Annotated in this window: 130 protein-coding genes and 2 pseudogenes (1 of these 132 cut by a window edge); 58 read left to right on the top strand and 74 right to left on the bottom strand. The window is 44.9% G+C overall.

Translation table 11 applies throughout. The features are described 5' to 3' along the window. Both ACDQ55_RS14375 and ACDQ55_RS14370 read right to left on the bottom strand, forming a co-directional pair. Positions 1-114: pseudogene (locus ACDQ55_RS14375) on the bottom strand (IS481 family transposase); the annotation flags it as partial. A 35-nt stretch (positions 115-149) separates the two neighbouring features. Further along, positions 150-1,036, bottom strand: a pseudogene (locus ACDQ55_RS14370) (IS3 family transposase). Between the two features lie 536 nt (positions 1,037-1,572). Between ACDQ55_RS14370 and ACDQ55_RS14365 the strand changes: the two are divergent. Continuing rightward, entirely contained in the window at positions 1,573-3,204 is a 1,632-nt protein-coding gene (locus tag ACDQ55_RS14365; RefSeq protein WP_420982097.1) for a tail fiber domain-containing protein, read from the top strand. Positions 3,205-3,320: 116 nt separating this feature from the next. Here ACDQ55_RS14365 and ACDQ55_RS14360 read toward each other — a convergent pair whose 3' ends face one another. Both ACDQ55_RS14360 and ACDQ55_RS14355 read right to left on the bottom strand, forming a co-directional pair. After that, positions 3,321-4,436, bottom strand: a complete 1,116-nt coding sequence (locus ACDQ55_RS14360; protein WP_420982096.1) for a hypothetical protein — start codon at positions 4,434-4,436, stop codon at positions 3,321-3,323. A 264-nt stretch (positions 4,437-4,700) separates the two neighbouring features. Continuing rightward, the gene (locus tag ACDQ55_RS14355) at positions 4,701-7,157 is read right to left on the bottom strand and encodes an MG2 domain-containing protein (RefSeq protein WP_420982095.1); all 2,457 of its coding nucleotides are present in this window, start codon (positions 7,155-7,157) and stop codon (positions 4,701-4,703) included. A 121-nt stretch (positions 7,158-7,278) separates the two neighbouring features. Between ACDQ55_RS14355 and ACDQ55_RS14350 the strand changes: the two genes are divergently transcribed. Beyond that, positions 7,279-8,523 carry an NAD(P)/FAD-dependent oxidoreductase gene (locus ACDQ55_RS14350; protein ID WP_420982094.1) on the top strand — a complete coding sequence of 415 codons (1,245 nt, stop codon included), beginning with the start codon at positions 7,279-7,281 and terminating at the stop codon, positions 8,521-8,523. 97 nt (positions 8,524-8,620) lie between these two features. Here the strand turns inward: ACDQ55_RS14350 and ACDQ55_RS14345 are convergent, their stop codons facing one another. The 3 genes from ACDQ55_RS14345 to folK form a co-directional block, all read right to left on the bottom strand. Continuing rightward, the gene (locus ACDQ55_RS14345; RefSeq protein WP_420982093.1) at positions 8,621-10,117 is read right to left on the bottom strand and encodes a catalase; all 1,497 of its coding nucleotides are present in this window, start codon (positions 10,115-10,117) and stop codon (positions 8,621-8,623) included. 241 nt (positions 10,118-10,358) lie between these two features. Beyond that, positions 10,359-10,988: a deoxynucleoside kinase gene (locus ACDQ55_RS14340; protein WP_420982092.1), complete on the bottom strand. Its 630-nt coding sequence runs from the start codon at positions 10,986-10,988 to the stop codon at positions 10,359-10,361. Between the two features lie 18 nt (positions 10,989-11,006). Then, positions 11,007-11,492 (bottom strand): 2-amino-4-hydroxy-6-hydroxymethyldihydropteridine diphosphokinase, encoded by a 486-nt coding sequence (gene folK / locus ACDQ55_RS14335; RefSeq protein ID WP_420982091.1) that lies wholly within the window; start codon positions 11,490-11,492, stop codon positions 11,007-11,009. A gap of 86 nt (positions 11,493-11,578) precedes the next feature. Between folK and sppA the strand changes: the two genes are divergently transcribed. The 5 genes from sppA (at position 11,579) to ACDQ55_RS14310 (ending at position 16,404) form a co-directional block, all read left to right on the top strand. Continuing rightward, positions 11,579-13,330 (top strand): signal peptide peptidase SppA, encoded by a 1,752-nt coding sequence (sppA, locus tag ACDQ55_RS14330; RefSeq protein WP_420982090.1) that lies wholly within the window; start codon positions 11,579-11,581, stop codon positions 13,328-13,330. Positions 13,331-13,564: 234 nt separating this feature from the next. Further along, positions 13,565-14,671: an ABC transporter permease gene (locus tag ACDQ55_RS14325; RefSeq protein WP_420982089.1), complete on the top strand. Its 1,107-nt coding sequence runs from the start codon at positions 13,565-13,567 to the stop codon at positions 14,669-14,671. Between the two features lie 39 nt (positions 14,672-14,710). After that, positions 14,711-15,241, top strand: coding sequence for an SRPBCC family protein (locus tag ACDQ55_RS14320; protein ID WP_420982088.1), 531 nt, complete (start codon positions 14,711-14,713; stop codon positions 15,239-15,241). Positions 15,242-15,278: 37 nt separating this feature from the next. Continuing rightward, positions 15,279-15,809 carry an SRPBCC family protein gene (locus ACDQ55_RS14315; RefSeq protein ID WP_420982087.1) on the top strand — a complete coding sequence of 177 codons (531 nt, stop codon included), beginning with the start codon at positions 15,279-15,281 and terminating at the stop codon, positions 15,807-15,809. A 103-nt stretch (positions 15,810-15,912) separates the two neighbouring features. After that, on the top strand, positions 15,913-16,404 hold the full coding sequence (locus tag ACDQ55_RS14310; protein WP_420982086.1) for a DUF2911 domain-containing protein: 492 nt from the start codon (positions 15,913-15,915) through the stop codon (positions 16,402-16,404). Positions 16,405-16,470: 66 nt separating this feature from the next. Here the strand turns inward: ACDQ55_RS14310 and bioA are convergent, their stop codons facing one another. The 6 genes from bioA to ACDQ55_RS14280 form a co-directional block, all read right to left on the bottom strand. Continuing rightward, a complete protein-coding gene (bioA, locus tag ACDQ55_RS14305; protein ID WP_420982085.1) occupies positions 16,471-17,763 on the bottom strand; it encodes an adenosylmethionine--8-amino-7-oxononanoate transaminase in 1,293 nt (430 codons plus the stop codon). A gap of 56 nt (positions 17,764-17,819) precedes the next feature. Further along, the gene (locus ACDQ55_RS14300; protein ID WP_420982084.1) at positions 17,820-20,336 is read right to left on the bottom strand and encodes an ATP-binding protein; all 2,517 of its coding nucleotides are present in this window, start codon (positions 20,334-20,336) and stop codon (positions 17,820-17,822) included. 278 nt (positions 20,337-20,614) lie between these two features. Further along, positions 20,615-22,564 (bottom strand): LTA synthase family protein, encoded by a 1,950-nt coding sequence (locus tag ACDQ55_RS14295; protein ID WP_420982083.1) that lies wholly within the window; start codon positions 22,562-22,564, stop codon positions 20,615-20,617. A gap of 90 nt (positions 22,565-22,654) precedes the next feature. Next, positions 22,655-24,748, bottom strand: coding sequence for a TonB-dependent receptor plug domain-containing protein (locus ACDQ55_RS14290; protein ID WP_420982082.1), 2,094 nt, complete (start codon positions 24,746-24,748; stop codon positions 22,655-22,657). Continuing rightward, the gene (locus ACDQ55_RS14285; RefSeq protein ID WP_420982081.1) at positions 24,711-25,979 is read right to left on the bottom strand and encodes an ATP-binding protein; all 1,269 of its coding nucleotides are present in this window, start codon (positions 25,977-25,979) and stop codon (positions 24,711-24,713) included. Before ACDQ55_RS14285 ends, ACDQ55_RS14290 begins: the two co-directional genes overlap by 38 nt. 131 nt (positions 25,980-26,110) lie before the next feature. After that, positions 26,111-26,782, bottom strand: a complete 672-nt coding sequence (locus tag ACDQ55_RS14280; protein WP_420982080.1) for a response regulator transcription factor — start codon at positions 26,780-26,782, stop codon at positions 26,111-26,113. Between the two features lie 241 nt (positions 26,783-27,023). Here ACDQ55_RS14280 and ACDQ55_RS14275 point away from each other — a divergent pair, with 241 nt between their 5' ends. Continuing rightward, positions 27,024-27,386, top strand: a complete 363-nt coding sequence (locus ACDQ55_RS14275) for a hypothetical protein (RefSeq protein ID WP_420982079.1) — start codon at positions 27,024-27,026, stop codon at positions 27,384-27,386. Between the two features lie 42 nt (positions 27,387-27,428). On the opposite strand, the gene ACDQ55_RS14270 is transcribed toward ACDQ55_RS14275, so the two are convergent. The 6 genes from ACDQ55_RS14270 to ACDQ55_RS14245 form a co-directional block, all read right to left on the bottom strand. Beyond that, positions 27,429-28,103, bottom strand: coding sequence for a hypothetical protein (locus ACDQ55_RS14270; protein WP_420982078.1), 675 nt, complete (start codon positions 28,101-28,103; stop codon positions 27,429-27,431). A 146-nt stretch (positions 28,104-28,249) separates the two neighbouring features. Continuing rightward, positions 28,250-29,518, bottom strand: coding sequence for a glycoside hydrolase family 71/99-like protein (locus tag ACDQ55_RS14265; RefSeq protein WP_420982077.1), 1,269 nt, complete (start codon positions 29,516-29,518; stop codon positions 28,250-28,252). A gap of 297 nt (positions 29,519-29,815) precedes the next feature. Further along, positions 29,816-30,925 (bottom strand): serine hydrolase domain-containing protein, encoded by a 1,110-nt coding sequence (locus ACDQ55_RS14260; protein ID WP_420982076.1) that lies wholly within the window; start codon positions 30,923-30,925, stop codon positions 29,816-29,818. Positions 30,926-30,979: 54 nt separating this feature from the next. Continuing rightward, on the bottom strand, positions 30,980-31,555 hold the full coding sequence (locus ACDQ55_RS14255; RefSeq protein WP_420982075.1) for a TetR/AcrR family transcriptional regulator: 576 nt from the start codon (positions 31,553-31,555) through the stop codon (positions 30,980-30,982). A gap of 156 nt (positions 31,556-31,711) precedes the next feature. Continuing rightward, positions 31,712-33,475, bottom strand: a complete 1,764-nt coding sequence (locus ACDQ55_RS14250; RefSeq protein ID WP_420982074.1) for an ABC transporter ATP-binding protein — start codon at positions 33,473-33,475, stop codon at positions 31,712-31,714. Further along, the gene (locus ACDQ55_RS14245; protein WP_420982073.1) at positions 33,459-35,201 is read right to left on the bottom strand and encodes an ABC transporter ATP-binding protein; all 1,743 of its coding nucleotides are present in this window, start codon (positions 35,199-35,201) and stop codon (positions 33,459-33,461) included. The genes ACDQ55_RS14250 and ACDQ55_RS14245 overlap by 17 nt, the downstream gene beginning before the upstream one ends. Positions 35,202-35,342: 141 nt before the next feature. On the opposite strand from ACDQ55_RS14245, the gene ACDQ55_RS14240 reads away from it, so the two are divergent. Next, positions 35,343-35,534, top strand: a complete 192-nt coding sequence (locus ACDQ55_RS14240) for a hypothetical protein (protein ID WP_420982072.1) — start codon at positions 35,343-35,345, stop codon at positions 35,532-35,534. 172 nt (positions 35,535-35,706) lie between these two features. Further along, positions 35,707-36,471: an SDR family NAD(P)-dependent oxidoreductase gene (locus tag ACDQ55_RS14235; RefSeq protein ID WP_420982071.1), complete on the top strand. Its 765-nt coding sequence runs from the start codon at positions 35,707-35,709 to the stop codon at positions 36,469-36,471. Positions 36,472-36,505: 34 nt separating this feature from the next. Here the strand turns inward: ACDQ55_RS14235 and ACDQ55_RS14230 are convergent, their stop codons facing one another. Further along, entirely contained in the window at positions 36,506-37,759 is a 1,254-nt protein-coding gene (locus ACDQ55_RS14230) for a sensor histidine kinase (protein ID WP_420982070.1), read from the bottom strand. Positions 37,760-38,262: 503 nt separating this feature from the next. Here ACDQ55_RS14230 and mrdA point away from each other — a divergent pair. The 7 genes from mrdA to ACDQ55_RS14195 all read left to right on the top strand — a co-directional run bounded on the left by mrdA (position 38,263) and on the right by ACDQ55_RS14195 (position 48,619). Next, positions 38,263-40,215: a penicillin-binding protein 2 gene (gene mrdA, locus ACDQ55_RS14225; protein WP_420982069.1), complete on the top strand. Its 1,953-nt coding sequence runs from the start codon at positions 38,263-38,265 to the stop codon at positions 40,213-40,215. A gap of 50 nt (positions 40,216-40,265) precedes the next feature. Next, positions 40,266-40,814, top strand: a complete 549-nt coding sequence (locus ACDQ55_RS14220; protein ID WP_420982068.1) for an RNA polymerase sigma-70 factor — start codon at positions 40,266-40,268, stop codon at positions 40,812-40,814. Positions 40,815-40,888: 74 nt separating this feature from the next. Then, on the top strand, positions 40,889-41,869 hold the full coding sequence (locus ACDQ55_RS14215) for a FecR family protein (protein WP_420982067.1): 981 nt from the start codon (positions 40,889-40,891) through the stop codon (positions 41,867-41,869). A gap of 103 nt (positions 41,870-41,972) precedes the next feature. Beyond that, positions 41,973-45,239, top strand: coding sequence for a SusC/RagA family TonB-linked outer membrane protein (locus ACDQ55_RS14210; protein WP_420982066.1), 3,267 nt, complete (start codon positions 41,973-41,975; stop codon positions 45,237-45,239). A 22-nt stretch (positions 45,240-45,261) separates the two neighbouring features. Continuing rightward, positions 45,262-46,842, top strand: a complete 1,581-nt coding sequence (locus tag ACDQ55_RS14205; protein ID WP_420982065.1) for a RagB/SusD family nutrient uptake outer membrane protein — start codon at positions 45,262-45,264, stop codon at positions 46,840-46,842. Positions 46,843-46,991: 149 nt separating this feature from the next. Beyond that, the gene (locus ACDQ55_RS14200) at positions 46,992-47,582 is read left to right on the top strand and encodes a TetR/AcrR family transcriptional regulator (RefSeq protein WP_420982064.1); all 591 of its coding nucleotides are present in this window, start codon (positions 46,992-46,994) and stop codon (positions 47,580-47,582) included. 56 nt (positions 47,583-47,638) lie between these two features. After that, entirely contained in the window at positions 47,639-48,619 is a 981-nt protein-coding gene (locus ACDQ55_RS14195; protein WP_420982063.1) for a GlxA family transcriptional regulator, read from the top strand. On the opposite strand, the gene ACDQ55_RS14190 is transcribed toward ACDQ55_RS14195, so the two are convergent. Next, positions 48,620-49,042 (bottom strand): response regulator, encoded by a 423-nt coding sequence (locus ACDQ55_RS14190; RefSeq protein WP_420982062.1) that lies wholly within the window; start codon positions 49,040-49,042, stop codon positions 48,620-48,622. A 238-nt stretch (positions 49,043-49,280) separates the two neighbouring features. Between ACDQ55_RS14190 and ACDQ55_RS14185 the strand changes: the two genes are divergently transcribed. From ACDQ55_RS14185 to ACDQ55_RS14175, 3 genes are read left to right on the top strand one after another with little or no spacing between them, the layout of a single operon-like run. Continuing rightward, positions 49,281-49,697, top strand: a complete 417-nt coding sequence (locus tag ACDQ55_RS14185) for a secondary thiamine-phosphate synthase enzyme YjbQ (RefSeq protein ID WP_420982099.1) — start codon at positions 49,281-49,283, stop codon at positions 49,695-49,697. 43 nt (positions 49,698-49,740) lie between these two features. Next, the gene (uvrA, locus tag ACDQ55_RS14180; protein WP_420982061.1) at positions 49,741-52,275 is read left to right on the top strand and encodes an excinuclease ABC subunit UvrA; all 2,535 of its coding nucleotides are present in this window, start codon (positions 49,741-49,743) and stop codon (positions 52,273-52,275) included. A gap of 53 nt (positions 52,276-52,328) precedes the next feature. Then, a complete protein-coding gene (locus ACDQ55_RS14175; RefSeq protein ID WP_420982060.1) occupies positions 52,329-53,195 on the top strand; it encodes a hypothetical protein in 867 nt (288 codons plus the stop codon). A gap of 117 nt (positions 53,196-53,312) precedes the next feature. Here the strand turns inward: ACDQ55_RS14175 and ACDQ55_RS14170 are convergent, their stop codons facing one another. Beyond that, positions 53,313-55,037, bottom strand: a complete 1,725-nt coding sequence (locus ACDQ55_RS14170) for a hybrid sensor histidine kinase/response regulator (RefSeq protein ID WP_420982059.1) — start codon at positions 55,035-55,037, stop codon at positions 53,313-53,315. A gap of 753 nt (positions 55,038-55,790) precedes the next feature. Between ACDQ55_RS14170 and ACDQ55_RS14165 the strand changes: the two genes are divergently transcribed. From ACDQ55_RS14165 to treY, 4 genes are all read left to right on the top strand, one after another. Further along, a complete protein-coding gene (locus tag ACDQ55_RS14165; RefSeq protein ID WP_420982058.1) occupies positions 55,791-56,726 on the top strand; it encodes an NADP-dependent oxidoreductase in 936 nt (311 codons plus the stop codon). Positions 56,727-57,042: 316 nt separating this feature from the next. Beyond that, the gene (locus ACDQ55_RS14160) at positions 57,043-57,522 is read left to right on the top strand and encodes a hypothetical protein (protein ID WP_420982057.1); all 480 of its coding nucleotides are present in this window, start codon (positions 57,043-57,045) and stop codon (positions 57,520-57,522) included. 166 nt (positions 57,523-57,688) lie between these two features. Continuing rightward, positions 57,689-57,910, top strand: coding sequence for a hypothetical protein (locus ACDQ55_RS14155; RefSeq protein WP_420982056.1), 222 nt, complete (start codon positions 57,689-57,691; stop codon positions 57,908-57,910). Positions 57,911-57,964: 54 nt separating this feature from the next. Further along, positions 57,965-60,625 (top strand): malto-oligosyltrehalose synthase, encoded by a 2,661-nt coding sequence (gene treY / locus ACDQ55_RS14150; protein WP_420982055.1) that lies wholly within the window; start codon positions 57,965-57,967, stop codon positions 60,623-60,625. Here the strand turns inward: treY and glgX are convergent. Both glgX and ACDQ55_RS14140 read right to left on the bottom strand, forming a co-directional pair. Further along, entirely contained in the window at positions 60,618-62,726 is a 2,109-nt protein-coding gene (gene glgX / locus ACDQ55_RS14145; RefSeq protein ID WP_420982054.1) for a glycogen debranching protein GlgX, read from the bottom strand. The genes treY and glgX overlap by 8 nt on opposite strands. Positions 62,727-62,791: 65 nt before the next feature. Beyond that, positions 62,792-63,181, bottom strand: a complete 390-nt coding sequence (locus ACDQ55_RS14140; protein ID WP_420982053.1) for a response regulator — start codon at positions 63,179-63,181, stop codon at positions 62,792-62,794. Positions 63,182-63,572: 391 nt separating this feature from the next. Between ACDQ55_RS14140 and ACDQ55_RS14135 the strand changes: the two genes are divergently transcribed. Beyond that, positions 63,573-64,424: a protease complex subunit PrcB family protein gene (locus ACDQ55_RS14135; RefSeq protein WP_420982052.1), complete on the top strand. Its 852-nt coding sequence runs from the start codon at positions 63,573-63,575 to the stop codon at positions 64,422-64,424. A 62-nt stretch (positions 64,425-64,486) separates the two neighbouring features. On the opposite strand, the gene ACDQ55_RS14130 is transcribed toward ACDQ55_RS14135, so the two are convergent. Continuing rightward, the gene (locus ACDQ55_RS14130) at positions 64,487-65,335 is read right to left on the bottom strand and encodes an NAD(P)-dependent oxidoreductase (protein WP_420982051.1); all 849 of its coding nucleotides are present in this window, start codon (positions 65,333-65,335) and stop codon (positions 64,487-64,489) included. A gap of 276 nt (positions 65,336-65,611) precedes the next feature. On the opposite strand from ACDQ55_RS14130, the gene ACDQ55_RS14125 reads away from it, so the two are divergent. Both ACDQ55_RS14125 and ACDQ55_RS14120 read left to right on the top strand, forming a co-directional pair. Continuing rightward, positions 65,612-66,718, top strand: coding sequence for a Gfo/Idh/MocA family protein (locus tag ACDQ55_RS14125; RefSeq protein ID WP_420982050.1), 1,107 nt, complete (start codon positions 65,612-65,614; stop codon positions 66,716-66,718). 211 nt (positions 66,719-66,929) lie between these two features. Further along, positions 66,930-67,523, top strand: a complete 594-nt coding sequence (locus ACDQ55_RS14120) for a porin family protein (RefSeq protein WP_420982049.1) — start codon at positions 66,930-66,932, stop codon at positions 67,521-67,523. A gap of 73 nt (positions 67,524-67,596) precedes the next feature. Here ACDQ55_RS14120 and ACDQ55_RS14115 read toward each other — a convergent pair whose 3' ends face one another. Continuing rightward, the gene (locus tag ACDQ55_RS14115) at positions 67,597-68,169 is read right to left on the bottom strand and encodes an NADPH-dependent FMN reductase (protein ID WP_420982048.1); all 573 of its coding nucleotides are present in this window, start codon (positions 68,167-68,169) and stop codon (positions 67,597-67,599) included. A 149-nt stretch (positions 68,170-68,318) separates the two neighbouring features. On the opposite strand from ACDQ55_RS14115, the gene ACDQ55_RS14110 reads away from it, so the two are divergent. Both ACDQ55_RS14110 and ACDQ55_RS14105 read left to right on the top strand, forming a co-directional pair. Continuing rightward, positions 68,319-68,678, top strand: coding sequence for a winged helix-turn-helix transcriptional regulator (locus ACDQ55_RS14110; protein WP_420982047.1), 360 nt, complete (start codon positions 68,319-68,321; stop codon positions 68,676-68,678). A 238-nt stretch (positions 68,679-68,916) separates the two neighbouring features. Next, positions 68,917-70,722, top strand: a complete 1,806-nt coding sequence (locus tag ACDQ55_RS14105; RefSeq protein ID WP_420982046.1) for a serine hydrolase — start codon at positions 68,917-68,919, stop codon at positions 70,720-70,722. 223 nt (positions 70,723-70,945) lie between these two features. Here ACDQ55_RS14105 and ACDQ55_RS14100 read toward each other — a convergent pair whose 3' ends face one another. Next, positions 70,946-71,992: an endonuclease/exonuclease/phosphatase gene (locus ACDQ55_RS14100; RefSeq protein ID WP_420982045.1), complete on the bottom strand. Its 1,047-nt coding sequence runs from the start codon at positions 71,990-71,992 to the stop codon at positions 70,946-70,948. Between the two features lie 296 nt (positions 71,993-72,288). Here ACDQ55_RS14100 and ACDQ55_RS14095 point away from each other — a divergent pair, with 296 nt between their 5' ends. After that, on the top strand, positions 72,289-74,829 hold the full coding sequence (locus ACDQ55_RS14095) for a TonB-dependent receptor (RefSeq protein WP_420982044.1): 2,541 nt from the start codon (positions 72,289-72,291) through the stop codon (positions 74,827-74,829). Positions 74,830-74,888: 59 nt separating this feature from the next. Next, positions 74,889-76,973: a DUF5689 domain-containing protein gene (locus ACDQ55_RS14090; RefSeq protein WP_420982043.1), complete on the top strand. Its 2,085-nt coding sequence runs from the start codon at positions 74,889-74,891 to the stop codon at positions 76,971-76,973. A 350-nt stretch (positions 76,974-77,323) separates the two neighbouring features. Here ACDQ55_RS14090 and ACDQ55_RS14085 read toward each other — a convergent pair whose 3' ends face one another. From ACDQ55_RS14085 to ACDQ55_RS14060, 6 genes are all read right to left on the bottom strand, one after another. Then, a complete protein-coding gene (locus ACDQ55_RS14085) occupies positions 77,324-78,289 on the bottom strand; it encodes a DNA/RNA non-specific endonuclease (protein WP_420982042.1) in 966 nt (321 codons plus the stop codon). A gap of 305 nt (positions 78,290-78,594) precedes the next feature. Beyond that, positions 78,595-79,371 carry an exodeoxyribonuclease III gene (gene xth, locus ACDQ55_RS14080; protein WP_420982041.1) on the bottom strand — a complete coding sequence of 259 codons (777 nt, stop codon included), beginning with the start codon at positions 79,369-79,371 and terminating at the stop codon, positions 78,595-78,597. 53 nt (positions 79,372-79,424) lie between these two features. After that, entirely contained in the window at positions 79,425-80,408 is a 984-nt protein-coding gene (locus ACDQ55_RS14075; RefSeq protein WP_420982040.1) for a 3-keto-disaccharide hydrolase, read from the bottom strand. A 74-nt stretch (positions 80,409-80,482) separates the two neighbouring features. Further along, entirely contained in the window at positions 80,483-81,103 is a 621-nt protein-coding gene (locus ACDQ55_RS14070) for a phosphatase PAP2 family protein (protein WP_420982039.1), read from the bottom strand. A gap of 233 nt (positions 81,104-81,336) precedes the next feature. Then, positions 81,337-82,242, bottom strand: coding sequence for a glycosyltransferase (locus ACDQ55_RS14065; RefSeq protein WP_420982038.1), 906 nt, complete (start codon positions 82,240-82,242; stop codon positions 81,337-81,339). Positions 82,243-82,671: 429 nt separating this feature from the next. Then, positions 82,672-83,439 (bottom strand): hypothetical protein, encoded by a 768-nt coding sequence (locus ACDQ55_RS14060; RefSeq protein WP_420982037.1) that lies wholly within the window; start codon positions 83,437-83,439, stop codon positions 82,672-82,674. Between the two features lie 312 nt (positions 83,440-83,751). Between ACDQ55_RS14060 and ACDQ55_RS14055 the strand changes: the two genes are divergently transcribed. Continuing rightward, complete coding sequence (locus tag ACDQ55_RS14055) at positions 83,752-84,909, top strand: FAD-dependent oxidoreductase (RefSeq protein ID WP_420982036.1); 1,158 nt, start codon at positions 83,752-83,754, stop codon at positions 84,907-84,909. Between the two features lie 114 nt (positions 84,910-85,023). On the opposite strand, the gene ACDQ55_RS14050 is transcribed toward ACDQ55_RS14055, so the two are convergent. The 3 genes from ACDQ55_RS14050 to ACDQ55_RS14040 all read right to left on the bottom strand — a co-directional run bounded on the left by ACDQ55_RS14050 (position 85,024) and on the right by ACDQ55_RS14040 (position 87,616). Continuing rightward, positions 85,024-85,248 carry a hypothetical protein gene (locus ACDQ55_RS14050; RefSeq protein WP_420982035.1) on the bottom strand — a complete coding sequence of 75 codons (225 nt, stop codon included), beginning with the start codon at positions 85,246-85,248 and terminating at the stop codon, positions 85,024-85,026. A 30-nt stretch (positions 85,249-85,278) separates the two neighbouring features. Beyond that, entirely contained in the window at positions 85,279-86,310 is a 1,032-nt protein-coding gene (locus ACDQ55_RS14045) for an amidohydrolase (protein ID WP_420982034.1), read from the bottom strand. A gap of 484 nt (positions 86,311-86,794) precedes the next feature. Beyond that, positions 86,795-87,616, bottom strand: coding sequence for an alpha/beta fold hydrolase (locus ACDQ55_RS14040; RefSeq protein WP_420982033.1), 822 nt, complete (start codon positions 87,614-87,616; stop codon positions 86,795-86,797). Between the two features lie 333 nt (positions 87,617-87,949). Between ACDQ55_RS14040 and ACDQ55_RS14035 the strand changes: the two genes are divergently transcribed. After that, positions 87,950-88,099 carry a hypothetical protein gene (locus ACDQ55_RS14035; RefSeq protein WP_420982032.1) on the top strand — a complete coding sequence of 50 codons (150 nt, stop codon included), beginning with the start codon at positions 87,950-87,952 and terminating at the stop codon, positions 88,097-88,099. Between the two features lie 695 nt (positions 88,100-88,794). Here ACDQ55_RS14035 and ACDQ55_RS14030 read toward each other — a convergent pair. Together ACDQ55_RS14030 and ACDQ55_RS14025 are read right to left on the bottom strand one after the other, a co-directional pair. Next, on the bottom strand, positions 88,795-89,577 hold the full coding sequence (locus tag ACDQ55_RS14030) for a hypothetical protein (RefSeq protein ID WP_420982031.1): 783 nt from the start codon (positions 89,575-89,577) through the stop codon (positions 88,795-88,797). Between the two features lie 123 nt (positions 89,578-89,700). Then, positions 89,701-90,768, bottom strand: coding sequence for a glycosyltransferase (locus ACDQ55_RS14025; RefSeq protein WP_420982030.1), 1,068 nt, complete (start codon positions 90,766-90,768; stop codon positions 89,701-89,703). Between the two features lie 278 nt (positions 90,769-91,046). Between ACDQ55_RS14025 and ACDQ55_RS14020 the strand changes: the two genes are divergently transcribed. The 3 genes from ACDQ55_RS14020 to ACDQ55_RS14010 all read left to right on the top strand — a co-directional run bounded on the left by ACDQ55_RS14020 (position 91,047) and on the right by ACDQ55_RS14010 (position 94,501). After that, positions 91,047-92,159 carry a glycosyltransferase gene (locus ACDQ55_RS14020; RefSeq protein WP_420982029.1) on the top strand — a complete coding sequence of 371 codons (1,113 nt, stop codon included), beginning with the start codon at positions 91,047-91,049 and terminating at the stop codon, positions 92,157-92,159. Positions 92,160-92,320: 161 nt separating this feature from the next. Beyond that, entirely contained in the window at positions 92,321-92,881 is a 561-nt protein-coding gene (locus tag ACDQ55_RS14015) for a flavin reductase family protein (RefSeq protein ID WP_420982028.1), read from the top strand. Positions 92,882-92,899: 18 nt separating this feature from the next. After that, positions 92,900-94,501: a Na+/H+ antiporter gene (locus tag ACDQ55_RS14010; RefSeq protein WP_420982027.1), complete on the top strand. Its 1,602-nt coding sequence runs from the start codon at positions 92,900-92,902 to the stop codon at positions 94,499-94,501. On the opposite strand, the gene ACDQ55_RS14005 is transcribed toward ACDQ55_RS14010, so the two are convergent. Continuing rightward, positions 94,466-94,738 carry a hypothetical protein gene (locus tag ACDQ55_RS14005; protein ID WP_420982026.1) on the bottom strand — a complete coding sequence of 91 codons (273 nt, stop codon included), beginning with the start codon at positions 94,736-94,738 and terminating at the stop codon, positions 94,466-94,468. The two genes, ACDQ55_RS14010 and ACDQ55_RS14005, sit on opposite strands and share 36 nt — an antisense overlap. A 112-nt stretch (positions 94,739-94,850) precedes the next feature. Here ACDQ55_RS14005 and ACDQ55_RS14000 point away from each other — a divergent pair, with 112 nt between their 5' ends. Beyond that, positions 94,851-95,477 (top strand): LytTR family DNA-binding domain-containing protein, encoded by a 627-nt coding sequence (locus tag ACDQ55_RS14000; RefSeq protein ID WP_420982025.1) that lies wholly within the window; start codon positions 94,851-94,853, stop codon positions 95,475-95,477. 37 nt (positions 95,478-95,514) lie between these two features. On the opposite strand, the gene ACDQ55_RS13995 is transcribed toward ACDQ55_RS14000, so the two are convergent. Next, positions 95,515-95,970, bottom strand: a complete 456-nt coding sequence (locus tag ACDQ55_RS13995; RefSeq protein ID WP_420982024.1) for a hypothetical protein — start codon at positions 95,968-95,970, stop codon at positions 95,515-95,517. Between the two features lie 146 nt (positions 95,971-96,116). Here ACDQ55_RS13995 and ACDQ55_RS13990 point away from each other — a divergent pair, with 146 nt between their 5' ends. After that, on the top strand, positions 96,117-97,448 hold the full coding sequence (locus ACDQ55_RS13990; RefSeq protein ID WP_420982023.1) for a DEAD/DEAH box helicase: 1,332 nt from the start codon (positions 96,117-96,119) through the stop codon (positions 97,446-97,448). Positions 97,449-97,584: 136 nt separating this feature from the next. Here the strand turns inward: ACDQ55_RS13990 and ACDQ55_RS13985 are convergent, their stop codons facing one another. Continuing rightward, positions 97,585-98,175: a TetR/AcrR family transcriptional regulator gene (locus ACDQ55_RS13985; protein WP_420982022.1), complete on the bottom strand. Its 591-nt coding sequence runs from the start codon at positions 98,173-98,175 to the stop codon at positions 97,585-97,587. Positions 98,176-98,247: 72 nt separating this feature from the next. Beyond that, on the bottom strand, positions 98,248-98,955 hold the full coding sequence (gene pepE, locus ACDQ55_RS13980) for a dipeptidase PepE (protein ID WP_420982021.1): 708 nt from the start codon (positions 98,953-98,955) through the stop codon (positions 98,248-98,250). Positions 98,956-99,183: 228 nt separating this feature from the next. Between pepE and ACDQ55_RS13975 the strand changes: the two genes are divergently transcribed. After that, positions 99,184-100,335, top strand: a complete 1,152-nt coding sequence (locus tag ACDQ55_RS13975; protein WP_420982020.1) for an aldose epimerase family protein — start codon at positions 99,184-99,186, stop codon at positions 100,333-100,335. Positions 100,336-100,426: 91 nt separating this feature from the next. Here the strand turns inward: ACDQ55_RS13975 and ACDQ55_RS13970 are convergent, their stop codons facing one another. Further along, complete coding sequence (locus ACDQ55_RS13970; protein WP_420982019.1) at positions 100,427-100,843, bottom strand: hypothetical protein; 417 nt, start codon at positions 100,841-100,843, stop codon at positions 100,427-100,429. Between the two features lie 203 nt (positions 100,844-101,046). Between ACDQ55_RS13970 and ACDQ55_RS13965 the strand changes: the two genes are divergently transcribed. Beyond that, positions 101,047-101,826 carry a porin family protein gene (locus ACDQ55_RS13965; RefSeq protein WP_420982018.1) on the top strand — a complete coding sequence of 260 codons (780 nt, stop codon included), beginning with the start codon at positions 101,047-101,049 and terminating at the stop codon, positions 101,824-101,826. A 54-nt stretch (positions 101,827-101,880) separates the two neighbouring features. On the opposite strand, the gene ACDQ55_RS13960 is transcribed toward ACDQ55_RS13965, so the two are convergent. Beyond that, positions 101,881-102,597, bottom strand: a complete 717-nt coding sequence (locus ACDQ55_RS13960) for a 3-ketoacyl-ACP reductase (protein ID WP_420982017.1) — start codon at positions 102,595-102,597, stop codon at positions 101,881-101,883. Positions 102,598-102,707: 110 nt separating this feature from the next. On the opposite strand from ACDQ55_RS13960, the gene ACDQ55_RS13955 reads away from it, so the two are divergent. Beyond that, on the top strand, positions 102,708-103,577 hold the full coding sequence (locus ACDQ55_RS13955; protein ID WP_420982016.1) for an aldose 1-epimerase family protein: 870 nt from the start codon (positions 102,708-102,710) through the stop codon (positions 103,575-103,577). A 56-nt stretch (positions 103,578-103,633) separates the two neighbouring features. On the opposite strand, the gene ACDQ55_RS13950 is transcribed toward ACDQ55_RS13955, so the two are convergent. The 11 genes from ACDQ55_RS13950 to ACDQ55_RS13900 all read right to left on the bottom strand — a co-directional run bounded on the left by ACDQ55_RS13950 (position 103,634) and on the right by ACDQ55_RS13900 (position 120,253). Continuing rightward, positions 103,634-104,155, bottom strand: coding sequence for a hypothetical protein (locus ACDQ55_RS13950; RefSeq protein WP_420982015.1), 522 nt, complete (start codon positions 104,153-104,155; stop codon positions 103,634-103,636). 55 nt (positions 104,156-104,210) lie between these two features. After that, positions 104,211-107,342, bottom strand: coding sequence for an efflux RND transporter permease subunit (locus tag ACDQ55_RS13945; RefSeq protein ID WP_420982014.1), 3,132 nt, complete (start codon positions 107,340-107,342; stop codon positions 104,211-104,213). A 39-nt stretch (positions 107,343-107,381) separates the two neighbouring features. Next, a complete protein-coding gene (locus ACDQ55_RS13940) occupies positions 107,382-108,425 on the bottom strand; it encodes an efflux RND transporter periplasmic adaptor subunit (protein WP_420982013.1) in 1,044 nt (347 codons plus the stop codon). 11 nt (positions 108,426-108,436) lie between these two features. Continuing rightward, the gene (locus ACDQ55_RS13935) at positions 108,437-109,774 is read right to left on the bottom strand and encodes a TolC family protein (RefSeq protein ID WP_420982012.1); all 1,338 of its coding nucleotides are present in this window, start codon (positions 109,772-109,774) and stop codon (positions 108,437-108,439) included. Between the two features lie 183 nt (positions 109,775-109,957). Then, positions 109,958-110,575: a TetR/AcrR family transcriptional regulator gene (locus tag ACDQ55_RS13930; RefSeq protein ID WP_420982011.1), complete on the bottom strand. Its 618-nt coding sequence runs from the start codon at positions 110,573-110,575 to the stop codon at positions 109,958-109,960. 65 nt (positions 110,576-110,640) lie between these two features. Then, the gene (locus tag ACDQ55_RS13925) at positions 110,641-112,866 is read right to left on the bottom strand and encodes a DUF4838 domain-containing protein (protein ID WP_420982010.1); all 2,226 of its coding nucleotides are present in this window, start codon (positions 112,864-112,866) and stop codon (positions 110,641-110,643) included. Positions 112,867-112,906: 40 nt separating this feature from the next. Beyond that, positions 112,907-115,771 (bottom strand): tetratricopeptide repeat protein, encoded by a 2,865-nt coding sequence (locus ACDQ55_RS13920; protein WP_420982009.1) that lies wholly within the window; start codon positions 115,769-115,771, stop codon positions 112,907-112,909. 13 nt (positions 115,772-115,784) lie between these two features. Further along, on the bottom strand, positions 115,785-117,272 hold the full coding sequence (locus ACDQ55_RS13915) for a glycosyltransferase family 2 protein (protein WP_420982008.1): 1,488 nt from the start codon (positions 117,270-117,272) through the stop codon (positions 115,785-115,787). 12 nt (positions 117,273-117,284) lie between these two features. Beyond that, positions 117,285-118,718: a glycosyltransferase family 2 protein gene (locus ACDQ55_RS13910; protein ID WP_420982007.1), complete on the bottom strand. Its 1,434-nt coding sequence runs from the start codon at positions 118,716-118,718 to the stop codon at positions 117,285-117,287. Beyond that, entirely contained in the window at positions 118,718-119,872 is a 1,155-nt protein-coding gene (locus ACDQ55_RS13905) for a HEAT repeat domain-containing protein (protein WP_420982006.1), read from the bottom strand. The genes ACDQ55_RS13910 and ACDQ55_RS13905 overlap by 1 nt, the downstream gene beginning before the upstream one ends. 3 nt (positions 119,873-119,875) lie before the next feature. Then, positions 119,876-120,253, bottom strand: coding sequence for a response regulator (locus tag ACDQ55_RS13900; RefSeq protein WP_420982005.1), 378 nt, complete (start codon positions 120,251-120,253; stop codon positions 119,876-119,878). 274 nt (positions 120,254-120,527) lie between these two features. On the opposite strand from ACDQ55_RS13900, the gene ACDQ55_RS13895 reads away from it, so the two are divergent. The 3 genes from ACDQ55_RS13895 to ACDQ55_RS13885 all read left to right on the top strand — a co-directional run bounded on the left by ACDQ55_RS13895 (position 120,528) and on the right by ACDQ55_RS13885 (position 125,997). Further along, the gene (locus ACDQ55_RS13895; RefSeq protein ID WP_420982004.1) at positions 120,528-123,902 is read left to right on the top strand and encodes a response regulator; all 3,375 of its coding nucleotides are present in this window, start codon (positions 120,528-120,530) and stop codon (positions 123,900-123,902) included. Positions 123,903-123,924: 22 nt separating this feature from the next. Then, on the top strand, positions 123,925-124,743 hold the full coding sequence (locus ACDQ55_RS13890; protein WP_420982003.1) for a CheR family methyltransferase: 819 nt from the start codon (positions 123,925-123,927) through the stop codon (positions 124,741-124,743). A 150-nt stretch (positions 124,744-124,893) separates the two neighbouring features. Beyond that, positions 124,894-125,997: a sensor histidine kinase gene (locus ACDQ55_RS13885; RefSeq protein WP_420982002.1), complete on the top strand. Its 1,104-nt coding sequence runs from the start codon at positions 124,894-124,896 to the stop codon at positions 125,995-125,997. A gap of 2 nt (positions 125,998-125,999) precedes the next feature. Here ACDQ55_RS13885 and ACDQ55_RS13880 read toward each other — a convergent pair whose 3' ends face one another. Both ACDQ55_RS13880 and ACDQ55_RS13875 read right to left on the bottom strand, forming a co-directional pair. Further along, on the bottom strand, positions 126,000-126,833 hold the full coding sequence (locus ACDQ55_RS13880; protein WP_420982001.1) for a hypothetical protein: 834 nt from the start codon (positions 126,831-126,833) through the stop codon (positions 126,000-126,002). Positions 126,834-126,858: 25 nt separating this feature from the next. Further along, entirely contained in the window at positions 126,859-127,659 is an 801-nt protein-coding gene (locus ACDQ55_RS13875; RefSeq protein ID WP_420982000.1) for an alpha/beta fold hydrolase, read from the bottom strand. A gap of 280 nt (positions 127,660-127,939) precedes the next feature. Between ACDQ55_RS13875 and ACDQ55_RS13870 the strand changes: the two genes are divergently transcribed. Further along, the gene (locus ACDQ55_RS13870; RefSeq protein ID WP_420981999.1) at positions 127,940-128,602 is read left to right on the top strand and encodes an HAD family hydrolase; all 663 of its coding nucleotides are present in this window, start codon (positions 127,940-127,942) and stop codon (positions 128,600-128,602) included. Between the two features lie 101 nt (positions 128,603-128,703). On the opposite strand, the gene ACDQ55_RS13865 is transcribed toward ACDQ55_RS13870, so the two are convergent. The 3 genes from ACDQ55_RS13865 to queG form a co-directional block, all read right to left on the bottom strand. Further along, positions 128,704-130,533: an alkaline phosphatase gene (locus ACDQ55_RS13865; protein ID WP_420981998.1), complete on the bottom strand. Its 1,830-nt coding sequence runs from the start codon at positions 130,531-130,533 to the stop codon at positions 128,704-128,706. Between the two features lie 188 nt (positions 130,534-130,721). Continuing rightward, positions 130,722-131,267, bottom strand: a complete 546-nt coding sequence (locus tag ACDQ55_RS13860) for an RBBP9/YdeN family alpha/beta hydrolase (RefSeq protein ID WP_420981997.1) — start codon at positions 131,265-131,267, stop codon at positions 130,722-130,724. 347 nt (positions 131,268-131,614) lie between these two features. Continuing rightward, positions 131,615-132,529 carry a tRNA epoxyqueuosine(34) reductase QueG gene (gene queG / locus ACDQ55_RS13855; protein WP_420981996.1) on the bottom strand — a complete coding sequence of 305 codons (915 nt, stop codon included), beginning with the start codon at positions 132,527-132,529 and terminating at the stop codon, positions 131,615-131,617. A 90-nt stretch (positions 132,530-132,619) separates the two neighbouring features. On the opposite strand from queG, the gene ACDQ55_RS13850 reads away from it, so the two are divergent. Continuing rightward, positions 132,620-134,608 (top strand): transglutaminase domain-containing protein, encoded by a 1,989-nt coding sequence (locus ACDQ55_RS13850; RefSeq protein ID WP_420981995.1) that lies wholly within the window; start codon positions 132,620-132,622, stop codon positions 134,606-134,608. Positions 134,609-134,611: 3 nt separating this feature from the next. Beyond that, entirely contained in the window at positions 134,612-136,531 is a 1,920-nt protein-coding gene (locus ACDQ55_RS13845) for a DUF3857 domain-containing transglutaminase family protein (RefSeq protein ID WP_420981994.1), read from the top strand. Positions 136,532-136,632: 101 nt separating this feature from the next. On the opposite strand, the gene ACDQ55_RS13840 is transcribed toward ACDQ55_RS13845, so the two are convergent. Then, entirely contained in the window at positions 136,633-137,886 is a 1,254-nt protein-coding gene (locus tag ACDQ55_RS13840) for a DUF937 domain-containing protein (protein ID WP_420981993.1), read from the bottom strand. 353 nt (positions 137,887-138,239) lie between these two features. Between ACDQ55_RS13840 and clpB the strand changes: the two genes are divergently transcribed. Both clpB and ACDQ55_RS13830 read left to right on the top strand, forming a co-directional pair. After that, the gene (gene clpB / locus ACDQ55_RS13835; protein ID WP_420981992.1) at positions 138,240-140,840 is read left to right on the top strand and encodes an ATP-dependent chaperone ClpB; all 2,601 of its coding nucleotides are present in this window, start codon (positions 138,240-138,242) and stop codon (positions 140,838-140,840) included. Positions 140,841-140,958: 118 nt separating this feature from the next. Next, positions 140,959-141,438, top strand: a complete 480-nt coding sequence (locus ACDQ55_RS13830) for a nucleoside deaminase (protein ID WP_420981991.1) — start codon at positions 140,959-140,961, stop codon at positions 141,436-141,438. Positions 141,439-141,507: 69 nt separating this feature from the next. On the opposite strand, the gene ACDQ55_RS13825 is transcribed toward ACDQ55_RS13830, so the two are convergent. From ACDQ55_RS13825 to ACDQ55_RS13810, 4 genes are all read right to left on the bottom strand, one after another. Then, a complete protein-coding gene (locus ACDQ55_RS13825) occupies positions 141,508-141,861 on the bottom strand; it encodes an anti-sigma factor family protein (RefSeq protein WP_420981990.1) in 354 nt (117 codons plus the stop codon). A gap of 17 nt (positions 141,862-141,878) precedes the next feature. After that, the gene (locus ACDQ55_RS13820; RefSeq protein WP_420981989.1) at positions 141,879-142,460 is read right to left on the bottom strand and encodes an RNA polymerase sigma factor; all 582 of its coding nucleotides are present in this window, start codon (positions 142,458-142,460) and stop codon (positions 141,879-141,881) included. A 94-nt stretch (positions 142,461-142,554) separates the two neighbouring features. Further along, a complete protein-coding gene (locus tag ACDQ55_RS13815; protein WP_420981988.1) occupies positions 142,555-143,679 on the bottom strand; it encodes a tetratricopeptide repeat protein in 1,125 nt (374 codons plus the stop codon). After that, the gene (locus ACDQ55_RS13810) at positions 143,669-144,244 is read right to left on the bottom strand and encodes a hypothetical protein (protein ID WP_420981987.1); all 576 of its coding nucleotides are present in this window, start codon (positions 144,242-144,244) and stop codon (positions 143,669-143,671) included. Before ACDQ55_RS13810 ends, ACDQ55_RS13815 begins: the two co-directional genes overlap by 11 nt. A 92-nt stretch (positions 144,245-144,336) precedes the next feature. Between ACDQ55_RS13810 and ACDQ55_RS13805 the strand changes: the two genes are divergently transcribed. Next, positions 144,337-145,128, top strand: coding sequence for a C40 family peptidase (locus tag ACDQ55_RS13805; RefSeq protein WP_420981986.1), 792 nt, complete (start codon positions 144,337-144,339; stop codon positions 145,126-145,128). A gap of 64 nt (positions 145,129-145,192) precedes the next feature. Here ACDQ55_RS13805 and ACDQ55_RS13800 read toward each other — a convergent pair whose 3' ends face one another. The 4 genes from ACDQ55_RS13800 to purE form a co-directional block, all read right to left on the bottom strand. Continuing rightward, positions 145,193-145,732 carry an inorganic diphosphatase gene (locus ACDQ55_RS13800; RefSeq protein ID WP_420981985.1) on the bottom strand — a complete coding sequence of 180 codons (540 nt, stop codon included), beginning with the start codon at positions 145,730-145,732 and terminating at the stop codon, positions 145,193-145,195. A gap of 220 nt (positions 145,733-145,952) precedes the next feature. Then, positions 145,953-146,420, bottom strand: coding sequence for a DUF4878 domain-containing protein (locus ACDQ55_RS13795; RefSeq protein ID WP_420981984.1), 468 nt, complete (start codon positions 146,418-146,420; stop codon positions 145,953-145,955). 213 nt (positions 146,421-146,633) lie between these two features. Further along, positions 146,634-147,590 (bottom strand): PhoH family protein, encoded by a 957-nt coding sequence (locus tag ACDQ55_RS13790; protein WP_420981983.1) that lies wholly within the window; start codon positions 147,588-147,590, stop codon positions 146,634-146,636. Between the two features lie 97 nt (positions 147,591-147,687). Further along, positions 147,688-148,143 (bottom strand): 5-(carboxyamino)imidazole ribonucleotide mutase, encoded by a 456-nt coding sequence (purE, locus tag ACDQ55_RS13785; protein WP_420981982.1) that lies wholly within the window; start codon positions 148,141-148,143, stop codon positions 147,688-147,690. 256 nt (positions 148,144-148,399) lie between these two features. Here purE and ACDQ55_RS13780 point away from each other — a divergent pair, with 256 nt between their 5' ends. Together ACDQ55_RS13780 and ACDQ55_RS13775 are read left to right on the top strand one after the other, a co-directional pair. Continuing rightward, positions 148,400-151,054, top strand: coding sequence for a PAS domain-containing sensor histidine kinase (locus ACDQ55_RS13780; protein WP_420981981.1), 2,655 nt, complete (start codon positions 148,400-148,402; stop codon positions 151,052-151,054). Positions 151,055-151,063: 9 nt separating this feature from the next. Next, the gene (locus ACDQ55_RS13775) at positions 151,064-151,453 is read left to right on the top strand and encodes a response regulator (RefSeq protein ID WP_420981980.1); all 390 of its coding nucleotides are present in this window, start codon (positions 151,064-151,066) and stop codon (positions 151,451-151,453) included. Here ACDQ55_RS13775 and rpe read toward each other — a convergent pair. From rpe to thrA, 5 genes are all read right to left on the bottom strand, one after another. Further along, positions 151,434-152,099, bottom strand: coding sequence for a ribulose-phosphate 3-epimerase (gene rpe, locus ACDQ55_RS13770; protein WP_420981979.1), 666 nt, complete (start codon positions 152,097-152,099; stop codon positions 151,434-151,436). The genes ACDQ55_RS13775 and rpe overlap by 20 nt on opposite strands. Before the next feature lie 37 nt (positions 152,100-152,136). After that, on the bottom strand, positions 152,137-153,144 hold the full coding sequence (locus ACDQ55_RS13765) for a tetratricopeptide repeat protein (RefSeq protein ID WP_420981978.1): 1,008 nt from the start codon (positions 153,142-153,144) through the stop codon (positions 152,137-152,139). Between the two features lie 24 nt (positions 153,145-153,168). Next, the gene (gene thrC, locus ACDQ55_RS13760; RefSeq protein ID WP_420981977.1) at positions 153,169-154,464 is read right to left on the bottom strand and encodes a threonine synthase; all 1,296 of its coding nucleotides are present in this window, start codon (positions 154,462-154,464) and stop codon (positions 153,169-153,171) included. A 20-nt stretch (positions 154,465-154,484) separates the two neighbouring features. Then, complete coding sequence (locus ACDQ55_RS13755; protein ID WP_420981976.1) at positions 154,485-155,411, bottom strand: homoserine kinase; 927 nt, start codon at positions 155,409-155,411, stop codon at positions 154,485-154,487. Positions 155,412-155,486: 75 nt separating this feature from the next. Continuing rightward, the gene (gene thrA / locus ACDQ55_RS13750; protein ID WP_420981975.1) at positions 155,487-157,928 is read right to left on the bottom strand and encodes a bifunctional aspartate kinase/homoserine dehydrogenase I; all 2,442 of its coding nucleotides are present in this window, start codon (positions 157,926-157,928) and stop codon (positions 155,487-155,489) included. An 889-nt stretch (positions 157,929-158,817) separates the two neighbouring features. Here thrA and ACDQ55_RS13745 point away from each other — a divergent pair. From ACDQ55_RS13745 to ACDQ55_RS13720, 6 genes are all read left to right on the top strand, one after another. Further along, positions 158,818-159,975, top strand: a complete 1,158-nt coding sequence (locus ACDQ55_RS13745; RefSeq protein ID WP_420981974.1) for a homogentisate 1,2-dioxygenase — start codon at positions 158,818-158,820, stop codon at positions 159,973-159,975. A 55-nt stretch (positions 159,976-160,030) separates the two neighbouring features. Then, a complete protein-coding gene (gene hppD / locus ACDQ55_RS13740) occupies positions 160,031-161,161 on the top strand; it encodes a 4-hydroxyphenylpyruvate dioxygenase (protein ID WP_420981973.1) in 1,131 nt (376 codons plus the stop codon). A 410-nt stretch (positions 161,162-161,571) separates the two neighbouring features. Beyond that, the gene (locus ACDQ55_RS13735; RefSeq protein WP_420981972.1) at positions 161,572-162,435 is read left to right on the top strand and encodes a hypothetical protein; all 864 of its coding nucleotides are present in this window, start codon (positions 161,572-161,574) and stop codon (positions 162,433-162,435) included. 264 nt (positions 162,436-162,699) lie between these two features. Then, positions 162,700-163,449 carry a L,D-transpeptidase family protein gene (locus ACDQ55_RS13730; RefSeq protein ID WP_420981971.1) on the top strand — a complete coding sequence of 250 codons (750 nt, stop codon included), beginning with the start codon at positions 162,700-162,702 and terminating at the stop codon, positions 163,447-163,449. A gap of 189 nt (positions 163,450-163,638) precedes the next feature. After that, complete coding sequence (locus tag ACDQ55_RS13725) at positions 163,639-164,214, top strand: gluconate 2-dehydrogenase subunit 3 family protein (RefSeq protein WP_420981970.1); 576 nt, start codon at positions 163,639-163,641, stop codon at positions 164,212-164,214. Between the two features lie 63 nt (positions 164,215-164,277). Next, positions 164,278-165,068, top strand: partial view of a GMC oxidoreductase gene (locus ACDQ55_RS13720; RefSeq protein WP_420981969.1) — the 5' end (the start) only. Its footprint extends 907 nt past the window's final position; only the first 791 of its 1,698 coding nucleotides appear in the window; the start codon lies at positions 164,278-164,280; its stop codon lies beyond the right edge, outside the window.

Raw genomic sequence — 165,068 nt, 5'->3', positions numbered from 1 at the left:
GGTGTCAATAAAGGTTTGCTGGTAAATTTTACCTACCCCTTTAATATAACCCACATAGTAGGTATCCTGGGCTCCCAGATAACCTGGGTGCTGAGTCTCTATTTCTCCACGACTTTGATCCTCTGTAAGCTTCCCCTAAAACAAGGCCACTAGGGATTAGAGATTTTGACTTGTAGATGCTTTTGAGCATACTTTACAGGCAACAGATATCCGAGTGACTTATGAGGTCTCTCTATGTTATAATCCCGTTGCCATTCTTCAGCCATGAACCTAACTTCAGTTAAGCTGCTAAACAGATAGGCATTGAGTAACCCTCTACGCAGGCTTCCATTTTTTCGCTCGATAAAAGCATTCTGCGTTGGTTTGCCTGGTTGGATATAAGCTATCCGGATTCCCCTATTCTCGCACCATTCCTGAAGTTTATGGCTGATAAATTCGGGGCCGTTATCTGTCCTCAAACAAGTAGGCTGTCCCCGTTGTTCTATAATTCTTTCCAGTACGCGGATTAGTCGTAATGCAGGTAATGATGTATCTACTTCAATAGCCAATGACTCCCGGTTAAAATCGTCTATGACGTTTAGCAAGCGGAATTTCCTCCCATCCACCAAAGCATCACTCATAAAATCAACGCTCCATACTTCATTAGGGTGATCGGGAATCATCAAAGCTTCCTTTATTCTGGTGGGTAACCTGCGTTTAACCTTCCGGCGGATACTAAGCTGCTCTTCCTTTACAAGAAAATCGGCTCCTTCCCGTTTCTCCTGAGGCGTTACAGCTTTTTTTCAATTAGGTTTTTCATAGCCCGATTTTCAATACAAAGTTCTGCATACATCTTTTTGAGCTCGGCATGTTCTGATTCAAGATCTTTTAGACGCCTGACATCACTGGATTCCATTCCTCCGTATTTTGACTTCCAGTTATAAAAGGTTGCCTCACTAATCCCAAGTGCACGGGCGATATCTTTAACTGCTATCCCCACTTCCTGTCTTTTAAGAGCACTTACTATCTGACTTTCTGTAAAATTTTTCTTTTTCATATTACTAGTTTAAAGTTAATAAATCAATTAATTTATAACTCTAATTCTTGTGGCCGAAATTGGGTGGAGCCGACAGATATAGATGGTTCTATTCTTGCTACTAGAATTAAGGATGGACATAAGAATGAACTAACATTGGCGGAAAAAGAGGTGTTAAAAGTGATATTAAAGATGCCTAAATAGAAGCCTGGTGTGTGTTTTAATAAAATAGTTTCTGTGCAAATTAGAAAACTAAAATGCGATTCTTAATCAGTTTTTACTATTTTTGGTGGCAGATTAAAATTAGCCCCAAAAGAATAATAATTTTGAAGTTTATACAGTATTATGAAATAGTCTCAGCTTTCCTATATCTCACAAATATATTTCGCTTTGTTAACTTTAGTTCTTGATGAAAATATAAGGAGATGCAGGAATATAAGATGAATACCATTACAAGGGGGGATATAATATTATTGCTTCATTTATTTTAAAATATATTGGTGAACTGCTTTAATCACCGTATTTGACAGTACTAAAAGTACCTTATCACCTATACCATGAAATCATTTATTTGTACTATTTTTTTATTGTTTATTATTTCTTTTTGTTACGCCCAACAGGTATATCAGATTAAGGCAGATAGTGTACGCATTTATAATACTTGTGACACCGCCGAACTGATTTTGGAAAACCGCACGCAACAAGTACCAGGTTTCTTGTTTAATAAGGGGAGGGGAAGAACAGAGTTCCAGCAGCTTAAATTGATTGCTTCCGGAAACAATTCTATTGCTATTCAAGGTCAAGATACCCTAAATATAGGTAATATTATATCTACGTGGGGGGATGAGCGTTATGACCTCCTATCTACTAACTTTGTTACAATTCCATGGAATGCTTCTTTATCATGGGAACATTGGCCTCGTAACAAGGTAGTGGGCTACGATGCCTATATGGCGTCTGGTATGCCAGTCCTTTCTGCACAGGCTTTTCAGGGAGAAGGAGATACAACCTATTATAACGGGTTGGTAGTATTAGACAACGATTCTGGCTTTGAATTCACTGTTAATTGGGATGGTGAACTGGAAGGCCCCAATGGCGCTTTTATTCGTTCTAAAGATGATACCAGATATCAGTGGAGTAAATGGCGGGAATTGTTATTCAAAGACTATGCAGATAGGAGTTATATCTTAAATCAGAAGATAACTGCTCAGTCGGCTGATCTATGGATTAAGGGAACTGCCAGGATCGGCGATAGTGTGCTGTTAACTAAGTATAGAAACAATGCAGCTGGCGACAGCGTGTTGACAACAGATGCAGCTGGTAACCTGAAATTGAAGTTTTTGACTGGTAATGGCAATGGAGGAGACATATATACAACAGATGGTACTTTAACCACCAACAGAACCTTGAATGCTGGTCAACGTTCCTTATTTTTTAAAGGGATTAATGAAAAAACAGATTCTACATATATGCTTTTCAATTATGCTGGCGTAAAATTCGGCACTTTGAATGATCCGTTTGTTGGAGGGGGGCTTTCAGAGCTGTCAACAGATAAATATAACGGAGTCCGAGTGAGTTGGTCTAAATCAGATACCGTTGTGTATATCTTGGCTAACAAGTATGGCGCTAGTACCGATTATAATTGGAGTAGTTATACGTTTTCGAATCATGTGGATTACGGTGGTAGTAGCTTGTTGTATATGAAGGGTATGGAGGATGTTAATGGTGGCAAAGAGCTATTGTCATTCAAGCTGGATTCCTCAGCGATCTTGTTTATAAAGGAAGATACAGATCATATGATTGCTGATACATTGTTCCGTATGGATAAATATGGTGTTACAAAATTTAAGGGGGAATTTGAGGCTACTTCTATTTACCAATCTTCGCAACGTATTTTGAAGAAAGATATTCAGCCGTTTGATAGGTCCGCATTGAATCTCCTCAATAAAGCAGCCGTACAGACTTTCAGGTATAAGGCGGATAAAAAGGGTTTGCTGCATATCGGTTTTATTGCAGAGGATGCGCCTGAGGAAATGGTGGCGCCTGAACGCATTGGCATTGACCAGGCGAATACTACAGCCCTGTTGGTGAAAGCCATGCAGGAAATGAGTCAGAAAATGGAGGCATTGCAAAGCGAGATTGGTACACTGAAGAAAGAGCTAAATGAATTGAAGCAACATGCTAACTAACAGAAATATCTACTTTTGAGTCATCCTAAAAGCTGATATACTTTATGTAATACTACGGATAAAACCTGGTCGGCCCGACCAGGTTTTATCCGTAGTATTTATACAAAATTTTTAGGCTACCACTCTCCTTGGAGCGAGTCTACACTATAGATATAATATACATTGCCAGTAAATATAATATGTGCTACCTTATGACGACTTGAATCATAAAATTCGTTGTCACCTATACATAATGAATGACCGTTTAAGTATCCTATGTAAACATGATAAACTCTATCAGAGGGAAGGGGTGTAAGGGGTGGGTATGGCAATGATAACATAATATCGGTTGTTGCTCCAGGGAAGTCAATAAGCAAATTGTAATCATCTACCTGAAGTGTATATTCGGTGGATGGCATTTTTTTTAGATAATTTGCCGGAGTTATTTCTAATTTTTTTAGTTTTAGTTCACCTGAAGCATTTACACTTAGCATACTATCTTCGGTAGCATTATTCTTGTATTTGTTTAACGTTACCTTGTCTTCAATCGTTACCTTGTCTCCAATCGTTGCTGCGCCAGAAATCCATAAGCTGGCGGGTTGTGCGCTGGTATGCTGATTGCGAATGTAGCTCTTGTCTGAAAAGTCTTTAAATACCAGCTCGCGCCAGGCACTCCAAACATGATAAGTATCATCCTTGATACGTAAGAAAGCACCATTGGGACCAAATGATTCACCATTCCAGTTTACGGTAAAATCAAAACCGGTATATGTGTCTCTTGCTACCAAGCCAATATAGTAGTTATTAGCATTCTGGGGTTGAAATGCTTGTTCGGATAAGGTTGGCATGTCGGGCGAGGTGTAGGCCTGGTAACCTATTACCTTGTTAGTAGGCCAATCCGTCCATGAAAGGGACGAATAATTTGGAATGGTGAGAAAGTTGGTAGATATGAGATCATAACGGGAATCCCCCACAGAAGATAGTAGGTTGCCGAGGTGTAAGGTATCTTGTCCCTGGATGGCAATGGAATTGTTGCCGGCATCAATAAGCCGGAGCCGTTGGAATTCAGTACGGCCTCCCCCTTTGTTAAATAGAAAACCAGATACATTTTTAGTCCGGTTTTCCAGAATTAGTTCTGCCGTATCACAGGTACTATAGATGCGTACACTGTCTGCCTTTATTTGATACATACTTTGCGCTGTACAAAATAAGGTAATTAAAAACATGGGAATAGCACAGATGAGCGTCTTCATTCAGTATAGGTTTAATATAAATTTCTAGATTCCTTAGTGTTCACAGGAAAAAGTAGGCTAACGTTATTGTTTAATCTCGAATATTAATATTAATGCACTTTTCATGTGCGTTAATGGTTTCACAACTGCAAGTATACTGCGAATAAAGGGCTTAAACAAGAAAAATGAACAAATAGTGGTTGCTAACTAACGTCAATACCTACTTTAAAGAAAAAGGGCTGACCCTTCATGGATCAGCCCTCCTCAAAAATATAATCACTTCATTTAAAACTCCTGTTCCAGTCTGCCTACGCTACCATCTTCTCCCATCCCTTCTGCCACTAAACGGTAACGTTTAGTGAAGTCGTTGTTATAGAATTCTACTCTGGCAGTATGTGTCAGGGTATCTACGGTAACGGTAGGGTTCCAGTAGAGGGTGAGGCGTTTGTCTGGTAAAGCGTGTATGTCTTTCTTTACAGCATAGTCTGGGGAATAAAATTGTTTCACGATGCTATAGCCGGCTTTTTTATAGAGTTTAAATCCTCTGATGCTGGGATCATTTTTAGGGGCGTTATCTCCGCCTTTCTTGGTATACACGGCAATAGCGCCGTTTGCCCCGCCGAAGCCGCCCATAAATGGAGGACGGAATACCTTAATGAGGGCGATATCATTTACAGAAATAGAAGTTAGTGTATTGATATCTGCCTGCATTTCGTTGAGGTATAAGCCTGGTTTACCACCGCGCCAGGAGAGGGTAGGATTGTTCATGTCGCCGGTGATCTGTAAACCTGCTACTTTAGCTTGCAGGTATTGGAATATATTGAGGGCAACGGGCGTTTCTTTGGTAAGGTCAAAGGTGTAGCCATCGCCGCCGGAGAACATACCGGAGGTATAGCGTTTATCCGTTGTTTCTTCCGGTTTCACTTTCTGTGCGTTTACGTTTACTTCTTTGAGCTGTACGGTTTTGTCGTTGAGCGAATGGTTTACCTTATTGCTTTCAGAAGCGTTGGTCAGGAACAGCTTCAATGTATTATTATCTACGGCTGGCGGTACACGCAGTGGGAAAGGTATCTTTATTTGTGTAGGGCGTTCGAAGAAGTGAGGATCGAATTTTACATCTACGTCTACGCCTTTTTTTACTTTATCGTTACCCTGATAATAGATATAAGCAGTATCAGGGAATAGCATGTTGGAGATCTCAAATATCCCTTCGGCGTTGATGGGCGCCTGGGCGAACATAGAAGAGCTGTCTATCGGCAGTTTGATGATCATATCAAGTTGACCGGTAGGCATAGGACGGCCATTCATGAGATAGGCGATACCTTTTACGGTCAGTCCTTGTTCGTAGGGGTGCCTAATCTGGGGAAAATCATGATTGATGATTTTTTCCCAGCTGAAACGCCTCCAGCCGTTGGTCATCATAACCAGGTCCAGGGCACGTAGGGTGGCGGCGGAATCGTTCTTAAAATACCAGGAAGGATTGTATACAAACCCTTTGATGTCGGAGGTCAGCAGAAAATTGGATACAATGTTATTAGAATTTTTATCTACCGGTACTGCGTCGGCATCGGTGATCGCAATGGAGACATTGGTTTGTATGGTGTCTGGTAAGCGGATCTCGATAGCGTTTTTAGCTCTTGGTTCTTTGTGGGTATCGGCGTCCAGTACGTCCATTTGCAAGAGATCATTTTTACGTACAAAGGCCAGGCGCTCGGAAAGTGGTTGGCCGGATTTGGCGAAAAGGGTGATCTGCAGAATACCTGAGGGCAGTTGGTCTGTAGGGATAAAACCACTGATGCGGCCTTCTCCCACATTCAGGTTGGCTTTATATACCAGCTGTTGTCCCATTTGGGCCATGATCATCAGGTCGTCCAGCGCAGTATCGGCTGCATTAGCAGATACGGCTTGATAGAAGATGCGGCTGCCTTTATTGAATATTTTCAGAGAAGCTCCGGAGGTAACGGGCTTGGGTAAGTCGAAGGTTTTAGATTGCCCTTTTGCGCTTTTTAACACTGCCTGAAAAGCATCTTGTCCGTCGGCGGGAGTAATGTCAATGCTACCCATGCCGTCATGTACGGATTTAACGGCTGCATTACTGCCTTTGGCGTTCTTTACAGTGCCGGATACTTCAATAGGGTAGCCATTGTTGTCGATTGCCTTAAATGCAACGGTATTAGGTTGCCCAGCGATCAGGTTACCGCCTTCAGGAAAGAACTGTACGGCAAAGTCTTGTGTGGTGGCGCTATCGGTAGGAGGCTGTGTTTTTTTGGCCGGGTCGAAGATCTCTATGGTCCTGGAATAACAGAAATCCGGGTCGAAGTTGAGCATCCAGGCGGTATAGGCCCTGAGCTGGTATACGCCTGCTTTCTGAGTTTCGGGAAGCTCAAAGTTACCCGGAGCGCCACCACCACCTGCTGCGAATAATTTCTTCTGAACAATATTATTATTCTTGTCCAGTAGTTCCACATAGAGATTAGTGGCCGAGGTAGAAGGCATTCCCTGGAGGGTGATGTAGCCTTTAAACCAGATGGTTTCCCCTGCGGCATAATAGTCTTTATCGAGGTGGAGGTATACTTTTTCGGCAGGATAACGGGTGCCGAATTGTTGCAATGCCTTTACTATGCGGTCGGACCAGTCATTGGGCGAAGGTAGTATAGCCAGTGCACTCGTTACGCCGGTTAGCAATACGGCTGGAAGCATCCATTTAAGCAGATGACGCTTGTTCTTCAGGTACGGTTGCATGCAATCAAATTTGAACCAGTATAATATATGTCAAAAATATAAACTTCGGAAGTTTAATCGGTAAGATTACGGCAGGTTTATTATTATTGCACGTTCAAACCATGTTTTTAACAAGATTTTAATGGGATTACAACAGAAACGTTTAGTGGTGGCAGGCGGTGGAGCTGCTGGCTTTTTTTGTGCGGTGAATGCAGCCCGGCTATGTCCGCAATTGGAAGTAGTGCTGCTGGAGAAAACCGGTAAGCTGTTGTCTAAGGTAAAAGTAAGCGGTGGCGGACGTTGTAATGTAACCCATAATGCGCCGGATATACCTTATATGGCTAAACGCTATCCACGTGGACAGCATTTCGTGAAGAAATCATTTTCCCGGTTCTTTGTGCCTGATACCATTGCCTGGTTTGCTGAACGGGGTGTGGGGCTGAAGGCGGAAGAAGATGGGCGTATGTTTCCGGTAACGGATAACTCGCAGACGATTATAGATTGTTTATTGAGGGAAGCCGATAAGTACCGGGTGCAGATACGGACCAATACTGAAGTAACGGCTTTTGGCCGTCAGGATAACGGGCAATGGGGCCTGCAATTATCAAAAGGCGGGGAGCTAACCGCCGATTATGTATGTATAGCCGCCGGAGGGTACGCCCAGGCCGATAAATTTGCCTGGTTGCAGCAAAGCGGGCATACCGTTGCAGCTCCGGCTCCTTCTCTTTTTACATTTAATATGCCTGGGCATCCGATCAATAGTTTGATGGGAGTAGCCGCTACTGCGCATGTAAAGATCGCCGGTACTAAGTTGCAGGAGCAAGGTCCTGTATTGATCACGCATTGGGGGCTGAGCGGCCCGGCAATACTCCGGCTTTCTGCCTGGGGCGCCCGGGAGTTGCAGCAGTTGCAGTATACTTTCACAGCTATTGTAAACTGGCTGCCAGGCCAGCATGAAAATTCCCTGCGGGATGACTGGCAAAACCTGCGTTTTGAGTTAGGTAAGCAGAAATTATATCATAAAAATCCATTTGGCCTGCCGCAAAGGCTTTGGCAATTCTTATTACAACAAACGGGCATTCCGGAAGAGATGCGTTGGGCCGATCTGCCGGCCAAAGAACAGCATCGCCTGATGAAGATGCTGGTAAGCATGGAGTTTCCGGTAAAAGGTAAAACTACCTTTAAAGAAGAATTTGTTACCTGCGGTGGTATTACCTTGAGTGAAATAGAACCGGCCACAATGGAAAGCCGCCTTACACCCGATTTGTTCTTCGCCGGAGAGGTGATGGATGTAGATGGTATTACTGGCGGGTTTAACTTCCAGCATGCCTGGACCAGCGGATTTGTGGCTGCTACAGCGATTGCAGACCGGGCCTGCAATAAATAAGCGCCTTATTCATTCAATAGCAATAAAAGATCAGTGGAGCAGTGGGAGGTTAGGCCCAACTGCTCCGCTGATCTTTTTAAAAAACTTCATGTACGCTTTATTTTCCATGTGTAGCTGTAGCCGGCATTTCTACTGCAACGCCCAAACCTTGTGCTACGGCCATTCCCCAGCCCACATCTGCGCGGAAGAAATGGCAAAGCTGCCGGTTAATGATCTCATCTTTCTTAGGGCCATTGATACCAGACATGCTGGCAACAATATTATGCACGGTGTTGCGCTTTTCGTCTGGAGACATTAGCCGGTAAAGGTTGCCGGGTTGGGTATAGTGGTCGTCGTCTCCTGGCGCATTACGGTCGTACCAGTCGGCGAACAGGGAATCGAGTTCCTGGCCTGGCGCCTTGTATGCCGGATCAGGTACAATATTGTCGAAACTATTGGGGAAATAGTTGGGCTCACTGCCACTGTTGCCGTCTATCCGCATATGGCCATCGCGTTCGTAGTTATTTACTGCATACGGACAGCGGTTTACAGGTATCTGTTCATAATTAACGCCCAGGCGGTAACGGTGTGCGTCGGGATAGGAGAGCAGGCGGCCCTGTAACATTTTGTCGGGAGAGTAGCTGATGCCGTCTATAACATGGGCAGGGGCAAAAGCGGCTTGTTCTACATCTGCAAAATAATTTCTTGGAATTTCATTCAGTTCCATTACGCCTACTTCTATCAGTGGATAGTCGGCATGCGGCCATACTTTGGTAAGGTCGAAAGGATTCCAGCGATAGGTTTTAGCTTCCGCTTCCGGCATTATCTGTATTTTAAGGGTCCAGCGGGGATATTCTCCGCGGTCGATGGCTTCTACCAGGTCGCGTTGTGAATGATCGGGATCTTGCCCCTTCATTTCGATGGCTTCTTCGTTGGTGAAGTTTTTAATTCCTTGCTGGGTGAGGAAATGGAATTTAACATAGAACCGCTCATTTTCGGCATTGAGGAAAGAGAAAGTATGACTGCCAAATCCGTGCATATGGCGATGGCTGTAGGGAGTACCGCGGTCGCTCATAAGGGTAGTTACCTGGTGGAGGCTTTCAGGATTGAGGCTCCAGAAGTCCCACATCATCGTAGGGCTTTTGCAGTTAGTGCGTGGGTCGCGCTTTTGGGTATGAATGAAATCACTGAATTTCTTCGGGTCTTTTATGAAGAATACCGGTGTATTGTTACCAACCAGGTCCCAGTTGCCTTCTTCTGTATAAAACTTCAAGGCAAATCCGCGTGGATCACGTTCTGTGTCGGCAGACCCTTTTTCGCCGCCTACAGTGGAAAAGCGTGCCAGCATGCGGGTTTGTTTTCCTATTTTACTGAAAATTTTTGCTTTGGTGTAAGCCGTAATGTCGTGGGTAACAGTAAAGGTGCCATAGGCGCCGGAACCTTTTGCGTGTACTACTCTTTCAGGTATCCTTTCCCGGTTAAAATGAGCCATCTTTTCATGCAGGATAAAGTCTTGCAGCAGAATAGGACCGCGTGGGCCAACGGTCATGGAGTTTTCATGTTCGAAATATGGAATGCCGGAAGCTGTGGTGAGTTTCTTTTTTTCGTCAGCCATGAGATTAAATTTTGAAGTAGTGAATAAGAAATGACCAGGTAAATAAAACAACTAAAAGAAGAGATTGTTTCAGACGCTATGTCTGTATTACAATTTCTTAACTGATAGGAACAAAAGTAGGAGAGATGGAGTATAAATGGAAATTATATTATTTATATAGATATAGATATGTTTGATATGGTGTTTGATTGTCCTGATGGGGGTTAAAAAATTGGCTTGTTCACCAGGACAATCAAAAAAACTACATTTTTAGATAGTGTACACCCGGTTCGTACGTTTGTTCCAGTGCTTCCAGCAGCTGTTGGAAGTCGCCGGGCTGACGCAGGAAATCCACTTTGGTAGTATCTATTACGAGGGTACGAACCGGGTGTTGTTTGATGTACTGCATGTAAGTATCATGTACATTCATCAGGTATTCGTCGGGTATTTGTTGCTCATAGGAGCGGTTGCGGTGTTTGATGTTTTCCTGTAGTTTGGTAACCGGTGCATGCAGGAAAATCAGCAGTTCCGGTTGTACCAGTTGTGGGTTGATGATCTCGAACAACTTCTGGTACAAGGAATATTCTTCTTCCGGTAAATTGATTTTTGCGAACAGCAGGCTTTTGATAAAAAGGTAGTCAGAGATAATTACATCGCTGAAAAGGTCTTGCGACTGCAGCATTTCTTTTAATTGCTTATAGCGTTCGGCCATGAAGAATAGCTCCAGTGGAAAGGCGTATTGCTGGGGGCGTTCATAAAAAAGCGGCAGGAAGGGATTGTCTGCAAATTCCTCCAAGATCAGTTTAGCGGAAAAATGTTTGGCCAGCATGGTGGCCAGTGTTGTTTTCCCTGCTCCGATGTTCCCTTCTACCGTAATAAATTTATAGTGCATGCATGATTTTTTTGAATGTTAATCCCGGTACAGGTGTACGGGTAGCGTATCCTGACATATGGCAGCCAGTTTGCTGATGGTTTGGTGTAGTACCGGGTGTACATAGTCCGGGATAATATCCAGGAGAGGTATCAGTACAAATCGCCTAAGCTGTGTCCGGGGATGCGGCACCTTTAGTTCGGGTAGAGAAATAATGTCGTCGTTAAAGAAGATCAGGTCAATGTCTATCACCCGGGCGCCCCATTTTTCCTGGCGGATACGGCCAATTTTTCTTTCTATCTCCAATAGTGTATGCAATAACGTTAGTGCATCCAGTGGAGTGCGGATTTCCAGTGCCTGGTTAAGATAGTCAGGCTGGTCTACGGTTCCCCAGGGAGCCGTTTGATATAACGCGGAGGTTTTTATCACCTCTCCGGCTGTTGTAGCGATCTCTTGAACTGCTTGTTGCAGGTTCCTTGTACGATCACCCAAATTGCCACCTATAAGTAATATTGCTGTATTCATGTATATTTCAGGCCTCAAAAGTAGCCATATTCCTTATTTTTGAAAAAATGTATCTTTCCACCTCAGTTTCATCTTAACCAAATAGTATGCGTTTTTTTAAAGTTTTCTTAGCCTCGTTTCTAGCATTTGTCGTTTTTACAGCGTTATGTTTTATTGTGCTGATGGTAATAGTCGTTAAGGCCATCACAGCAGATAAGGTGACCATTGAGCCTAATGGGATACTGGTATTGGAAACCAGGCAATCTTACAACGAACAAAAATTGGTGAACCCTGTTGGCGCCCTGATGAGAAACGAGCCAGGAGAAGTACCAGGGTTGTTCCAAACCGTCAGGTTGATAGACAACGCCGCCACTGATGATAATATCAAAGGTATCTTCCTGAAAGTAAATGGTAACCCCAATGGCTTTGCCAGCACCGAAGAGTTAAGGAATGCCCTGCTCCATTTCCGGCAGTCGAAAAAATTTGTGTACGCCTATGGCGAAGTGATGGACCAGAATGCTTATTACCTGGCCTCAGCGGCAGACAAAGTTTACCTGAACCCTAAGGGAGCATTGGATTTTATAGGGTTTTCTTCCCAATTATTCTTTTTAAAAGGAGCGCTGGATAAACTGGAAATAAAACCGGAAATTTTTTACTGTGGCAAGTTTAAAAGCGCTACAGAGCCGCTCCGCGAAACCCAGATGACAGATGCCAACCGCATTCAAACTACTGAGTTCCTGGGAGAGCTGTATGGCAACTTTCTCCTGGGCATTGGCCAAACACGGAATATAGATACTGCAAGCCTGCATGGCTACGCCAATGAAAACCTGATCCAGGAGCCTGCCGATGCCTTGAAATATAAGCTGGTAGATGGGTTGAAATATGATGATGAAGTAGTGGCGGAACTGAAAGGTAAAACCGGTATCAAGGCAGAGGATAAGCTTAACCTGGTAACCCTCGCAAAATATAACAGCGGTACCGACCTCAGTGATGGCAGCGGTGATAGCAAAATTGCCCTGATCTATGCACAAGGAGATATCGTAGGCGGCGAATCCGACCGTGATAATACCATCGCCAGCGAGAACTATATCCGTACCATCCGTAAGGCCCGGGAAGATAAAAGTATAAAAGCGATCCTGCTCCGGGTAAACTCCGGTGGCGGTAGCGCCCTGGCTTCTGAAATAATCTGGAGAGAACTGGCCCTGGCACGGAAAGTAAAGCCAGTGGTAGTGTCTATGGGCGATTATGCAGCTTCCGGCGGATATTATATCTCTTGTATGGCCGACAGCATTTTCGCGGAGCCTAACACCTTAACCGGTTCTATTGGCGTATTTGGGGTAATGTTTAACCTGCAAGACTTTTTCAAAAATAAACTGGGCGTTACTTTCGATGGGGTTAAAACAGCACAGTACGCCGATCTCGGCTCTGTTGGCCGTCCGCTCACAGACGGAGAAAAACGTATTATCCAGAGAGGGGTAGATACTACTTACGCCTCCTTTAAGTCTCGCGTAGTGGAAGGCCGTAAACTGACCTCTGCAGTGGTAGACAGTATCGCACAAGGCCGTGTATGGAGCGGCGTGCAAGCGAAAAAACTGGGGCTGGTAGACCGTATTGGCGGCATTAAAGACGCCTTGGCCTGTGCTGCCCGACTGGCAAAAATATCTGAATACCGTTTAAGGGAATACCCCGAAGTAAAAGACCCCTTCTCCAAACTGGTGAAAAGTCTCACCGGAGACGTAAGCACCCGGTTGGTGAGAAATGAACTGGGCGCGGATTACGAACTGTATCAAGAGGTACAAGAAGTAAGGGCGATGCAGGGCGAAGTACAGGCCCGCTTGCCGTTTAAATATACGTTTTAGAAGGCAGTAATTGTCTTTGGAAAGAGGCTATCTCCTATGTTTGCAAAAGCGGAGATAGCCTCTTGCTATTAGCTGATATTTGAAAGGATCATCCTTTCCTTGTAGATTAAAATCTCCTTAATAATTTTTAAAATCAACCTTCTATGCAGGTACTTGGCCCATTGGCGGGAAACTTTACCCCTTTTGATAATTTTTTTATAGTAGTTTTACTGCCGGTTTTTAAAAAGCGATCAGATGAATGGAGCTAAGTACAGTCAGTTGAAGGCCATGCTGGCCATTACGAAAGGGAGTTTAAGGGGTATATTCCGCAGCCCTTCCGCCGTGGTATTTAGTTTGGGGTTTCCTCTGGTATTTATCCTGGTATTTGGATTTATTGGTGGTAGTACTGTTTCTGTAAAAGTAGGCGTAAACCGTCAGACTGATATTAATAGCGCATTTTACCAGGTCCTGTCTAAAGTTGGTACGTTAAAATTAATAACAGACCAGCCAGCCACAGAGATGGAAGACGACCTGAAAAAGGGCCGTATTGTAGCCATCCTGGATATTGTGTCCAGGCAAGGCATTAACAATGTACCTGCTTATGAAGTGCATATCCGTACTTCAACGGCTACTGATGCCGGTAAAAAGGCCGTTTTGATGTCGGTATTAAAGAATGTGACTGCTACATTGGATGATCATTTCTATCAACGTCCTTCTGTGGCTACCTTCATACAAACAGAGGTGCCAGGACGGGAATTTAAGACCATCGATTTCATCTTACCGGGCCAGCTGGGCTTTGCATTGATGAGCGCTGCCGTATTTGGTACTGCTTTCCTGTTTTATAATATGCGCCAGACATTGGTGCTTAAACGTTTCTTCGCTACGCCGATTAAACGGACCTATATTGTATTGGCAGAAGCCTTGAGCCGCATGATCTTTCAGTTGATCAGCTCTGTGGTGATCATTGCCCTGGGACATTTTGCTTTTGGTTTTACCCTGGTGCACGGCTTTGCTACTTTCCTGGAAATGTTGGTGCTGTCTGTGTTCGGCCTGTTGGTATTTATGGGCTTTGGCTTTGTGGTAAGCAGCCTGGCCAAAAATGAAAGTACTATTCCTCCGCTGGCCAATATTTTTACTTTGCCGCAGTTCTTGCTGGCGGGTACTTTTTTCCCAATCGATTCTTTTCCTGCCTGGTTGCAGCCTGTGTGCAAGCTGATGCCGCTTACCTGGCTCATTGACGCTTTGAGAAAAGTGGCCTTCGAAGGCATGCATCTCTGGCATGTGGGATGGGATATTGCCATCCTTACCCTATGGGGAATAGTCGTGTATGCGGTAGCCGTGAAAGTATTCAAGTGGGAGTAAGGCGATTTCGTTAGCTTTGTGCTATCTAAATCCAGTAATATGCAAGTTTTGTTCATGATTCTGGGTGCCTTTATAGTCCTGGTACTGGGGCTTTTCATTTTCAGCTTGTTTTTATCACCAGAAGTGAAAGTAGAGCGCTCGCTGTTTATACCGGCAGAGGCAGCTGTTATTTTTCCGCTGGTGAACGTAGTGCGCAACTGGGAACGGTGGTCGCCCTGGCAATCGTTAAACTCCCAGATGAAGATCACCTATGGGGAAAAAGAAAGCGGTATAGGTGCAGGGTACAGTTGGGAAAGCCACAACCGTAAGCTGCAACATGGGCATATGACGATCACGGAATCTAGGCCGGATCAATTTATAGCGACACATACCGATTTTATGAAAACGAGCGTGGCCAAAGGATATTTCAGGTTCGATCCTGTTGCCGGTGGTACGCTGCTTACCTGGGGAATGATCTGTAATATGGGACAGTACCCGTTACAGAAGGCGATGGGCTTAATGATGGATAAACGGGTGGGCCGCGATTTTGAGCAGGGATTGGAAAATATCCGTAACATTGTGGCTGGCTAAGTACTGAACCCCAACCTGTAAAACACCAAATTTCTATATGCGTTTTATTAAATTAGTGCTGATCAGTGTTATTGTATTCGGTTGTATGGCCTTTCTTATCTCTCTGGTATTTCCTTCTACTGCTGTGGTAGAGCGTACCGGTGTAATACAGGCACCCATTGATACTGTATATGCGCATGTCAGCAACCTGAAGGCCTGGGGCCAATGGAATCCCTGGACCCGCCCCGATACTACAGCCACCCTGGTGTTTTCTGATCCCTCTTACGGCGCAGGCGCCTCATATAGTTGGAGCGGTAAAGAAAACAGCGGTAAGGTAACCATACTCGACAGCGAGCCGGAGAAAGGCGTACATTACTTGATGGATATCAAAAATATCCGGCCTGTGCATGGCGGTATTGAGCTGAAGCGGACGGCCGACGGCAAAGCCACTGCGATATTCTGGCATATGGAAATTAAACTGGGCTTATTGCCCTGGTGGAAATTAAGAGGTTTTATGGCCGATAGGATCTATGGCCCTGCCATGGACAGCAGCCTCACAAAACTGAGCAGGATCTGCGAAGGAAAATGAACATGGAGTTATTTTACCATTGATCCTATTGTTTAATTTGCAACAAATTTTATCCTTTAATTTGTTTTACTATCTTAATCATTCCAGTAAAAAAAATCAGCAAATGAAACATTTCTTTTTGGCAACCTTATTTCTAGCCTTCACCAGCCTCGTTTTTGCTCAGGAAGCCCCTAAGAGCCCGCATGTGACCGTAGAACACAATGGTATTAAAATAGTATACGGTCAGCCCTCTAAAAGAGGCCGTGTTATTTTCGGCGGCCTGGAACCCTTTGGAAAAGTATGGCGTACTGGTGCCGACCAAGCTACTGAAATCACTTTCAGCAAAGATGTGGTATTTGGTGGTAAAGCTGTAAAAGCAGGTACTTATACCCTCTTTACTATTCCTGATCCTAAAACCTGGACTGTTATCCTCAACAGCAAACTGGGTCAGTGGGGTGCGTATGATTATGAGAAGTATAAAGACCAGGATGTATTATCAGTAAAAGTAAAAAGAGAAATATTATCTACTCCGGTAGAAAAGCTGACGTTCACTTTACCTGGTGATGCAGTAGTGTTTGAATGGGATGATACTAAATTTACGGTTCCTGTAAAATAATCCGGCGTATATATTGCGTAAAAATATTAAGAGGCAGGTAGCATAGCTACCTGCCTCTTAATATTTTTACGTAGGAGTGCTTACCATCAGCTGTTGTGTAAGCTCCTGGATACTGCTGTATATTTCGTCTAATTGTTCGTTGGTGATACAGTAAGGAGGAAGGATATAAAGGGTATTTCCCAAGGGGCGCAGCATGATCCTTTTGGCCCGGAAAAACCGGTGTAGGTCATCTGCCAGTGCGTTGGTATATCCATCTGCGCCGGTGGTTACCAATTCAAAGGCCAGTACGGTGCCTAAAAGCCTGGGATTTTTTACAACTGGTATTTGTTGCAGCGCCGTTAAAAAGCGTTGGTGTTTTTCATGTATGCGTGCCCGGTTGGCGGCGCAGGCTGGGTCGGTAAACAGGTCAAGGCTGGCTAAGGCAGCTGTACAGGCCAGGGGATTGGCAGTAAAGGAATGCCCGTGGAAAAGCGTTTTCAGCTTATCGCCGGAAAGAAAGGCTTCATAAATTGCTGCTGTGCTGGTGGTGATGCCGAGGGCCATGGTGCCGCCGGTAAGGCCTTTAGACAAGCAGATCATATCCGGCCGCGTGCTCACATATTCCATGGCGAAGTTTTTCCCGGTTCTTCCAAAACCGGTCATTACTTCATCTGCAATAAGCAGGATATGTTGCGACGCGCAATATTGCAAGAGCTGGTCAAAGGCTGTGGCATCATACATTACCATGCCACCGGAGCCTTGCAGCAGCGGTTCAAAGATAAATGCGGCAATGTCTGTTGGTTGCTGGGCTTCAATATCAGCGATGATGGCAGCAATATTACTGGCTGTAGGCACTTCAATAAAATGTACATCAAACAGCAGATCATCAAATACGCGGGTGAATACACTTCTGCCGCTTACGCTCATAGCACCGAAAGTATCGCCGTGGTAGGCATTGCGAAACGCCAGTATCTTATGTTTGCGGGTACCTTTATTGTCCCAGTATTGGATGGCCATTTTAAGGGCTACCTCTACTGCGGTGGAGCCATTATCAGAATAAAATACCCGGCGTTGCCCGGGAAGGAGTGGAAGTAAACGTTCGGCCAGTTGTACGGCCGGCAGGTGGGTGAAACCTGCGAAAATGCAATGTTCCAATTCCAGCGCCTGGGCGGCCAGCTGTTGCGCTATATGTGGATGTGCATGGCCGTGGATGTTTACCCACCAGCTGGAAGTGGCATCTATATAACGATTGTTATTTTCGTCAAAAAGCAGGGCGCCCTGTCCGCGTACAATACCTACCGGTGCGGGAGCGGTCTGCATTTGCGTATATGGATGCCATATCACTTCCATATCACGGGCCGACAAAGAAGATGTTTGCATAATTGTTGGCTATTGTTGCAGGCGCGAAGGTACTATAAAAGCATATACGCTGCCTGCTATACCATGCGCATGGGTTTCCGGCTATGCTGTTTTTTCAGTATAGTCAGCAGGTCGTGGGCGGCGTAAGGCTTGGGTAGCAGGTCTTTGATATGCAGCCTGGATAAGCGTTCCCTTACTTCGGGCATAATATCGGCAGTGAGCACAACAATAAAGGCGTCTGGCTGCAGGTGTTGTATATGCGGGATGGTTTCATAACCATTCATTTCTGGCATGTGAAGATCCAGGATCACAGCGTCGAATTCCTGTTCCTGCAATCGGGCGAGCGCCTGGTGCCCGTTGCGGGCTGTAACTGTGGTAGCGCCGGTTCTTTTAAGTTGTAGTTCGAGGATACGTATATTAATGGCATTATCTTCTACTACCAATAGTTTCATGCCTTCAAGACAGCCATCTGCATATTTTTCCTCCTGGGCAAGATGACGGTTGTCTTTTTCCGGAATAGCGAAGTTGATGTTGAAGCGGAATACGGTGCCTTCGTTTTTTTTACTTTCCACGGTGATATTACTGTTGTAAAGATGAATCAATTTTTTGGTGATGGCCAGCCCCAGGCCAGTACCACCATAGTGCCGGGTGGTGGCGGTATCTTCCTGTACAAAGGTGTCGAATACTTTTTCCTGCATGTCTGGCACAATGCCAATGCCTGTATCCTTTACTGCAAAGGAAAGGATACAGCGAGGCCCTGCCAGGTTTTGCCGTGCTACTTCCAGGGTAACGCTGCCCGTTGGAGTAAATTTGATAGCGTTGTTCAACAGGTTATTGAGTATCTGGGAAAGCCGCACCGGATCTCCATTAATAATAGGGGGGATGTTGTGGTCGATCTGCGTATATAATGTAATTCCTTTCGCTTCTGCCAGCGGGAGATAATTGCGCACAATGCCCTGGAATAGTGCTGCAGGAGCAAATGGAATATGCTCCAGCTCAACTTTACCGGCTTCCATCTTGCTGAAATCCAGGATATCGTTAATAAGCCCCAGCAAATGGTTGGCAGAAAACTGCAGGTTATGCACTACATCAATATGCTCTGGCCCCGACATGCTTTGGAGGATACCGGCAATACCAATGATGGCATTCAGCGGCGTACGGATCTCGTGGCTCATTACAGATAAGAAATCACTCCTTGACTGGGCTGCCTTTTGTGCATGGTCCCTGGCTTTTAATAATTCCAGCTCCGCATCTTTCTTATCAGTAATATCCATGATAATGCCCCTGAAATGTGTTAAGTGGCCATGACTGTTATATATTGGCCGGCCAACAGTACGTACCCACGTATGGGTGCCTTTGGCAGAAATATGACGTAATTCCAGGTCGTAGGGTATTTTTTCTTCTCTTAGCTGATGGACAGCGGTAATAAAGGTGGGTTGGTCGCCGGGATGATAGAAGTTGATGGAAGATGGCAGGGAAATGGGGAAATTGGAAGGCACTTCCCTTAACGTATATACTTCCTGGGTCCAATAGGTTTCTCCGGTGGTCACATTAAATTCCCAACCTCCCATTTTTCCCATTTGTTGGCATATGCTCAACAATTGGTTGCTCCGCCGTAATTCGGATTGGGATTGCAGGTAGCTGCTATATCTTTTTTCGCGTTCAGATACATTTTTTATCAGTAATAAGATGCGGCGGGGTGCAGCTGTTTTGTTGATGATCAGCCGCATTTTCAACTCGTACCACCGTTGGTCGTCTTGCCGTATATCGGGATAGATATATTCCTGAGGTTCGCCGGTATGCAATATTTTATCTGCCATGCGATTAAAAGCCAGGGCATGTTCTCCCAGTACTTCCGAGATATTTTTACCGATCACTTCTTCCCGGGGCCGGAACAGCAGGCTTTCCTGGTTGCACCACACGCGGGTAAATACTTTTTTTTCATCCATCTCAAAAACAATGTCATCCAGCGTGAGTATCAGTGATTCCAGCTCGGATTGCAGGCTGGTGTAATCTTTAAGCAGCTGATCGGTGGAGCGGTCTTTTATTTCCCTGAAATGAAGGCCACCCAGCGCCTGTAACAATGGCTGCAACAGCGAAAGGGTAGTGGTGGAATATGTAGTGTGATAGCCAGCCAACCCGATCACCATCAGTACTTTCTGATGATGTATTACCGGAAGGCCAAGAAAAGAGAAAGAGGGGGCAGAAAGGTGTTCCGCTGTTGTACTGCCCATATTGCGAATGAGCGGTTGCCCGCTATGCGCCACGGTTTGAAGGGAGGTGGCGAAGCTCCAGCTACTGTCTTCCGCAAAATTATTAATCGCTAGTGGAAGGAGCTGAGGGATGCTGTTACCTTGGGGTACTACTTCTCCAATAAAGCCATATTCGCTGCCGGTGAGTGCCTGCAAGTCGTTCAACAAACGCTTAAAAGCTTGCTGAGGGTATGCCCGGTCTGCAAAGAGATCGTGCACACTGGCGATGATTTCCAGTAATCGTTGCTGTTGCAGGATCAGGTCATGCAAAGACATGCCTTCCTGTATTTCCTTTCTGACAGAGTCACTTTTCAGCGAACTGGTAAAAGTTGTAGCCAGCATGAGCGAAATAGGGTTTTTTATGGTCTTACAGAGTGATACGATAAAAGCTGCCGGAGATATGGTTAGCCAGTTGGCAATTCACACGGTGTACCGGACAAAGCGTTGCTTTAAAGAGGGCGAGATTATGCATTCCGGCATGAAAATGACAATCTATTATTGATACCGGGGTAATAAATTTAGGAAAATATGTGGAAAAAACAACAGGAGGGGAATAATAATTATCGGAAGAAGGGAAGGCCTGTGGTAGCAATGCCGCTACCACAGCCACTATAGGAGCGTTATTGTTTCATGCCTCCGTTCTTAAAGAGATAATAAGCGGTTTGGTAATTTGCGAGACCGTTTTTAAGCAAGTTGCTATCTGCAGGAGCGGCCTGCTGTTCATTATGTTCCCGGTTCCAGGTGAAAAAGTGCGCTTTCTGCTGCGGACTGAGAACCACCATTTTGCCAGGTTCCAGGTAACCTAGTTTTTGGTAGGTGCTCACCATAGCACGGGGGGAATAATCCGGTTGCAACACGTTTTTGCCATAGAATTTACTATTGTAGCTCCAGTGCAGTAGGCCCAGGAGGGTAGGGTAGATGTCTATCTGGGAGCACATTACGCTGATTTCCTGGGGCGTATATCCGGGAAGGTTATAGATGATGCAGGGAATATGGTATTTACTGATCTCTATTTCATTTTTGCCTGCGCTGCTGGCGCAGTGGTCTGCCACAAAAATAACCACCGTATTTTTAAACCATGGTTTGGTACGGATACGCTTCAGGAATGCGCCAATGGCATAGTCGGTATATTTTACGGCGCCTTCGCGGCTGGTGCCAGACGGGATATTTATTTTACCGGAAGGATAGGTAAACGGCCGGTGGTTGGAGGTAGTCATGATGAAATCATAAAACAACTTGCCGGCGGCATATTTCTGGTCGGCGCTTTTAATAGCGGCAGCATAGATATCTTCATCACAAATACCCCAGGCGTTTTCGAAATGTACGCTGCTATCAGGAATATTGGTACGGGTAGTAGTGATATGATCGTCTACCAGTTTATGGCGTAAGCGATCGGTGATATCGTAACCATTGTTGCCGAAAAATTTGTTCATATTATCAAAATAGCCATCTCCTCCATAAAAGAAAGTGCTTTCGTAACCTGATTGTTCAAACACATGGCCTACTGAGAATAATTGTTCATTTTTTTGCCGGCGTACAATGCTTTGCCCGGGAGTTGGCGGTACGGCGAGGGTAAGGGCTTCCATACCTCTCACGGTGCGGGTACCGGTGGCGTACATATTGGTAAACAGGATGCCTTCTTTGGCGATGCTGTCGAGTACTGGTGTAATACGTTGCGTGTTCCCAAAGCGCTCCATAAAATCAGCACTAAAGCTTTCGATAGTTACCATCATGACGTTGGGTTTTACCGGTGGAACTGTATCTGTAATGCTCCTGTAAATATCCTTGCGATTGTCCAGATAATGACTGTTGGTTTCCTGAATGAGGGTACGCAAGTGGTTAAAAGCGCTTTGTTCATCTTCCAGCAGATAATACTTATCGTAAGCTAGTTCGTTATTCAGGTACGCGGATACAAAAGAATAGATGCCGGCTTTGGCTAACTCCTGCGCATAACGGTTTTTACTTCTTTCTGCCCAGGTATTGTTAACGATAACAATATGCAACAACATAAGTCCCGACAGCATAAAAAAAGTAAACAATCTCTTCCCAAAAGGAGTGTTGGATTGGAAGCTCCTGCGGAATACACCACGGCGGCTCAGCCACCAGGTGAGCAGGGCGGTTGCTGCCAATACACCGCCTATCAGCAAGGGTAAAGGATACGACTGGTTAATATTGCTGATTACTTCGTATGTGTAAATGAGGTAGTCTACAGCGATAAAATCGAACCGGCCGGTATATTCTCCCCAGAAAGTAAATTCAGCAAAAAAGGAAAATACCAGGATGGTGGTGGCCAGAAAAAAACCGGTATAGGTAAAGGCCCGGTTAAACAAGGTATTATTGAACCGTTGAGGCAGCAACAGCAGGTACAACGCATAGCCTATGGTAAAGAATAACGCCACGCCTATATCATAGATAATACCTTTGCCATAAATAGCCAGTACTTGGCTGAAATGAAGGCCTGATTGTGGATATATCCATACCAGTAGTACGGTTCTAACGAGAAATGATAGAAATAGCAGAAGGGCGCCGAATCCGAAAAGGACGGAGAACCTGTTTTTTACAGATTGCATGTTACTCAGAGTAAATTAGGATCGCAAATGTACGCCCTTCTGAATATTATCAATACATTAAATTTGTAGTGAATGAAAAGTTTGGCATGCTTACAGCGAAAATTTCACCGACAGGTTAACCGTACGTCCATCAATCGGTCCCCAGAGCGGCACAAAAGTAGGTTGGCTAACGGGTCCGGTAAATAAGGGGGCGTGTTTGCCTTGTCTGGCATCAAAAAGGTTTTCCCCGTTTAACACCAGGGTGATGTGCTCTCCCAGTTGCCGGGATATCATAGCGGCCCAAAACCAATAGGTAGGTGTTTTTTCGTTGTTGTAGTCGTATTGACGGCCTACCCAGCTGTTTTCTATACCAAAGCGCCATTTGTTTTCCACTTCATAGGCCAGTGTGCTGGCAAATTTATCCTGTGGTGCAAAAGGAAGGTTTACCGCCGCCGCATTGTTATACCGGGAAACAGTATGATTGTAACCAAGGTACAGTTCCAGGTGGTCTAATGTAAAACGGAGATAAGTATCCGCTCCTATGCTGTTTACCTGATAGGGTATATTTTCCAGCAGGAACATAGTAGGATTGTTTTTATTTATCACAGGCAGAATGGGATCTTTGATATAGGTATAGTAGAAGGCCTGGTTAATGGTGATCTCTACTTTGCCCAGGCTGGTGCGGTAGTTGCCGTCAAAGTTAAGGCCCTGGCTACGTTCGGATTTAACGTTGGCATCCAGGGGGAGGAGATATCGGTAGCCGATGGTTTGGGTTTGTGAGGTAAAGATGGCGGGCGATTTATATCCTGTGCCTGCGCTTAACCGGAGTGAAAGCGCTTCCACTGGTTTGTATACAAAAGCAAGGCGGGGGAGTATATACCAGCCGAATACATTGTGGTAATCTGCCCGAAGCCCGGCTTCTGCTGTCAGCTGGTCGGTAAAATGGTAGCCATCCTGAATGAAGGCGCCTATGGTATTGTAAGTATAGTTGCCGAGCAAGGTACTGTCGCCTTTTGCGCGGCGGTAAATTTCGCCAGTGTTATTCAGCCCGGCCACCCAGTTATGTTTACCGCTTTCCTTATGATAGGCAGCTTCTGCATATGTGTTGGTTTGATTGCCTAGCAAGGGAAATGTGCCTTCCTCGTTTTGCAGGTGGAAAAAACTGCCTGCCCCTTTAATAGTGAGGGTGCCGCCATCCAGGTTTTTACGGGTAAATTGCAGTTCTGCGCTATGTCTTTCGCTGTTGTTGGTTTCCGTATATTGGTGAACGTTATCAGCATGGTGCGCTAATACCTGCATATCGCCGCCTTCTCTTTTTTCGATGGTGCCTGTATAGCCGGCCACCAGGGTGCTTTGTGGGTTGATGTACCAGAAAAAGCGGGGGTGCAGCAGGTATTGCCGTAGCCGGGGAACATCGCTGAAACCGTCTTTGTTTACGTCTACAGGATTTTGAGTAGTAACGCCGGCAAACATGGTAAAACCGGTTTTACCGTAGCGTTCCGAATACCAGGCATTCACATTTGTTTCTTTAAGGGTGCTGCGGTTAGCCAGCACGGTTAGCTCAGGTTTACTGCCAGGCGTTTTGGCAACAAAGTTAATAATGCCGGCAATAGCGCCGCCGCCATAGAGTGTAGAAACAGATCCTTTAATGATTTCTATTTGTTGCAGGTCTAATGGCGGGATAGAGAGCACGCCGAAGTTACCGCTTAACCCTTCATATACCGGTACGCCATCACGAAGCAATTGTGTGTATTTCCCATCCAGGCCCTGCATGCGGATGGCGTTATTGCCGCTTATAGCAGAGGTGTTCTGGATATGTATCACCGACAGGTCGCCCAATATGCTGGCTACATTACCTGGTTTAATACTGCTTTCTTCCATCATTTCCTCTTTGCCCAGTATCTCTACCTTCATTGGAAGATCGGCTATACGGCTATTGTTACGGGTAGATGAAATAACGATTTCGTTGAGATCTGATATTTTGCTGATGGTATCTGTTGCAGGGCGTTGTGTGGTATCTGTAACCGGAACGGATGTACGGTGTTGCGATTTTGTGGACAATCCTGTCCCCAGCACAATGGCGGTCATCACCAGGTGTTTCATGTAATAAAAAGGTTGTTGCTGCAACAAAGGAAATAAGTGATTCTGGAGTAAATCTGTAGGATCATCAGTCAGGAATGGCCACAGTAAAGGTATGCCACCCATTTTCATAACTATATGCCAGCGAGAGCTGGTAGGAGTCCGCTATTTTTTTTATAATCGCCAGGCCCAGGCCATTGGAAGGACCTCCCTGGTGGTGATGCTTTTTGAACCGTTGAAACAGGATAGGGGCAGGAATTGCCGGCAAGGTGCTGGTATTGGAAATGCGGAAAGTGCCAGGCGTGATTTGCAGGCGGATGCTGCCTTGCGGGAAATTATATTTTATGGCATTGCCCAATAAGTTGCTCACCAATATATCTGTGAGCGCCGGATGCAAGGGCCATGGGGTGGGGCTGGTAAAAGTGGTATCAATTTGAAGGGATTTTTCTTTGATCAGTTCTTCAAAGAGGAGCAGGTATTTTTCTGCTGCGGCACAGAGGTCGGGTTTTTCTGTAATCGGATATTGCTGATTTTCTATTTTGGCCAGCAGCAGGAGGTGGTGGTTCAGCCGCGACAAGCGCTGTATTTCATCATAGCTGAAAAGAATGCTTTTCTGTTGCGCTTCGGTTAGGGTTTCGTCCTGTAAGAGGAGTTCCAGCTTACTTTGTGCAATGGCTAAAGGCGTTTGCATTTCATGGGCAGCGTCTTCTGTTAGCTCTTTCATATTAAGGTAGTCCTGGTGTATGCGGGCGGTCATGTTATTTAAGACGGTATTCAGCTGGCGGAATTCCTGGGTGCGTGCCGGCTCAAAGGTAACCTGTTCCAGTTTATTCAATTGCAGGCGTTGGATCATATGCAGCGAATGATAAAACGGTTTCCATATTTTTCTGCTGATCAGCCAATTCGAAAGCAGTACAAATACAAATAAGCCGGCGAAGGCCACCAGCATAACGTAGATAATATTGCTGATCAGGTCATCTTTCTCTATCAGTGACTTGCGCAGTACCAGCTCATAATTTATACTATGTATGGTAATTACCTGGGAAAGTTGCCGGAAGGGGGAATATACATTTTCCGGCTCCTGGTAAATGCGAACGCCTTTTATAGTATGTTTTTCCTGCGCAGCCTTTGTTGTTGGTTGCAGGTTAAATTCTGGCGTATGTATGCCAAAAACCGGATTACTTACGCTTACAGTATCCAGGTACCGCATCCATTGCAGTTGATCATTTACCAGTTCTTCGTCCGTTTCATGCTTGATTTCGGTATTGAATTTTGCGTAGAGATAAAAGGCTCCTGCTGCAAAAACAGGCAGCATGATCAGCAGGAAATAAACGGTGGTTTTTGTAAGTAACTTCATGAAGCCGTTGGCTTTTAGTAGCTGGCTACCAGGAGATAAGCACTGCCGGTAACAGGTTGAAGGTAGTATAATTTTATGATTGCCGGTGCGGCGCTTTAGTACTGGCGCCTAAAGGCCCGGCTGTTGGCCGCTTAGCCAAACCGGTAGCCGGTACCATATACGGTTTTAATATAGTCTTCTCCACCAGCTTCCAGGATTTTTTTTCGTAAATTTTTGATATGCGTATAGATGAAATCGTAGGAACCGGCCTGATCGTATTCATCACCCCAGAGATGCCCCGCTAGTGCAGATTTAGTGACTACCCTGTGCTGGTTGGCGATAAAATACAGCAGCAACTGATATTCTTTGCCAGTAAGGGTAATAGACCGCTGGTGCACCAATACTATTTTAGAATGAGGTTTTATGGAGATTTCATTAAAATGGATAACGGTATTGCCGTCAAAGTTTTTACGGCGCAAGATGGCATTTATACGGGCATTGAGCTCCGAGAGATGGAACGGTTTGGTAAGATAGTCGTCGGCGCCCAGTTCCAGCCCTTTCAGTTTGTCTTGCAGTGAATCTTTGGCGGATATGATAATGATACCGGCGGCAGATTCCAGCAGTTTCAGTTCTTTTACGATATCCAGGCCGTTTCCCAGGGGCAGCCCAATATCAGCTACAATGCAGTCGTAGTCGAATTCATTGACCTTATAAATGGCTTGTTTAAAATCTGTTGCTACCTCACAGATGTAGCCTTGTTGTTCCAGATAATCTTGTATACTGCTTCTGAGTGCAGGTTCGTCTTCTATGATCAGCACTTTCATCGGTTAAAAATAAGCATAAATCCTAAAGGAATTCTGTAGCGGCCTCTTTAGCCCGGTGGTTCCCGTAAGGTAGTGTTGTTGTGTTTTTATGGTTAGGTGTCCATACCTGGCGGGTGGATAAATATAGGATGAGTGATGTCAGATTATGCCTGCGGCTGCTAAAACATTTTATTGGATCAAAACTATGGAGCTTGGTATATCGTAAATACATTACCGATAATCAAACCATTCATGCAGCATTATGAATTCGTATTTAAAAATGATTGCGGATAAGCTAACGCCGGGCAGGCTTCCGGAAGGAACAGTGTTGAACCGTATACCGGATGAAGATACACGTGAATTAACAGTATTAATGGATCATATCCCTAACGCTAAATCTGTTGCCGCAATGTATCGGCAGATGATCAAAGCGGGCAGGCTGGACGAGCGGTTTACTACTGGCGATCCAGGCATGGGTTGGTTGGCTGCGGAACAATTGTTATTAGACAGAGATATGCGCCGTAAAGAAAATAAACGCAAAATTATCTGGATGTTCATCATTTTTATGATCGTAGGAATCGCCTCTTATTGCGGTGGTATTTATTTGCTAACACATGGTCGGTAGCTGAATGAGCAGGTTGCTAAATAAGCGCAATAAACGCCCTTTTTATACCCTTTTTTCAGTAATGATCCTGATTTTATGCGAAGCAGCGGCCATTTCTTGTAGCCAGGCCCTTTCTTCCGGGTGTACTTCGTCTACCGGAAAAGCAATATCTTCATGTACATTGTTGGAGGATTTATTCAGCATAAACTCCCAGGAAGTAATTTCCGGTTGATAATTTAGCATTAAGGTAGTAAGGTCAAGATAATTTCCTTTGTTCAGATTGCCAGATATTAACTCCCCAAAGAGGAAGAAAGATTTACTCCTTAGGTGAAACGTACCTTTTAACTGGAATGTTGCCACTGTTTGTTGATGCCATTGGTAATAGCAATACGGGCATTGCCGTGCAAAGTGCGTCCGGGCGAGTTGGGCGCAACGGGGGCAAATGTTCAGGAAAATACGGTCAGGATAAGTGTTCAATATCCTGTTGGCTATTTTTCTGATACTTTCTTCCGGATCATCTGCCAATATTGCCTGTATTTCAGGCGCTTCCGGTGTCTGGTAGATATGATGACGAAGCGTAGTATTGGCGGAATTGCGGCGTATATGCAGTAAAGCAGCCGATTCTGTAGCGGTCAGGAAACGGCGGTAGTTATTTACGATGTATTGGGCGGTTGTGAGGTCCATGGTTTCATTAAGGGATACCACAAACTTAAACAAATTACTTTTATACGCAAGCATAAAAAACAAGGCTGTCTCAAGAGTAATTTTTATCCGATTTTATTCGGATACCTGATGGAGAGATTTTTCGTTTATCCGATTCTCCGGCGGCCCATCAAATCACTTTTGAGACAGCTCTTCGTTTTTATAATAATTGGGTGATCAAACTACTTGTTTCTTTCCGGCATTTTTATGCTTACGGGTTTTTCATTGCGCAGCATTTTAGCGGCTTCCCCGGTTAGCCAAAGATAAGTGTCGGAGGGTTTTCCGTCCAGGTTTACAAAGGGCGTAGTATTGCTTACCGGAGGTTGGTCTGTTACTTTAAAGATAGCCGTGCCTTCATTCACTTCGTCGAACATGGCCACATATAACCTGTTGGCGCCAGCGGTAAGGGCAGTGGTGATCTGCTGCCAATAGAAACGCCCCCCTTCCCTTGGAATGGAACCGGAAGGTTTTACATCATCCGGGAATTCATAGCGACTCAGATTATGCCAGCTAAAGCCAGGGTATACACAAGGTACATATGCTACCTTGTTGGCGCGGCACCAGGCTAGGTCGCTGATGATGTTGTCTCGTAAACGGTCCATATCGTTATGCAGCAGCGGAGAGTAACGTTGTACGGTCCAGGGGAGTACCATGTCGGCCTGTTTAATGAGGGTATGGAGGTAAGGGTCTGGCAGGCAATCGGCATTGAGGGTTCGCCATGCTGTAGGCACCCCCAACATTACCGCACAACCGCCATACACCGGATCATTTTTCAGAAAGTCGATCAGCCTGTCTAATCCAATATTACGCAGGTTGTACGGGCGGTCGGGGAACCCAATTCCCCAGATAGCTACCACCGGTTTACCATTTTCCTGCAGATAGGTTTTAGTGCCTGCCTGGTTGGTTACCTTCAATTGGTCTACCAGGTATTTCCAATCTTCAATAATGGCGGAGCAATCTTCACCGGAGGCTTTCAGGCCAGAGAGGTCATACATAACAGCAATGGCGCGTTTGTATCTGGAAGCAGCAGCGAAGGCATTTTTCAGGATTACGGAAGAGGTGCTGTCGCGGTGCCTGGCATTGCTAAAGAAGCGTTGCATAAATACGCCGTCTACGCCATATTCCTGCATCCATTTAAAGTGAAGGTCTACCGTACTTTTATCATAAGAGCTAAAAAAGCGGGCGGGTTGCCCATTGGCTAATTTAAAGGGCGTGATATATGTTTTTTCATATTCGCTGATATCGGGCCACATATCAATACCGCTGCGGTTTTCGTCGCCATAGGCAAAATGCTGTGCACCAGAACCGTCACCAGCTGCGCGGAACCAGCCCTGGTAGCCGGCCATCACTAATCCACGATAGGTAGGGTATTGCGTTTCTTTGCTGTGTTTTAGCTGAGCCAGCGCCGGTACTGCCAGCAGGAACAAGAAAGCGGTTAAAATACGCGTCATATATTTTTCTTATTAATTAACAGTGGAATTTGAACGTCAACGGGAATTTGGCTAATCAGTTTTTCAGTATCATCCTGCAAGTAAAAAATGGAGAATCCAGCTTGTCCGGATTCTCCAAAGGTTTTGCATTCACCTTAGTTGTGCGTTAGCGGTGGTAATACCGATAACAAACTGCAAGTAAGCATACATGAACTAACGGATGCGTTAAAAAAGCATTAATTAGCCGCATTAATACTATATTAAGCGTATTTTTTGCCGTAAAGGGATAATAACGTTTTTTTATCAGTGATGCTGTGCTTAAAACAGATCTATTGCAGGCCAGGGGGTGTGAGGGTTGTTCACTGCTCTCCAAAGCAGTCCGTCCAGATCGTTGAAGAAGCTGCCATCGGTGCGGGTATTACAGAGCAGTACCCAGTTAAAGCCTTGCTGCGTACGTATAATTTCGCTGGCTGTACCGGGGAGGGAGCCGCTATGCCACCAGTTATGGTAGGGGTTTACGGCCCATCCCAGCGCATAGCCTGGATTGGCGGGGGAGGCGGTTGTCATGGTATTTATCCACGGGCTGGTCAGGATATCGGCCGGCGGGGTAAATCCGTCTATGTGTACCAGCAGTCGTGCCAGGTCGGTGGCGGAGGCAATCCATCCGCCGTGGGCATCCATGCGGGTGATATTATATAAGTAGGGCTGTTCGCCGTGTTGACCATAATACACTACTTCCCCTGGTTTTCTTTCTGCCTGTGTGTTGCCGCCAATTTGCATGTTGTTGATACCGCAGGGCTCCAGTACTGCTTTTTTCACATAGGTTTCGTAGGGCATGCCAGACACTTTTTCTATGATACGTCCAAGTATACAATAGCCGAAGTTCGAATAGGCATATACGTTACCCGGGGTATTTTCCAGGGGCCGGTGCCCGATGGTCCAGGAGATCAGTTCGTGGACGGTCATATTGGGATGGCTGAACATGGGATCGGTGCCGTTGTTGGTCCAGCCGCCGGCTGTATGTTGCAATAGCTGGCGCACTGTTATCTGCTCAAGGCCGGCGCTATAAGGCTGTTTGCCGTAAAGGTTGCCTAATACGCCACGTGGGCCAAATACGGCGGTGTCTAGCGATAGTTTACTGGTAGCTGCCAGTTTAAGTATGGCCGTTGACGTTATACATTTGGATACGCTGGCAATCCGGAAAAGACTATTAGGCGTTACTGCTGTCTTGTGTATCGTATCTGCGTAACCGTAACCTTTGGCATATATCAGCTTGCCCTGGCGGGTGATGGCAATGGCCATGCCGGGCACGTGATACCGGTGCATAAAGGCTTTTACCGTTTTATCTATTACCGGAATATTTTGGGCGTTTGAAAAGCTGGTTATGCAGGTGAGCAGGCTTCCAAGCAGCAAAAGGTGATATCTCATTTTTTTAAGGTACAAAAGTTCCCAGGTAAAGGTGGATAGTGTGCCGGTATTAAATTAATCCAGCATTTTCAGTTGCATCTCTATCAATTCATAGAGCGTTTCGTTATCCGGATACATTCTGCGGGTAATGCCTAGTCCATTCCAGTTGTTGAGCAGTAGCCGGGCCAATAGTACCGGGTCCTTATCAGATTTGAGCAAGCCTTGTTGCTTGCCGCGTTGCAGGGCTTCCTGGAAAAGCGCTTCCAACATTTGCAGATGATGGGTTGCTTTTTTCATCAGTAGGGCATTGGTATTGGAAAGTTCCGCTACGGTGTTGCCAAAGAAACAGCCCCTTTGTTGCATTTTTTGGGTATTGCTCAGGAAAAATTCTTTGATATAAGCAATGGGATTATCTGTTGCGTTGAGTCCTTGTTTAAAGCGGGCAATAGCGTTTTCGCTGAATTGTTGCAGCGCTTTTTCAAAAAGCTCTTTTTTGCCTCCTTTAAAAGCCAGATAAAAGCTTCCTTTCCCGATGCCCATAGCTGTGAGCAAATCTTCTGTGGAAGTGGCCTCATAGCCTTGCCGCCAGAAAACCTCTGTTGCTTTTCTGATCACCTCTTCATCATCAAATATTTTTGGCCTGCCTGACATCGGCGAATAGTATTATATTACGAAGGTATGTTTTTTACTAAATGGTACAAAACTTTTCCTAGATTATCGCAGAAGGCTATTCAAGCCAAAAAAATGCCGGCAACCCTGCTACCTTATTTGCAACGGCTGCCGGAATATGGATATATCGAATATGTATTAACTCATCCTTACTTCACGTAAAAGTTTTTCCATCGCGTTTTCCAATGAGCCGGCACGGATCACTTCGCCGGAGTTCACAAAGAATATTTCGTCTGCATTTTCGATGGTATTTAAGCGGTGTGCAATAATCACACGGGTAGTGGAAGCGGGTAGTTTTTCCAGGATTTCTCCCAGCAACTGTTCGGTAATGGTGTCTATATTAGCAGTAGCTTCGTCTAGTATAAGCAGTGCTGGTTTACGGAGTACGGCTCTCATAAAGGCAATGAGCTGTTTTTGTCCGAGGCTAACGCCATCACCGCCGGCTACCACTTTGGTGTCGAGTCCGTTGTCAAATATGGCCAACAACTGTCCCAGATTGGCTTCTTCAATGACTTCAATCAGCTGGTCATTAGAATAATCTTTATACAGCGGATTGCCGTAAAGGATATTTTCTTTTATGGTGCCAGTAAACAGAAAGGGTTCTTGTAAGATAAAACCGATTTTCTCTGAGCGTTCATCTGTATTGTAAGAGCGGATATCCTTTCCATTCAGCAGTACGGTGCCCTGGGTAGGATCGTATAAGCGGGCAATCAGGGAGGCGGTAGTGGTTTTCCCTCCGCCGGTAGGTCCTACCAGGGCGTATGTTTTGCCCTTTTCGAGAGAGAAATTAATGTTGTGGAGTATTTCTCTGCCTTCTGGATAACCAAAGTGTACTTGTTTGAATTCTACCAGTGGGGCAGAAGGAGAAGGCGTTCCGGTAGCAGGAATGATATGGAGGTTTGTTTCCAGTCTCAGTATTTCGGAGATGCGGTCCCACCCAGCCATGGCTACCTGGAAGCTAGCCCATAAAGTGGCAAGTTGCCTTAATGGATTATAGAAGAAATTGGCATAGGCCAGGTAGCTCACTAATAGGCCAATACTGAATGCCCCTTGGGTGATCAGGTAAATGCCGCCAGTGAGTACCAGTAGCTGCGCCAGACTGGCGCACATGGCATAGAAAGGGAGAAAGGCGGTATTGGCTAACCCTGCGCCGATGGCGGTACGGTAATTTTCTTCGTTGGCTTCATTAAAGCGTTGCCGGAAATAGTCGCGGCGGTTGAAAGCGATGATCACCTTAAAGTTGCTCAGGCTTTCCTGGATTTCGGCACTCATGCCGCCCACGGTTTTTAGGTTGGCTGCATTTTTTCTTTTTACCCAGGGGGAAAGTATGCGGGTAAAGAGCAGTACCAGTATGGCAGGGGCCAGGGCAGCTATTCCCATTTTTATGTTGATGGCCAGCAAAAATATGCCAGCGCCAATCATGGTAACAATGTTGCCGATGAACTGCATCAGGGCCTGCGAGAAAAACTGGTTGAGCTTATCGGTATCATTATTAACCCGGGAAATCAGGTCTCCGGCTTTATTCTGGTTAAAGAAAGCTACCGGTAGCTGTTGAATCTTACTGAAAATGGCATTGCGCAAGGTAAAGAGGGTACGTTGACCTACGCCTCCCATCAGTTTTGTTTGGAAGTAACTGGTGAATAAAGCAGTGAGGTACATGCCCAGTAATATGGAGGAGCATACTATTAAGCCATGATATTGCTTGTGTTGGATGTAATGATCTACCGTATAGCCGATCAGGAAAGGGCCTAACAGGTTCAGGGTAGCATTCAGCAGCATTGCGCCCAACGCCGCTACCAGGTTCTTTTTTTCTTGTGAAACCAGTTGCAGCAGGTTTTTAAAGGCTGCGTAGTTGGATGTACGGTGATCTTTCTCTGTATATTTATTAAGATTGTAATTCATAATTGCTGGTGCTTTGTTGCGAATTAAAGATCTGTATGTACTCAGGACTCGAATGTATTAGTTCAGTATGCGTACCAGTGGCTATAATTTCTCCTTGCATGAGCAGGATGATCTGGTCGTAATGCGCAACCGAAGCAATCTTCTGGGTTACAGAAAGGAGGGTGATGCCAGGGTATTGCTGATGTACATTTTCCAGGATCTTCTTTTCTGTATTGGTATCTACGCGGGCTGTGAAATCGTCTAGCAGCAGTATCTTTGGATTGATGGCCAGGGCGCGGGCCAGCATGATCCGTTGTTTTTGTCCGCCGGAAAGACTGGTGCCTCTTTCGGAAACAACAGTGTCCAGTTTTTCGGGGAGGGTATTGATAAAATCTTTGAGTGCGGCGGCATCCAATGCTTTTTGCATGGCGGCATCTGTAACGGTTTCGTTGAAAGCGATGTTTTCCCGGATGCTCATGTTAAAAATGATGCTGTCCTGGAATACAAAGCCCACCTGGCTGTGGAATGATTCGCTGTTATATTCCTGCACTGGTTTGTCATCTACCAGTACAGTGCCTGCCGTAGGTTTAATCAATCCGGTGAGCAGGTAAAGCAATTGTGTTTTGCCGGCAGCAGTAGGACCAATAATCGCTACTTTAGATCCGGCTTTTATAGAGAAGGAAATATTTTTCAGTACGGGTTTTTGGCCGTAGTTCACGGTGATATCATGAAAGGCGATATCTCCTTTGATAGGCGTGGTCAGGGTACCGCCTGGCATGGTATCGGGCATATTAATAACAGCGCTGATGCGTTGATAGGAGGCGGTGGCCTGGGCAATGACATTACTCATAAAACCTATCACCAGGATCGGGAAGATGAGCAGGGCCAGGTAGCTGTTGAAGGCGGCAAAGTCGCCCAGCGTCATACTGTTGTTGATAACAAAATGACCGCCCAATGTGAGGATGATCAGTGTGGCAATACTGGAAGTAAAGGTGATCACTGGTATCAGGCCGGCAAACAAGCGTATAATGGAGAGCCCAAAGTCCATTGCTTTGGAGTTGGCATCAAGGAATTTCTGGTATTCCAGTTGTTGGGAGTTGATGACGCGGATCAGCGCAGCTCCCAGGATACTTTCATTGATTACTTTATTGAGCCAATCCATCACTTCCCGGCTTTTGATGAACAAGGCCCTTACTTTCCGGAGTACCAGGAAAAAGGTGATACCTATAACCGGCAGCGTGGCAATAACGGCCAGTGCCAGTTTCCAGTCGATTGTAATTAGCAGCACGCTGGCGCCAACAATAATGAACAGGGAAGATACCAGCGATACAATGGCCTGGGATACAAATAATTTGATGGAGTCCACATCGGCAATGAGGTTGGTCAGTAACCGGGAGGGATTGGCTTGCTCTACCCAGGCGTAACTCTGACCTGATATTTTATCAGATATTTGGGTACGCAGATTTTTGGCTACTTTTTCAGAGACATATGTTTGTATGATGTTCTGAAAATAGGTGAACAGCAGGATAACGACAACGGCCACAGTAAATTTTACCAATAGGGGATTAAGCTGGAAGGTGCCGTGTTCATAGGCATCAATTCCATTACCTATAATTTTGGGCAGCCAGAGGTTAAGGCCGTTGCTTAGCAGGGTAAACAGTATCAGCAATAGTACCATCCCCATGTATGGCTGTAGCAGACCGAATATGCCGGCTTCTTTCTTTTTTTTACCCAATTCTTGTTTCATCTTACCAGAAATGTTTTTGCTTATTGCGGCTTAAAATAAAATTAGTCATCCAGGTTTGTCGTACTTATAGACGATGCCGCCTTGCAAATATTGTAAATATCCGGTAAGAATACGCTTTTTTATGAGCAACTGGCAGCAGCTGTGCATTATCCCATTAAAGGAGCGGCCAGTCATTGTGGAAAGCTGTGCCAGTTGGAACATGATATATTTGCTGCCGTGCTGGGAGAAAATGTGGAGGTAGAAAGGCTGGAACACATCACAGCCAGACAACGCCGTTGTGTATATAGCATCCGGCTGCGATGGTCAGTTGATAATAAAAGCCTGGAACCATGAAGTGCGATGAACGGGGACGTACCGTACAAACATTCTCCGAAGGCTGGTTGTTGTTATTTGCGAGTGGGGAGCGGTAAAATACTTAAGTAGTTACCATAAATACTTAAGCTGTCACCATAACCGGCCCACCTGTTTAATGCAAATTTGCTGTATCAAAAAATATCCAACAAAAATGGCAACAAAAAACAAAATAGCCCTGGTTACCGGCGGCAGTCGTGGTTTAGGAAAAAATATGTCTATACATCTGGCGAAAAGTGGACATGATGTTATTCTTACATACAAGAGTAATCAAACGGAAGCCGAGAAGGTAGTAGCGGAAATTCAGACCCTCGGACAAAAAGCTGCTGCATTTCAATTAGATACCGGCAATGTTAAATCATTTGATGCTTTTTTGAGCACAGTAGCTGCGCATTTGGAGGAAAATACCGGCAGCAATAAATTCGATTTCCTGGTAAATAATGCCGGCATCGACAGAAACTCAAAAATTGCAGATACCACCGAAGCTGATTTTGATGAACTATATGATGTACATCTGAAAGGCGTATATTTTCTGACACAGAAGGCGGTGCCTTTCATTGCCGATAATGGCCGTATCATTAATCTTTCCAGCGGGTTGGCACGTTTTGCCAGTCCTGGTTATGCCGCTTATGCTGCTATGAAAGGCGCCATTGAAGTATTTACCCGTTACCTGGCTAAAGAAGTGGGTGTTCGCGGTATTACCGCCAATGTGGTGGCTCCAGGTATTATAGAAACAGATTTTACCAAAGCCGTGTTTGAACATGCACCGCAGGTAATCCAGCATATCAGCGCTTCTACGGCTTTGGGCCGTACTGGCGTGCCCGACGATATTGGCGGTATTGTAGCTTTTCTGTGTACAGAAGATGCCCGTTGGATTACTGCACAACGTATAGAAGCTTCCGGAGGAATGTACCTATAAGTTTTTCCCGGCTTTATCAATATATGAAACTATATCAATTTGCGAGTGGAAGCGCCAGGTAAAAGGTGCTTCCACCTTCCTGGTTATTTTCATACCATATCTCTCCCTGCTGCGCCATCGTATATTCTTTGCAGAGAAAAAGCCCCAGCCCAATCCCTTTTTCATTATCGGTGCCGAAGGTAGAGCGTACTTTCAGGGAAAACAGCTCCTCTTGCCGGGAAGCGTCTATACCTACGCCGCTGTCTTTTACCTCTATCAGGCATCTGTTGTTTGCACGGCTCGTTTTAATGAAAATGGCGCCGCCTGCCGGGGTGAATTTGGCGGCATTACCTATCAGGTTGCGTACAATCAGTTGTAACATATTCGTATCTGCCATTACCCGGATAGAAGCGTCTATATTAATGTCTAGGCTGATCTTTTTCTTAGAAACAGCCATCTTATTGATCTTGAGGATAGGATGAATGGCGGTGGCTACATCTATTGGAGTTAGGTTCACGTGTAACCCGTCCATTTGTGTTTTAGACCATACCAGGATGTTGTATAGCATTTCTTGTGTACTGTTCACCACATACAATAATTCAGTTTCCATCTGTATTTTATGCTGTGGCTCAATTTCAATGTCCCGCATCAGCTGCAGGTAAGATTGGATGGAAGCTAGCGGGTTGCGCAGATCATGGGAAATAAGAGAGAACAACTTACTTTTTTCGGCGTTCATGAGCTCCAGGGAACGGGTTTTTTCATCGCTTTGCTTTTTCTCTTTATTGTAGGCATTTTTCAGATAAATAGTGCCTGCAAAGATCACGGCTACACTGGTAATATAGGTAGGGATCATGTCTGCAAAAATATCATCCCGGGAGTTATATACATTCAATACAGCGGCCGGATGGTAATATTCGTAGGCAATCACACCCAATACCGTTACCAGGTTAAGACTTAGCCACCAGTAATATTGTTTTTGGGGTGATACCAACATGATCAGGAAAAACGCCAGGGAAAACGACAGGAGGGAAGCGCCCTGTATGCCGCCGCTGAAAAAGTAATTGATGGCAAACATCCCGTTGATCACGATTACCGATAAGATAATACTGGTGTTTAGTTTTTTCCGGTTCCTCGATAAATAGTAGATAAAGGTAAAAATAACAACCAGTATCGTAAAAATATAAGAAGTAACAGTAAGTCCCGTGAAGTAATTATATGGGATATTGAAGGTGATGATCACCAAGGCTATCGCACAGATGGCATTGAAGATACGGTTTTCTAATGTAAACTGCTGAGGATGTCCTATCATGAGGTGTGATAGTTGCCTCACTCGTTGTGATGAATTTCGGGCTCCAGATGTTGACATAGAACGAATTTAAGAAAAAACAACTGCTATGTGAAGGAAAACGGCATTTCCTCCCTTTATTAATATACGTTAAAAAGTGGCGAAGGATGTGGCAATTGGCTGATTTTTATCTAGTTAAATAATTTTATAATTAATATAATGCTTTTAATCAATTAGTTGTGTTATTGTGTCACTAGTCGGCCTATGAAAATAATGTTCTTACCTTTTGCGCAGTTTCGTTTTATTGCGGATAAAACAGATAAAAGGAAGCGCGTTTATCATGGTAATAACGGTAAGGGATACCCCAAAGTATAAATGGGATAGCAATAATGGCGGGTATAAAAAATAGCGAAATAACAGTAGATAAAATTCATCCTTTGTAATGGCCGTTCATCTATAATTTAGGACAGCCAAGCTGTTTTATTGATAGCTTTGCTATCCTAAATTATGTCCGTCATTACATTCCCATGTCCGTTTATCATCAACCCAGAAAAACTATTGTCATCCTTATTATTGCAGGGTTTGTACTCCTTATTGTTACCCGGTTGTTATACCTGCAGATGCTGGAAACAAAGTACGCCCGGCTTGCAGACGCCAACGCTGTAGTAAAAAAAATCGTGTATCCCAGCCGGGGAATTATCTTCGATCGTAAAAACCGTAGTATCCTTAGTAATGACATATTATATGACCTCGTAGTAACACCGGGCACCGTTAAAAATATTGATACCGGGTACTTGTGCAATATTTTAGAAATAAGCAAGGAAGATTTCAAACTACGTATAGGTGATGCCGTTAAAAAAAATGGAAGGATGCGTCCATCTGTTTTTGCCGGCCTTTTGCCGGCATCCACTTATACCCGCTTACAGGAAAGCATGTACCTGTTCCAATCAGGTTTTGAATTGGTGCCCCGGCAAATACGTGCCTATCCTTATAAAGCTGCGGCCAATTTGTTGGGTTATATTGGGGAGATATCGCCAGGTATGCTTAAAATGAAAGATTATGCCGACTATCAGTCGGGCGATTATGTGGGGCTTACTGGTTTGGAAAAAACTTATGAAAAAGTATTGATGGGACAGCGGGGCATCCAATATATTATTAAGGATAACCTAAACCGTCCGCAGGGTGCATTAGAGCATGGTGAATTTGATACAGTCGCTATTGCCGGCAAAAACCTGCGCCTTTCCCTCGACATAGAATTGCAGCTATTGGGTGAACGCCTCATGCGCAATAAAATAGGTAGCATTGTTGCTATAGACCCTCAAAGTGGTGGGATCCTTGCCATGGTAAGCGGGCCTGTTTTTGATCCTAACCTGCTTACAGGCAGCAGTAGAACGAAGAATGTCGGCAAGTTGTTTACAGATCCTACTGAGCCCTTTTTAAACCGGGGTATACAGGCTACTTACCAGCCAGGTTCTTCGATGAAGCCATTAACTGCGTTAGTAGCCCTTGATGAAGGATTAATCACGCCAGATTTTGGCTATCCTTGCCACGGCGCTTATATAAGTTGCGGGCATGTAATAAAATGTTTGCATAGCGAAGCGGGGCATGCTAGTAATCTGCGTGTGGCAATGGCGCATTCCTGTAACGCTTATTTTATTCACTTGTACCGTATGGAAGTAGATGCGGGTAAATGGGGCGGCTTAAGGAAAGGACATGCTAAATGGCACGAGTATATGTTGAGGTTTGGATTAGGACATCGCCTGGGTGTGGATATTCCGGGCGAAAGCCCTGGTGTGGTGGCAGATACTAATACGCTGAATAAGTTGTACAATGGCGCCTGGAGCTCTTGCTCTGAGTTATACGTAGGAATGGGCCAGGGGCAAGTGGCAGTAACGCCTTTACAAATGGCCAATGCTATGTGCATGATTGCCAACAGGGGGTATTATTATTTGCCACACCTGGTACAGTCGATCGACAATGATAATGGTGATCTGTTGAAGAAGTTCAAAGAAAAAAATGCAGTGGGAAATGTATCAGATACCGCTTACCGTGCTGTTATTTATGGTATGGAAGATGTAATAGACCATGGCACAGGCAGGGGTGCCCGTATGGATGGCATTGCCGTATGCGGTAAAACGGGTACTGCCCAGAACCGTGGCCGGGTAGGTGGTAAAGTAGTAGACCTGAAAGATCATTCTGTGTTTGTAGCTTTTGCACCAAGGGATAATCCACGTATAGCCATCGCTGTGATAGTGGAGAATGCGGGTACCGGCGCCACTTTTGCAGTGCCTATCGCTAATCTGATGATGGAGAAATACTTGCGTGATACCCTTCCTGCTTCTAAAATGCCTATAATGAAACGGATGCTGGAAACCAGTACGATACCGGGCGAAAAACTGGCACTGTCTAAAATAGATTCGTTGAATACCACTACTGGTATGCTTACCAGCGAAGAAGTGTTGAAACAGTATTTTCATTAACATTGAATTCATATTGCCTCACTACTTTGTGGAGCAATTGCTCCCATTATATGCCAGACCAAATACAAGCTGTGGTTCATTTATGGCTTCAGGGTAATGATCCCGCCTTTAAACAAGTGTTTGATCATTATTATCCGCGTTTGCGGAAATATGCCTTCCGGTATCTCAAAGAAGAAGCGTGGGCGGAAGATACTGCCATGGAGATACTGGCAAAGTGCTGGGAAAAAAAGGACGCCATACAAGTGCCTACCTTCGAGAATTATTTATTTACGATAGCCCGCCATCATGTGATCAACTGCTGGAAACAGCGGGTGGATACACTCATCTCTTTTGATACTGTAACAGATCATCAACTGGAAAGTGTAACTGCTGATCCTTTGTTATCTAAAGAGTTGCAGACGGTATACCAGGAAAGTATTGCCGCTTTACCCCAGCAACGGAGAACTATTTTCTTACTGCATAAAAATGAGCGGCTCAGTTATAAGGAAATAGCCGCTGCTTTGCACATCTCACCTAAAACGGTGGAAAACCAAATGGGCGCCGCTTTAAAACATCTGCGTTCCGCCGTAATGCAATACCTCACTTCCGTGATCCTGTAAATGTAATGTTATGTAATTGTTACCGGTAGGGGTAGCGCTCCGTTTCCCTGTATACATAGGTAGAAAGCGACTACATGGAGCGTAAACAAGTAGATAAGGAATTATTACAACGGTATCTGGAAAACGATGGTACTGCCATTGACCGGCAGCTACTACAACAGTATCTTACTGATCCTGCTTACAGTGAGAGCCTGGATGAATTTATGCAGGCCGACTGGCAACAGTTGCTTACCGCCATAGCGCCATTGGCTACAGACAGCGCCTATCAACGTTTCCTGGATAAAACGCGAATGCCCGTACGTAAAATATATCCTTGGCATAAAGTTAAGCGTATAGCTGCTGCTGCCGCCGTGCTGCTAATAGTTGTGGCTACGAGCTGGTATGGCTGGCAATATTATAGTTTACAACGGGCAGCACTCGCCTGGAAAGTATGGGAAACGTCGCCCGGCAAAACCCAAGTTGTTCATCTGCCGGATAGTTCTGTAGTATGCTTGGGTTCCGGCAGCCGTCTTACCTATAATGCCGCTTATAATAAAACCAACAGGGAGCTGTACTTACGCGGAGAGGCCTATTTCGTAGTAGCACATGGAGGCCGTTACCCATTCAGCGTGCATACCGGCCGTCTTACAACAGTAGATATTGGTACCGCCTTTAATATCCGGAGTATTCCTGGTATGGCCGGTGTGGATGTAACAGTAGCCAGTGGTAAAGTGGCTGTGCATTATCAACAGCAGAAGTTCCCCCTGGTACAACGGGAACGTTTGCACTACGATAGCATAACAGGAAAGATTAGCACAGAGCTGGTGCCTTACAACGAAACGGTAGGAGGTTGGCGCAATGGCATACTGACTTTCCGCCATATGCCACTCCGGGAAATTATGGCCGAGCTGCAACGATACTATGGCACAGAGATCCGCTTTTTGTCGGCCGATGAAAGCAATATCACTATTACCAGCACCATCCCGGCACTACCACTGGAAGCTGCGCTGGATATTATCTGTGAAACAGCTGGCGTACACTATGTTCAACAAAATAATGTTATCCTGATAAAATAAAAAACCGCCCTGAGTGGGCGGATATATTTGAATTGTTTTCGCTGCTGCCGCGGAACGCAACTCCCAGGCAGCCATCAATAAAAACCAAATAATAATTAAAAGTATGGAAAAAAAACGAAGCCACCGCTTTAAAGGCAATGCTATGCGTATAAGTTGGAGTTGGCTCTGCTGCTTTTTATTGCTCAATTTACAGGTCCTGCAAGCACAGGATAGTAAGAAATTGATCTCCCTGCAATTGAAAAACGCCAGCATCGAACAAGCCTGCGCTGCTATCGAAAAGGCAGCAGGAATTAATTTTACGTATAAAGACAGTAACCTCAGGTTATACAAAGATCCCATTAACCTGCAGATGTCCGGTGCAACGCTCACGGATGTACTGAATAGTATTTTTCGTAACAGCCCCCTGAACTGGACACTGAAAGGTAACATGGTATTTCTTACTGAAAACCCTGCTTACCGCAAGCCCACCGGCGAGCAAACCAGCCATACGCAGCTGAGCGGCTTTATTACGGAAGGCGGTACTGGTACCGCTATACCAGGTGCGGTGATCAGAACGGGGGCTTACGCCGCTACCTCCGGTCCGGATGGCCACTACCGCTTATCGCTGCCTCCAGGTACTTACGATTTTACCGTTAGCCACCTGAGCTATGTGCCTCAGCAAATGAATGAAGTAAACATCAGCAGCGATGATGCTGCTATGCTGAATATTGCTTTAGCTACTGCCAATACTGATCTTAAAGGTGTTGTAGTAGTAGGATATGGCAAGCAATCCAGGAAAGTGCTTACCTCTTCTATTACTACCGTGCAAAACAGCGATTTTAATAAAGGTAGTTTCAGTAACCCGGCGCAGCTGCTGCAAGGTAAAGTAGCCGGCCTTAACATTACCCGCTCCGGTGATCCTAATGCTGCACCTAGCGTAAGTTTGAGAGGCCCTTCTACTTTACGTACCGGTGCTGCACAAGAGCCATTTTATGTAATCGATGGTGTGCCTGGCGCAGATATCCGTCTGGTATCGCCAGATGATATTGCTACTGTGGATGTACTGAAAGATGCTTCTGCTACCGCTATTTACGGTACCAGGGCAGCCAATGGCGTTATTATGATCACTACTAAAAAAGGTACCGGCGAGCAATTGCAGGTAAATTATAACACATATTTTTCTGTAGAAAATATCGCCAGAAAAATAAAGATGATGGATGCGAATCAACTGAATGCTTACCTGGCTAAAAACAACCTGGCACAGGACCCATCCGATAAACAGGGCGCTAATACCGACTGGCAGAAGGAAGTAAGCCGTACAGCCTATTCGCAGGATCATCACTTGTCGTTGAGCGGCGCTTCAAAAGGTACCAGCTATAACGCGGCGATCAACTATTTTGATAATAACGGTATCTTAAAAAGTACCGACCTGAAACGCCTGATAGGCCGTGCCAATATTGAACAAAAGGCTTTTAACGATCATCTTCGTTTAGGCGTTTCCTTGGGTACCACTAACAGTACTTCTGATGTACTGCCTGATCAGAACATTATTTTGTACAATATGCTGCGTTACCTGCCCACCGTGCCGGTAAAACAGGCTAATGGCACTTTTACAGAAAACCTGCAACGGGTACAGTATTATAACCCGGTTTCGTTGCTGGAAAACGCCTGGGAACGCGATGAAAGCAAGTTAAACATGCTGAACGCCACTGCTCAGGTATTATTGCCTTTTGGTTTTAAATACGACCTCAGTGTTACTTCTCAAACAGAACAGGTAACTACCGCCAGCTATTTTACCAGCAACTATACGCTCAAAACGGGTTACAATGGAGAAGCGATCCGTTCTTCTTACCAGAATACCCGGAAAATAGCCGAAACCTTCCTGACTTACGAAAAGCAACTGTCTGCCCACAATATCAATGTATTGTTAGGGTATAGCTGGCAGGAAGACGTAACCGGCGATGGTTTTCGGGCCAATAACCGCAACTTTGCCACCGATGATCTGGGTTATACAAATATCGGCCTGGGTAATCCTTCCGGCGATTTCAGAACAGATTGGGGGGATAATATCTACCAGAAGTTACGCCTGATCTCTTTTTACAGCAGGGCAAGGTATAACTACCAGAATAAATACCTGCTGCAAGCCTCTCTCAGAAGGGATGCCTCTTCTGCATTTGGTGTGAATAACCGTTGGGCTACTTTCCCATCTGTATCTGCCGCCTGGCGCTTGATAGAAGAGCCATTTATGAAAACGCAATTTCTGTTCAGCGATCTTAAACTGCGTGTAGGCTACGGTGTTACTGGTAACTCTTTAGGGTTTAATCCAATGATCTCCAAGGTGCGTTATGGTTCTACCGGTAACTTCTACTACAATGGTTCCTGGCCTAATGCTATTGGTGCTTCCCAGAACGCTAACCCCGATCTTAAATGGGAAAAAACTGCGATGCTTAACCTGGGCGTAGATGCTGCTATCCTGAAAGGACGCGTAAACGTGACCGCGGAATATTACGATAAGAAAACAAGTGACCTGATCTGGTATTATCCGGTATCTACTACCCAGTATTTTACTAACACCTATACGGCTAATGTGGGCGTGATCAGCAACAAAGGATATGAAATTACCGTAGATGCGTCGCCGGTAGCTACCCGTAATTTTAAATGGAACACCTCTATTAATTTTACTCATAACGATAATAAACTGGTGTCTTTATCAAACGACCGCTTCAAACTGGATTCTATTTTCCAGATGGAGCCAGGTGGACAAGGACAAACCGGTTCCATGGTACAGATATTGAAAGCTGGTTATCCTGTAGGACAATTCTTTACGGCTAAATATGCAGGTAAAGACGCCAATGGCGTATCCCAGTTTTATACAAAAGATGGTAAGCTGACGAATAGTCCTCAGAACTTTAAAGATTTCTTTTATGCAGGCAGCGCCCAGCCTAAATTCCTCATTGGCTGGAGCAATAACCTTACCTGGAAAAGATTTGATGCCAGCATCTTCCTCAGAAGTGCTATCGGTGGTAAGGTGTTAAACGCTACGTTGGCAGACTTGAATCGCCCCGATGATGTGCGCAGCTATAATTTGCCAGCATCTTCTGCAAATGAATCACCTAAAGACGGTGGCGCTTATAAATATTCCGACCGTTATATAGAAGATGCGTCTTACCTACGTATAGATAACGTTACACTGGGATACAATTTTGGCCATATTATAAAAGGTCTCCATGCTTTACGTATATACGTTGCCGGTAACAACCTGGCGGTACTCACCGGCTATCGCGGTATAGACCCTGAATTGTCTCTTGGTGGTTTAACACCGGGTGTAGACAATAAGAACTATTATCCACGTACCAGGGCCTTCCTGTTTGGCCTTAACGCTTCTTTTTAATCACTGAACAAAATCATCTGCCATGAATGCTTTACTCAAATATATCACCATACCGTTGTGCGCTGCAGCTTTGTTGAGCGCCTGCACAAAAATTGATGTGCCGGTAGAAAATGAACAAACACCGGATAATTTCCCCACTACAGATAAACAGTTTATACTGGCTACCGGTCCCGCCTATGTGAAGTTCCGTGAAAGCTACTCCACTTCTTTCTGGCAATTGCAAACGCTGAGCACTGACGAGGCGATATTGCCCAGCCGTGCGGGTGGTTGGTATGATGGTGGTCGCTATCAGCAAATGCATTACCATAACTGGACGCCGGATAATCCTATTGTATCCGACAGCTGGAACTGGGGCTTCTCTACTATCAGTACTTGCAACCGGATATTGTCGCAATTCTCCTCCTTGGCCAATACCGACGCTAAAAAAACTTCTATGGCGGAAGTACGCACCTTGCGCGCTATTGCTTTTTATCTCATGATGGATAGTTATGGTAATATCCCTGTTACCACTACTTTTGGTGGCAGCGATTTACCGGTACAAAAAAGCAGCAAGGAAGTATTTACATTCATTGAAAGCGAAATAAAAGCTACCCTGCCTTTACTGAGCACAATTACTGATGTTAGTACCTACGGCCGCCCTACCAAATATGCCGCTTTTTCCCTGTTGGCGAAAATGTACCTGAATGCACCCCGCTACAATGGCGAAGACCATTACGCAGATGCGGTGGCTATGTGCGACAGTGTGATCGCTTCGCACAAGTTTGAGCTGGAAGACGACTATGCAAAAATGTTTTATCCTGATAACAGCTGGAAAATAAAGGAATTCATTTTTGCTATCCCTTACGACCAGGCAACTGGCAAGGGATGCCAGTTTTCCTGGATGTCGCTGCACCCGGCATTACAAACCAAATACGGTTTATCTTACCGTTTGAGCAATCCGGTGAGCACCCTCCCCGAGTATTATGCGCAGTTTAACCTGGCCGGCGATGTGCGCAACGATACCTGGTTGATCGGTGAACAGTATGATTTCAGCGGTAAGCCTGTAATTATTAAAACCACTAAAAAAGGACTGGATAATAACTATAATGGTGCAGATGCAGCCGACCCGGTAGATTTCCAGCTCACTTTTACGCCGGCTGTAACGTTAACGGATGTAGATAAATTTGAAGTAGGTGGCGATGAGCTGGGAAAAGCTAAAGGTATCCGGAATAATAAATATTATCCAGACGTAGCAGCTACCAGCAGGGATCAGAGCAATGATGTACCCGTATTCCGCTATGCTGATATCTTACTGATGAAAGCAGAAGCCGAATGGCGCGGTGCAGCTATTACCAATGGTGAAACGCCAGTAGTGCTTTTTAATCAACTGCGCAGCAAAAGAAAGGCGCCGGCTGTTACCCTCATCACTGAAAGCGACATCTTGCAAGAGCGCGCCAGGGAATTGAACTGGGAATGCTGGCGTAGGAATGACCTGTTGCGTTTCGGTAAATATGAAGATAAGTGGGGATATAAGACGGATAACGATGTGAACAAACGCCTGTTCCCGATTCCTTCCGGAGAAAGGGTACTGAATCCTGGTTTGAAACAGAACCTTGGTTATTAATATTTATCCATTAGGTCATGAGGCTGTCTCAAATGTGAGGCAGCCTTTTTATTTTATACCAGGATCTCTCACCGTTTTTGAGAAAGCGCAGTGGGGTAATAGTAAGAAAAATTTTTAAATGAGCATTTGCTCATTTATATTTGCGACTAATGAGATATAGAGATGAAAATAAAGTACAGGCAATCCGGGAAAGCGCTATCGATATGGTAGCAAAGGAAGGATTGGAGAACTTTGGGATTAACCGGCTGGCCAAGGCGGCAGGGGTTTCTCCGGCTACCATTTATATCTACTATAAGGATAAGGAAGACCTTTTAACCAGCATCAGCGTGGAAGAGGGGATGAAAATGACCCGCAGCACGCTGAAGGGATTTAGTCCTGATATGTCTTTCAGGGAAGGGTTATGGATACAATGGAAGAACCGTGCGGAATATGCGCTGGATAACCATAAATCGGCCGTTTTTTTTGAGCAGCTCCGTAACTCGGCCTACCGGGATAAGATGATGGAATGCATCAGAGAAGAGTTCCGCCAGTCGCTGGGCACTTATGTGGAAAATGCTGTTAAACGGGGAGAAATTAACCGCATGAGCATAGAAGTATATTGGTCTGTAGCGTTTGCCCCGTTATACTCCCTCATCAAGTTTCATCATGAAGGCCAAAACATCGATGGCCGCAAGTTTATGTTTACGGAAGCCATCATGAAGGAAGCTTTCGAATGCGTTGTAAAAGGTTTGCTGAAATAACTTTTGCCCGTGAATAGGATTGACTCCCAACCTCTCTTTTACCTTAGTTTTGAAGCATGAAGCAGATATCTATCCTCGTTCCGCAAGGGGCTGTTGCGCTCAGTTGCATCGAAGGGCCTTTTGTGTTGTTTACCAAAGTAAATGATTTCTTGGAAGATATGGGAAAGCCACCCTTGTTTAAGGTGCAGTTAGTGGGGCTTTCTAAAAACCCGCAGGTGTATGACCGGTTGTTTAGGGTAATGCCGGATGTAGTGATCAGAGAAGAGATCTGTTCCGATCTCATCATTATTCCGGCGGTAAATGGCGTGTGGGAAGAAGTAATTGCACAGAACAGTGATTTTTTTCCCTGGATTATACAACAACATAAGAAGGGGGCAGAGGTAGCCAGCTTATGCGTAGGCGCCTTTTTGTTGGCGGCTACGGGTCTGCTGTATGGGAAACGTTGTGCTACACATTGGTTGGCTGCTACCGAATTCCGCAATATGTTCCCGGAAGTGGAATTGGTATCTGAAAAGATTATTACTGATGAACATGGTATCTATACCAGCGGAGGGGCTAACTCTTTCTGGAATCTGTTGATATATCTCATAGAGAAATATGTTGACCGTGAAATAGCGATCCTGGCTTCCAAATATTTTGAAATAGAGATAGACCGCAGTAACCAGTCCTCCTTCACTATATTTAAAGGGCAGCGGGAACACCAGGATGAGTTGGTGAGGCGGGCGCAGGATTTTATTGAACAGCACTTCCAGGAAAAGATCACTGTAGAACAATTGTCGTCTATGTTTGCAATAGGCCGCAGAAGCCTGGAAAGAAGATTTAAAAAGGCTACTAACAATACCGTATCGGAGTATATTCAACGGGTAAAAGTAGAAGCAGCGAAAAAAGGCTTTGAAAGTAGCCGTAAAAACATCAATGAAGTAATGTGGGAAGTGGGGTATTCAGATACTAAGGCATTCAGGACTATTTTTAAAAAGACAACCGGTTTATCTCCACTTGAGTATAGGAATAAATACAACAAAGCAATACTTAAATAGCTATTCTCCCTGCGGAGTAAATAATTTCTGCCAGCGGCCCTCCAGCACACTTTTCAGCATGGTACATAGCTCCTGGAAAGTATTGGGTTTAGTAAGAAACAGTTTAGCCCCCAACCGCATGGCATCTTCCATGTCTTCCTTCATATCGGAGGTGCTGAGGATAATAATATTGGTGATCTTATGATGCAAGATCTTTTTTAATTCCACCAGGCATTCTCTTCCATTCATCAACGGCATATTGAAATCAAGGAAGATATAATCCGGGGCTACAATCTTATTGTCATGCAACAGCTCCAGGGCCTGCATACCACTTGCACACACGTGTGTTTCAATGACAGGGGATATATTGTTGATGGCTTCCTGGAAAAATGATCTGTCATCAGCATCATCATCAATAATCATTATCTGTTGTGGCGTCATCATGGTTTAAATTTTAGTAATTAAGGATTTTCATAATTCGTTTAACAATGGTGGGAATTATGAAGATAAAGAAAATATCGCGAGCATTCGAATTAATTATTTCTTTATACATATTGCTGACCCCGTAATTTAAACCTGTGGCTGATTTAGCGCATAATAGCGAACTGTTAGGTATCCGGTTGAATGATTACCTTAGCCGCTAAACTAACCGCTAAACAAATAATATATAAACGGTATGAAAATTTTTCAACAGCCTTTACAACTATCGCAACGGAGAAGAGGCTTTCACATTATTACCACCGAAGTAATACAGGCATTTCCGCAATTGTCAGACATCCGTACTGGTATGTTGCAGGTGTTCATCCAGCATACTTCTGCTTCCCTGACCATCAATGAAAATGCAGATCCCACGGTAAGGAAAGATTTTGAGATGTTCTTTAATAAAACAGTGAGGGAGAATGATCCGGCCTACGAGCATAATGATGAAGGCGCCGACGATATGCCTGCCCATCTGAAAGCTGCCTTACTGGGCAGTGCTGTGATGATTCCTATCCGTAATGGCCGGTTGGCATTGGGTACCTGGCAGGGCATTTATTTATGTGAACACCGCAATTACGGCGGCCCCAGGCAATTATTGTTAACAGCCTGGGGAGAATAAACAGGTTAGGTTCTTTTAGCATACTTTTTGTGGCGGGCTGCCCATGCGGAAACTTGATCAGCATTTCTCCACCACTGGTAACACCGGTTTTGTACATGTACGCGGCGCGCGTGAAAACAACCTGAAGAATGTGTCTTTAAGCATCCCTCGGGATGCTTTGGTAGTATTTACTGGCGTATCCGGCTCCGGTAAATCGTCGTTGGCTTTTGGCACTTTGTATGCGGAAGCGCAACGCCGCTACCTGGAATCCGTATCGCCCTATGCGAGAAGGTTATTTCACCAGATGCCGGTGCCGGAAGTTGATGAGATAGATGGATTACCCCCCGCAGTAGCGTTACAGCAACAGCGGGGAGCCCCCACCACCCGCTCTTCGGTAGGCAGCGTTACTACATTGTCTAACCTGTTGCGGATGCTATATTCCCGTGCTGGCGTATATCCATCACAGGTAGCCCATATGGATTCCGATTATTTTTCTCCCAATACGCCGGCAGGCGCTTGCCCTATATGCCATGGGCAGGGGCGCATATATGATGTAACAGAGGCCTCTATGGTACCCGACAACCGGTTGACAATCCGGGAGAAGGCCGTGGCAGCATGGCCTTCTGCCTGGTATGGGCAAAATCTGCGGGATATTCTCGTTACGTTGGGATACGATGTAGATAAGCCCTGGAAGGAATTACCCAAAAAAGTACGCGACTGGATCCTGTTTACAGAGGAGCAGCCGGTAGTGCCGGTATATGCGGGATTTACGCCGGAGGAAACAAAGGATGCGCTCAAACGCAAGCTGGAACCCAGTTATATGGGCACTTTTTCCAGTGCGCGCAGGTATGTGATGCATACCTTTGGCACTACGGAAAGTGCTGCTATGAAGAAGCGGGTTGCGCAATATATGATCAGTAAAGAGTGCCCGGAATGTCAGGGGAAGCGCCTGGGCAGGAAAGCGCTGTCTGTTACTTTCGATGGCATGGACATAGCGGATATGTCGAGGTTGCCGTTAAAGCAACTGGCGGCTATTATGCAACGCTATGCAGCAGGGGAAGCTATTGCATCAACTGCTACGGACGTGCATCCCGAACGGGTGATGGCGGCACAACGTATTGCTCAGGATTTTGCAGCGCGACTGGCAGTTTTGTTAGACCTGGGCCTGGGTTACCTGCTGTTGGAACGTAGTTCCCCCAGTCTTTCTCCCGGAGAGTTGCAACGGCTACGCCTGGCTACACAGGTGAGGTCTAATCTCTTCGGTGTAGTATATGTATTAGACGAGCCCTCTGCTGGTTTGCATCCGGCAGATACTGCTGCCCTACTAACGGCGATGGATAAACTGAAAGCATCCGGTAATTCGTTGTTTGTGGTGGAACATGACCTGGATGTGATCCGTCATGCTGATTGGATTGTAGATGTAGGCCCGGCAGCCGGGGAGCAGGGGGGCGAAGTGTTATATAGCGGCGCTCCGGAAGGATTATCTGTGATCCGGGAATCCAGTACCCGCCAATACCTGTTCTCTAAAGAAAAAACGAGGGCCCGTACACTGAGGCAGCCCCGTGGCTGGCTAAAGCTCCAGGAGGTTACGCGCAATAATTTGTATCACCTCAACGCGGCTTTTCCTGTAGGTGTGTTTACTTCAGTAACCGGTATATCTGGTTCCGGCAAATCCAGTCTTGTTAGCCAGGTATTGGTAGAATTGGTGGCTGCCCACCTGGGATATGAAACGCCTGTTGGAGAAGAGGAAGGGGTTGAACAGGGGCGGCCTGTTACTTTGGGAGGAAGTATTACCGGCGGCATGGAGCATATTAAACGGCTGGTACAGGTAGATCAGCAACCTATAGGGCGTACTCCCCGCTCTAACCTTGCCACCTATACGGGATTATTCGATCAGGTGAGAAAACTATTTGCGGCTACAAAAATGGCAAAAGCCCGGCGTTATGATGCTGGCCGCTTTTCTTTTAATGTGGCCAAGGGCCGCTGTGAAACCTGCCAGGGAGAAGGAGCAGTGATGGTGGAGCTGCTATTTTTGCCCAGCGTATATGCTCCCTGTCCTACTTGCCATGGTGCGCGGTACAACGCACCAACGTTGGAAGTAACCTGGGAAGGCAAAAATATCGCAGAGGTGTTGGGGATGACGGTAGATGAAGCCAGGACTTTTTTTGTAAACGATGCCAGTTTACAACGTTCGCTGGAGGTATTACACGAAGTAGGGTTAGGTTATCTGCGACTGGGACAACCAGCTACAGAGTTGTCGGGTGGTGAAGCGCAACGCATTAAGCTGGCTACAGAACTGCAACGTATCGGTAAAGGCAATACGTTGTATATCTTGGACGAGCCCACCACCGGCCTACACCCGGCAGATGTGGAGAAGCTGGTTGTTCAATTGAATAGCCTGGTGGATGCCGGCAATACTGTGGTGGTAATTGAACATGAAATGCGGGTAGTGGCTGGCAGCGACTGGGTGATAGACATTGGCCCTGGTGCTGGGGATGAAGGTGGCCATATTGTAGCGGCAGACACGCCGGAGCAGGTGGCCCGCGTGAAGGAAAGTAAAACGGCTCCCTACCTGGCAGCATTTATGGAAGCGGAGTAATACCCCCCGTGTATGAAAAAACCGGTATCTTAATTCTTTTATAAATCATACTTATGCAAACCTCCCATCGTGATTACAGTACGATTAGCCCTTCTGCTAAATCCTTGTTAATGTTGAAAGGAACCACCCGCATCCCATTTGCAAAGGAGGCAGCCCAACTGTTAGTGTTCCCAAAAACTTATGAAATAACCCCAACTGGTACTGATTGGATGTTTTGGGTGCGGGTGCTTCATTTTGAAGAACGCTATTGGAGCATCGATCAGTTATTATCTGCATTGCCCATTAAAAATGTGCTGGAGCTATCGTCCGGTTTTTCTTTTCGTGGATTGGCCGCTGCTAAAGACCACGATGATTATTATATAGATACTGATCTGCCGGAAGTAGTGGCTATTAAGCAATCATTTGTGGCTGGTTTATATAAGGGGCCATTGAAAGGGCACCTGGAACTGTTGCCGTTAAATGCGTTGGATGAAGAGCAGTTCCAGGAGCGCGTTAGCCGTTTTCCGGCAGGACCTTTGGCAATCGTAAACGAAGGTTTGTTGATGTACCTGGATCAACAGGAAAAAGAAAAGTTATGTGGAATTGTCCGCCGGGTATTGCAGCAACGTGGCGGTTACTGGATTACAGCCGATATATACATTAAAAAGGAAGAAGCCAGGGCGGGTATTATACAGGATCAGGAGTGGAAAGCCTTTTATGCACAGCACCATATCCATGAGAATATGTTCGATAGCTTTGAGGCGGCGGAAATATTTTTTAAAGAGATGGGTTTTGTGGTAGATAAAGTAGCAGTGAAAGATTACTCCCGTCTTACTGCATTACCTCGCCTACTTTCGCTGAGTACCAACGAGCAGCAGCAAAAGATGCGGGGGGCTGGTCAAATCCGGACCACTTGGCAGTTGAAGTTGCCAAACGAGTAGGAGGTCATTGTAGAAAGGGCACCACCATTACGTGATGCCCTTAGTGTGCCCTACAGCCAGGGAAAATGATGATGCTATTGCTTAATGCTCAGGAATGCGAAGGATAGGTCCTCCTGTTTATGCTGCTGCGGCGATGAGCTTTTTCAGTATATTATATAAATGTTCGATGTTGACGGGTTTGCTTAAAAATCCATCTGCGCCAGAAGCAATCACTTCTTCTTTTACTTCTGAGAAGCAGTTACCGGAAACGAGGATAAATGGTATCTGTCTTAATTTCCGGTCGGCCTTAAATTTTTCCAGCATTTCCATACCGCTGGTGTGCGGCATAACCATGTCCATCAGTACGGCATCCGGTTCATGTATCCGGGCTTTGATGAAGCCTTGGGGGCCGGAATCGGCAGTAATCACTTCTATGCCCATACGCCGGAGGGCGAGGCGGAAAGCCAGGTGGTTAAGATGATCATCGTCTACCACCAATACTTTCAAGCCATTTAGCAGGGAGTAATCGACAGGGCTGTGTAGATCCGGCAAGGGCGGGGCGGTGGCTTTTATGGGCAGCACGAGTGTGAAAATGCTACCATTGCCATCAGGATTGTCGGTTACAGTAAGATTGCCTCCCAGCATCCGTGCGATGTGTCTGGCGATGGGAAGCCCCAATCCGCTGGATTCTGTGCGCTGCTCCATATCGGTTACATAAGGATCAAAAATGTATTCTTTCTTTGATTCCGGGATCCCCGGCCCTTGATCTGCCACCGAAAGCACCAGTTGGTTGTGTTGCATGACCGCTTTGACGGTAATAATGGATCGGAAAGTGGTAAATTTGATAGCATTGCTGAGTAGATTGACAATAATAGTACGGAGTTTAGATTTATCTGCCAGGATATATTCCGGCAGGTTATCGCTGAAGTCAATATCTATATGTACCGCCCTTCTTTTCGATAAATATTCGTAGGTGTCGCACAACTGTAGTATCCAGTCGGTGAACATGAAGGGCGACTCGCAGATTTCATCTTTTCCTGCTTCAATTTTAGACCAGCCGAGGGCATTGCTCATGACCAGCTGCATATCCTGGCAGGCAAAATTTACTGCTTCCAGGTGCGCCACCCCTACCTGTACGGTCTTTTTCCCGGGATCGGCCGTTTCGATATAGTTTTGCAAGATGCTGTTCACTACATTTAACGGAGATCTGATTTCGTGGGTGGTTTCCCGTACATAGACCCGCATGGCCTGGTTAGTTTTGTCCAGTTGGTTAACCAGTAATTGTAATTGCTGGTTCTGATACCTGCTTTCTTTGGCAAAGAAAAACAAAGCCGATCCATTCAGAAAGGTAGCGGCAAATATCGCGGCCCAATGCAGGAGCGTTTCCGTTTCCTGGCTTAAAGGAAGCGGGGCAACCACAGGGCGGTGGCAATGCACTTCCACCAGTAATAGCATGACTACAGTGCCGGTTAATGTGCTGATCTGGGCAAGGGGCCGTTGGAATACCAGAAAAACGCAAAAAGCCAGGAAAGGCCCAAACAGATACACCTGTGTAGCCGGCCCCAGTAACAGGCCAAAATACCAGATGGCTACATTATGCAAAACGAACATTAATAATTCCCCATGCACCGGTCGCCCATATTTGGTAATCAGGAGCACCGACATAAATAGTGCACCTTCCAGCAGGGAAGGGTAAAGAATTTGTGTATAGCCTGTCATAAAATATAACAGAAAGCCCAGTACAAAAGCTAATAGACTTGCTCCTACAGCCAATGAATTGATAATTTTTACGATCCTTTCTTTCTTTGCATCTGCCTCAGTCATCTGTCTTGTTATCCTGGGTACTACATTGTTGATAATCATAACTTTCCAGGTTTTCTTGTTTTAGGGGTCCAGGTTTCCATGTTGATTGCATTCAAGGTAGACGAATGCAGGTTATCAAGTGTAAATTCTTTGTTAAAAACAATACCTGCTTCTGGTAAGTTTAAAATTACAGGTTGAAGATTTTAACAAATAACTAACATGAAACTCACATTTATATACGGAGTTATAAACATTATATTCAAGTTTAAATTAAAACTCACCTGATCTCCTTGGGCTTATGTACTTTTTAAAGTTTATGCGATACCGTTATAACCATCCTCAATGGCTATATGAGACAATAAGGGTGGTCATATAGTACCCTGGCGGTAAGTAATGTGTAGCTTACTTTTGTAAGCGTATGGTTTATTATGAAATTAATATATATAATAACAGCGTCTCGTATAGGCCATACCGGTATAGGGGACCATTTGCCATTGGGCAAAAAATGGAATAATGCATATAGGTAAGGATAGGAAACTACCTTGATCAGTGATAGGCTACCTTATAGAATGTTAATGTAGCGGTTAAGCATATACGTTATCGTTGTTGCTCAACAACCATTTTATTAGAAATATATTCTCCATTCTTTGCATGTTTGCCAGGAACCCAGTTACACTATCACTCATATAAAACAATGACATCAATCGATAAATAAACAATTTACAGTATGGGCTGTTTTTCTTGGCAAGGAAAACATAGCATTTGAAAAGTGCATGGTGATGAAGATAGATTTATAGGTATTAAAAATTCCATATGAAAGCGATTGTTTTAAAAGAGTTTGGTAGTACTGATAAGCTGGTTGTTCAGGAAGTGCCAGTACCGATTATCCAAGAAGAAGAGGTGTTGGTAAAGGTAAGCGCTATCAGTGTGAATCCGGTGGATGTATATACCCGTCTCGGAAAAGGGTTGGCAGCGCGTTATCAGGATGAGCACCCCATGATTTTGGGCTGGGATATCTCCGGGGAGGTAATCGCATCAAAATCTCCCTTATTGAATGAAGGACAGCAAGTATTTGGTATGGTCAATTTTCCAGGTTTGGGCAGGGCTTATGCAGAATACGTGGCGGCACCAGCCGGGCACCTGGCGCTTAAGCCTGAAAATATTTCCTATGAAGAGGCTGCCGCTGCTACCTTAGCCGCATTAACTGCCTGGCAGGCGCTAACGCGTTATATGCCTATTACAGCCGGGCGGAAAATATTGATACATGCCGCTGCCGGTGGCGTTGGACACTATGCTGTGCAAATTGCTAAATATTTAGGTGCACAGGTATCAGGTACTGCTTCTGCCGCCAATCAAGAGGTAGTACTAGGATTAGGGGCAGATGAGTTCATTGATTATAAAACACCGGCACTCTCCGGGCATGCCGCAGATTTTGATTATGTGCTGGACACCATTGGCGGGGATAATATTGATTTGTCGTTGCAAATCATGAAACCCGGCAGCACTATTATCAGCCTGGTAGGAGGCCAGCGGGAAGTGCTGGCTGCCAAGGCGGAAGCTAAGGGTATGACAGGGTTAGTAATGGGAGTTGCTTCCAATGGCGCCGATATGCAACGTTTGGCCGAACTGTTGCAACAAGGCGCGGTGCGCTCGCTGGTATCCCATGCTTTTTCATTTGATCAGATGCCGCAGGCACACCAACAGGTGGAAAGCCATAGAACAGTAGGCAAAGTGGTTGTACAGGCATAAAATTAATCGTTGACGCCCCGTTTAACGGCCTGGTTTGGAGATGCCAATGGCAATTACCGCCTGTGGAAAAACAATTAGATCCTTTATTCTGGACGCCTTTACTCCTGGCAATCTAAGTCGGGGCCACCCCATGCAACCCTTTACTTACTTTCAGAACTATTGATTAGGGGATTGCGGTAAAATTACACAGTTGAGGAAGATTTGCTCACCGCCGTTATCACTTTTTTCTGCTGAAATGCTGTAGGAGAAGCTGTTTGCCGGCATTTCCGCAGCCGGCATCTGATTTGTTTTCAAATGGGCAAATCCATTACGCCATATGAAAAATAAGATTAACAGCCTGTTGATTGATGAAAAACCTGATCGGCGGATCCAGTTTTATTTATCGTTAGACCTGCTGAAAGTAAACCGTGCCTGTGTTTGCCAAGATAATAGCTTCGATGCACTTGCCTACATGAAACAACATCCTGATTTTTTGCCGGATTATATTTTCATCAGTGCTACGCTGCCTAAAGAGTACAGTAAACTATTTATCCGGCAGATCAGGAAAATGGAAGACCTGGCTACAGTACCGGTGATCCTGATGGCTGCTACCGAAGGGCCATTAAAACTGGCAGAGACAAGCGAAGATGGTTTTACTGACGTTTTGCTGAAACAGCCAGATATTTATTCCCTGAAAGAAGCCTTGCAGCGGATCTTCGAAAAAAACTACGAGTTACCGCAATTCCTGGCCAATTCTATGGAGGAATTGTACGCTGCCCGGCCTCTGCTGGAAGCACCACACCGTATTTCGGCCTAGCTATTTTTTTCTTTTGGGCGGTAAGCAGTCTGTGCTAACCAGTTTTAAATTGTTGGTTTATAGCTGTCCCCTACTTTCCGGGCAACCGGAAAGTAGGGCTGATGTTTTCTTGCAGATCCTTATAATTTCCCGTTTACTATACCCACGATAATAATACTATCCAGGGGTGAGGCTCCCCTTATTTAAACAATATACCGGTCTGGCAGTTAATAATATGACGCCTGTTGTTGGCGGTTATTGGAAAATTACGGTGGTAAATATACGTTCTGGCACCCAATACCGTTGCTCGACAGCCATCGAAATAATGCCAGTAGCGCAGTTTCCGGGTACGCGCAACTGGGGCTATGATGGCGTATATCCCAGGGACAGCCATTGCCAGACCAGGTAGCAATACCTTGGTATTAGCCCTTTTATCTGCAGTTGTTTTACGAAATTATCGCTAATGAAAACTGAGCGTATGATTCCCGTTTCCACGTACCGGGTGCAATTAAATGAATCGTTTACCCTGGCGCAGTTGGAGGAAATATTGGATTACCTGGAGCAATCGGGCATCACTACTATTTATGCTTCTCCCATCTTTGATGCAGTACCTGGCAGCATGCACGGATACGATGGTATCTGCCCGCACCGCATCAATCCTGCCATTGGTACGCTCGACGATTTTCGCCGGGTTAGTGCATCATTGAAAACCCGCGGTATGACCTGGGTGCAAGACATTGTACCCAACCACATGGCGTTGCATCCCGGTAATGCCTGGTTGATGGACGCTTTGGAGCGTGGCCCGTTATCTCCCTGGTACCACTTTTTTGATATAGACTGGGAATATCCCGATCCAGCCCTGCATGGTCGCCTAATGGTGCCTTTCCTGGATACTTCCTTACCGGAAGCCATAACGGCTAAGCAGGTGCAGTTTACCTGCACGGCAGATGGTTTTAAGATGAGTTGCGGTGAGCTGTTATTCCCGCTTTCTGCACCCGCATATGAGGTATTGCTCAATGCTATAGAGCATATGCCTACGCCTGTAAGGGAGCTATTGGTACAGTTGCAACAGGAAATGAAATTGCCTCTGGCCAGCGAGGAGTGGGCTCTCCGCAAACAGGCGCTTCTGCATAAATGGCTGGCAACTGATGAACTAACCCGGTTGTTGGAGCAGGTAAACCATCATGAAGCCCTGCTTGCTTTGCTGCTGGAACAACAATATTATCTTTTTACTTATTGGAAAGAAGTAGCGCATAAGATCAACTACCGGCGCTTTTTTACTGTAAATGGATGGATCACCCTGAAGATGGAGGAACGTTGGGTATTTGATACCTGGCATCTGCTCCTGCAGGAGCTTTACCACGAAGGATTGATACAGGGCCTGCGCATTGACCATATAGATGGTTTGCTAGACCCTGCTATTTATGTACGTCGCTTGCGGGAAACATTTGGCCAAAAGTGTTACATCATTGCCGAAAAGATACTGGAGGAAAATGAAACCTTGCCGCAGAGCTGGGGGTTGAACGGTACTACGGGATATGATTTCCTCTCTGATGTAAACGGGCTGCTGACCAATATCAACGGAAACGAAAAGATTTCCCGCTTTTACCGTTCCCATTTTCCGGAGCTGGCTAAATACCAGCAATTGGTGCTCAATAAAAAAACGATGATCCTGCAAACGCAAATGGGAGGAGAGTGGAATAATCTGGTGCACCTGTTATTCCATCACCGGCTGGCAGAAAAGAGTGTGGATCAGCAGAAATTGAAAGCCGCATTGGGACTCATTATGGCAGGGATGCCCGTATACCGGATCTACCCCGAAAGTTGGCCGCTGTCTGCCGGGGAAATAGCCATACTGGAAGAAGCCCTGCACACTGCCCTGCAGCGGGCGCCTGCTCTGGAAGAGGAACTGGGGCTGATCCGCTCCTGGTGGCAGGAAGATTATGAGCATCCTGCCGCTTCCCTGAAGTTTTTAAAAAGACTGATGCAGTTTACCGGACCCTTAACAGCAAAAGGCGTGGAAGACACCGTATTTTATGTATATAATGCCTTACTGTCGCATAATGAAGTGGGAGACACGCCGGCCAGGCATAAGTGCGCACCTGTTACTTTTCATGAGCGTTGCCAGCAAAGGTTACTGCAATATCCTGCCACCTTGAACGCTACGGCTACGCACGATACCAAGCGGGGAGAAGATGCCCGTATCCGCCTGAATGTACTCACATTGCTGCCAGATCTCTGGATTCAGCAGGTACAGCAATGGCATGCCCGTACGCAACCATTCCGCGATCAGTTTCCAGATGGCATTGTGCCAGCCGGCAACGACGAATATTTTATTTATCAATCCATTATTGCCGGCTTTCCCGGCCATGATGATCCTGATAGCGACTTTCTGCCAAGGCTTTCTAGCTATATCATTAAAGCCCTCCGGGAATCGAAGGATCATAGTAATTGGTCGTCGCCGGATGAAGCATATGAAAGCAGGTGCCTGGCTTTTATTGCATACTTGTTTGCCCCGGAAAATAACCTGATCGGTAGCCTGTATGCGCTCATCAATAAGATAGACCAGCATGCAGCTACTTATTCCCTCAGCCAGTTGTTGTTGAAATTAACGGCGCCAGGTATACCGGATACCTACCAGGGGTGCGAACGGTGGGATTTTAGCTTTGTAGATCCCGATAACCGGCGACCGGTTAACTACATCGACCGTATGAATATGTTGTCGCTGATACAGGAATTGGAACAGGATGATCCTGCTGCGTTAATGAAACTATTGAAAGCGAACCGTCATCATGCTTGGGAGAAATTTTATGTTTTTGTAAAGGCTTTGCAGTTCCGGAAATCACATGCCCGCCTGTTCCACACCGGCGCTTATATTCCTGTAGCTCCCGAACAGGAGCAAGTGATCGCTTTTATGCGGCAATACGAAGATAATTGTTGCCTGGTGGTAGCGCCTTTACTGAAAAATGATACGGCTGCTTTAACTACCCTGCGGATATCTGAAGGTATGCCAGCACAGTGGTGGAACATTTTTACGGGAGAAGTAATTACCGCTGCCAACGGACAGTTGCCATTAGCGATGCTGGAGCAGTTTCCGGTAGCGATGTTGATTGCTATTAGCTAACAGCTAATAGCAGCACGATCGATCTGGCGGCGGCTTTTACAGTATCAGCCGCCTGGTATTGCTGTTCATCTTCTTCCAGATCAGTATTCAGCAAGATTTTCCATTGCTGGCTATATTTAGCGTCGGGTAGTTTAAACTCCAATGCTTCGTGGTGGGCATTGAAGATAATATAAAAGCTGTTATCCGTTATTGTTTCTCCCTTGGGGCCTTGAAGGCGTAAGCTTTGACCATTAAGATAAACACCGAGGGAGCGGGCAAAGCCGGTATCCCAGTCTTCATCGCTCATTTGATGGCCTGCCGGTTTAAACCAGGCGATATCTTCTACCTCCATCCCTTCTACCGGGGCGCCCCGGAACCAGCGTTTGCGGCGGAAGGCAGGGTGCTGTTGCCGGAGTGCGATCACTTTTTGGGTAAAGCGAAGCAAGTCTTGATCTATGTTTTCCCAGTGCAGCCAACTAATATCATTGTCCTGGCAATAGGCGTTATTGTTTCCGCGCTGGGTTCTTCCGGTTTCGTCGCCTGCCAACAGCATGGGGATGCCTTGAGAGAGCAGGAGGGTGGCAATAAAATTCCTTTTTTGCCTGGCGCGCAGGGAATTGACGGCTGCATCGTCGCTGGGGCCTTCTGCCCCGCAGTTCCAGGAGTGGTTATCGCTTTCTCCGTCTTGGTTATTTTCTTTATTGGCTTCGTTGTGTTTATTGTTATAAGATACCAGGTCTTGTAAAGTAAAGCCATCATGCGCGGTAATGAAGTTGATGCTGGCGGTGGGTTTGCGGTAGTCGTCTTTGTACAGGTCTGCACTTCCGGTGAAGCGCGACGCAAATTCAGCAAGGGAACTGTCGGCGCCTCGCCAGTAATCACGGATGCTATCGCGGTATTTGCCATTCCATTCTGCCCAGCCGGGAGGGAACTTTCCTACCTGGTAGCCTCCTTCTCCAATATCCCATGGTTCGGCAATCAGTTTTACTTGTGAAATAACAGGGTCTTGGTGAATAATATCAAAGAAGGCACTTAGTCTGTTTACTTCATGCAATTCCCGGGCAAGGGTGGCAGCAAGATCGAAACGGAACCCATCTACATGCATTTCAGTGATCCAGTAACGGAGGCTGTCCATGATCAGCCGCAATACATTGGGCAGTTGTGCATTCAGTGTATTGCCGGTACCGGTATAGTCCATGTAGTAGCGTTTATTTTCTGCCAAACGGTAATACACAGCATTATCTATGCCTTTGAAAGAGAGGGTGGGCCCCATTTGGTTGCTTTCCGCCGTGTGATTATATACCACATCGAGTATCACTTCTATGCCGGCGGCATGCAATACTTTTACCATCTCTTTAAATTCATTTACTTGTTCTCCGGCGCCACTGGCGGCAGCATACTTCGCATCCGGCGCAAAGAAGCTAATGCTGTTATACCCCCAATAGTTGGTCAGCCCTACATCTACCAGGTGCCGGTCTGCTATAAAGTGATGTACTGGCATTAGTTCAACCGCAGTAATGCCTAATGCTTTCAGGTATTCTACCGTAGCCGGATGTGCCAGCCCTTTGTAGGTGCCACGTATATTTTCGGGGATATCCGGATGCAGTTTGGTAAAGCCTTTTACGTGCATTTCGTAGATAATACTTTGATGATAAGGGGTTTGGGGTGATTGGTCGTTTTCCCAATCGAAGTTGTGGTCTATGACCACGCACCTGGAAATAAAGGCGGCACTGTCACTCTCATTAAAACTCAGGTCTTCCGCAGCATCTCCGGGCTCATAGCCAAAGAGGGCGTCGTCCCAGTGAATAATGCCACTGATGGCTTTGGCGTATGGATCGAGTAATAGTTTGTTGGGATTGAAGCGATGTCCATCCGAAGGATGGTAGTGCCCATGTATACGGTAGCCATATAACAGTCCAGGTTGGGCATCCGGTAAATAGATGTGCCATACATTGCTGGTACGGTCTTCTATCCGTATGGTGGCATATGCTTCTTCATCTGTTGTGCTGTGAAATAAACAAAGCTCAATGCGGATAGCATTTTCTGCATACAAAGCAAAGTTAACGCCCTGGCCATCCCAGGTAGCGCCCAATGGGAAAGGATTTCCTGGATATGTTGTCATCGCCATAATAAAGGTTAAAATGTTAAAAGCAAAATATTATTACAGAACACCTCAGCAGCAAAATATTATTTAATCACATCTAAAAAAATGTGTGCAATCTCCATGCTTTCCTGGAAGGAAATAGGTTTGGTAATAAAAGAGTGGGCACCTAGTTGCCTGCATTTTTCTTTTTCAGAAGGATTAATAGACGTGGAAAAAATAATGACCGGGATATTTTTAAAGCGGATATCGTTTTTTAAACTCCTTAATGTTTCGGTGCCATTCATCCTGGGCATGTTGAGATCAAGCACAATGAGACGAGGGATATGTCCGAGTTGGGAATCATTGTGGAGCAGACTTAATGCCTGTTCGCCATTTTCCGCAAAGACAATGGTATTGGGTGCTTCTATCGACTCCATGGAGAGTTGGATAATATCCCTGTCTTCGGCATCATCATCAACCATAAGAATTTTCATCTGTTTTGGTTTTAAATATCCTGTGTAAGGGGTAGTGAGATTAAATAGCAGGTAACACCTGTGCTTTATCTTTCCTGCGCTATATTTTTCTTTTATGGGAATCAAAGCCAATGCCATTATCCTTCTATGCCGTTTCTGCCCTAATTAATGCATTGAAGATGGATGAGTAGGCTCGTTCCTGCTAATTTTTACAGAGAGATAGCGCCGCCTGGTTGCAGTAGCTCCACAAGCATTACTATGCTGTGGCTAAACGAAGGTAAATAGCAGATGGCTATAGCACTATTAGGTAGAATATTCTACAAAATGGGGAGCAGGGCGTCCGCGAAGGGGAGGGCAGAATTGCCCGATTTGAAAACATTGCTGTACATTCGCCACACAAACCATTTGACTTATGAAGCTTTACATGGCAGTAGCATTGCCCGCATTCTTGATCAGTTCTCCTTATCTTCACGTACAGGCCCACACGCCTGCGCCTGCGCAGGAATGGGTGTCGCCCAAACCAGTGTCGCGTATTTCGTACGGACAAGGAATAGATCTGATCGTAAAAGGGTTGGGATTGAATATCGACAATATGCGCTTTATTAAAGTGCCCAAAGCCACCGATTACTACAAATACGCTAACAACAACGCGCCTTACGCCTCTGCCCTGATTATTGCCGCCAACAAGGGTGTCCAGTCGGGGCGCGACCTCAGACCAGAATTGCCGGCTACACGGGAACAGTTTGCATTGGCTTTATATGAGGCCATACAGGGAACTGGCCAGTATCCGGTAAATATGATGTGGTTGAATATAAAAGATGAGAAAGAGTTTGGAAAGGATGCCTTAAATGCAGTACAAACACTGATTAAATTTAACGTAGTGTCACTGAAAGACGGCAGTTTCCGTCCTAAGGCCTATATCACTGCGGCAGAAGCGCGGCAAATGGTAAAGCTGGCCGCCAATTTTGTACAAGCGCAACGGGCGCAGGCAGAAAGAGACAATGCTGCACAAGACGCAGTAACCATTACTGTTACACCGGTGAACAACCAGGTAAGTAAAGTGGTCTTGTCGGCAGGAAACCAACCTAATTCAGGTTACCGTTTGCAGATCAACAGTATTGTTTTTACGCCTGCTAAGGAAGCGGTGATCCATTATACGCTGGTAGCACCAGATCCGAATAGTATGAACCTGCAGGTGATTACAGAGGTAAAAGCAGAAACGTTTGTAGCAGCAGGTTATAAAGTAACAGCTACCAGCTATTAGTTGCCGGTTTAAATAATTGGTTGTAATCGTATAGTGGCAGTAACCACTATACGATTATTTTTTTACAGGCTATCTTTTCCTATCACCATCCAGTCGTCGTTGCCATGACCTTTGGCAATCCACTTGTCCATTTCCTCAGCAATGGCAGGTAGTATGGCAAGATGGGTGCCTCCTTTTTCAGCGGCTTCTATGAACAGCCGGGTATCTTTACGGGCCATGCTCAGTTCCCAGGAAGGTTGGCTGAAATTGCCACCAATAAAGCGTTGTAGCCGGGCCGGTATGCCGGCGCCAGGATTCCATACCTCAAACAGCGCGCTGATATCGCTGGCCGGAATATCCAGTGCTTTGGCAAGCGATAAAGTATCTGAAAGGCTGGCAGTGAGCCCCACGAGGAAGCTGTTGCCTAATAATTTCATGCCAGCTGCTTTGCCGGTGGTATCGCCAAAGTTGATCACTTTGCCAGTCATTTGGGCCAATGCAGGCTCCACTGCTTTGATCACTTCCTGGTTGCCAGAAATCAGCATATAACCAGTGCTTTCCAGTGCGTTTTGCGGGCCCATAAATACCGGAGCATGCAGGTAGGTAAAGCCCCGTTCTTTCCATGCCTGGGTTCTTTGCACAGCGCCATCAGCAGAAGTAGTGGTATGATCTATAATGATAGCGCCGGGCTTTAGTCCGGGCGCTGCAGCCGCCAGCACTTCATCAACCGTTTGGTCATCTTTTAAGGTAAGATGTACGAAGTTTGCTCCTTTTACCGCGTCTGCCACTTCACTAAATGCTTTGGCACCGGCAGCTTCAAGCGCGCTTGCTTTGGCGGCAGTGCGGTTCCATACCTGTACCTGTGCTCCTTTTTTGAGTAGCGCTTTTACGAAATTAGCGCCTAGCAGGCCCATACCTAAGAATGCTATCATAACTTTTTTGCGTCTAAGGTAGGAAAAAGAGGATTACGTATCTTCCTGTTTATTCCGCCCCTTATCGTTTAAAACTGGCTCCGGTACAGGCTATACGGATTAAAAGATGTCATTTTTTCTTAGTACAGTTCCGGGAATAGCAAGCGGTATAAATTAAGTAAGTCCAAACGCTGTTTAAGCGCTTCTCTGTGCGCTTTGTTTATTTTGAATACGCTCTCTTTTTTCGTTTATATTTCCCCGGATATTTTGTATTATTAAAACCCAAAATATCCGGTTATGAATTCTCGTCGCGACTTTTTGCAAAAAATTGCTGCATCTGCTATTACATTGCCTTTTATGCCGCTTTCTGGGTGGGCCCAAGCGCCAGCACCTTACGATGGACCTGTTTTGAGGGTTGCCATCATGGGATTGGGCAGTTATGCCAACCGTGTGGCCAATGCCATGCAATCGTGTACTAAAGCCAAATTGGTAGGCGTTATCAGTGGTACGCCTTCTAAGGTCCAGGACTGGCAGGGAAGGTTTGGTATCCCCGCTAAGAACTGCTACAATTACGACAACTTTGATCGTATTAAAGAAAATCAGGATATAGATGTCGTATATGTTACTACACCGAATGCTTTGCATCGCGATCAGGTGATCCGGGTGGCTGCTGCCGGCAAACATGTGATCTGTGAAAAACCGATGGCGCTCAATGCTAAAGAAGGAGAGGAAATGATAGCAGCCTGCAAGAAGGCAAAAGTGCAGCTGCTCGTAGGTTACCGGATGCATTTTGAGCCTAAAACGTTGGAAGTGATCCGGATGAGACAGAATGGTGATTTTGGTAAAGTGCTTTTCTTTCAGGGACAATGCGGTTTTAAAATCGGTGATCCCACGCAGTGGCGTCTGAACAAACAATTGGCTGGCGGCGGCGCTATGATGGATATCGGCATCTATGCGATTAATGGCTCCCGGTACATGATCGGGGAAGATCCCATTTGGGTAACAGCCCAGGAAACCAAAACAGATCCTGTGAAATTTAAAGAAGGAGTGGATGAAACGATACAGTTCCAGCTTGGCTTCCCAGGGGGTGCAGTGGCGTCCTGTTTATCTACCTACAATATGAACAACCTGGACCGCTTTTTCCTGAATGGGGAGAAGGGATTTGCAGAATTACAGCCTTCCACCGGATATGGCCCCATTAAAGGCCGCACCCACCAAGGAGAGCTTACTCAGCCGCATACTACCCATCAGACAGTACAAATGGACGAAATGGCTGGCATACTGCTGGAAGGCAAACGGCCGGTGGTAGCGGTAGATGGGGAAGAGGCATTGAAAGACCTGAAAATTATTGATGCCATCTATCAAGCCGTTAAAACGGGCAAAAAAGTAGCCTTAACAGTATAGCCGGTGCAGTTGATTGGCGGTCTGTATGGCCATTATTTGGGCAAATAAAGGCATTTAGCAGCGTAACTCAGGAGGAAATGGTTGGGTGCCCGGTTGATTGGCCGAGAAAATTGCGTGCATGATAGTGAAAAACGGCAGGATTATCTATTAGTGGTTGGGGGCTTGCAATTCACATTCCACGAATTCGTTTCTTTATAGCAAAATAACGACTATGAAAAAACGATTTCTATTGGCGGCATCAATGGTGCTCTTGTTTTCGATGGTGAAGGCACAGGGGCTTCATTATGGTGTTAAAGCAGATCTCAACCTGTTTCAATTGGATGGACAAGGCATACAAAGCCACTATAATTTCGGGGGGAGATTAGGGGTATATGCTAATTATGATTTTAACAAACAATGGGGTATTCAGCCAGAGTTATTGTATGCTCAGGAAAATACCAGACGGGATAATGATTTTAGCGAGCGTTATATCCATAACAGCAATCCTACGGCCAGTAAAAATGTGAAGTTAAGTTACCTTACCTTGCCCCTCCTGCTGCGTTATAACATTAACAGGAAATTTACTATCAATGCAGGTCCGCAATATAGTTTTCTTGTTTATGAAAATGATGACCTGCTTACGTATAACAAAAATGCTTTCAAACGCAGCGATTTTGGCGTAGCTGCGGGTGCAACTATGACTTTCGACATATTACACATATATGCTAGGTACGTACTGGGATTAACCAATGTAAATGATATCGATGACCGCTATCCATGGAAAACAAGGCAGGCCCAGATTGGTATTGATATCGATATTAAATAAGTGAACGTAAGCATCCCTTACCTGATTTAGGCGGGAAGCAGGAATAATTTCCCACTTCCTGCTTAAAGTATGTTTACTTATCTTCTTTGATGGCTTTCAAACCCTTTGTCCAACGAATCAGTTGGTTGAGCATCAGTGTGGTAGAAGTATGTACCAGCTCGTTAGGCGTAAATACTCCTTCTTCCGAAATAAACTGGTTGAGGGAAGGGATAGGTACTATTTCTCCCAATGCAATGGTTTTTAAAGACAGTAAATCTGTTTTAAGGGTATGTAAAGCCCTTACACCTGCAAATGGACCAATGGAATAACTCACCAGTCCGGCTGGTTTATAACCCCATTCATGCACCAGGTATTCTAACGCATTTTTCAGGGAAGCGGGATAACTATAGTCGTACTCTGAGGTAACGAAAATAAAGGCATCTGCTTCCTCAATTTTTGCACTCCAGGCTTTAGTATGATCATGTTCATATTGTTTCATAATAGGATGTACCGGCTCATTCATTAAAGGCAGGTTAATTTCTCCCAGGTCGAGTACTTCGGCTTCAAAAATACCCTGTTTGTTGACTTGTTCCAGTATCCACTGAGCTACCATTGGACCTTTTCTACCCGGACGTACAGTAGCGGAAATAATTTTAAGTTTGTACATAATCTGTTTGATTGTTAAGGATTTAGTTGGCATATTGATCAGCTCAACAGTTACGCTTTTTTTGTGCAATCAAAATTAGCTACATTTACAAACAATTGATTAGTAGTATACCAAAGGTTAGTAGTAACCTTTTTATTAGCAGTAATATTATGGAGCAGCGTAAATGGCTCAATAGTGCAGAGCAATGTAAGGCCAATCTGGCCGCTGTGGGCGATGCGTTGTATGCTATTGGAGGAAAATGGAAACTGATGATCATCGTTGCGTTGATGGATCATCCCAAGCGGTTTAATGAACTGCAGCGTACCGTTACAGGTATTTCTGCCAGGGTTTTGTCTAACGAGCTAAAAGATCTGGAGTTAAATGGTTTTGTAAGCAGAACAGTGAATAATCAATATCCGGTAGTAGTAGAGTATAGTCTCACCGAATACAGCCTTTCGTTGGAAGATGTGTTAAAGGCCTTGGGCGTTTGGGGTAAAATGCATCGGGAACGGATCAGGAAAATGAAATAAGCCCGTAAATATATATAAGACGTTTATTGCGGCGTAAGCAGCAAGACAGCTATGCCTTGTGTACTGATTGTGATACCTGTTTATTTAATCAATAGAACTAAAAATCAGCTTGCTTTAACCGGATAATTGCTGTAAACTTACAATAAGAGTGCATATTGTTGTTTTTATCGATATGGTATCCCTAACCTGTTTGTTAAAAGACCTTATTGCCTCAATTTAGTTTCAGTAATAATCAAGTATGACAACATTGATCAACAAGTGGTTTAGCTGTTTGTGCTGCCTGATAATAATGGCAGGTGCTCAGGCACAGGTATCCGTAAAGGGCAATAAGCTGGGTAATATAGATACTACCTTAACGCGTATCTTGCAACAGGAGCATGGCGCCGGTTTTGCCGTTGCCGTAGTGGAAAAGGGGCAGGTGATATTCTCTAAGGGATATGGTTACCGCGATCTTGCCAATAAACTACCGGTAACGCCTAATACGCAGTTTGCCATTGGGTCTTGTACCAAGGCATTTACAGGTGCTTTGTTAGGTAACCTGCGTAAGCAGGGCAAAGTAGATTTTGATAAGCCAGCTACTACTTATGTGCCTGCCCTGGACTTTATAAACCCGGATCTGAATCATGAAATTACTTTGCGGGATATGATGTGTCACCGCACAGGTTTTGCCCGTTATGATTTTGCCTGGTATCTATTTACCACCGCATCCAGGGATACTTTACTCAAACGTATGCACTATATGGAACCCAGCGCCCCATTGCGTATGCGCTGGCAGTACAATAACTTTATGTTTATGGTACAGGGGATGGCTGCGGAACAGATAACCGGTCAGTCCTGGGAACAAAATATTGTTAGCCAGTTCTTTAAACCGTTGGGCATGGATCACTCTTCCCTGGATATTGCAGCGCTGGCGGCAGGTACTGAACCTTCATTAGGGTATATTCTTGATAAGAATAAGAATATTAAGTTACGGAAATACCATTATCTGGGAGCTATGGGGCCGGCGGGCGCTATTAACAGCAGCGTTACTGATATGTCTAAATGGCTGATCACCTGGATAAACGGGGGAACATACAATGGTAAAGAGATTATCCCATCCGATTATGTAAAGGAAGCTATTTCCTCGCAAATGGTGATCGATGCAGGGTTCCCGTCTGCAGCAAAGCCGGATATACAATTTGCCAATTACGGATTGGGCTGGATGATGTTTTCTTACCATGGCCATTACCGGGTAGAGCATGGCGGTAATATAGATGGCTTTTCTGCGCTTACTACTTTTTATCCTACAGACAGTATTGGCATTGTTGTACTGAGCAATCAGCATAATTCCCCTATTCCTACTAAAGTTATTAATGCCTTGTCTGATAAGCTGTTGGGTATAGTGAATAATGATAAGCCCAAAAAGGAGGCGCCCGGGAAAGATGAAGAGATCAAACGCATTAAAGATTCAGCTGTTGTGCATCCGATTACCCATCCGCTGGCAGATTTTGCAGGAGTGTTCACTAATGACCTTTTGGGCAGTTTTGAAGTAATGGTGCAAAGAGATTCTCTTTTCGCCCGTTTCCCTTATGATGTTTGGTACCTGGAGCACCAAAATTATGATATCTTTTCTCCCTATGAAGTGGAAGATACAGGAATCGATACCACTGAAAAGTCATCGGTGAAATTACAGTTTCTGATGAACAATATCGGTGATATCGATCATTTAAGTTTCTCTTACGATCCTGCTTCCCAGCCCACTATATTTAACCGGATGCTTAAAAGTATAGCCATACCCGTTGCCACATTGGAACAATACGTTGGCACGTACAAGATTGGTGAGATGACCCTCGCTGTGAAACTATCCGATGGTAAAATATTGCACCTGATTGTACCTGGTCAGCCTATATACACGCTAGAAGCACTCGATATGGATCAGTTCCATATTAAAGAACTGAAGGACTTCAAAATAAAATTTGTGCGGGATAACCAGCAACAGGTGGTAGCGCTGATCTCTACCCAGCCTAATGGCAACTTCAGGGCAGAAAGGGTAGTGAGTAAATAAACTATCGGCGTTGCTGAATAACTTGATGCCAAAGCCTTTGGCGCCAATATTGGGCGCTACAGTAAACTGGATGCCTATAAATATAATGCCCAGAGCGAGCAGAAAGGTAAGTCAGTAGCAGAAGACTGATCTGCGTTTTCATTTCTTTTTGATACAAAGAATCAGCCGGGGGAATTTTTATTCGTTCACCCAGGGTAATAAATAACCTGGGTGAACGAATAAATTATAATGCCTTGATAAAGGTAATAAAGGTAGGGAAGTGGTCGCTAAAGCCACCTGCATAGTTATCGAAATCGTAGGTACGTTTCGGATAGCCTTTATACTTACCGGACGATTGTATCATATCATCCCTTTTGAAGATATTGGCCTTGTAAAAATGAAACTGGTCATCTTTCTTTTCCAGCAGGTGTTGGGAGACCATAATCTGATCAAATAAAGCCCAGGCGTCTTGGTAGGCGAGTGTACCAATACCTTTATTATAATAAGCTACCCAGGGATTATAGAGCTCCTGAGCTTTCAGCTTCTCTGGATTACCACCAGCTTTCAGCACTTTGGTAATGCTTTCATTGGTAGGATTATCGTTAAGGTCGCCCATTACCACAACGTTGGCATCTGGTTCTTGTTGGTAGATAGAGTCGATCATTTTGCGGCATACCGTAGCAGCGGCGGCACGGTTAGGAGCAGAGGCGGCTTCTCCACCCAAACGGGAAGGCCAGTGGTTTACGAAAATATGCATGATTTGTCCGTCTAGGCTACCTTTTACCCACAATACGTCGCGGGTTTTATGGCGATACCCATCCGGATCTGGCGGCAGGTCTACGTGTAAAGGACGGCTGTCTATTACTGTAAAATGCGCCGGGTTATACAGGAGGCCCACATCTACTCCACGTACGTCGGGGGAGTTATAGTGAACGATCTGGTAATGCCGGTCTTTTAGTAATGGATTGTTGGTTAGTTCTTCAAGTACTCCCCTGGTTTCAATTTCGGACACTCCCAATACGGTAAGCCCTTCAGGGGAGATATTGGTACCCATGTCGTGGATAACGGAAGCCAGGTGATTGGCTTTTTCCAGGTATACTGCTCCGGTATACCTTTTCTTTCCGCTGGGGAGGAATTCATAGTCGTTAACCCCTTCCTGGTGGAGGGTATCGTAGAAGTTCTCCAGGTTATAGAATCCGATGTTTACTACCTTGTATTGTTTTGCCTGTGCATAGGTATGGGCATTACAAAAAGTGAGGAGCAGGCCTAATAATAGTTTTTTTATTTGCATGATCTTACTAACGCTGCTGATTAAACGCGCCGCTAACTTCGTAAAAATATATGGCTTGCGCAAGGGACTAAATAAAAATAGGAGACCGATTGTTGAGAATTAATATTATGATAATAGTATTTTTCAATTAGCCTTTTATATTTTTGTTGTGATTTAGAAGGTGTCAAGCCTGTAAACCAAGCGACCACTATTAATCCGCCACTTTTTAACGATTATCCTTATACGAATGACAACCAATTTACATTCACACAGCGATAATGCCCATATATAACAAGAGTTGTTCAAACTATTAATGCATGAATAGATCTGCTAGGTTTTTTTCAAAGAAACTATTTGCCGGGATCGGCCTTGTGCTTGTTGCCCCAGCTGCTTTTGCGCAAATAAAAAAAGACAGCGTAGTAACACAGGAGCTGAAAGATGACATCAAGAGTAACATCCCAGTAGTAGTTTTAGACGAGAATGACGCCGACAATAATGTTGGGTCATCCGGACAAAGTATTTCGTCCATTCTTTATGGAGGTCGCGATCCTTATTACTCAGGAGTATTTAACTTTAATGCAGCCAGGTTCAAGCTGAGAGGTTATGATGCTTCCTATTTTGATACTTATATCAACGGTGCGCCCGTAAAGAACCTCACTAATGGCTATACTGCCTGGAGTTTGTGGGGTGGTTTGAATGATGTAATGCGCAGCAGGGTGACCAGCAATGGTTTGAGACCTATAGATTTTGCCTACGGCGACATCGGCGGCGCCAACTACATTGATACCCGCGCTTCCAAACAGCGTAAAGAGCTAAGTGTAAGTTATGCGCAATCTAACCGTAATTATAACAACCGTGTGATGGCTAGCTGGTCTTCCGGCATGTTGTCTAATGGTTGGGCTTTCTCTGTTGCCGGATCTTTCCGCTATGCAGGAGAAGGATACGTAGACGGTACTTTTTATAATGGTGCTTCCTACTTTGCGTCTATCGACAAAAAAATTAATAAACACCACTTATTATCGTTTACCACCTTTGGTACGCCTACTGTAACCGGTGGGCAAACGGCTGCTACACAGGAAATGTATGATTTGGCCGGCACCAATTTCTATAACCCTTCCTGGGGCTATCAACAGGGTAAGAAACGTAGCGCTAACTATACTACCAGCTACCAGCCTTACTTTATCCTTAACCACGAGTGGACGATTAACGACAAGAGCAGTCTGATGTCTAGTGTATCCTATAACTTTGGAGAACGTGCCCGTACTGTGTTGGATTGGTATAATGCACCAGATCCGAGACCAGACTACTACCGCAATCTCCCCAGCTATGCTACGGATGATGCTACTAAACAACTGCTCACCAACCTCTATTCTAACGATGTAAACTATCGTCAGGTTAGATGGGACAATCTGTATGATGTAAACCGTCATAATATCGGCGCCATAAAAGGAATGCCAGGCTCGCTTTCCCGTTATATCCTGGAGGATAGGGTAACCAATACCCAGAAGGGTAACTTCAACACCGTTTATAACAATGCATTGAGGAACAACATCGACCTCACTGCCGGCGTTTCCTATAGCACACAACAGGATCATAACTTCGAAAGGGTAAATGATCTGCTGGGTGGTGATTACTTCATTAACCTGAACCAGTTTGCTGAAAGGGATTTCCCTGGTAACGGCCTGATCAACCAGAACGATTTGGATAATCCTAACCGCCTGCTCAAGAAAGACGATCATTTCGGTTACGACTATACGCTAACATTAAACGAAGCCCGTGCTTTCGCGCAAACCCAGTTTAAGTATAACCACGTAGACTTCTTCATCGCCGCTAATTATTCCTACACTTCTATGTGGAGAACCGGTAATGTAAGAAATGGCTTGTATCCTGATAACTCAAAAGGAAAATCAAACGTATATACTTTTAACAACTATGGTGTTAAAGGTGGTCTTACTTACAAACTGGATGGCCGTAACTACTTCTTTGCCAATGCTTCATATTCAACCAGGGCGCCTTTCGTAGAGAATGTATTTATTTCTCCACGTAACCGCAATACTGTTCAGAATGGTCTGCGTTCCGAAGAGGTAATGGATGTGGAAGCCGGTTATGTATTGAACTGGGAGAAACTGAAGTTCCGTCTCAATGGTTACTATACCAATTTCAAAAATGGTATGGATGTATTGAGCTATTACGATGACAGTTACCAGAACTTCGTTAACTATGCACTGTCTAATGTAGGTAAAGAGCATTACGGTATTGAAATTGGGTTGGAAGCGCCTATTTATAAAGGCCTGAGTCTTAAAGCTGCTGCCAACATAGGCCGTTATTACTATAACACCCGTCAGAACGCAGTAGTAACTGTAGATAACAGCTCTGCTATCCTTGCTAACGAAACAGTATACGCTAAGAACTACCGCGTTGGTCAAACTCCACAGGAAGCATATACCGTTGGTCTGAATTATCAGGGTAAGAAGTCTTGGTTTGCTAACCTGAACTTCAATTATTTTGATCAGATGTGGGTGGATATGAATCCTATCAGACGTACAGAACGTGCTACCGCAGGAGTGAAGCCAGGTTCTGATATCTGGAAAAGCATCCTCGCACAGGAACAACTGCCATCTCAATATACTGTAGACATCTATGGTGGTAAAACCTTCCAACTGAATACCGGTAGAATCAAATCTTCCCTGGTACTCACCGCAGGTATCAACAATCTGCTGGATAACAAGAAAATGATCACCGGTGGGTTTGAACAGTTGCGCTTCGATTACACCGATAAAAATGTCAACAAATTCCCTGCGAAGTACTACTATGCCTATGGCCTGAATTACTTTGTAAGTGTTGGTTTAAGATTATAATCCGTGCATTGCACACGTATTCAATAAACGTATATCACAAGCATTAAATAATAAATCCGATGAACAAATTGTGTAAGCAATTCGTAAGGTTTTCCGGGGGTGCATTATTGTTAGCCCTGTCTATCACCGCATGTAAAAAGACTTTTGATGAGCCTCCTTATAACAGTGGTGATCCTAATATTAAAGTAACTGCCAGTATTGCCGATTTACAGGCATTGTATAAAGGAAGTCCGGTAGTTATTACCGATAATATGGTGATCTCAGGTATAGTAATTGGAGATGATAAATCCGGTAACTTATACAAGCAGATTGTTATCCAAGATAGCACTGCCGGTATCAACATCCAATTAGACGCTTCCAGCTTGAGCGCAAAATTTCCTGTTGGCCGTAAAGTATTTGTAAAGGCTAAAGGCTTGACCATCGGCGCTTATGGTGGTTTGCTGGAACTGGGTTTGGGTAAAAACGACCAGAACGAGCCAGTACGTATTCCTCAGGCGGTAATTGATTCCTTCCTGGTAGGAGGTAGCGCTGGTAACACAGTAGTACCAATAGAACTTACTGTAGCACAGTTGAGTCAGAAATACCAGAATATGCTGGTAAAGCTGAAAGCTATGCAGGTAGCGAATAGTGATCTGACTAAAACCTACGCAGATTCTACCAAAGCTATTGCGAACGTAAATATCAACCTGCAGAACTGCGACAATGGTAGCCTGGTATTACGCACCAGCAGCTATGCCAGCTTCGCAGGTGTAAAAGTAGCACAAGGTAAAGGTGATATCACTGGTATCTACACGATCTTCAATACCACCAACCAGTTCGTTATCCGCGATACATCCGATTTACGCGATATGACCGGTACCCGTTGCGATGGTGCAACAGGCGCTCCAATGACGATTGCAGCCCTGAGAGCTTTATATAAAGGTACTGATCTGGTAGTGCCACAAGGTACTACTATCACTGGTATAGTTGTTTCTAACAGCAGCAACGAAGCTGCTGGTAACTACAGAATTGCTCAGGCAGACAATAGCGCTGGTATTATCCTGTACGCTGCACAGGGATCTCCTGTTTACCCTGTTGGTACCGTAGTGAACATCAATGCTTCAGGTGGAAAACTGGCACCTTACAATGGTGATCTGGAACTGAGCGGACTGACTGTTGATAAAGTAGTAACCAATGGTACCGGTGCTGTTACACCAAGAATAGCTACTGTTCAAGATATCATTGCCCATAAAACAGCCTGGTCATCTACCCTGGTAACTATCAAAGATGCTAACATTACCTCAGGTGATAATAGTGGTTCTGGTATTAACTACACCATTACAGATGCTACTACCGGTAATATCGTAAGCTTTGTAAGAACTGTTGCAGGTATTACAGTGAATAAAGGCGCAGTTACTTCTGTTACAGGTTATGTATCCGTATATAAACCAGCAGCTGCTACTGATACTACTGTACAATTAGGTCTTCGTGCATCCGATGACGTGAAAGGTGGTGGTAGTGAAGCGCCTGTTGCCAGCAATATCGTACTTACCACCTCTCCTTATGTGATCAACTTCGATAACCTGGATAGTGGTTTACCAGCAGGCGTAACCGTTAAGGCAGCTGCTACGATTAGTGGCTTAGGTAGGGATACTACTTTTAAGTCAGCTAAGATTGCTTGGACTGAGACTAGTTTTGGGTATAAAAACTTTGCTTCTGCACAAGATGCAAGCCTTGATGCCAATAGCGATGCTGCTGCGCAATCTGCTTCTACGAACCGTGCATTAGGCTTACGTCAGACGGCCGGTGTAGATGCCAATGCTGGTTTTGTTTTTGAAATCGATAATACTACAGGTAAATCTAACCTGAAAATGACCTTCCAGTTACAGTCTCTTGATGCTAAAAGCCCAAGAATTACTACCTGGTTAGTGGATTATGCTACTGGCAGCAATCCAACTGCTTTTATAAATGCTAATGCTACCGGTACACTGACTACTGGTAATGCTGCCTTTACTAATAATACGATCACCGTTGATTTTGGCAGCGCGCTGAATAATATTAGCGGTAAAGTATACATTCGTATCGTTACGTACACTGCGGCTACTGGTCCTAGCGGTAACAGAGCATCTACTGCTATAGATGACGTGAAATTTACCTGGCAGTAATTACTGGCAGGGATATATATTGAAAAGAGGCTATCTCATATTGTTGAGATAGCCTCTTTTTATTCAGTACCAGATGTTATAGTAAGTCATTGATTTTTTTGATACTTCCTCCTTTTCATGTTGCGATGAGGTCATAAGTAGAGGAACTGGTTTAACTCCTGCTCAAAATGTTTTGCATGGGCTTTTATTGTCTGTAGAATGAACGACTGAAAACAGCGTTAGGGGGAGGGCCGGCCGGGTATTTCGGACGCAGTAAGATTTGCCTGTTTAATTACCACGGAAGAGCATATATTAAAAAGGTCCGGAACATATATGTTCCAGACCTTTTTAAATTGTGGTGAGGGTAAATATTATTGGAATAGTTTGCTTTTCAATTGCGCGCGAACGGTAGCCGGAACATTCTTGAACAGGTCCAGTTTCAGGCCTTGTGCCTGAATGCTGGCGTTTACCTTGGTTTCCAGGTCGTTTACTGTGCACAGGTAGTTCTTCCAGGCAGTTTTACCAGTGCCGGAAAGGCTGTATAAGCTATTGTCATTTGGCATATTTACCGCCAGTACAATAGTATTGGCATCCACGCGGGAAAGGTCGTTGTTGCCTTTAGGTAGTATTACTACTACTTTCCATACCTGCTGTGGTACCGTAACATTGCCATTATCCAGTATTTCAGCAAAGTTAGTTTGTCCGGAACCTCGTCCTCCTCTACCATAAGAGCCCATAATAATATAAGCCTCATTGCCAGTACTAACAAGGGTATTGCGTACATAATCTTCTAATCCTTCCCAGGGGCCTTGGTTTAAGGTAGCCGCCTGCGGAATCATATTGGTCATTAGGAACGTAGTATTATTGGCAGTAGCATCAGCGGTACGGTCGCCGGAAGGGCAATTGTGGCCTCTGTCGAAACCGGTTACAGCGCCGTTATAGCTTTTGTCGCTTACTTGATACCAGCCGGAAGGGAGGCTAGGATCTGGACGGAAGTTGTCGGAGCGGCCAGCACTGCCTACATCCTCAGATTGCAGGTGCCAACCTACCCAAACAGGAATACCACGGTTTTTACTATACGATTCTACAAAATACTTTTGGTCCATCAGATAGTTTTCGATGAACACCAGGTTCCTTTGTGCGTCTGTAGGGTTACCCAGCAACAGGTGAGTGTTGTCGGACAAAGAACTTCCATTATCTGAATTATCTATCGGTGGTGTTACACGGACAGTATCTGGTTGTTGTGGTGTGACAGGAGCAGCTTTGTGTATTCCATCCTTCGCACAGGCAGCGACAAAGAGGAGGGCAGCACATGCACTCCACAATCTAAAGTTCATGCTCATATGAGTATCATTGTGAATTAAACTGTAAAGGAAATATAATAATGTTAAGAAATTATTAAAAGGGGCTGGGGAAAAGAAATTTATTTGTAAAAAAATAAAGGAGGACAGTTTAAATAACTGCATGAGTGGGCAGCTATCTTAACGGGCAAGAGTATCCGTAGTTACCAGTTGTTACCTCTTCTGCCAAAAAATAGTACTAAATTGATTAGCATCTACATGCTGTTACCACTGTCTGGGGTGCTATATTTTGCAAGGTTCATCCACCTGCCATTTCTATATGTGTAGTACGGCGATAAATCTTAACGATCAGCCAACTCAATCCATACCGGTGCGTGGTCGCTGGTTTTTTCCCATCCGCGTACGTGGCGGTCAACGCCGGCGGCCTTGAGGCGTGGAGCAAGTTGGGGACTTAGCAGGAAATGATCGATGCGCAAGCCGGCATCGCGTTCATAAGCGTTCCTGAAATAATCCCAGAAGGTATAAATTTTTTCTTCCGGATATAGTTTTCTGATGGCGTCTGTCCACCCCTGGTTGGTGAGGTCTTTAAAGGCAGCCCGCACTTCCGGCCGGAATAAGGCGTCATCTACCCAGCGTTCTGGTTTGTATACGTCTATTTCGGTAGGCATCACGTTATAGTCGCCAGCAAGGACTACTGGCGTTGATTGGGCCATCAGTGTCTCAGCGTGAGCGGTCAGGCGTTTAAACCAATTGAGTTTGTAGTCGAATTTAGGTCCTGGGGCGGGGTTGCCATTTGGTAGGTATAAACAACCAATCAATATGCCATCGATCATAGCTTCTATATAACGGCTATGGCTATCTTCCGGGTTGCCGGGCAGTGCGCGCCTGAGCTCCTGGGGGAGCTGGCGCCGGGAGAGGATGGCTACGCCATTCCAACTCTTTTGTCCGTGCCAGATGGCCTGGTATCCGGCATCCTGTATCGCTTGTGCCGGAAATTTTTCCTGGGGTGCCTTTAATTCTTGCAGGCAAACAACATCCGGGGTGGTTTCTTCCAACCAACGGAGCAATACTGGCAGCCGTCCATTCACACCATTCACGTTATAAGTAGCTATTTTCATGCGATCGATTTTAGCAGTGATGCTCCCACTCTCTTCACAAAAGATATACAGGCCTATTTAGTATTTACCACTGGTATAATAACGATATTCCGGAATTCGATAGGGCCATGGTCGCCCTGGAAGTAAATGGGGCCTGGTTCGTCTTCGTTGCTGTCTATAGCGCCGCCGGTAATACCGGGTATTTCCTGGTTGTTGATCACCGTTCTGCCATTGACTACTACGGTTACCATTCTGCCCACTAATGTGATATCGTAGGTTTGCCATCTGTCTGGCCCTAATGCTGCAATTTCAGAGGGGGGTAAGAAGCCGTATATACCACTGAATAATACACTGGAAGGATGGGCTTCATTGGGGCTGTCTTCAATCTGTACCTCATAGCGTCCTCTCAGGTATACGCCGCTGTTACTATTTTTCTGGTATTTAAATTCTACATGTAATTTAAAGTCAGTAAAGGTTTGTTCAGAATATAAGTTAGCGCCGGAATGGGTGCTGGTTAACACTCCGTTCTTTACTTCCCATTGATTGTTACCTGTGGCTTTCCAGCCGGTCAGGTCTCTGCTGTTAAACAATTGGATAGGTTTACCCCATGTCGGTATTTCTGCTCTTTTCAAGTCAGGTGCTTTAACGCCTTTCCAATGATAGGTTTGGCCTTCACTGGTGGTAATGGTGCCTTGTATACCACTTTCGCTTAAAGCGCCTTCAATAACAAAATCCCGGTCTCCGCTCTCCCATTGTGGAGGGATCGTAAAGTTGAAATTTCCATTATTAAAATTTACTTTGGCTACGGGGCGAGCACTACCGGAAGTTCCTACAAAATATCCCACCAGTGTACGTGTGCCTGATAGCTTCACTTCCAGCCAGGAAGGCAGTGATTTCCCGTTTTCGTCGATGGTGAGGTCCCATCGTCCTATCAGATTTTTGGCATCCGCTAACTTTTGGGTAGTGGAGGATAAGCAGCTGCTTGATGTGGTGGTGGCATCAACAGTTCCTATTGTGATAAAACAACTTAGGCCTAATACGAAGAACTTTTTACGCATGTAAAGTGGTTTTTTCATATCCATTTGTTCTCTTACAAGATAATATTTATTTAACAGAGATACAATTCCTGTTTTTAATGCCTTAGGAACCCTGTTGCCAATGCGGTACCTGTACCCAGGATAGCGCCGGCGGCAACGTCTGTTGGATAGTGAACGCCCAGGTACATACGGGAGTAGCCAACCGAAGCAGCCCATAAAAAGGAAGGCGCAATAATATACCACTTAGGATAAGCCCGGGATAAGGAAGTGGCAGTGCTGAAAGCAGAAGAAGTATGACCGGACGGGAAAGAATAGGAACCGGGTTTATATACCGGTACCAAATGTACATTGGTAATGAAAGGACGTGGCCGTTTTACCAGTTTTTTGACCAGTAGGTTGATTAATTCTGTACCCACTGCGCTAGTGGCCATATAGAGTGAGTTATACTTCATGTTTGCATCATTTTTAATTAATCCTGTGATCAGCAGTGCCGCGGGTGCGCCCACATTAACATAGTTATTGGCGTCGGATATTGTTCTCCATAAGACTGTTTGGCCGTTTGTTCTTCCTGCTGCAAGATGTTCCAGTATGTTGTCGTCGAATTGCTGTAACCGTGTTTGCGCTTGTAACCTGCTGGAAAACGTTGTGAGCAAAAAGAGGGGAATAGCCATATGCAGTAACGCTTGTCTGCCAGATAATGTTTTATGATAGCCCATACATTCGTTTTGATCATAACAATATTATCGAATATTCAGGGTTGGAGAGGAATATTTCTTGACAGGTTGGTGGAGGGTCGTATATACGTTAGCGTGATATGGTGCTGTCGTGTGTAAAACAAAAGGAAATACAGCCCAAATGCCCGGAGTAAAATGGGCTGTAAAAAATACCCTTCAGGTATCCTTATAAAGACGCCTGAAGGGTTTGGTATCCTATTTTTAGGATAATATATTTATTTCACTAGTTTATAGTTTTTGTATTCACCGATGCGCCAACCCGTAATTTTTTCTACTTCATAAAGGAATTTGTGCCGGGGGGTAAATGATCCACGGCTGGCATCATATTTAAATTCCCAATCTTGTTTGGCAATGAGCTCTTGCATAACGGCGGGATGTGTACCAGTAAAAGGAGACAGTACGTCAATAACGGAATGAAAGTCAAAAAGCTCGCTTTGGTCGTAATAGTCCTGTGTACTGGACTTATTGGCATTGTAGTAACTCTTAAATTTCTTTACTTTTCCTCCCAATAAATAAGGATTCCGGCAATAGGAATAATGGAATATGCGTGCATTTAAGCGTTTTACTTTGAGCTTTTCTCCTTTTTCTTCGTTATTATAGGCATCCTCGGAGCTATATTTTCTAAAGCCCTGTGAGTCACGGTAAGAAAATACCTCTGGCTTATTTCTCAAGATGCGGATTTCCTGACTATGCCATTTCCGCGTGGTGCCAATATGTTTGTAATCTCCTACAAAATGCAGGTACTTAAATAAAAATCCGTCTATTTGTTCATTATCGAGGTTGTCTTTAAGCGCTTGCCTGATTTCAGGAATATCTTCTTCATGGATTACTTCGTCGGATTGTATATGGAAGGCCCAATCGCCAGTAGCTGCCTTTAGGCCGATATTAGCTTGTTGTGCAAAAATCTTTCCGCCACTCGTGAGTTGTGGATCCCATTCAGTATCTATAATCTTGATTTTTGGAGAGCCAATGGCTTCAATGGCTTCCCGTGTTCCATCAATACTCTTTCCCACCACGGCTATGAATTCATCACATAAGGGTAGCACTGATTTGATGGATTCAATTACCGGGTAGCCATAAAGGAAACTGTTGCGCATGTAGGTAAAGCCAGTTACTTTCATAATTGATAGCTGTTTTTCAGTTTATAATCTAAGTTCGTAGGTTATTTATTTAGATACTATTCTAACGATTTTACTTTCCAGTGTTTGTTGTTGGCTTAATAGAACAGAAGTAGGAATAGCGTGTAATGTTTTGTAATCTGGCATTGAAATCAGTTGGACATAAGGATTATTCCTTTGGCATTCATAATTCTTCTGAATATGAAGAACATTCGGGTGCTAAATTAGGGTTAAATGTATTATTATCATAATGGAGATTAAAAAAATATTAAAAAATTAAAGCGAAGGTATATTACCCCATTATAATGTTTGCTGGGATCAGGTTATTAAATGGGACGTAGGTGTAGATGGGGCTAACCATCAAAGTCTGCTTTCCAAAAGGAAAACAGACTTTGATGGTTAGCCGTTATATATACTATGTTTGATTAATACTTAGAATGGAACACCAGGATATCCATTGGCAGTGGTATTGGTGCCTTGGTAAGTATTTGTCAGCACATCCCATCTGGCGTATTGATTACCGGAGAAGATATATAATTGTGGCTGGCCGTTATAATGATATTTATCAATATACGCAGCATCAATTCGGGTAAATGGCATGCCTGGATAATTGTTAATGGAGGCAACACCTTCATAAGTATTGGTGAGGATGTCGTATCTCGCATATTGGCTATTACTGAACAAATATAGCTTAGGGTGACCAGGATAGCCGTATACGTCTACGTAAGAGGCATCGATGCTGGTAAATGGTACACCAGGATATCCATCGGCAATGGAATTAACACCCTTGTATTGGTTCGTGGTCATATCATAACGTGCATATTGATCGCCGCTAAAGATATACAGTTGTGCTGTGTTACCATAGTGCCAGATGTCCACGTAGCTGGCATCAAAGCTGGTGAATGGAACGCCGGGATAGCCATTGGCAATAGTGTTTATGCCTTTGTATGTATTGGTTAATACATCATAACGTGCATACTGTATACCATTAAAGATATACAATTGCGGTGTCGCGTAATGGATCGTATCAATGTACGTGGCATTGAAATGTCCTCCCGCGAGGTTGGGCCTTACTTCATCACTGGTTTGTTGATTTGGGCTGTGGGTATCAACATGTGTAGTTAATCCGGTTTTTTCGCAAGAGAGTACAGAAGTTAACATTACTCCGGAAATAACGAATGTAATTAGTGGTCTGTTCATAAAAGTAAAATGAAAGTAGTGAGGGTTACGCTTAGGTTAATTGTTTAAGAATATAAGTCGATATATATAACGGACACAACAAATGTAAGGCGGAAAAACAGATTTCAAAATAATTTCTGTAGCTTGAAAAGATGCAATGCCAATTTATTACGGCGATTAAATGAGTAGCGGCGATGCGCCGCCTATTTGTTTATACCTGTCAAGTTTGCTCTTAGGCCGTAAAAAATTTCAAAAAAAAAGTAAAGTGTAGATTATTTTCTTTTCTCAATCGTCTACTTACACTAAACGAGCAACAAAGTTAAATTCTCAAATATGGTTATTAAAAATAAAAGAATAGCAATTGTGGGTGGCGGCCCCGGTGGACTAACACTTGCAAGACTTTTGCAGATGAGTGGTGCTGATGTAAAAGTGTATGAGAGAGACGTCAATAGAGAGGTAAGAGTACAAGGTGCTACTCTTGACCTGCACGAAGAATCGGGTTTAAAGGCATTAGCCGGAGCAGGGTTAATGGATGCCTTTAAAAAGAATTATAGACCTGGTGCAGATAAAATGCGAATCGTAGACCAGCATGCAAGCATCTTTTGGGACGATCATGATATGAAGCCAGAGGAAGATTTTGGCAATGAATATTTCAGACCAGAAATTGACCGGGGGCCATTGAGAAATATTTTGTTGGACTCCCTACAACCTGGCACCGTTGTTTGGGACAGCCAGTTTTTGACAATGTCGCAAATCAGCAATACATGGAAATTGGAATTTAAAAATGGCAAAACGGCTATAGCAGATATCGTAATAGGGGCAGATGGTGCCAATTCTAAAATTCGTCCTTTTATTACACCTGTTAAACCTTTTTATACAGGTGTAACGGGTGTGGAAGGAAATGTATATGATGCTGAAATCAAAACGCCTAACATCCACGAATTATTAAGGGGCGGAAAAATATTTGCTTTTGGGGGTGAAAAAAGTTTAATTGTAAGTTCAAAGGGTGATGGCAGTTTATCTTTTTATGCAACTTCCAAAATGGAAGAAAATTGGGCAAATAATAGCAGGATAGATTTCTCCAATAAAGCACAGGTGCTCGATTGGTTCAAAAAAGATTTTTCAGCATGGAACAGTATATGGCACGAATTATTTGAAAACGTAACCACTAGTTTTTTTCCAAGACCGATATATAGTATGCCCCTGGACCAAACCTGGGAAGCTTTACCTAACCTTACCATGTTGGGAGATGCTGCACACTTAATGCCGCCCTTTGCCGGAGAAGGGGTAAATATGGCCATGCTTGATGCCCTCGAATTAGCCGAAGCCCTTACCAATAAAGAATGTAACGACATACAGTTGGCTATTTCCGCCTATGAAAAACAGATGAGGATACGGGCTTCGGAGGCGGCAAAAGTATCGCTGGAGAACACCGAATGGATGCATGCGGAGAATGCAATAGATAAGATGCTGGCCATGTTTGGAGAATAAAACATACATACACTCTCCTAACTTCAACTTTAAAGCGCTTTTCTAACTGGCTGGGCTCCGCCGGGAACATTATCCGGATCTGTAATTAGGAGAGATTAAAAATACCTTTTAGTATTATCCATGATTAAAAATGGCTAGCATAGCAACGATGCCAACTTTGGTCCCGTAAGGGATAGCATTGATATCTACTTCAAAATCTCCGTTATGGGCATTAAAGGGCAATTTCCCTGCTGCAAATGATTCATTAAATCGTTTAGGCTCGGCAACACCTACCTGTACATAGCAATAAGCATATTTAGGATTGTGTATCACCAGATGATGGAAATCTTCCGAGCCCATAACGGAGGGCAGTATTGTTTCGTCCAGCAGTTAGTGTGCACTGTCTACTACCTCTTTTAAAGCGGTATTTACACTTTTTGTAAGTGCGGAATCATTATCCAAAGGTTGGGCCCAACCTTTATCTTTTGTGGTGGGATATTTATCCTTTGGTAGATTATAAGCATAGGCGATTCCTTCATTGATCCTCTCAATCCCTTTTTTCATCGTATTCCTGTCTTCCTTCTTAAACCACCGGAGATTTATCTTCAGCAGGGCAGTAGACGGAATCACATTATTGTCCATTCCTGCCTGGACCGATCCAACCGTAATAACAGCGGCATCCTTGGGGTTAATGGCGCGGCTAACAATTGATTGATATTGCATAATTGCTGCAGCAGCCATCACAATGGGAACTTTACATAGGTTGGGAGTTGGTCCATGTCCGCCTATTCCATGAAAAGTTACATCTAATTGGTCGGTGCCTGCCATTCTTACCCCTGCAGCGGCAGTGGCCATCCCAACTTTTATCGGAGCAGTATGCATGCCAAAGAGATATGTAGGATATGGAATTTTATAATCTGTATATAAGCCGCCATTTACCATTGCTTCTGCTCCCTGAATCGGCTCTTCTGCGGGTTGCCCGATAAAAATAATTGTTCCATGCCACCAACTTCTATGTTCAGAAAAGAATTTAGCAACAGCCAACATCCAGGCTGTGTGCGCATCATGCCCACAGGCGTGCATTACAGGCGTTTTGTTGCCGTTTTCTAAAGTGGCGGAGTCTATACTGGCATATGGTAAACCAGTAGTTTCTTTTACAGCATTACAATCCATATCGGCACGGTACATTACAATGGGGCTGGAGCCATTCCGCATTATTCCCGCTATCCCGGTGGTGCCAATTTTCTCCTTTACGTCATAGCCGTAATTCCTTAATTCTGTAGCTATTTTGTGAGCAGTCCTGAATTCCTGGAATCCCAATTCCGGGTGCTGATGAATATCCCTGAAAATGGTTTCAAATTTGGCCTGGTCCTTCTTAATTGCAATATCAATGGAATCAATGCTATGTTCGGTTTGTGCCATCAGATCTTTGGAGTAAAACGCTAAATGCCAGTATAAATACAGCGAATAAGTATACCAGTTTCATGACAGTGTTGTTGAATTATTTGTAATGACTTATAAACCACATAGATAAACGGATATTTTTTCGAAATGTTCAGTTAGCTATTTCAAATTTTATTGACGACTTAAAATGATGATTGTGTCATATATAGTACGGATTACTAATGTAATATAGAGATCATGGTATAGTATCATGAAAGGGGTAAAAATGGGTACAGGAAATGTGTGGATTGTGGGAGACATTACCATAAGTGTGCACGGAAACATCCATGTTGCTATTGGTTCATCAGAACATCCTGACAATAAATTCAAAAAATGAAGCCTTACTTTTTATTATTGCTGTGTTTGGTTGGCATAATAAAAGCTGAAGCCTAAGAGAAAGGCTTCAGCAAAGCCACACGGCTCATTCAGGTTAACCTTGCTGTTGAATTATTTCTCCGGTTGTTTAAGATTGAATAAAAGCCAGGAGATCCTTATTGATTGTTTCAGCTTCCGTTGTGGGCATGCCATGAGGAAAGCCTGGGTATGAAATGAGTTTTCCATTCTTCAACAGTTTAACCGCCTTGAGTCCGGAAATAGGATACGGGACGATCTGGTCGTCTTCGCCATGCATAACCAGCACAGGAATATCAACACTTTTAAGGTCTTCTGTAAAATCTGTTTCTGAAAAAGCCTTGATACAATCATAATGTGCTTTTATGGCTCCCATCATGCCCTGGCGCCACCAATTATCCCTAACACCTTGCGATATTTTTACACCGTCACGATTATATCCATAAAATGGAATAGTGAAGTCCTGAAAGTATTGTGGTCTTTGTGTAGCGGTGCCTTTGCGTATTTCATCGAAGATGGATAGCGGTACGCCATCCGGGTTGTTTTCGCTTTGTAGCATGAGCGGGGTTACCGCGCTGATGAGTACTGCTTTAGCTACGCGACCTTGCCCATATTTTGAAACATAACGGATCACTTCTCCACCGCCGGTGGAATGACCAATGTGTATAGCGTCTTTTAAATCAAGTGCCTGTGTAAGCTCCGCCACATCTGCAGCATAGGTATCCATATCATGACCATTGGCAGTTTGGCTGGATCTTCCATGCCCTCTGCGGTCATGGGCAATAACCCTGAATCCATGCTCCAGGAAAAACATCATTTGCCCGTCCCAGTCGTCTCCGCACAAAGGCCAACCATGATGAAAAACGAGTGGTTGACCTGTTCCCCAGTCTTTGTAGTAAATTTTAGTACCGTCTTTCACTTTGATTTTACTCATTGATTTGGATTTTATGATGGTGGATAATGATTTTTTGAAGTGAGGCCAATATGTTATGGAGTAGGATGTAAGCTATTATTGAATGCTCCTGTAATCCATTCCAATGAATACGTGGTCTGGTAATTAACACGGATCTTGCCGCTATTGTTGTTATATCACCGATTGAATTAAATCTGGTAAATAAAGCGACGTTCACTATTGCTTACAAGTATGGAAGTTAGCACCTTGATTGACGTTATTGCTTTCGTTTTCTTACAATCCTACTCTAAGCTGCCTTTTTACTTTTGTATGAACGCAATTAAAAAATTATTTAACAATTTTAATCTGGTAACAATGGAGCAGCTAACAAAAAATTCGTTCAGTAAAACAGATGATCATCCGATGGTATTTAAAATTTATAAAGTAGTGAAGAAGGTGATCAAATACCTATCTTATCTTGCTTTGCTTTACTTTGCTTACAAAGGTTTTATGAGCTGGCAATAAATTATCAAAGGGGGTAGGCCCGAAGGTATACCCCTTACTTGTTTTTAGCAGTTGGATGTTATTGATGAGCTGCAATAATTCCCTGTATAAGCTTACGGGCCTATTAACAAGGAATTGTCGTCATAATAGTTTCTTTAGCATGATTTGCGCCGTTTATAGGGCGCCATTTATTATAAGGAAGCCGTCATCCTGAGGCTAATAATCGTTTGTCTGATTAGTATATCCGTTACTGTGCAGCCCCGAGGGTATTGCCGGGTTGCCATAATTTTGCTCTACCATGGCTTGTCGTAGGTAGTAAACAATTTAAACAAAGCGCGGCCAACGAGCGCTTTCTCTTGTCTCATGGCTTATCAAACACATAATCGCGTGTCCAACGTTGAACGCCGGAGGGTACTTTTGCCATAAGCAAGTGGTGATTTGGGTTTTGTAATAGGATTTACCTGGTGATTTGCACCAGCGGTTATTTTGAGTCTTTATGATTACCGGTAAGACCAGTATAGCTTTGCTATCTGTTATAATGTGGTACCTCCATCACCATTGGGCAGTATTAAGTCAGACAGAGAAATAGTTAATCGTGTCATTTAAAGATAGGGTTATTGGTAAATTAGTTAGGAATCCGATATGAGTATGTTCGCTAAGGTAACTATCATTTTATCAATTGCCCAAATTTTTTTGCAGGAAAATTTTAGCATCTTTTATTTTTTTTGTTGTAGTGCTTCCAGCTGGTTGGTTAGTTGGTTAATAGTGGTTTGTTGTTTTTCAAGTGTTTTATTGACCTCAATTAAATAGAGGGTCAGCTCTTCTATTTTCTGCAATAATTTTATTTGATGGTCGCCCACATCCAACCCTTCCTGTTGCATTTGTGCAGCGGGGGCTATTTCTGGCAGGTGGCGATTCGTCTGTACGTATTTATCCAATGCCTGCAGGGAAAGCAGCGGATAAGCCGGATCAAATACGAAATCCGCTCCCGTGGCATTCACTACTAACCGGTTGGCACGTACAACTCCATCTACATCCAGTTTATACTTCGTGTTATTTTGAGTGGATTTACCGATCAGCACATTGCCAATTGAGGTGATGCGCATCCGTTCAGCCGGTAGGGCTTCACTTAATAACAGCGGTTCTGTGGTGGCGCCAAAAACAATATCTCCCCCCGAACTTAAGCCGGAAACCGCGGGTAAACGCTCAAACCACATTCCTGTTACATAGGCCGGGTCCCGTATATCCCTGTAGGCAGATCCCAGTATACCGCCTAATACATGTATGGTACCATAAGTTGTATTAGCGCCCCGGTTATTGAGCGTAATAAAAGGAGAGGCATTCCTCTCTACCGAATTCCCCGACAACTCCAACATGGTACGTGGTGAGGTAATGCCGATGCCAATGTTTCCGTTATCAGTAATGTGATTGGTTTGGGCAATAAGCAGTTGGCAAAAACAACAAGGTACAGTAAGAGTTAACAATAATGCTTTAAACATAGGTATTTGATTTATAAGGCAATAATAAGAATTTATGATTTAGATCTAAAATAATGAAGGGTATTTTGATAATAATTTTATATACGATCTTCCCTGTAGCTCTCTTTGGGCAGATCTGAAAAATTACCCCGTGCGCTTATCGGTTGATAACAACATTTGTGCAATATCTACTACTTTTTGTGCGATCACTTTGTGATTGTAGGTATTCGTGATGATTTCATACCCCATTTGCGCAATAGATTCGCGTTGCACTGCATTTGCTTTTAACCGGAGGATTTGGTCTGCAATTTCCTGTGGATCGTTTTTAGTGAGAACAATGTTTTTGTTGGGCATAAATATTTCGTGTATGGCAGGCGTGTCTTTAGTAATGATGGCTTTTTGCAAAGCAGCATAGTGGTATATTTTGTTAGGGATTACCAGGTCTGCTTTTAACCCGTCTCCAAAAATGCCCAAACAAATATCAAACTGGTTAATGGCCTCGTTTAATACATCGTATTTGCACCAGCCACTAAAGGTAATATGCTGCAGGCCGTAAGTTACTTCCGCAAGGTGGCGCATCTGTTTGTATTCAAATCCTTCTCCGATAAGATGGAAACGTATATCTGTGTGATTTTTCAGGATATTGGCCGCTTCAATGATATAACGGGTGCCCTGCAACGGAATAAAGCCGCCGTAAAACCCAACGGTGAATGGTTGCTGTGTTCTGCCAGCAGTGGTGTTGGGATGGAAGGCTGTTGTATTTACGCCTACCTCTACTACTTGCAGTTTAGAGAGTGGTACCTGGAAGGTTTGATGGAAATAATTCCGGTGCGCTGCCGTATCACATAATACCACATCGGCCTTGTGCATAGCTACCTTGTCTTTTAAAAAGTTTTTATAACCACGCAACGATCTTTTCTTTACCTGTTTGTAATCAAATACTTTGGTAAGATAACGGGATATGAGGGGGTCAAAGATAACAGGTGTACGGGTGAAGAATTTTATCCAGGCTACATCTTTATGTGTAAACGAAGGCAGGAAAATAATATCTGCATCAGCACATGCTTTACGGAGAGCGAAAAGGTTCCACTTAGACCGTTCCCGGAAATTATAAAAAGAAACCTGTATTCCTGGTAGTTGCTCCAGGCCGTCCAGTATTACTTTTGTTCGGTTATACCCTGCTTCAAATTTACCTGCAAATAGTATATTCATTTTTTTTAGAATGTAATTTGCAAAAAATTACCTTAATTTCAGGCGATGAATTATGCCAGTAAATGATGCCAGAATAAATGCAGGTATCAGCCATATAACAAAATGTAATCTACGGAAAACCGCTATTTATCGACATTAATCTTATTTGCCGGCAAATTATCCCCAATGGGCCTATAGAAGTGTTAAGTAATGTTAAGGTTCAATAAACTATTTCAAACTTTTGCTAAATAGCATGCAGAAGAGCAACCACCCTATAGGAACCAAAAAAAGAGCAGCACATGAAAACTAAATCAATACGCATACTTGAGCTCAATTTTGAGCGAACGTGGCGAGGAGGAGAAAGACAGACGTTATATAATACCCAAGGTTTTATCGCTGCGGGTATGAAAGTGGATGTATTGTGTAGAAAAAATTTTCCGATCGAGCAAAAACTAAAAGAGCAGGGGTTTTCTACCATTGCTTTTAAGAATGTTTTTGGCGTCATTTTCTTTTTGATCACACGGGGACACAAGTACGATATTTTCCATGTGCAAACTTCGCATATCCTTACTTATGCGATCCTTACCAGGCCTTTTCATTGGGCGAAGGTTGTATTTACGCGCAGGATTGATTTTGTGCCTAAAGGAAAACTTACTTTATTAAAATATAGGTTATGCACACACGTAGTAGGCATTAGCCGGGCTATTCAACAGATTATGACCGATTTTGGCGTAAAAGATGTACAGCTGATTTCCAGCGCCATTGCGCCGAAAGTGCTGGATACAGCACGTGCCCGCCGGGTAATCGACGAAATGAACCTCCCTCCTTATACCAAAGTAATTGCTACTACCGCAGCATTTGTGGCGCATAAAGACCCGCTTTGCATGGTAGCCGCTATAAAACACCTTACTACTTTGCGCAACGATTTTGTATTCCTGCATTTTGGCAATGGGGAAATGCAGGCAGAAGTGCGTGCTGCGATGGAAGAAGCTGGCCTGTTAGGCATTTACCGGATAATGGGATTTCAACACAACGTGGAAGATTTTTTCAGTGTCATGGATGCATTTGCAATGAGCTCTTCCGAAGAAGGATTGGGCAGTAGCGTGCTGGATGCTTTTATTTACAGGGTGCCAGTGGCAGCTACCAATGCAGGCGGCCTTAAAGACCTGCTCGAAGAGGGCCGTGGATTGATGTGTGCAGTGAAAGACAGCAAAACACTGGCATTGCAACTTGATATCCTGTTAAGTCATCCCCAAGAAACAGCCCAGATGGTGGAAAGGGCCTACAAATTTGCTATCACGAAGCATAACATCACTTTTATCACCCAGCAATACTTACAATTACTGGGTTTAAAAGGCAAGCAACACTATCAGGTGGTGAAACCTGCCACGGTGCGGGTGGCTACCAGTTAAATATACTAACAACTTTTGCCATGGTATAACCGGGGCTGCCTTTCCAGGCGGCCCCGGCTTGTTTTAAAGAATAGCACAGCATTCAACAATATAATATCTCTTTTCGTTGATTATTCGTTAGGTATAACGCTTGCAGCGATTTGCCCGAAAAAATGAATACTATGAAAAGGGAATATAAAAAAACAGCGTTACCGGTATGGGAAATCCGTAAATTCCTGGAGCCTGGCCCTACTGTATTGGTTAGCTCCCGTTGGCAAAATAAAACCAATATCATGACCATGGGTTGGCACACCGTGATGGAATTTTCACCGTCACTGATAGGATGTATGATCACCAGCGCCAACTATAGTTATGAGCTGATCAGAAAAAGTAAGGAATGCGTGATCAATATTCCCACTCTCCAACTGATCGATGAGATCATAGGCATTGGCAATACTTCAGGCGCCCATATAGATAAATTCAGTAAGTTTGCCCTTACGCCGGAAGATGGACGTATAGTGAAAGCCCCGCTTATAAAGGAATGTTACGCCAATCTCGAATGTAAAGTGGTAGATACTCAATTACTGGCCACTTATAATTTCTTTATATTGGAAGTGGTAGACGCGCAAGTGGCTACCTATCCTAAATACCCTAAAACAGTGCATTACAGGGGAGAGGGTGCTTTTATGGTATCCGGAAAACAGGTGAAACTCCCAGGTAAGTTTAAAAAACAAAATCTTTAATCCTGATAAAATCTTCCAATGCTTATTACTGTTATTCAGTATATCATCCTGATCTTTATTATCCTTTTTCTGGTAATGCTGGCGCAAAAGTTAAAGATTGCCTATCCTATTATACTCGTGTTAGGCGGACTCTTATTGAGTTTTTTTAAATTCCTCCCATCTATCCGGATTAACCCGGAGTTGATCCTGCTGATTTTTTTGCCCCCACTGTTATATGAAGCGGCCTGGTATACTTCCTGGCGGGAATTATGGCATTGGAGGCGCATCATATCTTCTTTTGCCTTCCTCATCGTGATTGTTACTTCCTTTGTAGTGGCTATTGTATCTAGCTCTATTATACCCGGGTTTACCCTGGCATTGGGATTTGTATTAGGTAGTATCGTTTCCCCACCAGATGCGGTGTCGGCTACAAGTGTTATGCAGCATGTGAAGGTGCCGAAAGGGCTTGCCGCTATCATAGAAGGAGAAAGCCTGATGAATGACGCTTCCAGCTTGACTGTATTCCGCTTTGCCAGCGCCGCCGTGATGACCGGCTCTTTTGTGTTTAAAGATGCTGCGGGGAGCTTTGTGGTAATTATCGTGATGGGTATTGTGATTGGGATACTAATAGCAATGATTTATTATGCGATCCACCGTTGGCTCCCCACTAATCCGCAAATGGATGTGGTGCTTACGCTCACAGCCCCTTATGTGATGTACATTACGGCGGAATCCTTCCATGGTTCTGGTGTATTGGCTGTGGTAAGTGGAGGATTGTTCCTTTCTTACAGAAGACAGCGGATATTTACTTACAGTAGCCGCATCCAGGGCGCCAACGTGTGGTCTACCCTGGGATTTATGCTAAATGGTATCGTGTTTATACTAATAGGACTGGAATTGCCGGTTATCATTAAGGAACTGGGCTCAGTGAGCCTGAATGAGGCAGTTAAGTACGGGCTTATGATCACTGGAGTATTAATGGTTACCCGTTTGCTGTGTACCTTTGGGGCTACTGTTTTTACCATATTCGCCAGCCGTTATATTACTACTGCTCAGAGTAACCCTGGTTGGAAGGCTCCTCTCGTTTTCAGCTGGGCGGGCATGAGGGGGGTAGTATCGTTGGCCGCTGCTTTGTCTATACCCGTATACATGAATAACGGCCAGTTGTTTCCTCAGCGCAACTTGATCCTGTTCATCACCTTTACAGTAATATTATTAACCCTCGTTATACAAGGGCTTACGTTGCCTGTAGTTATCCGCTGGCTGAATATGGAAGAACAAGATAGTCATCTGCCTTTGGAAGAACAGGAAAGAATCATCGTGAATACCTTAACGGAAAAAAGTATTGAGTTCCTGGATACTTATTATGCGGAAGACTTGCGTGCTAATACGGCTTTATGGGAGCTGAGAGAAGACTTAGAGCATCGTAAATCTATTTCTGTCCACAATCGTAGGGAAGGGATTGATCACGAGCAATACCGTAAAGTGTACCTGAAAATGCTGGATAACCAGCGTAAGGTATTGCGTTCTTTTGCTAAAGATCCCCGTACGCAGGATGAGATCGTCCGCAAGTTCCAGGAGTTAGTAGATATTGAGGAAGAGATATTACGGATGAAATACGAGTATGGCGTTAGCCATTAATGAAATTTCTGCCGTTGCTGCTTTTTCAATAGGAACGTGCAGGTTTTGGGTATCCAATACGTGTCTGGCATCTTCTGTGATGGTAGCCATGCCCATACGTGCGATCTTTTGCTGGTCTGGTGAATAGGAGGCTATTGCGCTATCTGCCCTTGCGGTAGCCGTTTCCTTTTTGGCAGCACCACTACAGCTGAATAGCATAGCCACCCCGGTTAGGGCTACGGCTATCTGCATTTTCATTGATATATGAAATATGCATTTTTTGTAAATGTATGGTCCGGATCTTATCATCTCTTTATGCTTTGCTTACCGGCTTTTTTCCTTATCTTAAAAGAAGAAATGATCCACGATTATGAAAAGCTTGTATTCTTTGTCTTGCTCAAAGCATGCTGCTAAGCATTCTCCTTTTGCCCTGCCTATGCCAGTTATCAATAGGATGGCCTGGGTTGCGGTTGGTAGTTTGTTGGGCCTCTGGTTGGCTTACAACGCGCTGCCGTTATTGCTATTATCCATGTGCATAACGCAGTTCTTAGTACGGAGGTTTAGCCCGGATTGCAGGCTTGCCGGTATGGCGCCTAGGTGGGCGGATGAAGTGGTATACCTGGAGATAGCGGGAACTGAAGAACTGGAGGGAAAGGAGTACGGTGTGACGCTTTGTGACGGGCAGGACCGGCCTATGATAGCTCTTCCCCCGGCTACCCTCTTGCTGGTAAAGGCGGAAGATAATTACGTACGGATATATTATCACTCCGGAAATCAGATCAATAAAGTATTGGTGAGAACAACACTTAAAAAGCTGGAAGATCGTTTATCCGCTATTGGGTTAGTGCGGGCTCATCGCTCCTGGTTGGTAAATATCCGCCAGGTAATGCTTCTTAAGAAAGGGCCACGGGGATATTATTTGCAGCTTAATGGTCTGGAAGATATGGTAGTGCCGGTATCTGCGACTTATGTACCGTCTTTTTTAAGCCAGATGTGATTTTTTTGTCTATCAAAAAAATCACATCTGATTATATTTAATCACATCTATGGAAAGGGATGGTATCAAATTTTAACTCCTGGTTGTTTGCACTAAACACTGGAATGCCCTGGTCATCTATTTTTTCAGGCATTGCTTCAAAGGCAGTTTTATCCGTAAGTTTAAAAATAACGGGTCTGGAGCTTTCCACTCCTTCGCTATAGTAATTATATTGGGCCCGTAAAATGTCGTTATGGAGCAAACCGGAGATTTTACCCGTGTTTTTGTCCTTTTCAAAAAAATTATACGATAGATTACCTGTTGCTACACTGTCTTCAACATTAAGTGTGAGTTGTATCGTATCCCTGCCTATTATTTTCGTATAACAGGCATTTCGTATATGGATGGGTGATGTAATTACCGTATCCGTGGAAACGGTTGACTGTTGCGCGCCTGGGTGACAGGCCGTAAATGCGCCGGCTACAAGTGTCAGTAAAATATAAGTTGTTTTCATGCGCTCAATTTAAATAAAAAAATGAAAAAGTAGACTTGTTTTTGCCTTCCAGTATCCCAAAGTACGGTCGGTATCTTTGTGGGCCGCAATACCGGTAAGAGACAGTCTTTGCTGCTTTGAGTGAAACTTTCGTACTTTTGCGCCAAATGCAGAAAGAAACATACTCACTAAGTAATATACTTGCCGCGCTCAAGATCGAAACACTCAATGAAATGCAGCGAAGTTCCATGGAAGCCAATCGGGAACATGCAGACGTAGTCCTGCTGTCGGCTACCGGTTCAGGGAAAACGCTGGCATTCCTGTTGCCTATCCTGGAACGGTTGGATATTACCAAAAAAAGCACCCAGGCGTTGATAGTAGTGCCTTCCCGCGAACTGGCCTTGCAGATAGAAAAGGTATTCCGGCACATGGGCACTGGCTATAAGATTACTGCCTGTTATGGCGGTCATCTCCGGGAAACAGAAGAAAATAATCTGATAGAAGCGCCTGCAGTTATTGTAGGTACACCCGGTCGCCTCGGCGATCACATCCGTAGAGGCAATATTACAGTAGATACGATTGAAACACTGGTGCTCGACGAATTCGATAAAACCCTGGAATTAGGATTCCAGGAAGAGGTATCCTTTATTGTAGCATCGCTCCCCAATGTTCATAAACATATACTTACTTCGGCTACAGAAACGGTAGATATACCCGAATTCGTGGTGTTGAAGAGTCCGGTAAAGTTGAACTTTCTTCCGGAAGGTGGAGCAACGGCGGAGCGACTCTCTATCAGGCAAGTGCTTTCACCCGAAAATGATAAGGTGGATACCCTGTTCCGCCTGATCTGTGTGTTAGGTAACCGCTCTACAATTGTATTCTGTAACCATCGTGAAGCAGTAGAGCGCACCAGTAAGATGTTGTCTGAAAAAAGTATTATCAATACTTTCTATCATGGCGCTATGGAACAACAAGAGCGGGATACGGCCCTCTGCAAATTCCGCAACGGATCGGTAAATGTATTGGTGACCACCGACTTGGCAGCCAGGGGATTGGATATTCCACATATCCGCTATATCATACATTTTCATCTGCCTCATACGGAGGATAGCTGGACACACCGTAATGGCCGTACCGCCAGGATGGAAGCCAGCGGTACCGCTATCGTTATCTTGGCCCCCGACGAAAAGCTGATGCCCTACCTCGATGGCGATACCATTGCACCGATAGCACTACCAGCAGAGGCTATTTTGCCGGAAAAGCCCAAGTGGACTACTGTCTTTATAGGCGCCGGTAAAAAAGATAAAGTGAATAAGATAGATATTGTAGGTTTTCTGGCTAAAAAAGGACACCTGAAAAAAGATGATATTGGCCTGATTGAAGTGAAAGATTTCTTTTCCTTTGTAGCTGTGGTGAAATCCAAAGTGGGGCATGCCCTGGAGCAGGTAAAGAACGAGAAAATCAAAAATAAAAAGGTGAAGATTGAAATAGCAAGATAGTATTCAATAATTGATAATATAGCAACAGCGGTGAGCAATCACCGCTGTTTTTTTATAAAAACTTTTATAGCGCAACTTGCCCCGTACTGTATAACGGAAATGATTATACGTGATGTTAACGATGCTCCATACCCCTTTAAGGCTGTAACGATTTTAGTACCCGTTGCAGTGCGATTTCCAGCTTCTCGTCGCTCAACGAAAAAGGGGTGCCAGACATGGTGGCATTGTCGAGATGAAACTTCACCAGCGTATAAAAAGGGCCATATGCTAACGCCCAAAACACTTCTGGCGGCAGTTGCAGTACTTGCTTTTTTTCTACTGCATTCGATACAAACCTGGTCATCGCTTCCCGGAACAAGTCTTCCTGTAAGCTATCCTGTTTTTTGATCAATGGAGAATTTCTGAATTGTTCAAGAAAGAAATAGTGGAGCGGGTATTCCTGGATATATTGGTAACGGTTATGCCATTGCCGGGATAAACCTGCTGCGAAGTCCATATCCGGACTAAACCCGTTCAGGGTAGTTTTCATAAATAGATCTACCGTTTCAGCAAATAATTGGTTGAGCAGGTGTTCACGGTTTTTGAAATAAATATAGATCGTGGATACAGAAATATTGGCGGCTTTGGCCAATTTATGCATACTTAACCCATCAAAGCCTTCGTGAACAATCATTTCAATAGCTTTTTGCCGGATAATGGTTGCTTTATTTTCGTCTTTCACACGCATCTGGCAAAGATAAAAGAATGATTGTTCTTTTAAGAGCTTTGATGGGATTTTATTTGAGCGGCAATACTTTTCTTACTGTAAGTGAGCTAGTGAGCTGCCGGCAGGTACTTCATAAGGTGCTTTTCCGGCTTCAAATATCCGTGCGTTCAGCGTTCCTTCCAGTGTTAAAGTATTGTCTTTGGCATAAATCCAGCTACCTTCCCGGAGACCTATCACTGGAGTGTTATTTTGGGTATGATATTCTTTGATCCGTGTTTCCCGTGTTTCGCCCATGTGCTGGGAACCGGGAATAGGGTCTAGGTAATGTGGATTTAAATTAAAAGGCACGAGTCCCATAGTGTTAAAGCTGGGTGGGTATACAATCGGCATATCGTTGGTATTTTTCATGGTTAGCCCACCGATGTTGCTGCCTGCGCTGCAACCCATATATGGTGCACCCGTCATTACAGCATCCCGTAATACGTGCATCAACCCTTGTTCGTGCAATTGTTTGACCAGCAGAAAAGTGTTACCGCCGCCGGTAAAGAATCCCTTTGCACTTTTGATGGCGGCTGCTTGATCGCTGAAGGTATGCAGCCCGCGTACCCGGACGCCTATATTACTAAAAGCTTCTGCTGCCCTCGCCGTATAGTCGTCGTGGGAAATACCTCCCGGACGGGCAAAAGGAACAAAAATAATTTCTTCTATACCAGCATATAATATCTTCATGGCAGGTTGCAGGTATGCCAGGTAGTTTTCTCCAAATAAAGTGGAGGTACTCGCCAGAATAAAGTGTTTCATAAACCCAAAAATTAGACAAATGTAAGGATTAAAGGGTAATGCGGCGCCGTTGGAGCGCTGTGGTGAATAGGATCTTTATAATTGTACGATAAACGAATATTTTATAGTACCTTATCATTACTTTTATTGTATTTGATAGTAACGGGTACGCCTAGATAATATCCGTTTATCAGGATAACCACAGCAATCACATTAATCACATTAATCACATCTAAATACGTTATGGATATGAACATTAAAGCGATAACTGCGCTTTTTATCTCCGGTAGTACCATACTGGCTTCTTGTAATAATAAAACTGCCCCGCAAAAAGAAGAAAATATGGATTCCTCTGTCATAGCGGCTACGGAAATAGCCCCACGTAGCTTTGGCCAATCCGATGGTCAGGAAGTACTGCAATACACCCTGAAAAATTCCAACGGAATGGAAGTAAAGATTTTGAACTATGGCGGTATCATCACAGATATCATCACACCCGATAAACAAGGGCAGAAAGGTAACGTGGTGCTATCGTATGATTCGCTATCCGGTTACCAGCAACAGGGACAGCCTTATTTTGGCGCCCTGATTGGCCGCTATGCCAATCGTATTGCCAATGCAAAATTTAAGCTGGATGGTAAGGAGTATACATTGGCCTCTAACGATCATGGGAATACGTTGCATGGCGGTTTGAAAGGTTTTGATAAAGTAGTATGGGCCGCCAAACCCGACGGCAACAGCAGTCTGGAATTGGTGTATAATAGTAAAGATGGGGAAGAAGGTTATCCGGGTAATCTACAGGCTACCGTAGTATATACCATTACGCCAGATAACGCCCTGGAGATCGTTTATAAAGCTACGGCCGACAAGCCTACTCCAGTGAATCTTACTAATCACTCTTATTTTAACTTGTCTGCCGGGAAAGATAATACCATCCTTGGACATGAGCTGCTTTTAAAAGCCCGTCGCTATACGCCTGTAAATGATAAACTGATCCCTACCGGCAAACTGGAACCTGTGAAAGGCACGCCAATGGACTTTACCAACGCTAAGAAAATAGGTGCTGAAATAGATAAGGTAAAGGGTGGTTATGACCATAATTTCGCACTGGATAAAAAAGAAGGGGAGCTGGCAAATGTAGCCACACTCTATGATCCTTCCAGTGGCCGTGTAATGGATGTATTTACTACCCAGCCAGGTATTCAGCTATATACCGGTAATTTCCTGGATGGCACGCTGGCCAATACCCGCAACGGGCAAAAATATATGCAGCATGCCGCATTGTGTCTGGAAACACAGCATTTCCCCGATTCGCCTAATCAGCCTTCCTTCCCGGATGTGATACTACAGCCAGGGGAAACATTCTCCCAAATTACCATGTATAAGTTTTCTGTGAAATAGTGCCGGTTGGGCAGCAGCTGGCTGCTGTAAGCTTAGTCATCGCAAAGCGACTGTTCCCTACGGGGTACAGCCGCTTTACTACACCAACCGCTTATTCTGTGATTACCTCTGCTATTTCTTTATGCCTGGGCTGGTAGTACAGATAATACCAGGCCAGTATAATGATACCGGTCAAAAAAGGAATGAGGGCAAGGTGCTTATAGGTAATGTCTCCCTGTATTACCAGGGCATCAAAATGGAAAAATTCGCTGATCATCCAGTAAGAGTTAGCTGTGATCCATACAGTAATGGCTACGTTATGACATAATTCGGACATATATTGGCGGGTGCGCCAGGCGATGACGATAGCGATGATCAGTGTGGGAAAAATCATTGCTACGCCCAGTGGCTTCCATATCATGCACCAACTGATATCTTTCAATAGCCAGAAAACAATATGCAGGTTTTCCATCTTGCGGTAACTTAAAGGAATACTGTATACAGGTGAGTTGTTCTCTTGCATGCTCATGTTGTACTTAGGTTAGTTTAATTGTTGGAAAGTTTCAGGGATAAAGATATTCTTTCTTTATCTTTATAAGGAACTAGCTACAATAAAGAATTAGCTACACATCGACCATACATAACGTACCATTCGAACCCCTGTGTTAATGTTTATTGTTAGATAGTAAAACAATATGATTTAATCGTTAAATTTGGAAACAAATATTCATTATGAAAACCAAAAGCTCCATTAAATGGCTTTTGCCGGCCCTCTTTCTTTTTTGTGGCCTGAAGGCAAACGCGCAGTTCGACCTTGGCGTACGCGGTGGTGTCAGTATTCCTAACCTGACTGCCGGTAGCGGTAGATCTGAAAATCCACTAAACAGCGGTTATAGTTCCAGACAAGGACCAGACTTCGGTATCCTCGGTGAGTATCACATCAGCAAACTTTTTTCTATTGAAGCCATGGTCAGTTATTCTGCACAGGGTGGTAAGAAAAATGGTTTCCAGGCATTGCCCTCTGAAAATTTTGCACCGATGGCTCCTCCCGGAATACCTTTACCCACTTACCTGTACGCTGATTACAAAAGCGAGGCCCGGCTCAATTATCTGATGGTGCCCATTTTGGCTAAATTTGGATGGAACCTGGGACCTAAATCACCGTTACGCCTCTACATAGATGCTGGTCCATTCTTCGGGTTCCTGCTGCACGCGAAACAGGTAACCAGCGGTAGCAGCATTATTTACCTTGATGAAGGTAAACAACAACCTGTTACACCTGGCCCAGTATCGCTTGATGCTGTTACCAACATCACCAATCAGTTACATACCTTTAACGTTGGTGTGAGCGGTAACTTAGGCCTGGCTTTTCAATTTGGTCGTAATCAGATCTTTATTGAAGGTGGTGGTAACTTTGGATTCCTGAATATCCAAAAGGGGACTGCCAATGGTAAAAACAATACCGGTGCTGCTACAGCATCTTTAGGCTACGCATTTCGTATCTGCAAATAATGTTTTCATAGCCTATGATGCAGAAGATAGCTGCATCATAGGCTATGGAAATAATTATGGGTTGGTAGACCACAACCCTGCTGATTTTATCAGCACTCTCTTATTCAATTTCAATTGCGCTATTACAAATTCTGCCAGGTCTTCCGGTTGTAATACCTTTTCAGGATTACCGTCTGTCAACTTCAATTCTTTCGCCAGATCTGTAGCAATAGTACTAGGTGTTAAAGCGCTCACCCTGATATTATGTTTCCGCACTTCCAGCATTAGCGATTCCGTTAATCCCATCAACCCAAACTTAGAGGCGCTGTATGCGCTGGTAAGCGGGGCTCCACGTTGGCCGGCAGTGGAAGATATATTGATGATATCGCCGGTTTGACGGGCAATCATATCTGGTAGTATGGCGCGTGTCACATAATATACCCCCAACAGGTTTACCTGTATAATTTGTTCCCACTGTGTAGGTTCCAACTCCATAAAACCACCAAAAGCAGCAATACCTGCATTGTTGATCAAGATATCTATGGAGCCGATTGTTGCTGTAAGTTCGGCTACTGCCGCATTTACAGCATTCATGTCGCTCACGTCTGCTGTGGCATAAGCTACTTTTACACCAGCATCTTTGAGTTCCTCTGCTACTGCTTCAAGCGGACCAGTACTGCGTCCTATCAGGGCAATATCTACGCCTTCCTGTGCTAATGCTACTGCCAGCGCACGGCCAATGCCTTTACCACCACCGGTGATCAATGCCTTCTTTCCTTTTAAAGATTCCATATGGTAATTCCGTTTTAATATTAAGCGTTAAATAAAAATACCCAGCAAAGGTAAAAGCTTTGTATTAATTACAGAGTATCTTCGCAGTGATCTATTATAACAGCACCATTATGATACAGATTTCCAATGAAAAACTTACCGTTGAAGTAAATCCACAGGGAGCCGAACTGCAAAGTATTGTCCGGAAAGATAATAATCTGGAATACTTGTGGAGCGGAGATCCAGCCTTTTGGGGTAAGAAAAGCCCTGTATTGTTTCCGATAGTAGGCGGCCTGAAAAATAATACTTACCGTTATCAGGGCCAAGACTATACACTGGGCCGGCATGGCTTTGCCAGGGAACAATTGTTTACGGTAGTAGCGCAAGCGAAGGACCATGTAAGTTTCCGCCTTTCAGATAATGAAACTACCCGTAAGGTATATCCTTTTCATTTCGATTTTACCATTCAGTACTTGTTACAAGATGATCAACTCCAGGTTACCTATCAGGTGCTGAACCGGGATGAGAAAGAATTACTTTTTTCGGTAGGAGCGCATCCGGCTTTTAAAGTGCCGTTGGTAGCCGGTACTGCTTATGAGGACTATTATCTGTATTTCAATAAAACAGAAAATGCAGGCAAATGGCCATTGTCGCCCGAAGGACAGGTGCTGCAGGTACCACAACCGCTGTTGGAGCATACCCAGGAGTTACCCCTGAAAAAATCTTTGTTTTATGAAGATGCGCTGGTATTTAAACACCTGGCTTCTACTGCTATCAGCATCCGCAGTAACCGTACGCCACACGGACTTACTCTGGCCTATGAAGGATTTCCTTACATGGGCATATGGGCGGCAAAAGAGGCAGATTTTGTATGTATAGAGCCCTGGTGTGGTATAGCAGACAGCGTGGCCGCTACGGGCGCTCTGGAAGAGAAGGAAGGGATTAACCGGTTGGCTCCCGGAGAAACATTTGAAAAGACATGGACGGTAACTTTCTTCTAAAGCATACGCCTTTAGTAATTAACTGTACGCAGCTAATCACTAAAGGCGTATGATTGTTAAAAGTTGTATCCTGCCTTCAGACCAAAAAATCCATTGGTATTGTTATGAAACCAGGCCTCATATTTGGCTTCCACATCCAGGCCCAGTAAACGGATACCTATGCCTGGAGCTATCAGGCCGCCGGTGCCGTTGTTGAACTTACCGAGAAATTGTGCGGTACCGCCTTCTACTTTCACATAGAGTATAGACACCAATTTGTATTTAAGCCCCAACCGGATAGGAATTACATTGGCATCCGGATAGCCGTAGCTGTTACCATCGCGGTTGCTATCCACAGTTTTTCCTCCAAAATGAAAGTAACTCACGGAAGCTACTGCTGTGAAGCCGGCTATCAATTTCAGATCAGCGCCTAAACCAATACCATAACCGGTATTATGGGTATCGCCAAAGTTACCGGTAGGAAAACCAGCTTCAACAAAAGGGCCTATACTGAACCTTTTCAATTGGGCCTGTGACGATTGCACACTCAAACAGATGACAAGGATCACGGTTGCAAATGCCAGGAAATGTTTTTTCATAAGAACTAATTTTCAGAGGATTGGTGACTACCCAATCGGCCGTAAAAATAAGGAATCAATTGCGAATTGCATCATGATGCCTGGCCGGTTTTTCCTCTTCTTCTTCCTGGTGCAAGTGGCGCCCATCCTGTTGATCTTTATTGCCGGTAGTAATAGCCGGCGGTATCAGTTTATACACTACCGGGGTGACTATACGGGATAACAGGGTGGAGCTGATCAGTCCACCGATTAATACAATCGCCAACGGCGCTATCAGCGGATTGGTGGAAATCGCCACAGGTATTAATCCACCAATAGCGGTAAGCGAAGTAAGCACAATAGGTAAGAAGCGAACTTCCCCCGCTTCCCGTATGGCGGCTTCCAGTGGTTTTCCCTGCATTCTCAGCTGGTTGGTAAAATCCACCAGTAAAATGGTGTTCTTTACTTCAATGCCTGCCAGGGCAATCAACCCGATAATGGCTACAAACGACAGTGAATTGCCCGTCAGCCACAAGGCTATTGCTGCACCTACGATACCCAGGGGGATCACAGAAAGTACGATCAGCATACTCTTGAAGGTTTTAAATTGTAATATCAATACGGCTATAAACAAGAACACCGTTACAATGATTACACTCATAAAGCCGCCAAAAGAATTTTTCTTGCTTTCTACTTCGCCCCCCATTTCATAGCTATCACCTGCAGGTAAATGCAAGGCATCCATCTGTTTTACTACATCGTTTATCACCTGGTCGGTGAGGAATCCTTTCTTGATAAAAGCATTCACGGATACTACCCGGTTCTTTTCCTGGTGGTTAATGGTGAGGGGAGAGGTTTCCAGTTGCAGTTGGGCAATTTGTGAAAGCGGAATTGCAGTACCCTGATTATTGTTGACATACAGGTCTTTGAGAGCATCTAATGTAGGCCTGCCATCTTTCTGCCGGGTTAGTAGAATGTCGTAGTCGTTATCATTTTGATCATTGTACTTTCCCAGGTTTATACCGGAAACGGCCAAACGAACAATACGGTCTGTATTTACCGTTGGAATGCCCAACTGTTGTGCCTTATCGCGGTCTATTTTTACCCTTATATCTGATTTTAGGTGACTGACCGGGTTATTGATATAGATAGTACCGGGTGTTTTTTCCAATAGTTGTTCTACACGGCCAGCCATCATCCGTAAGGTATCCAGGTTGTCGCCAAATAATCTTACTTCTACCGGTGCTACTACAGGGGGGCCCTGCTCAAAGTTCTTTACTTCAACTTTGGCTCCCGGATAGGGTGTCCACCTTTTACGTAACGCTTCTATCAGTTGTGTTTTTTCTGATGGATTGGTATGTGGGTCCAATTGCACAAAGATCTGAGCATAATCGCTTCGCTCGTTTTCTTGCGTTTCATTATAATAGATGCGTGGATTGCCTTTCCCAATATTGCTGGCATAAGACAGTACTGCTTTCTGTTGTTTTAGTTCCTGCTCAATCTGCAACACAATGTTATTGGTATAGGGCAGGTTAGATTGTGGTGGCGTATGTATGTTGATAAGGAACTGTGGTTTTTCAGAAGCCGGGAACAGGCTGAACCCAATTACTTTAAACAATCCGATAGAAGCGCCAAAAACAACCAGCGATACAATCAGGGTAAGTAGGGGGCGATGCAGCGCTTTGTCCAGCAGTTTTGCATAACTGCCGTGAATGCCTTTTTTAAGCAAACGCATAAACAGGTTGCCTTCCGGGTGGCCGGTATGCTCTTTTAGCAGGCGGCTGGAAAGGAAGGGGATGATGGTGAGGGATACGGCCATAGAGGCCAGTACGCTGAATATAACGGCAAGGGGTAAACTGCGTATGAAGTCGCCGCTGCCTTCTGGCATAAATACCAACGGCATAAAGGCAATGATCAGAGAGGCGGTACAACCTATTACGGCCAGCCCGATTTGGGAAGTGGCTTTTAGCGTAGCTTCCATGCGGGAATGTCCTTCCAGCATCCAACGCTCTATATTTTCCACTACTACAATGCTATCATCCACCAATAGCCCCAAGGCTACTACCAGGCCTACAATGCTTAGCTGGTTGAGGTTATAGCCAAATAGTTGTAATAGCACAATACCAATGGATAACGACAACGGAATAGAGATCATAACAATTAATGCGGGTCTTTGCCCAAGAGGCAGCAAGGTAAAGGCAACCAGCAATATAGCGATGATGAAATCCTTACCCAGACCGCTCAACCGTTTGTTCACCGCATCCGCTTGATCGAAATACTGCACGAGGTCTATATTGGCAGGCAATGTTTTTTTGAACTGTTCCAATACCGGTTTATATTGTACTTGTGTTTTGGAGATATTTTCGCCGGATTTCTGCGCAGCAGATACTACTACGCAACGATGGCTGTTCAGCCGCACAAAGTATTTCTCATCTTCAAAACCATAGTATACTTTGGCAATATCTTTTAAAAACACATTTTTGCCATTGGCGGCAGATACGATAGTGTTGCCAATTTCCGCTATATTTTCGTAGTTCCCGCTGGTTTTGATGTTAAAGCTTTTATCGCCCGCATCAATATTCCCGCCTGGGATATTGGCCATTTCGCTCTGGATGGCAGACATAACAGTGTTTACTGGCAGGTGCTGTTGTGCCATCTTATCCATTTGTAGTTCTACACGCACCTGTTGGTCCGGCAGCCCATGCAGCTTTACATTTTTAAGTGAGGGGACTTTCTCCAGTTCATCCTGCAGTTTGTCGGCGTAGTAACGCAGTTTATCCCGGGAGGCATTTTCTGAGATCAGCGCTACCTGAAGGATATTAACGTCGGAGGGTTCCTGTTTCTTGACCTCTATGCTATAAATGTCTGGCGGCAAGTCTTTCCGTTTGTTGTTAACTTCCCTTACCAGCTCCTGGTATTTCTGGTCTACGTTGGAACTGTATTTATATTCTACCCGCATAATGGCTACGCCATCGTTGATGGTAGTACGTACGCGTTTAATATCATCGAGTGCATAGATCTCTTTTTCCATGGGATCTACTACCAGGTCTTCCATGTCTTTGGGACTGGTACCGGGATACACTACTACTACGGTAAACTGCGGCGCTCTCATTTCCGGGTCTTCAGACCGGGGCATGTTTAGGATCGTAATAATACCCAGTACTATGATCATGATAAATATCACCAGCGTAAACTGGTAATTGCCAACGGCATATCTGGCTATTTTCATATGATGATGTTGAAGTGTGAGGAGATAGATCTTGCCAGCTTATGGAATGATCCGGATGGGTGATTGATCTTTCAGATAGGCACTACCTGAAATAATGAGTGCTCCGGCCTGTTCCATGCCGCTGTTGATCAGCACATTGTCTTTTTCCACACCGGCGATGGTAACGGGGATCTTTTGTGCGGTTTTGTGATCGTTTGTGATAAACACAAAACCATTGCTGCCATTGCCATCGAGCAGGGCGGCGTAAGGGATACTCCAGGTGGTGTTGCTATTGCTAGCGGCTGACTGGATATAACAGCGGCCAAACATGCCGGCTGCGATGGCGGCAGGTTTGTTGCCGGAGAGTTGTACATCAATGAGGAAGGTGCCGCTTTGCGCATCTACGCCTTCCGATTTACGTGTAACCGTTCCAGGTAGTGTGTCGTTGGCCTGGCCTGGTATTTCGATAGTGGCTTTGTCGCCTATTTTCACTTGTGCCCATTCTCTATCACTAACGCCTACACGTAATATCCAATGGGTGCTGCTGGCGCCGTTTGTTTGTAGTACTGTTGTACCGGCATTCACCATTTGTCCGCTGTTTACGAGTTTATGCAATACATAGCCATCCTGGGTAGCGTGTATGGAAGAGTAGCTCCGGTTAAATTGTGCGGTATTTAGTTGTTGCCGCACCTGGTCCATCACAGTTTTACTGTTTTCTAATTGTTCCAGGGTAGCTACACTGTCGTTGTATAACCTTTGTATACGCTGATAGTCCCGTTGCGCTTTGTCGAATGCCAGTTGCTCTTTTTGTACCTGCGCATCTATTTCAGTGAGATTAAGCGTAGCCAGTAATTGTCCCTTACGGACAGGATCTCCTTCTTTTACCAGGATATTGCTGATAATACCATTGGTTTTAAAGGAGAGGTATACTTCGTCGTCGGTGGTAAATTGACCGGAAGCTGTGATGGAGATGGCTGAACCTTGTTTTTGCAGTGGCATAATTTTCACCGGTATGGTATCAATAGTGGTAGTAGTAGCTGCCGGTTTGTTGCCACAGGAAAATAATAGCAGGGAACAAGGCAGCAGAAGCCATATATTTTTCATAAAAAATAAGTTTATTGGTTGTTGTTATTGATATTGTATGATGCCTGTGCACGTTCTACTGCTGCATAGGCTGTTTGAACAGATGCTTGTGCCATAGTGGTTTGCAGCTGGGCCCCGGTAAGTTGGTTTTGTGCGTCGAGCAATTCTATATACAACAGTTGTCCTTCTTTGTACACTTTTAGTTGATCATGGTAATATCTTTCTGCAAAGGCCAGCTGGCTTTGTGCTGTTTTGAAATTCTTTAAAGCGGTTTGGTAATCGTTTAAGGTTTCGTATACCTGTAACTGTAAGAGATCTGTAGTTTGTGCGGCCGAGTTAGTAATAGATTGTACATCATTGGCGGCCTGCTGAATTTTGTATTTATACTTATGGGAGGCAAAGAGGTTCCATTCCAGGTTTACCCCGAAAAGATAATAGCGGGTGTCTTTGTCGAACCTCGTGCCCACGCCCTGTGATCCCAAGTCTATAAAAGTACTGAGCTTAGGTATAAGGTAGGCGCGCTGCAGTTGTTCGTTGAGCCGGTAGGAGTTGGTGGCGCTTTTGTATTGCTGTAGCTCTTCACGGTCGTTGATGCCTTTGCCGGGTAGTTGCCCGGGCAATTGCAGCAGGGTGCTGTCTAAGCTGATCTCCTCTTCCAGGCCCCGGTTCAATAAGAAATTAAAATAGGCTTTTGCATTTTGCCTTGCATTCATGGCTTTGTTGATATCGGCATCCGTTTTTTCCTTTTCGGTGCGGGCGCGGTATAGGGCGGTGTTGTTGCGTATGCCGTTGCGCACCATGCTTTCATTGATACGGATATTCTCATTGATAAGGGCGAGGGCATTGTTGTAGATGTCTACAGCCTCTGCGGCCTGGTAATATTGGTAATAGGCTGTTTTAATATTTTTAACTAACTCTCTCTTATATACGTTTACGGCAGCCTGTTGTTGGTTGATCTGTTCTTTTTTGATCTTTTGGTTATAATAAATTTCCGCGTTGATCAAAGGTAGGCTGGCTCTTAATTTAGCATCATAGAAATTATCCGGGTTCAGCTGAACGTTAACATTGTTAAGTGAGGTGAAATTGTGGCTGTTGGTAAGCTGGTTTAAACTGCTGTACACCGGGTTCATAATGTCGCCGATGGGAAAATCGATGGTACGGCCTCCGTGTGATTTGGTGTAGTTGCCGAGGAAGGCCACATTGGGACCAAACAGGCTTTTGGCCTCCTGCAGGGCCATCACTGATTTGGTGAGTTGGAAATGCTGATCTTTCAGGCCTTTATTACTGCTGAAGGCATACTGTATGTATTGATCCAGCACATTGTCCTGTGCAAAGGAGTCAATATTAGCCAATAGCAAGCATGTTAACATTGCTCCTTTTGTAATTTACGTGTACATAGTGAACGGTGTTTAGTGTAATCGAAAAAAAATAAGCCCTAAAGCTTGATTATCGATGTTGATATAGTGAACGGTGTTTAATATTGGATCTTAAAAAAGCCTATTAAGGCTTTCGTCATTTCGACTGCTATACATTTTTGTCGCATAATAACCAGCCTATGCCTTGATCATGCGCAGATACTCCTTTACCGCTTCAGTGATCACTGCTGGCATGTCTTCTTCAGGCACATTGGCCACTTTGGCGCATCTACCCCGCAAATGGAGGCTCACAAAACCATGTCCAAAGGCCCATACCGACAGTGTGCCAATAGTGGCATCTTTGAACCTCACTAGTTTTTTATCAATACATTCCTGCATCAGGTGATAAAGCCTATCGTAGGAAGGGTCCCCATTTTCCCACTTTTCTTCCTTCATTACGGCATTCATGGGGGCTTTGATAATAAACATCAGGTCATACAATTCAGGATATTCCCTGGCAAAATCAAGATAGGCAATAGCCAGTTGTTCCAGCCTTTTAAATGGATCGTCGGCATTTATTTTCAGTATGAACTCGCTGGCCAATGTAGCAAAAGCTTCTGACTGTACATCATATAACAACTGGTCTTTATCCTTGTAATAAAGATAAATAGTAGCAGGACTATATTCTATTTTGTCGGCGATATTGCGAATGGATACTTTCTCATACCCGTCTTCCACAAACATCTTTATAGCCGCATCTACAATACGTCTCCGCATCTCCGCCTTTTCTCGCTCTTTTCGTTCTGTTATGCCCACATAGAAATATTTACGGTGCAAATATACTGAACGTTGTTTATTTTCCAAATTTTATTAAAAAATTTCTACTCTACCATTACTTCGTCACAGCATAAGGCCGGTAATTTGCCCGCTACCTGCCGCCAGGCAGGCAACGTTGCCGGGCATTTCGCAATTACCCTTACATACCTGGCCGTTGTACCCGGTAAGGTAAATACTTCCTGTTGGATTTGTACCTGGTAATCTTCTCCTGCAACAGGAATATCTTTTATGCCGGCAGGGGTAAAAGTTTTACCGTCTTCAGAAGTGGCAACGGATACTTGTATAGGAGTAAAAATATAGTGCCGCGCATCTTGCAGAAAATTCATGGATATGTGGTGCACCGTTTTGCCACTGCCCATGTCTATGGTGGCAATCATGTCTTTTCCGTAGGTAAATAACCAGTTGTAGCTGAAATCTTTACTGCCTGATAACCCATCCGTAAGGGTAGCCGCTTGTTTGGGTGTATATTCCGGCGTATAGGGATTTACCAGCGTAACTGGCGCATGCAGGGCCAGGCTGTTGATCCATTTACGGGCAAACAGTGTTTGCCATTCCTGGGCGTAGGCGTTGGGCGATAACCCGCCTTCTGATAGTTCCTGTACGCCGGCATCTTTACATTGTTGTACAAACCGGCTTACCCGCTGTGGCCATTGGGTTTTTACACTGCCATCGGCTTCCAGGTAACCATATTTGTCAGTACCATAAAAACGTGATTGTTGCAGTACTACATATTCCAGGAACAGGCGGGTGTGGTATACCCGTTGCAATAATATGTTGTTATTGCCTGCAGCGGATACTGCTTTATCCAGTAAGGTAGAATATTGGTCTATCAGGGAAGGGGATAGGTAGTCGCGGGCGCTGTAAACAGGATTGCCATAGATATCCAGCGTGGCATGCGTGCTGTTAACCCCCTGGTGGAGCGCTTCCAGGTATTGTGCGATATAAGGAGCGGCCGGACCGTAATATCCATTTAGAAAATCATTATTGATCTTTTTCAGGTCTGCATCCGGGTGCCATAACAGTGCCGCCTGTACGTAACTGTTATAGGCGGCCATATCGCTATAGGTGCTGCCACTACCTTGTGAAAATACGCCCTTAACATGGTGGGCGGCAAAGTATTGCAGATTGGGTTGCAGGTTATTATAATCAGGAAAAGGCGTAAGATAATTGGTAAACTGGGTCGTATAGTCCCATATAAACAGGTTGCCGGTGGTTGCTTCCCATCCTGCCAGGTTTTTGCGGAAGGAGGCGGCCGAAGGAGCGTTTGCTAATGGCGCCTGCCGGAAGGCGTCTATGGTACTAAGCATAACATATACATTGGGCGCCGGCTTTGTTTTTAACGGGGCCTTAGCTGTATAGCCATAGGCAAGGGTGGTGAAACGCTGATCGGGAAATTGACTGGCCACCTGGTTTACAAAACGTATCAGCGAACCTTGTGGGCCGCCTTCCTCGGCGTCTGCTTTACTGCATAGCTCACAGGTGCAGGCGCCAGGACCGTCTTCCTGGGAGATAGACCAATACATGGCATCCGGGTTAGCGGCAATGGCTTTTTTTAACCAGGCTACCGTTAAAGTATATACGTTTTCATTGCTTAGGCAAAGTTGTAAAGGTTGCCTTTTGCCATTTACCAGTGAGTAGTATTCCGGATGTGTATTGAACCAGGTGGTTGGTGGCAGTATTTTAAAGAAGGAATGCCCCCACAGGCCCCATAGGTCTTCAAAACGGTGCAAGCCATGCCAAGTTAGGTATTCAGCATCGGCTGAAGCCGGATAATAGCTTTCCCGGTACAGGAAAGTGGGTTCCTGCAGGTCAGCTATATTTTCAGGAATACGTATATCCCTGGTAGTGGGCACTACGGCAGGTACGTCGGCATCCTTACGGCAACCCATATACGTTTGCAATAAATAATATACGCCATATACTGGCCCTTGCCCGCTGCCACCACGAACGAATAACTGCTTGCTATTGCTGCCAATAAAAAAGCCTTCGTCTTTTATTTTTTCTGGCCCGGTGCTATGTGCTGTATTTCCTATAAAAACCGCCGGCTGTTCTTTGTACTGGTTTTCCGGCAGTACGCTTAGCTTTGCACCGGATATACGTTGCACGTAGTCTTGGAACAGGGTGGCCGCTTTGGTTTCTGCTTTGGTAGCATTAGTGGGAACTACAATCACATATGCACTCCGTCCCTGCTGTACCAGTGGCAGTTCTTCTGTTTGCGTATGGCAACCCGCATATAACCATGTGGTGAGCATTAACAAAAAGCTGTTCATAATTCTGCACATTGTTAAGAGAGCGTTTAGCTAATAGCGATCAAAATTTCCGCTGAACGGTTATATAAATATCGTACTGATTTTGATAACCGACATCACTGATTTTTTGGTTGTACCAGGTGCCAAACAAGCCCAGCGTGGTACGATAGCGTATTATTTTTTGATAACCAACACCTATGTCGTGCGATAGCAATCCTGACAGATTAGGGAAATTAATGAGTCTGCTCCGGTCGTCTGGTGAAGTGCCCAGTCCACCTATTACTTGCAGATAATCCTGTCTACGGTTCATATAATAACGGGCGGTCAGGTTAAAGGCAGTATATATATTGGGCGATTCGCTGATCACAAATCCGCGTAGGTTTATCCAGAAATCATCGAAAGGTTTGGCAATAGAAACAACGCCGGAAACACTGGTCAGGCTGTCGAGGTTCAGGTAGCGGGCGCCTAATTCTACTTCAATATCCTTTTTGAATGTTTTGAAGATGGAGTAAGAGGCGCGTATCTGCGGAAACACTGTTTTATTGGAATAAGCCAGCAATCCATATGAGTATAGTTTGGGATTGTGGGTATAATAGAGCTCTGCCAATCCTTGTAAGCCATTGCCGTTTTGTCTGCCGGCATAATTCAGTTGTACGGCATAAGAACCGCCGCGTTGAAGAAAATGCCGGTATTCTACGGTTGCAATATTGTATTTGTTGGAGGTATAGTCATACGTGGAGTTTAGGTAGTACAGGGCAAACTGGTTTGTTAAGGTTTTACTTTCCAGGTAATCACGGTAATCTGTATTGGTAGCAGACGGTTGTAGTTTCACTACGGAGTCTGCGGCCAGGGCAGCAGCAGCGTAATCTTTTTTATTTTCCAGGGATATAGCCCTTTTTATTAAGAAGGCTTCATTGTCTGGGTAGTAGTGGTTACCTTGTGCAGCGTAGGTGAGGGCGCTATCGTATCGATGTTGTCCATTCAGGATATTAATGCTGTATAACAAGGCTAAGGAGTCTTTCGGATTCAATGCCAGTACCTGGTTAAACTGGGTTAATGCGCTGTCGTACTGTTGCCGGCGTTGGTATTCGGCGCCCGCAGCCATCAGGCTGGTGGTGTAGGTATTTTTGTATTTGAGCGTATACGGATACTTTTGCATCAGGGCGCCGCTAATGGCAGCTGATGCGGTGTATTCGTGCATATCTTGTAATACAGATGCTTTTTTTAGCAGGAAGTCCCGGTTATCAGGATAGTAGGTTAATGCTTTATCTGCAAAATAAAGGGCGCTGTCGGCCTCGCCGGTAGCACTTTGCAGGTTAATCATATAATCCAATGCATCCATATTGGAAGGAGCTATTGCGAGCACTTGCTCAAATTGTTGTTTAGCGAGATCATATTCTTCTGCACGCATCAGGTTCCGGCCAGCAGTGAGATGCAGGTCTGCCAGATTACTACTGTAGCGGGTGTTTGCGGGATAGCGGTTAGCCAGTTGGGAGGCTATTGCTGCCGCTTCTTCATACCGGCCTGCATCTGCAAGTACGGCGGATTTTTTCAGTAGGAACCTTTCATTGCCTGGATAATATCCTAAGGCCTGATCCAATACTTTTAGGGCAGCGTTGTTATCTTTTTGAGCGATCCAGGTATTGGCTACCAGGTCTAGCGCGGTAGTATCGGAAGGACTTACTTTCAACGCGCTTTCGAAAGCGGCAAGAGCCAGGTCGTACTGTTGCTGGGTGAGGTATTCGCGGCCGTTGGCTATTTCCAGTAAAACGAGCCGGTCTTTCAAATCCGGGTTAGGTGTACGTTGGTATAGGATTTCCGCCAGCGCGGCGGCAGATCCGTATTTGCGGTCGCCTTCCAGTACATCCATTTTTAATGCGAGTAACCGGCTGTCGTTAGGACTGCTTTTGAGGCCACGGTTAATCCAGGCTAATGCTTCCCGGTAGGCGCCGCGCGCCATACTGTAGCCAATTAGTTTGTCTAATGCCTCCCGGTTGCCAGGGTCTTTTTCCAATACGCCTTCATATAGCGTATAGGGATCGGTGTTAGCATAGTAACCGGCGGCCTCTATTCGTAGTGATATTTCCAAGGTGCGCGCTTTCCCATCGCTGGGGTAGCGGCGCAGTATTTCCTGCAAAGCGCCTAAAGCATCTGCATAGGCATGCATATCCTGTAGAATGCCTAGTTTTCGCATCAATAGCTCGTAAGAGCCGGGATGTATAGTGAGGGCTTCATTTACCTGGTCCAGGGCTGATTGGTAGCTACCTCCTTTGATGGTTACGGCCAGGTTAGCTTCCCGGGCATCTGTATTTTGAGGGTCTGCCAATAATACGCGGTCGTAGCTTTGCCGTGCCATCCCGTTATTGCCAAGTTGTTGATAATAATTGCCACTCTCCAGGTAATGTTCTACGTAGGCATTACGTACTGTGGTATCCTGAGGATATCTGCTCATCAATTGTTCCGCTAGTTCATTGCCCTGATATATTTTATGCTGTAGGTTCAGTATGCCGAGTTTCTTTAACATAAACTCCATGCTGCCTGGGTAATAGCTGAGGGCTTCGTCGGTATAACATGCTGCTTCGGCATAGCGGCCAGTGCTCAGTTCTATGTTGATGGCGTAGTAATAGGCATCGCGGTAACGCGGATTTTTGGCCAATACTTCCTTTACGTATTTGCGGGCCAGGTCGTATTGCCTGGTGAGTAAATACAACCTGCCGAGCAACAGCTGTTGGTCTATGAAACCAGGTTGCTCTTGCAAGGCTTGTTTCGACAGGGTAATGGCCTTGCTATAGTGTTGCAGTTTGGTTTCCTGCAAAGCCTGTTCATACAAGGTTTCTGCGTTATTCTTCGGCTTAAAAATCTGTGCCTGCGTTTGTATGGTCCAACATAGGATGATACCAGTTAACAGCTGTTTTAATACGGCCATTTGATTGTTTTGTTTATGCATTTACTTTCTTGTTGCCAAAACCTTGTCGCTGCATGTTGCCCCAGGCGGTTTTTTTACCTATAATAAAAAACCAGTAACCTCGCAAGGCAAAGAAAACGATCAGCGGATGGTAGAGGAGTGGTTCTATAAAAGCCATCAGGGACAATCCTACCACTTCCCGCCAGGTGTTGTAATAGCGGTAGGTGAGCTGATCCCAGCAGATAGCCAGCGTGGTGATCATGATAGAGTACAGGTATACAAATAGCAGGAGGATAACGGCATCCTGCCAGTTTACCTGGTGGGTGATAATGAGATAGAGATAGTAAATGATACCGGTGCATTCTATGATGGGCGCCAGGAATTCGAACAGCAGGTTATAGGGTAATACAACCATGCCCATTTTTTTGTAACGGGGGTTGAAGAGTATTTTCCGGTGAAGGGTCATGATCTCGATCAGGCCTCGTCCCCAGCGGGTCCGCTGTCGGCTGAAAACCTTCATGTTGGGTGGTCCTTCTGTCCAGCATTGTGTAGTGGGAATATACCGGATGGCGTATTTCAGGTCGTTATCCATCATATAGGCGCACATGCGTGTGATGATGTCCATGTCTTCCGCAAAGGATTTATGGTCGTAACCACCGGCTTTAATGGCAATTTCTTTATCGAATAAGCCTAGCCCGCCAGATACGTTGGGTACGCTGTTCATCACACTCCATCCCATTTTGCCTAATACGTAAGCCCGTATATATTCCATTTCCTGGAAGCGGGGCAGTAGTTTTTTGGGTGGGCGTACCCTTATGATCACCCCCTCGTCTACTTCGCAGGAATTGGCAATGCGCAGGGTGGCGCCGGTGGCAATCACCCGGCGGCTGTCTTCCACTATGTGCACATAACCACACTCCGGACAAGGTTCACCTACTTCTCTGGTTTTCTTGTGTTCCTCATCCATAAATGGTTTGATCATGCGCAGCAAAGTATCTTTCTCAATGATACAATCTACGTCTGTGCATAGGAAGTAGTCGAATGCCGCTGCATTGATGCCTGCGTTGGAAGCATCTGCCTTACTTTTGCCATTAACTTTATCTATCACCAGTAGTTTGTCGTAGGCAGTGTTCACAGATTTGAAAATACGCCGTACCGGCTGTGTTTTGATGCGTTCATTGTAGGCGAAATCCACGGCTACCAGTTCAAATTCATTGATTAGCTTTTCCAGCGTATCGTCGGTGCTGCCATCATTAACAATGATTACTTCAAACCGTGTATAGTTTAACGTGAGCAACGACCGCACGTTCATGATAATGGTAATGCCTTCATTGAAGGCGGGCGCTATTACGGAGATACCCGGTGTAAGCGGGGAATCCAGCAATTGGTTGTAACTGGTAAAACTGCTCTCTTGCCGGAAGCGTTTTATGCCACGGTAAGACATATACGCCAGTAAGGCATATAGGAACAGCATGGTACAACCATATATAAATACTCCTGTTTGAAAAAATGAACTCAGCATAATCTGATTTCTTTATTGCTTCTTGCCAAAACCTTGTCGCTGCATATTTCCCCAGGTACTTTTTTTACCGGTCAGAAAATAATAGTATCCACGCAATGAATAAATAACGATCAGCGGATGATAAAGTAAAAATTCCATAAAGGGCGTCACACAGAGGTACAGCACTTCTTTCCAGGATTTATAATACCGGAAGGAAAGTTGATCCCACAGTATGGCAATGGTAGTGATGAGTATCGAATAGGTATATACGAAAATTAATAATAACAGGGCGTAAGGCCAATCGATCCTGCCCAGTATAACCAGGGTAATGTATATGATAATGCCGCTGAATTCTATCAGGGGCGCCAGTAGTTCAAAGAAGAAGTTGAATGGAAATATGATCAGCCCCATTTTCCCATATTTAGGATTCAGGAACATATGGAAATGGGCGTACATCAGCTGGGCCAGTCCCCTTGCCCAGCGCGTCCGTTGCCGGTTAAATACTTCCAGTGTGGCAGGTGCCTCTGTCCAACATAATGTTTTAGGGATGTACCTTACAGAATAGGTGATGTAATTGTCGTGGGCGTAACGGCACATGCGGGTCAGCAGTTCCATGTCTTCCCCGAAGGAGTTGTGGTCGTAACCACCGCAGCGGGTAGCTACTTCTTTATCAAATAATCCCAGGCCGCCAGACACATTAGGTACGCAATTAATATAGCTCCAACCCATTTTTCCCAACACAAATGAACGGATGTACTCTACTTCCTGGAAGCGCGGCAACAGTTGTTGAGGTGGGCGCATGCGAACCATCACGCCTTCATCAAACTCACACGAGTTGGCAATGCGCAGGGTAGCCCCAACGGCAATTACTTGCCTCGCTTTTTCTTGCATTACTGGTTTAATGAGTTCCAGCAGGGTATCTTTATGCAGGATGCAGTCTACATCGGTACATACAAAATAGTCGAACGCGGCTACGTTGATGCCTGCATTTACTGCATCTGCCTTGCTTTTGCCGTTTACCTTATCTATTACCACCAAGGAAGAATAAGCAGGGTCGGTAGATTTATAAATTTTTCGCACCGGTTGTGTGCGGATTTTGGCGTTATAGGCAAAATCCACCGGTACCATTTTAAATTCGCGGGTAAGCTGCTCCATGGTATCGTCGGTGCTGCCATCGTTGATGAGCACGATCTCAAACCGGGGATAGTTAAGCGTTAGCAGGGAGCGTACATTCTGAATAATGGTTAGTCCCTCATTGAAAGCAGGGGCCAATACGGTGATACCTGGTGCCATAGGAGAGCTGGCCAGCACATCCAGTTGATGGAGTTTATCTTTTCTGATATAATTACGCACGGCCAACATGGATAAAATAGCCAGCAAGCCATATATCATAAATAACATCAAACCATATACGAATAACGTGCTTTCATACATCTTGCCCGCTGTTGCCAGAATGCCATCTATCATCAGTATTTGATTAACGGGTTCATACAGTGTTTCAGGATGCGCAGGTTTTCCGGGCTGGAGGTATCCAGCAGCTCCTGTAATACCTGGTTGGCAAACCATTCGTTCTTAACGAGCGACCTGGCTGCGCTTTTACGCAGGTCGAAATCAGTAGAGTGGAGGAATTCTTGTTTAAGGAAATCGATATACCGTCCGCTGCTGATGCGGCCAATGGCTTTCAGAATCTCAATCTGGCAATGTAGCGGCTGACTGCTGTATATTGCTATCAGCTTGTCTTCCATGTCAGGGACCCGCAGTTTGCCCAAACAGTTGATGGCATCGGCGCGAAGATAATGGTCCTTAGTATCCAGTAGCTTGATGACTGCCGGTACCGCAGGTAACTGGTTATAATGTACGATTAGTTTTAAGCAAAAAGACACTACGCTTTTGTTGGAACTGTAAGTAACCCACCTGGCGAAGTTCGGAATGGCAATATCTTCTGTAGTAGTAATGATCCGGAACAGCTCCACCTGGTCCCACATCAGTAATGGTTCGGTAACCACATCAAAAAATTTGAAAGGCTCATTTTTACTGAGTTTGATGTAGGCATGCCGTGCGGCGGCCCTGAGCTCACGGTTACGGCTATTGGTTAAAGGTAATATGGTTACGTCGGCGATAGACATATCCATATTAATAAACTCGTTCAATGCCTGTACTTTCTTTTCCCAATGCCCCGATTTCATCTTCTTCATCGTATCCCTGTCCAGCTCCAGTTGCAGGTATAAGCTGCGCAGCAATTGCCCCATGTTGCCTCTCACATTGCGGCGGAAGTGAATGATACGCTCGGTAAGGGCTTCCCGCACCCATCTTTTATGTAATGGTAAGGACTGGAAATTATCCAGCGGCAGGATGGTATCACCTGTTACCGCGCTTTCTTCCAGGTTAGGATTGGTGAGGATCTCTTCGATGATCAGCTGGTCGGCTTCCGGAAGTAGCCTGGCTAGTCTTTTTTCCTTGCGGTAGCCCAGGTAACGGTTCCGCAGTATGGAGAAATAGGCCAGGAGCGTACCTGTTACCGCAACAATGATAAATATCGTGGCTACCTTTATCACCAACGGTGCATCACGGAACAGATAAAAATCAAACGATAGTGAACCGGGTATTTGTATATCCAGCATCGGCTATTTATTCTTCATTAATAATCTTTTTACCCGGATCAGTAATTCGGCAGGAATAATGGGTTTCTTCAGAAAATCGTCTGCCCCCAGTTTAAAGCCTTCCATTACCATATCCTCATTGCCCGCATTGGATACAATGATTACAGGAATCGTCTTTTCCCGTACCTGGCTTTTTACTTTGCTCAGGATCTCAAATCCGTTGGCATATGGCATCATGATATCGGTGATAATCAGGTCATAACCATAATGTGTGGCTTCTAATTTTTCAAACGCTTCCTTGCCATTGGATACGTGGTCTAGTTCATATTCTGAGGCAGGGAGTATCCTGGCCACTATTTTAGGCATGATCTCATCATCTTCTACTAACAAAATTTTACTCATAGCGGCTGATTTTTTCCGTTAAACAATACAACAATCCTATTGTTCACACGGATTGTACCTATTAAAATTTTTTTTGTTTTCGCATAACAATCAAATAATGATTTAGAATAAATCAATGCATCTCGTATCTGCGTAAATAATATATACTTTAAAACGGAATGGTTAGATGTTTCCTGTAGTTAATTTTTATTATGTCCCGCAAAGGTATTGAATATGAATGCATTTCGGTATTTTTATCATTATACAATGATCATCTTTTTCAGCATTATTCATCATGAAGATTTCACTGGCTAACAGACTCTACCTTGGTTTTGGCTTGGTAGTATTGCTTGTATTGCTAGGAGGCCTGCTTACCTGGCGCACTTTTGCTTCGCAAACAGAAGAAGCCGGTTGGGAGCAACATTCCTACCACGTATTGAATAATACAGAACGGGTACAACGTCTTTTATTTGATATGGAAGCAGCCAGGAGAGGGTTCCGGAGTACTTTTAACAGGCAGTTCCTGCAACCCTACGAATTGGCTCTTCCCAAGGTAGCTCCGGCATTGAATGATTTGCGTAGTATGGTGGCAGACAACCCAGGGCAATTCCGGAATGTAGATTCCCTGGAAGATGATGTCAATAATCTGCTGAGCTATTGGAATGTATTGGATCATCTGGCGGGTCAGCAACGGTTTGAGCAGAACGTTAGCATTACCGAAAAGGAATCGATGCTGATGGATAAGGTAAGGAACAGGATAGCTACTGTAAATGTGGAAGAACGCCGCCTGATTGCCCTTCGGGAAAACGTGAAGAATCAATCTTTTTCCAGGGTGGTATGGACCCTTACCATCAATAATGCTTTTATCCTGTTGGTGGGTTTTATCCTGATGCGGATCACTTATGTAGAGTTTCGCCGCCGCATAAAGGCCCAGCAGGCGCTTAACCATAAACTGCAGGAAGTAGTGGAGTTAAACACGGCCGCCAATGAAAGGAATTGGTTGCTTACCGGCGTTAATGAAATGAATGATAGTTTACAAGGTATTCATAACCGGGAGGAACTGGTACGCAATTGCTTGGACATGCTAACCTCTTTCGCTGGATTTACTGCCGGAGCTTTCTATTGTTATGAAGAATCTTCCGGCAATCTCCGTTTGCTCGCTACCGTAAATATGCCGGGCACTATTCCTCAAAGCGTATCCCTGCGTGATGGTTTCCTGGGCACTGCCGCTACCAGCAAAAAGATCCGGGTGCTGAACGGGGTGCCGGCAAATTATTGGCAGCTTACTTCGGCCAGTGGCAAGGCTTTGCCAGGTATCCTGGTATGGTTGCCCTTATGGATTGATGTTGAACTATTGGGAATAATAGAATTGGCTTCGCTGAAAACAGTTACACCTTTACAGCTCCGGCTGCTGGAAGTAGTGGAAAAAGATATATCCGTAGCGTTGAACGCAGCAAACGCCCGCGTGAAAGTGCTGTCGCTGTTGCGGCAGGTGCAAGACCAGCGGGAAACCCTCATCCATCAACAGGAGGAATTGCAGCAGTCGAATGAGGAGCTGAGCAGGCAGTCGGAGAGCCTGCAGGCATCTGAACAAGAACTAAAGGTACAGGAAGAAGAACTTCGGCAGGTAAATGCAGAGATCACTGAAAAAAATAAAGACCTGGAATCCGCCAGAAGCGCCCTTGCTGCAAAGGCCGCTGAGCTGGAAGCCAGCAGCCGTTATAAATCAGAGTTCCTGGCCAATATGTCGCATGAACTGAGAACACCGCTGAATAGCGTATTGATCCTGGCTAAAATGCTCCAGGAAAATAAAGACAGCAACCTCACCACAAAGCAAATGGAATATGCCGGTATCATCTATAGGTCTGGCGCCGATCTGCTCAGCCTGATCAACGATATCCTCGATCTTTCAAAGATAGAAGCGGGAAAGGTGGATATGAACTTCGAAGCAGTGGCTGTTAATGGTATCATGGACGATCTTTCCGATCTCTTTGAGGTGATTGCACAGGAAAGAAAACTGGAATTTATTAAAAAAATAGGCCCGGATGTTCCGGATGCTATTTATACAGATAAACTACGCCTGGAACAGGTAATACGTAACCTGTTGTCCAATGCTTTTAAATTTACGCTTCCGGGAGGAGTGATCAGCATTTCCTGGTATATGAGCGGTCCTAATGCACTTTCTGTGAGTGTTACAGATAGTGGTCCGGGGATTCCTGCGGATAAACGGGAACTTATTTTTAACGCCTTCCATCAAGGAGATGGATCTACCAGCCGTAAATATGGCGGTACTGGCCTGGGATTAAGCATCAGCCGGGAACTGATGCTGCTCCTGCACGGAGAAATACGGCTCGATAGCAGTACTCCCGCCGGTAGTACGTTTACGATTGTAATACCGGCAGATGGCAGCACCCTGCTGGACCTGCCATCGCAAGTAGTTACCCATGCAACACCGGCTCCTGAGATATTGCCGGCATTCATCCCTAACGATGACCGGCATAATATCAATAAGCAGGATAAATTGATCCTTATTATTGAAGATGATATTTATTTTGCAGATATCCTGCGGGACTTCGCCCGTAATAAAGGCTTTAAAACTATTGTAGCCCATAATGGACAGGATGGTCTTACTTATGCCTGCAAGTACCTGCCCTCCGCTATACTACTGGATATGAACCTGCCGGTGATTGATGGCGCCAGTATCCTGAAAATTCTTAAAAGCAGTGAGGAACTAAATAAAATATTGGTACATGTAGTTACCGCCTCCACTCTTTCTGAAGATAACATACACGGCTATACACAAAAACCGCTGGAGCTGCAAGACCTGGAAGAGGTATTTGCTAATATCAGCACACATATACAGGCCGGGTTAAAGAAGGTATTGCTGGTTGCTGCCGGTCACCTCGGCGCAGATGCTGCTCTCTGTACTAAGAGTAAGGAAAGGAATTTGGATACGGCTTATGATACGGCCGTAAATCTCTCAACTGCCAGGGAACTGCTGGCCGAAAAAAGATATGACGCCATAATCGTGGAGATCAACCAGGATTTAAAGCGTGCGCTGGAACAACTACAGGCTTTATCACAAATGCGGGAAACTGGGGATACGCCGTTGATCATATATCTCGATCAGGATATCACCGCTGCTGAAGAACAACAATTGAAGAAGTATGCTGCCACTATTATACGTAATTCTACTCACGCTACCGACCGGCTGATGGATGAGCTGGAGCTGTTCCTCTATAAGCTCCAGAAAAAAACAAGTGTGGAAAATACGCCGGTAGACTGGGTGGAACATACCCTTGCCGGCAAAAAAGTGTTGCTGGCCGACGATGATATGCGTAACGTTTTTTCTATCAGCGCCCTCATGGAAGAACAGGGTATAGAAGTGTTCACTGCCGCTGATGGGAAGGAAGCCCTGGAAGTGCTGCATGCCCACCCGGAAGTAAACCTGGTACTGATGGATATTATGATGCCGGAAATGGATGGCTATGATGCCATAGCTCAGATACGGACAGAAGAACAGTTCCAAGAATTGCCCATCATCGCCCTCACGGCGAAGGCTATGGCTGGCGACCGGCAGAGATGCCTGGAGGTGGGAGCCTCAGATTATATCGCCAAACCAGTAGATAGCATTAAACTGCTATCTTTATTAAGGGTCTGGTTATCTTAATACGAACATATACAGGTACATAGTGGAAAACATCAGTAATAGCGATTTTACAGCGTTGGTGAACATTATTCAACAGCGATACGGGTATGATTTTTCGGATTATGCCCCTGCCTCCCTGAAACGCCGTTTTCTACGCTTTACTGGCTATGCACAGATTAAGGACCTGTTTGAGTGGAAGCTCCGCTTACTTAATGATCCTGCTTTTTTCCAGGAAATGGTGCAGTACATTACGGTAAACGTAACGGAAATGTTCCGCGACCCCTTATTCTATAAAGCGATGAGGGAAAAAGTGCTGCCCAGGTTGGCAGCTTATCCGATTATTAAGATCTGGCATGCTGGCTGCGCTACCGGTGAGGAAGTATTTTCGATGGCGATCTTGCTGGAAGAAGCTGGGTTACTTAACAGAAGCCGGATATATGCCACCGATATTAATGCTGTTAACCTGGAGAAAGCGGAAAACGGCATCATTGGTCTGAAACATATGAAGGACTATACGCAGAACTACCTGCACGCAGGCGGCTGTAATGATTTTTCCAATTACTATACGGCGCGCTATGATCATGCAATGATCCACCCCTCATTGCGCCGTAATATTATCTTCTTCCAACATAATCTGGTTACCGGTCAGGTGTTCAATGAGTTTCAGCTAATTTGCTGCCGGAATGTTTTTATATATTTTAACAGCACTTTGCAGCAACGCGTAACCAGCTTGTTTTATGAAAGCCTAACTTCGCTGGGATACCTGGCATTGGGTATAAAAGAATCCTTATTACTGAATGAACAGCTGTTGAAATTTGAGCCTGTGGATGTGGGCAATAAAATTTTCAGACGAAAAGTATAGCATGTTGACAGCATTACCTCCATACCGCATACTCGTAATAGGTGGCCCGGCTGCGTAATGCCCAAGGTAGCCATCGTCTACTATCCATGTCTGTTTATGACATCCCCCTAAATTTAAAAAACATAAAGCATAGCAAATAAAAGTTGACAAATGATGCAGCGCAAACCGAAGATATTTACAATTCTGCTGGTAGACGATAAAGCGGAGAACCTCGTTTCCCTGGAACATATGCTGGAAGGGGAGAACCGGGAAATACTCACCGCTACGTCCGGAAATGAAGCACTAAAAACAGTACTACGTTATAATGACATTGGATTGATTATGCTGGATGTGCAAATGCCGGATATGGATGGCTATGAAGTAGCCCGCCTGTTACAGGCCAATCCTAAAACAAAACAGATCTCTATCATCTTTGTGACAGCCATCAATAAAGATGAGCAGTATGTGATACGCGGCTTTGAAGAAGGCGCGGTAGACTACCTTTCCAAGCCATTGGATACTCATGTAACCCGTGCTAAAGTCAATGTATTTGAAAAACTGTACCTGTACCAACAGGAACTACAGGCGGCTATGACAGAGAAAGAGAAGGTAAATAAGCAACTGGAGCGCTTTATGTATGTAGTGGCGCACGACTTGAAATCTCCCTTATCCGGCGCTATTGGCATGCTGGCCCTTATGAATGAGGATGAGCGCATACAAAATGCACCAGACCTTAAAGAATATATGAAAATAGTGCTGGGCGCCACTAATCACCTTACGGAAATGATCACTTCTATGTTGGACTATACCCGGCAAAGCGAGATAGAACAAACCATTGAGGAAGTAAATGTGCAGGAACTGGTAGACCAGCTAGCCCGTTTGCTGTTTCTTCCTGCGCATATCAGGATTGACATAGCCAACGCCTTACCGCAGTTATATACCAATAAACTCAAGTTACAGCAAGTATTTCAGAACCTTATTTCCAATGCCATTAAATACAACGATAAGAAAGAAGGAATCATCACAATAGGAGGTGCAGATCAAGGGGAGTATTATGAATTTTATGTAAAAGACAATGGTCCGGGAGTGGCTAAACGCGATACAGACCGCATATTCCGCCTGTTTGAGCGGGTGGATGTAGATGGAAAAGAGGAAGGTACCGGTATTGGGCTGAATATTTTTAAACTGCTGGTAGAAGAACAGGGTGGAAAGGTATGGGTTGATTCCCAGCCTGGAGAAGGCAGTACGTTTTATTTCTTGTGGCGGCAGCGCTAGGGCTACTCAAAGATCCATAACCGGCCGCTGATCTGTTGGGTAGAAACAGGTAAACAAGAGACTTTCAGCGTAGTATGTTCCAGTTCCCAGGTCCAGTCAGAAATGGAGTTTTCAGGAGAAGAAAACAGCTGTACCGCCTGTTTGTAGATGTCTTCTACGTTCAGCGCCCGGTTGCGTAGTTGTGTCATAGCATCGGATAATATAGCGGGCAGTTGTTCACCTGGTCCTGAAAGGCCAAGAAGGGTAGCGCCTTCCTGGTTTACCCATCCGGAAAATCCATCGTTGTTGATAAATACTAAGGCATGCGGAATAGTATGTAAAATGGCGGCAAAACGGATGGCCACCCGTTGAAAATATACCTGTTGCTGCGATTGCAACAATATTTCCTTTAAGCGTAAGCGGATCGTTTCTATACATTCCAGGAATTCTGGCGTAAATAGCTGTGGCTCGCTCCAGCCTAATATCAACACACTGCTGTTGGGTGTAGTATTTACAGGAATGATGATGGCAGATGATAAAGCCTGTAATACTTCTTTGAATACATTTTCCCGGGGAGATGGGATCTCCCGCCAGTAAATAGTTTTGAAGCCTTGTGCGTACAATACTTTTTTGATAGGCTCCGGGTTCATTACTATTTCATTCAGGTATTGTGGGGATGAGTTTTTTACCTTGGCGGTTTCTTCATCCTCAAATTCCAGCTGCAGGGCTATATCTGCGGCCGTCAGGTTTTTTACCAGCGATATACTGAATGCCAGGAAGGAAGAAATATGTTTATCCTTGTCCCAGCGGCTGGTCTGATTAACAAAATTTAACGCTTTACGTTCCCAGGTACTCACAATATGAAATTAAAAGCATGAAAAATTACAGAAAGGACTGTATAGCAGCAATCACTTCTTTCGGTGCAGATATCTGCGGAAAATGTCCTTCTGTTTGTACTTTAGTGCGCCGGCTATTAGGAATATGCGCTTCCAGATATTCACTCACTACAGGCGGAACGGCAATGTCGTTGGCAGTTTGCACCACCAGGGTGGGTACTGTTACTTTATGCAGTTCTTCCCGGTGATCCAGGTAAAAGATAGCTTTAGCTACCAGTATAGCAATATCCGGCCGGATGGTTTGTAACGATTGGGCAAAAGCCGCCGCCAGTTCGGGTCTGTTTTCGTTTCTCATAGCCAGTTTGGAAAAACCGCTGGCCCAGGCGTGATAGTTATTTTCCATGGCGTCAAAAAAACTGTTCAGTGTATGATGATTGAAACCACCAGTATAGCCGTTTTTCGGATCATCCAGGTAACGGGGGCTGGAGCCTAGTAATATCAGCTTTTGTATCAGCTCAGGGTAGTGGATGCTGGCAAGTAAGCCTGTAATGCCGCTTACAGAATGTCCTATAAAAGTAACATGTTGATTTTCCAATGCCTGCAGGATATCGGCAACATCGGTAACATAGCCGCTGATAAATTCATAACGTTTAGGACTAAACGCTTGAATGTCTGCTTTGCCGGCACCTACATTATCGTACAATACAATTTTGTAGTTGTTTTCGAAAGCAGGGGTTACTTTGGAAAAGCAGCCCTGGTCTAAGCCAAAGCCATGGGAGAAAACTAGGGTCTGTTCGGCATTAGGGTTGCCTGTAACACGAATGTTATTTCTTTTAATAATGTCCATGCGACAATTAATGTTTGAAAAATAATGGCACCATAACCATATCGAAAACCAGGCTATCTTGAGCCGGCAAGGAATAGCACCAAAGGACGTTCATTCGGATTAGCTCGCTTGGGTTACTTTCACAGTGTTTGCAAAAGTCTGTCTTTCAAATATAGGTAATTAGTCTGAACGAATGTGTGTAGGACGATTGGCCAGGTAAAGTATTTGCCACCTTATGGACAGACCGCGTTGTAAAAATACGCCGGCAAATCGCGTATCTTGCGCTTTATAAAAAGGTATTATGAGTCAGCAGCAAAAAGCATTTCTCTTCGACATGAACGGCACCATGATTAATGACATGGCCTATCACCTGGAAGGGTGGTATCATATGCTGAACCGCTTAGGCGCCGGTTTGTCGAAAGAAGAGGTAAGAAGCCATATGTATGGCAAAAATGAAGAATTGCTGGTACGGATTTTTGGGAAAGACCGCTTTACCCTGCAGGAAATGCTGGAGATTGCCCACGAGAAGGAAACATTGTACCAGGAAGCTTTCAGGCCGTACCTACAGCTGATAGCAGGACTGCCTGCTTTCCTGGAAAAGGCCGCCACTACAGGTGTTGCAATGGCCATCGGTACTGCTGCCAATATTTTCAATATCAATTATGTATTGGATAACCTGGATATCCGTCATTATTTTAAGGCGGTAATCAGCGCAGAAGATGTAACCACTAGTAAACCGGATCCGGAAGTATTCCTGAAATGCGCTGCTGTTTTACAGGTAGAACCTGCCCGTTGTATTGTATTTGAGGATGCTCCCAAGGGAGTAGAAGCTGCTTTGAATGCAGGCATGGAGGCAGTAGTATTAACGACTATGCATACACGTGAGGAGTTTGCACAATACCCCAATGTAAAAGCTTTTGTAGCTGATTATACTGATCCCGTATTGCAACCGTTGTTTTTATAGCCGGATGTAATTGCTGAATATTAGTTGGGAGCTGGCCTATTAATAAAGCTAGTAGATACCGGCTGTATCTCTTCCAGATACAGCCGGTATAGTATGGTGGATTACAGTTTAAAGCACTGCATCATTTTCTTAAAGATCTCGTTGTTTTCGTACACTCCGCGGAAAAGCTGGGAGTTAGGCCCATAGGCAAACACCATCACAGGAATACCCGTATGGTCGTTGGTGGCGAAATGCCCGCGCAGGCTACCTTTGGAAATATCGCCATCCATGAGTGCAAGGCCGCCGGTTTCATGGTCGGCAGTAACAATCACGGTGGTTTGTTTATCCTGGTCGGCAAAACGTAAAGCTTCTCCTATGGCTTCGTCAAAATCAAGCATTTCACGTACAAGGTAGTCCAGGTCGTTGAAATGGCCGCCATGGTCTATACGGGAACCTTCTACCATCAGGAAGAACCCTTTACCGGAAGCATTGAGCTGCTGCAGGGCTTTTTTCAGGGCTTCTTTCAGGTAGTTGCCGCGGCCATTGCGCATGGAAGTCACTACTTTATCGCTGATGATGACCAGGGTACGGTTTTTCGTAGTTGTGTTCCAGTTATCCAGGTTATCATATACCTGTATGCCGGATGCGGCCAGCTCTTTGCTAAGGTCTTTATCCAGCGATTCCCGGCCACCACCTACTGCTAGCTGTAATTTGCTGCTTAATAGTTGTTGCTCAAGTACATAGGTGCTGTCCCTGTCGGCAGTGTGTCCATAAAAAGATGCAGGAGTAGCGCCGGTAATTTCTTCGGTCACAATCACGCCGCTCTGGATGCCTTTAGGGGCCAATAATTCGGGGAGCACAGGAACGGATACATAAGTATTGTCTACTCCGATGGCGCGGTTGTTGGTTTTATGACCAGTGCCCATAGCAGAACCACCGGCTGCCGAATCGGTATGGTAATTATCGGTCGACTGGGTTTTAGATAAGCCCAGTTGTTTCATTTGAAAGAGATTAAGTGCGCCTTTGTTGGCAGTATAACCGGCATACATTTCTGCCAGGCCGGTACCGTCACCTATCATCAGGATCACATTTTTGGAACGTACAGATGTGGCATCGGTAACGAAATTGGGAGTATACACTGTATGCTGCGGCAGATTGGCGGCGATAGTGTGGGTAGTATTGTGCAGCACATCATAAAGCTCTTCCGGGTAGTCGGTGCCGATCCAGTCTACGCCCAGGTCCATCAGCTTATAATAGCAAGACCTGGAAGACGGAGCGCCCCAGAAGCGGAAAGGATGCCCTTGTTGGTGTACTTGTTGCACTACTTCTTTTACCTTGACCATCTCTGCGGGCGTAATGGTGCCTTTGCCATTCCAGTTGCAGTAATCGTGGAAGTCTACACTCACCATAGCAATCCGGGATTGTAACTCCGTGGGGTATACGCCATCCGGTCTGCCGTCAAAAAAGAACATAGTGTCAAACTTGGCCCATGCTGTTACTGGGGGCAAGTTACCAGAAATCACCACCTTTACGGCATGCGGATTAATGCTACGGTCGAAATACTGGCGGTAAGGGCGTAGCATTTCCTGCAAGGCCTGTAGGGTAGGAATACCGGCTGTTTTTAGGTCTATCAGCAGCTGTAAAGGGGCTCCGCTGGCGTAAGGCTTACCATTGTATAGGGTGAACTGCCGCACTATAGGATTCAGGTACATTTCTTTAAATGTCCGGAAAGATTGTATCGCATCGGAGTCATGAGCTACATATAGTTCGCCGTTTTTTAGATGTATGTCTGCTTCAACAGAGCCAAATTCGAGCGAAGCTGCCGCGTAAAAAGGAGTGGTGCGCTCATAGTCGTTATGGGAATGCGCCTGGGCCATGGTGTATGTTTTTATTTGGGCCTGTGCATTGGCTGTCAATATTACACCGGATAAAACGGGTAAGAGTTTTTTCATTGTCTGATGTTGAAAGGTGGCTTTTTCCTAAAAACAGGAATACTATAACGGTAGTTATTCTTTTTGCCGGGCAAAGGTAGCCACAAGGATACTTTACTACCCTATCTGATTAGTTTATCTTTACGTTAATTATTGTTGGAAAAATCGATTTAGTTAACTGATGTCTCCTGGATACTTACCCGCTATAATTATAATGTGGCCCAGTTTTGTACGAGTTCTTTCAACAGCGTTTGTCCTTCTGGCCAGTCGCCCACAGCGGAATCGCTGTTAATATGCCCCTTGGCGCCGGCATTTACAAACCGGCTACCCCAGCGTTCTGCAAAAAACAAGGCCCTTTCCAGGGTACAATAATCATCATTGGTACTGGCTACTACAATACTTTTAAAAGGGAGAAGTGTTAAGGGAATAGGCGTAAAGCCCTTTGTTTCCGGTGGAAAATCGGGCTGTTCGGCATCAGCCGGAGCTACTAGCAAGGCACCGGTAATGGGAGTACTGCTTTGCTGCGCCCAGTGTGCTAACGCAACACAACCCAGGCTATGGGCGGCTATCACCACCTGGGGGCCGGCAATCTTTACTGCCTGCTCTATCTTTTTGATCCAGTTGGCGCATACCGGCGCATCCCAGTCAGATTGCTCAATTCGTTGAATCCCGGTAAGGCTGGTTTCCCATTTGGTTTGCCAGTGCAAAGGTCCCGAACCTCTCAGGCCCGGTAAAGTCAGAACTTTAATTTCCATGACATTGCGGCATTAGACCTAGAAAGGTACTAAAAAGTCCGGCCATTTAAGCGCTTTCATGTATAAATAAGAGGCGAATACTAAACAAAGAAAGGTCGAAAGAATTCGACCTTTATTGCTAAATTCCACGTTATGGCACTCAGGTCCATAAAAAATTGATCAGCTGATCCGGTATAACCGGTATATGTAGTGATATTTGGCGGATTAATGAAAGTTGTCAGCTCGTTGCTGTACAAAAGTAGGTGAAGGTAAAACGATTGTCAAGATATAGACAAATAATATTTAAAAAAAATTAAAAAACGCTATTGCCAGCGGCGTTGCATTTTGGTAGTGCAAAATGCTGGCAGTTAAGAGCCAATGAACTTCAAATTCCGCCGGATGCCGGCAAATTTGCTGCGTTTTAATGGAGAATGTCGGAAAGTTTGTTTGAAGGCTTCTTCCGTCATTTCTTCCCAGTCGCGAGTAGAAAAGTTTAGAATCGCAGGAATAGGGGTAAATGCCGCCTCCTGATGCGCTTTGGCAAAGCGGTTCCAGGGGCATACATCCTGGCAGGTATCGCAGCCAAACATCCAGTTGTCAAACTGCCCCTTCATCTGGTCGGGTATCAGGGCTTCCTTTAGTTCTATGGTAAAGTAGGAAATACATTTACTACCATCCACTACGCCCGGAGCTACCAGGGCTTCGGTAGGGCAGGCATCCAAACAACGGGTGCAGGAACCGCAGTAATCGCCTACCGGACCATCATATTCCAGCGGAATATCGGTGATCAAGGTAGCGATAAAAAAGAAAGACCCTGCTTGTTTATGGATCAGGTTACCATTTTTACCTATCCATCCTAGGCCGCTACGCCTGGCCCAGGCTCGTTCCAACACAGGTGCGGAGTCTACAAACCCGCGTCCTTGCACTGGCCCTATATGTTCCTGCATGCGCAGCAGCAGCATTTTTAGTTTCTCCCGGATCACCTCATGATAATCTTGTCCGTATGCATATTTGGATATACGTGGGGCGTCGGGTCTTTGTTGTGCCTGGGGAAAATAATTGAATAATAACGTGATCACCGATTGGGCGCCATCTACCAGCTTTCTGGGGTCTATACGCTTGTCGAAATGATTTTCCATATACTGCATGTTCCCATGCATACCCTTATTCAGCCAGGTTTCCAGCCTGCGCGCATCATCATCCAGTTGCACTGCTGCCGCGATGCCGCAATGATCAAATCCCAGTTCATGGGCCAGCTCTTTTATGAATAAGGTATGAGTCATCCTCGCAAAATTACGTGATTTTTTATACCTTTGCGCCGCATATTATCCCTATGCAATAACTGTATGCAGTACACCCTAAAGATGCTAATCTTGTCAGTTAGCAGTTTGTTCGCCCTGGCTTCTAATGCTCAGGATGGTAGTAAAATGAAATTTGGTAAAGTCTCCAAAGAAGAGTTTACAGACAAAAAGTTCGAGAAAGATACCGGTGCACACGCAATCGTGCTTTCTGAAATCGGTTCTTCTGCCTTTGAGTCGGATGGCAGCGATTTTCGCCTGATCTACAAAGTACACCGGCGCATTAAAATTGTAGATAAGAATGGTTATGATGAGGCCACGGTACAAGTGAACCTGCACAAATCCGAAACAACAGAAGAGCGGCTCCTTAACCTGAAAGCATCTACCTATAACCTGGAAAATGGTGTGGTGGTAGAAACAAAAATGGATAGTAAAAATGTGTTCAACGACAAACAGGATAAATCCCTGTTGGTGAAAAAATTCACATTGCCAGCCGTGAAGGAAGGAGCTATTATAGAGTATACTTACACAATTTCCTCTCCCTATCACCGCTATCTGCGCGCATGGGAATTCCAGGGTGAGTATCCCCGGTTATGGAGCGAGTATAGTGTAGCTATTCCTGAATACTTCGACTATATGTTAATCCCGCAAGGATATGAAAAATATGTAGTGCAATCGAAAGAGTATTCCCGTGTTACCATGAGTTTCCAGCAAGAATCGGCAGGTGGTGCAGGTCCATCTAACACGGTAACTGTTACGCCTAATGTTACTATCTACAAATGGGCATTGAAAGATGTACCCGCCATCCATAATGAAAGTTTTGTTACTACCATTGATAATTATATTAACCGGGTGGAATTCCAGCTGTCTGCTTATAACTGGCCTAATCAGCCACGTAAGCCGGTGCAAAATACCTGGGAAGAGCTGATGAAGGATCTCATGAAAGATGAAGATGTAGCTGGTGTATTATCAAACAATAATAATTTTGTTTCCGGTACAGTGGAGGAGTTAACAAAAGACGCTAAATCCGATCAGGAAAAAGCCCAGAAAATATTCGGCTGGATAAGAAATAACTTTACTTGTACTAATTATCGCGCATTCTGGATGGAGAAAAAACTAAAGAATGTGTTCAACACAAAAAGTGGCAGTGTTGCAGAAATTAATATGTTGTTGGTGGCCATGCTGCGGAAAGCAGGGCTCAGTGCACACCCGATTATACTCAGCACCCGGGCCAACGGATATGTGTACCAGTTCTATCCTTTGCTTACCCGCTTTAATTACCTCATTGCAGGTGTACAAGTGGGCAATAGATATGTGAAACTCGATGCTTCCGAACCGCTCATGGGTTTCGGTAGATTACCGTCAAGTTGTTATAATGGTGCGGCCAGAACGATAGATGATTTTGCTACCCCGGTAATCCTGGGCGCCGATTCCCTGAAAGAGCAGAAGTTTACCAGCGTATCATTAAGCAAGCTGGAAAATGGAACAGTTTCCGGAACTTTTATGCAGCGACCTACCTATTTTGAATCATATAGTATACGCAATAGGATAAAAAATAAAAGTGAGGAAGATTATTTTAAAGACATCACCAAAGCCTATACCGGTGAAATAGAACTGGAGCATAAAGAAGTGGAAGACTTGAAAGAACTGGACGCTCCTTTGCTGGTTAAATATGATTTCAACATGCAGGTGGGCGATGGAGACGTGCTTTATATTAATCCGCTGTTCGGAGAAGCCTATAAGCATAACCCTTTTACCTCTATGGAACGTAAATTCCCTGTGGAAATGAATAGTGTTTCTGATGAAATGTATTCTTTTAATATGGAAATCCCGGAAGGATATGTGGTGGATGAATTGCCTAAGCCTACTGTTGTGAAGTACAATGAAAATGAAGGTATCTTCCAGTACCTGATCCAGCAACAGGACGACCATATTCAGTTGAGTTGCAGAATAAAACTGAACAAGGCGAATTTCTACCCGGATGAATATGCCACCCTGCGTGATTTTTTTGACCTGGTAGTGAAGAAGGAATCAGAACAGATTGTTTTAAAAAAGAAAAAATAAAATATGCATAAGCGCTTAGCTATTGGGGCATGTTTGTTATCATTGTTAATAGCCCGTCCTGTTTGGGCAGGGGAACCTGTATACCCTGTCAGTGCTATTCCCGTTGCCTTGAAACAAAATGCGCATACAGTAAAACGTTTGGATGAAACCATTGTCCGTATAAATGATCTGGCAGATGTGCGCGTCATCCATCACTATATTGTTACCGTATTGGATGAAAAAGGGGCCTCGGATGTAATGTTCTACGAATACTATGATAAATTCCGTGATGTGAGATCTGTGAGTGGCACATTGTACGATTCGTTAGGCGGCCAGGTGAAACGCATGAAACAAAGCGATATCAAAGACATTAGTGCGGTGGATGATGCCAGCCTGATGACAGATGCCCGCTTGAAACTGCACCGGTTCTATCATAACGTATATCCATATACGGTAGAATATGAGGTGGAAATGCGCTATGGAAGCACTGTTTTCTTGCCTGTGTGGCAACCCCAGGACGACCTGGATTGTACGGTAGAGCAAAGCCGTTTGGTGGTAACTGCTCCCGCCGATTTTACGTTGCGTTACCGTAGTTATCTGTATAATGGGGAGCCGGTTAAAACAACGGATAAAAATATAGCCACCTATGTTTGGGAAGTAAAACAGGTACCCGCATTAAAGGAAGAGTTTAATCCCGATGAGTTTTACCGCCGTACGCCCACAGTGCTGCTGGGAACAGAAATGTTTGAACTGGAAAAATATAAAGGGAGCCTGGCCACCTGGAAAGATTTCGGTGCTTTCGTATATAAGCTCAATGAGGGACGGGATGTATTGCCGGATAATATGAAAGCTAAAGTACATGAGCTCACAGATGGTCTTAACAGCCGCACGGAAAAAATTAAGGCGTTGTACAGATATATGCAGCAAAACTACCGCTATATCAGTGTACAGCTGGGGATCGGCGGTTGGCAAACCTTTGATGCGAACTATGTGGCCACTAAAGGGTATGGCGACTGTAAGGCCCTGTCTAATTACATGATGTCTTTGTTGAAAGAAGCCGGTATAAAATCTAATTGTGTTCTTGTAAAAGCAGGGGAAAACAAACATACCATCTGGGAGGACTTTCCAGACTTTCAGTTCAACCATGTAATTCTATGTGTGCCAGATGGAAAGGATACTACTTGGTTGGAATGTACCAGCAATACCTTGCCAGCCGGCTATTTGGGCGACTTTACAGACAACAGGCCGGTACTCGTTATAGATGAAAATGAAAGCAAATTGGTCCGGACTCCCTTTTATAGTATGGATTGTAATGAACAACACCGGAACATTCATGCTGCCATCGATGTGGAGGGGAACATTAACATCGATGCCAACACTGTTTACAGCGGTTTGCAACAGGATAGGCTGCATCAGATGATCCACGTGCTTAGTGAAGAGAAGCAATTGGAGGTGCTCCGTAAGGGATTAGACCTTTCCAGTTATGATATCAGCTCTTTGCGTTACAAAGAGCTGGGAACGCCTATTCCATCTATCGAAGAGAAGTTGCAGATCAAAGGCCATAGCTATGCTGCTGTAACTGGCAAACGGATGTTCCTGGTACCAAATATCCTGTCGAGGGAAGGCAGAAAACTGGATGCGGAAGAATCCCGCAAATCAGAGATTAAGTTCAACTTTGCTTACCGCGACATTGATACGGTAAGCATCACCCTGCCTGCCGGCTATAAACCAGAATCCATTCCTGCTCCGGTATCCTATATCAGCAAGTTTGGAGCCTATACCAATAGCATCGTTATTCAGGGTAATACGTTAAGCTATATACGAAAGTTGGAACGTAAGGCGGGTACTTTCCCGGCAGCCGACTTCCCGGAACTCATGAAATTTTACGCAACCATTTATAAATCGGATAGAAACAGGTTGGTATTGTTGAAAGAAGAATTGTAAGGAATAAGAACCGTTTTTATTGGACTTAAAAAGAATTGGGCTGTATCAAATCCATGATACAGCCCAATTCTTTTTAAGTCCAATAAATTTTATGCATTGCCTCATTTCTCGCGCACACTAATAGATATATGCCTGTCTTTTTGCCGGTCTGCATCCGGTGCATCGGCGGCGACTTTGGCGAATTGAGAGCCATACCCTTCTGCGCCGAGCAGCTGGTCGCTGTTGGTATTCTCTTTCTTCAGCGCATTTAATACGGCTTCTGCGCGCTCTTTAGACAGGCGCAGGTTAGCGGTGCTGTCGCCGGTACGGTCGGTGTAGCCGCCTATTTTAATTTTAGCTTTAGGAAAAGCTTTCATAATAGCAGCGATGTTGCCGACCTGTGTCATGCTTTCTTCGGTAATTTCAGCGCTGCCGGTTTTGAAGTTGAGATTATCAAAATCAAACCATACATCCTTGCCGGGTTGCTGGTTAGGATCTTTCAGGAAGGTTACCAGCTGGTCTTCAATACCACCTTTATAGGCATTGAGTACAGTGCCGTTTGGCAGGGTTACCTGTATGTTTTCACGCGCTGTTGTTGCCGGAGCTTCCGGAACGGTGGCTGCTGAAGAATCAGCCACCGGAGCCGCATTTTGTTTGCCGCCGCAACCGCGCATCAGGTACCAGAGCAGGATAATAGCAACCAATATCAGGAGCAACGACCACAGCCAGCGGTTACTACCTCCCTGTTTTACTGCATGGAGGGCTCCGGCGGTGGCGGCGGTGGCGCTACTGCCAATGCCGCTGGCCATATTGCCCAGCTTTCTGCCCAGGTCGCCAATGCTGGCAAGACCCAATATGCCCGCCAGGTTAATACCACCAGGTAGGGCACCCAGTATTTTATCTTTTTGTGAGTCTAGCAGCGATAGGAAAGAGTTGGAAGAAAGATTGTTCTGCGCAGCATATTGGCCTACTGTGCCCAGGGTGGCAGGAGTAGCTGCCTGTAACAACGTGCTGGCGGAAGATTCTTTGATACCTGCATAAGAAGACAAAGTGCCGATAATGGAATTCACTTTGTCGCCAAACAAATAACGCAACAGGTCGGACCCTTTACTGAGTAAACCTCCTGCACCGCTTTGTATTGCTCCGCCAACAGCCGTAGGATTGGCGTTCTGGGAGGTGCCTTTTACCAGGTCTAGCAGATTGCCCGCTTCTCCTGTTGATCCGGCCTTGTGTAACAAGCCAGTTAATACTACTGGTACAATTCCTCCCAGTGCTTTTTGCACGCTTCCCTCACTTTCTCCCAGCTGAGCAGAAGCCTGGCTGACTACATTGCTGTTAAAAATGCTTTTAGCGCTTTCCAGTAAGTCGAAAGACATAATTGTAGGGTTTAATGATGAAGAATGTTTGATACAGTCTGATTCAAGATCATCTGGCCTTAGCTTAGCACAGTTGTAACAATGTAGTTGCCTGGGTTGTTTGGATTTGCTATTTATTTAATTTAAATCCTATGAAAATTGCTATTTAATATATTACTTTAATTATATATCAAATTATACGTACGTTTTCCCCTGAAAGATGAAAAAATTACAGTTATTATATTATTATTCTGCTAAAAATGCAGTATTCCTTTACGTAATATGTCATAATTTCCGGAAAAACAACATTGGATCAGGGTTTGTTGTTACCTAAAGACGTTTGAGAACATCAAAAAGGAGAAAATAAGCAAGGTATGAATTTAAACAATTTCACTATAAAATCGCAGGAAATACTGCAACAGGCCCAACAACTGGCTTTTAATAATCAAAACCAGTCTATAGAAACAGGACATATACTGAAAGCCTTATTAAATGATGAAGATAGCCCTATCGAATATTTATTGAAGAAGAACGATGTCAACACATCTTTTGTAAACAATAAGCTGAATGAGCAAATAAATAAATATCCCCGTATAGTAGGAGGGGAAGCCGGACAAACCCTTAGCCGGGAGGCCAACAATGCTATTTTGCGGGCTAATGCTTCCATCAAAGAATTTAAAGACGAATTTGTAAGCGTAGAGCATTTGCTACTAGGCATACTCGGTGGTAACGACGATACTGCTAAGTTGCTGAAGGATGCCGGCCTAACTGAAAAAGGTATGAAAACCGCTATCCGCGAGCTAAGGAAGGGAGATACGGTTAACTCACAAAGCGGCAGTCCCCAGTACAATACGTTACAGAAATATGCGAAGAACCTCAATGAGATGGCCCGGGAGGGTAAACTCGATCCGGTGATCGGCCGTGATGAAGAGATTCGCAGAACCTTGCATATATTATCGCGTAGATCCAAAAACAACCCTATCCTGGTAGGTGAGCCAGGTGTTGGTAAAACCGCTATCGTGGAAGGGCTAGGGCATCGGATCATTAACGGCGATGTGCCGGAAAACCTCAAGTCAAAAATCATCTATGCCCTCGATATGGGTGCATTGATGGCCGGTGCCAAATACCGCGGCGAGTTTGAGGAAAGGTTGAAAGGTGTGGTAAAAGAAGTGGCGGAAAGCAATGGAGAGATCATTCTCTTTATCGATGAGATCCATACCCTGGTTGGGGCTGGTGCCATGGAAGGCGCCATGGATGCCGCAAATATCCTTAAACCTGCGCTGGCAAGAGGAGAGCTCCGTGCTATTGGCGCTACCACCCTTAATGAATACCAGAAATACTTTGAAAAAGATAAGGCCCTGGAACGCCGCTTCCAGAAAGTAATGGTAGACGAGCCTTCTGTAGAGGATGCTATCTCCATTCTGCGTGGTTTGAAGGAAAAATATGAAAGTCATCACCATGTACTCATAAAAGACGAAGCGATTATCGCTGCCGTGGAATTATCGCACCGTTATATCACCGATCGGTTCTTACCCGATAAGGCAATCGACTTAATCGATGAAAGCGCTGCCAAATTACGGCTGGAAATGAACTCTATGCCGGAAGAACTGGATGAACTGGAGAGAAGGATCAGGCAACTGGAAATTGAAAGAGCAGCGATTAAGCGGGAAAACGATGAAGATAAATTGCGGGAACTTGGTGAAGAGATTGCCCGCCTGGGAGAAGAACGGAATACGTTTAAAGCAAAATGGCAGGCAGAGAAGGAAGTGGTAGACCAAATCCAAAATGCTAAATCCGCTATCGAAAACCTTAAACTGGAAGCCGAACAGGCAGAACGTAACGGCGATTTTGGCCGCGTAGCTGAAATCCGTTACGGTAGGGTGAAAGAGGAAGAAAAGAAAGTAACAGATCTTACGGAAGAGCTGAGTAAAATATCCGCGAACAATAAACGTCTTCTTAAGGAAGAGGTAGATGCGGAAGATATCGCAGAAAATGTAGCTAAAGCCACCGGTATCCCGGTAGCTAAAATGATGCAGAGCGAAAAAGATAAATTACTACATCTCGAAAATGAGCTGCATCAGCGGGTAGTAGGACAGGAAGAAGCGATTATAGCAGTATCTGATGCCATCCGCCGCAGCCGGGCAGGATTACAAGACCCCCGCCGGCCTATCGGATCATTCATATTCCTCGGTACAACCGGGGTGGGTAAAACAGAACTGGCCAAAGCATTGGCCGAATACCTGTTCGATGATGAGAATATGATGACCCGTATAGATATGAGCGAATACCAGGAAAAACATGCCGTTAGCCGTTTGGTAGGCGCGCCTCCGGGATATGTAGGCTACGATGAAGGTGGCCAGCTTACAGAAGCAGTACGCCGTAAACCTTACTCTGTAATACTGCTCGATGAAATTGAAAAAGCCCATCCGGATACATTTAACATTTTGTTGCAGGTATTAGATGATGGCCGCTTAACCGATAACAAAGGTCGCGTGGTGAACTTCAAAAACACCATTATCATCATGACCAGTAACATGGGTAGCCATATCATCCAGGAAAATTTCGACAATATCAATGAATCTAATAGGGATGAGGTAGTAGATAAAACCAAGGATGAGGTGATGAGTTTGTTGAAAGCGACTATTCGTCCGGAGTTCCTCAATAGGGTGGATGAAGTGATTATGTTCCAGCCCCTGATGAGAAATGAAATTAAAGGAATAATTAACATTCAATTACAGCAGCTGAAGGAGATGGTAGCAAAGAGTGGCATGATATTGGACTTTTCTGATTATGCGATCGAATACCTTTCTGTTCAGGGTTATGACCCGCAGTTTGGCGCCAGACCGCTGAAACGCCTCATTCAGAAGGAAATCATTAACCTGTTAAGTAAAAAAATACTCGCAGGAGATATTGATAAATCCAAGCCAGTGTTAATTGACGTGTTTGATGGCGTGGTAGTAATAAGAAACAAGTAATTCTATATACGACGATACATAGTTAACAACCGGCCCCGCGATTCTTCGCGGGGCTTTTTTATGCCCGCTTTTTATCCGTGGCTTTCGTTAAATTTGGAAGAATCAAAACCCTAATAGTATGCCAGGAGAAAGAGAAAAAAAATTTATGCAACACGCCATCGCTTTATCCCGCAGGGGAATGGAAAAAGGGGATGGCGGTCCGTTTGGCGCCATTGTAGTAAGAGGAGAGGAGATTATCGGTGAGGGGTGGAACCAGGTATTATGTAACACCGATCCTACCGCTCATGCAGAAGTAGTGGCTATCCGGCAGGCCTGCAAAAAGCTAGGCACTTTCCAATTGCATGATTGTGAAATTTATACTTCCTGCGAACCTTGTCCCATGTGCCTGGGGGCTATCTATTGGGCCCGGCCGCAATGTGTGTATTATGCCAATACCAAGGACGACGCCGCGGCTATTGATTTTGATGATTCTTTTATTTACCGCGAATTGGAAGTACCACACGATCAGAAAAAAATACCGTTGATCGCGTTACCGGATAAAACTGCTATTACAGTATTTAAAGAATGGAAAGAGAAGGGGAATAAAACACTGTATTAATCTTTAGCCATGCAGCAAAAACGCAGGAGCTGCTTTGCTGCATGGTTGTATGGTGTTGTCAGATACTATTTACTGCCGGGCTGTTAAATAATAAGTCCAGAACATGGCTAACAGTAAAAATAGTATACAGATAATGATGATAGTCAGGTATAGATAATTATTGGGTTTTCTTCTGTTCCGGTAACGTTTCCGGAGTTTTTTCAGTAAGTCCCATTTCATTTCAATGATCCAGCCGGGAATTTTCTCTTTATTTTTAATAGTAGCTAGCCCTTCCAGTGCATCGCTGCAAAGCTCACAATCGGCCAGATGCATTTCTACCTCATGTTGCTCTGCAGCAGTAAGTTTGCCCTGCACATAATCCAGCAATTGCTGTTGTGAAGGACAGCCTGTAGTTACAAAAATATCGTTGAAATGCTCGTTCATATCGCTATTGATGCAAATTAACTTTTGTTTGCACGTTGTTGTTTTTCCAGTAAAATTTTCAAATTCCTTTTACCATTTTGTATATAGCTTTTCACTTGCAGCAGGCTATAGCCTGTTTGATCCGCAATTTCCTGGTAAGATTTTTTTTGCAGGTAAAAGAGCTGTACACAAATTTTTTGTTCAGGGCTTAACAGGTTCATCGCCTGTTCCATATTTTCCAGCAAGATATCTTTTTCCTGGTATACCCTTTTGTCATTGTCTTCCGCGGCGATGCCCCCCATATGTTTATCGGAGATTTCTTCCTTGAATTTCATATGTTGTTGACGCAACTGCATGAGACAATAATTTTTAGCGACCTGGTATATCCAGGCCCGGAAATATTGTATTTCATGCTTATGAACATCGGATAATACTTTAAGGAAGATTTGTTGCACGGCGTCGCGGGCATCCTCCTCATTCTTCAGGTATTTCATGCACATACCCAATAGTAACAGGGCATATCGGTCAAACAGCACACCTATCCAATCACTGTTATTATCAGTTTTGAACCGTTGCAGTAACTCCTGGTCTGTTAGTTGTTGTAATGCTGGATTATTCACAGGCTATTATATGGATGCTGTATATTAGATGCAGCAGCCGCAAAAATCCATAAATATTTTCATATTTGTGATGCAGGGACTGGTAAAAAATATTTTACATGCTGTTTAATGCTTCCTGGGCAGAGGTTTTCAACGACCCATCCATTTTTACTACTTCTTTGAACATGCGGCGGGCTTTGCCTGTTTGCCCCTTCATGCGGTAGCAAATGGCCAATTGGTAACGTGCCTGTTCCACATACCTGCCTGAACTGAATGCTTCAATTCTCTTTAACCGGTCGATGGCTTCAGCTAGATTACCTTGTTGCTGATAGGTTAAAGCGGTTTTATACAGGTTTTCTTCGCTATTAGCAGGCGTAGGGGTAGGCGCCTCTTTTCTAGGCTCCAGTTTAGGTTCCGGCGTAGGGGTTTCTTTATCTTTTTCTTTAGGTAGGGCTGGAGGCGGCACTATTTTGTGGTCGTCGTCGTCTTCTTTTTCTTTCGCTTTTTCTGCGGCTGCTCTTCTGAGAGAGTCTTCCTGGTGTTGATGCCATTTTACCCGGCGCAAGCTATCGGCAGTCGCTTTCTTTTGCAAGGCTTTCAATGCAGCGGCTTTTTTTAGTGCGGCAGAATCGGGATGTGCCGGGGTAGATGGGGGTACGATAATGGTAACAGGTGGCGTATTGGTCGGTTGCTGCTGAGGCACAACTGTTGTAGCTATAGCTGTAGTAGTAGCTGGTGCATTATTGGCGTTTACGATGGGAGGCGTAGTGGTAGCATTGGCATTGGCGGATGCAGTATCCTTTTCTGGCAAACTGGCCGCCACAACGTGGATAGGGGGAGGAGGTTGGTAACGCATATGGCCACGTAAAACGTATACGCTGCCAATGCCCAAACCAATAAAAGCCAGTAGCCAGAAAAATACCAGCATATGTTCTTTGTTCCTTTCTTTGCGGGTATACTGTGCTACTTTCTGCACATGTGAAACGGGCTGTATTGTGTTGTGTACGTGACGTTGCAATTTATTGGTGAGTTCCTGGTATTGCTCTGTGCTTTCTCCTTTCTCCAATGCCTGCAGGGCGCCGAAACACAGATCGCAATCTGTGAGATGTTGTTCTACCAGATGTTTTTCCACGTCTGTCAACCTTCCATCTATGTATCTGGGCAGTTGGTCTCTGTTGAGGCAACGGATAGAGGAAAAAATCTTTAGTACTTTATCATTATTCGGTTTACTACTTAACATATCCCTGATTCATAAATAGCTTGGCAAGTTTTCCTTTGGCGTTTTTCAGCTGGGACCGTAATTTTTCCCGGGGTAACCCTGTAATAGCTGAAAGATCGGTAAAGGATTTATTTTCAAGATAGAATTGCGTGATGAGCGCTTTGTCATCCGCATGTAGCCGTTGCATTGCTTGTTCTAACCGTACTATCAGATCCTGTCGATCAATGATATTGGTGGCCGCCTTTACTACCGTGTTTTCAATATGTAACAGATCTCTCCCATCGCGGGATGGGTAAAAGGGTGTATTCTTTTCCGGTTTACTTAGATAGCCTTTTTGTATGTGTAAGATCCATTCACTGACTTTATAAATCGTTTGTGTTTTTAAACTGGCGCTTAGCCTTTGTATGAGAGCTGGAAATACAACGTTGGGGTCCAGATTAGGGTCGTTGTGAAGATGGGGGATGGTAACAGCTACCAATAGATGACTGTATCTCTCCATCAATACGCCTTCAGCCTCGCGGTCATTCTGTTTTCTGGCCCGGGATATCAGCTCCTTATCCGATAAATTGGTTAACTGTTGTTGCATAAACTTATTACTTTATATTTACGTACAAAAGCAGAAAAAGTTCATTTAGCGCATAAGATTATTGAATAATAAAATAGATTTATACAATTAATATGCCATACGCTATTGTAATTGTACCGGTTGCGCCTTTGCGGGCAACAGCGTCGCACAGAAGTGAAATGGTTTCACAGTTGCTGTGGGGAGCCTGTGTGGAAATCATGGAAACCGCTCCTGGGGGTTGGGCATTGGTTAAAAATCAATATGATGAATACATAGGCTGGGCTACGGTTGCTCACCTGGAACCGATTGATGAAGAGCTTTTTCAGGCCCCGGCTATGGCGTATATGCCAGGTTGGGTGAACCGTGTTACGCTGAATGGCCAACCCATGCAAGTGCCCTTTGGCTGTTTGGTAAAGGGGGTACCGGCTATTGCTGCACAATGGGGCCAGGTAACAGTAAAGCTGGAAGATCAGCCGCTTGCCTTGCCAACAACTGGCGCCAACGTGGATATGGCGGCTTTGGAAAACGCTGCCTGGCAATTTTTAAATACAGCCTATCTCTGGGGTGGTAACAGTGTATTCGGAGTAGATTGCTCCGGGTTTACGCAAACGGTGTTTAAGCTGTTGGGCATCCCTTTGTGGAGAGATGCCTATCAACAAGCCACCCAAGGACATACCGTGGATTTTTTACAGGAAGCCCGGCTGGGCGATCTGGCCTTTTTTGATAATGAAGAAGGGAAGATCACGCATGTGGGCATCTTGCTGAGCGATCATGAGATCATCCATGCTTCCGGTAAAGTGCGCATTGATGCAATCGATAACCAGGGTATCATTAACGCAGATACCGGCATCCGGACACATCAGCTGAGAATTATTAAAAGGCTGCTAGCTACTGGCCGGCCTTAAAGTGAAAAAGCGAAGATCATATGGATGATCTTCGCTTTTTTAGCAGTGAATAGCTACTGTTATATTAGCTCTGCTTAAATATTTTGCGGTAATCGTCGAAGCTTTTTGCAATGATGGCTTCAGCTTTTACTTTATTCTGGAACTCTTCCACTATTACAGTTTTCTTTTCAAGTTTCTTGTACTCTTCAAAGAAGTGGCGCATTTCATCGATGAAATGAGGTGGCAGTTCGGAAATATCGTTGATGTGGTTTACGCTCATATCGTTGGAGGCAACGGCAATGATCTTGTCGTCTGCCTCACCGCCGTCTACCATCTGCATCACGCCTATCACTTTGGCTTCGATGATACACATAGGTACGCACTCTACCTGGGACAATACCAGAATGTCCAGCGGATCGTGGTCGTCGCAGTAAGATTGTGGTATAAAACCGTAGTTGGCAGGATAGTAAACGGAAGAATATAAAACACGGTCCAGTTTCAGTAAACCGCTTTCTTTATCCAGTTCATATTTGGCTCGGCATCCCTTTGGAATTTCTATAATTGCATTTACAACATGCGGCACTTGAGAGCCGGGACTCACGCTGTGCCAGGGATTTGTCATCATAATCTACGTACTTTAAAGTTTTATTTGTTCAATATTGCTTAATGTTGAAAAGTGAATAAAACACATTCACCTCACTTTTCATGAAGATATGGCGGTTCGTTGTGCGCTGTATATAAAACAGGAAATGAGCCACACATTCAATTCATTATGCGTGGCAAAATTAAGGGAACTACCCATTAATAGCTAATAAATATCCGTAAAACAACAAAATTCGCGGTAATTACTTGCTTCCAGGCACAGTTATGCCGTTAGCCGCCGCGGTATCTGCCGGTAAAGCAGTGGTTGAGTCGAAACCGGATACCTCCCCGGTTTGCGGGGTGTAATTGGGAATAATACTGTCAAAAGTCAGGGAAATCTTCCATTGGCCATTCTCCTTCACCATTTGCAGCACTTCTTTCTGATGAGCAGAGGAGTTGAGGATAGTAACAGCCGCTTTATCGCCGTTTTCCTCAATATTTACTACCTCTATCTTGGCATTTTTAATCTTTTCTCTTTCTGCACCGCTTCGACGGCCGTCAAAAATAGCATAGATCTGTATTACCTGTTGGGATTCTTTGGTGGCATACTCCCTTGCCTGGTCGTAGTTCGAATCCTGGATGGCATGCATAAATGCCAGCGCTACCTCCTCCGGAGAAGCCCTTTTCTTACAACTGCCCAACAGCAAGGTTGTAATGATTGCCAGTGTCATGATTCGAAAAAAATTGGTCATGCGGTCGATAAATTATTATATATCACAACAAAAATAGGGGTAAACTTCAATTCTGCAAAGTCATCAACTATAGCTTTACGTATTCACAGGCTTTCGGACTGAATTTCCCTCGGTAAAAACAGGATGATTTGGTTAGCGCCTAAATTTTAGCAGCCAGCAGCCAGTTTTCACCAGGCGGCCAGCTGCTAAAGGCTATTTATCTTTATTGGCATCATATGCCCTGATGATGGCTTTCACCAGGCGATGTCTTACCACATCTTCCTCATCAAGTTCCACATGGCCGATTCCTTCAATGTTACGAAGTATCCGGGTAGCTCTTTCCAGACCGGATTGCTGATTTTTGGGCAGGTCAATCTGTGTAAGGTCACCGGTAATGATGGCCTGCGCATGTGCGCCAATACGGGTTAGGAACATCTTGATCTGCAGGTCTGTGGCATTTTGCGCTTCGTCCAGGATGATAAAGGAATTATCCAGGGTACGGCCACGCATATACGCCAAAGGTGCGATCTCGATAACACGGTTGGTCATGTAATAACTCAGTTTCTCAGCAGGGATCATATCATCCAGCGCATCATATAAAGGTCGTAGGTACGGATCAATCTTTTCTTTCAGGTCGCCGGGCAGAAATCCCAGGCTTTCACCTGCTTCTACCGCCGGACGGGTAAGAATAATCTTTTTAACGGCTTTGTTTTTGAGTGCGCGTACAGCCAAGGCTACAGCGGTATAGGTTTTACCGGTACCAGCAGGGCCGATCGCAAATATGATGTCATTTTTCTCTGCCAGCGCTACCATCCTTTTTTGGTTGGAGGTACGGGCCCTTACAGTACGTCCATTAGGGCCAAATACCAGTACCTCATTAGGATTACGCTCGCTGAAATTATCGATTTTTGTGCCTTCCTCATCACCCAGAATCTGTTCAAAATAGTTCTCCGTAAGATTACCGTTCCGCTCCAGGTATTTCACGATCTGACCGATCTTTTCTTCTGCTGTAGCCACTTCTTCCGGTGCCCCGCTTAATTTTAGCTGGGTGCCTCTAGACAGGATCTTCAGCAATGGAAATTTTTTCTTCAGTAGATCCAGCTTTCCGTTGTTAACGCCGAAAAACTCTATGGGATTAATACTGTCTAAATTGATGATGGATTCTGTCAATGATTCAATGATTTAATTGTCCAGGAAATATTCGGCTTTTCCTTCCGAATTTATTTAAATCTTGTACAACCTGGAAGACGCAAGTGTTAAACAATCACTAAATTCTGTATCCATTCTGTTTGAAGGATGCTACTTTAGCGGCTATATCCTCATTGCCTAAAGCCAGAATGCGGGCTGCCAATACGGCGGCATTACGCGCACCAGCTTTTCCTACTGCCAGGGTACCTACTGGTAAGCCCGCAGGCATTTGTACAATAGAATACAATGCATCTACACCGCCAGGTAAACCACCTTCCAGGGGAACTCCCAGAACAGGCAAAGAGGTATAGGCAGATACTACTCCAGGTAATGCTGCGGCCATGCCCGCTGCGGCAATAATTACGCCAAATCCTTTTTCCTGAGCTGTTATACACAATTCTCTTACTTTATCCGGATTACGATGTGCGGAAGCTACCACCATCTCATTTTCGATTCCAAAGTACTGCAGGTGCTTCTGGGATTCTTCCATTACTGGTTTATCACTTTCGGAACCCATGATAATCAAAACTTTCATCTAAAAAGATTTTAAAATAGTAATTTAACAAGTCGCCCCAAAGATATTGATCGTTTAACAATTTTGGAAAATTGAAAATCCACACCCGTGGATAAATGCACCTGACAAAACGCCGATCTGCTTGCCAACACTGAATTGGTAAGAATTAGCCCTTTATCCAACATTTTATTACTTTTACAAATGCAATGGTGTTTTTTTATTATATAAGGCCTACTTTGGTATTACTTGACACAACGATTTTAGATTCCGCTATCATATGAATGTAGTTATGCTGGAACAGCATTACCGGCAATTACAGCATCTTGAAGCCGCTATTAATGCCTGCGCGCTCACGGTTACTATGGATGCTGCAGGTATGGTGACTGCGGTAAATTCGCAGGTGGTAGCCGCTTTGCAGCAAACGTCCGATTCACTTACAGGACACCACATCACAGGCATACTACGGCCTGCCAATCCTGATCAATGGGAGCAGATATGGACCGCTTTACAGGCAGGGAAAGCAGTGCAGGAACAACTTTGCCTGCTTAAAAATGATCATACTCCCCTCTGGCTCGAAGCTGCTGTGAGCCCGTTGATGAACGAGGCCGGCCAACTGGAGCAATGTGTGCTCATCGGTATGGATATCACTTCCCGTAAACTCGTGGAAATAAAACGGGTGCAGCATGAAGCCTATTATAGCGGGGTCCTCGAAAATTTGCCCCTGGGCCTGCAGCAATTCGCTACAGATGGCACCAGTATGGACATGAACAGCCGCCAGCGGCAGATATGGGGCACTCAGCATCCCTTTTTTACCCAACCTGGCTACCAATGGCTGGAAGATCCGTTTTACCGCCTCAATGGCCTCGCCAGCATGTTTGAAGAGGTCCGCAAAACCAGGAAAACCCTCAAAAGGGAAATATTGCTCAGTTATCAGGAGAAAAAGAACGAAAACGTTACCCGGCTTTTTCCGGTGTATTTTGAGGCAACTATTTTCCCTTTGCAAGATGAACAACGGAATATAGTCAATATCTTCCTGATCCTGGATGATATTACGGAAAAGAAACTCTCTGAACTCAGCCTCCAGAAAAGTGAACGGCTGCTCGACAATATCATCGAAAACTTGCCCATCGGCTATATACAGTTCGATAACTTCGGCTTTGTCCGCCGCATTAATCAAACACAACGCGATTTCTTTAATTCACCGAATCCCGCTGTGCACCGCCGCCAGTCCTTTAATGTGATGAACGATGGCTTGGCGACGATGTTTGAACTGGATAAGCTGTTTATTCATGCGCTTGAACAGAATAAGGCCCTACGGGTAGAAAAGCGCATCGATTTCTCGCAAGACAAGCGTTGGACCACTGTAGGCAGAGAGGTGTACCTCGACCTTACTATTTTTCCGGTAACAGAACCGGTGGATAAGGAAATCATCATCGTGGCCCTGGTGAACGATATTACGGATAAAAAAATGCAGGAGCTGGAGAACAGGAAGAATGAAGAATTCCTGCAACAAACCGGTAGTATCGGAAAAGTAGGTGGATGGGAACTCGACATGGAAAGCCGGCATATCCGTTGGACGCCGCAATCTTACCACATTCACGATTGTTCCCCAGAGGAGTTGATGAATGAAGAAAGGATGTTGTCTTTTTATACGCCAGAATCCCGGGAAGTGCTGGAAGGGTTGATGCACCAGTGTATGGAAGCCGGCAAACCCTTTGATGTGCAACTAAGCCTTCTTTCCGGCCGCCAGGAAATGAAAAAGGTACGAGCTATCGGGCAACCAGGATATGTAGATGGCCGGTTGGTACGGATGTATGGCGTTATCCAGGATATTACGGAACAGGCAGAGATAAAAGATGAGCTTACCCGGAATACTGAGCTGATGCGCCTTTTCTTTGATACTATTGATATGGGTTATGCTGCTATGGAGAAGAATGGAAACCTCAACTTCCTGAACCGCAAGGCGGAAAAGATGATCGGCCATCCGGTGGCCATCGGCAGCAACATATTTGAAGAATTTCCCCGGCTAAGTGGTACTGTGTTTTATGCCCGTTTGCAAGCGTGTATTGATCAGCAGGCTTCACAGTCGTTCGGCGTTTATTTTCCGATAGTAGACAAATGGTATGATTTCCTTCTCACACCTATGCAAGATGGCGGTATCTCTGTATTTATGCGGGATATTACCGATAGCCGTAAGCTCCAGAAAGAACTGAGGAAGGCTAACGATCAGTTGTCTAATCTCAATAAAAACCTGCTGAATCAAAATAAGCAGCTGGAGGATTTTGCACATATTACGTCCCATAACCTGCGGGCGCCCATTGCTAACCTGAAAGCGCTGATGCAGATGCATAATGAGGCTACCTCCCAACAGGAGCGCGACTTATACCTGGGTATGCTGCATGAGGTGATCAAGAAAATTGATGAAACACTGAACGACCTGGTGGAAGTGGTGCAGATCAGAAAAGATGTGAATGTAGAGCGGGAAAAGCTTTACTTTGCCGACAGGTTACAAAACGTAATGGATATTTTGCTGGTAGATATTGAAACCAGCCATATTCAAATTACATACAATTTCGAAGAGGAACCGGTTATTGAATATCCAAAGGTGTACCTGGACAGTATACTACAGAACTTTATCACAAATGCCATTCGCTACCGTTCATCAGAACGCACGCCGGCCCTGCATTTGCATACCAGGAGAGATAATGATAACCTGGTGTTGAGCGTAGAGGATAACGGGGTGGGGATAGATATGGAGCGGTTTGGTAATAAGCTTTTTGGATTTCGTAAAACTTTTCATAAAAATAAAGATGCCAAAGGGATAGGCCTTTTTATTACCAAAACTCAGGTGGAAGCTATGGGCGGGAGTATTAAGGCAGAGAGTCGTCCTGGAGAGGGAACAAAATTTATTATTACTTTTAGATCCGAATAAACCCCCTTTATGAAGTTGATCGATACGATTTTTATTGTAGATGATGACCCGATTCACCAGCAGATTGCTAAAATCATGATCGAACGTCAGGCTATTAGTTCAAACATCCGCGTATTTTCAGATGCACAGGATGTGCTCGATTATCTCCGCGACCATGCGGGAGAGGCGGCCTCCTTACCTGATCTTATTTTACTGGATCTTAATATGCCTGTAATGGATGGTTGGGAGTTTCTGGAGGAGTATGCCATTTTCTGTGGGCAGCTTCCCAAACGTATACGCATATTCGTACTCACGTCTTCTATCGATGAAAAAGACCGGGAACGGGTAAGTGCCTACGATTTTGTAACAGGATATCTTACTAAGCCATTATCAAAGGAAATTATTGCGCACTTGTCTTGAGTACCTGTATTGTTTTTTCAGGGTCCGGAGAGGAAAATATAGCGCTACCGGCTACGAGCACATTAGCGCCTGCGCGTATCAGTTCACCTGCATTCTCTGTTCCAACTCCTCCGTCTACCTCAATCAGTGCGTGCGCATGATGATCTGTTATCAGGCGCCGTAGTTGTTTGATCTTCTGATAGGTTTGTTCGATAAAGGTTTGCCCGCCAAAGCCAGGGTTCACGCTCATTACCAACACTACGTCGATGTCGCGGATAACGTTTTCCAGCATTACCACCGGGGTATGCGGGTTGAGGGCTACGCCGGCTTTCATGCCCAGGCCTTTTATCTGTTGTATATTCCGGTGGAGGTGGATGCAGGCTTCCAGGTGAACGGTTAAAATATCAGCGCCGGCTTTTTGGAATTCGGCGGCGTATTTTTCCGGTTCTTCGATCATCAGGTGAACATCACAAGGTTTTTGGGCGCGCTTTTTAATTTGTGCAATTACTGGCAGACCGTAGCTGATATTAGGTACAAATCTGCCATCCATTACATCAAGATGAAACCAATCGGCTTCGCTGCGGTTTACCATATCCACTTCTTTTCCCAGCTCAAGGAAGTTTGCGGCGAGCAGGGAAGGCGCTACTAAAACAGGATGCTTTTCCAAAGGCAATATTTTTGAGTACTGTAAATGTAAGTAATTATTAAGGTTTCAATTTTTTCAGGGCCTCCCTGGCCTCGTTGAAATCTTTTTTGAAAGATGTCGCTTTAGTATAGTCTGCTATAGCCAGGGCTTTGTTGCCAAGTTGTTCTTGGCATATCGCCCGGTAGTAATAGGCCCAGGCATCGGTGGGCGCCGATTTGGCAGCCAGGTTGAAATAAGTATAGGCTTGTTTCCAGTCTCGTTTATGTTGATATATCTTTCCCAGTGCCAGGTAAGCAGGTTCAAAGCCGGGATCTGCTATAATGCATTGGCGGTAAGTGGCCAGGGCAGCGGTTTCATTGTCTTGTTCTTCCTGGAACTGTGCGGCTTCGTACAGTGGGTGTGCATTGGTAGTATCCTGTCGCCATGCCTGTATATAATAGCTGGCTGCGGCGGGCGCTTTACGGCTGCGTAGCAGGTCGGCCAATTCCATAAGTGCTTCATATTCCGGTTGCGTGGCGGCATGAATCGCGGAAGTAAGATGGCGGATGGCTGTTACGGTATCCTGCCGGTCTTCCGCTATGCGGGCTTTCAGGTAAAAGGCTTTGTCGCGGCCGTCGGAAGACTGCGCCAGTGCATTGGCCAGGCTGTCGGCCTGGGCGTACTGTTTGTTTTCGATGTAGGCGGTGGCCAGGCGGTACTGCAGGTACGCATAGCCGGGAGCGGTAGTGAGCGCCTGCCGGAAGTAAACGGCGGCTTTATTGTAATCGTTTACAACCAGTGCCGCTTCTCCGGCGCCCGCCCAGTAGTCGGGGTTGCCGGGCGTTAATTTGGCGGCATGTTCAAAATCGGCCTGCGACAGGTTGGGATTAGTATTAAATAACAGAAGCGCCCTCCGGTAATATAGTTCCGGATTATCTGGAAATTGCAAAATAGAATCGGTAACCGGTTGTATTATATCGCTGTACAACACGGAATCGATAGCAGAGGCGGTAGCCGGTTGTCGGTTGCCGGCATGGTTACATGCCAGGGCGCCCGTAAGAAACAGGAGGATAGGTAAATATTTCATACTGGCGCCAAAACTACTGAATCCTTATCGCATTAACCAGTTTTTGAGGGCAGTATAATCTGCCGGCAAGAGGGTGGCTTTTTTTTCTTTGCCATATAAGGCCATCACTTTGGCAGGGGTATATATTTCTTCCCGGATGGCTTTTGGCGCAGTGTCTTCAAATTTAACCGGATGCGCTGTTTCCAGGAACACACCGGATAATTCAGGCGCCTGTTCCAGGTAGCGTTGAAGTCCCATAAAACCTACGGCTCCATGAGGGTCCAGCATATAATGGTTTTCTTTCCATACCTGTTCCATGGTGCGGGCAGTATCCCTGTCGTTAAAGCTGTAGGCGGTCAGCTTATTTTGCAGGGCAGGTAAATTATTGTTGAACAGCTCCAGTATGCGTACAAAATTGCTGGGGTCTGCAACATCCATGGCATTGGAAAGGGTTGGTGATGCTTTGCTTGGTTCATATCTGCCGCTGGCCATAAAACGGGGAACTGTATCGTTGATATTGGTAGCTGCTACAAAATGTGATACGGGCAGCCCAATAGCTGCTGCCATCATGCCGGCGCAGATATTGCCGAAGTTGCCGCTGGGCACAGAAAATACTAACCTGGGATGGGCTGCCTTCATTTGTTTATAGGCCAGGAAATAGTAGAACATCTGCGGCAGCCAGCGGGCCACGTTGATGGAATTAGCGCTGGTAAGCGGTCGCCGTGCTTGCAAGGCGGCATCGAGGAAAGCCGTTTTTACGAGCTGCTGGCAGTCGTCGAAGGTGCCTTCGATTTCCAGGGCATGAATATTATTGCCCAGGGTGGTTAATTGTTTTTCCTGCAGGGTGCTTACCTTCTGGGAAGGATAAAGGATCACTACTTCCACACCTGGCACATTATAGAAGCCGCTGGCCACGGCGCCGCCGGTATCACCGGAAGTGGCTACTAATACGGTTACCGGCTCGGAGCTGTTGCGACGGAAATAACCCAGGCATCCCGCCATGAACCGGGCACCCACATCTTTAAAGGCGAGGGTAGGACCATGGAACAGCTCCAGGGCGTAGGTATGCCCAGTTACTTTTTGTACAGGGAAAGGAAAGTGCAGGGTGTTGTTTACGATCTTACTTAATTCCTCTTTAGGTATTTCATCTCCTATAAAAGGACAGATCACTTTTAACCCGATCTCCTGGTCCGTATAGTCGTCTAGGTGAGTAATGAAATCTTTGTCCAACAAGGGTATCTGTTCCGGGAAATATAATCCCTTATCTGGAGCTAGTCCCTGTACCACGGCGGTTTCGAAATTCACTTTGTGCTGCCTGTTCTGTAAGCTGAAATATTGCATGAATAATACATCTTAATTGGTTATTCAATCACTTTTACGCCGGCGGTATTAATCCGGGAAACATAGATTTTGTAGTCTACTCCTAACGGAGCATATACCAGGTTCATGGTATCGGCTACTTGCTGCGCGATGGCTTCTCCTTTGCTAAGCATAAAAACAGAAGGGCCAGAGCCGGAGATGCCGCCGCCGAGGGCGCCGGCTTCCACGCATTTTAGCTTAAGCTCTTGGAAAGCGGGGATGAGGATGGAGCGTACCGGTTCTACGATGGCATCTTCCAGGGAACGGCTGATGAGGCCATAGTCTTCTTGGTACAAGCCGGCTACTAAAGCGCCCACGTTGCCCCATTGCCGGATAGCATCTGTCATCAATACTTTTTGTTTCAGGATTTCACGGGCATCGGAAGTTTTTACTTCGATCTGCGGATGTATTACGCTTACCCATAAATCATCCGGAGTATGCAGGCTGGTGATATCGAGAGGGCGGTAACTTCTTACGAGTGTAAAGCCTCCCAAGATGGCGGGGGCTACATTGTCGGCGTGTGCGGCTCCGCTGGCCAGCCTTTCACCTTCCATGGCAAATCGTACCAGTTGTTTTTTGGTGAAAGGCTCTCCCAGCAGGTAGTTCGCGCCTACTACGGCGCCTGCACTGCTGGCGGCGCTAGACCCGATGCCGCTGCCGGGATGGATTTTTTTAAAGATCTCTATTTCAATGCCTACGTTGGGATGGCCATGTTTATCCAGCAGGGCCTGTACCGCTACTCCGGCCACATTGCGGGTGGGGTCGAGGGGTAGGTCGGCGCCGTGAACAGCAGTAATGCGGATGCCAGGTTCATCAGACAGGCGAAGGATCATTTCGTCTCCTGGTGCATTCAACGCTAATCCTATCACATCAAAACCACAAGCTACATTCGCAACGGTTCCCGGTGCAAATACTTTTATACTGTCCATAAAGCCGTTTAGTTGGTTTAATTTAAGAATTGATTTTAATGTTTCCAATGGGGCGGTAAACTGTTCTGATAAAGTTTACCTGGCGGTACGTATAATATCGGCAAATATGCCGGATGCGGTAACGTCTGCACCGGCCCCTGCGCCTTTAACGATCAGCGGTTGGTCTTTATACCGGTTGGTGGTATACAACACAATATTATCCTTGCCCTCCAGTTGGTAGAACGGGTGGTGGGGGGCTACGCTTTGCAAGCCTACAGCGGCTTTGCCATCTATGTAACTGGCTACAAACTTCAATCGCTTGCCGGCTGCGTCGGCGGCTTCCCGCAAGTGGCGGAAGTGGGCCGCATGGGTATCCAGTGCTTCATAGAAGGCAGGTACAGAGGGTGCCTGCAGGCAAGCTTCCGGCAGGAAGGAGTGGTTAGTGATTTCTTCCATCTCCATGGCGGTGCCACTTTCCCGGGCCAGTATCAATATCTTCCGCATTACGTCTTTTCCGCTGAGGTCTATACGTGGATCGGGTTCGGTATAGCCTTCATCCTGGGCGGCTTTTACTACGTTGCGGAAGCTGGCATCGTTTACAAAGTGATTGAATACGAAGTTAAGGCTACCCGAAAGCACTGCTTCAATGCGGTGGATCTTATCACCGCTTCTGATCAGGTCATTGAGCGTGTTGATCACGGGTAAGCCTGCGCCTACATTGGTTTCAAACAAGAAGGATGCGTTGTATTTCCGGGCCAGGTCTTTTAGCTGTTTATAGTATGCATAGTCGGAAGAGCAGGCAATTTTATTGCAGGTGACTACCGAGATGCCATGTTGCAGGAATTCGTGGTAGGTGGCAGCGATGTCTTCGCTGGCGGTGTTATCTACAAATACGCTGTTGCGCAGGTTCAGGGATTTGATCTGTTGTACAAAATCTGCTGCACACAGGGCGGAGCCCTGCTCCAGTAGCCCGCGCCAGTTGTTCAGCGGGATGCCGGTATCATCCAGTAAAGTATGTTTACTGTTAGCCAGGCCAATCACCCGTATTTGCAGGCCGAGTTCATTTTGCAGGTAATGTTGTTGTTGTTGCAGTTGTTCCAGCAGTTTGCTGCCCACGTTGCCCACGCCTGCAATAAAGAGGTTCACTTGTTTAAGCGGCGTTTGAAAGAAGGTTTCATGCATTACGTTGAGGGCTTTCCGTATGTCTGCTTTATTGATGACAGCGGAGATGTTTTTTTCGGTAGAGCCCTGTGCAATTGCTCTTACGTTAATGCCGTTGCGGCCTAGGGTACCAAACAGTTTACCGCTGGTGCCATGATGGTTTTTCATATTGTCGCCTACTACGGCTACAATGCAGAGGTCTTTCTCTACCAGCAGGGGATGTATGCGTTTTTCTGCTATTTCCTGTGCAAACTCGCTGTCTACCGCCGTTTTGGCTTTCAGCATATCTGTTTCGTGTATGCCTGCGGTGATAGAGTGCTCGGAAGAGCTTTGGGTAATGAGAATAACGTTGATCCGTTCCCGTAACAATGATTCGAAAAGGCGTTTGGAGAATCCGGGTATGCCTACCATGCCGCTGCCTTCCAGGGTAAGCAAGGTGATGTGTTGTATGCCGGATATGCCGGTTACCGGAAAGCTGCGAACGGCATTGTCTTGTATGAGGGTGCCATGGTCTTCCGGTGCAAAGGTATTTTTGATCCAGATGGGAATGCGTTTGTTCATTACTGGCTGGATAGTGGGTGGGTAAATTACTTTGGCGCCAAAGTGCGAGAGTTCCATGGCTTCCACATAGGAGATATGGGAGATGGGGATGGCTTGCGATACCATGCGTGGGTCGGCGGTCATCATGCCGCTTACGTCTGTCCAAATGTCCAGTGCAGTGGCATTTACGGCAGCGGCTACAATAGCGGCAGTATAATCGGAGCCGCCGCGGCCCAGAGTGGTTGTTTCGCCTTCGGGGGTGGCCGCTACAAAGCCGGGCAATACTACGTAGTCGGCGCTTTGTTGGGCAAAGAAGCGGTTAATATGATGGTTGGTGGCTACAAAATTAACGGCGGCATTGCCGAAGTGGTTATCTGTTACGATCAGTTCGCGGCTATCTTTACAAATACAGGAAAGCCCTTGTTGCCTGAGTTTCTCGGCTACAATTACATACGACATCAGTTCACCGAAGCTCATGATCTTATCCAGGGTACGGAGACTCAGTTCCGCTACCTGGAAGATACCGTCGCAAAGGTTTTCGAGCAGGTTTAGTTTTTTCTTTAGCTGGCTGATCTGCCCACTTTGGGCAGTAATGGGGAACAGCTCGCGGATAGTATCGAGATGCCTGGCTTCGATTTCCTGTAATACGTTTTTGTAGGCTTCATCGCCTTGCTCTGCAAGTTGACCGCAGCGTATAAGCTTATCTGTTATTCCGCCCAATGCAGATACTACGATGGCATATTGTCCGGCAGGTTTATAGTGTTGGAGGATGTAACAAACCTGTTCTATTGCTTTGGCGCTTCCAACAGAAGTGCCGCCGAATTTTAATACTTGCATATGAATAATTTATACGTAGAAAACTCCGGGCCTTTCCCGGTTATATACCACCCTTGTGGTCGCTGGATAATATGTGAAATTTAACCCCGCAGTGGGGTGGTAATAATAACAGTGGACGTTGTCGTCATCGCAACCGCATCATCCGGCCGGGAGGCTGGAGTTACAGGGAATTGATATGTATAAAACGGTATCACTATTTTAAATATGACGATTATGTAACAAAAGTCCATAATTACACTGGTAAATAAAAGTGCAGTGAGTTTTTTTAGAAAAGTTTTAATAAATGACATTATTCGCCTTGTTTTTTTGATTTATTGCGATAATTGTTGTCTTTTTTGTCTTTATTGGACAATTTTATTGATTGGTTGAACTATATCGGCTGTTTAAAAACATTATTTTTGTGACTTTTATATGACAAATATATTTTTGTGCTGGCTGATCCTATAAAAAAGAACAAGCGTATACTACCAGGTGATATGCAAGCCAGTACGATTTATAAATAGCTCCGGGGTTTTGGTATTTGTAAGAATATATCCTTACCTTAGATGCCTAAACATTTGCCACTTGTCCATTTCATTGAAATATACAAGCAATAGTCAGTCAAACTACTACTTCCTCATGGCTACACTCGCCATGGATTCGATATTGGCATAAACCTTCCCCAACAGCCGCTACCGGCCATTCTTCGTGTTTATATTCCGAACTTTGTGAATAGCCTTCCGTTACTGTTCCTGTATAATTGTATCGTTTTTTCGTTACCATTTTACAGGCATGTTACGTAAGCAGGATTTGATATTGTTTGTGGATGGAATCATAAGCACGGCATTCTCGGTGATTCACTCATTTTACGACATATACCCAAACGATCTGTTCTTAAATAACATCTGTTATGCCACATTATCATCAACTCGGAGCAATACCGCATAAGCGCCATACCCAATTCAGGAAACCGGATGGCGGGCTGTATTCGGAACAGTTATTTTCTACGGAAGGATTCTCATCTAATTCTACCCTGTTATATCACTGTCATCCTCCTACAGAAATAGTAAAGGTGGATGAGCCTTATGCAGTAGCGCCTAAGGTGGCGGAGGAAAAAATGCTGAAACACCGCAGCTTCCTCGGTTTCAAAATAAAACCCGAAGACGATTTTCTGCTGAGCCGCAAGGCCGTACTGGTAAATGCCGACCTGCACATTGTGCTGGCAGCTCCCCGTAAAAGTATGGAAGGATATTTCTACAAAAATGCGGATGCAGATGAAATGCTCTTTGTACATGAAGGTAGCGGTGTGCTCAAAACCCAATATGGCCAGCTGGAGTTCGGCTACGGAGATTATCTGGTGATACCACGTGGTACCATTTACCAGATCCATTTCAATACAGAAGACAACCGGCTTTTTATTGTGGAATCGTTTAGCCCTATTCGTTATCCAAAGAGATACCTGAGCAAATATGGCCAATTGCTGGAGCATTCGCCTTATTGCGAAAGGGATATCCGGCAGCCCCGGAATCTGGAAACGATTGACGAGGAAGGGGATTTCCTGATCCGCATCAAAAAGAAAGGAATCGTTTATCCGATCCATTATAAACACCACCCCTTTGATGTGGTAGGATGGGATGGATGCGAGTACCCATTCGCTTTTTCCATCCACGATTTTGAGCCTATCACCGGAAGGGTGCATCAGCCGCCTCCCGTTCACCAGACTTTTGAAGGAAACAACTTCGTGGTTTGCTCCTTCTGTCCCCGCTTATTCGATTATCATCCGCTGTCTATTCCAGCGCCTTATAACCATAGCAATATCGACAGCGATGAGGTATTGTATTATGTAGATGGCGACTTTATGAGCCGTAAAAAGGTAGAGCGGGGAATGATCACCCTGCACCCGGCAGGTATTCCCCATGGGCCGCACCCCGGCGCCGTGGAAAAAAGCATAGGGGCAAAAGAAACAAAAGAACTGGCTGTGATGGTAGATACTTTCCATCCCTTGCAAATAACTGCCGAAGCACTCGAGATAGAAGACGGCAATTATGTGATGAGCTGGGCAGAATAATGGCAAATAAAAAATTTAAAACCAACCACCTTATAAAACTAAACAATTGAATGTTATGGATACTGCAATCATGAATGAAGGTAATCTAACCGGACAGCAAGATTTCTTACCGCTCAACGGTACTGATTATGTTGAGTTTTACGTAGGCAACGCCAAACAGGCTGCCCACTATTACAAAACCGCTTTCGGCTTTCAGTCGGTAGCTTATGCCGGACCAGAAACCGGTGTAAGGGATAGGGTTTCCTATGTATTGGAGCAAAACAAACTCCGTTTTGTGCTCACTACCTCCCTGTTGCCTGATACTGAAATTGCCCGCCATGTAGCCAAGCACGGCGATGGCGTAAAAGTACTGGCCCTGTGGGTAGACGATGCCCGCTCTGCCTTTGAGGAAACTGTAAAACGCGGTGGAGTGCCCTATATGGAGCCTACGGTAGAAAAGGATGAATTGGGAGTGGTAGTGCGCAGCGGTATTCATACCTATGGCGATACGGTGCACTTATTTATTGAACGTAAAAATTACAACGGTCCTTTCCTCCCTGGTTATAAAGAATGGAAAACCAATTATAATCCCACGGATGCTGGTTTGTTGTACGTAGACCATTGCGTAGGCAACGTAGGTTGGAATGAAATGAATACCTGGGTATCATTTTATGAGCGGGTAATGGGCTTCAAAAACCTGATTTCTTTCGATGATAATGATATTTCTACAGAATATTCTGCCCTCATGAGTAAAGTGATGAGCAACGGCAACGGACGGGTGAAATTCCCTATCAATGAGCCGGCAGAAGGTAAGAAGAAATCCCAGATCGAAGAGTACCTCGACTTCTACGGTGGCCCCGGTGTACAGCATGTTGCCATTGCTACCAACGATATTATCAAAACGGTGTCCGATCTGCAACGCAGGGGCGTAGAGTTCCTGAAAGTGCCGTCATCTTACTACGAAACCGTACTGGACCGCGTTGGTAAGATTGATGAAGAAATCCGCCCGTTACAGGAATTAGGCATTCTGGTAGACCGGGATGATGAAGGGTATTTGCTCCAGATCTTCACCAAGCCTATCCAGGACAGGCCTACTGTGTTTTTTGAAATTATCCAACGGAAAGGCGCCCAGTCTTTCGGTAAAGGCAATTTCAAGGCCCTGTTTGAGTCTATCGAAAGGGAACAGGCGTTGAGAGGTAATTTGTAAGCTCAGCTATTAAATATGGCTGATCGCAACAATTGCACTGATTAGGTATTTTAGGGCTATTATATGTATCAATACCACTGTTGATTTTTAAAATTGACAGTGGTATTGTTTTAGCGCCTACCCCCTGCCAGCTTTCATTAATTTAGCTTACTTTCCATTAGCAACCTGTCCGGTCAGAGAAAGTTTACCAGCTGGCTACTAAAACACTGTTGCTCTGCTCGCTTGCCGGCTGCCAGCGTTACTTTTAATTATTTCTATTACATAAAATAAAATATTTTGCTAATATGTAAATATGTAGTAATTTAAATCTGTTGTTTTGAAATGCCCGTATGTATTGCAGATTTTGTTTGAATTAGCCGACTTTATATTTTTTTAGATAGCATTTTAAAAAATTAATCTTTTCATAACCTATGCGCAAAAAATCAATTACCCAAGGGGTGATCTATGCTTCTTTATTGTCATCGTTCACCATGTTTACGGCTTTCCGCCCAACTGCACCGGCAACGCTGGCTGCATGCCAGCCAGCAGACAGCGCTATGAGAGCTGTTGCTACTTCCCAGACCTGGTTGCATAAAATCGTTTCTGCTACCGGCCAAACTGTGCTGGAATACAATGCCGATAAAACGATCCGGAAAATTGTACAGCAGCAAAAATCTGGTCAGGAAACCTACCATGTGGTGCAGTTGCCCGTATATGAAAACGGCCGCCTTGTGAAGAGCCTGCTTTCAGACGATGCCAATGCTACTACTGGCGACCTGTACCAGACTTTTACCTACAACGACAACCAGGTAGCTACTATCACCTATTACCGGGACAATCAGGAGTATGCTTATGACTCGTTGGCATACGATGCTGCCGGAAAAATGACCACACGCTATCAATTTGGCAGGAATGCCGCTAAAAAAGTGTGGGAAAACAACGGTTATCAGCAATTTACCTGGGATAATGAAGGTAATATCACTCAAATGGATACTTACGGCAAGCAGCCTGGCTATTCCAAATGCGTATATACCTCTTCTGTCACTTACACCTACGATAATAAGCAGAATCCCCGTCAACAGCAACCAGAGTTGTTTGCGCTGCTGGAAGGAGGCGCCGCTAACCTCTCCGGCCATAATGTGCTTACAGAGGCCATTAGCGCTACCAATACCTCCCAGGTGATCACCAATACCTATACCTATGCCTACAATGCCGGTAAATACCCCGTAAAGGCCACTTTTAACTCAGGAATGACAGCCGATGTTGTGAAACTGGAATGGATTAAGCTACAGTAATGTAATAATCACTTAACTTTGCAACATTAAAATAATTGTTCTGTTTTCTATGAGGGTGCAAACATTGTTCGGCATATTGTTTCTGTTAGGGGGGATATTCCAGGCTTTTACGGCAATATTGATCTATCAGGGGCATAAACATTATATATTGAAGATGGCGAACCGGAAAGTAGGGATGATCATCTATTTTGTTTTTGCACTCCTATTATTTTTTCTTGCTTATATAAACCTGGTGTGAATATTAAAATTTTTGTTGAATTGTATATGAAACGACTTGTTGTAATTGTCCTGATGTTGTTAGGTGCAGGCAGCTTATCTGCTCAGCAGTCTTTCCTGGAAAACCAGAAAATGTTCCCTAAAGTAGGGGAGGCTTACCGTGAAAAGGAAGAGCAGCTGAAAAAAGAATTTGAAAAGAAAGGACTTACCTATCCTGCAAAGTATATTTTTGTCCGTTCCTTTAAGCTCGATAGCGAAATGGAGATATGGGTAAAAAATAACGCCGCAGATACTTTTAGGTTATTTAAATCATACCGGGTATGTACACTTTCCGGGAAAATGGGACCTAAACGCAAAGAAGGTGACAGGCAAGTGCCGGAAGGCTTCTATTATATCAACGATTTTAATCCTAACAGTAACTATCACCTCTCATTGGGCATCAATTACCCGAATTTTTCAGACCGCATCCTGAGCGATCCTAAAAATCCAGGTGGTGAGATCTATATCCATGGCAATTGTATCACCGTTGGCTGTATTCCTCTCACGGATGAGTTTATCGACGAAGTATATATCCTGGCGGTAAATGCTAAAAATGCTGGTCAGGATTTTATTCCGGTACATGTGTTCCCTGTAAAATTTGGGAACCCCGGTTCTATGAACTACCTCGGCACCTTCTCCCTCACCGATAACTCATCCAAGCAGTTTTGGGCAGAGCTGAGAAGCGCTTATGACTATTTTGAGAAACACCATCGCCTGCCAGTAGTATTGGTAGACGATAAAGGGAAATATGTCATGTAATCCCCTGTTATTGTAAGATATCATTAAAGAATAATATTAAAGCGAATGGCAAAAACGGACACCGTTTTTGCCATTCGCTTTAATGCCTTTATGACCAACGATTTGCGCTTTTTGAACGGTGATACATTTAATTTGGATTTTAGGATTATTTTTTTCAACTTGTTCAACGGTCAAATCAATTTACTATTTATGCACAGAAGAGACGCAATCAGGAATGTGGCGATTTTGTTGGGTACCGCCATTTCCGCTTCCACGTTGTCAGCTTTAGAAAGCTGTACCAGTTCCGCTCCGAAAAACTATGAACTACATAAGCCTGAAACGAAAACGTTACTGGCCGAAATAGCGGAAACCATCCTTCCCAGAACTAGTACTCCCGGCGCCAAAGATGCCAAAGTAGAAGACTTCATCGTTGTAATGATGAACGATTGCTACAAGAAAGAAGACCAGCAATATTTCCTGGACGGGTTAACAAAGATCAACAACGCCAGCGAAAAGCAATTTAAAAAAGGCTTTATGGATATTACGCCGGAACAACGTACCCAACTACTCACACAAATTGAGCAGGAACGTGTAGATTATAACAAGCGTAAAGATAAAAAAGAAGGCGACCCTACCCATTATTTCCAGTACCTGAAAGAATTAACCCTCCTGGGTTACTTTACGTCAGAGCCAGGAGCTACCAAAGCCCTGCGCTATGTGCCCGTACCCGGTAAATACGAAGGTTGCATTCCTTATACTAAAGGAGAAAAAGCCTGGGCAGTATAACGGATTGCCGACTAATAAGCGCTAACAGTTGTTGGCTAATGCTCATCTTAATTCCAATGTTACATGAACCTGAATATAAAAGCACAGGACCAGAACACTTATGACGCAATTGTAATTGGCTCTGGCGTAAGTGGCGGTTGGGCAGCTAAAGAGCTCACCGAGAAAGGATTGAAAGTATTAATGCTCGATCGGGGTAAACAGCTCGAACACGTTAAAGACTACGAAACAGCTACTAAAGATCCCTGGGAATTCCCGCACCGCGGCCGCATAACAGTAGAACAACGCGAAACCCATCCTAAATTAAGCCGCGACTACCCTTATAGTGAACACAACGAAAAATATTGGATCAACGATTCCCAAAGTCCGTATAATGAAGTAAAGCGTTTCGACTGGTACCGCCCGGATATCGTAGGAGGGAAGTCCATCATGTGGGGCCGCCAGTCTTACCGCCTCAGTGATATTGATTTTGAAGCCAACCTGAAAGATGGTATTGCGGTAGACTGGCCTATCCGTTATAAAGAGATTGCGCCCTGGTACGATTACGTAGAGAAATTCGCCGGTATCAGCGGTACCCGTGAAGGTTTGCCTCAACTGCCGGATGGCCAGTTTATGCCAGCCATGGAAATGAACTGTGTAGAAAAAGAGGTGAAGAAAAGTGTAGAAGATAAATTTAAAGGCCGCATTATTACTATAGGTCGTGTAGCCAATATTACCCAGCCATTACCAGGCCGCGAAAAATGCCAATACCGCAATCTCTGTAGCCGCGGATGCCCATTTGGCGCTTATTTCAGCACACAATCCTCTACTTTGCCAGCCGCTATGGCTACCGGCAACCTTACCCTCCGTCCGGATTC

Source organism: Chitinophaga sp. 30R24 (assembly GCF_049056765.1).
Lineage (GTDB): Bacteria > Bacteroidota > Bacteroidia > Chitinophagales > Chitinophagaceae > Chitinophaga.
The sequence above is the reverse complement of the archived record's forward strand: the minus strand, read 5'-3'. Positions and strand labels throughout refer to the sequence as shown.

Coding starts and splice junctions, on each gene's coding strand:
- mrdA (WP_420982069.1), top strand. CDS start 38,263: ATGTCCGTTTATCATCAACCCAGAAAAACTATTGTCATCCTTATTATT.
- ACDQ55_RS14105 (WP_420982046.1), top strand. CDS start 68,917: ATGACAACATTGATCAACAAGTGGTTTAGCTGTTTGTGCTGCCTGATA.
- ACDQ55_RS14085 (WP_420982042.1), bottom strand. CDS start 78,289: ATGAACTTTAGATTGTGGAGTGCATGTGCTGCCCTCCTCTTTGTCGCT.
- ACDQ55_RS14320 (WP_420982088.1), top strand. CDS start 14,711: ATGCAAGTTTTGTTCATGATTCTGGGTGCCTTTATAGTCCTGGTACTG.
- ACDQ55_RS13805 (WP_420981986.1), top strand. CDS start 144,337: ATGCCATACGCTATTGTAATTGTACCGGTTGCGCCTTTGCGGGCAACA.
- ACDQ55_RS13765 (WP_420981978.1), bottom strand. CDS start 153,144: ATGAAATATTTACCTATCCTCCTGTTTCTTACGGGCGCCCTGGCATGT.
- ACDQ55_RS14065 (WP_420982038.1), bottom strand. CDS start 82,242: ATGAAAGTAACTGGCTTTACCTACATGCGCAACAGTTTCCTTTATGGC.
- ACDQ55_RS14345 (WP_420982093.1), bottom strand. CDS start 10,117: ATGGCTGACGAAAAAAAGAAACTCACCACAGCTTCCGGCATTCCATAT.
- ACDQ55_RS13900 (WP_420982005.1), bottom strand. CDS start 120,253: ATGAGTAAAATTTTGTTAGTAGAAGATGATGAGATCATGCCTAAAATA.
- ACDQ55_RS14340 (WP_420982092.1), bottom strand. CDS start 10,988: ATGCACTATAAATTTATTACGGTAGAAGGGAACATCGGAGCAGGGAAA.
- ACDQ55_RS13920 (WP_420982009.1), bottom strand. CDS start 115,771: ATGGCCGTATTAAAACAGCTGTTAACTGGTATCATCCTATGTTGGACC.
- purE (WP_420981982.1), bottom strand. CDS start 148,143: ATGAAAGTTTTGATTATCATGGGTTCCGAAAGTGATAAACCAGTAATG.
- ACDQ55_RS13995 (WP_420982024.1), bottom strand. CDS start 95,970: ATGAAAACAACTTATATTTTACTGACACTTGTAGCCGGCGCATTTACG.
- ACDQ55_RS14060 (WP_420982037.1), bottom strand. CDS start 83,439: ATGAACAGACCACTAATTACATTCGTTATTTCCGGAGTAATGTTAACT.
- treY (WP_420982055.1), top strand. CDS start 57,965: ATGAAAACTGAGCGTATGATTCCCGTTTCCACGTACCGGGTGCAATTA.
- sppA (WP_420982090.1), top strand. CDS start 11,579: ATGCGTTTTTTTAAAGTTTTCTTAGCCTCGTTTCTAGCATTTGTCGTT.
- ACDQ55_RS14275 (WP_420982079.1), top strand. CDS start 27,024: ATGAATTCGTATTTAAAAATGATTGCGGATAAGCTAACGCCGGGCAGG.
- ACDQ55_RS14350 (WP_420982094.1), top strand. CDS start 7,279: ATGGGATTACAACAGAAACGTTTAGTGGTGGCAGGCGGTGGAGCTGCT.
- ACDQ55_RS14315 (WP_420982087.1), top strand. CDS start 15,279: ATGCGTTTTATTAAATTAGTGCTGATCAGTGTTATTGTATTCGGTTGT.
- ACDQ55_RS13825 (WP_420981990.1), bottom strand. CDS start 141,861: ATGAACGAGCATTTCAACGATATTTTTGTAACTACAGGCTGTCCTTCA.
- ACDQ55_RS14005 (WP_420982026.1), bottom strand. CDS start 94,738: ATGAAAATGCAGATAGCCGTAGCCCTAACCGGGGTGGCTATGCTATTC.
- glgX (WP_420982054.1), bottom strand. CDS start 62,726: ATGACAACATATCCAGGAAATCCTTTCCCATTGGGCGCTACCTGGGAT.
- ACDQ55_RS14140 (WP_420982053.1), bottom strand. CDS start 63,181: ATGAAAATTCTTATGGTTGATGATGATGCCGAAGACAGGGATATTATC.
- ACDQ55_RS14220 (WP_420982068.1), top strand. CDS start 40,266: ATGCCAGACCAAATACAAGCTGTGGTTCATTTATGGCTTCAGGGTAAT.
- ACDQ55_RS14195 (WP_420982063.1), top strand. CDS start 47,639: ATGAAGCAGATATCTATCCTCGTTCCGCAAGGGGCTGTTGCGCTCAGT.
- ACDQ55_RS14230 (WP_420982070.1), bottom strand. CDS start 37,759: ATGATAGGACATCCTCAGCAGTTTACATTAGAAAACCGTATCTTCAAT.
- ACDQ55_RS14165 (WP_420982058.1), top strand. CDS start 55,791: ATGAAAGCGATTGTTTTAAAAGAGTTTGGTAGTACTGATAAGCTGGTT.
- ACDQ55_RS14135 (WP_420982052.1), top strand. CDS start 63,573: ATGAAGCTTTACATGGCAGTAGCATTGCCCGCATTCTTGATCAGTTCT.
- ACDQ55_RS14160 (WP_420982057.1), top strand. CDS start 57,043: ATGAAAAATAAGATTAACAGCCTGTTGATTGATGAAAAACCTGATCGG.
- queG (WP_420981996.1), bottom strand. CDS start 132,529: ATGACTCATACCTTATTCATAAAAGAGCTGGCCCATGAACTGGGATTT.
- ACDQ55_RS14055 (WP_420982036.1), top strand. CDS start 83,752: ATGGTTATTAAAAATAAAAGAATAGCAATTGTGGGTGGCGGCCCCGGT.
- ACDQ55_RS14110 (WP_420982047.1), top strand. CDS start 68,319: ATGGAGCAGCGTAAATGGCTCAATAGTGCAGAGCAATGTAAGGCCAAT.
- ACDQ55_RS14120 (WP_420982049.1), top strand. CDS start 66,930: ATGAAAAAACGATTTCTATTGGCGGCATCAATGGTGCTCTTGTTTTCG.
- ACDQ55_RS14300 (WP_420982084.1), bottom strand. CDS start 20,336: ATGCTGGCTACAACTTTTACCAGTTCGCTGAAAAGTGACTCTGTCAGA.
- ACDQ55_RS13875 (WP_420982000.1), bottom strand. CDS start 127,659: ATGGACATTATTAAAAGAAATAACATTCGTGTTACAGGCAACCCTAAT.
- ACDQ55_RS14010 (WP_420982027.1), top strand. CDS start 92,900: ATGCTTATTACTGTTATTCAGTATATCATCCTGATCTTTATTATCCTT.
- pepE (WP_420982021.1), bottom strand. CDS start 98,955: ATGAAACACTTTATTCTGGCGAGTACCTCCACTTTATTTGGAGAAAAC.
- ACDQ55_RS13780 (WP_420981981.1), top strand. CDS start 148,400: ATGAATGTAGTTATGCTGGAACAGCATTACCGGCAATTACAGCATCTT.
- ACDQ55_RS14360 (WP_420982096.1), bottom strand. CDS start 4,436: ATGAAGACGCTCATCTGTGCTATTCCCATGTTTTTAATTACCTTATTT.
- ACDQ55_RS13910 (WP_420982007.1), bottom strand. CDS start 118,718: ATGATAGATGGCATTCTGGCAACAGCGGGCAAGATGTATGAAAGCACG.
- xth (WP_420982041.1), bottom strand. CDS start 79,371: ATGAAAATAGCTACTTATAACGTGAATGGTGTGAATGGACGGCTGCCA.
- folK (WP_420982091.1), bottom strand. CDS start 11,492: ATGAATACAGCAATATTACTTATAGGTGGCAATTTGGGTGATCGTACA.
- thrA (WP_420981975.1), bottom strand. CDS start 157,928: ATGCAAGTATTAAAATTCGGCGGCACTTCTGTTGGAAGCGCCAAAGCA.
- ACDQ55_RS13975 (WP_420982020.1), top strand. CDS start 99,184: ATGAACATTAAAGCGATAACTGCGCTTTTTATCTCCGGTAGTACCATA.
- ACDQ55_RS14130 (WP_420982051.1), bottom strand. CDS start 65,335: ATGATAGCATTCTTAGGTATGGGCCTGCTAGGCGCTAATTTCGTAAAA.
- thrC (WP_420981977.1), bottom strand. CDS start 154,464: ATGCAATATTTCAGCTTACAGAACAGGCAGCACAAAGTGAATTTCGAA.
- ACDQ55_RS14030 (WP_420982031.1), bottom strand. CDS start 89,577: ATGTTTAAAGCATTATTGTTAACTCTTACTGTACCTTGTTGTTTTTGC.
- ACDQ55_RS14255 (WP_420982075.1), bottom strand. CDS start 31,555: ATGTCAGGCAGGCCAAAAATATTTGATGATGAAGAGGTGATCAGAAAA.
- clpB (WP_420981992.1), top strand. CDS start 138,240: ATGAATTTAAACAATTTCACTATAAAATCGCAGGAAATACTGCAACAG.
- ACDQ55_RS13735 (WP_420981972.1), top strand. CDS start 161,572: ATGCGCAAAAAATCAATTACCCAAGGGGTGATCTATGCTTCTTTATTG.
- uvrA (WP_420982061.1), top strand. CDS start 49,741: ATGCGGAAACTTGATCAGCATTTCTCCACCACTGGTAACACCGGTTTT.
- ACDQ55_RS13945 (WP_420982014.1), bottom strand. CDS start 107,342: ATGAAAATAGCCAGATATGCCGTTGGCAATTACCAGTTTACGCTGGTG.
- ACDQ55_RS13885 (WP_420982002.1), top strand. CDS start 124,894: ATGATGCAGCGCAAACCGAAGATATTTACAATTCTGCTGGTAGACGAT.
- ACDQ55_RS14325 (WP_420982089.1), top strand. CDS start 13,565: ATGAATGGAGCTAAGTACAGTCAGTTGAAGGCCATGCTGGCCATTACG.
- ACDQ55_RS13965 (WP_420982018.1), top strand. CDS start 101,047: ATGAAAACCAAAAGCTCCATTAAATGGCTTTTGCCGGCCCTCTTTCTT.
- ACDQ55_RS14265 (WP_420982077.1), bottom strand. CDS start 29,518: ATGACGCGTATTTTAACCGCTTTCTTGTTCCTGCTGGCAGTACCGGCG.
- ACDQ55_RS14175 (WP_420982060.1), top strand. CDS start 52,329: ATGCAAACCTCCCATCGTGATTACAGTACGATTAGCCCTTCTGCTAAA.
- ACDQ55_RS14270 (WP_420982078.1), bottom strand. CDS start 28,103: ATGCTTGCGTATAAAAGTAATTTGTTTAAGTTTGTGGTATCCCTTAAT.
- ACDQ55_RS14170 (WP_420982059.1), bottom strand. CDS start 55,037: ATGATTATCAACAATGTAGTACCCAGGATAACAAGACAGATGACTGAG.
- ACDQ55_RS14050 (WP_420982035.1), bottom strand. CDS start 85,248: ATGGGCTCGGAAGATTTCCATCATCTGGTGATACACAATCCTAAATAT.
- ACDQ55_RS14190 (WP_420982062.1), bottom strand. CDS start 49,042: ATGATGACGCCACAACAGATAATGATTATTGATGATGATGCTGATGAC.
- ACDQ55_RS13865 (WP_420981998.1), bottom strand. CDS start 130,533: ATGAAAAAACTCTTACCCGTTTTATCCGGTGTAATATTGACAGCCAAT.
- ACDQ55_RS14245 (WP_420982073.1), bottom strand. CDS start 35,201: ATGAAACAAGAATTGGGTAAAAAAAAGAAAGAAGCCGGCATATTCGGT.
- ACDQ55_RS14095 (WP_420982044.1), top strand. CDS start 72,289: ATGAATAGATCTGCTAGGTTTTTTTCAAAGAAACTATTTGCCGGGATC.
- bioA (WP_420982085.1), bottom strand. CDS start 17,763: ATGCAAACATCTTCTTTGTCGGCCCGTGATATGGAAGTGATATGGCAT.
- ACDQ55_RS13815 (WP_420981988.1), bottom strand. CDS start 143,679: ATGTTAAGTAGTAAACCGAATAATGATAAAGTACTAAAGATTTTTTCC.
- ACDQ55_RS13725 (WP_420981970.1), top strand. CDS start 163,639: ATGCACAGAAGAGACGCAATCAGGAATGTGGCGATTTTGTTGGGTACC.
- ACDQ55_RS13940 (WP_420982013.1), bottom strand. CDS start 108,425: ATGAAAAATATATGGCTTCTGCTGCCTTGTTCCCTGCTATTATTTTCC.
- ACDQ55_RS13755 (WP_420981976.1), bottom strand. CDS start 155,411: ATGGACAGTATAAAAGTATTTGCACCGGGAACCGTTGCGAATGTAGCT.
- ACDQ55_RS13870 (WP_420981999.1), top strand. CDS start 127,940: ATGAGTCAGCAGCAAAAAGCATTTCTCTTCGACATGAACGGCACCATG.
- ACDQ55_RS14015 (WP_420982028.1), top strand. CDS start 92,321: ATGAAAAGGGAATATAAAAAAACAGCGTTACCGGTATGGGAAATCCGT.
- hppD (WP_420981973.1), top strand. CDS start 160,031: ATGGATACTGCAATCATGAATGAAGGTAATCTAACCGGACAGCAAGAT.
- ACDQ55_RS14295 (WP_420982083.1), bottom strand. CDS start 22,564: ATGCAATCTGTAAAAAACAGGTTCTCCGTCCTTTTCGGATTCGGCGCC.
- ACDQ55_RS13795 (WP_420981984.1), bottom strand. CDS start 146,420: ATGACACTGGCAATCATTACAACCTTGCTGTTGGGCAGTTGTAAGAAA.
- ACDQ55_RS13915 (WP_420982008.1), bottom strand. CDS start 117,272: ATGCTGAGTTCATTTTTTCAAACAGGAGTATTTATATATGGTTGTACC.
- ACDQ55_RS14250 (WP_420982074.1), bottom strand. CDS start 33,475: ATGAATTACAATCTTAATAAATATACAGAGAAAGATCACCGTACATCC.
- ACDQ55_RS14365 (WP_420982097.1), top strand. CDS start 1,573: ATGAAATCATTTATTTGTACTATTTTTTTATTGTTTATTATTTCTTTT.
- ACDQ55_RS13935 (WP_420982012.1), bottom strand. CDS start 109,774: ATGTTAACATGCTTGCTATTGGCTAATATTGACTCCTTTGCACAGGAC.
- ACDQ55_RS14070 (WP_420982039.1), bottom strand. CDS start 81,103: ATGGGCTATCATAAAACATTATCTGGCAGACAAGCGTTACTGCATATG.
- ACDQ55_RS14235 (WP_420982071.1), top strand. CDS start 35,707: ATGGCAACAAAAAACAAAATAGCCCTGGTTACCGGCGGCAGTCGTGGT.
- ACDQ55_RS13860 (WP_420981997.1), bottom strand. CDS start 131,267: ATGGAAATTAAAGTTCTGACTTTACCGGGCCTGAGAGGTTCGGGACCT.
- ACDQ55_RS14260 (WP_420982076.1), bottom strand. CDS start 30,925: ATGAGATATCACCTTTTGCTGCTTGGAAGCCTGCTCACCTGCATAACC.
- ACDQ55_RS13925 (WP_420982010.1), bottom strand. CDS start 112,866: ATGAACAGCTTTTTGTTAATGCTCACCACATGGTTATATGCGGGTTGC.
- ACDQ55_RS14040 (WP_420982033.1), bottom strand. CDS start 87,616: ATGAGTAAAATCAAAGTGAAAGACGGTACTAAAATTTACTACAAAGAC.
- ACDQ55_RS14025 (WP_420982030.1), bottom strand. CDS start 90,768: ATGAATATACTATTTGCAGGTAAATTTGAAGCAGGGTATAACCGAACA.
- ACDQ55_RS14215 (WP_420982067.1), top strand. CDS start 40,889: ATGGAGCGTAAACAAGTAGATAAGGAATTATTACAACGGTATCTGGAA.
- ACDQ55_RS14075 (WP_420982040.1), bottom strand. CDS start 80,408: ATGCGTAAAAAGTTCTTCGTATTAGGCCTAAGTTGTTTTATCACAATA.
- ACDQ55_RS13845 (WP_420981994.1), top strand. CDS start 134,612: ATGCATAAGCGCTTAGCTATTGGGGCATGTTTGTTATCATTGTTAATA.
- ACDQ55_RS14020 (WP_420982029.1), top strand. CDS start 91,047: ATGAAAACTAAATCAATACGCATACTTGAGCTCAATTTTGAGCGAACG.
- ACDQ55_RS13775 (WP_420981980.1), top strand. CDS start 151,064: ATGAAGTTGATCGATACGATTTTTATTGTAGATGATGACCCGATTCAC.
- ACDQ55_RS14200 (WP_420982064.1), top strand. CDS start 46,992: ATGAGATATAGAGATGAAAATAAAGTACAGGCAATCCGGGAAAGCGCT.
- ACDQ55_RS13730 (WP_420981971.1), top strand. CDS start 162,700: ATGAAACGACTTGTTGTAATTGTCCTGATGTTGTTAGGTGCAGGCAGC.
- ACDQ55_RS13895 (WP_420982004.1), top strand. CDS start 120,528: ATGAAGATTTCACTGGCTAACAGACTCTACCTTGGTTTTGGCTTGGTA.
- ACDQ55_RS14035 (WP_420982032.1), top strand. CDS start 87,950: ATGGAGCAGCTAACAAAAAATTCGTTCAGTAAAACAGATGATCATCCG.
- ACDQ55_RS13810 (WP_420981987.1), bottom strand. CDS start 144,244: ATGCAACAACAGTTAACCAATTTATCGGATAAGGAGCTGATATCCCGG.
- ACDQ55_RS14210 (WP_420982066.1), top strand. CDS start 41,973: ATGGAAAAAAAACGAAGCCACCGCTTTAAAGGCAATGCTATGCGTATA.
- ACDQ55_RS13905 (WP_420982006.1), bottom strand. CDS start 119,872: ATGCTGGATATACAAATACCCGGTTCACTATCGTTTGATTTTTATCTG.
- ACDQ55_RS14000 (WP_420982025.1), top strand. CDS start 94,851: ATGAAAAGCTTGTATTCTTTGTCTTGCTCAAAGCATGCTGCTAAGCAT.
- ACDQ55_RS13985 (WP_420982022.1), bottom strand. CDS start 98,175: ATGCGTGTGAAAGACGAAAATAAAGCAACCATTATCCGGCAAAAAGCT.
- ACDQ55_RS13840 (WP_420981993.1), bottom strand. CDS start 137,886: ATGTCTTTCGACTTACTGGAAAGCGCTAAAAGCATTTTTAACAGCAAT.
- ACDQ55_RS14115 (WP_420982048.1), bottom strand. CDS start 68,169: ATGTACAAACTTAAAATTATTTCCGCTACTGTACGTCCGGGTAGAAAA.
- ACDQ55_RS13950 (WP_420982015.1), bottom strand. CDS start 104,155: ATGAAAAAACATTTCCTGGCATTTGCAACCGTGATCCTTGTCATCTGT.
- ACDQ55_RS13955 (WP_420982016.1), top strand. CDS start 102,708: ATGATACAGATTTCCAATGAAAAACTTACCGTTGAAGTAAATCCACAG.
- ACDQ55_RS14285 (WP_420982081.1), bottom strand. CDS start 25,979: ATGAAGTTACTTACAAAAACCACCGTTTATTTCCTGCTGATCATGCTG.
- ACDQ55_RS14280 (WP_420982080.1), bottom strand. CDS start 26,782: ATGAAAGTGCTGATCATAGAAGACGAACCTGCACTCAGAAGCAGTATA.
- ACDQ55_RS14125 (WP_420982050.1), top strand. CDS start 65,612: ATGAATTCTCGTCGCGACTTTTTGCAAAAAATTGCTGCATCTGCTATT.
- ACDQ55_RS13990 (WP_420982023.1), top strand. CDS start 96,117: ATGCAGAAAGAAACATACTCACTAAGTAATATACTTGCCGCGCTCAAG.
- ACDQ55_RS14310 (WP_420982086.1), top strand. CDS start 15,913: ATGAAACATTTCTTTTTGGCAACCTTATTTCTAGCCTTCACCAGCCTC.
- ACDQ55_RS14355 (WP_420982095.1), bottom strand. CDS start 7,157: ATGCAACCGTACCTGAAGAACAAGCGTCATCTGCTTAAATGGATGCTT.
- ACDQ55_RS13970 (WP_420982019.1), bottom strand. CDS start 100,843: ATGAGCATGCAAGAGAACAACTCACCTGTATACAGTATTCCTTTAAGT.
- ACDQ55_RS14290 (WP_420982082.1), bottom strand. CDS start 24,748: ATGGGTGGCATACCTTTACTGTGGCCATTCCTGACTGATGATCCTACA.
- ACDQ55_RS13830 (WP_420981991.1), top strand. CDS start 140,959: ATGCCAGGAGAAAGAGAAAAAAAATTTATGCAACACGCCATCGCTTTA.
- ACDQ55_RS14045 (WP_420982034.1), bottom strand. CDS start 86,310: ATGGCACAAACCGAACATAGCATTGATTCCATTGATATTGCAATTAAG.
- ACDQ55_RS13960 (WP_420982017.1), bottom strand. CDS start 102,597: ATGGAATCTTTAAAAGGAAAGAAGGCATTGATCACCGGTGGTGGTAAA.
- ACDQ55_RS13800 (WP_420981985.1), bottom strand. CDS start 145,732: ATGATGACAAATCCCTGGCACAGCGTGAGTCCCGGCTCTCAAGTGCCG.
- ACDQ55_RS14205 (WP_420982065.1), top strand. CDS start 45,262: ATGAATGCTTTACTCAAATATATCACCATACCGTTGTGCGCTGCAGCT.
- ACDQ55_RS13745 (WP_420981974.1), top strand. CDS start 158,818: ATGCCACATTATCATCAACTCGGAGCAATACCGCATAAGCGCCATACC.
- ACDQ55_RS14090 (WP_420982043.1), top strand. CDS start 74,889: ATGAACAAATTGTGTAAGCAATTCGTAAGGTTTTCCGGGGGTGCATTA.
- ACDQ55_RS14100 (WP_420982045.1), bottom strand. CDS start 71,992: ATGCAAATAAAAAAACTATTATTAGGCCTGCTCCTCACTTTTTGTAAT.